196 protein-coding genes, 1 tRNA gene and 3 pseudogenes (2 of these 200 only partly in view) are annotated in these 223,556 nt (G+C 71.5%); 96 read left to right on the top strand and 104 right to left on the bottom strand.

What is annotated here, in order from left to right:
- Window positions 1-403: the end of an SDR family oxidoreductase gene (locus ACFSC0_RS01295; RefSeq protein ID WP_377281153.1), read on the top strand. It extends 410 nt beyond the left edge of the window; only the last 403 of its 813 coding nucleotides appear in the window; its start codon lies off the left edge, out of view; it ends in the stop codon at window positions 401-403.
- Here ACFSC0_RS01295 and trxC read toward each other — a convergent pair.
- Window positions 400-885: a thioredoxin TrxC gene (trxC, locus tag ACFSC0_RS01290; RefSeq protein WP_377355035.1), complete on the bottom strand. Its 486-nt coding sequence runs from the start codon at window positions 883-885 to the stop codon at window positions 400-402. The genes ACFSC0_RS01295 and trxC overlap by 4 nt on opposite strands.
- Before the next feature lie 66 nt (window positions 886-951).
- Here trxC and ACFSC0_RS01285 point away from each other — a divergent pair, with 66 nt between their 5' ends.
- From ACFSC0_RS01285 to ACFSC0_RS01270, 4 genes are all read left to right on the top strand, one after another.
- Complete coding sequence (locus tag ACFSC0_RS01285) at window positions 952-1,188, top strand: hypothetical protein (protein ID WP_377281155.1); 237 nt, start codon at window positions 952-954, stop codon at window positions 1,186-1,188.
- A gap of 65 nt (window positions 1,189-1,253) precedes the next feature.
- On the top strand, window positions 1,254-2,114 hold the full coding sequence (locus ACFSC0_RS01280; protein ID WP_377281156.1) for an SDR family oxidoreductase: 861 nt from the start codon (window positions 1,254-1,256) through the stop codon (window positions 2,112-2,114).
- Between the two features lie 9 nt (window positions 2,115-2,123).
- On the top strand, window positions 2,124-2,975 hold the full coding sequence (locus ACFSC0_RS01275) for a Clp1/GlmU family protein (protein WP_377281157.1): 852 nt from the start codon (window positions 2,124-2,126) through the stop codon (window positions 2,973-2,975).
- Window positions 2,962-4,344 (top strand): cytochrome P450, encoded by a 1,383-nt coding sequence (locus tag ACFSC0_RS01270; protein WP_377355034.1) that lies wholly within the window; start codon window positions 2,962-2,964, stop codon window positions 4,342-4,344. Before ACFSC0_RS01275 ends, ACFSC0_RS01270 begins: the two co-directional genes overlap by 14 nt.
- 8 nt (window positions 4,345-4,352) lie before the next feature.
- Here ACFSC0_RS01270 and ACFSC0_RS01265 read toward each other — a convergent pair whose 3' ends face one another.
- Window positions 4,353-4,769 (bottom strand): hypothetical protein, encoded by a 417-nt coding sequence (locus tag ACFSC0_RS01265; protein ID WP_377281159.1) that lies wholly within the window; start codon window positions 4,767-4,769, stop codon window positions 4,353-4,355.
- Window positions 4,770-4,827: 58 nt separating this feature from the next.
- Complete coding sequence (locus ACFSC0_RS01260) at window positions 4,828-5,328, bottom strand: GtrA family protein (RefSeq protein WP_377281160.1); 501 nt, start codon at window positions 5,326-5,328, stop codon at window positions 4,828-4,830.
- A gap of 146 nt (window positions 5,329-5,474) precedes the next feature.
- Here ACFSC0_RS01260 and ACFSC0_RS01255 point away from each other — a divergent pair, with 146 nt between their 5' ends.
- Together ACFSC0_RS01255 and ACFSC0_RS01250 are read left to right on the top strand one after the other, a co-directional pair.
- Window positions 5,475-6,698: a glycosyltransferase family 87 protein gene (locus ACFSC0_RS01255; RefSeq protein ID WP_377281161.1), complete on the top strand. Its 1,224-nt coding sequence runs from the start codon at window positions 5,475-5,477 to the stop codon at window positions 6,696-6,698.
- A 56-nt stretch (window positions 6,699-6,754) separates the two neighbouring features.
- Window positions 6,755-8,749, top strand: coding sequence for a TonB-dependent receptor (locus tag ACFSC0_RS01250; protein WP_377281162.1), 1,995 nt, complete (start codon window positions 6,755-6,757; stop codon window positions 8,747-8,749).
- A gap of 121 nt (window positions 8,750-8,870) precedes the next feature.
- Here ACFSC0_RS01250 and ACFSC0_RS01245 read toward each other — a convergent pair whose 3' ends face one another.
- Window positions 8,871-9,971: a DNA topoisomerase IB gene (locus tag ACFSC0_RS01245; protein ID WP_377281163.1), complete on the bottom strand. Its 1,101-nt coding sequence runs from the start codon at window positions 9,969-9,971 to the stop codon at window positions 8,871-8,873.
- 72 nt (window positions 9,972-10,043) lie between these two features.
- On the opposite strand from ACFSC0_RS01245, the gene rlmJ reads away from it, so the two are divergent.
- The 3 genes from rlmJ (at window position 10,044) to ACFSC0_RS01230 (ending at window position 13,793) form a co-directional block, all read left to right on the top strand.
- Window positions 10,044-10,871: a 23S rRNA (adenine(2030)-N(6))-methyltransferase RlmJ gene (gene rlmJ, locus ACFSC0_RS01240; RefSeq protein WP_377281164.1), complete on the top strand. Its 828-nt coding sequence runs from the start codon at window positions 10,044-10,046 to the stop codon at window positions 10,869-10,871.
- Window positions 10,872-11,033: 162 nt separating this feature from the next.
- Window positions 11,034-11,606 (top strand): sugar transferase, encoded by a 573-nt coding sequence (locus ACFSC0_RS01235; protein WP_377281430.1) that lies wholly within the window; start codon window positions 11,034-11,036, stop codon window positions 11,604-11,606.
- A 57-nt stretch (window positions 11,607-11,663) separates the two neighbouring features.
- Entirely contained in the window at window positions 11,664-13,793 is a 2,130-nt protein-coding gene (locus ACFSC0_RS01230; RefSeq protein ID WP_377281165.1) for an AsmA family protein, read from the top strand.
- A gap of 135 nt (window positions 13,794-13,928) precedes the next feature.
- Here ACFSC0_RS01230 and ACFSC0_RS01225 read toward each other — a convergent pair whose 3' ends face one another.
- Entirely contained in the window at window positions 13,929-15,008 is a 1,080-nt protein-coding gene (locus tag ACFSC0_RS01225; RefSeq protein WP_377281166.1) for a 3-deoxy-7-phosphoheptulonate synthase, read from the bottom strand.
- Window positions 15,009-15,291: 283 nt separating this feature from the next.
- Here ACFSC0_RS01225 and ACFSC0_RS01220 point away from each other — a divergent pair, with 283 nt between their 5' ends.
- Genes ACFSC0_RS01220 through ACFSC0_RS01205 form a run of 4 tightly spaced genes read left to right on the top strand, consistent with a single transcriptional unit; the run spans window position 15,292 to window position 18,526 of the window.
- Window positions 15,292-15,750 carry a c-type cytochrome gene (locus tag ACFSC0_RS01220; protein WP_377281167.1) on the top strand — a complete coding sequence of 153 codons (459 nt, stop codon included), beginning with the start codon at window positions 15,292-15,294 and terminating at the stop codon, window positions 15,748-15,750.
- Window positions 15,751-15,757: 7 nt separating this feature from the next.
- Window positions 15,758-16,441, top strand: coding sequence for a cytochrome b/b6 domain-containing protein (locus ACFSC0_RS01215; protein ID WP_377281168.1), 684 nt, complete (start codon window positions 15,758-15,760; stop codon window positions 16,439-16,441).
- Window positions 16,442-16,490: 49 nt separating this feature from the next.
- The gene (locus ACFSC0_RS01210) at window positions 16,491-18,206 is read left to right on the top strand and encodes a CocE/NonD family hydrolase (RefSeq protein ID WP_377281169.1); all 1,716 of its coding nucleotides are present in this window, start codon (window positions 16,491-16,493) and stop codon (window positions 18,204-18,206) included.
- Window positions 18,203-18,526: a YnfA family protein gene (locus ACFSC0_RS01205; protein ID WP_377281170.1), complete on the top strand. Its 324-nt coding sequence runs from the start codon at window positions 18,203-18,205 to the stop codon at window positions 18,524-18,526. Before ACFSC0_RS01210 ends, ACFSC0_RS01205 begins: the two co-directional genes overlap by 4 nt.
- A gap of 30 nt (window positions 18,527-18,556) precedes the next feature.
- Here ACFSC0_RS01205 and ACFSC0_RS01200 read toward each other — a convergent pair whose 3' ends face one another.
- The 3 genes from ACFSC0_RS01200 to ACFSC0_RS01190 all read right to left on the bottom strand — a co-directional run bounded on the left by ACFSC0_RS01200 (window position 18,557) and on the right by ACFSC0_RS01190 (window position 20,395).
- Window positions 18,557-19,252, bottom strand: coding sequence for a methyltransferase family protein (locus tag ACFSC0_RS01200; RefSeq protein WP_377281171.1), 696 nt, complete (start codon window positions 19,250-19,252; stop codon window positions 18,557-18,559).
- Between the two features lie 74 nt (window positions 19,253-19,326).
- Window positions 19,327-19,659 (bottom strand): hypothetical protein, encoded by a 333-nt coding sequence (locus tag ACFSC0_RS01195; RefSeq protein ID WP_377281172.1) that lies wholly within the window; start codon window positions 19,657-19,659, stop codon window positions 19,327-19,329.
- 109 nt (window positions 19,660-19,768) lie between these two features.
- Window positions 19,769-20,395, bottom strand: a complete 627-nt coding sequence (locus ACFSC0_RS01190) for a hypothetical protein (RefSeq protein WP_377281173.1) — start codon at window positions 20,393-20,395, stop codon at window positions 19,769-19,771.
- Window positions 20,396-20,542: 147 nt separating this feature from the next.
- Between ACFSC0_RS01190 and ACFSC0_RS01185 the strand changes: the two genes are divergently transcribed.
- From ACFSC0_RS01185 to ACFSC0_RS01175, 3 genes are all read left to right on the top strand, one after another.
- Window positions 20,543-21,694 carry an L-lactate dehydrogenase gene (locus tag ACFSC0_RS01185; RefSeq protein WP_377281174.1) on the top strand — a complete coding sequence of 384 codons (1,152 nt, stop codon included), beginning with the start codon at window positions 20,543-20,545 and terminating at the stop codon, window positions 21,692-21,694.
- Between the two features lie 142 nt (window positions 21,695-21,836).
- A complete protein-coding gene (gltB, locus tag ACFSC0_RS01180; RefSeq protein ID WP_377281175.1) occupies window positions 21,837-26,483 on the top strand; it encodes a glutamate synthase large subunit in 4,647 nt (1,548 codons plus the stop codon).
- Window positions 26,484-26,509: 26 nt separating this feature from the next.
- The gene (locus tag ACFSC0_RS01175; protein WP_377281176.1) at window positions 26,510-27,961 is read left to right on the top strand and encodes a glutamate synthase subunit beta; all 1,452 of its coding nucleotides are present in this window, start codon (window positions 26,510-26,512) and stop codon (window positions 27,959-27,961) included.
- A 143-nt stretch (window positions 27,962-28,104) separates the two neighbouring features.
- Here the strand turns inward: ACFSC0_RS01175 and ACFSC0_RS01170 are convergent, their stop codons facing one another.
- The 11 genes from ACFSC0_RS01170 to ACFSC0_RS01120 all read right to left on the bottom strand — a co-directional run bounded on the left by ACFSC0_RS01170 (window position 28,105) and on the right by ACFSC0_RS01120 (window position 39,390).
- The gene (locus ACFSC0_RS01170) at window positions 28,105-28,272 is read right to left on the bottom strand and encodes a hypothetical protein (protein WP_377281177.1); all 168 of its coding nucleotides are present in this window, start codon (window positions 28,270-28,272) and stop codon (window positions 28,105-28,107) included.
- A gap of 35 nt (window positions 28,273-28,307) precedes the next feature.
- A complete protein-coding gene (locus tag ACFSC0_RS01165; protein ID WP_377281178.1) occupies window positions 28,308-30,065 on the bottom strand; it encodes a hypothetical protein in 1,758 nt (585 codons plus the stop codon).
- A gap of 2 nt (window positions 30,066-30,067) precedes the next feature.
- A complete protein-coding gene (locus tag ACFSC0_RS01160; protein WP_377281179.1) occupies window positions 30,068-30,589 on the bottom strand; it encodes a protein-tyrosine phosphatase family protein in 522 nt (173 codons plus the stop codon).
- Window positions 30,590-30,596: 7 nt separating this feature from the next.
- The gene (locus tag ACFSC0_RS01155; protein ID WP_377281180.1) at window positions 30,597-31,520 is read right to left on the bottom strand and encodes a beta-xylosidase; all 924 of its coding nucleotides are present in this window, start codon (window positions 31,518-31,520) and stop codon (window positions 30,597-30,599) included.
- A complete protein-coding gene (locus ACFSC0_RS01150) occupies window positions 31,517-32,302 on the bottom strand; it encodes a TIGR04290 family methyltransferase (protein WP_377281181.1) in 786 nt (261 codons plus the stop codon). The genes ACFSC0_RS01155 and ACFSC0_RS01150 overlap by 4 nt, the downstream gene beginning before the upstream one ends.
- Window positions 32,299-32,895, bottom strand: coding sequence for a histidine phosphatase family protein (locus ACFSC0_RS01145; protein WP_377281182.1), 597 nt, complete (start codon window positions 32,893-32,895; stop codon window positions 32,299-32,301). The genes ACFSC0_RS01150 and ACFSC0_RS01145 overlap by 4 nt, the downstream gene beginning before the upstream one ends.
- Window positions 32,892-34,013 (bottom strand): inositol-3-phosphate synthase, encoded by a 1,122-nt coding sequence (locus tag ACFSC0_RS01140; protein WP_377281183.1) that lies wholly within the window; start codon window positions 34,011-34,013, stop codon window positions 32,892-32,894. The genes ACFSC0_RS01145 and ACFSC0_RS01140 overlap by 4 nt, the downstream gene beginning before the upstream one ends.
- A gap of 118 nt (window positions 34,014-34,131) precedes the next feature.
- Window positions 34,132-37,056 (bottom strand): PBP1A family penicillin-binding protein, encoded by a 2,925-nt coding sequence (locus ACFSC0_RS01135; RefSeq protein ID WP_377281184.1) that lies wholly within the window; start codon window positions 37,054-37,056, stop codon window positions 34,132-34,134.
- Window positions 37,025-37,426, bottom strand: a complete 402-nt coding sequence (locus ACFSC0_RS01130) for a hypothetical protein (RefSeq protein ID WP_377281185.1) — start codon at window positions 37,424-37,426, stop codon at window positions 37,025-37,027. The genes ACFSC0_RS01135 and ACFSC0_RS01130 overlap by 32 nt, the downstream gene beginning before the upstream one ends.
- A gap of 126 nt (window positions 37,427-37,552) precedes the next feature.
- Entirely contained in the window at window positions 37,553-38,899 is a 1,347-nt protein-coding gene (locus tag ACFSC0_RS01125) for a L,D-transpeptidase scaffold domain-containing protein (RefSeq protein ID WP_377281186.1), read from the bottom strand.
- Window positions 38,900-39,075: 176 nt separating this feature from the next.
- Window positions 39,076-39,390 (bottom strand): hypothetical protein, encoded by a 315-nt coding sequence (locus ACFSC0_RS01120; RefSeq protein ID WP_377281187.1) that lies wholly within the window; start codon window positions 39,388-39,390, stop codon window positions 39,076-39,078.
- Window positions 39,391-39,740: 350 nt separating this feature from the next.
- Between ACFSC0_RS01120 and ACFSC0_RS01115 the strand changes: the two genes are divergently transcribed.
- The 8 genes from ACFSC0_RS01115 (at window position 39,741) to ACFSC0_RS01080 (ending at window position 48,910) form a co-directional block, all read left to right on the top strand.
- Window positions 39,741-40,853: an NAD-dependent epimerase/dehydratase family protein gene (locus ACFSC0_RS01115; protein ID WP_377281188.1), complete on the top strand. Its 1,113-nt coding sequence runs from the start codon at window positions 39,741-39,743 to the stop codon at window positions 40,851-40,853.
- Window positions 40,850-41,905 (top strand): SDR family NAD(P)-dependent oxidoreductase, encoded by a 1,056-nt coding sequence (locus tag ACFSC0_RS01110; protein WP_377281189.1) that lies wholly within the window; start codon window positions 40,850-40,852, stop codon window positions 41,903-41,905. Before ACFSC0_RS01115 ends, ACFSC0_RS01110 begins: the two co-directional genes overlap by 4 nt.
- Before the next feature lie 73 nt (window positions 41,906-41,978).
- A complete protein-coding gene (locus tag ACFSC0_RS01105; protein WP_377355033.1) occupies window positions 41,979-43,094 on the top strand; it encodes a glycosyltransferase family 4 protein in 1,116 nt (371 codons plus the stop codon).
- Window positions 43,091-44,200, top strand: a complete 1,110-nt coding sequence (locus ACFSC0_RS01100) for a CgeB family protein (protein ID WP_377281191.1) — start codon at window positions 43,091-43,093, stop codon at window positions 44,198-44,200. Before ACFSC0_RS01105 ends, ACFSC0_RS01100 begins: the two co-directional genes overlap by 4 nt.
- Window positions 44,201-45,295, top strand: a complete 1,095-nt coding sequence (locus ACFSC0_RS01095; RefSeq protein WP_377281192.1) for a CgeB family protein — start codon at window positions 44,201-44,203, stop codon at window positions 45,293-45,295.
- Window positions 45,292-46,389 (top strand): CgeB family protein, encoded by a 1,098-nt coding sequence (locus ACFSC0_RS01090; protein ID WP_377281193.1) that lies wholly within the window; start codon window positions 45,292-45,294, stop codon window positions 46,387-46,389. Before ACFSC0_RS01095 ends, ACFSC0_RS01090 begins: the two co-directional genes overlap by 4 nt.
- Window positions 46,390-46,471: 82 nt before the next feature.
- Window positions 46,472-47,488 carry a UDP-glucuronic acid decarboxylase family protein gene (locus ACFSC0_RS01085; RefSeq protein WP_377281194.1) on the top strand — a complete coding sequence of 339 codons (1,017 nt, stop codon included), beginning with the start codon at window positions 46,472-46,474 and terminating at the stop codon, window positions 47,486-47,488.
- Window positions 47,489-47,497: 9 nt separating this feature from the next.
- Window positions 47,498-48,910 carry a phosphomannomutase/phosphoglucomutase gene (locus tag ACFSC0_RS01080; RefSeq protein ID WP_377281195.1) on the top strand — a complete coding sequence of 471 codons (1,413 nt, stop codon included), beginning with the start codon at window positions 47,498-47,500 and terminating at the stop codon, window positions 48,908-48,910.
- Between the two features lie 178 nt (window positions 48,911-49,088).
- Here ACFSC0_RS01080 and ACFSC0_RS01075 read toward each other — a convergent pair whose 3' ends face one another.
- On the bottom strand, window positions 49,089-49,835 hold the full coding sequence (locus ACFSC0_RS01075) for a nucleotidyltransferase family protein (protein ID WP_377281196.1): 747 nt from the start codon (window positions 49,833-49,835) through the stop codon (window positions 49,089-49,091).
- Window positions 49,836-49,837: 2 nt separating this feature from the next.
- On the bottom strand, window positions 49,838-50,926 hold the full coding sequence (locus tag ACFSC0_RS01070; protein ID WP_377281197.1) for a CgeB family protein: 1,089 nt from the start codon (window positions 50,924-50,926) through the stop codon (window positions 49,838-49,840).
- Between the two features lie 93 nt (window positions 50,927-51,019).
- On the opposite strand from ACFSC0_RS01070, the gene ACFSC0_RS01065 reads away from it, so the two are divergent.
- Window positions 51,020-51,586 carry a DUF1003 domain-containing protein gene (locus ACFSC0_RS01065; protein WP_377281198.1) on the top strand — a complete coding sequence of 189 codons (567 nt, stop codon included), beginning with the start codon at window positions 51,020-51,022 and terminating at the stop codon, window positions 51,584-51,586.
- Window positions 51,587-51,675: 89 nt separating this feature from the next.
- On the opposite strand, the pseudogene ACFSC0_RS01060 reads toward ACFSC0_RS01065, so the two are convergent.
- A pseudogene (locus tag ACFSC0_RS01060) lies at window positions 51,676-51,762 on the bottom strand (hypothetical protein); the annotation flags it as partial.
- A 200-nt stretch (window positions 51,763-51,962) separates the two neighbouring features.
- A pseudogene (locus tag ACFSC0_RS01055) lies at window positions 51,963-52,553 on the bottom strand (Crp/Fnr family transcriptional regulator); the annotation flags it as partial.
- A 185-nt stretch (window positions 52,554-52,738) separates the two neighbouring features.
- Here ACFSC0_RS01055 and ACFSC0_RS01050 point away from each other — a divergent pair.
- Both ACFSC0_RS01050 and ACFSC0_RS01045 read left to right on the top strand, forming a co-directional pair.
- Window positions 52,739-53,485 (top strand): Crp/Fnr family transcriptional regulator, encoded by a 747-nt coding sequence (locus tag ACFSC0_RS01050; RefSeq protein ID WP_377281199.1) that lies wholly within the window; start codon window positions 52,739-52,741, stop codon window positions 53,483-53,485.
- A complete protein-coding gene (locus ACFSC0_RS01045; protein ID WP_377281200.1) occupies window positions 53,482-53,736 on the top strand; it encodes a hypothetical protein in 255 nt (84 codons plus the stop codon). The genes ACFSC0_RS01050 and ACFSC0_RS01045 overlap by 4 nt, the downstream gene beginning before the upstream one ends.
- Window positions 53,737-53,743: 7 nt before the next feature.
- Here the strand turns inward: ACFSC0_RS01045 and ACFSC0_RS01040 are convergent, their stop codons facing one another.
- The 4 genes from ACFSC0_RS01040 to ACFSC0_RS01025 form a co-directional block, all read right to left on the bottom strand.
- Window positions 53,744-54,490: a Crp/Fnr family transcriptional regulator gene (locus ACFSC0_RS01040; RefSeq protein WP_377281201.1), complete on the bottom strand. Its 747-nt coding sequence runs from the start codon at window positions 54,488-54,490 to the stop codon at window positions 53,744-53,746.
- Between the two features lie 110 nt (window positions 54,491-54,600).
- A complete protein-coding gene (locus tag ACFSC0_RS01035; RefSeq protein WP_377281202.1) occupies window positions 54,601-55,344 on the bottom strand; it encodes a metallophosphoesterase family protein in 744 nt (247 codons plus the stop codon).
- Entirely contained in the window at window positions 55,328-56,104 is a 777-nt protein-coding gene (locus ACFSC0_RS01030; RefSeq protein WP_377281431.1) for a nucleotidyltransferase family protein, read from the bottom strand. The genes ACFSC0_RS01035 and ACFSC0_RS01030 overlap by 17 nt, the downstream gene beginning before the upstream one ends.
- 87 nt (window positions 56,105-56,191) lie before the next feature.
- Window positions 56,192-56,959, bottom strand: a complete 768-nt coding sequence (locus tag ACFSC0_RS01025) for a Crp/Fnr family transcriptional regulator (protein WP_377281203.1) — start codon at window positions 56,957-56,959, stop codon at window positions 56,192-56,194.
- A 285-nt stretch (window positions 56,960-57,244) separates the two neighbouring features.
- On the opposite strand from ACFSC0_RS01025, the gene ACFSC0_RS01020 reads away from it, so the two are divergent.
- Window positions 57,245-63,097, top strand: coding sequence for a HAMP domain-containing protein (locus tag ACFSC0_RS01020; protein WP_377281204.1), 5,853 nt, complete (start codon window positions 57,245-57,247; stop codon window positions 63,095-63,097).
- 73 nt (window positions 63,098-63,170) lie between these two features.
- Window positions 63,171-65,183 carry a response regulator gene (locus ACFSC0_RS01015; protein WP_377281205.1) on the top strand — a complete coding sequence of 671 codons (2,013 nt, stop codon included), beginning with the start codon at window positions 63,171-63,173 and terminating at the stop codon, window positions 65,181-65,183.
- On the opposite strand, the gene ACFSC0_RS01010 is transcribed toward ACFSC0_RS01015, so the two are convergent.
- From ACFSC0_RS01010 to ACFSC0_RS00995, 4 genes are all read right to left on the bottom strand, one after another.
- Window positions 65,180-65,458, bottom strand: coding sequence for a hypothetical protein (locus ACFSC0_RS01010; protein ID WP_377281206.1), 279 nt, complete (start codon window positions 65,456-65,458; stop codon window positions 65,180-65,182). The genes ACFSC0_RS01015 and ACFSC0_RS01010 overlap by 4 nt on opposite strands.
- A 234-nt stretch (window positions 65,459-65,692) precedes the next feature.
- Complete coding sequence (locus tag ACFSC0_RS01005; RefSeq protein ID WP_377281207.1) at window positions 65,693-66,757, bottom strand: aldose 1-epimerase; 1,065 nt, start codon at window positions 66,755-66,757, stop codon at window positions 65,693-65,695.
- A gap of 22 nt (window positions 66,758-66,779) precedes the next feature.
- Window positions 66,780-68,063, bottom strand: coding sequence for a family 1 glycosylhydrolase (locus tag ACFSC0_RS01000; RefSeq protein ID WP_377281208.1), 1,284 nt, complete (start codon window positions 68,061-68,063; stop codon window positions 66,780-66,782).
- 124 nt (window positions 68,064-68,187) lie between these two features.
- The gene (locus tag ACFSC0_RS00995; RefSeq protein WP_377281209.1) at window positions 68,188-68,439 is read right to left on the bottom strand and encodes a hypothetical protein; all 252 of its coding nucleotides are present in this window, start codon (window positions 68,437-68,439) and stop codon (window positions 68,188-68,190) included.
- A 146-nt stretch (window positions 68,440-68,585) separates the two neighbouring features.
- Here ACFSC0_RS00995 and ACFSC0_RS00990 point away from each other — a divergent pair, with 146 nt between their 5' ends.
- The 4 genes from ACFSC0_RS00990 (at window position 68,586) to ACFSC0_RS00975 (ending at window position 72,919) form a co-directional block, all read left to right on the top strand.
- A complete protein-coding gene (locus ACFSC0_RS00990) occupies window positions 68,586-69,455 on the top strand; it encodes an SMP-30/gluconolactonase/LRE family protein (RefSeq protein ID WP_377281210.1) in 870 nt (289 codons plus the stop codon).
- Window positions 69,456-69,663: 208 nt separating this feature from the next.
- The gene (locus tag ACFSC0_RS00985; RefSeq protein ID WP_377281211.1) at window positions 69,664-71,388 is read left to right on the top strand and encodes an IlvD/Edd family dehydratase; all 1,725 of its coding nucleotides are present in this window, start codon (window positions 69,664-69,666) and stop codon (window positions 71,386-71,388) included.
- A complete protein-coding gene (locus tag ACFSC0_RS00980; RefSeq protein ID WP_377281212.1) occupies window positions 71,388-72,296 on the top strand; it encodes a 2-dehydro-3-deoxygalactonokinase in 909 nt (302 codons plus the stop codon). Before ACFSC0_RS00985 ends, ACFSC0_RS00980 begins: the two co-directional genes overlap by 1 nt.
- A complete protein-coding gene (locus ACFSC0_RS00975) occupies window positions 72,293-72,919 on the top strand; it encodes a 2-dehydro-3-deoxy-6-phosphogalactonate aldolase (protein WP_377281213.1) in 627 nt (208 codons plus the stop codon). Before ACFSC0_RS00980 ends, ACFSC0_RS00975 begins: the two co-directional genes overlap by 4 nt.
- Window positions 72,920-72,976: 57 nt before the next feature.
- Here the strand turns inward: ACFSC0_RS00975 and ACFSC0_RS00970 are convergent, their stop codons facing one another.
- Entirely contained in the window at window positions 72,977-73,165 is a 189-nt protein-coding gene (locus tag ACFSC0_RS00970) for a hypothetical protein (RefSeq protein WP_377281214.1), read from the bottom strand.
- 27 nt (window positions 73,166-73,192) lie between these two features.
- Window positions 73,193-75,472, bottom strand: a complete 2,280-nt coding sequence (locus tag ACFSC0_RS00965; protein WP_377281215.1) for a family 1 glycosylhydrolase — start codon at window positions 75,470-75,472, stop codon at window positions 73,193-73,195.
- Window positions 75,473-75,615: 143 nt separating this feature from the next.
- Between ACFSC0_RS00965 and galE the strand changes: the two genes are divergently transcribed.
- Together galE and glf are read left to right on the top strand one after the other, a co-directional pair.
- Window positions 75,616-76,719: a UDP-glucose 4-epimerase GalE gene (gene galE, locus ACFSC0_RS00960; protein ID WP_377281216.1), complete on the top strand. Its 1,104-nt coding sequence runs from the start codon at window positions 75,616-75,618 to the stop codon at window positions 76,717-76,719.
- A gap of 272 nt (window positions 76,720-76,991) precedes the next feature.
- A complete protein-coding gene (gene glf / locus ACFSC0_RS00955; RefSeq protein WP_377281217.1) occupies window positions 76,992-79,256 on the top strand; it encodes a UDP-galactopyranose mutase in 2,265 nt (754 codons plus the stop codon).
- 57 nt (window positions 79,257-79,313) lie between these two features.
- On the opposite strand, the gene ACFSC0_RS00950 is transcribed toward glf, so the two are convergent.
- Window positions 79,314-79,514 carry a hypothetical protein gene (locus tag ACFSC0_RS00950; RefSeq protein ID WP_377281218.1) on the bottom strand — a complete coding sequence of 67 codons (201 nt, stop codon included), beginning with the start codon at window positions 79,512-79,514 and terminating at the stop codon, window positions 79,314-79,316.
- 169 nt (window positions 79,515-79,683) lie between these two features.
- On the opposite strand from ACFSC0_RS00950, the gene ACFSC0_RS00945 reads away from it, so the two are divergent.
- Window positions 79,684-80,436 (top strand): sulfite exporter TauE/SafE family protein, encoded by a 753-nt coding sequence (locus tag ACFSC0_RS00945; RefSeq protein ID WP_377281219.1) that lies wholly within the window; start codon window positions 79,684-79,686, stop codon window positions 80,434-80,436.
- Here ACFSC0_RS00945 and ACFSC0_RS00940 read toward each other — a convergent pair.
- Entirely contained in the window at window positions 80,420-80,986 is a 567-nt protein-coding gene (locus ACFSC0_RS00940) for a hypothetical protein (RefSeq protein WP_377281220.1), read from the bottom strand. The two genes, ACFSC0_RS00945 and ACFSC0_RS00940, sit on opposite strands and share 17 nt — an antisense overlap.
- Window positions 80,987-81,623: 637 nt before the next feature.
- Between ACFSC0_RS00940 and ACFSC0_RS00935 the strand changes: the two genes are divergently transcribed.
- The gene (locus ACFSC0_RS00935) at window positions 81,624-82,439 is read left to right on the top strand and encodes a calcium-binding protein (RefSeq protein WP_377281221.1); all 816 of its coding nucleotides are present in this window, start codon (window positions 81,624-81,626) and stop codon (window positions 82,437-82,439) included.
- 132 nt (window positions 82,440-82,571) lie between these two features.
- Entirely contained in the window at window positions 82,572-83,018 is a 447-nt protein-coding gene (locus ACFSC0_RS00930) for a hypothetical protein (protein WP_377281222.1), read from the top strand.
- Here the strand turns inward: ACFSC0_RS00930 and ACFSC0_RS00925 are convergent.
- Together ACFSC0_RS00925 and ACFSC0_RS00920 are read right to left on the bottom strand one after the other, a co-directional pair.
- A complete protein-coding gene (locus ACFSC0_RS00925) occupies window positions 83,015-83,668 on the bottom strand; it encodes a cupin domain-containing protein (protein ID WP_377355031.1) in 654 nt (217 codons plus the stop codon). The two genes, ACFSC0_RS00930 and ACFSC0_RS00925, sit on opposite strands and share 4 nt — an antisense overlap.
- 105 nt (window positions 83,669-83,773) lie before the next feature.
- On the bottom strand, window positions 83,774-84,103 hold the full coding sequence (locus tag ACFSC0_RS00920; RefSeq protein WP_377355030.1) for a DUF5961 family protein: 330 nt from the start codon (window positions 84,101-84,103) through the stop codon (window positions 83,774-83,776).
- Between the two features lie 73 nt (window positions 84,104-84,176).
- On the opposite strand from ACFSC0_RS00920, the gene ACFSC0_RS00915 reads away from it, so the two are divergent.
- Window positions 84,177-85,985 (top strand): PAS domain-containing protein, encoded by a 1,809-nt coding sequence (locus tag ACFSC0_RS00915; RefSeq protein WP_377355029.1) that lies wholly within the window; start codon window positions 84,177-84,179, stop codon window positions 85,983-85,985.
- Here the strand turns inward: ACFSC0_RS00915 and ACFSC0_RS00910 are convergent.
- Window positions 85,962-86,108 carry a hypothetical protein gene (locus ACFSC0_RS00910; protein ID WP_377281226.1) on the bottom strand — a complete coding sequence of 49 codons (147 nt, stop codon included), beginning with the start codon at window positions 86,106-86,108 and terminating at the stop codon, window positions 85,962-85,964. The two genes, ACFSC0_RS00915 and ACFSC0_RS00910, sit on opposite strands and share 24 nt — an antisense overlap.
- A 135-nt stretch (window positions 86,109-86,243) precedes the next feature.
- On the opposite strand from ACFSC0_RS00910, the gene ACFSC0_RS00905 reads away from it, so the two are divergent.
- Entirely contained in the window at window positions 86,244-87,596 is a 1,353-nt protein-coding gene (locus ACFSC0_RS00905) for an aminotransferase class V-fold PLP-dependent enzyme (RefSeq protein WP_377281227.1), read from the top strand.
- A 270-nt stretch (window positions 87,597-87,866) separates the two neighbouring features.
- Here ACFSC0_RS00905 and ACFSC0_RS00900 read toward each other — a convergent pair whose 3' ends face one another.
- The 3 genes from ACFSC0_RS00900 to ACFSC0_RS00890 all read right to left on the bottom strand — a co-directional run bounded on the left by ACFSC0_RS00900 (window position 87,867) and on the right by ACFSC0_RS00890 (window position 91,452).
- Window positions 87,867-89,075, bottom strand: a complete 1,209-nt coding sequence (locus ACFSC0_RS00900) for an acyl-CoA dehydrogenase family protein (RefSeq protein WP_377281228.1) — start codon at window positions 89,073-89,075, stop codon at window positions 87,867-87,869.
- Window positions 89,076-89,305: 230 nt separating this feature from the next.
- On the bottom strand, window positions 89,306-89,680 hold the full coding sequence (locus ACFSC0_RS00895; protein WP_377281229.1) for an endonuclease domain-containing protein: 375 nt from the start codon (window positions 89,678-89,680) through the stop codon (window positions 89,306-89,308).
- Between the two features lie 86 nt (window positions 89,681-89,766).
- A complete protein-coding gene (locus ACFSC0_RS00890) occupies window positions 89,767-91,452 on the bottom strand; it encodes a carboxylesterase/lipase family protein (RefSeq protein ID WP_377281230.1) in 1,686 nt (561 codons plus the stop codon).
- A 285-nt stretch (window positions 91,453-91,737) separates the two neighbouring features.
- Here ACFSC0_RS00890 and ACFSC0_RS00885 point away from each other — a divergent pair, with 285 nt between their 5' ends.
- Window positions 91,738-92,751 carry a sugar kinase gene (locus tag ACFSC0_RS00885; RefSeq protein WP_377281231.1) on the top strand — a complete coding sequence of 338 codons (1,014 nt, stop codon included), beginning with the start codon at window positions 91,738-91,740 and terminating at the stop codon, window positions 92,749-92,751.
- Window positions 92,752-92,794: 43 nt separating this feature from the next.
- Here the strand turns inward: ACFSC0_RS00885 and ACFSC0_RS00880 are convergent, their stop codons facing one another.
- The gene (locus tag ACFSC0_RS00880) at window positions 92,795-93,808 is read right to left on the bottom strand and encodes an AraC family transcriptional regulator (RefSeq protein ID WP_377281232.1); all 1,014 of its coding nucleotides are present in this window, start codon (window positions 93,806-93,808) and stop codon (window positions 92,795-92,797) included.
- A gap of 93 nt (window positions 93,809-93,901) precedes the next feature.
- On the opposite strand from ACFSC0_RS00880, the gene ACFSC0_RS00875 reads away from it, so the two are divergent.
- Window positions 93,902-95,047, top strand: a complete 1,146-nt coding sequence (locus ACFSC0_RS00875; protein ID WP_377281233.1) for an acyl-CoA dehydrogenase family protein — start codon at window positions 93,902-93,904, stop codon at window positions 95,045-95,047.
- Here ACFSC0_RS00875 and ACFSC0_RS00870 read toward each other — a convergent pair.
- Genes ACFSC0_RS00870 through ACFSC0_RS00855 form a run of 4 tightly spaced genes read right to left on the bottom strand, consistent with a single transcriptional unit; the run spans window position 95,031 to window position 98,109 of the window.
- Window positions 95,031-95,477 carry an SRPBCC family protein gene (locus tag ACFSC0_RS00870; protein ID WP_377281234.1) on the bottom strand — a complete coding sequence of 149 codons (447 nt, stop codon included), beginning with the start codon at window positions 95,475-95,477 and terminating at the stop codon, window positions 95,031-95,033. The genes ACFSC0_RS00875 and ACFSC0_RS00870 overlap by 17 nt on opposite strands.
- A 1-nt stretch (window position 95,478) precedes the next feature.
- Window positions 95,479-96,282, bottom strand: coding sequence for an ABC transporter permease (locus ACFSC0_RS00865; RefSeq protein WP_377281235.1), 804 nt, complete (start codon window positions 96,280-96,282; stop codon window positions 95,479-95,481).
- A gap of 1 nt (window position 96,283) precedes the next feature.
- Complete coding sequence (locus ACFSC0_RS00860) at window positions 96,284-97,120, bottom strand: ABC transporter permease (protein ID WP_377281236.1); 837 nt, start codon at window positions 97,118-97,120, stop codon at window positions 96,284-96,286.
- A complete protein-coding gene (locus ACFSC0_RS00855; RefSeq protein ID WP_377281237.1) occupies window positions 97,117-98,109 on the bottom strand; it encodes an ABC transporter ATP-binding protein in 993 nt (330 codons plus the stop codon). Before ACFSC0_RS00855 ends, ACFSC0_RS00860 begins: the two co-directional genes overlap by 4 nt.
- Before the next feature lie 262 nt (window positions 98,110-98,371).
- On the opposite strand from ACFSC0_RS00855, the gene ACFSC0_RS00850 reads away from it, so the two are divergent.
- Entirely contained in the window at window positions 98,372-99,133 is a 762-nt protein-coding gene (locus ACFSC0_RS00850; RefSeq protein ID WP_377281238.1) for a hypothetical protein, read from the top strand.
- Window positions 99,134-99,189: 56 nt separating this feature from the next.
- On the opposite strand, the gene ACFSC0_RS00845 is transcribed toward ACFSC0_RS00850, so the two are convergent.
- Together ACFSC0_RS00845 and rpiB are read right to left on the bottom strand one after the other, a co-directional pair.
- On the bottom strand, window positions 99,190-99,594 hold the full coding sequence (locus tag ACFSC0_RS00845) for a VOC family protein (protein WP_377281239.1): 405 nt from the start codon (window positions 99,592-99,594) through the stop codon (window positions 99,190-99,192).
- Window positions 99,595-99,703: 109 nt separating this feature from the next.
- A complete protein-coding gene (gene rpiB / locus ACFSC0_RS00840; RefSeq protein ID WP_377281240.1) occupies window positions 99,704-100,153 on the bottom strand; it encodes a ribose 5-phosphate isomerase B in 450 nt (149 codons plus the stop codon).
- Between the two features lie 130 nt (window positions 100,154-100,283).
- Between rpiB and ACFSC0_RS00835 the strand changes: the two genes are divergently transcribed.
- Window positions 100,284-100,808 carry a dihydrofolate reductase family protein gene (locus tag ACFSC0_RS00835; RefSeq protein ID WP_377281241.1) on the top strand — a complete coding sequence of 175 codons (525 nt, stop codon included), beginning with the start codon at window positions 100,284-100,286 and terminating at the stop codon, window positions 100,806-100,808.
- A gap of 132 nt (window positions 100,809-100,940) precedes the next feature.
- Here ACFSC0_RS00835 and ACFSC0_RS00830 read toward each other — a convergent pair whose 3' ends face one another.
- From ACFSC0_RS00830 to ACFSC0_RS00805, 6 genes are all read right to left on the bottom strand, one after another.
- Window positions 100,941-101,285 carry a hypothetical protein gene (locus ACFSC0_RS00830; protein ID WP_377281242.1) on the bottom strand — a complete coding sequence of 115 codons (345 nt, stop codon included), beginning with the start codon at window positions 101,283-101,285 and terminating at the stop codon, window positions 100,941-100,943.
- 649 nt (window positions 101,286-101,934) lie between these two features.
- The gene (locus ACFSC0_RS00825) at window positions 101,935-102,696 is read right to left on the bottom strand and encodes a PP2C family protein-serine/threonine phosphatase (RefSeq protein ID WP_377281243.1); all 762 of its coding nucleotides are present in this window, start codon (window positions 102,694-102,696) and stop codon (window positions 101,935-101,937) included.
- Entirely contained in the window at window positions 102,693-103,760 is a 1,068-nt protein-coding gene (tagH, locus tag ACFSC0_RS00820) for a type VI secretion system-associated FHA domain protein TagH (protein ID WP_377281244.1), read from the bottom strand. The genes ACFSC0_RS00825 and tagH overlap by 4 nt, the downstream gene beginning before the upstream one ends.
- Window positions 103,757-105,448 (bottom strand): protein kinase domain-containing protein, encoded by a 1,692-nt coding sequence (locus ACFSC0_RS00815; RefSeq protein ID WP_377281245.1) that lies wholly within the window; start codon window positions 105,446-105,448, stop codon window positions 103,757-103,759. Before ACFSC0_RS00815 ends, tagH begins: the two co-directional genes overlap by 4 nt.
- 99 nt (window positions 105,449-105,547) lie before the next feature.
- Window positions 105,548-106,258, bottom strand: a complete 711-nt coding sequence (locus ACFSC0_RS00810; RefSeq protein WP_377281246.1) for a tetratricopeptide repeat protein — start codon at window positions 106,256-106,258, stop codon at window positions 105,548-105,550.
- Window positions 106,255-107,922, bottom strand: a complete 1,668-nt coding sequence (locus ACFSC0_RS00805) for a putative bifunctional diguanylate cyclase/phosphodiesterase (protein WP_377355027.1) — start codon at window positions 107,920-107,922, stop codon at window positions 106,255-106,257. The genes ACFSC0_RS00810 and ACFSC0_RS00805 overlap by 4 nt, the downstream gene beginning before the upstream one ends.
- A 184-nt stretch (window positions 107,923-108,106) precedes the next feature.
- Here ACFSC0_RS00805 and ACFSC0_RS00800 point away from each other — a divergent pair, with 184 nt between their 5' ends.
- Window positions 108,107-108,754 (top strand): TetR/AcrR family transcriptional regulator, encoded by a 648-nt coding sequence (locus ACFSC0_RS00800; RefSeq protein WP_377281248.1) that lies wholly within the window; start codon window positions 108,107-108,109, stop codon window positions 108,752-108,754.
- Window positions 108,755-108,833: 79 nt separating this feature from the next.
- Window positions 108,834-111,386 carry a TonB-dependent receptor gene (locus ACFSC0_RS00795; protein ID WP_377281249.1) on the top strand — a complete coding sequence of 851 codons (2,553 nt, stop codon included), beginning with the start codon at window positions 108,834-108,836 and terminating at the stop codon, window positions 111,384-111,386.
- A 140-nt stretch (window positions 111,387-111,526) separates the two neighbouring features.
- On the opposite strand, the gene ACFSC0_RS00790 is transcribed toward ACFSC0_RS00795, so the two are convergent.
- Complete coding sequence (locus ACFSC0_RS00790; RefSeq protein WP_377355026.1) at window positions 111,527-112,150, bottom strand: TetR/AcrR family transcriptional regulator; 624 nt, start codon at window positions 112,148-112,150, stop codon at window positions 111,527-111,529.
- A gap of 283 nt (window positions 112,151-112,433) precedes the next feature.
- On the opposite strand from ACFSC0_RS00790, the gene ACFSC0_RS00785 reads away from it, so the two are divergent.
- Window positions 112,434-113,114 carry a polyamine aminopropyltransferase gene (locus tag ACFSC0_RS00785; protein WP_377281251.1) on the top strand — a complete coding sequence of 227 codons (681 nt, stop codon included), beginning with the start codon at window positions 112,434-112,436 and terminating at the stop codon, window positions 113,112-113,114.
- On the opposite strand, the gene ACFSC0_RS00780 is transcribed toward ACFSC0_RS00785, so the two are convergent.
- Window positions 113,111-113,767 (bottom strand): MBL fold metallo-hydrolase, encoded by a 657-nt coding sequence (locus tag ACFSC0_RS00780; RefSeq protein WP_377281252.1) that lies wholly within the window; start codon window positions 113,765-113,767, stop codon window positions 113,111-113,113. The genes ACFSC0_RS00785 and ACFSC0_RS00780 overlap by 4 nt on opposite strands.
- A gap of 95 nt (window positions 113,768-113,862) precedes the next feature.
- Between ACFSC0_RS00780 and ACFSC0_RS00775 the strand changes: the two genes are divergently transcribed.
- From ACFSC0_RS00775 to ACFSC0_RS00765, 3 genes are all read left to right on the top strand, one after another.
- Window positions 113,863-114,783 carry a LysR family transcriptional regulator gene (locus tag ACFSC0_RS00775; protein WP_377281253.1) on the top strand — a complete coding sequence of 307 codons (921 nt, stop codon included), beginning with the start codon at window positions 113,863-113,865 and terminating at the stop codon, window positions 114,781-114,783.
- Window positions 114,784-114,888: 105 nt separating this feature from the next.
- Complete coding sequence (locus tag ACFSC0_RS00770; RefSeq protein ID WP_377281254.1) at window positions 114,889-115,830, top strand: alpha/beta fold hydrolase; 942 nt, start codon at window positions 114,889-114,891, stop codon at window positions 115,828-115,830.
- Between the two features lie 67 nt (window positions 115,831-115,897).
- Window positions 115,898-116,110, top strand: coding sequence for a hypothetical protein (locus ACFSC0_RS00765; protein ID WP_377281255.1), 213 nt, complete (start codon window positions 115,898-115,900; stop codon window positions 116,108-116,110).
- 3 nt (window positions 116,111-116,113) lie between these two features.
- Here ACFSC0_RS00765 and ACFSC0_RS00760 read toward each other — a convergent pair whose 3' ends face one another.
- Window positions 116,114-116,806, bottom strand: coding sequence for a response regulator transcription factor (locus ACFSC0_RS00760; RefSeq protein WP_377281256.1), 693 nt, complete (start codon window positions 116,804-116,806; stop codon window positions 116,114-116,116).
- On the bottom strand, window positions 116,803-118,278 hold the full coding sequence (locus tag ACFSC0_RS00755) for a sensor histidine kinase (protein ID WP_377281257.1): 1,476 nt from the start codon (window positions 118,276-118,278) through the stop codon (window positions 116,803-116,805). Before ACFSC0_RS00755 ends, ACFSC0_RS00760 begins: the two co-directional genes overlap by 4 nt.
- Window positions 118,279-118,586: 308 nt before the next feature.
- Between ACFSC0_RS00755 and ACFSC0_RS00750 the strand changes: the two genes are divergently transcribed.
- Genes ACFSC0_RS00750 through ACFSC0_RS00740 form a run of 3 tightly spaced genes read left to right on the top strand, consistent with a single transcriptional unit; the run spans window position 118,587 to window position 120,080 of the window.
- Entirely contained in the window at window positions 118,587-118,802 is a 216-nt protein-coding gene (locus ACFSC0_RS00750; RefSeq protein WP_377281258.1) for a helix-turn-helix domain-containing protein, read from the top strand.
- Entirely contained in the window at window positions 118,799-119,890 is a 1,092-nt protein-coding gene (locus tag ACFSC0_RS00745; RefSeq protein WP_377281259.1) for a 2OG-Fe(II) oxygenase, read from the top strand. Before ACFSC0_RS00750 ends, ACFSC0_RS00745 begins: the two co-directional genes overlap by 4 nt.
- Before the next feature lie 10 nt (window positions 119,891-119,900).
- Entirely contained in the window at window positions 119,901-120,080 is a 180-nt protein-coding gene (locus ACFSC0_RS00740) for a hypothetical protein (protein ID WP_377281260.1), read from the top strand.
- 46 nt (window positions 120,081-120,126) lie between these two features.
- On the opposite strand, the gene ACFSC0_RS00735 is transcribed toward ACFSC0_RS00740, so the two are convergent.
- Both ACFSC0_RS00735 and ACFSC0_RS00730 read right to left on the bottom strand, forming a co-directional pair.
- Entirely contained in the window at window positions 120,127-121,110 is a 984-nt protein-coding gene (locus tag ACFSC0_RS00735; protein WP_377281261.1) for an alpha/beta hydrolase family protein, read from the bottom strand.
- Window positions 121,111-121,139: 29 nt separating this feature from the next.
- Window positions 121,140-121,589: a DUF3237 domain-containing protein gene (locus tag ACFSC0_RS00730; RefSeq protein WP_377281262.1), complete on the bottom strand. Its 450-nt coding sequence runs from the start codon at window positions 121,587-121,589 to the stop codon at window positions 121,140-121,142.
- Window positions 121,590-121,756: 167 nt separating this feature from the next.
- Between ACFSC0_RS00730 and ACFSC0_RS00725 the strand changes: the two genes are divergently transcribed.
- The 22 genes from ACFSC0_RS00725 (at window position 121,757) to ACFSC0_RS00620 (ending at window position 151,093) form a co-directional block, all read left to right on the top strand.
- Entirely contained in the window at window positions 121,757-124,096 is a 2,340-nt protein-coding gene (locus ACFSC0_RS00725; protein ID WP_377355024.1) for a TonB-dependent receptor, read from the top strand.
- Between the two features lie 203 nt (window positions 124,097-124,299).
- Entirely contained in the window at window positions 124,300-125,418 is a 1,119-nt protein-coding gene (locus ACFSC0_RS00720) for a 5-methyltetrahydropteroyltriglutamate--homocysteine S-methyltransferase (RefSeq protein ID WP_377281264.1), read from the top strand.
- A 245-nt stretch (window positions 125,419-125,663) separates the two neighbouring features.
- A complete protein-coding gene (locus ACFSC0_RS00715) occupies window positions 125,664-126,872 on the top strand; it encodes an MFS transporter (protein ID WP_377281265.1) in 1,209 nt (402 codons plus the stop codon).
- 5 nt (window positions 126,873-126,877) lie between these two features.
- Window positions 126,878-128,458, top strand: coding sequence for a hypothetical protein (locus tag ACFSC0_RS00710; protein WP_377281266.1), 1,581 nt, complete (start codon window positions 126,878-126,880; stop codon window positions 128,456-128,458).
- Entirely contained in the window at window positions 128,455-129,228 is a 774-nt protein-coding gene (locus ACFSC0_RS00705) for an OmpA family protein (RefSeq protein WP_377281267.1), read from the top strand. The genes ACFSC0_RS00710 and ACFSC0_RS00705 overlap by 4 nt, the downstream gene beginning before the upstream one ends.
- Window positions 129,229-129,523: 295 nt before the next feature.
- Window positions 129,524-130,720: a cytochrome P450 gene (locus ACFSC0_RS00700; protein ID WP_377281268.1), complete on the top strand. Its 1,197-nt coding sequence runs from the start codon at window positions 129,524-129,526 to the stop codon at window positions 130,718-130,720.
- Window positions 130,717-132,015, top strand: a complete 1,299-nt coding sequence (locus tag ACFSC0_RS00695) for an MFS transporter (protein ID WP_377281269.1) — start codon at window positions 130,717-130,719, stop codon at window positions 132,013-132,015. The genes ACFSC0_RS00700 and ACFSC0_RS00695 overlap by 4 nt, the downstream gene beginning before the upstream one ends.
- Window positions 132,016-132,264: 249 nt before the next feature.
- Entirely contained in the window at window positions 132,265-134,967 is a 2,703-nt protein-coding gene (locus tag ACFSC0_RS00690; protein WP_377281270.1) for a TonB-dependent receptor plug domain-containing protein, read from the top strand.
- A gap of 1 nt (window position 134,968) precedes the next feature.
- On the top strand, window positions 134,969-136,633 hold the full coding sequence (locus ACFSC0_RS00685; protein WP_377281271.1) for a CocE/NonD family hydrolase: 1,665 nt from the start codon (window positions 134,969-134,971) through the stop codon (window positions 136,631-136,633).
- Between the two features lie 245 nt (window positions 136,634-136,878).
- Window positions 136,879-137,904, top strand: a complete 1,026-nt coding sequence (locus ACFSC0_RS00680) for an aromatic ring-hydroxylating dioxygenase subunit alpha (protein ID WP_377281272.1) — start codon at window positions 136,879-136,881, stop codon at window positions 137,902-137,904.
- Window positions 137,905-137,913: 9 nt separating this feature from the next.
- Complete coding sequence (locus tag ACFSC0_RS00675; RefSeq protein WP_377281273.1) at window positions 137,914-139,032, top strand: CapA family protein; 1,119 nt, start codon at window positions 137,914-137,916, stop codon at window positions 139,030-139,032.
- Window positions 139,033-139,134: 102 nt separating this feature from the next.
- Window positions 139,135-139,395: a hypothetical protein gene (locus ACFSC0_RS00670; RefSeq protein WP_377281274.1), complete on the top strand. Its 261-nt coding sequence runs from the start codon at window positions 139,135-139,137 to the stop codon at window positions 139,393-139,395.
- Window positions 139,370-139,825: a hypothetical protein gene (locus tag ACFSC0_RS00665; RefSeq protein WP_377281275.1), complete on the top strand. Its 456-nt coding sequence runs from the start codon at window positions 139,370-139,372 to the stop codon at window positions 139,823-139,825. The genes ACFSC0_RS00670 and ACFSC0_RS00665 overlap by 26 nt, the downstream gene beginning before the upstream one ends.
- Window positions 139,826-140,130: 305 nt before the next feature.
- Entirely contained in the window at window positions 140,131-140,619 is a 489-nt protein-coding gene (locus tag ACFSC0_RS00660) for a TRAP transporter small permease (RefSeq protein WP_377281276.1), read from the top strand.
- Window positions 140,609-141,913 (top strand): TRAP transporter large permease, encoded by a 1,305-nt coding sequence (locus ACFSC0_RS00655; RefSeq protein WP_377281277.1) that lies wholly within the window; start codon window positions 140,609-140,611, stop codon window positions 141,911-141,913. The genes ACFSC0_RS00660 and ACFSC0_RS00655 overlap by 11 nt, the downstream gene beginning before the upstream one ends.
- Before the next feature lie 2 nt (window positions 141,914-141,915).
- Window positions 141,916-143,004: a 2-hydroxyacyl-CoA dehydratase gene (locus ACFSC0_RS00650; protein ID WP_377281278.1), complete on the top strand. Its 1,089-nt coding sequence runs from the start codon at window positions 141,916-141,918 to the stop codon at window positions 143,002-143,004.
- Window positions 143,001-145,331 carry a CaiB/BaiF CoA-transferase family protein gene (locus ACFSC0_RS00645; protein WP_377281279.1) on the top strand — a complete coding sequence of 777 codons (2,331 nt, stop codon included), beginning with the start codon at window positions 143,001-143,003 and terminating at the stop codon, window positions 145,329-145,331. The genes ACFSC0_RS00650 and ACFSC0_RS00645 overlap by 4 nt, the downstream gene beginning before the upstream one ends.
- Before the next feature lie 4 nt (window positions 145,332-145,335).
- Window positions 145,336-146,640: a 2-hydroxyacyl-CoA dehydratase subunit D gene (locus tag ACFSC0_RS00640; RefSeq protein ID WP_377281280.1), complete on the top strand. Its 1,305-nt coding sequence runs from the start codon at window positions 145,336-145,338 to the stop codon at window positions 146,638-146,640.
- An 11-nt stretch (window positions 146,641-146,651) separates the two neighbouring features.
- The gene (locus tag ACFSC0_RS00635; RefSeq protein WP_377281281.1) at window positions 146,652-147,134 is read left to right on the top strand and encodes a MarR family winged helix-turn-helix transcriptional regulator; all 483 of its coding nucleotides are present in this window, start codon (window positions 146,652-146,654) and stop codon (window positions 147,132-147,134) included.
- On the top strand, window positions 147,131-148,153 hold the full coding sequence (dctP, locus tag ACFSC0_RS00630; RefSeq protein ID WP_377281282.1) for a TRAP transporter substrate-binding protein DctP: 1,023 nt from the start codon (window positions 147,131-147,133) through the stop codon (window positions 148,151-148,153). The genes ACFSC0_RS00635 and dctP overlap by 4 nt, the downstream gene beginning before the upstream one ends.
- Before the next feature lie 285 nt (window positions 148,154-148,438).
- Window positions 148,439-150,544, top strand: a complete 2,106-nt coding sequence (locus tag ACFSC0_RS00625; protein ID WP_377281283.1) for a 3-hydroxyacyl-CoA dehydrogenase NAD-binding domain-containing protein — start codon at window positions 148,439-148,441, stop codon at window positions 150,542-150,544.
- Between the two features lie 69 nt (window positions 150,545-150,613).
- Entirely contained in the window at window positions 150,614-151,093 is a 480-nt protein-coding gene (locus ACFSC0_RS00620; protein WP_377281284.1) for a MarR family winged helix-turn-helix transcriptional regulator, read from the top strand.
- Between the two features lie 38 nt (window positions 151,094-151,131).
- On the opposite strand, the gene ACFSC0_RS00615 is transcribed toward ACFSC0_RS00620, so the two are convergent.
- The 7 genes from ACFSC0_RS00615 to ACFSC0_RS00585 all read right to left on the bottom strand — a co-directional run bounded on the left by ACFSC0_RS00615 (window position 151,132) and on the right by ACFSC0_RS00585 (window position 161,117).
- Entirely contained in the window at window positions 151,132-151,863 is a 732-nt protein-coding gene (locus ACFSC0_RS00615; RefSeq protein ID WP_377281285.1) for a DUF899 family protein, read from the bottom strand.
- Window positions 151,864-152,013: 150 nt separating this feature from the next.
- Window positions 152,014-153,063 carry a DUF3616 domain-containing protein gene (locus ACFSC0_RS00610; protein ID WP_377281286.1) on the bottom strand — a complete coding sequence of 350 codons (1,050 nt, stop codon included), beginning with the start codon at window positions 153,061-153,063 and terminating at the stop codon, window positions 152,014-152,016.
- A 343-nt stretch (window positions 153,064-153,406) separates the two neighbouring features.
- Complete coding sequence (gene aqpZ, locus ACFSC0_RS00605) at window positions 153,407-154,153, bottom strand: aquaporin Z (protein ID WP_377281287.1); 747 nt, start codon at window positions 154,151-154,153, stop codon at window positions 153,407-153,409.
- A 271-nt stretch (window positions 154,154-154,424) separates the two neighbouring features.
- The gene (locus ACFSC0_RS00600; RefSeq protein WP_377281288.1) at window positions 154,425-156,008 is read right to left on the bottom strand and encodes an AMP-binding protein; all 1,584 of its coding nucleotides are present in this window, start codon (window positions 156,006-156,008) and stop codon (window positions 154,425-154,427) included.
- 38 nt (window positions 156,009-156,046) lie between these two features.
- Window positions 156,047-156,889 carry a hypothetical protein gene (locus ACFSC0_RS00595; RefSeq protein WP_377281289.1) on the bottom strand — a complete coding sequence of 281 codons (843 nt, stop codon included), beginning with the start codon at window positions 156,887-156,889 and terminating at the stop codon, window positions 156,047-156,049.
- Complete coding sequence (locus tag ACFSC0_RS00590) at window positions 156,886-158,022, bottom strand: amidohydrolase family protein (protein ID WP_377281290.1); 1,137 nt, start codon at window positions 158,020-158,022, stop codon at window positions 156,886-156,888. Before ACFSC0_RS00590 ends, ACFSC0_RS00595 begins: the two co-directional genes overlap by 4 nt.
- 119 nt (window positions 158,023-158,141) lie before the next feature.
- Complete coding sequence (locus ACFSC0_RS00585; protein WP_377281291.1) at window positions 158,142-161,117, bottom strand: TonB-dependent receptor domain-containing protein; 2,976 nt, start codon at window positions 161,115-161,117, stop codon at window positions 158,142-158,144.
- A 229-nt stretch (window positions 161,118-161,346) separates the two neighbouring features.
- Between ACFSC0_RS00585 and ACFSC0_RS00580 the strand changes: the two genes are divergently transcribed.
- Together ACFSC0_RS00580 and ACFSC0_RS00575 are read left to right on the top strand one after the other, a co-directional pair.
- Complete coding sequence (locus tag ACFSC0_RS00580; protein WP_377281292.1) at window positions 161,347-162,810, top strand: MFS transporter; 1,464 nt, start codon at window positions 161,347-161,349, stop codon at window positions 162,808-162,810.
- Window positions 162,811-162,883: 73 nt separating this feature from the next.
- The gene (locus tag ACFSC0_RS00575) at window positions 162,884-163,510 is read left to right on the top strand and encodes a TetR/AcrR family transcriptional regulator (RefSeq protein WP_377281293.1); all 627 of its coding nucleotides are present in this window, start codon (window positions 162,884-162,886) and stop codon (window positions 163,508-163,510) included.
- On the opposite strand, the gene ACFSC0_RS00570 is transcribed toward ACFSC0_RS00575, so the two are convergent.
- Entirely contained in the window at window positions 163,460-164,347 is an 888-nt protein-coding gene (locus ACFSC0_RS00570) for a TetR/AcrR family transcriptional regulator (RefSeq protein WP_377281294.1), read from the bottom strand. The genes ACFSC0_RS00575 and ACFSC0_RS00570 overlap by 51 nt on opposite strands.
- A gap of 140 nt (window positions 164,348-164,487) precedes the next feature.
- Here ACFSC0_RS00570 and ACFSC0_RS00565 point away from each other — a divergent pair, with 140 nt between their 5' ends.
- Window positions 164,488-165,699 (top strand): acyl-CoA dehydrogenase family protein, encoded by a 1,212-nt coding sequence (locus ACFSC0_RS00565; RefSeq protein WP_377281295.1) that lies wholly within the window; start codon window positions 164,488-164,490, stop codon window positions 165,697-165,699.
- Window positions 165,700-165,708: 9 nt separating this feature from the next.
- Here the strand turns inward: ACFSC0_RS00565 and ACFSC0_RS00560 are convergent, their stop codons facing one another.
- Complete coding sequence (locus tag ACFSC0_RS00560) at window positions 165,709-166,047, bottom strand: winged helix-turn-helix transcriptional regulator (protein ID WP_377281296.1); 339 nt, start codon at window positions 166,045-166,047, stop codon at window positions 165,709-165,711.
- Window positions 166,048-166,158: 111 nt separating this feature from the next.
- Here ACFSC0_RS00560 and ACFSC0_RS00555 point away from each other — a divergent pair, with 111 nt between their 5' ends.
- Complete coding sequence (locus tag ACFSC0_RS00555; RefSeq protein WP_377281297.1) at window positions 166,159-167,061, top strand: NAD(P)-dependent oxidoreductase; 903 nt, start codon at window positions 166,159-166,161, stop codon at window positions 167,059-167,061.
- A gap of 22 nt (window positions 167,062-167,083) precedes the next feature.
- Here ACFSC0_RS00555 and ACFSC0_RS00550 read toward each other — a convergent pair whose 3' ends face one another.
- Both ACFSC0_RS00550 and ACFSC0_RS00545 read right to left on the bottom strand, forming a co-directional pair.
- Window positions 167,084-168,292 (bottom strand): thiolase family protein, encoded by a 1,209-nt coding sequence (locus ACFSC0_RS00550; RefSeq protein WP_377281298.1) that lies wholly within the window; start codon window positions 168,290-168,292, stop codon window positions 167,084-167,086.
- Window positions 168,289-169,854, bottom strand: coding sequence for an AMP-binding protein (locus ACFSC0_RS00545; protein ID WP_377281299.1), 1,566 nt, complete (start codon window positions 169,852-169,854; stop codon window positions 168,289-168,291). Before ACFSC0_RS00545 ends, ACFSC0_RS00550 begins: the two co-directional genes overlap by 4 nt.
- Before the next feature lie 77 nt (window positions 169,855-169,931).
- Between ACFSC0_RS00545 and ACFSC0_RS00540 the strand changes: the two genes are divergently transcribed.
- Complete coding sequence (locus tag ACFSC0_RS00540) at window positions 169,932-170,771, top strand: alpha/beta fold hydrolase (RefSeq protein ID WP_377281300.1); 840 nt, start codon at window positions 169,932-169,934, stop codon at window positions 170,769-170,771.
- 324 nt (window positions 170,772-171,095) lie between these two features.
- Here the strand turns inward: ACFSC0_RS00540 and ACFSC0_RS00535 are convergent, their stop codons facing one another.
- Together ACFSC0_RS00535 and ACFSC0_RS00530 are read right to left on the bottom strand one after the other, a co-directional pair.
- Window positions 171,096-173,375, bottom strand: coding sequence for a TonB-dependent receptor (locus tag ACFSC0_RS00535; RefSeq protein WP_377281301.1), 2,280 nt, complete (start codon window positions 173,373-173,375; stop codon window positions 171,096-171,098).
- Between the two features lie 171 nt (window positions 173,376-173,546).
- The gene (locus ACFSC0_RS00530) at window positions 173,547-174,455 is read right to left on the bottom strand and encodes a LysR family transcriptional regulator (RefSeq protein WP_377281302.1); all 909 of its coding nucleotides are present in this window, start codon (window positions 174,453-174,455) and stop codon (window positions 173,547-173,549) included.
- 223 nt (window positions 174,456-174,678) lie between these two features.
- Between ACFSC0_RS00530 and ACFSC0_RS00525 the strand changes: the two genes are divergently transcribed.
- The 5 genes from ACFSC0_RS00525 to ACFSC0_RS00505 all read left to right on the top strand — a co-directional run bounded on the left by ACFSC0_RS00525 (window position 174,679) and on the right by ACFSC0_RS00505 (window position 182,497).
- Window positions 174,679-175,857, top strand: coding sequence for a CaiB/BaiF CoA transferase family protein (locus tag ACFSC0_RS00525; protein WP_377281303.1), 1,179 nt, complete (start codon window positions 174,679-174,681; stop codon window positions 175,855-175,857).
- Window positions 175,857-176,999: a 2-hydroxyacyl-CoA dehydratase gene (locus ACFSC0_RS00520; RefSeq protein ID WP_377281304.1), complete on the top strand. Its 1,143-nt coding sequence runs from the start codon at window positions 175,857-175,859 to the stop codon at window positions 176,997-176,999. The genes ACFSC0_RS00525 and ACFSC0_RS00520 overlap by 1 nt, the downstream gene beginning before the upstream one ends.
- The gene (locus tag ACFSC0_RS00515; RefSeq protein WP_377281305.1) at window positions 176,996-178,297 is read left to right on the top strand and encodes a 2-hydroxyacyl-CoA dehydratase; all 1,302 of its coding nucleotides are present in this window, start codon (window positions 176,996-176,998) and stop codon (window positions 178,295-178,297) included. Before ACFSC0_RS00520 ends, ACFSC0_RS00515 begins: the two co-directional genes overlap by 4 nt.
- 53 nt (window positions 178,298-178,350) lie before the next feature.
- Window positions 178,351-180,981 (top strand): TonB-dependent receptor, encoded by a 2,631-nt coding sequence (locus ACFSC0_RS00510; protein ID WP_377281306.1) that lies wholly within the window; start codon window positions 178,351-178,353, stop codon window positions 180,979-180,981.
- Between the two features lie 154 nt (window positions 180,982-181,135).
- On the top strand, window positions 181,136-182,497 hold the full coding sequence (locus ACFSC0_RS00505; protein ID WP_377281307.1) for a spinster family MFS transporter: 1,362 nt from the start codon (window positions 181,136-181,138) through the stop codon (window positions 182,495-182,497).
- Between the two features lie 102 nt (window positions 182,498-182,599).
- On the opposite strand, the gene ACFSC0_RS00500 is transcribed toward ACFSC0_RS00505, so the two are convergent.
- Both ACFSC0_RS00500 and ACFSC0_RS00495 read right to left on the bottom strand, forming a co-directional pair.
- Entirely contained in the window at window positions 182,600-183,055 is a 456-nt protein-coding gene (locus tag ACFSC0_RS00500; RefSeq protein ID WP_377281308.1) for a DUF3237 domain-containing protein, read from the bottom strand.
- Window positions 183,052-184,320, bottom strand: coding sequence for a flavin-dependent oxidoreductase (locus tag ACFSC0_RS00495; protein WP_377281309.1), 1,269 nt, complete (start codon window positions 184,318-184,320; stop codon window positions 183,052-183,054). Before ACFSC0_RS00495 ends, ACFSC0_RS00500 begins: the two co-directional genes overlap by 4 nt.
- Window positions 184,321-184,508: 188 nt before the next feature.
- On the opposite strand from ACFSC0_RS00495, the gene ACFSC0_RS00490 reads away from it, so the two are divergent.
- Both ACFSC0_RS00490 and ACFSC0_RS00485 read left to right on the top strand, forming a co-directional pair.
- Window positions 184,509-185,942 carry an amidase gene (locus ACFSC0_RS00490; protein WP_377281310.1) on the top strand — a complete coding sequence of 478 codons (1,434 nt, stop codon included), beginning with the start codon at window positions 184,509-184,511 and terminating at the stop codon, window positions 185,940-185,942.
- Window positions 185,939-187,159: an MFS transporter gene (locus tag ACFSC0_RS00485; RefSeq protein ID WP_377281311.1), complete on the top strand. Its 1,221-nt coding sequence runs from the start codon at window positions 185,939-185,941 to the stop codon at window positions 187,157-187,159. The genes ACFSC0_RS00490 and ACFSC0_RS00485 overlap by 4 nt, the downstream gene beginning before the upstream one ends.
- A 4-nt stretch (window positions 187,160-187,163) precedes the next feature.
- On the opposite strand, the gene ACFSC0_RS00480 is transcribed toward ACFSC0_RS00485, so the two are convergent.
- The 16 genes from ACFSC0_RS00480 to ACFSC0_RS00405 form a co-directional block, all read right to left on the bottom strand.
- Window positions 187,164-187,568: a GFA family protein gene (locus ACFSC0_RS00480; protein WP_377281312.1), complete on the bottom strand. Its 405-nt coding sequence runs from the start codon at window positions 187,566-187,568 to the stop codon at window positions 187,164-187,166.
- A 95-nt stretch (window positions 187,569-187,663) separates the two neighbouring features.
- Window positions 187,664-188,041 (bottom strand): hypothetical protein, encoded by a 378-nt coding sequence (locus ACFSC0_RS00475; RefSeq protein ID WP_377281313.1) that lies wholly within the window; start codon window positions 188,039-188,041, stop codon window positions 187,664-187,666.
- Entirely contained in the window at window positions 188,038-189,381 is a 1,344-nt protein-coding gene (locus ACFSC0_RS00470; protein WP_377281314.1) for a hypothetical protein, read from the bottom strand. Before ACFSC0_RS00470 ends, ACFSC0_RS00475 begins: the two co-directional genes overlap by 4 nt.
- The gene (locus ACFSC0_RS00465; RefSeq protein ID WP_377281315.1) at window positions 189,374-191,617 is read right to left on the bottom strand and encodes a serine/threonine-protein kinase; all 2,244 of its coding nucleotides are present in this window, start codon (window positions 191,615-191,617) and stop codon (window positions 189,374-189,376) included. Before ACFSC0_RS00465 ends, ACFSC0_RS00470 begins: the two co-directional genes overlap by 8 nt.
- Window positions 191,618-191,619: 2 nt before the next feature.
- Window positions 191,620-193,056 carry a baseplate J/gp47 family protein gene (locus ACFSC0_RS00460; RefSeq protein WP_377281316.1) on the bottom strand — a complete coding sequence of 479 codons (1,437 nt, stop codon included), beginning with the start codon at window positions 193,054-193,056 and terminating at the stop codon, window positions 191,620-191,622.
- A complete protein-coding gene (locus tag ACFSC0_RS00455) occupies window positions 193,049-193,534 on the bottom strand; it encodes a hypothetical protein (protein ID WP_377281317.1) in 486 nt (161 codons plus the stop codon). The genes ACFSC0_RS00460 and ACFSC0_RS00455 overlap by 8 nt, the downstream gene beginning before the upstream one ends.
- A complete protein-coding gene (locus ACFSC0_RS00450) occupies window positions 193,534-195,624 on the bottom strand; it encodes a hypothetical protein (RefSeq protein WP_377281318.1) in 2,091 nt (696 codons plus the stop codon). The genes ACFSC0_RS00455 and ACFSC0_RS00450 overlap by 1 nt, the downstream gene beginning before the upstream one ends.
- The gene (locus ACFSC0_RS00445) at window positions 195,621-196,211 is read right to left on the bottom strand and encodes a hypothetical protein (RefSeq protein ID WP_377355023.1); all 591 of its coding nucleotides are present in this window, start codon (window positions 196,209-196,211) and stop codon (window positions 195,621-195,623) included. Before ACFSC0_RS00445 ends, ACFSC0_RS00450 begins: the two co-directional genes overlap by 4 nt.
- Before the next feature lie 7 nt (window positions 196,212-196,218).
- Complete coding sequence (locus tag ACFSC0_RS00440) at window positions 196,219-196,707, bottom strand: hypothetical protein (protein ID WP_377281320.1); 489 nt, start codon at window positions 196,705-196,707, stop codon at window positions 196,219-196,221.
- Window positions 196,704-197,585 carry an SMI1/KNR4 family protein gene (locus ACFSC0_RS00435; protein ID WP_377281321.1) on the bottom strand — a complete coding sequence of 294 codons (882 nt, stop codon included), beginning with the start codon at window positions 197,583-197,585 and terminating at the stop codon, window positions 196,704-196,706. The genes ACFSC0_RS00440 and ACFSC0_RS00435 overlap by 4 nt, the downstream gene beginning before the upstream one ends.
- The gene (locus ACFSC0_RS00430) at window positions 197,582-198,766 is read right to left on the bottom strand and encodes a hypothetical protein (protein WP_377281322.1); all 1,185 of its coding nucleotides are present in this window, start codon (window positions 198,764-198,766) and stop codon (window positions 197,582-197,584) included. Before ACFSC0_RS00430 ends, ACFSC0_RS00435 begins: the two co-directional genes overlap by 4 nt.
- Window positions 198,763-202,005, bottom strand: a complete 3,243-nt coding sequence (locus ACFSC0_RS00425) for a hypothetical protein (protein ID WP_377281323.1) — start codon at window positions 202,003-202,005, stop codon at window positions 198,763-198,765. The genes ACFSC0_RS00430 and ACFSC0_RS00425 overlap by 4 nt, the downstream gene beginning before the upstream one ends.
- A gap of 2 nt (window positions 202,006-202,007) precedes the next feature.
- Complete coding sequence (locus ACFSC0_RS00420) at window positions 202,008-202,268, bottom strand: hypothetical protein (RefSeq protein ID WP_377281324.1); 261 nt, start codon at window positions 202,266-202,268, stop codon at window positions 202,008-202,010.
- A 28-nt stretch (window positions 202,269-202,296) separates the two neighbouring features.
- Window positions 202,297-202,761 carry a hypothetical protein gene (locus ACFSC0_RS00415; protein WP_377281325.1) on the bottom strand — a complete coding sequence of 155 codons (465 nt, stop codon included), beginning with the start codon at window positions 202,759-202,761 and terminating at the stop codon, window positions 202,297-202,299.
- Window positions 202,762-202,772: 11 nt separating this feature from the next.
- On the bottom strand, window positions 202,773-203,930 hold the full coding sequence (locus ACFSC0_RS00410) for a hypothetical protein (RefSeq protein WP_377281326.1): 1,158 nt from the start codon (window positions 203,928-203,930) through the stop codon (window positions 202,773-202,775).
- Between the two features lie 50 nt (window positions 203,931-203,980).
- Window positions 203,981-204,925 carry a hypothetical protein gene (locus ACFSC0_RS00405; protein ID WP_377281327.1) on the bottom strand — a complete coding sequence of 315 codons (945 nt, stop codon included), beginning with the start codon at window positions 204,923-204,925 and terminating at the stop codon, window positions 203,981-203,983.
- Between the two features lie 251 nt (window positions 204,926-205,176).
- Here ACFSC0_RS00405 and ACFSC0_RS00400 point away from each other — a divergent pair, with 251 nt between their 5' ends.
- A complete protein-coding gene (locus ACFSC0_RS00400) occupies window positions 205,177-205,902 on the top strand; it encodes an NlpC/P60 family protein (protein WP_377281328.1) in 726 nt (241 codons plus the stop codon).
- Between the two features lie 133 nt (window positions 205,903-206,035).
- Complete coding sequence (gene ppc, locus ACFSC0_RS00395; protein ID WP_377281329.1) at window positions 206,036-208,729, top strand: phosphoenolpyruvate carboxylase; 2,694 nt, start codon at window positions 206,036-206,038, stop codon at window positions 208,727-208,729.
- Between the two features lie 26 nt (window positions 208,730-208,755).
- Here the strand turns inward: ppc and ACFSC0_RS00390 are convergent, their stop codons facing one another.
- Both ACFSC0_RS00390 and ACFSC0_RS00385 read right to left on the bottom strand, forming a co-directional pair.
- Window positions 208,756-209,148 (bottom strand): hypothetical protein, encoded by a 393-nt coding sequence (locus tag ACFSC0_RS00390; RefSeq protein ID WP_377281330.1) that lies wholly within the window; start codon window positions 209,146-209,148, stop codon window positions 208,756-208,758.
- Window positions 209,149-209,263: 115 nt separating this feature from the next.
- Window positions 209,264-209,339, bottom strand: a tRNA-Lys gene (locus ACFSC0_RS00385).
- 77 nt (window positions 209,340-209,416) lie between these two features.
- On the opposite strand from ACFSC0_RS00385, the gene ACFSC0_RS00380 reads away from it, so the two are divergent.
- A complete protein-coding gene (locus ACFSC0_RS00380; RefSeq protein WP_377281331.1) occupies window positions 209,417-209,767 on the top strand; it encodes an Hpt domain-containing protein in 351 nt (116 codons plus the stop codon).
- 4 nt (window positions 209,768-209,771) lie between these two features.
- Here ACFSC0_RS00380 and ACFSC0_RS00375 read toward each other — a convergent pair whose 3' ends face one another.
- The 5 genes from ACFSC0_RS00375 to ACFSC0_RS00355 all read right to left on the bottom strand — a co-directional run bounded on the left by ACFSC0_RS00375 (window position 209,772) and on the right by ACFSC0_RS00355 (window position 212,786).
- Complete coding sequence (locus ACFSC0_RS00375) at window positions 209,772-210,194, bottom strand: GNAT family N-acetyltransferase (protein ID WP_377281332.1); 423 nt, start codon at window positions 210,192-210,194, stop codon at window positions 209,772-209,774.
- Window positions 210,191-211,342 carry an MFS transporter gene (locus ACFSC0_RS00370; protein ID WP_377355021.1) on the bottom strand — a complete coding sequence of 384 codons (1,152 nt, stop codon included), beginning with the start codon at window positions 211,340-211,342 and terminating at the stop codon, window positions 210,191-210,193. Before ACFSC0_RS00370 ends, ACFSC0_RS00375 begins: the two co-directional genes overlap by 4 nt.
- Window positions 211,343-211,516: 174 nt before the next feature.
- On the bottom strand, window positions 211,517-211,933 hold the full coding sequence (locus ACFSC0_RS00365; RefSeq protein ID WP_377281334.1) for a GFA family protein: 417 nt from the start codon (window positions 211,931-211,933) through the stop codon (window positions 211,517-211,519).
- Between the two features lie 59 nt (window positions 211,934-211,992).
- Window positions 211,993-212,460, bottom strand: a complete 468-nt coding sequence (locus tag ACFSC0_RS00360) for an SRPBCC family protein (RefSeq protein ID WP_377281335.1) — start codon at window positions 212,458-212,460, stop codon at window positions 211,993-211,995.
- A complete protein-coding gene (locus ACFSC0_RS00355) occupies window positions 212,457-212,786 on the bottom strand; it encodes an ArsR/SmtB family transcription factor (protein WP_377281336.1) in 330 nt (109 codons plus the stop codon). Before ACFSC0_RS00355 ends, ACFSC0_RS00360 begins: the two co-directional genes overlap by 4 nt.
- Window positions 212,787-212,927: 141 nt before the next feature.
- Between ACFSC0_RS00355 and ACFSC0_RS00350 the strand changes: the two genes are divergently transcribed.
- The gene (locus tag ACFSC0_RS00350; RefSeq protein ID WP_377281337.1) at window positions 212,928-214,151 is read left to right on the top strand and encodes a hypothetical protein; all 1,224 of its coding nucleotides are present in this window, start codon (window positions 212,928-212,930) and stop codon (window positions 214,149-214,151) included.
- Window positions 214,152-214,194: 43 nt separating this feature from the next.
- Here the strand turns inward: ACFSC0_RS00350 and ACFSC0_RS00345 are convergent, their stop codons facing one another.
- From ACFSC0_RS00345 to ACFSC0_RS00335, 3 genes and pseudogenes are all read right to left on the bottom strand, one after another.
- Window positions 214,195-214,605 carry a hypothetical protein gene (locus ACFSC0_RS00345; RefSeq protein ID WP_377281338.1) on the bottom strand — a complete coding sequence of 137 codons (411 nt, stop codon included), beginning with the start codon at window positions 214,603-214,605 and terminating at the stop codon, window positions 214,195-214,197.
- A 48-nt stretch (window positions 214,606-214,653) separates the two neighbouring features.
- Window positions 214,654-214,875, bottom strand: a pseudogene (locus tag ACFSC0_RS00340) (GNAT family N-acetyltransferase); the annotation flags it as partial.
- Window positions 214,876-215,198: 323 nt separating this feature from the next.
- Window positions 215,199-215,774, bottom strand: coding sequence for a hypothetical protein (locus ACFSC0_RS00335; protein WP_377281339.1), 576 nt, complete (start codon window positions 215,772-215,774; stop codon window positions 215,199-215,201).
- 126 nt (window positions 215,775-215,900) lie between these two features.
- Here ACFSC0_RS00335 and ACFSC0_RS00330 point away from each other — a divergent pair, with 126 nt between their 5' ends.
- Both ACFSC0_RS00330 and ACFSC0_RS00325 read left to right on the top strand, forming a co-directional pair.
- Window positions 215,901-218,537 (top strand): GAF domain-containing hybrid sensor histidine kinase/response regulator, encoded by a 2,637-nt coding sequence (locus ACFSC0_RS00330; protein ID WP_377281340.1) that lies wholly within the window; start codon window positions 215,901-215,903, stop codon window positions 218,535-218,537.
- Between the two features lie 191 nt (window positions 218,538-218,728).
- Window positions 218,729-220,048 carry an MFS transporter gene (locus ACFSC0_RS00325; protein WP_377281341.1) on the top strand — a complete coding sequence of 440 codons (1,320 nt, stop codon included), beginning with the start codon at window positions 218,729-218,731 and terminating at the stop codon, window positions 220,046-220,048.
- Between the two features lie 33 nt (window positions 220,049-220,081).
- Here ACFSC0_RS00325 and ACFSC0_RS00320 read toward each other — a convergent pair whose 3' ends face one another.
- From ACFSC0_RS00320 to ACFSC0_RS00310, 3 genes are all read right to left on the bottom strand, one after another.
- Entirely contained in the window at window positions 220,082-220,294 is a 213-nt protein-coding gene (locus tag ACFSC0_RS00320) for a hypothetical protein (RefSeq protein ID WP_377281342.1), read from the bottom strand.
- Between the two features lie 91 nt (window positions 220,295-220,385).
- Window positions 220,386-220,586, bottom strand: coding sequence for a hypothetical protein (locus ACFSC0_RS00315; RefSeq protein WP_377281343.1), 201 nt, complete (start codon window positions 220,584-220,586; stop codon window positions 220,386-220,388).
- A gap of 39 nt (window positions 220,587-220,625) precedes the next feature.
- Window positions 220,626-221,588, bottom strand: a complete 963-nt coding sequence (locus tag ACFSC0_RS00310; protein WP_377281344.1) for a GlxA family transcriptional regulator — start codon at window positions 221,586-221,588, stop codon at window positions 220,626-220,628.
- A gap of 87 nt (window positions 221,589-221,675) precedes the next feature.
- On the opposite strand from ACFSC0_RS00310, the gene ACFSC0_RS00305 reads away from it, so the two are divergent.
- Both ACFSC0_RS00305 and ACFSC0_RS00300 read left to right on the top strand, forming a co-directional pair.
- A complete protein-coding gene (locus ACFSC0_RS00305) occupies window positions 221,676-222,824 on the top strand; it encodes a DJ-1/PfpI family protein (protein WP_377281345.1) in 1,149 nt (382 codons plus the stop codon).
- Between the two features lie 117 nt (window positions 222,825-222,941).
- Window positions 222,942-223,556, top strand: the 5' portion of a protein-coding gene (locus tag ACFSC0_RS00300; protein ID WP_377281346.1) for a class I SAM-dependent methyltransferase. The gene runs 252 nt beyond the window's last position; only the first 615 of its 867 coding nucleotides appear in the window; it begins with the start codon at window positions 222,942-222,944; its stop codon lies off the right edge, out of view.

The raw sequence follows: 223,556 nt of genomic DNA, 5'->3' as shown, positions 1-223,556 counted from the left end.
CTCGCTGATCTCCATCAGCGCCGGCCAGGCGGTGCGGGCCAGCCTCAACCAGGCCCACGTCTGCGCCGCCAAGGCCGGGGTCAACATGCTGACCCAGTGCCTGGCGCTGGAGTGGGGGCCGGCCGGGGTGCGGGTCAACGCCATCTCGCCGGGCCCGATCAGCGGCACGGAAGGCATGGCGCGCCTGGCGCCCACGCCCGAGGCCGAGGCGCGGGTGAAGAACCGGGTCGCCCTGCGCCGCTACGGCGAGAAGGAGGAGATCGCCGAGATGGCCGTGTTCCTGTCCACGGAGCAGGCCAGCTACGTCAATGGCGCGATCATCCCCGTGGACGGCGGCTCCGGCGCCGGCGACGCCAGCGGCAACGCCATCCCCGAGCAGTTCGGCCGCGCCGCCGCGAGCTAGCGGTCCGCGGCTCCGGCGCGCGGTCCTTCGCGGCCCGTCGCCCGCGCGGGACCGCCGAGCCGGTCGACCCAGCCCTTCAGCAGGGCCGCATCGGCGAGGCCGGCGTGGCGGGCGGCGACCTGGCCGTCCTTGAAGGCGAACAGGGCCGGGATGCCCTGAACGCCGTAGCGGGCGGCCAGGCCCGGGTTGGCGTCGACGTCGATCTTCACGAACCGGGCCCGGGGCTCCAGCGCCTGGGCGGCGCGGGCGAAGACCGGGGCCATCGCCCGGCAGGGCCCGCACCAGGCGGCCCAGAAGTCGACGATCAGCGGCAGGTCCGAGCGCGCCAGGTGCCGGTCGAAGCGGGCCTCGTCCAGATCGACGGGCGCGCCGGTGAACAGCGCCTGGCGACAGCGGCCGCACCTGGCGGCCGCGGCCGCGCGCTCGGGCGGCAGGCGGTTCACCCCGTCGCAATGGGGGCAGACGACGTGCAGCGGGCTCATGGCCGGCGAACCCGCCAGCGCCCCTGGGGGTTTCATCCGGTGTCCCACTGAACGATGGAGCCGATGATGACCGTGCTGAACCGGGAGGCGGTGACCAAGGTGCTGGGTCCCGTGGACGAGGCCCTGGCGGCCGAGCTGATCGCGACGGGCGCAAGCGCCGAGGAGCTGTTCGAGGCCTACGCCTGGCTGACCAACGACGAGGCCCTGACCAACGCCCACCGCGGCTTCCCGAGCGCCCGGGTCGGCGAGCTCGTCCAGATCCTGCAGACGGCGGACGAGGAGCAGGAAGTGGGCGGCGGCTAGCGGCCGGAACCCCCGCCGCGGCCCTGGGGTTGCTCGACTAGTGCAACACGCCTCGAGGACCCGCCGTGACCGAAACCTATCCCGAACCGCCCTTCAGGCCGCAGTCCCAGCCGATGCCCGGCGTCACGGGCAAGATGGATCCCAAGCCGGACCACGGCGAGACGACCTACGTCGGCGCCGGGCGCCTGCAGGACAGGAAGGCGATCATCACCGGCGGCGATTCCGGCATCGGCCGGGCCGTGGCCATCGCCTACGCCCGCGAGGGCGCCGACGTGCTGATCAGCTATCTCAACGAGCACGAGGACGCCGAGGACACCCGGCGCCTGGTGGAGGAAGCCGGCCGCAAATGCGTGCTGGTCCCCGGCGACATCTCCGATCCGGCTCACTGCCGCTCGATCGTGCAGAAGGCGGTGGAGGCCTTCGGGCGGGTCGACATCCTGGTCAACAACGCCGCCCACCAGGCCACCTTCGAAAGCCTGGACGACATCACCGACGAGGAGTGGGACCTGACCTTCAGGACCAACATCCACGCCATGTTCTACCTGGTGAAGGCCGCCCTGCCGCACATGCCGGAAGGAAGCGCCATCATCAACACCACCTCGGTCAACGCCGACACGCCCAGTCCGGACCTGCTGGCCTACGCCACCACCAAAGGCGCGATCCAGAACTTCACCGGCGGCCTCGCCCAGATGCTGGCGGAGAAGGGCGTCCGGGTGAACTGCGTCGCGCCCGGCCCGATCTGGACGCCGCTGATCCCCTCGACGATGAGCGAGGACCGTTACAAGAGCTTCGGCAAGCAGACGCCGATGCAGCGGCCCGGCCAGCCCAGGGAGCTGGCGCCGGTCTACGTCATGCTGGCCTCGCCGGACGCCTCCTACGTCTCCGGCGCCACCATCGCGGTCACCGGCGGCAAGCCGATCATCTAGCCCGCGGCCATGGACGCCGCGCACGTCCCCGACGATTGGGCGGCGCTGGCCGAGGCGCTGGAGGTCTCCGCCTGGCGCCGGCTGGTGGTGCTGGGCGCCGCCGACCGCGGCAAGTCGACCCTGATCCGGGTGCTGGCCGCACGGCTGGCCGGGCAGGGCGCGGAGCTCTCCCTGCTGGACTGCGACCTCGGGCAGAAGGCGACGGGGCCGCCCGGCTGCGTGACCCTGGCCGACTGGCGCGGCGGCTTCGCCCTGACGGGGCTCTACTTCGTCGGGACCACCAACCCGGTCGGGGCGATCCCCGCCGTGATCGCCGGCGCCGCCCGCCTGGCCGCGCGGGCGCCCGGGCGGCTGCTGATCAACACCAGCGGCCTCGTGGACGGGCCGGGCCTGGCGCTGAAGCGCTGGAAACTCGACGCCCTGGATCCCGACCGCGTCGCTCTGCTGGCCACGCCCGGCGAGCTCGCCGCGCTCGAGGCGCTGATCCCGCCCGAACGGCTGGTGCGGCTTTCGCCGTCGCCGCACGCCCGGCGCAAGGGACAGGGCGGCCGCGAGCGGGCCCGCCGCGCCGCTTTCCAGGACGCGCTCGCCGGCGCGCCCGAGCAGGTCCTGCGCCCCGCGGTCGCGGAACGGGCGGTCCGCGACCAGCCGCCGCCGGAGGCCCTGCGCCTCGTCGGCCTCGCCGACGCCGCGGGCGATGACCTCGGCGTGGGGCTCGCCGCCTGGCCGGCCGAGGGGGAGCCCTGGCGCGTCCGGACCTTCGTCGACCCCGCCCGCGTCTGGCGGCTGCGGGTCGGCATGGCCCTGCCGGCCGGAACCGCAGCTCCGGCCCCCGGTTGGACGGCAGATGGCTCTCGTTGACCCCCGCTCCGCCAGGCCGACCCGCGCCGTTCTGCTCGGCGCGGCGGCCGCCGGCCTCGCCGCCGGCGGCGTCGCCCTGTGGCGTCGTGCGCGGCGCGGGCCGCCCCTTCCCCGCGAGCGCAGCCTCGACTCCACGGCCGCCCTGCTGCGCGAAGGCTACCTGTTCATCGGACGGCGCTGCCGGACCCTGGGGTCCGACGTCTTCCGCACACGGCTGATGGGGCGGCCGGCGATCTGCGCCCAGGGCGAGGCGGCGGCCAGGATGTTCTATGAACCCGGCCTGTTCACCCGCCGCGGCGCGCTTCCGCCCACGGCGCTGCTGTCCCTGCAGGACCTCGGCAGCGTCAACCAGCTCGACGGGGCGGCGCACCGGTGGCGCAAGGCGCTATTCCTCGATCTCGTGGGATCCGATCGCGTCGCCGCGCTGGGCGCGGCGTTCGACGCCGAGTGGCGGGTCGCGGCCGAGGCCTGGGCCAGGGCGCACCGGATCGTCCTGTTCGACGAGGTCCGGGAGGTGATCACCCGCGCCGTCTGCGCCTGGGCCGGCGCCCCTCTGGCCCCTGGCGAGGCCCGTCGCCGGGCCCGCGAGTTCGGCGCGATGATCGACGGCGCAGGGGCCGTGGGGCCCCGCAACTGGCGCGGCCTGCTCCTGCGCGCGCGCACCGAACGATGGGCCCGGCGGCTCATCGCCGACGCCCGCAGCGGCCGGCGTCGCGCGCCGCCCGGCAGCCCGCTGGAGGCGGTCGCCTTCCACCGCGACCTGGACGGCCGCCGCTTGCCGGTGGCCATCGCCGCGGTCGAGCTGCTCAACCTCCTGCGTCCCACCGTGGCCGTGGACCGCTACATCGCCTTCGCCGCCCTGGCGCTTCACCGCCATCCGGGCTGGCGCGAGCGGCTCGCCCGGGACGGGGCGGCGCGGACCGCCTTCGCCCAGGAGGTCCGGCGGCTCTACCCCTTCTTCCCGGCGGTCGGCGGGCGGGCGCTGCAGCCGTTCGCCTGGCGCGGCAGGCGGTTCCGGCGCGGGACCTGGGTCATCCTCGACCTGTTCGGGACCAACCGCGACCCGAAGTCCTGGCGCGAGGCCGAGGCCTTCCGTCCCGAGCGCTTCCTGACCGATGAGCCCAACGCCCACAACTTCATCCCGCAGGGCGGCGGCGATCCGGCGACCGGCCACCGCTGCCCCGGCGAGCCGATCACCCTCGAGCTGATGGACCGGGCGCTGGCCTGGCTGGCCGGCGAGATGCGCTACGAGGTCCCGGCGCAGGATCTCTCCGTCCGGCTCGACCGGATGCCGGCCATTCCGGCGAGCCGGATGGTCCTGTCCGGGGTCCGGCCGGCGGGCGCCCCCGCGCGCGCCGCGCCGGCCTGACGCGCGGGTCAGCCGTCGTCGGTCTCGCCGCTGTCGGGCGCGCGACCCGGCCGGCGGGGCAGGTCGTCGGGAACTGCGCCCGGGCTGCCCCCGACGTCGACGCTCCGGTCGGCCGCATCGCCCGCGCTCATCGACCCTGTGACGTGTCGCCCGCCGCTGGCGCCGTGGCCGAGGCCGGCGTCCGGCCGGTTGCGCGCGGCGGACTCGTGGGCGTCCTTGGCCTGCTCGCGCCAGCCGCCGCCCTGCTCGGCGCGGCGGCCGCTCATCGCGCCGCCGCCCTCGTCGCCGGCCGGCACGCCCGGCTCGCGTTCCCCCGCCGGGTCGAAGCTGCGGTCGGTCCCGCTGTCGCGGGCTGCGCCGGTCCCGCTCGCCGCGCCGCTGGGCTGGGTCCCAGGATCGACGCCGCCGGTGCTCGGATTGCTCATGAGATGCTCCTGTCGGTCTTGCCGGAAAGACCTGCGGGAGCGCGTGGATGTTCCGCGGTCAGCGACCGCCGGCGAAGGAAAGCCGGCGGTGGCCGATCCAGCTGGTCAGGACCGGCGAAAGCACGGCGATCCCGTGCGCGATGGCCTCGGCGTGGAAGGTGAAGCCGACCGCCGGGAAGACGACCCGGGCCAGCCCGACGGCGGTGACGAAGGCCACGCCCATGCCCACCAGGTTGACCAGCACGAAGTTGGTCATCTGAACGGCCGCGGGCAGCGGCGAGCCCGGGAAGACGAAGGCGCGGAAGGTCACGAAGGCCACGGCCATGCCGGTGGCGTGGGCCAGGATCACCGCCAGCTCGAAGGGCGCGATCAGGCTCCAGCCGAACCGGGAGAGCCAGTTCACCCCCGCCGCCAGGCCGCCCAGCAGCAGGAAGCGGGCGAAACGGAAGAGCTCGGGGTGGGCCGCCTGCAGCCGGCCGAGCAGGGCAGAGGCCGTCCCCTCTTCAGGGGCGGTCAGGCCGCCGGCAGCCGGGCCGTAGGGTTTCGCCGCGAGCGTCATCGCATCCTGCGCGCCGTAAATCGTTCACCAAGGCTATCGGCGGGCGGTTGAGAAAACGCCCTACGGTCATGGTTACCGAGACGTGTTCGCCATTCCTCAAGAAGTCGCGGGCAAGGCTCTGCGCGACGGATGGCGGAGAGGGGCGGATGGGCCTGAGCGACCTGGACCGGCTGATCGAGCCTTCGCGGGTGCGCAACTACGCCCTGATGCTGCTGGCCGGCTACCTGCTGCTGATCGTCGTGCTGGCGCTCGCCGCCGAGGGCGGCCTGGATCCGGCCGGCAAGCCGCTGGGCGCCGACTTCATCGCCTTCTATTCGGCCGCCGATCTGGCGCTGCAGGGCCGCGCGGCGGAAGCCTACGACTTCGCCGCCCTGTTCGCGGCGCACGAGCGGGCCGTGCCGGGAACCCAGCACCTGTTCGCCTGGTACTACCCGCCGCCGTTCCAGCTGATCGTCGCGCCGCTGGCGAGGCTGCCCTACCTGGCCGCCCTCGGCCTGTGGGTCGGCGTGGGCCTCGGGCTGTTCCTGGCGCTGGTGCGCCGGCTCACCGACCATCCCTGGGCGCCGCTGCTGGCGCTGGCCTTCCCCGCCACGCTGCTCAACGTCCTGCACGGCCAGAACGGCTTCCTGAACGCGGCCCTGCTGGGGTTTGGCCTGCTGCTGCTCGACCGCCGGCCCTGGGTGGCCGGCGCGCTGCTCGGCCTGCTGGTCTACAAGCCGCATTTAGGCGTGCTGCTGCCGCTGCTGCTGGCCGCCCAGGGGCGGTGGCGGAGCTTCGCGGCCGCAGCGGCCAGCGCGCTCGGACTCTGCGCCGCCTCGTGGGCGATGCTCGGTCCCGAGGTCTGGGCCGCCTTCTTGGACAATTTCGGCAAGCTCGGGGCGGTGATCGACGGCAAGCTGCTGCCGCAGGCCAAGATCCCGACCCTGTTCGTCGCCGCCCGCGAGCTCGGCGCGCCCAGCGGCCTGGCCTACGCGCTGCACGGGGGGCTGGCCCTGGCGCTGGCGGGGCTCACCGTCCTGGCCTGGCGCCGGCCGGGGCCGCAGCGCCTGAAGGTCGCCCTCGCCGTGCCGGCCATCCTCTCGGTCAGTCCCTACGCCTTCGACTACGACCTCGTCCTGCTGGCCATCCCCATCGCCCTGCTGGCCGAGCACGCCCGCCGGGACGAGCTGCCCGCCGGCGCCAAGGCCGCCCTGGTCCTGGCCTATTTCACGCCTGTGGCCTTCTCCGGGCTCGCCCAGCTCACCCACGTCCAGCTGATGCCCCTCGGCGTCCTCGCCCTCTACGCCGCCGCCTGGGCCAGCCTGCGTCGCGCCGCGGCCGCGCAGGCGCCGCTTCGGTCCGGAAATCGGGTTGAGCAGGCCCCCGCCTAGGTTATAGCCGGGCCGCGCCGGCCGTCAGACGCCAGCCGAGGGGAGATGACCAGACCGTGCCCGCAGACCTGCCGCCGCCCACCGTCGAAGCCGTCGTCGTCCAGCCGCCGCGGTTGCCGCCGCTCGCGGGGGAAGCCGCCTTCGCCGTGCAGAGCCTGGACGTGGAGGCGCTAAGGGCCGAGCCGCGGCTCGACGAGGCGCTGCGCCGCTCGCCCGGCGTCTCCCTGTTCCGCCGCACCGGCAGCGACGCGGCCAACCCAACCATCCAGGGGCTGTCGCTGCGCGCCATCGCCCCCTCCGGCGCCGGACGGGCGCTGGTGACCCTGGACGGCGCGCCGCAGAACGATCCCTTCGGCGGCTGGGTGATCTGGTCCTCCCTGCCGCCGGAATCCCTGGCCGGCGTCAGCCTGATCCGCGGGGCCGGGGCGGGCCCCTACGGCGCGGGCGCCCTGACCGGCGTCGTGGCTCTGACCGAACGGCCGACGGGCGGCGGGCTCCAGGCGCTGGAGGCCTTCGTCGGCGAGCGGGAGAGCGGCCGCCTCGCCGTCGCCGGGGGCGACGACCACCTGTTCCTGGCCGCGGCCGGCTCCACCACCGCCGGCTACACCCCCGTCCGGGCGGGCGCCGGTCCCGCCGACGCCCCGACGACGCTCAGCGACTTCTCCGCCTCGGCCCGGGTGCAGGGCGAGCTGCTCGGCGGGACCGGCGCCCTGCGCGTCGGCCTCTATGAGGAGCGGCGCGGGGCGGGCCTGGTCGGCGCCCGCTCCATCGCCAGCGGCGCTTCGGCCGCGCTCACCCTGGCCAGGCCGCCGGGCGAGACCGAGGCCGGCTGGCGGGTGCAGGCCTGGCTGCGGTCGAGCGACCTGAAGAACAGCTCGGCGGCGGTGGCCGACGGGCGCGCCTTCACCACCCCCGCCAACGACCAGTACGCCACGCCCGCCCTCGGCTGGGGCGTCAACGCCGCCTGGCAGGGCCGCTCCGGCCCCTGGTCATGGGAGGCCGGCGCCGACGCCCGCTTCACCGACGGCGAGGTGCGCGAGCGCTTCCGGTTCATGAACGGCGCCTTCACCCGTCACCGCCAGGCGGGCGGCCGGACCCGCGTCGCCGGCCTCTATGGCGAGGCGGCGTACGCGACCCCGGACCTGATCCTCACCGGCGGGGTGCGGGTGGACGGCTGGGCCTCGAGCGACGCCGTCCGCCGCGAGCGCGACGCCGCCACCGGCCAGCTGCTGCTGGACGCATCGCCCGCCGGCCAGGAGGGGACCACGCCGACCGCCCGGCTCGGCGCCCGCTGGCGGCTGGGCGGAGAGGTCTTCCTGCGCGGCGCGGCCTACGCCGGCTTCCGCCCGCCCACGCTGAACGAGCTGCACCGGCCATTCCGCGTCGGCAACGACGTGACCGAGGCCAACGCGGCCCTCGAGCCGGAGCGGCTCTACGGGATCGAGGCCGGGCTGACCGGGGAGGGGCGCGTGCGCTGGAGCGCGACGCTGTTCCACAACCGGCTGGAGGACCCGATCACCAACGTCACCGTCGGCTTCGGCCCGGCGACCTTCCCGGTGGCCGGCTTCATCCCCGCCGGCGGCGTGCTGCGCCAGCGTCAGAACGCCGGCGAGATCGAGGCCACGGGCGTCGAGCTCGACGTCGCCGCCGACATCTCCGAGACCCTCGCCCTGCGCGCGGCCCTGGGCGCCACCCGGGCCCGGGTGGACGGGGGCGCCGCGGCGCCGCAGCTGACCGGCAAGCGGCCCGCCCAGACGCCCGAGCTCACCATCACCGCCGGGGCGGACTGGCGCCCGATGGAGCTCCTGCACCTCTCCGCCGACCTGCGCTATGAGAGCGCCCGCTTCGAGGACGACCTCAACTCCCGCAAGCTCGAGACCGCCGCCTTCGTCGACCTGCGCGCCGCCTGGCGGGTCTCGGAGGACGCCGAGGTCTACCTGGCGGCCGACAACCTGTTCGACGCCGAGGTCGAAGTCGGCGAGACCGGCGGCGGGATCGAAAGCTTCGCCGCGCCGCGGACGGTGAGGGTGGGCTTCAGCCTGAGACGGTAGCGCTCCAATTTCCGTCATCGCCGGGCTTGTCCCGGCGACCCAGCCCGTTGCGGCAGGTTCGGACTCATCAGGATGGGTGGCCGGCCGGCCATGACGGAGCTGGGGATACGCGGGCGGGGCCCTACGCCGCCGTCGCCTCGACCCGCTGGCGGCCGCCCTCCGCCTTCAGCTTCGGCCGCGGCTTGCCGGCCTCGGAAGCCTCGTCGCGGGCGGTCTCCAGGAACCGCAGGACGGCCAGCTCGAACGCCCGCTCCGAGGCCGCCGGCTTCAGCGGCAGCGAGCCCTCGGAATAGGCCTCCAGCACCAGCGGGTGGATGTAGGCGCTGCGGCAAACCGCGGCGGTGTTGCCCAGCAGGCCCGCCACCGCCTTCACGCAGGTGTTGATGTGCCGCTTCGCCTCCGAGGCGCTGGCGCAGGGCGCGTTCATGATCAGCGCCCGGGCCGCGGCCAGGGTGCCGGCCCAGGTGCGGAAGTCCTTGGCCGAGAAGTCCTGGCCCATCGCCTCGCGGATGTAGGCGTTGACGTCGGCCGAGCCGACCGCGTGCTGCTCGCCGTCCTCGCCGATGTACTGGAACAGCCGCTGGCCGGGCAGGTCCTGGCAGGTCTTGACGATGCGGGCGAGGCGCCGGTCGCGGAAGCCCGTCCGGTGCGTCTTGCCGCTCTTGCCGGTGAACTCGAACACCGCCCCGGCGCCCTCGAACTTCACGTGCCGGTCGCGCAGGGTGGTCAGGCCGAAGCTCTTGTTCTGCTTGGCGTACTCGTCGTTGCCGACGCGGATGAGGGTGATCTCCATCAGCCGCACGACCGCCGCCAGCACCTTCTCTCGCGAGAGCCCGCGCCGGGCCAGGTCCTTGTCCACCTGCTTGCGCAGCCTGGGCAGGGCGCGGCCGAAGGCGATGATCCGGTCGTACTTGTTGGCGTCGCGCACGCTGCGCCAGCCGTCGTGGTAGCGGTACTGCTTGCGGCCCCGCTGGTCGCGGCCGGTCGCCTGGATGTGCCCGCGTGGGTCGGGGCAGATCCACACGTCCGTCCAGGCCGGCGGGATGGCCAGCTTGCGGATGCGCTCCAGGGTCGCCTCGTCCTCGACGCGCTTGCCCTCCGGGTCGCGATAGCCGAAACCGCCGCCGGTCTTGACCCGCCGGATGCCGGGGTCGAGATCGGTGACATAGGTCAGGCCCGCCGCCTCGACGGGCTCGGCCATTTCGGCTTGTTGGCTGGACATGACGCCTCCGCTCACGCCCGGGCGGAACGTGACCCGGAGGGGCAGGTTCCTCTCACCTTCGAAGGGAAGTCCTTGAATTACCGCCACGCTTTCCATGCCGGGAACTTCGCCGACCTGGTCAAGCACGCCGCCCTGCTGGCCCTCCTGGAGCGCTTGCGCGCCGCCGCGCCGGCCCTGACGGTGATCGACACCCACGCCGGCTCGGGCCTCTACGAGATGGCCGGCGAGGCGGCCCGCAAGTCCGGCGAGGCGGAGGCCGGGATCGGCCGGCTGATGCGCGAGGCCGGCCCGCCGGCGGCGTTCCGCCCGCTCATCGAGGCGGTCCGGCGCGCCAACCCGAAGGACCAGCTGAAATACTACCCGGGCTCGCCCTGGCTGATCGCCGAGGGCCTGCGCCCCGCCGACCGCTACCTCGCCTTCGAGCTCAATCCCGACGAGCACCGCCGCCTCTGCGACCTGCTGCGCGGCCGGCGCGGCTGCGAGGCGCGCCTGGGCGACGGCTACAAGCTGGCCGCCGCGGCGGCGCGGCCCGGCGCCCTCCTCGTGCTCATCGACCCGCCGTTCGAGAAGGCCGACGACTACGCCCGCGCTGTGGAAGCCGCCGCCGCGATCCGCCGCAGGAACCCGCAAGCCGTGGTCGCCATCTGGCTGCCGCTCAAGGACCTGGAGACTTTCGACGCCTTCCTGCGCGACCTGGAGGACGCCGAAACCGGGCCCGCCCTGATCGCCGAGGCCCGCCTGCGCCCCCTCGACAACCCCCTGAAGATGAACGGCTGCGCCCTGGCCATCGTCGGCGCGCCGCCGGGGCTCGACGCCCCCGTCGACGCCGCCTGCCGCTGGGTCGCCGACACGCTCGGCGAAGGCGGGCAGGGGAAGGTGTGGCGGCTGGGAGCGGGGTGACAGGTAGGGCTCCGCCCAACCGGTCACCGGCTTCGGCCCCCTCATTCACCCGTCATGGCCGGCTTCATGCCGGCCACCCATCCTGATCGGGGAAGGGAAGGGCGCTTGACGGCCACCCGCCCGCAGGCTCGCATCGCGGCCGACTCGAACCTGGACCTTCATTTGCGCGACGCCCTCAAGAGAGCCTTCGACATCGCCGCGTCGGCCGCGGGCCTGGTCGTGCTCTCGCCCGTCCTGCTCGCCATTGCGGTCGCCGTGCGCCTGGACAGCCCCGGCCCGGCGCTGCACTGGTCGAAACGCATCGGCCGGGGCAACGCCCTTTTCCCGATGCCCAAGTTCCGCACCATGCGGACCGGCGCGCCGAACGTCGCCACCCACCTGCTGCAGGACCCCGACGCCTGGGTGACGCCCGTGGGCCGCTTCCTGCGCCGCACCAGCCTCGACGAGCTGCCGCAGCTGTGGAGCGTGCTGAAGGGCGACATGAGCCTGGTCGGCCCCCGGCCTGCCCTGTTCAACCAGGACGACCTGGTGGCCCTGCGCACCCAGGCCGGGGTCCACACCCTGCGCCCTGGCGTCACCGGCTGGGCGCAGGTGAACGGCCGCGACGAGCTGCCGATCCCGAAGAAGGTCGAGCTCGACGCCGAGTACCTCGCCCGCCGCTCGCTGGCGCTGGACCTGAAAATCCTCGTGCTTACGGGGCTTACCGCCTTCTCCGGACGCGGCGTAAGACACTGATCGCGGAACAACAAATGTATCTTCGTGCGTTCAAGGGGCGCACGAGGAGCAGTTGCCGTGACGACCCAGCCGTCCCCCCGCCGGCCAGCTGAGCGCATCAAGCGCGCCGGCCGAGAGGCCGCAGAGCGCCTGCGCCGGGTCCGCCATGTGGGGCGCCCGCGGCAGCGCCCGCCGGGCGAGGTTCGTCGCCCCGCCGCCCGCGTCCGGGTGCGCCGGCCCAGCCGCAAGGCGCTAACCATCACCGGGATCGTGCTGCTGGCGCTGGCCGCAGCCATCGCCCTGTTCCTCTACCTCTGGGACTGGAACTACCTGCGCGTCCCGCTGTCCCGCTACGCCTCGGAGCAGACCGGCCGCCAGGTGGCCATCACCGGCGACCTGGACGTGGACCTCTTCTCCTGGACGCCCAGCGCCACCGTCGGCGGGGTTTCGGTGGGCGATCCGGCCTGGCGCAACGGCGGCCGGGGCAAGATGGCCGAGGTGGGCGGCGTCACCCTCGAGGTCCAGCTGAGGCCGCTGCTCAAGGGCGACGTGCTGATCGAGCGGCTGGAGGTCGACCGGCCGAACGTCAACCTGTTCCGCAACGCCGAGGGCCGCGCCACCTGGGACTTCCGCAAGCCCGGCGAGCCGGAGCGGGAGGACGGCTTCAAGCTGCCGCCGATCCGCAGCTTCGTCATCAACGACGGCGTGCTGCGGGTGCGCGACGAGCGGCGCGACTTCACCTTCGACGGCCGGATCAACGCGCGCGAGGACATGGGCGGGGCGCGCGGCTTCGAGCTGACCGGCACGGGCACGCTCAACCAGGCGCCGTTCCGGGCCCTCATCACCGGCGGCCCGCTGATCAACATCGAGCCGGACAGGACCTATCCGTTCGACGCCGACATCCGCTCGGGCGCGACCCGCGTCATCGCCGACGGCGGCATCCCGCGTCCGTTCGACCTGGGCCACTTCCACATGAACCTGAGGGCCACCGGGCCCGACATGGCCGACATCTACGACCTGACGGGGCTGGCCTTCCCCAACACCCCGCCTTACCGGCTGCGCGGGCGCCTCGTTCGCGACGACGCGGTCTACCGGGTGACCGGCCTCTCCGGCCGGGTCGGCGACTCCGACCTTTCGGGCCGCCTGTCGGTGGACACCGAGCCCGACCGGCCCTTCCTGCGCGCCAACCTGACCTCCCGCCGGCTCGACTTCGACGACCTGGGCGCGGTGTTCGGCGGCGCGCCCAAGACGGGCCCGGGCGAAACCGCCTCGCCGACCCAGAAGGCGGTGGCCAGCAACCTGCGCGCCCAGCAGCGGATCTTCCCGGACTCCACCCTGAAGGTCGACCGCCTGCGGGCGATGGACGCCGACGTCACCTACCGGGCCACGTCCATCGTCGATGCGCCGCTGAAGCTGAACTCGGGGCGGCTGCACCTGACCCTCGAGAACGCCCTCCTCAAGGCCGAGGAGCTGCGGCTGGGCCTGCCTCAGGGCTCGGTCACCGGCGACGTCAGCCTGAACGCCCGGGGCCGCGTGCCCGTCACCAGCCTGGACCTGCGCCTGAACGGCGCCCGGCTGGAGGACATGATGCCCCAGCGGGTCGCCAGCCGCGCCGGCCTGACCGGCGGCTTCGTCGGCCGGGTGAAGCTCACCGGCGAGGGCGATTCCGTCCACAAGGCGATGGCCAACGCCGACGGCGAGGCGATGGTGGTGGTGCCGAGCGGGACGATCCGCGAGGCCTTCGCCGAGCTGATGGGCGTCAACGTCACCAAGGGCCTTGGCCTGCTGCTCACCAAGGACATGAGCCAGACGCCGATCCGCTGCGGCGTCGCCCACTTCCGGGCCAACGACGGGCTGCTGACCGCCAACCAGATCGTCTTCGACACCGGCCCGGTGCTGGTCACCGGCTCGGGCACGGTGAACCTGAACACCGAGCGGATGGCCTTCCGGGTGAAGGGCCACCCGAAGGAGATGCGGCTGGTGCGGCTGATCATGCCGATCACCCTGCAGGGACCGATCCGCTCGCCCAAGCCCGGCGTCGAGGCCGGCGGCGCCATCGCCCAGGGCGGCATCGCCGTCGCCCTCGGCGCCCTGGTCAGCCCCCTGGCCGCCATCCTGCCGTTCATCGACCCCGGCCTGGCCGACGACGCCAACTGCGGCGCCCTCCTCGGCGGCGCCCGCGCCGAAGGCGTGCCGGTGCGTCAATGACCTCTCCCCGCAATGCGGGGAGAGGGTAGGGTGAGGGGGCCCGGAGCGCAGCGAAGGGCCTCAGGCGCTCGGGCGGCGCGGGCGGCCGCGGCCTCCCTCACCCAACCCTCTCCCTCCGCTTGCGGAGGGAGAGGTTTAAGAGAGCGCCATCTCCGCCCCTCCCTTGGCCTTCGCGCGCCTGGCCCGCACCGCCGCGGCCAGGCCCTCCAGCACCTCGACGCTGGTCTCCCAGTCGATGCAGGCGTCGGTGATCGACTGGCCGTATTCCAGCGGCTTGCCGGGGATCAGCGCCTGGCGGCCGGCCTTCAGGTGGCTTTCGACCATCACCGCGCAGATGCTGTCGCTTCCCGCCGCGATCTGGGCGGCGATGTCGGCGCAGACCCTGGGCTGGTTCTCGTGGTTCTTGCGGCTGTTGTCGTGGCTGGCGTCGACCATCAGCCGGGGCGTCAGCTCGGCGGCCTCGAGTTCGGCCACGGCGGCGGCGACGCTTTCCGCATCGTAGTTGGGCTCGCGCCCGCCGCGCAGGACGATGTGGGCGTCCTCGTTGCCCGTGGTGGAGGCGATGGCCGAGCGGCCGTCCTTGCCGACCGCCAGGAAGTGGTGCGGCTGGCGCGCGGCCAGCACGGCGTCCACGGCGATCTTCACGGCCCCGTTGGTGCCGTTCTTGAAGCCGACCGGGCAGGAGAGGCCCGAGGCCATCTCGCGGTGGATCTGGCTCTCGGTGGTCCGCGCCCCGATCGCGCCCCAGGCGACCAGGTCGGCGATGTACTGCGGGGTCGTCACGTCCAGGAACTCGACCGCCGCCGGCAGGCCCAGCGCGCCCACGTCCAGCAGCACCCGCCGCGCCAGCCGCAGGCCCTCGTCGATGCGGAACGAGCCGTCCAGCGCCGGGTCGTTGATCAGGCCCTTCCAGCCGACGGTGGTGCGGGGCTTCTCGAAATAGACCCGCATGATGATCTCCAGCTCGCCCGCGTGCCGCTCGCGCTCGGCGGCCAGGCGCCTGGCGTACTCCAGAGCCGACTTGGGGTCGTGGATCGAGCAGGGGCCGATCACCACCGCCAGCCGGTCGTCGGCGCCGGTCAGGATCTCGTGGAAGGCCCGCCGGCCGGCGGTCACCGTCTCGGTGATCATCGAGGTCGCGGGCGCTTCGCCGATCACCTGCATGGGCGGGCTCAGCGGCTGGATGTCTTTGATGCGGAGGTCGTCGGTGGTCATCTCATGTCTCCGGGTGGGGCGGCCCGGCGGCATGAAAAAAGCCGCCAGGTCTCTGGCGGCTGGTCAGGGGCTCGGCTGTCGTGGGTCTTAGGCCGAGCGATCCCCATCCGGCGCCAGAGGCGTCGGATAGCCGAAGTACCAAAACGAATATTGGCCGGCCGCGAGGATCATCGGAACGCCATCTACAGCAGCGGGAGGGCTTTGTCACCCGCCGCCGGTTGACGGCTTCGCCGCCGCCGTTCCAAGCTCTGCGGCGAGGGCGGACGCAGGCGAAAGGGACTCCATGAAGGCGAAGTGGGTTGGCACGGCGGCGGCGCTGGCCGTGACGCTGGCGGGCGGCGCTGCGCTCGGGCAGGGCGCGGCCGACGTCATCAAGGCGCGGCAGCAGGGCTACAAGGCCCAGGGCGCGGCCTTCAAGACGATCAACGACGAGCTGAAGAAGGACGCCCCCAGCGTCGCCGCGATCCAGAAGGCGACCAAGGTGCTCGCCGATACGGCGACCATGCAGTACCGCTGGTTCCCCAAGGGCTCCGGCCCCGAGGCCGGGGTCAAGACCGCCGCCAAGCCCGAGATCTGGTCCGACGCGGCCGGCTTCACCGCCGCCCAGAAGGCCTTCCAGGCCGAAGCGGGCAAGCTGGGCCAGGCGGCCGCCAAGGGCGACCTGGGCGCCATCCGCCCGCAGGTCGGCGCCACGGGCCGGACCTGCGCCGGCTGCCACAACAAATTCCGCGTGAAGACTTAGGGCGCCGATGGCCGAGGGGGACGCCGACGACAAGATCCGCGTGCGCCTGTGGGACGGGCCGACCCGGCTCATCCACTGGGCGCTCGTGGTGCTCGTGGGCGTCTCCTGGTGGACCCACGAGATCGGCCGGATGGATTGGCACCGCTGGAGCGGCTACACGGTCCTGGCCCTGCTCGTGTTCCGGATTTTCTGGGGCTTCGCGGGCGGCACGACCGCGCGCTTCGCCTCCTTCCTGAAGGGCCCCGGCGCCGTCGCCGCCTACGCCCGGACCCTCTTCAAGCCGGGATCGGCGGCCCTGCCGGGGCACAACCCGCTCGGCGGCTGGAGCGTGCTGGCCATGCTGCTGGCCCTGGTGTGCCAGGTGACGTTCGGCCTGTTCGCCGTCGATGTGGACGGCATCGAGTCCGGGCCCTTCTCGCAGTACGTCAGCTTCGACCTCGGCCGCCGGTTCGCCGAGTGGCACGAGCTGTCGTTCAACATCCTTTTGGCGCTCATCGCGCTGCACATCCTGGCGGTGGTCTTCTACCTGGTGGTCAAGCGCGACAACCTGATCGCGGCCATGGTCACCGGCCGGCGGCTGATGGCCTCGGAGCCGAAGGAGATCCGCTTCGCGCCCTGGTGGATGGCCGTGGTCGGCATCGCCATCGCCGCTGTCGTCGCGTACGTGGTGATGAAGGGCGGACGGCTCTAGAACTTGCAAAAGCGCGCCGCTCGAACGGCGCCGAGAACGGGGGGAATACATGCACAAAGGTCTTGCGGCGCTCGCAATGGGCGCCTGCCTCGTCCACGGCGGCGCTCAGGAAGCGGCGGCCCAGGCGAGCTCCGCCCAGGCCGCCGAGGCCGCGCCCCGCCAGGTGCGCGGCGGCCGGCCGGAGAAGGTCGCCGAGGGCGCCACCGAACTCATGGCCGAGATGCGCGACGGGGTGAAGCTGGCCGGCAACCTCTATCTGCCGCAGGGCCAGGGGCCGTTCCCCTGCATCGTCATGCGCACGCCCTACGGCAAGGACGCGATGTTCGCCTCGCCGGCCGGCGCCAAGCGCTACACGGACGCCGGCTACGCCTATTTCGTGCAGGACGTGCGCGGGAAGGGCCGCTCGGAGGGCTTCTACCAGGCCTTCGTCAACGACGGCTTCGACGGCTACGACACCATCGAGTGGATGGCCAGGCAGCCCTGGTGCAACGGCAAGATCGGCATCACCGGCGGCTCGGCCATGGGCATCACCGCCAACATGGCCGCCACCCACAACCCGCCGCACCTGACGGCCGCCTTCGTCGTGGTCGCCCCCTCGACCCGGCTGACCGGCTCGTTCATCGGCGGCGCCTTCAAGCAGAAGGACTCCGGCGACTGGAGCCGCGGCCAGGGGATCAGCGAGGAGGTGATCGCCCGCTCGGCCCAGAACTATCCCGACAGCGCCTACTGGGCCACGACCGAGATCGCCGAACTGCGCCGCTACATCGACATCCCGATGTACAACTACGGCGGCTGGTACGACATCTTCAACGAAGGCAACGTCCGCAACTTCCAATACCTGCAGGAACACGGCGCCAAGGGCGCGCGCGGGAACCAGAAGCTGGAGATGGGCGCCTTCGGCCACGGGCCGCTGTCCGGCGACATCGAATACGCCGACGGCGGGCGGCTGGGCGCCAACGAGCAGGAGATCCGCTGGTTCGACTACTGGCTGAAGGGGATCGACAACGGCATCATGGACGAGCCGCCTGTGCGGGCCTTCATGATGGCCGCCTCGCGCAAGGGCGCCGCCTCGCCGAAGAACCGCTGGATGAGCTTCGGCTCCTGGCCGCCGGGCTCGCGGGAAGTGAACTACTACCTCCAGCCGGACGGCGGCCTCTCCACCAAGGCCCCGCCGGCCGACGCCAAGCCGATCACCTACAGGTTCGACCCCAAGAACCCCGTGAAGACCTACGGCGGCGCCAACCTGACCTTCGAGCGTGGCCCCATGGACCAGCGGCCGATCGGCGAGCGCCAGGACTACCTGCGCTTCACCACCGCCCCGCTGACCGAGGACGTGGTGATCGCCGGCCCGGTGACCATGGAGCTGTGGGCGGCCACCGACGGCCCGGACACCGATTTCATGGTCAAGCTCGTCGACGTCTACCCGGACGGCTACGAGGCCATCGTGCTCGATAGCGCCATCCGCACCCGCTACCGCGACGGCCGCAAGCCCGACGAGATCAAGATGATGACCCCGAACGCCCCGGAGAAGCTGACGCTCGACCTGTGGGACACGGCCATCACCTTCGAGAAGGGCCACCGCATCGCCGTGCACGTGACCTCGTCGAACAACCCGCGGTTCGATGTGAACCCCAACACCGGCGAGCACCCCGGGCCGAACGCCAAGCTGCGCGTGGCGAAGAACACCATCTTCCTCGACGCCTCGCGGCCCTCGGCGGTCAAGCTGCCGGTGCTCTACCTGCCGGAGGCGGCCGCCGCGCAGTGATCAGCTTCGCCTGGTACGCCGCCGCGGCGGCGCTGGAGATCGCCGGCTGCTTCGCCTTCTGGGCCTGGATGCGCGGCGGTCACAGCCCGCTGTGGGCGCTGCCGGGCGTCGCCGCGCTGATCGGCTTCGCCCTGCTGCTGACCCGCTCGGAAGCGGCCTTCGCCGGCAGGGCCTACGCGGCCTACGGCGGGGTCTACATCGCCGCCTCGGTCGCCTGGCTCTGGCTCGTCGAGCGCCAGCCGCCGGATCGATGGGACCTCGTGGGCCTCGCCGTCTGCCTCGCGGGCGCCGCGATCATCCTTGCGCCAAGGGCAGGCTAGGCCGTCGACTGCGGATCGAAGCGGTGCGCCCTACAGCACGAACGGGATCAGCCGGCTGCGCACGCGGGCGGCGTAGTCCGGATATCCGGGCAGATTCGCCCGCAGGTAGGCCTCCTCGACCCAGATCCGCGCCACCGTGAAGAGGAAGACCACGACCACGCCCGCCAGTGCGGCGAGGCTGCCCAACCACAGGGCCATCCCGCTGTAGGTGAGCAGGTTGCCGGCGTAGAGGGGGTGGCGGATCACGCCGTAGAGCCCGGTGTCGACCACCTGCTGTCGGGCCTGCGCCTGCACCGTGGGCGCGGCGAATTCGTTCTGCGCGATGGCCAGCTGGGTGATCAAGAGGCCCGCCACCGAGCCCGCAAGCCCAATCGCCCTGAGCGGCCAGGCGGGCTCCGGCGCCAGCTTCAGAAGGAAGACGTCGAGCGGGATGAAGGCGAACCAGGCGGTCAGGTAGGCGAAGAAGGCGATCGAGCCGACAGCATCGATCAGCGGCTGCTTCTTCTCCCGGTCGGCCACGATCCCTTGCCGGCGGACCTTGAAGCTGCGCGGCCGGCGCACCGCCAGCCAGCCCGAGCCGGTGAAGTAGATGGCCGCGAAGACGCCGACGACGATCCAGCCCTGAGGCCAGCCGGGCTGACCCAGCACGGCGGCCGGCCCCATCAGCAGGGCCGAGATCAGCAGCGTGAGCGGCGCAGCCGCCAGCGCGCCTTCGATCATCCGCATCCGGTCGCCTCCCCAACGGGCAGGCGCGCAGTGAACGGCGTTATCGGATTTGCGTCAACGGCGGCCGGCGCGCCCTAGTGGGCCGCGGCGGCTTCCCTCAGGCAGGTCAGCCAGGCGTCCTCGCGGGCCTTCTCGGCTTCGCGCAGCTTGGCCTCGGCCTCACGGACGGCGGCGTCGTGCTTGCGCCATTCGGCGACCGCGCCTTCGCGGGCGGCCCGGGCGGCCTCCAGGGTGGGGAAACGGGCCAGCACGGCGCGCACCGAATAGTTCACCGGCGGCCCGACCGTTTCGCGGTCCGGATAGAAGCCGGTCACCGAGTCCGCGCTCTCCTTCTCGATGTGGAAGACGTCGGCCCAACCGGCATGGTGGCGCATCAAGGCCCAGGGCCGCTCGATCGTCTGGCTCACCGCAACTCTCCCAAGAAGATGTCGACGCACGCTCTAGCGCAGGCGAGGGCCGGCCCGCCAGCCCCCGCCGCCGCAGCGCAAGCAGAATGCGCCAGGTGTGGTGCAGGTTCTACGGCGGCGTAGGATCGCCCACCCACCGCACCACCGCCTTCTCCAGATCCCAGGCCTCGCTCGCCCGCGCGGCGGCCCGGACAGCGGCGGCCGTGCCGGCGCGGCAGATCCCCAGCTCCTTGTCGACGGTCAGGCCGGGGAGGGGCCGCGCCGTCAGGTGCTCCTCGCGGCGGAGGCTGTCCTGGCCCGCGCCCGGCGGGGGCTCGCCGCAGAGGACGAGCCAACGTCGGGCCTCGACGATGCGGCCGCGTTCGTCGAGGCGCGTGGGCTTGAGGGCGCCGTAGATGTGGACGCGGAAGGGCTCGCCGGTGGCGGCCTCTTCCTGCGTGAACCGCACCTGTACGATCAGCGGCTCGCCGCCGCCTGCGACGATCACCGCCATGGACGGGTCGTCCGGCGGCACGAGACGCCCGCCGCGCACCTCGCCGTGCTCGACGCAGCTCGGCGGCGGCGCCTTCGGATCGCGCCACTGGGCCTGGCACTCAGCTGTCAGTGACACCCAGGCGCCATCGCGGAACGCCGGGGCGCGCTTCGCGTCGGCCTCGGTGAACAGCGGCTCCTCGCTCATCACCACGTTGCAGGCGCAGAGCGTGAGGCTGGCGAGGACGATGAGGAGCGCACGCATGGCGGGAGGAGGGTGACAGGTAGCGCCTGGCCGGCGCAACCAGTCACCCCGTTCGCCCGGTGTCTGGTTGGGCGGAGCCCCGCCTGTCACCCATCCGTTTGACGCGCCGTCGAACTGCGCCAGATTGGCGGCCAGGAGGGGCCCCGCATGCTGCCAGCGTCGATATCGGACTACCGCGAGCTCGCCCGCAGGCGGCTGCCGCGGATGATCTTCGACTACATCGACGGCGGCTCCTACGCCGAGGTGACGCTGGCCCGGAACGTCGCCGACATGGAGGCCATCGCCCTGCGCCAGCGGGTGATGAAGGACATGAGCAGGCTCTCCACCGCCGTCACCCTGTTCGGCGAGCCGATGGCCATGCCGCTCGCCCTGGCGCCCGTCGGCATGGCGGGCATGTACGGCCGCCGCGGCGAGGTGCAGGCCGCGCGGGCCGCCAAGGCCGCCGGCGTGCCCTTCTGCCTCTCCACGGTCGGCATCTGCCCGCTGGAGGAGGTGGGGCAGGGGGCCGGAACGCCGCCCTGGTTCCAGCTCTACATGCTGAAGGACCGCGGCTACATGCGCGAGCTCCTGGCCCGGGCCAAGGACGTGGGCAGCAGAGTGCTGGTGTTCACCGTCGACCTGCCAGTCCCCGGCACCCGCTACCGGGACGTCCGCTCGGGGCTCTCCTCCCGCGCCGCCGGGCCGGGGGCCAACGTCAACCGCGTGTGGCAGGGCCTGACCCGCCCGGGCTGGCTGTGGGACGTCTATCTGAACGGCCGGCCGCACGTGTTCGGCAACGTCGCCAAGGCGGTGCCGCAGGCGAAGGGCTTCAACGACTTCTGGGGCTGGATCGGCGCCAACTTCGACCGCACCGTCGCCTGGAAGGAGATCGACTGGGTGCGCGAGAGCTGGGACGGCCCGGTCGTGCTGAAGGGGGTGCTGGACGTGGAGGACGCCCGTGAGGCGGTCCGCGCCGGCGCCGACGGGATCGTCGTCTCCAACCATGGCGGGCGCCAGCTCGACGGGGTGAAGTCCTCTATCGCCGCCCTGCCGCGCATCGCCGATGCGGTCGGCGGCGATCTCACCGTGCTGATGGACGGCGGGGTCCGCTCGGGCCTCGACATCCTCAAGGCCCTGGCGCTGGGGGCGAAGGGCGTGATGATCGGTCGCGCCTGGGCCTACGCCCTGGGGGCTGGCGGTCAGCCGATGATCGAACGCATGCTGGGGACGCTTCGCGCGGAGCTCGCGACGGCGATGATCCTGACCGGCTGCACCGACGTCCAGCACGCAGATAAAACGCTGCTGGACGCGGCGGTTTAGAAAAACATTGCCCGCCTACAGCGAGAGTCCCATCGACAGGGGCTGAACTTGCCGCTAAACGCGGCCCTTCCAATCGCGCGTGGGGTGGGCCCCTTTTCGGGGCGCGCTCGCGCGCGCCTGCTATGGAGTGAGGTAGATCAGCATGGGCTTGCCCCAGCAGCAAGGTCTCTACGACCCCCGCAACGAACATGACGCGTGCGGCGTGGGCTTTGTCGCCAATATCAAAGGCAAGAAGTCGCACGAGGTCATCGAGGCCGGCCTGCAGATCCTGGTCAACCTCGACCACCGCGGCGCGGTCGGCGCGGACCCGCTGGTCGGCGACGGCGCCGGGATTCTGATTCAGATTCCGGACGGCCTGTACCGCGCCTGGGCCGAGGAGGCGGGCGTCGACCTGCCGCCGGCCGGCGAATACGGCGTGGCCATGTGCTTCCTGCCGCGCGACGACGACGCGCGCGCCGTGGCCTGCGCCCAGTTCGAGCACTTCCTGAAGGTCGAGCGCCAGCCGCTGCTCGGCTGGCGGGACGTGCCGATCGACACCACGGGCCTGGGCGAGGCGGTGCTGGCCCAGATGCCGGTCATCCGCCAGGCCTTCATCGGCCGTGGGCCGAACGTGAAGGACCAGGACGCGCACGAGCGCAAGCTGCTCGCCGTCCGCAAGCAGACCCAGAACCCGATCGCCGATCTGGCGAAGAAGAAGAACCTGCCGGGTCTGACCCAGCTCTACATGCCCTCGCTGTCCACCCGCACGGTGGTCTACAAGGGCCTGCTGCTCGCCCACCAGGTCGGCACCTTCTACAAGGACCTGGCCGATTCGCGCTCGGAGTCGGCCCTGGCCCTGGTGCACCAGCGGTTCTCGACCAACACCTTCCCGTCGTGGAAGCTGGCCCACCCCTACCGGTTCATCGCCCACAACGGCGAGATCAACACCGTCCGCGGCAACGTGAACTGGATGAACGCCCGCCGGCGTTCGCTGGAGAGCCCGCTGCTGGGCGCCGACCTCGACAAGATGTGGCCGCTGATCCCGCACGGACAGTCGGACACCGCCTGCCTCGACAACGCGCTCGAGCTGCTGGTCGCCGGCGGCTACCCGCTCGCCCATGCAGTGATGATGCTGATCCCGGAGGCCTGGGCCGGCAACCCGCTGATGGACGCCAAGCGGCGCGCCTTCTACGAGTACCATGCCGCCCTGATGGAGCCGTGGGACGGTCCGGCCGCGGTGGCCTTCACCGACGGGCGCCAGATCGGCGCCACCCTCGACCGCAACGGCCTGCGCCCGGCGCGCTTCCTGATCACCGACCAGGACCACGTGGTCATGGCCTCGGAAGCCGGCGTGCTGACGATCCCGGAGGAGCGGATCGTCCGCAAGTGGCGCCTGCAGCCGGGCAAGATGCTGCTCATCGACATGGAGCAGGGCCGGATCATCGAGGACGAGGAGATCAAGGCCTCGCTCGCCGACGAAGAGCCCTACGAGCAGTGGCTGGCCGACACCCAGTTCAAGCTGGAGGAACTGCCCGAGGCGCCCGAAGCCGAGGCGGCGATGGGCGACAACGACCCCTCGGCCCTGCTCGATCGTCAGCAGACCTTCGGCTACACCCAGGAGGACATGCAGTTCTTCCTGGAGCCGATGGCCCGGATCGGCGACGATCCGGTCGGCTCCATGGGCGCCGACACGCCCATCGCGGTGCTCTCCAAGCGCCCGAAGCTGCTCTACGAATACTTCAAGCAGAACTTCGCCCAGGTCACCAACCCGCCGATCGACCCGATCCGCGAGGAGCTGGTGATGAGCCTCGTCTCGATGATCGGGCCGCGGCCGAACCTGCTCGGCCACAACGCCGGCACGCACAAGCGGCTGGAGGTCAGCCAGCCGATCCTCACCAACGAGGACCTGGCCAAGATCCGCTCGATCAACGAGCTGCTGGACGGCGCCTTCCGCACGGCCACGCTCGACGCCACCTGGCCGGCCGAAGAGGGCGCGGCGGGGCTCGAGCCCGCGCTCGACCGCCTGTGCCGCGAGGCCACCGAGGCGGTGCTGGCGGACATGAACATCCTGATCGTCTCCGACCGGGCGGCGGGCGCTGACCGCATCCCGATCCCGGCGGCGTTGGCCACCGCGGCGGTGCACCACCACCTGATCCGTCAGGGCCTGCGGATGCAGACGGGCCTGGTCATCGAGACCGGCGAGGCGCGCGAAGTGCACCACTTCTGCGTCCTGGCCGGTTACGGCGCGGAGGGGATCAACCCCTATCTGGCGTTCGAGACCCTCGAGGAGCTGCGGGTCCGCACGGGCATGACGCAGTCAGCCTACGAGGTCCGCAAGAACTACATCAAGGCCGTCGGCAAGGGGATCCTGAAGGTGATGTCCAAGATGGGCATCTCCACCTACCAGTCCTACTGCGGGGCCCAGATCTTCGACGCCGTCGGCCTGTCGAGCGAGCTGATCGAGAAGTACTTCACGGGCACCGCCACGACCATCGAGGGCGTGGGCCTGACCGAGGTCGCCGAGGAGACGGTCCGCCGTCACCGCGACGCCTGGGGCGACAACCCGATCTACGCCAACATGCTGGACGTCGGCGGCCAGTACGCCTTCCGCCTGCGCGGCGAGACCCACGCCTGGACGCCGGAAAGCGTCGCCAAACTGCAGCACGCGGTTCGCGGCAACCTGCCCGACGACTACCGGGAGTTCGCGGCCAGCATCAACGAACAGAGCGAGCGGCTGCTGACCATCCGCGGCCTCATGCAGCTGAAGCCGGCCGATCGGGCGATCCCGCTGGACGAGGTCGAACCGGCCTCTGAGATCGTCAAGCGGTTCTCCACCGGGGCGATGAGCTTCGGCTCGATCAGCCGCGAGGCGCACACCACCCTGGCGCTGGCGATGAACCGCATCGGCGGCCGCTCGAACACCGGCGAGGGCGGCGAGGAGCGCGACCGCTTCAAGCCGCTGCCGAACGGCGATTCCCTGCGCTCGCGCATCAAGCAGGTCGCCTCGGGCCGCTTCGGCGTCACGACCGAGTACCTGGTCAACGCCGACGACATCCAGATCAAGATGGCCCAGGGCGCCAAGCCCGGGGAGGGCGGCCAGCTGCCCGGCCACAAGGTGGACAAGAACATCGCGCGCGTCCGGCACTCGACGCCGGGGGTGGGCCTGATCAGCCCGCCGCCGCACCACGACATCTATTCGATCGAGGATCTGGCCCAGCTGATCCACGACCTGAAGAACGTCAATCCGGGCGCCCGCATCTCGGTGAAGCTGGTCTCGGAAGTGGGCGTCGGCACCGTGGCCGCGGGCGTCGCCAAGGCGCGCGCCGACCACGTGACCATCTCCGGCTTCGAAGGCGGCACGGGGGCGTCCCCGCTCACCTCGCTGACCCACGCCGGTTCGCCCTGGGAGATCGGCCTGGCCGAGACCCAGCAGACCCTGCTGCTCAACGGCCTGCGCACCCGCATCGCCGTGCAGGTGGACGGGGGCCTGCGCACCGGCCGGGACGTGGCCATCGGCGCGCTGCTCGGGGCCGACGAGTTCGGCTTCGCCACCGCCCCGCTGATCGCGGCCGGCTGCATCATGATGCGCAAGTGCCACCTCAACACCTGCCCGGTGGGGGTGGCGACCCAGGACCCGGTGCTGCGCGCGCGCTTCACCGGCCAGCCCGAGCACGTGATCAACTACTTCTTCTTCGTCGCCGAAGAGCTGCGGGAGATCATGGCCGAGATGGGCTTCCGGACGGTCAACGAGATGATCGGCCGGGTGGACCGCCTCGACATGGCCGACGCCGTCGACCACTGGAAGGCGCACGGCGTCGACCTGTCGCGCATCCTCTACAAGGCCCCGGTCGAGAGCCCCAAGGGGCTGTGGAACATGGACCGCCAGGAGCACGGCCTGGAGAAGGCGCTCGACAACGAGCTGATCGCCTTCGCCAAGGACGCGCTGGAGGACGGCAAGCCGGTCCGCGGCGAGTTCGCGATCAAGAACGTCAACCGCACCGCCGGCGCCATGCTGTCCGGCGAGGTGGCCAAGCGCTACGGCCACACCGGCCTGCCCGAGGACACCATCTCGCTGACCTTCAAGGGCTCGGCCGGCCAGAGCTTCGGCGCCTTCGCGGCCCGCGGCGTCAGCCTCGAGCTGATCGGCGAGGGCAACGACTACGTCGGCAAGGGCCTGTCCGGCGGCCGGATCGTCGTCAAGCAGCCGCCTGAGGCGAACCGCGAGCCGACGCAGAACATCATCGTCGGCAACACGGTGCTCTACGGCGCCATCGCGGGCGAGGCCTACTTCCACGGCGTCGCCGGCGAGCGGTTCGCCGTGCGCAACTCCGGCGCCGTCACGGTGGTCGAGGGCGTGGGCGACCACGGCTGCGAATACATGACCGGCGGCGTGGTGGCCGTGCTCGGCGACACCGGGCGCAACTTCGCGGCCGGCATGAGCGGCGGCATCGCCTACGTCTACGATCCGAACGGCCGCTTCGGCGATCTGTGCAACATGGCCATGGTCGACCTCGAGAAGGTCGAGCCGGCCGGCCGGCCCGATCCGGCGGACGAGCCGTACCGCCCCAGCCAGCGCTCCATCTCGGTGGAGAACAACGGCATGGGCGACGTGCTGCGGTTCGACGCCGAGCGGCTGAAGATCCTGATCGAGCGCCACCTGCTCTACACCGGCAGCGCGCGGGCCCGGGCGATCCTGGACAACTGGGACGCCGAGGTCCGGAACTTCGTGAAGGTCATGCCCAAGGACTACCGCCGCGCCCTCATGGAAATGGCGGCGGAACGGCAGGCGGCCCCGGTCGCGGCCGAATAGCAGATTAGAGTTCGGAGCATCACGAGATGGGAAAGCCGACCGGCTTCCTGGAGGTCGAGCGTCAGGACCGCGGCTACGAGCCGCCCGCCGAGCGCCTGAAGACCTGGAAGGAGTTCGTCCACCCGCTGCCGATCGAGGCGGTGCGCAAGCAGGCCTCGCGCTGCATGGATTGCGGGATTCCGTTCTGCCACAACGGCTGTCCGGTGAATAACCAGATCCCGGACTTCAACGACCTCGTCTACCGGGACCACTGGAAGACGGCGCTGGAGAACCTGCAGTCGACCAACAACTTCCCGGAGTTCACGGGACGGGTGTGCCCGGCGCCCTGCGAGGCGTCCTGCACGCTGAACATCATCGACACCCCGGTGACCATCAAGACGATCGAGTGCCAGATCGTCGACCGCGGCTGGGAAGAGGGCTGGATCACGCCCCAGCCCTCGCCGCGCGGCACCGGCAAGCGGATCGCCATCGTCGGCTCCGGCCCCGCGGGCCTGGCCTGCGCCCAGCAGCTGGCCCGCGCCGGCCATGCGCCGACCGTGTTCGAGAAGTCCGACCGGGTCGGCGGCCTGCTCCGCTACGGCATCCCCGACTTCAAGATGGAGAAGCACCTCATCGACCGGCGCATCCGGCAGATGGAGGCGGAAGGCGTGATCTTCCGGACCAACTTCGAGGTCGGCAAGAACGTCTCCGTCCAGCGGCTGCTCGACGACTACGACGTGCTGGTGATGGCCGGCGGGGCCGAGAACCCCCGCGACCTGGACGTGCCGGGCCGTGAGCTCGACGGCGTCCACTTCGCCATGGAGTTCCTGACCCAGCAGAACAAGCGGGTGGCGGGCGATCCCGAGCACCAGGCCGCCCCGGACGGGACCATCTCGGCCAAGGGCAAGCACGTCGTCGTCATCGGCGGCGGCGACACCGGCTCGGACTGCATCGGCACCTCCAACCGCCACGGCGCGGCCTCGGTCGTGCAGCTGGAGATCATGCCCGAGCCGCCGGCCCGGGAGAACAAGGCCCTGACCTGGCCCGACTGGCCGCTCAAGCTGCGCACCTCCTCGTCGCACGAGGAAGGCTGCGAGCGCGACTTCGCCGTCGGCACCAAGCGGTTCATCGGCGAGAACGGCAAGGTGACCGCCGTCGAGTGCGTCCGCCTCGAGTGGGTGACCGGCGATGACGGCCGCATGCGCATGCAGGAGATCCCGGGCTCGGAGTTCCAGCTCAAGGCCGACCTCGTCCTGTTCGCCATGGGCTTCGTCGGCCCGCGCCACGAAGGCTTCGTCGAGCAGGCGGGCGTCGAGCTCGACCCGCGCGGCAACGTCAAGGCCTCGGTCTCCGACTACCGCACCTCGACGCCCAACATCTTCACCTGCGGCGACATGCGCCGGGGCCAGTCGCTGGTGGTCTGGGCCATCCGCGAAGGCCGCCAGTGCGCCCAGGCCGTCGACGCCTACCTGATGGGCGCCAGCAAGCTGCCGAGGTAGCGCTCAGACCTCTCCCTCCGCTCGCGGAGGGAGAGGGTAGGGTGAGGGAGGCTCCGGGCGCCGAGACGCACGGGCGTTTGAGGCCCTTCGCTCCGCTCGAGCCCCCTCCCAACCCTCTCCCTGCAGGCGGGAAGAGGCCTATTTCACGCATCCCCCACCAGCGCGATGATCTTCCCCGAACCGCCGCAGTCGGGGCAGGGGGCTTCGCCCTGGCGGCCGGTGCCCGAGCAGCGCGGACAGACGTGCTCGCCGCTCTGGTCGGTTGCGGGCTTCACCTCGTCGCCGGGGTTGAGGTCGGACTGGTCGGGCATTGCGGGCTCCTTTGGGAGGGACAACGCGCGAGGCGTCACACGAGGCGCCGCGCCAGCCGGCTGACGTAGCCGTCCAGCAGCCGTTCAATCGCCTTGCGCTCTTCAGGCGCCGCCGCATCCCGCGCCATCGTCCAGGCGCCCGCCTGGAAGGCGAGGTAGGCGATCTCGAAAGCCGCCAGCAGGGTCTCGTCCGCGCCGGCCCGGCGGCAGAGCCGTCCGGCCTCGTCTTGCGTGAGGCCCAGCTCCACCCAGGCTCCGGCGACGTCCCAGCCGACGTCCTGGCAGCCCACCAGGTCGTGGGCGTCGTCGTGGTCCAGGACATCGGCCTTCAGGATCCGCCCGTCCGGCAGCGCCAGCCACTCCCAGGCGTGCATCCGCCCGTCGATCCGCACCGGCCGCAGCCGGGCGGAGAGCAGGGGCGCGAGCCGGCCCCGCACGGCGTCCGCGGCCGCCTCGCCGATCAGCTGGCCGGCGTTGTAGGCGGCCATCCCGACGAGTTCGCCCGGGGCCGCGCCATCCTCCGGCGCGGCCGGGAACCTCCGGGCGCGGAAGGCGAGGTAGCGGCCAAGGACGTCCATCACCGCCTCCCGATCCGTCGGGGGCCGCGCCTGGCCCATCCACCGCTGCAGCAGGAAGCCGTGGCGCAGGGCCAGGGGCTCGGGCGCGAAGCCGGCGGCGTGCAGCGCCTGCGCGCGCCTCAGTTTCTCGGAGCTTGTCGCGCCAAGTCCCGAGAATTTCAGCAGGAATTCGCCCTTAGATGTGCGGAGCAGATACTTCCGGCGCTCCTGCGCGGCGTGCACCGGCGCCTCCACGTTCAGCGCCGTGCGCCAGGCCCCTCCCGACAGGTCCTCCAGCGGGCCGAGCGGCAGGCCGACCAGGTCCTCGAACCAGCCGGGCAGGGCCGGCAGGGCGTAGTCCTCGAACGTCACCAGCCGCTTCTGCGCCCCGGCCCAGCGCCGCCGATGCCGCTCGCACGACTTCGGGCCCGGTCCGCCGAGATGGCTGGGGAAGAACCACCGTCGCTCTGCGGGGACGCCGAGCCGCTCCAACAGGTCGCCCGCCGCGCCGAACGAGCTGCCGGACAAGCCGGGCCCCTCATCCACGACGGCGACCGGGGCGGTCAGAGTCCGGACCAGCTCGTCCGACAGCTTCAGCTCACGCGAGAAAGGATGGCCGCAAGGCCTTGCCGTCACGACGTTTCTGGCGTTCGCAGCCGCGCCGACTATCGCCGCGAGGCTGGTCCCGATGCTGCGCAGGCCGAGCACCGCCGGCGGCGCCTCGAACCTCGTCCCGCGAGCGGCCAGCCCGTACGTCTCCGGATAGACCGCGTAATAGGCGTACCCCTCCGGCGCCTTCACCTCCACCGCTCTTGGCATGGCCCGCCCCCTCACCAATTCCGTCATCCCGGGCGCCCGGAACGGGCGATCCGGGACCCAGGAAGCCCTGGCGCCGCCTCTGGGTCCCGGCTCTCCGCTGCGCTCCGGCCGGGATGACGGGGAGGGAGGTCTGGCCACTTTCCGGGAGGAGAGGCTGGCCATCACCTCCGCAGCGATCGCGCGGGCAAGCGCCATGGCCGCATCCGCCGCGGGCGAGGGCGCGTCGAAGCCCCGCTCGGCGAACGCGGCGTCCGCCAGGCCCTGGGCCAGGCGCCCCGCCTCGATCAGCGCCGCCACCCGCCGCTCGTGGCGCAGGATCCACAGCGGCTCGGCGTCCGCTCCGGCCAGAAGGGCCTCGATCCGCTCCAGCATCGCGCCTGGGGCTTCGCGCCGGACGCGCTCGCCGTAGATCAGCATCGCTAGTCCTGCGTCTGCAGGTGGCGGTAGGCGATGGCCTTGAAGGCGTCGAAGTCCGGGATCGGGGGCGGGGGCCGCAGCCGCTCCAGCCAGGCCCGCCAGGCCTCGTACTGCTCGGGGCTGGGCGAGACGCGCGGGCGCCGGTCCTTGGCGAGCGACAGGGCGGCCAGCGGCGTCATCCCCTGGTCCACGAGCACGCACAGCGCCAGCGTCGCCGACCGGCCGATCCCGTGCTCGCAGTGGATCAGCACGCGCCGCCCGGCGGTCAGTCGCGGCCGGGCGAACGCCACGCCCGCGTCCAGCATCTCGACGCTGACGGCGCACAGGTCCTCGGTCGGCAGGTGCAGGAAGTCGAGGCCGTGCCGCTCCAGCGCTTCGGCGTCGTCGCAGGCCTCCTGGCGCAGGTCGATCACCGCGCAGACGCCATGCTGCGCCGCCAGGGTCTCGACGTGCTCCGGCGGGACCGCCCCGCCGACCGCCAGCGTCCCGGTCAGCCAGCTGAAGTTGGGCGCCCAGCCGGCCACGGCGGTCCTATCCCGTGGCCGCCAGCGGCCGCGCGGCCGGGCGGCTGGGCGCGTAGCGCCGCACCATCTGGGCGCAGAACTCGGCGAACTCCTCCGCCACCTGCGGCGGCGAGGTGTGGTGCGGCTCGATCCCCCGGTGCTCGGGCGTGAAGCAGAAGGTGACGGTGACCTCGAAGTCGGCCAGCGCCTCCATCTGCCGGTCGAACCAGGCCAGAGCGTCGGGCCGGAAGCTGTCGGCCCAGGACAGGCCCGTGCGCAGGTGCTTGACCCCGAGCCGCTTCATCCAGGCCACCGCATCGTCCAGCCGGTGGTCCTCGAAGTGGAACCACTGGCAAAGGCCCATCTCGGCGGCGTAGTCGGCGTAAACCTCCAGGCCCGGCTTGGGCGTCCCGTCCTCGCGCAATAGGCCCATGTGGAAGTGGCGGTAGTAGCTGCTGCCCTCCGCCTCCTTGTGCCGGGTCGTCGCCTCCCAGGTCTTGGGCAGGTCGTAGAGGCTGTACCAGTGGATGCGCGGGACCTTGCCGATCAGGAGGTCGGCGGTCTTCTTCACCCCCCAGGCCTGCACCTCCTCCGAGCCGAAGGACGAGACGCCCACCTCGGTGATCCAGATCGGCTTGTCGGTGACCGCGCGGATTTCCTCAACCTTGTCCGGCCACTCGTCGATCATCCAGAGGTTCCAGTCGAGCGGGAAGCCATGGATGGCGACCACGTCGACGTGGTCCAGCACGCCCTTGGACTCCAGCCGGCGGACGAAGTGCGGGTCGATCGGGCTCATGCCGCCCAGCACGCGGGTGAGGCCCCCGTTCTCGGCCGCGATGGCCTGGCCCGCCAGCCTGGTCATCTGGGCGAACAGGTCCCACTCGGGGTCGAGGTTCGGGTCCCAGTGGGACTTGTTGTTCGGCTCGTTCCAGATCTTGGCCGCTTCGATCATGCGCGCGCCCCGTGGTCCTTTCCGTTCGCCTTCGCCTTGGCCGGATAGACCACGCCCGGCCCCTTGGGCGGGCTCGACTTCCGGCAGATGTAGACCTCGTCCTCCGGATGGGACTCGATGGAAAAGCCGGCGCTGCGCAGCATCGCCTCCACGCAGGCCGCGTTCGGCGCCCACCAGTTGGTCCAGTCGTCGGCGTACTCGTGCTCGATGAAGTGCATCTTCGGGTAGCCGGGCTCGTCGAAGTGCTTCTCTTCCCAGAAGCTGTAGTTGGCCTGGACCGGATAGACTTCCTTCGAGCCCCGCTGCATCGACTGGAAGATCAGCAGGTCCCTGGCCGCGTGCTCGTGGATCAGGTCCAGCGCCAGCAGCGGGTGGCGCAGGTGGTAGAGCACGCCCATGAACAGGACGACGTCGAAGGTCTCGCCGAGCTCGGCCACGTCGTAGACGGACAGCTTGCGGAACTCGATGTCCTGGCCGGTCACCTCGGCGGCGAAGCGGGCCTGCTCCAGGTAGCGGTCGTCGAAGTCGATCCCCAGCACCCGGTCCGCGCCGCGGCGCTTCATCTGGATCGAGTAGAAGCCGGCGTTGCAGCCGATATCCAGCACCGTCTTGCCGGTCAGGTCGGCGGGGATGGCGTGCTCGAACTGGCGCCACTTCACGTTCGGGTAGTCGGACAGGAAGTGGTCGGGCGCGGTCTGCACCCCGTTCAGGTCGATGTTGTGGAACCAGTCGCCGAGGGCGCGGGCCTTCTCGGCGATCTGGCCCGGGTCGAGCGTGCTCATGCCGGAACCTCGTTCATGCTGTGCACCTTCAGCCCCCACTCGCCGGCGACGACGACGCTGAGCGAGCCGGGGCTGACCTCGATGCGGTGATGTTCGTTGAGGGAGAGCGACAGGCCGGCCATCAGCGCCGCCTTAATGACGTCGCCGTGGGTCACGGCCACGACCCGCTGGTCGGGATGGCCCTGGACGGCCTCGTTGATGAACCGGCCCACCCGCATCTGGACCTGGGCCATGCTCTCGCCGCCGGGCGGAAGGGCGCTCGCGCGCTCCTCGTTCCAGGTCCGCCATTCCGCGCGCCCGTCGAGCTCCTCGAACCGGGCGCCGGTCCAGTCCCCGTAGTCGACCTCCAGCAGGTTCTCGCTGAGCTGCAGCGGCAGCCCCAGGGCCTGGGCGATCGGCTCGCCGGTGGCGACCGTCCGCTCGAGGGGGCTGGCGTAGACCGCATCGATCGGCTCGCGCGCCAGACGGCGGGCCAGCGCCTCGCATTCGGCCAGCCCCTGCTCCGACAGGGTGACGCCCGGCATCCGCCCGCAGAGCACCTTGCCCAGGCGGTCGTGACTGCCGTGGCGGACGAAGTACACGACGGTGGTCACGATGCGAGGCGCGGCGCCCGGCGAGGTTCGGCGGCCCGCCCGCCTTCGCCGTCGATGAAGCGAAGGGTGCGCTCGCGCGCCTCGTGGTCGGTGTACTGCTCGGGCGGCGACTTCATGAAGTAGGACGAGGGGCCCAGCAGCGGGCCGCCCAGCTTGCGGTCCAGGCCCAGCTTGGCGCAGCGGACCGCGTCGATGACGATGCCGGCCGAGTTGGGGCTGTCCCAGACCTCCAGCTTCAGCTCGACGTTCAGCGGCACCCCGCCGAAGGTGGTGCCCTCCAGCCGGATGTGGGCCCACTTGCGGTCGGTCAGCCAGGGCACGTAGTCGCTCGGCCCCACGTGGATCGCGCCCTCGTCCAGCGGCACGTCCAGCTGGCTGGTCACCGACTGGGTCTTGGAGAGCTTCTTGGAGGCCAGCCGCTCGCGCTCCAGCATGTTCTTGAAGTCGGAGTTGCCGCCGAAGTTGAGCTGATAGGTGCGGTCCAGCCGCACGCCGCGCTCGCGGAACAGGTTGGCCAGCATCCGGTGGATGATGGTCGCGCCCACCTGGCTCTTGATGTCGTCGCCGATGATCGGCACCCGCCGCTGCTCGAACCGCTTGGCCCACACGGGGTTGGAGGCGATGAACACCGGGATGCAGTTCACGTAGGCGCAGCCGGCCTCCAGCGCCTGCTCGGCGTAGTACTCGGTGGCCTGCTGCGAGCCGACCGGCAGGTAGGAGACCAGCACGTCTGCGCCGGAGCGGCGCAGCGTCTCGGCCACGTCCACCGGCGGCTCGGGGCTCTCCTCGATCTCGCCGGCCATGTAGCGGCCGATGCCGTCGAGGGTCGGCCCGCGCTGGACCTGCACGCCGGTCTTCTTCGGCCGCTCGAAGACATAGGTGTTGTTGGGCGCCGCCAGCACCGCCTCGGCCACGTCGCGGCCCACCTTGCCGGCATGGACGTCGAAGGCGGCGGCGATCTCGATGTCGCCCACATGGTAGCCGCCCAGCTCCACATGCATCAGGCCGGGCGGCGGCTCGTTGGCCGGCGCCTCGGCGTAGTAGCCGAGGCCCTGGACGAAGGACGAGGCGCAGTTTCCCACGCCGACGATCCCCACACGTAGCTTGTTCCGGCTCATCGCACCCCTTGCGGCGTCGCGTGCGGCGCGGCGGAAAACCTGGCGCCAGCTTTGTACCTCTCAGAAAAGGTTTCGGCTCAGCTTGGTTCCCGTGCGGGATCGGGGATTGGCGCTGACGTCAGTAGGGCGCGTCGGCGGGATCGGCCTGAGGCTCGGTGGCGGACGCTGGAGCGAGTTCGGTCGCGGCCTCTGCTGGCGCGAGCAGATCGCCGACCGGGTCGTACTCGGCGGCGGGCGGCTCGATGACGCCACCGGGGATTGCGGGTGCATTGAGCAGCGGCAGGGCCTTGGCCATGAAGGCGCGCCAGATGCGGGCTGGCGCCCCGCCGCCCGTCACCTCGTTCATCGGCGAGCCGTCGTCCTTGCCCAGCCAGACGGCGGTCACGAAGCCGCCGGTGTAGCCGATGAACCAGGCGTCCCTATGGTCGGTGGAGGTTCCGGTCTTGCCGGCCAGGTCGTAGCCCTCGATGGCCGCCGCCTTGCCGGTACCGCGGTTCACGACGGCCCGCATCATCTGGTTCATGTACTGCAGCGCCGGCGTGCCGATCACCGCCTGGTGGGGCGGCCGGTCGATGTTGCGGTCATAGAGGACTTGGCCGCTCGCCGTGCGGATCCTTTCGATGCCGTACGGCTTGGCCGCGTAGCCGCCGTTGGCGAACGGGACATAGGCCTGGGCCATCTCCAGCGGGCTTACCTCAACCGCCCCAAGCGCCATGGCCGCCTCGAGCTGGATCTTAGAATTGATCCCCAGCCGCCGCGCGGTAGCGGCCACGTTGCCGGTTCCGACCTCGTTGGCGAGCCGCGCCGCAACCGTATTGACCGACCCTTCCAGGGCGGCTTCGAGCGTCATCGGCCCACCGAAGCCGCCGGCGTAGTTGCGGGGCTCCCAGGAGCCGATCTTGATCGGCTCGTCGACCACCGGCGTCCACGGGGTGCGACCCTGCTCCATGGCCGTCAGGTAGACGAAGGGCGTGAATGCAGTAGTCGCCTGCCGGCGACCCGCGGCCAGCCGATCGAACTGGCTCTGAAGGTAGTCGGCTCCGCCGACGTAGGCGCGAACCCGGCCTTCTCCGTCGAGGGCGACGAGCGCGCCCTGCGCCTTGGCCTGCTCGAGTCCGCTTCGCAGCGCCGCCTCGGCGGCGCTCTGCAGCGGCAGGTCCAGCGTGGTCTCCACCACCAGATCCTCGGTCTGCCCGCCAACGAGCTCGCGGACCTCCTCGTTCACCCAGTCCACGAAGTACCGGCCCCTCAGGCTGGCGAGTTCCTGATTGACCTGAACCGGGGTGTTGAAAGCCGCGTCCCGTTCCTCCGGCGTGATCGCGCCGACGCGGACCATCTGGTCGAGCACCAGGGTGGCGCGCAGCGCCGATCGGTCCGCCGCCGAGACGGGGCTGTAGCGGGTGGGACCCTTCATGAGGCCCGCGAGTAAGGCGCTCTCTCCAATGGTCAGGGTGTCGGCGGTCTTTCCGAAGTAGCGCTGGGACGCCGCCTCGATGCCGTAGGCGCCGGCGCCGAAGTACGCACGATTGAGATATAGCTCCAGGAGCTCCTTCTTGGAGAACTTCGCCTCCAGGCGAATGGCGAGGATCAGCTCCTGGAGCTTGCGCCAGTAGCCCGGCTCGCTGTTGAGGAAGAGATTGCGCGCGAGCTGCTGAGTGATCGTCGAGCCGCCACGCACCGGTCCCTCGGGGTGGCTCATGTTGTGAATCAGCGCCCGACCCATGCTCCAGGGATTGAACCCCGGATGCGAGTAGAACCAGCGGTCTTCGGTGGCGATGAACGCCCCAGGTACGTGGGCCGGCAGCGTATCGAGATCGCGCGGGACGCCCTGGCTGCCGACAATAGCGATGAGCGCGCCCGATCGATCTAGATAATGCACGGGCGGCTGGCCGGGAGCCTGTACCGGCGGGGCAATGTCCGGAAGGGTCAGGAGGAGACTGATCACAAGGGCGGTGACGCTGACGAGCATCGCAACAGCGACGCTCGCCGCGATCCGCCCTGCGCGCGTGCGCGGCGCTCGTGGACGCCATCCCCGGAGACGCTCCGCCAGCCTGGCGAGCCACCGGCGCAGGGCGTGCCACCATGGCGGCGGTGGCGGCGGCGGCATTGGCCCACGCCGCTGCCATTGCGAGTTAAACTGGCCGGCCCCGATCGTTCCGCCGACCAGCTCGTCCATCAGTCGGACCCGCTGCGCAGCGCGCTGGGACGGGCTCTTCCGCAGTTCGGCCCGGGCCTGGTCCAGCACCTCATCGTCGATGTTCTTCTCGGCGTGATGCCGGCTGAGCGCCCTGCGGACTTCGTCGGCCCAGAACGGGTCGCCCGTGTGGTCGCGCCACGAGATGACCAGCTCGCCGGTGGAGCCCAGGTCCCAGAACTGCGGCTGCTGGCTCGGCGTCCTGATTTGGTTCTTCACCCACGAGGCGAGCGCGGACATGGTGAGCTCGCGCGCGCCCGGCGGGGCGGGGGCGCCGGACCTGATGCCTTCGATCAGGCAGCGGGTGAGATGCCCCCCGCCGACGCTCCTGGACTCCGCCGCCATCTGGAACTTGGTGCTCGCGGTCAGGATGTAGGTGCCGGTCTCGTGCGCAAGCGTCGAGACGGCGTCTTCGACGCTTCCTTTGAAGAGGTCGGGACCAACCGCACCCGAGTAACAGCAGTCGAGGATGAGCGCCTTCTGCGACGCTCGCGATTGGTTGAAGAGGTCCTTGAGTTCCTTGGCGCCGAGGCCGGTGGTCTGCAGCAGGTCCGACTGCGTGTCCTTCAGGACCAGCGACAGCGATCCGTCTCGGCCGAGTCGACCGTGGCCGCTGAAGTAGAAGAGGATGACATCGCCTCGATTCGCCTCGCTGGACAGCCGCTCGATCGCCCGCCTCACCTCCTGGACCGAGGCGTTGATCAGCTGTTCGACCTGTTGGAAGTGGCCGAAGCGCCCGTCCCTCAGGAGGGCGGCGACGTCTCTGGCGTCCTTGGCCGGATACTGGAGCGGAGCGAAGGTGAGCTTATCGGAGAACTCACTCGCCCCAACGACGATCGCTCGCCGCATGGCTTCCGTCTCCGCTTCTGGCTCCGCTCACCATTTCGATCGCCGGCCGGATCTGCTCGGCCGCCGCCCGGGCGTCCGCGGTGTCGATCCTCGCCTTTCCTCCCGGCCCCTCGACTTCGATGATTGTGCGGCCGCGCTGCACGTGCGCCTTGAGGACGTCGACCAGGGCGACCACCGCGCCAGAGGAGAGGACGCCGATCACCAGGGTGTTGAGGTCGAACGCGATACCTTTGGACCCTGCGGGGGCCGCCGCCTGTCCGTAGGCCACAGGCCCGTCGACGGTTCGCTCCAGGTCCTCTTTCAGGTCTTGCAGGCGATCCGGCGCCGGCGCGCCGTCCGGCTCCAGGATCGATAACGTCAGCTCAGCCATCGCTGCCCCCAGCTTCAGATATCAACGCTACGTTGATCGAGGCGGGGCTGCAACGCAATGTGGATTCGCCAATTTATCAATCGGATGAGTCGGCTCCTATGCGCAGCGCCGGAGCCGGGCCCGGGGTCAGCCGCGCGTCCTCCAATCGGAACGGCTCAGCTTGGTTCCCATCAGCGCGCACAGCCGGGCGTGCGGGCTGACGGCGGCCAGGCGGCGGGCCTTGTCGGCTTCCAGGGCCGCCAGCAGCGGGGCGTCGCGGCCGTAGGGGTCGGCCCGCACCTCGACGCCGCCGGGCGTGGGCCAGGCGGTGAAGTAGGTGATGAACACCGGCACGGGCTCGGGCAGGTCGACGCGGTGCTCCGGATCTGGGGGCAGGGCGGCCGGCGCGGCCGGGCCCAGCAGGCGCCGGGCCAGCGGCATCGCCCGCTCCAGCCGCACGCAGCCGGAGCTGAAGGTCCGCTCGCGGGCCTCGAAGGCCCACCGGTGCGGGGTGTCGTGCAGGTAGATGCCGAGCTCGTTGGGCAGCATCAGCTTCACCTGCCCCATCATGTTGTCGCCGCCGGGCTTCTGGCGCACGCGCAGCAGCTCGCGTCCCGCCGCGACGGCGGTCCAATCGACGCTGGCCGGGTCCACCGGCCGGGCCTGGTCCGACCAGTCGGACAGCACCTCCAGCCGCTCGGCCTCCAGCGCGCCGACGCCGTGTCGCAGGACCCGGCGGGCGAAGTCGTCGCGCACCAAGTCGACGGGGATGTTCCAGTAGGGATTGTAGACGGCGTAGCGGATCACCCCGGCCATCATCGGCGTGGCGTAGCGGGGCTTTCCGACCACCACCTCCATGGTCTCGCGCAGATGGCCGTCCTCGTAGAGGAACAGCTGCGCCGAGGCCGCGTCCACGACGATGAAGCGGCGGCCGGGGTCGGCCGGGATCTGCCGCGCCCGGGCCATGTTGGCCAGCAGCAGCGACTCGTAGCGGTCCCGCTCGCCCGCGGGAACGGAAAGGCGGCCGGAGCGCAGGTCGGCCAGCGCGGCGCGCAGCTGGGCGTAGAGCGGGTTCATCCGGCGGACCGCGCTCAGGTGCGCCGCCAGGTCCTGGGCCTGCGCGGCCTCGGCGAGGATGGCCGAGGGCTCCGTCGCCGGCGGCCTCAGCGCCGGGTCGGTGAACACCATCCGCGCCGCCGCCGGGGAGGTGCGCAGGTCCCGCACATAGCCGGCGAAGGCGCTGGACAGGGCGATCTCCGCCCGGGCCAGGGCGACAGGATCGCGGCTGGCCGCGCCGGCCACCGTGCGCGCCAGGCCGCCCGGCTGGTAGTCGTCCGGCTCGAGACCGTCCGCCGCCGCCCCGCCGACCAGCGAGATCAGCGTCCTCGCTTCCGGCCGCACGGCGCGGCCCTTGAGCCAGAGCGGGCGCCAGTCGCGCGCCTCGTAGAAGGCGGCGAGTTCGTCCAGGCCGGCGCGCGCCAGTTCGGCGCGCACGGCGCGCGCCACCGGGCCGGCCGGAGCCGGCGCCCGCACAGAGGCGGACGCCGGACCCGAAGCCGGCTCGGCGTTCGGGGCCGCGAAGGCGGCCGCCAGGAGCGCGACGCCGGCCAGGCGGCCGATCCGTCGCGCCTGCTCGCGGCTGGCCGGCCGCCCCTGGACCGGCCGCGCGATCAGCCGCGTTCCCCGGCGTACTGCATGTCGTCGCCGGCCGCGGCGGCCGTGTCCTCAGCGGACTCGGTCGCGCTCATGGCGCCGGAAGCGCTCGTATCGCCCGCCGCGCCCGTGGTCGCGCCGGTCTGGCCCTGCATGGTCGTCGAGCCGGTCGCGCCGGTCTGAGCGTCCATCGAGCCGGCCGCGTTGGTCGACCCGGCGCCGCCCGCCGCTCCGGTCTGGCCGGTCGCCGGCTGCTGGGTGGTCTGGGCGATGGCGACGCTTCCGAGCACCAGGGCTCCGGCGGCGCCTGCAATAAGGATCTTCTTGTTCATAGGGGTCTCCCGTGAGGTGTGGCTTGCCCACGGGTTTGTGAACAACTGGAGGGAACCACCCGTTCCCCAAACGTCATCAGTTAAGGGCGTATAGGCGCATGCCGCGGGGTCGGATAAGGCGAAGCTCTTGTCATATGTGAATACTCACAGCGGCCGACGCGTTTGCGTTCCACGGCTCCGTTATGCTGAACCGCCTCAGTACAGCTGAGCTCGCGGGAACTTAGATGAAGTCATAGGTGTTAGCTTGGCGGTTGGGATGCGAGGGAGCCGCCATGAACCACACCCACGATAACGGCCTTTCCACCCCTATCCGCGCCCGGCGCGCCGCGGCGGCGTAGGGGGCGGGCGAGATGGGAGAGACGGTCCTCATCACCGGCGGCGCCGGCTTCATCGGGCGCCACCTGGCCTCGGCGCTTCTGCAGCGCGGCGACAAGGTGCGGGTGCTCGACAGCCTGATCGAGCAGGTCCACCCGACCCGCGCGCGCCCGGCCGAGCTCGATCCCGAGGTCGAGCTGCTGGTCGGCGACATCCGCGACGACGCCCTGGTGCTGAAGGCGCTGAAGGGCGTCGACAAGGTCGTACATCTGGCCGCCGAGGTGGGCGTCGGCCAGAGCATGTACGCCGTCGAGCGCTACACCAGCGTCAACGACCTCGGCACCGCCGTGCTGTTCCAGCAGCTGATCGACAACCCGGTGAAGCGGGTCGTCGTCGCCTCGTCGATGAGCATCTACGGCGAGGGCCTCTACCGGACCCAGGACGGCCGCCTGCTGCATGACGTGATCCGCGGCGGCCGCCACGAGGACGGAACCTGGGATCCCAAGGACGAGCAGGGCCGGCCCCTGATCCCCGTCCCGACGCCCGAGACCAAGCACAATGCGCTGAAGAGCGTCTACGCCATCGGCAAGTTCGTGCAGGAGCGGCTGACGCTGACCCTCACCCGGCAGTACGGCATGGAGGGCTGCGCCCTTCGCCTGTGGAACATCTACGGGCCCGGGCAGGCGCTCTCCAATCCCTACACCGGCGTGCTGGCGATCTTCGCCTCGCGCATCGCCAACGGCCAGAGCCCGATGGTCTTCGAGGACGGCCAGCAGATGCGCGACTTCGTCCACGTCGGCGACGTGGCCCGCGCCTTCCTGCTGGCGCTCGATCACGACAAGGCGGACGGGGAGGTGTTCAACATCGCCTCCGGCGCGGTGCGCACCGTCGAGCAGGTCGCCCGCTTGCAGGCCGCCTCCATGGGCCGCCCGGACCTCGAGCCCGAGATCATGAACAAGGCCCGGGCCGGCGACATCCGCCACTGCATCCCGGACCTGACCAAGGCCGAGACCGTGCTCGGCTACAAGGCCCGCCAGGACTTCGGCGAAGGCCTGGCCGAGCTCGCCGAATGGGTCGCCCGCCAGGAAGCGGAGGACCGCGTCATCGAAGCTCGCAAGGAGCTGGAGATGCGCGGGCTGGTCGCGTGAGCGGCCCGGTCCTGGTCACCGGCGGGGCCGGGTTCATCGGCAGCAACCTGGCCGATGCGCTGGCCGCCGAGGGCCGCGAGGTGGTGGTCTTCGACGCCCTGGCCCGGCCGGGCGTGGAGCGCAACCTCGCCTGGCTGAAGCAGCGCCACCCCGGCAAGATCTCCAGCGTCGTCGGCGACATCCGCGACGAGCAGGCGCTGGCGGAGGTCGCGGCCGAGGCCGAGGCTGTGTTCCACATGGCCGCCCAGGTGGCGGTGACCACCAGCCTCGTCGATCCGCTCGACGACTTCTCGGTCAACCTGCGCGGGACACTGAACCTGCTGGAGGCGCTGCGCCGGTCCGGGCGGCGGACGCCGATCGTCTTCGCCAGCACCAACAAGGTCTACGGCGACCTGGCCGACATCGAGCTGGAGGTGGTCGACGAGGCCTATCGCCCGAAGGACGGCGCGATCCGCATGGCCGGCGTGTCGGAGGCCCGGCCGCTGGACTTCCACACCCCTTACGGCTGCTCGAAGGGGGCGGCCGACCAGTACGTTCTCGACTACGCCCGCAGCTTCGGCCTGCCGAGCTGCGTGCTGCGCATGAGCTGCATCTACGGGCCGCGCCAGATGGGCACCGAGGACCAGGGCTGGGTCGCCCACTTCCTGATCCGGGCCCTGGAGGGCGCCCCGATCAGCATCTACGGCGACGGCCGCCAGGTGCGGGACATCCTCGACGTCGGCGACGCCGTGGCCGCCTACCTGGCCGCCTGGCGCAGGATCGAGTCCGTCTCTGGGCGGGCGTTCAACCTGGGCGGCGGGCCGGCGAACGCCGTCAGCCTGCGCCAGCTGATCGCCTACATCGAGGAGCTGATCGGCCGGAACGTCGAGCTGACCTTCTCCGACTGGCGGGCCGGGGACCAGCGCTACTACGTCTCCGACGCCAGAGCCGCCCGCCGGGCGCTGGACCTGCCCGAGCCGACGGCCTGGCGCCCCGGCGTCGCCCGGCTCGCCGAGTGGCTGAAGGCCGAACGCGGCCAGCCCGCCAAGCCCCGCGCCGAGGCGGTCGGATGAGCGCCGTCGAAACTTCTGCCTCCCGCCGCTGCGCGGGGGAGGTGGTCCGCGAGGAGGCCGCGTGTCCATTACAGTGAAGCGTACCCCCGGCATCCGTCTCCTGATGACGGCGGATGCGGTGGGCGGAGTTTGGACCTACGCGCTGGACCTCGCCCGAGGCCTCGCGCCCATGGGCGTGCGCACCAGCCTGGTGGTCCTCGGGCCCGAGCCCAAGCCCGACCAGCGGCTCGAGGCCGAGGCCGTGCCCGGCCTGGAGCTGATCGAGACCGGCCTGCCGCTCGACTGGACCGCGCCGGAGCTGGCCGACATCCGGGAGGCCGGCGCCGTGATCCGGGGGCTCGCCCGCGGCGTCTCGGCCGACCTGATCCACCTGAACAGCCCCTCGCTCGCCTACGACGGCGGCTTCTGCGCCCCGGTGATCGGCGCCTGCCACTCGTGCCTGGCCACCTGGTGGAGCGAGGTTCGCGACGGGCCGATGCCGCAGGACTTCCGCTGGCGCAGCTCGGCGCTCTGGCAGGGGCTGATCAACTGCGATATCACCGTCGCCCCCACCGCCGCCTTCGCAGAGGCGACCGCCCGGGCCTACGAGGTCCCGCGCCCGTTCGTGGTCCACAACGGCCGCCTGGCCCCGGCCTTCGCGCCGGCCCCGCGCGAGCGCATGGTGTTCACCGCCGGCCGCCTCTGGGACGACGGCAAGAACATCGGCCTGCTGGACGCCGCCGCCGCCCGGATCGACGCCCCGGTCTACGCGGCCGGCCCGCTGGAGAGCCCCACCGGCGAGCGGCGCAGCCTGGCGCACGCCCGCCCGCTCGGCCGGCTCGCCACTGAGGAGGTGGGCCGCTGGATGACCCGGGCCGGCGTCTTCGCCTCCGGCGCGCTCTACGAGCCGTTCGGCCTGACGGTGCTGGAGGCGGCCCAGGCCGGTTGCCCGCTGGTGCTGTCCGACATCCCCACCTTCCGCGAGCTGTGGGACGGGGCGGCCCTCTTCGTTCCGGCCGACGATCCGGACGCCATGGCCGCGGCGCTGCAGCGCCTGCTGGACGATCGCGACGAGGCCGCCCGGCTGGCCAGGGCCGCCAGGTCGCGCGCCGGCCGCTACTCCGTCCAGGCGATGGCCGAGGGCGTGCGCGACGTCTACCGACTGGTCGCGCCCCAGCTGCGGGTCTCCCGGCAGGAGGCGGCGGCGTGAGGATCGTCTACTTCACCCACTCCCTGGCCTCCTGCTGGAACCACGGCAACGCCCACTTCCTGCGCGGCGTGCTGCGCGAGCTGATCGGCCGCGGCCATGAGGTGGCGGTCTACGAGCCGGCCGGCGCCTGGAGCCTTTCCAACCTGCTGGCCGACCACGGGGAGGCGGGCCTTGCCGCCTACCGCGCCGCCTACCCGGAGCTGTCCTCCACCGCCTTCGGCCCCGAGTTCGATCCGGCCCAGGCGTGCGACGGCGCCGAGCTGGTCATCGTCCACGAGTGGAACGACCCGGCCCTGGTCGCCGCCCTCGGCGCGCACCGCAAGGCCGGCGGACGCTTCACCCTGCTGTTCCACGACACCCACCACCGGGCGGTCAGCGACCCGGAGGCGATCGGCGCCTTCGACCTTTCCGGCTACGACGGCGTCCTGGCCTTTGGCGAGACGCTGGCCGAGGTCTACCGCCGCTGGGGCTGGGGCCGGCGGGTGTTCGTCTGGCACGAGGCCGCGGACGTGGCCCTGTTCAAGCCGCCGGCGCAGGAGGGGCCCCGCGAGGGCCTGGTCTGGATCGGCAACTGGGGTGACGGCGAGCGCACCGCTGAACTCGAGGGCTTCCTGATGGCCCCGGCGAAGGCCGCCGGTCTGCCGCTCGACATCTACGGCGTGCGCTATCCGCCGGAAGCGCTGGCGATGCTCGAGCGCTACGGGGCCCGCTACCGGGGCTGGCTGCCCAACGCCCGCGCGCCGGAGGTCTTCGCCCGCCACCTGGCGACCGTCCACGTGCCGCGGCGCTTCTACGTCGAGGTGCTGCCCGGCATCCCGACCATCCGGGTCTTCGAGGCCCTGGCCTGCGGCATCCCCCTGGTCAGCGCGCCGTGGGACGACGCCGAGGACCTGTTCCGCCCCGGCCGCGACTTCCTCGTCGCCCGCGACGGCGCCGAGATGGTCCGCCACCTGAATGCGCTGAAGTCGGACCCCGCCCTGCGCGCCGACCTCGTGCGCTCCGGCCTCGCCCGCATCCTCGAGCGCCACACCTGCGGCCACCGGGCCGACGAGCTTCTCGCCATCCACCGCCGCCTGGCCGGCCGGCCGGCTCTGGAGACCGCCTGAATGAAGATCGCCTTCTACGGCTCGAGCCTGCTGTCCTCCTACTGGAACGGGGCGGCCACCTACTACCGCGGCATGCTGAGCCAGCTCGCCGCCCGCGGCTACCAGGTGACCTTCTACGAGCCCGACGCTTTCGAGCGGCAGCAGCACCGCGACATCGACCCGCCGCCCTACGCCAAGGTCGTCGTCTACGAGGCCACCGAGGAGGCCGCCCGCCGGGTGCTCGCCGAGGCCGCCCAGGCCGACATCGTCGTCAAGGCGAGCGGGGTGGGGGTGTTCGACGACCTGCTGCTGGAGGGCGTTATCGCCAACGCCGCGCCCCACGCCATCAAGCTCTTCTGGGACGTGGACGCGGCCGCCACCCTCGACGAAATCCGCCGGGACGAGGCTCATCCCATGCGCCGGGCGCTGCCCCAGCTCGACCTCGTCCTGACCTACGGCGGCGGCCCGCCGGTGATCGGCGCCTACGAGGGCTTCGGCGCGAGGCTCTGCCGTCCGGTCTACAACGCCCTGGACCCCGAGACCCACCATCCGGCGCCGGCCCAGGACCGCTTCGCCGCCGACTTGAGCTTCCTCGCCAACCGGCTGCCGGACCGCGAGGCGCGGGTCGAGCGCTTCTTCCTGGATGCGGCCGCCCGTCTGCCGGAGAAGCGGTTCCTGCTCGGCGGGAACGGCTGGGGCGACAAGCCGATGCCGCCCAACGTCGCCGCCATCGGCCACGTGGGCACTGCCGACCACAACGCCTTCAACTGCTCGGCGCTTGCGGTGCTGAACGTCGCCCGCGACTCCATGGCCGACGTCGGCTTCTCCCCGGCCACGCGCGTCTTCGAGGCGGCGGGGGCGGGGGCCTGCCTGATCACCGACGCCTGGGAAGGCGTGGAGCTGTTCCTGACCCCGGGCGAGGAGGTGCTGGTCGCCCGCGACGGCCAGGAGGTGGCCGAGCACCTGGCCGCGCTCACGCCGGAGCGGGCCCGCGCCATCGGCGAGGCCGCCCGGCAGCGGGTGCTGGCCGAGCACACCTACGCCCGCCGCGGCGCCGAGGTGGACGCCCTGTTCCGCGCCGAGGCGGCGAAGAAGCGCGAAAGGAGCCCGGCGTGAAGCTGGTCGTCCTCGGCCTCTCGCTGTCTTCCTCCTGGGGCAACGGCCACGCCACGACCTACCGGGCGCTGCTGCGCGCCTTCGCCGGGCAGGGGCATGAGGTGCTGTTCCTGGAGCGCGACGTGCCCTGGTACGCCGCCCACCGCGACCTGACGCGGCCGGACTTCTGCCGCCTGGCCCTCTACGCGGACCTGCCCGAGCTGAGGGCCCGCTGGGCCGAGGAGGTGGCCGGCGCGGACGCCGTCATCGTCGGCTCCTATGTGCCCGAAGGCGTGGAGGTCGGCCGCTGGGCCCAGGCGACGGCGCGGGGGCCGGTCTGCTTCTACGACATCGACACCCCGGTCACCCTGGCCAAGCTGGCGGCCGGCGACCACGAATACCTCACGCCGGAGCTGATCGGCGGCTACGACGTCTACTTCTCCTTCACCGGCGGGCCGACCCTGCAGACGCTGGAGCGCCGGTTCGGATCGCCCGCCGCCCGGGCCCTCTACTGCTCGGTGGACGAGACCGCCTACCGGCCGCTGGACGTGGCCCGCCGCTGGGACCTCTCCTACCTCGGCACCTACAGCCCCGACCGCCAGCCGACGCTCGAACGCCTGCTGATCGAGCCGGCCCGCCGGGCTCCGCACCTGACGTTCTGCGTCGCCGGGCCCCAGTATCCGGAGCACATCGCCTGGCCGGCGAACGTCGAGCGGATCGAGCACGTGGGCCCGGCCGACCATCCGGCCTTCTACGCCGCCAGCCGCTTCACCCTGAACGTCACCCGCAAGGACATGATCGCCGCCGGCTGGAGCCCCAGCGTGCGCCTGTTCGAGGCCGGCGCCTGCGGGGTCCCGATCATCTCCGACGTCTGGGACGGGCTCTCCAGCCTGTTGGCGCCGGGCCGGGAGATCATCCTGGCGCAAAGCCCGGACGACGTGCTCGCGGCCTTGGACGATCTCGACGAGGCCGCGCGGTGCGCGATGGCCGCCGCCGCCCGCGAACGGATCCTCGCCGAGCACACGGCCGGCCACCGCGCCGCCGAGCTGGCGCGAGAATTAAGCGCGGCCATTGCACGGAAATCCGAGAAAAAGCAGGATCTTCTACTTTGTTGATGATCCAAGAGAACGAAAGCTGAGCTGACGAATTAAGACACGGGGGCGACGCGGTGAAGGTGACGGTCGCGAGGGACTGAGGATGAAGAACGGACGACACAAGCAGGTGCTCGTCGCCGGCGGAGCGGGTTTCTTGGGCTCGCATCTTTGCGAACGCCTGATCGCCGACGGCGCCCAGGTCGTCTGTTTGGACAATTTCCTGACCGGCAGTCGCGAGAACCTGCGCAAGCTGGAACGGCATCCGAGCTTCGACCTCGTCGAGCACGACATCGTCGAGCCGCTGCCGGCCAAGATCGCCAAGAAGCGCTTCGACCGGGTCTACAACCTGGCCTGCGCCGCCTCGCCGCCGCTCTATCAGGCCGACCCCGAGCACACCCTGCTGACCAGCGTGGTCGGCGCGCGCCACCTGCTGAAGCTGGCCGAGGGCTGCGGCGCGCGCTTCCTGCTCGCCTCCACCAGCGAGGTCTACGGCGACCCGCACGCCCACCCGCAGGTCGAGACCTACTGGGGCAACGTCAACTGCACCGGCCCCAGGGCCTGCTACGACGAGGGCAAGCGGGCGGCCGAGACCCTCTCCTTCGACTACGAGCGGATGGGCCGCGCCCAGGTGCGGGTGGCGCGGATCTTCAACACCTACGGCCCGCGGCTCTGCGCCGACGACGGCCGGGTGGTCTCCAACGTGGTCAGCCAGGCCCTGGCGGGCGAGGACATCACCGTCTACGGCGACGGCTCCCAGACCCGCTCCTTCTGCTACGTCGCCGATCTGATCGAGGGCCTCGTCCGGCTGATGGAGCACGAGGGCGCCCAGCCCGGGCCGGTCAACCTCGGCAACCCCAACGAGCTCACCATCCGCGAGCTGGTCGACCTGGTGCTGGCGATCACCGGCTCGTCCTCGGAGGTCGTGTTCCAGCGGCTCCCGGTGGACGATCCCAAGCGCCGCCGCCCCGACATCAGCCGGGCTAAACAGCTGCTCGGCTGGTCGCCCAAGACCCCGCTGGAGAAGGGCCTGAAGGCCACCATCGCCTGGTTCGAAGAGGAGGGCGGCGCCTCCCGCCGCCGCCCGAGCGCGGACCTCGACGAGGCGCTGCTCAGCGCCTGAGGAGGCGCGATGACGCTGGCCCACGACGCATCCGGACCCGCCCCGCCGCCCCGTCGGGCCGGCGGCCGGATCGATCCGCGCGCCGTGCGGGCCTACGACATCCGCGGCCGGGTGGGCGAGGAGATCGACGCCGACGGAGCCTACGCCCTCGGCCGCAGCTACGCGGCGGCGGCGGAGGACGCGGGCCTGTCGCGCATCGCCGTCGGCCGCGACGGGCGCATCAGCTCGCCGAGCCTGGAGCAGGCGCTGGTCTGGGGCCTCTGCGACGGCGGCATGAAGGTCGAGCGGGTGGGGCTCTGCCCGACGCCGATGCTCAGCTTCGCGGTCCGGCGCCTCGGCCTCGACGGCGCGGTGATGGTCACCGCCTCCCACAATCCGCCCGGCGAGAACGGCTTCAAGATCCTGCTCGGTCCCGACCGGGTGCACGGGGCCCGGCTCAAGGCGCTGGTGGAGACCGCGCCGGCCGCCGGGCGCCTCGGCTTCGCCCGCCGCGCGGAGGTCTGCGAGGCCTATGTCGACAGCCTGGCGGCCGCCGCGGCGGGCATGGCCGACCTCTCGATCGCCTGGGACTGCGGCAACGGCGCGACCGGCGAGATCGTCCGGCGGCTGGCCGCCCGCCTGCCAGGACGCCACCGGCTGCTGAACGCCGAGATCGACGGCCGCTTCCCGGCCCACCATCCGGACCCGGCCGTCGCCGCCAACCTCGACCAGCTGGCCCAGACGGTCGTCGAGCACCGCTGCGACCTCGGCGTCGCCTTCGACGGCGACGGGGACAGGCTGGGCGTCGTCGGACCGGACGGGCGCGTGCTCTGGGCCGACCAGCTGCTCCTGCTGCTGGCCCGCGACCTGCTCGCCGAGCGGCCGGGCGCGGCCATCGTCGGCGACGTGAAATGCAGCCGGATCCTGTTCGACGGCGTCGAACAGGCCGGCGGCCGGGCCGTGCTGGCCCCGTCCGGCTACGTCCTGGTGCGCGAGGCGATGCTGCGCGAGGACGCCGCCCTCGCCGGCGAGCTCTCCGGGCACATCTTCTACGACGCCGGCTGGGGCGTGGTGGACGACGCCCTCTACGCCGCCATCCGCACCTTCCTGGCGGTCAGCCGGCTGCCGGGCGGCCTGCCGGCGTTCCGGGAGTCCCTGCCGCCCACCTTCACCACCCCAGAGCTGCGGATTCCCTGCGAGGAGCACCGCAAGCCGCAGGTGGTCCGCGATGTCGCCGAGCGCATGGCGGGGGAGGGCGGCGTCTTCGACGAAGACCTCGGGCTGCGCGTCTTGGGCCCCGACGGCTGGTGGCTGCTGCGCGCCTCCGGCACGGAGCCGAAGCTCACCTGTCGCTGCGAAGCCAACCACCCCGACGCCCTGGAGCGGCTGAAGGCGCGCCTGGCGGCCGAGCTGAAGGCGAGCGGGGTGGAGCCGGGGTTCTGACCCTTCCTCCCCAGCGAAGCGGGGGAGTGGGGGAGGGGGGCGAGCCGACTGCTCCGTGCTGAGAGAGGTGCAGATTGGAGCGCCACAGCGCCGCGCCTGTGGCTTGCCCTTTCCACCACCGGCTCTTCGCTCCGCTCGGCCGGCGGTCCCCCTTTCCCGTGAATGGGAAAAGAAAGAGCTACTCCGCCGCCGGGGAGGCCGCGCCCGCCACCCCCAGCAGCCCCAACGCTTCGCGGTAGCCGCCGAGGGTGCCGACGTCGACGTAGGCCTCGCCGGCGCGCACGCCCACCGCCTCGCCGCCGGCCGCGATCCAGGCGTTGACCAGGGTGCCGAGGTACTCGTCCTCCCGGTCGCGCTCGAGCCACAGGGCGTGCAGCTCGTGCAGCACCCGGCCGGGCAGCCTGAACGCCCCCCAGATCCAGTGCGTGGCCGGCGCGCGCGCCTTCACCTCGATGCGCAGCACGCGGCCAGCCTCGTCGGTGACCACAGCATCGAAGTTTTCCGGCCGCTCGACCGGGAACAGCAGGAAGGCCAGCTTGTCGTCCGGCAGGCGCGCCAGGCCATCGTCCGGGAACCAGATGGTGTCGGGCAGGCCCACGGCCACGGGCTCGTCCGGGTGGATCAGCGGCAGGGCGCGGAACAGGGCGTCGCACAGGCCCGCCGGCTGCGGCTGGACCACATAGGCGATGTCCACCTCCAGGGCCCGGGCGCCGTAGTAGCGCAGGATGTCGCTTTTGCCGGGCGCGATGACGAAGCAGACCTTGCTCGCGCCGGCCCTGGCCATCCGCTCGACGAGGTATTCGCTCACCGCCCGCGGCCGCTCGACGGCGCCCTCCTTGCGGGTGCCGACCGGCAGCAGCTCCTTGGAGAAGGCCAGCGGCTGGATGCGCGTCCCTTGCCCTGCGGCCGGCACGATGCCCCACATGGTCAGGACGCCGCCTTGAGGGCTGCGGGCGCAGCGCTCAGTAGGCCCAGCAGCTCGCCGGCCCGGTGGTCGCTGGTGTGCTCGGCGAGCGTCCGCTCGCGGGCGGCGCGGGCGATGGCCGAGAGTTCAGCGTCGCTCAGGTCCAGCGCCTGCAGCGCCTCCTCGGTGGTGGCGGCGGTGAGGATCTCGCGGCCCGGCGTGAAGAACAGGTCCAGCCCCTCCCAGTCGTCGCTCAGCACCGGGCAGCCGCAGGCCGCCGCCTCGAACAGCCGCCCCGACGGGCAGTAGCCCAGCGCGGCCATGTCCCCGCGCGTGGCGTTCAGCGTCAGCCGCGAGGAGGCGAAGAAGGCCGGATGCTCGGCCGGCGGCACGTGCTCGATGAGGAAGATGTTGTCGGCCCAGGGGAAGTCCGTCCCGTAGCCCGAGCCGCCCAGCATGAACCGCCGGTCTGGGCGCAGCTTGGCCGGCTGCGCGAACAGCGCGGTCACCGCCGCCTGCCGGTCCGCCGAATAGGTGCCGAGGTAGGAGAGCTCGCCGCGGAACCGGTCCTCCGCCGCCGCGGGCCGGTGCACGGCCGGGTCCACGTGGCCGTAGAGTGGCGCTGTGCGCCGCGCGCCGAGCTCCCGCTCGAGCCGCGTCAGAGCCTGACCGCCGGTGTAGCTCAGCACCAGGTCGAACCCGGAAAGGCCCTCGGCCGGCAGGTAGGCGACCTGCTCGCCGGCGGCCAGCCGCGCCAGCGTGACCGGCGTGTCCATGTCGTAGAAGACGCTGCAGCGCCCCAGCTCGCAGGCCAGCGCGCAGGCGGCCGGCCCGTCGGGGCAGTAGGAGGTGACGATCACCGCATCGGCCGCCTTCACCGCCGCCGCGGCCCGGCCCTTCACCGACTCCCAATCGGGGTAGAGCACCAGCTCGCCCGCCGGCAGCTCGGAGAGGTCCCGGTGGCGGGCGTAGTAGGGGACATCCTTCTCGAAGAAGACCACCCGCACCCCGCGGCGGGCCAGGGCGCCGATCAGGCCGCGCCAGAGGGTGGCGTGGCCGTTGCCCCAGGAGGAGCTGACGGTCAGGCCGAAGATGACGATGGACCCGTCCACGTCATCAGCAACACGCCGCCAAGGTCGAGGTTCCGGGAACGCGAGTTCCTGCTCCGGGTTCGTTGGACGACGCCAACCGCGAGGACGAAGGCCATGGCCGCATACGGCCCAAACGAGCGGGTGACCTGGCCGCACGCCGGCGGCGGCCGCGACATGGCCGGCGTCCTGCGCCGCAACATCGAGGCCATGCGCGAGCAGCGGCGGCGGGACCTGGCGAACGCCGGCCGGCAGACGAAGGTCGCCCAGGCGATCACCGACTTCGCCGGCTCCATGCGCTTCGTCTACCTGCACCTGGCCCTGTTCGGCGGCTGGATCGCCGTCAACCTCGGCTGGATCCCGCTGGTCCCGCGCTTCGACCCCACCTTCGTGGTGCTGGCCATGGTCGCCTCGGTGGAGGCGATCTTCATCTCCACCTTCGTGCTGATCGCCCAGAACCGCGCCGCCGCCACGGCCGAGAAGCGGGCCGACCTCGACCTGCAGATCAACCTGCTGGCCGAGCACGAGATCACCCAGCTCATCGCGCTGGTCTCGGAGATGGCCGAGAAGATGGGCGTCGAGAGGAGCCGCGACCCGGAGCTCGAGGAGCTGGCCCAGGACGTCGCTCCCGAGGCCGTCCTGGAGGAGCTGAAGGACGAGCCGCCGGCGCGGAAGGCGGGCTAGCCGGGCGGGTCCCGCTCGACCTCGAAGCTCAGCTGCGCCCGGAACCGGCGCCGGCCTTCCTCGTCCAGCACCTCGATGCTCAGCACGCGGGACGGGGACTGTCCGTCCAGGACGTCATGGGCCAGCTCCAGGAGCGCCCGCACGGCGCAGGCCCGGGCCTCCTCCAGGTCCGCCATCTGCACGCCCTCCGCATCGGGCTCGAAGCCGCCGCCCGCGGAGGTGGGAAAGTAGAAGTGCGGCATCGGCCTCTGTCGTTCGGTCTCAGAGCGCGGCAGGGCGGACCGCCTGCTCCGCGCCCCCGCGCGGGAGCCGGGATTCGGGAGGACGAACCGTTGAAGTGAAGGTAGTTGGGGTCGAAGTCGGCGAAGCGCTGCAGGCCCTCGACATCCAGGACCCTGAGCGCCCGGCCCCTCCAGGAGATCAGCCCCATGTCCCGGAGCTGCTGGATCACACGGTTCACGTGCACCGGCGAGAGCCCCACGGTGTCGGCGAGCTCGACCTGGGTGAGCGGCAGGTCCACCGTGTCTCCCGGCGCCTGCCCCACGCTCTGCAGGCGCAGCAGCAGCTCACAGAACAGGTGGGCGATCTGCTTGTCGGCCGGCCGCCGGCCCATGTTGACGAGCCACTCGCGCAGGACGGCTTCGTCCACCAGGGTGGCCCACCACAGCGCGCGTGTCAGGGCCGGGCTCGTTCGGCTGAGCTGCTCGACGGCCGGCTGCGGGATGATGCCGATGGTCGAGGCCGAGATGGTGGCGATGCTGTGATCCATCTCGCCCAGGATCGCCACGTGCAGGTCGCAGAAGTCGCCGGGAACCAGCCAGGCCATGATCTGGCGCCCGCCGTCCGGAAGCAGCTTGTAGCGACAGGCGAAGCCCTCGATCACCGCGTGAACGTGATCGGGCCGCTCGCCTTCGACGATGACGTCCTCGCGCGGGCCGAAGTTGCGGATGTCGGCGCAGGCCTTCACCAGCGCCTGCTCGTCCTCGTCCGAGAGGTCGGCGCCCTGTCTCAGCTTCGCGATGATCGGGTTTGGCAGGGCCGGCCTCCGGGCGTCTCGATCTAAACCTATGTGTGCGACGTTGGGTTCAACGCACGCGTAAACCAGGGCATGGATTCGACGGCGGATCCGACCATCCCCACCCTGGAGCCTCCGTGGCCGATCGCAAGGACGTCTCGCCCCCGCATACCCGGCTGATCGCCAAACTGGAGGCCATCGGCAGGGTCACGGAGGCGGAGAAATCCGCGCTCGCCGACCTGCCCTACCGCCTGCGCAGTTTCCCGGAGAACGCCGACCTGGTGCGCCAGGGCGACAAGCCGCCCGAGTGCTGCCTGATCGTCGAGGGCTTCGTCTGCCGCTACAAGCTGCTCGGCGAGGGCCAGCGCCAGATCATGTCCTTCCATCTGCCGGGCGACATCCCCGACCTGCAGAGCCTCCACCTGAGGGTGATGGACCACAGCCTGTCGGCGCTGACGCCGGTGACCGCCGCCTTCATTCCGCACGAGGCGCTGCACGCCCTCACGCGGGCCTTCCCCGGGATCGCCGCCCTCTTCTGGCGCGACACCCTGATCGACGCGGCCATCTTCCGCGAGTGGCTCGCCGGCGTCGGGCGGCGCACGGCCAAGGCGCGGATCGCCCATGTGATCTGCGAGGTCTATCTGAAGCTGCGGGCGGTCCACCTGGCCGACGACGGCGGATTCGATCTGCCGATCACCCAAGTGGAATTGGCCGACGCCCTGGGGCTGTCGCCGGTGCACGTCAACCGGGTGCTCCAGGAACTTCGGGCTGATGGCCTGATCGTCTCCAAGGGGCGGTTCGTCATCATCTCGGATTGGGAGCGGCTGAGGGCGGTGGGCGACTTCGACGCCAGCTACCTGCATTTTCGCAGCGAGGCGGCGTGACCCTCCGCTTCCAGCCGGTTCTCGTGGCGACGGGCGAGGAGGGCGAGGGGCAGCTCGTGTTCTGGGAGGACCATCTGGTGGCGGTGCTGGTGCGGCTCTCCGCGCTGCATGACGAAGCCTCGGGCCGGTGGTTCCTGGAGGCCGCATTCGGGCGGCTGGACGGCCCTGCCCATCCGACGTTCGCGACGCTCGACGAGGCGCGGTCCTGGATCGAGGCCGCCCTCCGGCGGCCGACGCTCCGCACGGGATGAGGGCGCCTCAGGCGACCTGCGCCCGACGTTGGGCGACCGGCGCCTGCCCGGCCATGTGCAGATAGCCGGGATCGAACTCGGCCATCGCGCGGAGCGCTGCGAAGTCGTGGACTGTCAGCCGCTGGTTCCTGAAGCTGATCGCGCCCGTTGCGCGCAGCTGCTGCAGCGTCCGGTTCACGTGCACCACCGACAGGCCCAGGGCGTCGGCCAGCTCCGCCTGCGTCAGCGGCATGTCGTAGCGGCCGCCCGCGCCCAGCCCCACCGCGTCCAGGCGCACGATCAGTTCGCAGAAGACGTGGGCCATCCGCTCCAGCGCCGCGCGCCGCCCCAGGCTGACCAGCCGCTCGGCGAGCACGTTGGCGTCGATGGCCGCGAGCCGGGCGAACGCTGCGGCCAGACGCGGGCGCTGCAGGGCCGCTCCGAGCACGTCGTAGGAGATGCGCACGCCCCGGCAGGTGGTCAGCGCCTCGAGCGCATCGTCCCTGACCGCGAACGCCGCCGTCAGGTCGAACGCATCGCCGGGCACATGGATCGACAGGATCTGCCGCGCCCCGTTCGGCCGGATGCGGCTGCGACAGGCGATCCCCTGCAGCAGCACGGTGGCGCCGTCCAGCGGATCGCCCGTGCGCGCGATGGCGGTTTGCGCTGGCGCCGTGAAGGTCGTCCTGGGAAGTTGCGCCAGGAGCTGTAGGTCTTCCACCCCGACGGGGCATATCGCCATCAGTCGTGCGAAGAATAGGTCCAGTATGGTCACGCTTGTCTCCCGTTCAAGACGGGAGTGTTAACCAACCCATGACGCCGGAGAATATCCCAGGTTAAGGCCCGCCCGGTTTATTCACAGGCCGATCACATCAGAGACTTTTGTCAGATTTCGACAATTGTGTATTCGCGCTCCGTCGTGCGAGCGAGCAGGGGACGCGCCACGTTGTAGACCGGCACGCCGCGCGCCGTGCGGCCCTGGACCGATCCGCGGTGGGCGTGCCCGTGGAACACCGCCTTCACGCCGTCGAACCGGTCGATCGTCTCGCCGAGCCGGGCCGAGCCGAGGAAGGCGAAGATCTCCGGCGGCTCGCCCATCACCGTCTCGATCACCGGCGAATAGTGCAGCACCACGACCGTCCGCTCCGTCCGCAGCATGCGCAGGGAGGATTCCAGCTTCAGGTTCTCGTCCACCGAGGCCTGCACGAAGTCCTTGATCGGCCCCTCGCCGAATGGGCTCAGCATGTGCCGGCCGAAGCCGCCGATGAACCCCTTGGCCCCGGCGAACCCGACGCCGCCGATCTCGTAGGCCTCGCCGTCCAGCACCTGCATGCCGGCCTGATGGAGGATCTTGGCCACCTCGTCCGGCTGGCCGCACTCGTAGTCGTGATTGCCCAGCACGCCCACGACCGGGATCGTGCAGGCCATCAGGTCCTCCGCCAGGTTCTCGGCTTCCTTGGTCTTGCCGAAGTTGGTCAGGTCGCCGCACAGCGCCAGCACGTCGGCCTCCGACGAGATCTGCGCGAACAGGTCCCGGTAGGGGTGGGTGTGGTCCTCGCCCACGTGCAGGTCGCCGATGGCGGCCACGCGCAGCGCGCCATTGGCCGCCGGTTCAGGTGATGGGGTCATGCCGCTCCTCGAGCCCCTTGCCTACGACGTCCGCGAAGCCCCACTCGGTGATGTCGGTGACGTAGTCCCGCGGCGAGAACAGCCGGCCGCGGCAGACCCGCACCCGGGCCGGCGGCAGGGTGACCTGCGCCGCCAGGCGGTCGGTCAGCTCCTTCATGATCGTGGCGGGGATCACGTTTCGCTCGGTGGGATAGATGAAGCGGAAGTTCAGGAGGTGGATCAGCAGCACCTCCCAGTAGGGCTCGGCGTAGCGCAGCAGCCGGTCCCAGTCGATCGCCTCGTGCTTCTTCAGGATCACGTGGGCGATGTCGGCGCCGTCGTAGCGGTAGCGGTCCTGGATGAACATCTTCGACCAGATCAGCTCGGTCGGCGAAGTGATCTTGCACTCCACGTCGTAGACCGTGACCGTGTCGTTGTTCTGGAACCAGTCGTCGGTGATCGGCAGCGTCCCGTTCGACATGTTGAAGATCACGTCGAAGAAGTTGCCGTCCTGGAAGACCTTGGCGATCCAGCGCTCGTCCTCCACTTCGGCCCGGTAGCCGCGCTCCTGGAAGAAGGCGAGGATCTTGGGGTAGTCCCCGGCCTTGCAGAAGATGTCGAGGTCCTTGGTGGGCCGGTGGATGCCTGTGTAGGCCGTCACGGCGTAGGTGCCCGACAGCAGGAAAGGCAGGCCGGACTCGGCCAGAAGCCGCAGGCTGGTGGCGAAGAACTCTTCGGCCTCCGGAGGCGGAGAGAAGTCTTCGGGGTTGGTTTGCAGCATCGACAAATTGAGGTCCCTCGGCCGCCTCGCCGGCCGCCAGACCTGAACGGCGCCCCCGCGGCGCGGTTCCGGCGCAGCTCCTGCGTCTCAGGACAGCGGCGCCGCGGCCCGGGAGGCCGCCTCGACGCCGGCCGCCGGGCTGGCGCGCCGCGGCGCGCGCAGGGACTCGTAGCCGCACAGCTCGGCCAGGGCCTCCGGGTCGTTCAGCACGGCGAGGCCCGACCGCAGCTCGATGAGCCCGTCGCGGCGCAGCTGCTGGACGGTGCGGTTCACGTGCACGATCGACAGGCCCAGGGCGTCGGCCAGGGTCTCCTGGGTCAGCGGCATCGGCAGGCGCTGCTCGTCGGCCAGCCCGACGCGGGCCAGGCGCTCGCGCAGCTCCAGCAGCAGGTGGGCCATGCGCTCGTAGGCGGTCATCCGTCCCAGCCGGACGATATGGTCCAGCAGCAGCCGCTCCTCCTCCTCGCGGATGGCCGCGAAGGCCTCCGCCAGCCCCGGCTGCATCAGCGAGTCCTCGGCGCCCTGGAAGAGGCCGGCGGCGTCGGCCGTCTCAACCGCCGTCAGCGCCGCCACCGTCGCCACGCCGCGCCGGCGGCCTTCGCAGGGATCGCCGGGCAGCAGGAAGCTGAAGATCTGCCGCGCGCCGTCGGTCAGCGTCCGCCGCCGGCAGGCCCAGCCGGAGACCAGGATGCGCTGACCGGGCAGCTCCGCGCCGGCCGGGCTGCTCTCCAGCCGCCGGGCGGCGCCCTGGATCAGCTCCAGGTCCGGGCCTGACAGGCCGCTGAGGCCGCCGAGCCGCCGGGTGATGAGCTCGCCAGCGCGCGCCGCGCGTCCCGCCAGACGTTCGGTGATCATCCGCCCCTCCGTGCTCCCAGCCCACCCCAGCTACGCTGCAACGAGAGACAGAAAGCTTCACCGGGCGAACGGTTCCCGCCCGGCCCGCGGCGGGGCGCCGCAGGCGGCTCGAAGGCTGTGGAAAACCAGCCCATTTCGGGAACCCGTCGCTGAATCCGTGCGTTCGCTGACTTGGGTCGGGGTGCGTCCAACGAAATCTCCAGCCCCCCAAGGCCTTGCGCGCGTGGCCGCCCGCCCGCCCGGGACAGGCCTTGGGTTCGCAACCTCTTTTCGTTCGGGGGATCGATGCCTGCCACCGCCGTCGCCGCGAAGGCCAAGTCGCAACGTCGCGCCAGACCCGCCAAGACCGAAGACAAGCTCGAGACGCGCGAGCTGCTGGCGGCCCTCAAGGCGTTCCGGCGCGGGGATTTCTCCGTCCGCCTGCCGCGCACCCTGGCCGGGGCCGACGGCGAGATCGCCGAGGCGTTCAACGAGGTCGTCGAACTCAACGACCGGATGACCAAGGAGTTCGAGCGGCTGGGCGAAGTGGTCGGCCGGCAGGGCAAGATCACCCACCGGGCGAAGCTGCCGGCGGCGACCGGCTCCTGGGCCGCCAGCGTGGATGCGGTCAACAACCTGATCGCCGACATGGTCCACCCCACCGCCGAAATGGCCCGGGTGATCGGCGCCGTCGCCAAGGGCGACCTTTCCCAGACCATGGACCTGGAGAACGAGGACCGGCCCCTGCGCGGCGAGTTCCTGCGCATCGGCAAGGTCGTGAACACCATGGTGGGCCAGCTGGGCTCCTTCGCCTCGGAAGTGACCCGGGTGGCCCGCGAAGTGGGCACCGAGGGCAAGCTGGGCGGCCAGGCGCAGGTGAAGGGCGTGGCCGGCACCTGGAAGGACCTGACCGACAACGTGAACCTGATGGCCGCCAACCTGACCGGCCAGGTGCGGAACATCGCCGAAGTGACCACCGCCGTGGCCAACGGCGACCTCTCCAAGAAGATCACCGTGGACGTCCGCGGCGAGGTGCTGGAGCTGAAGAACACCATCAACACCATGGTGGACCAGCTGAACTCCTTCGCCTCGGAAGTGACCCGGGTGGCGCGCGAAGTGGGTACGGAAGGCAAGCTGGGCGGCCAGGCCAACGTGCGCGGCGTCGCCGGCACCTGGAAGGACCTCACCGACAACGTGAACCTGATGGCCGGCAACCTGACCGGCCAGGTGCGGAACATCGCCGAGGTGACCACCGCCGTGGCCCGCGGCGACCTCTCCAAGAAGATCACCGTGGACGTGCGCGGCGAGATCCTCGAGCTGAAGAACACCATCAACACCATGGTGGACCAGCTGAACGCCTTCGCCTCGGAAGTGACCCGGGTGGCCCGGGAAGTGGGTACGGAAGGCAAGCTGGGCGGTCAGGCCCGGGTGGAGGGCGTCACCGGCGCCTGGAAGGACCTGACCGACAACGTGAACTTCATGGCCGCCAACCTGACGGGTCAGGTGCGGAACATCGCCGAGGTGACGACCGCCGTGGCCAACGGCGACCTCTCCAAGAAGATCACCGTGGACGTGCGCGGCGAGATCCTGGAGCTGAAGAACACCATCAACACCATGGTGGACCAACTGAACGCCTTCGCCTCGGAAGTGACCCGCGTGGCGCGCGAAGTGGGTACGGAAGGCAAGCTCGGCGGCCAGGCCCAGGTGAAGGGCGTCGGCGGGACGTGGAAGGAGCTCACCGACAACGTGAACCTGATGGCCGGCAACCTGACCGGCCAGGTGCGGAACATCGCCGAGGTGACCACCGCCGTGGCCAACGGCGACCTCTCCAAGAAGATCACCGTGGACGTGCGCGGCGAGATCCTGGAGCTGAAGAACACCATCAACACCATGGTGGACCAGCTGAACTCCTTCGCCTCGGAAGTGACCCGGGTGGCGCGGGAAGTGGGTACGGAAGGCAAGCTCGGCGGTCAGGCCCAGGTGAAGGGCGTCGGCGGCACGTGGAAGGAGCTCACCGACAACGTGAACCTGATGGCCGGCAATTTGACCGGCCAGGTCCGCAACATCGCCGAGGTGACCACCGCCGTGGCCAACGGCGACCTCTCCAAGAAGATCACCGTGGACGTGCGCGGCGAGGTGCTGGAGCTGAAGAACACCATCAACACCATGGTGGACCAGCTGAACGCCTTCGCCAGCGAGGTGACCCGGGTGGCGCGGGAAGTCGGCACCGAAGGCAAGCTGGGCGGCCAGGCCCAGGTGAAGGGCGTCGCCGGCACCTGGAAGGACCTGACCGACAACGTGAACTTCATGGCCGCCAACCTGACCGGTCAGGTGCGGAACATCGCCGAGGTGACCACCGCGGTGGCCATGGGCGACTTGTCCAAGAAGATCACCGTGGACGTGCGCGGCGAGATCCTCGAGCTGAAGAACACCATCAACACCATGGTGGACCAGCTGAACTCCTTCGCCTCGGAAGTGACCCGGGTGGCGCGGGAAGTGGGTACGGAAGGCAAGCTCGGCGGCCAGGCGCAGGTCCGCGGCGTCGCCGGCACCTGGAAGGAGCTGACCGACAACGTGAACCTGATGGCCGGCAACCTGACCGGCCAGGTGCGGAACATCGCCGAAGTGACCACCGCCGTGGCCAACGGCGACCTCTCCAAGAAGATCACCGTGGACGTGCGCGGCGAGATCCTGGAGCTGAAGAACACCATCAACACCATGGTGGACCAGCTGAACTCCTTCGCCTCGGAAGTGACCCGGGTGGCCCGGGAAGTGGGCACCGAGGGCAAGCTCGGCGGTCAGGCGCAGGTGCCCGGCGTGGCCGGCACCTGGAAGGACCTCACCGACAACGTGAACATGATGGCCGCCAACCTGACCGGTCAGGTGCGGAACATCGCCGACGTCGTCACCGCCGTCGCCAACGGCGACCTGAAGCGCAAGGTGACCCTCGACGCCAAGGGCGAGATCGCCGCCCTGGCCGACACCATCAACGGCATGATCGAGACGCTGGCGACCTTCGCCGACCAGGTGACCAACGTGGCCCGCGAGGTGGGCAACGAGGGCAAGCTGGGCGGCCAGGCGCGGGTGCCCGGCGCCGCCGGCGTGTGGCGCGACCTGACCGACAACGTGAACGAGCTGGCCGCCAACCTGACCACCCAGGTGCGCGCCATCGCCGAGGTGTCCACCGCGGTGACGCAGGGCGACCTGACGCGCTCGATCACCGTCGAGGCCTCCGGCGAGGTGGAGGAGCTGAAGAACAACATCAACGAGATGATCCGCAACCTGAAGGATCAGACGCTGAAGAACACCGAGCAGGACTGGCTGAAGACCAACCTGGCCCGGTTCACGCGGATGCTGCAGGGCGAGCGCGACCTCTCGACGGTGTCGAACCTGGTGCTCTCCGAGCTGGCGCCGCTGATCAACGCCCAGCACGCCGTCTTCTACGTCACCGACCGGGACGAGGACGGCGCCACGGTGCTGAACCTGCAGGCCAGCTACGCCTTCAACAACCGCAAGCACTTGGCCAACCAGTTCAAGCTGCGGGAAGGCCTCATCGGCCAGTGCGCCTACGAGAAGAGCCGCATCCTGCTGACCAACGTGCCCAAGGACTACGTCCAGATCAGCTCGGGCCTGGGCGAGGCGCCGCCGGCCAACATCATCGTCCTGCCGGCCCTGTTCGAGGGCGAGGTCAAGGCGGTGATCGAGCTGGCCACCTTCGGCGAGTTCAACGAGACCCAGCAGCAGTTCCTCGACCAGCTGATGGAATCCATCGGCATCGTCCTGAACACCATCGCCGCCAACATGCGGACCGAGGGCCTGCTCAAGCAGTCGCAGCTGCTGACCTCCGAGCTGCAGGCCCAGCAGGAGGAGCTGAAGAAGACCAACGACCGGCTGGAGCAGCAGGCCGCGTCCCTGCGTCAGTCGGAAGAGCTGCTCCGCGCCAAGCAGGAGGAGCTGCAGCAGACCAACGCCGAGCTGCAGGACAAGGCGCATCTGCTGAGCGTCCAGAACCAGCAGGTGGAGGCCAAGAACCACGAGGTCGAGCAGGCCAAGCTGGCCCTCGAGGAGAAGGCCGAGCAGCTGGCGCTGACCTCGAAGTACAAGTCCGAGTTCCTGGCCAACATGAGCCACGAGCTCAGGACGCCGCTGAACTCCTTGCTCATCCTCTCCAAGCTCCTGGCCGACAACGCCCAGGGCAACCTCTCGGACAAGCAGGTGGAGTTCGCCAAGAACATCCACGCCGCCGGCGCGGACCTCCTGGGCCTGATCAACGACATCCTCGACCTGTCGAAGATCGAGTCCGGCATGGTCACCCTCGACATCGGCGAGATGAGCTTCGCCAGCCTCTCGGACCAGGTCGACCGGACCTTCTCCCAGCTCGCCCAGGACAAGAAGCTCGACTTCCACGTCGAGATCGATCCGGCGCTGCCGCGGAGCATGTACACCGACGACAAGCGGCTGCAGCAGATCATCAAGAACCTGCTGTCGAACGCCTTCAAGTTCACCGAGAAGGGCGAGGTCCGGTTCAAGGTGGCCCGCGCCAACGGCGGGTGGAGCCCGGCCAACGACCACCTCAACAAGGCCGGCCAGGTGCTCGCCTTCTCGGTCGTCGACACCGGCATCGGCATTCCGGAGGACAAGCAGCGGATCATCTTCGAGTCCTTCCAGCAGGCCGACGGCTCGATCAGCCGCAAGTACGGCGGCACCGGCCTGGGCCTGTCGATCAGCCGCGAGATCACCCGCCTGCTCGGCGGCGAGCTGAAGGTGGAGAGCAAGCCCGGCAAGGGCTCGACCTTCACCCTCTACCTGCCGCTGAACTTCAGCCCGGCGGTGCAGACCCCGTCCACCACCCGGCTGCTCGCCGCCGCCGCGCCGCGGGCCCTCGTCGCCTCGATGGCCGACGAGCCGACCGAGGCGGTGGCCGACGACCGCGAGATCATCGCCTCGTCGGACTCGGTGGTGCTGATCGTCGAGGACGACCCCCGCTTCGCCTCCATCCTCCTGTCGCTGGTGCGTGACGCCGGCTTCAAGGGGGTGGTGACCGGCGAGGGGGCGGCGGTGCCGTCGCTGGCCCGCCGCTTCGGGCCGGACGCCATCATGCTCGACATCGGGCTTCCCGACATCGACGGCCTGGCGCTGCTCGACCTCCTGAAGCGGACGCCGGACACGCGGCACATCCCGGTGCACGTGATCTCGGCCGACGACCAGCGGGGCCTGGGCCTGTCCATCGGCGCCTTCGGCTTCACCCACAAGCCGGTGGAGCGCGAGGTGGTGGTTTCGACGCTGAAGAGCGTGAAGTCCTTCGTCGGCAAGGAAGAGCGCCGCGTCCTGCTGGTCGGCCCCGACGGGCCGGCGGCCGAGGCGTTGCGCTCGGCCTTCTCGAAGGTGGAGCTGACCGGCGACCTGGCCGCCGCGCTGGCCCTGCCGACCCCGGACCTGCCCGACGCGATGGTCGTCGACGCCGCCGCGCTGGCCCCGCCGCAGCTGGTCGAGCTGCTCAAGCAGTCCGACGGCCGGGCCACCCCGGTGGTGGTCTACGCCGAACAGGAGCTGGAGCCGGAGGACGACAAGCGCCTGCGGCTGGCGGTGTTCGGCGGCCTGGTGCGGCTGGCCCGCACCACCGATCAGCTGATCGACCAGACCAGCCTGTTGCTCCACGAGCCGCTGGAGAACATGCCCGGGCCCGCGCGGGCCAAGGTGGCCCAAAGCCGCCACGATGATCTGCTCTTGACCGGCCGCAAGATCGTGGTGATCGACGACGACATCCGGAATATCTTCTCGCTGGCGAGCGCCCTCGAGGAGTACGGGATCGAGCTCAGCTACGCCGAGAGCGGCCGCGCCGGCCTCGAGCTTCTGGACGCCGACCCGGGCGTCGACGTGGTTCTGGTGGACATCATGATGCCGGACATGGACGGCTACGAAACCATCCGCGAGATCCGCGCACGCCCGGGCCTGGGCGACCTGCCGGTCGTCGCCGTCACCGCCAAGGCGATGAAGGGCGACCGTCAGAAGTGCATCCAGGCGGGCGCCTCGGACTATGTCTCCAAGCCCGTGGACATCGACCACCTGGTCTCGGTGCTGCGGGTGTGCATCCAGCGGGCCGACGCCCAACGGCTGGCCGGCGAGGGGGTCGTCCCGCTGATGCCCCAGGCGAGCTGAGCGCGTGGGCGCAGTCTTGAAAGAACGAGCGCGAAGGGCGGAGCCGGAAGCTCCGCCCGACCTCAATCAGCCGGTGACGGCGAAGATCCTCATCGTCGACGACGACGAGCGCAACGCCTTCGCGGCTGTCCAGGCGCTCGAGGAGCTGGGCCACGAGCTGATCGTGGCCCGTTCCGGTGTGGAGGCCCTGCGCCATCTGCTGCAGCACGAGTTCGCGGTCATCCTGCTCGACCTGCACATGCCGGGCATGGACGGCTTCGAGACGGCCGAGCTGATCCGCTCGCGCAAGCGGACGCGCAACACGCCGATCGTCTTCCTGACCGCCATCTTCCGCGACGAGGCCCACGTCTTCCAGGCCTACTCGGCCGGGGCCGTGGACGTGGTCTTCAAGCCGGTCGACCCGTTCATCCTGAAGTCCAAGGTGAGCGTCCTCGTCGATCTCTACCTGAAGACCGAGTCGATGAAGCGCCAGGCGGCCTACCGCCAGTGGCTGCTCGACGAGCACGCCCGGGTGATGGCCGAGAAGATCGAGGCCGAGCGGGCCCTTAGGCGCAACGAGGCGCGGCAGGAGGCGATCATGAAGTCGCTGCCGATCGTCTTCCACTCGCGCAGCGCCAAGCCGCCGTTCGCCCCCTCCTTCGTCAGCAGCAGCGTCGAGGCCATCACCGGCTTCCCGGCCTCCCGCTTCATGGACGAGCCGGAGTTCGGCGCCAGCCGCATCCACCCCGACGACGTCGACGAGGTGGTCCGCCACATTTCCGGGGCGCTGAAGACCGGCGCCTACGCCTGCGAGTTCCGCTGGCTCTGCGCCGACGGGCGCTACCGCTACCTGATGGACCAGGGCGTGCTGGCCCCCGGCGAGGACGGCGAGGAGCGCGAGATCTTCGGCGTGATGCTCGACTCCACCGATCGCCACCTCCTGGAGGAGCAGCTGATCCAGGCCCGCAAGATGGAGGCGGTCGGCCAGCTGACCGGCGGGGTGGCCCACGATTTCAACAACCTGCTGACCGTGGTGCTCGGCAACGTCGACATCATGGGCCGCAAGAGCGAGGACGAGGCCAAGCGGCAGCGGCGGCTCGACGCCATCCGCCAGGCTGCCGAGCGCGGCCGCGACCTGACCCGCCAGCTCCTCGCCTTCGCCCGCCGCCAGCACCTGGCGCCGGTGACGCTGGACGTGAACGAGCTGGTCTCCGGCTTCACCGGCCTGCTGCGCCAGGCGGTGGGCGAGGCCGTCACCCTGACCCTCGACCTGCACCCCGAGCCCCTGTGCGTGCACGTCGACCCGACGCAGCTGGAGACGGCGCTGCTGAACCTGGCGGTCAACGCCCGCGACGCCATGCCCGAGGGCGGCGCGCTCTCCATCGCCACCCGCCCCGCGTCGCGCGCCGGCGCGGGCCCGCCGTGGATCGAGATCGAGGTCCGCGACAGCGGAGTCGGCATGAGCGAGGAGGTCCGCGCCCGGGTCTTTGAGCCGTTCTTCACCACCAAGGAGGTCGGCAAGGGCTCGGGCCTGGGGCTCTCCCAGGTCTACGGCTTCGTCAACCAGTCGGAGGGCGAGGTGCGCATCGAGAGCGAGCCGGGGAAGGGCGCGAGCTTCATCCTCACCCTGCCGCCGTCGGACCGGCCTGCGCAGGACCGCTCGGCGGAGGGCGCAGCCCAGGAGGTGGTCGGCGGCTCCGAGCAGATCCTCGTGGTCGAGGACGACGCTTCGGTGCTGGCGCTCACGGTGGAGATGCTGAGCGGACTGGGCTACCGCACGCTCACCGCCACCAGCGCCGCCGAGGCCCTGGCGCTGATCGACGGCGGCGCCGAGATCGACCTGCTGTTCTCGGACATCGTGATGCCCGGCGGCGTCAGCGGCGTGGGCCTGGCCAGGGCCGCCCAGCAGCGGCGGCCGGACCTGAAGGTGCTGCTCACGTCCGGCTTCGTCGGCGACCGGCGGGCGCTCGAGGAGGCCGGCTATCCGGTGCTCGACAAGCCCTACCAGATGCAGGTCCTGGCGGCGAAGCTGAGGGCGCTGCTCAGCGGGGAGGGGGCCAAGCGGCCCCGCCGGCGCCGCTCCTCGGCCACCGCCGCCGCCGGCTAGCCCTCAGCCGCCCGGGCCTTCACGCGCATCATCGCCGCCAGCCGCCGCGCGTGCAGCCGCTGGGCCCGGTCCTCGCCGCCGGCCCGGATCAGCGCCCGGGCCATGCGGCGCAGGGCGGCCGGGTCCGCCGCGTGGGTGAAGGCTCCGGCCAACATGGCGACCTCGGCCTCGAGCTCGGCGCGCTCGCCGGGCCCGCAGGTCTGAACCACCCCTTCGTCGAAGTCGATCACGCGACCGAGGGGCTCGGGCCGCGGGTTCTTGCGTGCGCTCGGCATAACACATGTTGGCGTTGTGGCTTTCAGGGGGTGAGAAACCCCGAGCGCCGAACCGGTTCCTAGCGCCAAGGCGGGGAGCTGCTCGGTTCAGATCCCCCCGCAGGGGGAGGGGGATCGCGAGGCTGTGGAGGGGGTCCGCCCGCACCGAGGCGGGGCTGATGCGCCGGCAGGGTCCGCGCCCCTGAACCCCCTCAGTCGCTTCGCGACAGCTCCCCCTGTGGGGGAGCGTCTTGCTCAGACCGCGAACGTCTCCAGGCGCACCTGGTAGGTCGCCGTCTCGCCGGGCTGCAGCAGGGCCATGCCCGTATCCACCCCCTCGGGCCAGACGGCGCTGTAGGGGTCGGCGAGGTTGAACTGGGGCTCCAGGACGACGAAGGCCTTGTCGGGCGGGGCGTAGACCTGCACCGCCTTGACCTGCGGCGTGGGCGTCGAGATCCGCAGGCCGTAGCCCGCCGCCGGATCGAGGATCTCGCAGACCACCCGTCCCGACCCGTCTCGCACCAGTTCCGTGAAACAGTCGTCGAGATAGAGGCCCTCCAGCGGCCGAGCCTCGCGGAAATCGTAGGGTGTCCCCGCCACCTCGGCGATCCGCCCGGTCGGCAGCACCTCGTCGTAGTTGTTGGCCGGCGCCCAGGCTCGGGCCGGCAGCCGCAGCACCGCCTGCTCGCGCCGCCCGCTCGGCAGGTTGAAGTAGGGGTGCCAGCCGACGCCCAGGGGCAGGGCCCCCTCGCCGACGTTGCTTGTCTCGACGGTCAGCTCCAGCGCGCCGCCGTCCAGCCGGTAGCGCACGGCCACGTCCGCCCGGCCCGGCCAGCGCCCGCCGAAGCCGCCGACCGGCAGGCGCGCCGCAACCTCGCCCGCGGTCGGCTGCGTCACCGCCTCGGCAGCCGCCTCCAGGATCAGGCCGTGCATGGCGTACTGGCGCGCGCCGGGGCCTTTGCCGCCCCAGTTGCGCGGCAGGCGGGCGCGCCGGCCGGCGACCTGCGTCTCGATCTCCCGCGCGCCGGGGACGTCGTGTCCCGTGATCCGGTTGGCGTAGGGCAGCAGGATCGCCCCGCCCAGGCTGAAGGCCTTGCTGCCCGCGAAGTCCTCGGCCCCGCCGTCCAGCAGCCGCGCAGCCTCGGCGAGCGGCGGCGCGGTCAGGGCGTCGAACTCGCCCAGCGCGCCGTGGCGGACGCGCGCCTGCAACAGCGTCATGCCGCGGCCCGGCAGCACCGTCGCCTCCACGAAGCCGGAGGCGCTCTCGGGATCCTTCAGGGTGACGGCGGGCGCGCCGCCGATCTCGACCTGCCGACCCATCCCGTCCTCCGGACGCTGAGGCTCAGCGCGCCTCGGTGGCCACTTCCTGGAAACGCAGCTGCCGGGCCTCGGCCTGCAGCCGGCGCACCGTCGGCTCCTGGTGCTCGGACGGCGGCACGACCGGCACGGTCAGGCAGATGCTCTCGGCCGGCAGCACGTCGCGCCAGTCCTTGATCAGCTGCTTGTAGCACCGGCCGACCGGCCGGATGTTCCGGTTCATGTCGTAGAGGCCCACCGGGTGGATGTGGCCGTTCGGCTCGCGCAGGGCCGTGTCCCAGTCCATCTGGTCGGTCAGCGAATACCAGGTGAAGCCGACGGTCGGCACGCCGTCGTTGCGCACCCGAAGCACGTTGGCCCACTGCTTCCACAGCCAGTTCACCGCCTCGTCCCCGTTGGGCCCTTCGACGATGTTGGTCTCGGTGTGCATCACCGGCAGGCGGTAGCGGTGGTGGTACTGCCGGGTGATCTCCGAATAGCCGAAAATCTCCCCCGAGGCCCGGTGCGAGCCGTCCGCGGCGACGCGGTGCTCGTTGGTCCAGTAGTAGTCGTTGCCCAGGATGCAGTGGTGGCGCAGGCGGTTCGACAGGAAGAAGTGGTACTCCTCCCGCGTCATGCCGTTGTCCATCAGGTACTCGTACATCTCCGAGTCGACCCGGTGGCCGTAGTTCAGGTCCAGCGACAGGAAGCGCTTGGAGTTCTCGATCTCCGCCGGCTTGATCGCCGCCGGGTTCTCGGCGTGGAAGTATTCCGAGGACTCGCTCTGGATGAAGATCGCGTCCGCGCGGACCTCGAGGATGGCCTTCATCGCCAGGACGTTGGCCTTCACGATGTGCTTCAGCGCGGTGACGAAGGTCTGGTCGGTCGTCCCCTCCTCGTTCCACCAGCCGAACTTGGCCGAGAACTGGGCGCAGATGAACATCTCGTTGACCGGGGTGTAGAGCTGCACCCACGGGAAGCGCCGCGCGAAGGCGTGCGCGTAGCGGGCGAACTGCTCCGGAAAGTCCGGGTTCTGGAAGTCGCCGATCCAATCGGGGACGCCGAAGTGGCACAGGTCGACGATCGGGACGATGTTGCGCCGGAACAGCTCGCCGAAGGTGATGTCGGCGAACTCCCAATCATAGCGTTCGGGGCCGATCAGGGTGGTGTGGATCGGCGGGCCGTAGCGCAGGTAGCGGATGCCGATGTCGTCGAGCAGGTCGAAGTCGGTGCGCCAGTGACGGTAGTGACCGCACGACTCCATCTGGTCGACACGGATCGTGCCGCCCTTGATCTTGGGGATGGAGTTCTCGATCCCCGTTGCGAACATGAAGGCGGAAATGGCGCGTCCCTCCGATTAACCGCGACCAGCAGGGCCCTCGGCCTAGAACGGCGCCGAGGGCTCGGTGGTTCAAACGCGCGTCGGATGTCTTACGGGAAGGGTGGGGGTCGGACTACTCGGCGGCGACGGCGACGCCCAGAGCGACGTCGGCTTCGCCGATCTTGCGGCAGCGGTCGAGCTGGGCGAGGGAGTCCACGCCGTTCTGGACATTGCGCAGCCAGGCCTTGTCGCCGCTGACGGCGATTACCGTGAAGTGGGGATGAAAGTTCTCCCCGGTGCGCACAAGATCGCCGACGTGGATATCCTCGTCGTGGGGGCGTTCGTGGTTGATCGAAAACACGTCAGAGTAACTGGGCAACGACATCTGGGACCCCTCCCGATTCACTTCGCCAAAATAGTAGACACCCGACTCTGAATGGAACCGAAACACGCCGGTTATGTTGTCGCAGCCAATCGATTAAGAATTCGGCAATTCTGTCAAAATCGCCGAGACGCTGCCTGGAGGGACGTGTGACGAGCTTAAGCTGCGTCGTCGATTCGCGCGACATCCTGGGGGAGGGCCCCCTCTGGGACGCCCGTTCGGGCCGGGTGTTCTGGTTCGATATCAAGGGCAAGCGGCTTCACTGGTACGAGCCCCAGAGCGGCCGCGACGGCGCCTGGGACCTGCCCCTCAGATGTAGTGCCGCCGCCCCCCGGGCGCGTGGCGGACTGATCGTCGCATGCGAGGCGGGCCTGGCCGAATTCGACCCCGGGTCGGGGCGGCTGGAGGTGATCAACCCGATGCCCCTGGGCGAGGGGTTCCGCTCCAACGACGGCCAGATCGACGTCGCCGGCCGGTTCTGGTGGAGCTCGATGGACGACAACGGCGGCGCCCGGCCGGGCGACCTCTACTGCACCGGCGGCGACGGCTTCACCGAGAAGGTGCTGGAAGGGCTGCACATCCCCAACGCCATCTCCTGCAGCCCCGAGGGCGACCGGCTGTACGTGGCCGACACCCGGCTGCAGACCATCTACGTCCACGACATGGACCCGCGGACCGGCGCGCTGTCGAACCGGCGCGTCTTCGCCGAGACGAAGGGAACCGCGGCGGGGCCTGACGGCTCGGCCGTCGACGTCGAGGGCTATCACTGGAACGCCCAGTGGGGCGCCTGGCGCATCGTCCGCTACGCGCCCGACGGGCGCATCGACCGGATCGTCGAGACGCCGGTCGAGCAGCCCTCCAGCTGCGCCTTCGGCGGCCCGGACCTGTCCACCCTCTACGTCACCAGCGCCCGCGAGGACCTCTCGGACGAGGCCCTCGCCGGACAACCCCAGGCCGGCGGCCTCTTCGCCTTCGATCCCGGCGTCCGCGGCCTTGCGCTCCCGAGCTTCGCGGGGTGAGGCGCCGCTTGGGGTGGCAGGTAGCGCCGCGCCGGCGCAACCAGTCACCGAAGGCCGCCGGTGACTGGTTGGGCGGAGCCCTACCTGTCACCCACCACCCGAAGACCGTCGTCTCCCGCCCGGCGGGCTGGCTCGCCGGCAATTTGCTGAACCGCGCGCCGCGTTTCGGGTTAACCATCGGCGCAGCCTTTATCTCGGGGGTCCTTCCGTGAGCCGACGTCCGTTTCGGAGCGGTAAGAGCTACGGCAAGCTCGACCGCGACGGGTTCATCCACAGGAGCTGGATCAAGGGCACCGGCTTGCCCGACCACGTCTTCGACGGGCGCCCCATCATCGGCATCTGCAACACCTGGTCCGAGCTGGTCACCTGCCAGTTCCACCTGCGGGACCTGGCCGAACACGTGAAGCGCGGCGTCTGGGAGGCGGGCGGCGTGCCCATCGAGTTCCCGGCCATGAGCCTGCCCGAGACCCAGATGCGGCCCACGGCCATGCTGTTCCGCAACCTGCTGGCCATGGAGGTGGAGGAGAGCATCCGGGCCAACCCCATCGACGGGGTCGTGCTGCTGGGCGGCTGCGACAAGACCACGCCGGGCCAGCTGATGGGCGCGGCCAGCGTCGACCTGCCGACGATGGTGGTCTCCTCCGGCCCAATGCTGAACGGCAAGTACGAGGGCCGCGACATTGGTTCGGGCACCGACGTGTGGCGCTTCTCCGAGGCCGTGCGGGCCGGCGAGATGACCCTCAAGGAGTTCCTCGGCGCCGAGAGCTCGATGAGCCGCAGCCACGGCACCTGCAACACCATGGGCACGGCCTCGACGATGGCCAGCCTCATCGAGGCGCTGGGCATGAGCCTGCCCCAGAACGCCGCCCTGCCGGGCGTCGATTCCCGCCGCAAGGCGCTGGCCCACCTGACCGGCAGGCGGATGGTCGAACTGGTCGAGCAGGACATCAAGCCGTCGCAGATCCTCACCCGCGAGGCCTTCGAGAACGCCATCCTGGTCCACGCCGCCATCGGCGGCTCCACCAACGCGGTGGTCCACCTGCTGGCCCTGGCCGGCCGGGTCGGGATCGACCTCACCCTGGAGGACTTCGACCGCCTGGGCCGCGAGGTTCCCCTGCTGGTCAACCTGATGCCGTCCGGCAAGTACCTGATGGAGGACTTCTGCTACGCCGGCGGCGTGCCGGCGGTGCTCAAGGAGATGGGCCCCGTCCTGCGCCGCGAGGCGCTGACCGTCTCCGGCCACACCCAGGGCGAGATCGCCGACCAGGCGCAGGTCTGGAACCGCGAGGTCATCGGCACGATGGCCGAGCCCATCGGTCCCTCGTCCGGCGTCTGGGTGCTGCACGGCAACCTCTGCCCGAACGGGGCCATCCTGAAGCCCAGCGCCGCCAGCCCCGAGCTGCTCACCCACCGCGCCCGGGCAGTCGTCTTCGAGGACATCGAGGACTACAAGGCCCGCATCGACGATCCCGACCTGCCGGTCGACGAGACCTCGATCCTGGTGCTCAAGGGCTGCGGGCCCAAGGGCTATCCCGGCATGCCGGAGGTCGGGAACATGGCCCTGCCGCCCAAGCTGCTGGCCAGGGGCGTGCGCGACATGGTCCGCATCTCCGACGCGCGGATGAGCGGCACCGCCTACGGCACCGTGATCCTGCACGTCTCCCCGGAGTCCGAGGCCGGCGGCCCGCTGGCCCTGGTGAAGACCGGCGATACGATCGAATTCGACGGTCCGAACCGGCGCCTCGAGCTGCTGGTCGACGAGGCCGAGCTCGCCCGCCGCCGGGCCGAGTGGGAGGCGAGCCGCGAGCCCTCCAACTTCACCCGCGGCTGGTACCGGCTCTACATCGACACGGTCCTGCAGGCCGACCAGGGCGCGGACCTGTCCTTCCTGGTCGGCAAGTCGAGCGCCGACGTGACCCGGGAGTCCCACTGATGGGCGCGCCGGCCCTGCTCGCCTGCGACTGGGGCACGACGAACCTGCGCGCCTGGACCCTCGACGCCGAGGGCCAGGTCATCGGCGACCGCGACTTTCCGCTGGGCGTCTCGAAGCTCGCGCCGGGCGAGGCGGCCCGCCGCTTCGCCGAGGAGGTCCGGCCTGCGCTCCAGGCCGACGGGCTGCCGGCGGTGCTCTGCGGGATGATCGGCTCCAACCTCGGCTGGACGGTCGTGCCCTACCTCGACTGTCCGGCCGCGGCCGAGGAGCTCCGCCGCGCCATGGTCGAGGTCGAGCCCGGCGTGCGCATCGCCCCCGGCCTGCGCTGCGAAGGGATCGCCGGCGCGCCCGACGTGATGCGCGGCGAGGAGGTGCAGGTGTTCGGCTGGCTCGCGGCCGACCCCGCCCGCCGCCGCGGCCGGCAGGTGGTCTGCCATCCCGGCACCCACGCCAAGTGGATCCTCATCGAGGACGGCCGCATCGTCCGCTTCGTCACCGCCATGACCGGCGAGCTGTTCGCGGTGCTTGGCCGGCACAGCGTGCTGAAGAGCGACGCCTCCCCCGACGATCCGGCCGCCTTCGACGCCGGCTGCGCCGCCGCCGGCGACGGCGGGGGCCTGGCCGCCCGCCTGTTCACCGCCCGCTCGCGCGTGGTCGGGCAGGGGGCGCCGGCTGAGAGCACGCCCGCCTACCTCTCGGGCCTCTTGATCGGCGCCGAGGCGGCCAGCCTGCCGGCCCTGCTCGGGGTCGGCGCGGACGAGCCGGTGGCGCTGCTGGGCGATCCCAAGCTCACCCGCTGGTACGCCCGGGCGCTGAGCGCCCGCGGCTGCCGCGTCAGCGAGCACGACGGCGAGGCGGCGGCCGTCGCCGGCCTCTTCGACCTGGCCCAACTGGAGAGCGTCCGATGAGGCTCGAGCAAGCGCTGGCCGAATGTCCGGTGGTGGCCATCGTCCGCGGCGTCCGTCCCGACGAGGTGGTCGCCCACGCCGAGGCGCTCTACGCGGCCGGCGTCCGCGGCGTCGAGGTGCCGCTGAACTCTCCCGATCCGTTCGAGAGCATCCGCCGCCTCTCCCAGAGCGTGCAGGGCCGCATGGCTTTCGGCGCCGGCACCGTCCTGCGGCCCCAGGACGTCAACGCCGTGCAGGACGCCGGCGGTACGATCATCGTCTCGCCCAACACCCAGGTCTCGGTGATCCGCCGCGCGCTCGAGCTCGGCCTCGACCCGGCTCCCGGCTTCGCCACCGCCACCGAGGCCTTCACCGCCTACGAAGCCGGCGCCCGGCACCTGAAGCTCTTCCCCGCCGCCACCTACGGCCTCGTCCACCTGCGCCAGCTCAAGGCCGTGCTGCCGCCCGACGCCGTCGTCTGGGCCGTCGGCGGCGTCGGCCCCGACTCCATGGCCGACTGGTGGGCCGCCGGCGCCCGCGCCTTCGGCCTCGGCGGCGAGCTCTACAAGGCCGGCCAGAGCGTCGACGAGACCGCCGCCAAGGCCGCGAAGGTCGTCGCGGCGGCGCGGGGGCTGGCCAGCTAAATCTCCGGCGCCCTACCTCCCGCCGCTTCGCGGGGGAGGTAGGATCGCCGTGTGGCGCTACGCCCGGTCCGCCGTCGAGGTCTCGCCGCGCCCCCGGCTGTCGGGAGACGGCCGCTGGCCCTTGGCGGTGGTGGAGCCGGCGGGATCGGCCGAGGCGCGAGACGCCGCGCCCTTGCCGCCGCCCGTGCCGCTGCTCTTGCTGTTGCCGCCCTCGCGGGCCTGGGATGCGGTCTTCTTCTGGGCCATCACGCGCCTCCGTTCACTGGCAGGCGATCAACCCCGGCCCACCCGCGCGCGTTCCCGCCGCGCCTGTAGCCGGCCGACCTCGGTGTGCGGCGGCACGGTGCGGTCGACCCAGGCCTCCGCCTCGCCGGCGAACTCGGCCGAGCTGACCACGGCGGCGTAGCGGCCGATGGCGTTCTCCAGCGACGGCAGCAGTTGGCCGCGTTCGGTGCCCAGCGCCACGTTGGGCGGCCGCTGCGCCGCCCAGCCGAACTCGGCCGCCGGGGCGCCCCGCACCAGGTCCACGTCCATGTCCAGGGTGGCGGCGATCAGCTGGCCGAACTCGGCCCAGGAGACGGCCCCCTCGTTGGCCAGGTGCCAGAGGCCGGCCGCGCCGTCGATGGCCAGGTCCAGGACGGTCTCCACCAGGTCCGGCACATAGGTCGGCGAGACGATCAGGTCGCTGGCCGCCAGGACCTCCTGGCCGCTCTTCAGCGCCCGCAGCACGTGGGCGGCGAAGTTGTAGGGGTCGTAGGGGGAGAAGAAGGCCGCCGTGCGGACCATCAGCGCGCGCTCGCTCGCCGCCAGCACCGCCGCCTCCGCCTCGGCCTTGCTGCGGCCGTAGACGTTGAGCGGGGAGGGCGCGTCGCTCTCCACGTACGGGCGGCCCAGCCGGCCGTCGAACACCAGATCCGAGGAGAAGCCGACGAAGGCGACGCCCGCCGCCTCGCAGGCCTGCGCCAGCCGCACCGCGCCGGCGGTGTTGGCCTCCATGCAGCCGTCGCACTCGGTCTCGGCCTCGTCGACCCGCACCCAGCCGGCGGCGTTGACCACCGCCCAGGGCCGGTAGGTCCTCAGCGCCTCGGCCACCGAGGCCGCATCGCCCAGGTCCAGCTGCGCCCGGCTGGTCAGCACATAGTCGATGCCGCGCCACTCGCAGGCCCGGGCGATCGCCTTGCCCAGCGTGCCCGTCGCGCCGGTGATCAGCAGCGGCCGGGCCGGCGAGGTCGGCGCCCGCCACTCGCTCCGCGGCTCGGGCGTCTCCATGGTCCGGAACACCGGTTGGAACTCCAGGCGGATGTCGCGCCGCCACCAGCCGGGGCCGTCGGCGACCGGGTGCCGCGCGACGGTGGGGTCGGTCAGGCTCTTCAGGAAGGCCGCCGCCGCGGTCGGCCGCGGCTCGCCGCCGCGCAGGTCGAACACGCCCGGCTCGTAGTGGCCGATCCGTCGGGTCAGCAGGCTGTTCCAGTCGTAGGAGCCGAGCAGCGCCCAGGCGGTCACCGCCTCGATCGGCGCGCCGCGGTCGCGCAGCCGCAGCGCCGCGTCCCAGGCCTCGCGCAGCCAGCGCACCTGCTCCTCGCGGGTGCAGCCGTTGTGCGCCTCGGTCACCGCCAGCGGCAGGCCGTAGCGGGTCCAGGCCTCCTCCAGCGCCCCCTCCAGGCCGCCGGGGCCGGGCAGGGCGACGCGCACCGCCTCCACGTCGGCGTAGGCCATCCGGCCGTTCCCGCCGCAGCGCTCCGGCGGATAGTTCTCGCAGTGGTGGTCGAGGAAGCGGTCGCTGGTCAGGTAGTGGTTCACCCCGATCACGTCGGGCGGGCAGGGATCGGCCGCCAGCGCCTCGAGCCTGGCCTGCAGGCCGAAGCCGCACAGCCGCCGCCAGAACGGATGGTCCGGCGTGACCTTCCCGCACAGCAGGTCCCAGGTCATCCAGCGGCGGGTGTTGTCGAACTGGGCCTGGTCGGCGACGGCCCGCGTCGAGTAGGTCCGCCCCAGGTCCTCGGTCTGGATCAGCCGCGCCTTCGGGTTCACCGCGCGGATCTCGCGCATCGCCAGGCGCACCGCGTCCACCTGGTTGACCAGCGCCGACCAGAAGAAGCTCTCGTCCGCCAGGTGCGGGTACCAGTGGCCGTAGAGGCAGGAGAAGCGGGCGGTGGTCAGCGGCTCGTTGACCGGCGTCCAGTCGCCGATCCACGGATAGCGCTCGGCGACCGCCCGGGCGTACTCGGCCAGGCCGGTGGCGAAGCCCTCGTCCACCAGACTGGTCCGCTTGGGCCCGCTGCCGTGGTGCACGAGCCCGGCGATCGGCCGCACGTTCAATTCGCGCAGCCGGTTCAGCCGCTCGTCGGTCCAGGACCAGTCGAAGCGGCCGCGCTCCGGCGAGACCCGCTCCCACAGCACCGGATAGCGCAGCGCCTTGACGCCGAGGCTTGCGAACAGGTCCAGGTCGGAGATCCGGTCGTGGTGGCCGCTGCGGCGGGTCTGGTCGTAATAGGTCCCGCGTACGCGGTTCACCGTGCACTCGTGACCGCCCCAGAGCTCGAGTTCGGACATCGGATCCCGTCGGCCTCCCGCAGCCTCTGCAGAGCACCTTAAGATTGGGGCGTGAAAATTCGTTCCGAAACCGTCATTTGCTAAGCTTCGCTGTCGGCCGCCCGACACTGGAACCGAGGCTTTGGCGTAGGAATTTATCCCGCATGGAACAAGCTTCGAGGGGCGCGGTGCTTGTCACCGGGGGGGGCGGCTACATCGGTGCGCATACGGCCAAGTCTTTGGCCGAGCAGGGCTTTCGTCCCATCGTGTTCGACAATCTGAGCTCGGGCTTCCGTGAGGCGGTCCGCTGGGGCGAGTTCGTCCACGGCGACATCCGCGACGGCCGGGCGCTGCGCGAGGCCATCGAGGCGCACGGGGTGCGCCAGGTCATCCACTTCGCCAGCCTGATCGAGGTCGGCCGCTCGGTCGTGCGCCCGGACCTGTTCTGGGACGTCAACGTCCGCGGCACGGCCAGCCTGCTGGACGCCATCAGGGACTGCGGCGTCGAGCGGCTGGTGTTCTCCTCCAGCGCGGCGGTCTACGGCCAGCCCGAGGGGCTTGCGGCCCGCGACCTGCTCGCCGAGGGCCTGCCGACCGCGCCCACCAGCCCCTACGGCGACACCAAGCTCGCCTGCGAGCGGATGATCGAGGCCTACTGCCGCGCCTTCGGTCTCTCGGCCGTGGCGCTGCGCTACTTCAACGCCGCCGGGGCCGACCCCTCCGGCCTGATCGGCGAGGCGCACGACCCGGAGACCCACCTGATCCCCCTGGCCATCGCCGCCGGCCTCGGCTTCGGCAAGCCGCTGACGGTGTTCGGCCAGGACTTCCCGACGCCCGACGGCGCCTGCCTGCGCGACTACATCCACGTGGTCGACCTGGCCGCCGCCCACGTCGCCGCCCTGGCGGTGGAGCTGCCCGCCGGCGGCTTCGAGGCCGTCAATGTCGGGACCGGCCACGGCTGGTCGGTCCTGGAGGTCATCGACGCCGTGGAACGGACGCTCGGCCGTCCGGTCCCGCGCAGCGTCGGCGCCCGCCGGCCGGGCGACCCGCCCAGCCTGATCGCCGACCCGTCCCGGGCTCGCGACCTGCTCGGCTGGAGCCCGGCCTGCTCGTCCCTCGATCAGATCGTCCGCGACGCCGCCCGCTGGCATTCGAACCAGCGCTATGGGCGGGCGGCGCGCGCCGAAAGTGCTTCAGGCGCCCAAGATCAGCCGCGGATGGCTGAAATAGAAGGAGGTGATCGTCCCGGCGTGCGTAGTGCTGTTTGAGATGAACTCCCTCAAATGAGTTAAGCGCCCGATTTTCCTCCGGAAACGGCAAGAACTTCGGGAACCCGAGTTTGCGCCGAGACGTTGGTGAGGCGCGTCGTCGTCCAACTTAGTCCAAGAGGAATCCGGCCTTGAGCACGCAATGGGGTCCAGGCGCCAATGGCGCTGCGCCGTGGAAAACGCAAACCTCTGCGCGTGGCCGAGGTCGTCAGACTCTGATCTGCTTCTCCCATCTGCGGTGGAATTTCGTCTTCCAGAGGCCGCAGCACCTGATGACCCGCTTCGCGCAGGATGGTCGCCGCGTGATCTTCTGGGAGGAGCCGGTGGCCGGGACCGAACCGGTTCCGAGCCTGGACGTCCACACCTGCCCGCAAAGCGGCGTGGTGGTCGCCACCCCGGTGCTGCCGGACGGCCTGACGGCGCCGGAGCGGGAAGCGGCCCAGCAGCGGCTGCTCGACAACCTGCTGGCCGCCCACCCCGGCGACCTGATCCGCTGGTACTACACGCCGATGATGCTGGGCTTCTCGCGCCACCTGGACGCGGCCTGCACCGTCTACGACTGCATGGACGAACTGGCGAACTTCAAGTTCGCCCCGCCGGAGCTGGCCGGCCGCGAACGCGAGCTGTTCCGCATCGCCGACGTCGTCTTCACCGGCGGCTACAGCCTCTACGAGGCCAAGCGCGACCGGCACCCGAACATCCACCCGTTCCCCTCCAGCGTCGACCGCGCCCACTTCGCCAAGGCGCGCGAGGCCCAGGAGGATCCGCAGGACCAGGCCGGTCTGCCGCGCCCCCGCTTCGGCTTCTATGGCGTGGTCGACGAACGGATGGACCTCGACCTGCTGGCCGCGGTCGCCGACGCCCGCCCCGACTGGAGCCTGGCGATCGTCGGGCCGGTGGTGAAGATCGATCCGGCCGACCTGCCGCGGCGCGACAACCTCCACTACCTCGGCGGCAAGGGCTACGAGGACCTGCCCCGCTACCTCTCCGGCTGGGACGTCGCGCTGATGCCCTTCGCCATTAATGAGTCCACCCGCTTCATCAGCCCGACCAAGACGCCGGAATACCTGGCGGGCGGCCGCCCGGTGGTCTCCACGCCGATCGTCGACGTCTGCCGCCACTACGGGGACCTGGATGGGGTGAAGATCGCGGCCACGGCCGACGACTTCGTCTCCGCCTGCGACCAGGCCCTGGCGCTCGCCCGCTCCGGCGGGGCCTGGCTCGCCGAGGTCGACCGGACGCTCGCCGAGCTCTCCTGGGACGAGACCTTCCAGCGGATGGACCAGCTGATCGGCGAGGCCATGGCCCGCAGCGAGGCCGAGGCCGGCGCCGTCCTGGCCAAGACCATTCCCGCTCCGGTGGTGCGGCCGGCCTCGCGGCGGCGGCCCTTCGACTACCTGATCGTCGGCGCCGGCTACGCCGGCTCGGTGCTCGCCGAGAGGCTGGCCAGCGGCCTGGGCAAGCGCGTCCTGCTGATCGACCGCCGGGGCCACATCGGCGGCAACGCCTACGACGAGAAGGACGCCGCCGGGGTGCTGATGCACCGCTACGGCCCGCACATCTTCCACACCAACTCCGACGACGTGGCGAGCTACCTCTCCCACTTCACCCGCTGGCGGCCGTACGAGCACCGCGTGCTCGCCTCGGTGCGGGACGGCCTGCTGGTGCCGATGCCGATCAACCGCACGACGCTGAACGCCCTCTATGGCCTGGACCTGCAGACCGACGAGGACGCCGAGGCCTTCCTGGAAAGCCGCGCCGAGCCGGTGGAGAAGATCCGCACCAGCGAGGACGTGGTCGTCTCCAAGGTCGGCCGCGAGCTCTACGAGACCTTCTTCCGCGGCTACACCCGCAAGCAGTGGGCGATGGACCCCTCCGAGCTCGACAAGTCGGTGACCGCCCGGGTGCCCACCCGCACCAACACCGACGACCGCTACTTCACCGACAAGTTCCAGGCGATGCCGGCCGACGGCTACACCCGGATGTTCGAGAACATGCTCGACCACCCGCTGATCACCATCGAGACCGGCGTGGACTTCGACGACGTCAGCGCCGAAGCGGCCTACGATCGGCTGATCTACACCGGGCCCGTGGACGAGTACTTCGGCCACCGCTACGGCCCGCTGCCCTACCGCAGCCTGAAGTTCCGCCACGAGACCCTGGACCAGCCGTGGTTCCAGTCCGTCGGGACGGTGAACTACCCGGACGAGTCGGTGCCCTACACCCGGATCAGCGAATACAAGCACATGACCGGCCAGGTCTGCCCGCGGACCACCATCACCTACGAGTACCCGGCGGCCGAAGGCGATCCCTACTACCCGGTGCCCCGCCCCGAGAACCAGGCCCTCTACAAGCGCTATGAGGCCCTGGCGCTCGACACCCCCGAGGTGACCTTCGTCGGTCGCCTGGCGACCTACCGCTACTACAACATGGACCAGGTCGTGGGGCAGGCGCTGGCCACCTACCGGCGCATCGCCGAACGCGAGGGCCGCACCGTCGCCGTCACCGCCCGCGGCGCGACCGCCGCGGCCAGATAGCCGCAGATCGTCGCGTCCGCCTCTCCCGCTGGGCGGGAGGGGCGGGGTCGCGCCGCCTCAGTCCCTCGCCACCCAGGAGGTGACGTGGGCGTGGACCTTGCGGACGATGACCGACGGGCCGGAGAAGCTGAACTCGCTCACGAACAGCCCGCGCTTCTCGGTCCAGCGGACCGGACCGGTGTCTTCGCTCGTCAGGATCTGGCGCAGGCGGCTCCGCTTGGATCGCGGCACGAACGAAACGTAGGTCGCATCAGACACGGCGACACCTCCACTGTTGCCGGCTTGAGCGGTCCGGTGAGTCCCGGGCGAACTCGTGGCGGAGTTGGGACGATGTCGCCTCAATCGTGACGCCGGCCTTCGCCGCCGGCGCAGGCTCGGTGCGCCCATCGCGAATTGCCCGCCCGCGCCGGCAGGGCCCAGATGCGGCATGGCCGACCTGCTGACCCCTGGGTTGATCCTGGCCGCCGCGGCCACCTTCCTCTTCGCCGGCCTGGTGAAGGGGGTCACGGGCATGGGGCTGCCGACCTTCGCGATGGCGGTGCTCGGCTCGCTGGTCTCGCCCGCCGCCGCGGCGGCGTTGCTGATCGTCCCTTCCTTCGTCACCAACCTGTGGCAGCTGCTGGCCGGCCCGGCCTTCGCCGGCCTGGCGCGCCGGCTCTGGCCGATGATGGCGGGGATCGTCGCCGGCACGTTCGCCGGCGCCTCGCTGCTCGCGAGCGGCGACACCGGCGCCTCGACGGCCGCGCTCGGCGCGACCCTCGTGGCCTACGCCGCCTGGTCGCTGCTCGGCCGCCAGCCGCGGGCGCCGGCCAGGCTCGAGCGCTGGGCCTCGCCCATCGTCGGCCTGGCCACCGGGCTGGTCACCGGCGCCACGGGCGTGTTCGTCGTCCCGGCCGTCCCCTACCTGCAGGCCCTCGACCTGGAGAAGGACGATCTGGTGCAGGCGCTCGGCCTGTCGTTCACCGTCTCGACCCTGGCCCTGGCCGGCGCGCTCGCCGTGCGCGGCGCCTATCAGGTCGGGGACCTCGCCGTCTCGACGTTCGCCGTTCTGCCCGCGCTGGCCGGCATGTGGCTGGGCCAGGAGATCCGCCGCCGCGTCAGCCCCGCCGCCTTCCGGCGCTGGTTCCTGGTCGGCCTCCTGCTCCTCGGGGCCGAGATGCTCCTCAGGCCGCTCTTCTGAGGCCGGCCGACCTGCGGAACAGCGCGGCCGAGGCCAGCCACAGCGCCGAGAAGAGGCTCGTGCCCATCACCGTCTCGTAGAGCCCGTCGTCGCCGGGCGAACCCAGGCCCGCGGCCAGCGCGGCGGCCCCGACCAGCACCTGCACGGCCGCCGTCGCGAACATCGCCCGCGCCATCCCGCCCGCCCGGAAGCCGGCCATCGCCGACCCCAGGACCGCGACGGCGATGACGCCGAAGAAGATCAGGTTCGCGGGATTGTCCTCGCTCCCCAGGAAGCCGACCGCGCCATTGACCAGGAAGAGCAGGGCGGCGGCCGCGACCGCCACCGCGGCGCCGGCCCGGTAGGCGAGGTCGCCGGACGCCCGCACCGCCAGCTCCACGACCAGCCCCGCGCCGCCGAGCAGGACGGCCAGGGTGACGTAGTCCGACAGCGTCCAGGGCGCCCGCAAGGCCAGCGGCGCCAGCAACGCGCCGCCCGCGCACCCCCACGCCGCCATCCGCCAGATCCGCCCGCGCCGCGCGCCCGGGCCGTTCGAGGCTCGCTGGTCCATCGCTCCGCTCCTTCGACGAGATGTCCGACACCTATCCCGGCGGCGTCGGGCCCTGATGCGGTCGATGTGGAATTTCCGTGCAGCCGGGTGGCTTTCGAACGCCGGCCGCCGATCAGGAGGTCGCGGCGCGATTCTCAACTCGGAGGAATTGCTCCTGCGTCGGGCTCGCGCAGTGCTAGAATAGCGCACTCGCCTCCCACGCGAATATTCACGAAATGGGTAGAAAAGGTCTGCTCATCCGTCGCGGCGCGCGCGAATACATGCTGACGGCCAAGATCAGATGTTTCCCTCTTGTTGCAACAATTAGCGCATGGATCTTGCGAATAGGGCGAGTGGGCGCATCTGTGCGCTGGAAAGGCGGCCGTCATTCTACCCAGGGAATTTTTTCTAACCTTCCTTGAGGGCCACGAATGCTGACGCCGACGAAGAACCCAATTTGGGTTCGGGCCCGATGAGTCTCTGCGGCGAAGATCTTCTCCACCGCACAACTAGGCGTGGTGGAAGAGGGTAAACCGAACCATAAGCGCCCCATAATGGCGCCCCCGGTGATCGCGGTTCTTTGTGCGCTCAAGCGCCCATCGGCGTGAAAACTTAAGCAAAGCAACGGGCTGGGCCTGTCCCGCCCGGGGGGCATGACGTGATCATCAACGGAACCCACAACAACGGCGTCGAGGTGCTGACCGGCGGCGACGAGAACGACATCATCAACGGGCTGGCCGGCAACGACCTCATCACCGGCGGCGAAGGCGACGACGTGATCGTCGGCGGACCCGACACGCCGGTCGCCAAGCCGCCGGGCAACAGCAACTATCCCGACAACGACGAGATCTACGGCGGCGGCGGCGACGACGACATCGCCGGCGGCTACGGCAACGACGAGATCTACGGCGAGGACGGCGATGACGCCCTTTCCGGCGGCGCGGGCAACGACCTGCTGGTCGGCGGCGCGGGCGACGACGGCCTGTCGGGCGGCGCCGGCAACGACACCTTCCGGTTCACCTTCGGCCTGAAGGCCAACACCCAGACGCTGAAGTTCTTCGAGTACGCCGAGAATCCGGCCCAGCAGGCGAACCTCAACGCCTGGAACAACGCCTACGCCGAGTGGACCGCCTGGGTGAACAGCCTCGGCGGCGACTGGGGCGACGACCAGGGCGGGGCGCTGGCGGTGAACTGGAACGGCAAGGCCCGGGACTTCACCCAGCAGTTCGTCGCCGGCGACGTCGAAGCCACCATCACCACCTACGAATTCGAAGGCGAGGGTGTGGACGTCATCAGCGACTGGAACACCGGCGACAAGCTGGAGTTCGCCGGCCTGACCGCCGACAACTGGGACGACTTCCTGGACGTCGCCGTGGTCGGTTCCGACACGGTCGTCAGCTGGGCGGGCGGCAGCATCACCGTGGTCGGCGTCGATCTGACCAGCAACTTCGCCAGCTACGTCAACTTCGTCTGATCCCGCGCGGGCGAGGAGGAAGGGGCGCCCGCCGCGGCGCCCCTTCCGCCGTCCGCTGTCAGGGCCGTTGCGTCCGGGCGGCGCGACGAAATGGTTATCTCCGCCGGCCCGAGCGTCCTGTAGGCAGGGCCGATGCGGAAGCTTTCACTGATCCTCCTGGCGGCCATGGCCGCGGTCGGCGCTCCGGCCTGGGGTGCGCCCTTTGCGGTTCTCTACGCGGAGGACGACAACATCGCGGCCGTCGACTTGGCCACCGTGGAGACCACCGGCTCGCTCGCGCGCTACGAGGTGGTGACGGTCCAGCGCGCGCCCGCCGAGCTGGCGGGGTTGGAGCTGCCCGACGAGATGCGCCACTGGAAGGAAACCGACTGCGCCGGCGACCGGTCGCGTCTCGTCCGGATGGCGATCCGCACCGCCGGCGGCGCGCTGGAGACGCCGGCCTGGGCCCAAGGCGAGGGCGAGTGGACGGGGATCGACCCGCGCGAACAGCGCCTCGTCTGCGAGAAGGCGCGGGCCAGGACGCGGTACGCCAACCTGGACGAGCTTCGGGCGGCGCTCGGTCTGCCGTCGGCGGACTAGTCGAACGTCGCCGGGCTGGAGAACGGCCGGTCGGCGTCCACGACGAACATCACCAGCTGCTCCAGGTCCTCGCGGCCGGTGCTGACGAGCTGCATCGTCATCCCGGGCTCATGGCCGTTCATCGCCGCGCCGGCCTCCAGCCGCGCGATCCCGTGCGGCGTCTTCTGCGTCAGCTGGCCCTTCAGCACGTAGAAGGCCTCGGAGCCCGGGTGGGTGTGGACCGGCGTGGCCGCGCCGGGCGGGCCGCCTGCGCGGTTGACCCGGAGCAGGTAGCGCGAGGCCGGCGGAACGGGGACCGGCCCCACCTCGGCCAGCTTGCGCCCGCCGGGGCTCGAGCCGCCCGCCGGCCCCAGCGTGAACAGCCAGGCTTGCCCCCAGGCCTCCGCCGCCAGCGACAGCTCGCCCGCCGCCGCCCGCGCCTGCTCCAGCGACGGATAGCTCTCCACCCGCCAGTAGAGCGGCGCCTGGGGCAGGGCGGCGACCGTCCTCTCCGCGATCGGCTCGACCAGGAAGGCCGCGCCTGGTCTGGCCGCCTGCAGCCCGTCCAGTCCCGGTCCCAGCGGCTGCGCCGCCGCAGCCGCGGACCACGCCATCGCCACCGCCGCCGCTACGGGCCCCAGCCTGCGCATGCTCATCGCCTCCGAGCTCATCCAGAGGATGTCACTCGCTGAACCAGGCGCCTAGCCGGGCCACGTCGCCGGCATCCGGGGCCGCCGATCGGACGCCAGGGTCGGCGCCTGCCGCCCGGGACAGGCTCAGCCGGCGGCGGCGGTCGCCCGCGGGCGATGCGATCCCGAGTCACAGGGCTCCAGCGCGCCGGCGCCCAGGTCCACCACGAAGCACTGCTGCTCGCCGCTGGCCTGGTCGCGAACGATCACCGTCACCTCGTCGCCGTCGTCCGGCGCCGGATGCCAGACCTGGACGAAGCTCAGCGCCGCCGCGGCGAACCCCTCCGCCTCGACCTCATGTCCGTGCGCCCCATCGTGGGCGGGGTAGGCGCAGTAGCGGGACAGCTCGCTCGTCGGCATCGAGGACGACTCCTGGTGGTCGGTGACCTGAACGCGGCCGAGGCGAAATGGATTCACGCGTAGATTGCACCTTGCACGGACGTGTGTGCTGGCGCCCCCGGCCAGCCTTCGCTATCAAACTTGCGGGGGCATGAGGGGACACCATGACGCCGCAGGCCCGATGAACGCGATCGCGCCTCTGAACCTCGACGATCAGCTCTGCCGCACGTTGCTGGAGAGCATGAGCGAGGGTGTGAGCCTCGCGACGCCCGACGGCGTCATCGTCTACACCAACCCGGCCGAGGACCGGATGTACGGCTACGCGCCGGGCGAGCTGGTCGGCCAGCACGTCTCCGTGCAGCACGCCTATCCGCCCGAGGAGAACGCCCGCCTCGTGGGCGAGGTGATCGCCACCCTGGCCTCCAGCGGCGAGTGGCGCGGCGAGCGGCGCAACCGCCGCAAGACCGGCGGCGAGTTCTACACCCGGGCCCGCATCTCGGTGGTGAAGGTGAACGGCGCCGTCCACTGGCTGTGCGTCCAGGAGGACATCACCGGCCGCCGCTCCGAGGACGCCGCGCTGAAGGAATCCGAGGGCCGCCTGGCGCTGGCCGCCGCCGCCGCCCGTATCGGCGTCTGGGACTGGGACATCGCCACCGGCGAGATCGTCTACTCCGACCGCGCCAAGGCGATCTGCGGCCTGCCGCTGGGCCAGCCGGTGACCCACGAGATCATCGCCGCCGTCACCCATCGGCAGGACTACCCGCGCACCGTCGAACAGGTGCGGCGCGCCCTCGATCCGGCCATCCGCGACGACAGCTCGTACGAGTACCGCATCGTGCGGCCCGACGGCGAGGTCCGCTGGGTCAAGGCGCACGGCGTGGCGATCTTCGCCGAAGGACCCGACGGCCCCAAGGCGGTCCGCTACGTCGGGACCTTCGAGGATGTCACCGAGCAGAAGCGCGTCGAGGACGAGCTGCGCCGCTCGCGCGCGCGCCTGACGCTGGCCATCGACGCCGGCCGGATGGCCGTCTGGAGCATCGACGCCGAAAGCGAGGACTTCGTCCGCACGCCCGAGCTCAACCGCGTCCTGGGCTTCCCCGACGATGCGCGGCCCACGCTCGACGACATCCGCGCCCGCTATGCGCCCGGCGAACTCGACCGCATCCGGGCCGAGGTCCAGAACGCCCTGGCGCGAGGCGACCGGTTCTTCGAGATCGAGTTCCGCTTCATCTGGCCGAACGGCGAGCTGCGCTGGCTGCTGCTGCGGGCCGAGATCTCGTTCAATGCGGCCGGCGCCCCGCTGGGCGCCATCGGCGTGATCATCGACATCACCGAGCGCAAGGAGGCCGAGGAGCGGCTGAAGCTGCTGGCCCGGGAGGTCGACCACCGGGCCAACAATCTGCTGACCGTGGTCCAGGCGACGGTCGCGCTGACCCGCGCCCCCAGCGCCAAGGCGCTGAAGGAGATCCTCACCGGCCGCATCTCCGCCCTGGCCCACGCCCACCAGCTGCTGGCCCAGGCGCGCTGGGAAGGCGCGGACCTGCGCAAGCTGGTCGAGGAGGAACTGCGGCCGTTCGAGCTGGGGCAGGGCCGGCGCATCAAGCTGAGCGGCCCGACCATCGCCCTGCGTCCCCAGGCCGCCCAGTCGGTGGCCATGGCCATGCACGAGCTGGCCACCAACGCGGCCAAGTACGGCGCCCTGTCGGCGCCGCAGGGGCAGGTGGAGGTCGCCTGGCGCGGCGGCGGGGAGCGCGAGCCGCTGAAGCTGGTCTGGATCGAGCGCGGCGGCCCTCCGGTCGCTCAGCCGGCCGGCCGGGGCCTCGGCATGACCGTCGTGGAGCGCGCCGTCGGCGGCGGGCTGCAGGGCTCGGCCCGCTTCGACTGGCGGCCCGACGGGCTGGTGTGCGAGCTGACGCTCAACCTGGCGTCGGGCGCCCTAGCCCCCGCCGGCGAGCGCTAACAGCGCGCCCAGCACCGCCAGCGCGACGATCGCCACCACCGCCAGCATCCACTTCTCGGGCCCGGTCCTCTGACTGGAGGGCTGGGCGGTCTCGTCGGTTCTCGTCCCTTCGACCTTGGCCATGATTTCGGGTCTCCTCTTCAGGGATCAACAGGCCGCGGGTCAGGCCGTTCCCTGGGGGCGGGAACCTTGGCCGCGCGGTCCTGTTGAGTCGGCAAGCGGGGCCGCGTGGGCGCCGCGGCGTTCGGGTGGGTCGTCATGGAGATCGCGAGGCGGAGTTTCCTGGCCGGATCGGGCCTGGCCCTGGCTGCGGCCGGATCTGCGGCGGCCCAGGCGCCCCCGACCGCCGCGCCGCCGCCGCCCGCCCAGCCCGCCGCCCCGCCCGCACCTGCGCCGGCCACCGCGCCCCAGCCGGTCGACTGGCGGCGCATCCGGGCCCAGTTCGCCCTGACGCCCGACTGGATCGACATGTCGGCGATGCTGATCGCCTCGCACCCCACCGCCGTGCGCGACGCCATCGACCGCCACCGCCGCCAGCTGGACGCCAACCCGGTGATCTACCTGGAGGCCAACAATCGCAGCCTGCAGAACCGCGCCCGGGCCGCCGCCGGCCAGTACCTCGGCGCGCCCGCCGAGGCCGTCGCCCTGACCGACTCCACCACCATGGGCGTGGGCCTGGTCTACAACGGCCTGCGGCTGCGCTACGGTCAGGAGATCCTGACCACCGACCAGGACTACTACGTCACCCACGAGTCCCTCAGGCTGGCGGCCCTGCGAACCGGCGCAAAGGTGCGGAAGATCCCCCTGTACGAGGACATCCGCAGCGTCTCCGAAGGTGCGCTCGTCGCCCGCCTGACCAGCCAGATCACGCCCCAGACCCGGGTCCTGGCGCTGACCTGGGTGCATTCCTCCACCGGCCTGAAGCTGCCGATCCCGGCCATCGCCGCCGCGCTCGTCCCGATCAACGCCTCACGGTCCGAGCACGACCGGGTGCTGCTCTGCGTCGACGGCGTGCACGGCTTCGGCAACCAGGATGTCAGCTTCGCCGGCCTAGGCTGCGACTTCCTGATCGCCGGCTGCCACAAGTGGATCTTCGGCCCCCGCGGCACCGGGGTGATCTACGGCTCCGAAGCCGGCTGGCGCGCCGCCCTGCCGACCATCCCCACCTTCCTGGACAGCGACGCCTACAGCCACTGGATCTCCGGCTCCGACCCCGGCCTCGCCAACGCCGTGCGCATGACCCCCGGCGGGTTCAAAGCCTTCGAGCACCTGTGGGCGCTGTCGGAGGCCTTCTGGCTGCACCAGAACATCGGCCGGGGCGAGGTCGCCCGTCGCACCGCCGAGCTCGCGACCCAACTGAAGGCGGGCCTGGCCGCCATGCCGCACGTGACGCTCGTCACGCCCATGTCGCCCCAGCTCTCGGCCGGCATCGTCTCCTTCGACGTGGCGGGGATGAGCGCCCACCAGGTCGTCTCGCGCCTGCGCGACTGGAAGATCATCGCCTCCGTCGCCCCCTACGCCCGCCAGCACGTCCGCCTGACGCCCTCCATCCGCAACTTCCCCCACGAGATCGACTTCGTGCTGCAGGCGGTGCGGGCGATGGCGGCGTAGCCGCCGATCTTTCCTCGAACGCACGGAAGTCCCACGCCCGGCAAGGCGAACACGAAGTTCACGAAGACCACAAAGAGCACGAAGGGGCCGAGGGCGCGCGACCGCCGAGGGACAGCTCCAGACTCTTCGTGGTCTTGGTGCCCTTTGTGGTCTTCGTGTCCAGATCTTGCCGCCGGCGCGCGGCTTCGCGCGAGAAAGCGGACGCCGCCTCAAAGCCATAGAGACCTCTCCCCGCCAAGCGGGGAGAGGGTAGGGTGAGGGGCCGGCGCCCTACGCCTTATGCGTCGTCTCGGGCAGGCCCAGGATGCGCTTGGCGATGATGTTGTTCTGGATCTCGAACGAGCCGCCGGCGATGGTGTTGGACTTGATCCGCAGGAAGGCCCGCGTGGCCGCCAGCTCCTCGGGCGTGAAGTCCTCGCCCTCCCAGCCGAGGCCCCGGTAGCCCATCGCCTCGACCATCATCTCGTTGTTGTTCACGTTGATGCGCGAGGAGGCGTTCTTCATGATCGAGGTCACCGCCGACGGGCCGTTGCGGTTCTTCCCCTCGTCGGCCATGCGCGTCACGGTGAGCTGGTAGGCGCGCGCGTCCATCTCCTGCTCGATCAAGCGCCGGCGGAAGTCGGTGTCGGCGAGGCGCCCGGTCTCATCCAGCCCGATGTACTTCTTGGCCGTCTCGCGCAGCAGCGCCGGGTTGGTGCGCGGCCGCCCGCCGTCGGCGCCGGCGATGCCGTTGCGCTCGTGCTGCAGCAGCCGCTTGCCCACCGTCCAGCCGCCGTTGAGCGGCCCGACCAGGTTCTCCTTGGGCACCTTCACGTCGGTGAAGAAGGTCTCGCAGAAGGGCGAGGCGCCGCTGATCAGCTTGATCGGCCGCACCTCGACGCCCGGCGTCTTCATGTCGATCAGCAGGAAGCTGATCCCCTCGTGCTTCTTGGTCGGGTCCGTCCGCGTCAGGCAGAAGCACCAGTCGGCGTACTGCGCGCCCGAGGTCCAGATCTTCTGGCCGTTGACCAGGAAGTGGTCGCCCTTGTCCTCGGCCTTGGTCTGGAGGCTCGCCAGGTCGGACCCCGAGCCCGGCTCGGAGTAGCCCTGGCACCAGCGCAGCTCGCCGCGGACGATCGGCGGGATGTGCCGCTGCTTCTGCTCCTCGGTGCCGTATTCCAGCAGGGTGGGGCCGAACATCATCACGCCCATGCCGCCGATCGGGTTGAAGGCGCCGATGGCCGCCATCTCCTGGCGCAGCGCCCGCGCCTCGGCCTGGGACAGGCCGCCGCCGCCGTAGGCCCGGGGCCAGGTCGGCACGCCCCAGCCCTTCTCGCCCATGCGCTGCTTCCACAGCTTGAAGTCGGGATCGTTCGGGTCCGGCCCTTCGCCCATCAGCGCCTCGCCCTTGCCCTTGAGCGATGCGGGGAAGTTCTCCTCCAGCCAGGTGCGCGCTTCCGCACGGAAGGCTTCCAGATCGGCGCCGCCGAAATCCGCCATGGGGATCCTCCAAATGTCATGAGCGGCGCCTCGCACGGGCGCCTTATCCCGCCAGCATGAGATCGCCGCCCCGCCGCGTCAACGCGCAGGTGACGCTGGGGCGCCGCTCCTCCCCCGCAGCGCAGACTGCGGGGGAGGGGGACCGCCGAAGGCGGTGGAGGGGGCGCTTGCCGCTTTGCGCCCCCTCCGTCTCGTCGCTTCGCGCCGATCCACCTCCCCCGTACGCTGCGCTACGGGGGAGGAGCTTGGGCGGCGAGTTCGTCCGCAGTTTCAAGTATCGAAGCGGAGATGCCGTCGGGATCGGCGAGCACCGTCGCTGCAGCGTAACGCATGACGCGGATGCCGAGCCTGTGCAGGTGGGCGTCGCGGCGGGCGTCCCGCTCGGGCCGGTCCTCCGTCAGGTGCGTATAGCCGTCCACCTCGATGCAGAGCCGCGCGGCCGAGCAGTAGAAGTCCAGGACGTACGGGCCGACCGGATGCTGCCGACGGAAGCTGGGAAGTCCGGGCTCACGCCGCCGCAACCGCACCCACAACAGCACCTCCGGCAGGGTCAGTTTGCGCCGGAGCTGCTTGGCTCGCCCATGAGTGCGGCTGGGAGCTCGCATAGCTGAAGCTTAGCAGATCCTCCCCCGCAGCGCAGACTGCGGGGGAGGGGGACCGCCGAAGGCGGTGGAGGGGGCGCTTGTCCCTCTCACCCCGGCTCATCCCCGCCGCGCTGGCCGGCGGCGGGCAGGTCGCTCTGGCGGTCCTGCTGGGAGCCGAAGGCGAGCATGGTGCGGCGCTGTTCGCTGCGGGGGTCGTTTTCCACCCGCAGCTTCGAGCCCTCGTCGAAGATCATCGTGGGCCGGGTCTGGGCGTTGTACGCCGGCCAGGCCGGGCCGCCGGGCACTTCGGCCTTGCCGGTCTTGGCGAAGCCCGCCCAGGCCGCGCTCATCTTGTCGGCCAGGGCCTGGGCCTCCGGCGTCACCGGCCCCACCATCCGCTGCGCGTTGCCCAGGGTGTCGAACACGAACGGGATCTCCTCGGCGTGCGGGACGAAGTAGCGGCCGTCCTGCACCGGGGTCTCGCGGTAGAAGGCGTAGTAGTAGGCCGGGGCGCCGCCCTGGGCCGCCTTGCGTTCGGCCTGGATCGTCGAGTCCAGGAAATAGCCGCGGTCGGTGGAGACCATGTAGGCGATCTCCGCATTGCCGCTCTTCGGGTAGAGCCGCTTGTAGAGGGCGTAGACCGCCTCGACCTCGCCGGCCGGGACCAGCTTGCCGATCTCGGCTTTCAGGCCCGCCTCGTCCAGCGCATCCATCGCCGGGTCGGCGCCCATGAACACCGAGGCCTCGGTGCGGTTGGTCCCGATGATCATCGGGATGTGCTTGGAGATCTCCGGCGCGTCGGGCTCGAACGGGTGGCGGGGCAGCAGCTTGCCGTCCACCACCGGCCGGAACTGCCCCAGGCCCGCGCTCGCCTTGCGGCCCGCCGCCTGCAGGTCGGCCATGGGGACATCTTGCAGCTTGCCGACGTCCGCCGGGGCGATGTTCAGCGCCTCGAGCACCCGCCGGGCCTTCTCCCGGGCCAGCGCCAGGCCGTCCATCCGCAACGCCGAGCCGGACTGCACCGCCGCCCGGTGGAACAGCCCCTCGGCCGGCGTGAACGCCATCATCATCGAGGTCTTGCGCCCGCCGCCGCTCTCTCCGTGAATCATCACCCGCGAGGGATCGCCGCCGAACCGCTCGATGTTGTCGCGCACCCATTCCAGCGCGGCCACGCAGTCCAGCATGCCGACGTTGCCGCTGGCGGCGTATTGCTCGCCGTAGGCCGACAGGTCGCAGTAGCCGAAGACGTTCAGGCGGTGGTTGACCGTCACGATCACCACGTCCTGCTTCCTCGCGATGTTCACCCCCTCGTACCAGGGCGAGGAGCCCGAGCCGGTGGAGAAGCCGCCGCCGTGCATCCAGAACATCACCGCCCGCTTGCCGGTGGTGGCCGGGGTCCAGACGTTCAGCACCAGGCAGTCTTCGTTGACCGGCGGAGGGTTGGGGTCGGGCCGGTCCGAGCCGATCGGGCTCGGATGGCGCGCGGCCCCCGGCGCGGGCGGCGGGCGGGTCGGAGCAGCGCCGGCCTGCGGAGCCGTCGGGCCGTAGGTCAGCGCATCGCGCACCCCGGTCCAGGGCGCCTTCTTCTTCGGCGGCATGAAGCGGTTCGCTCCGGCCGTGCTCTCGCCGTAGGGCACCCCTTTGAACACCAGCACGCCGTCCTTGGTCGTCCCGCGAACCTTGCCCGAGGTGGTCTCCACCACCGGCGCATCCTGCGCCAAGCTCGGCCCCGCCGCCGCCACCCACAGCCCCCCGGCCAGCACCCAGCGGCGGTTCAAGCTCAGATCCGTCATCTCCGGAGGTCCCCTCATCGCCGGCCGCCGTCCCGCGGCCCTTGCGGCCAAGGTTTAGACGCGGTGGTCAGGCGTGACTAGGGCTTCGATGGCTTGGAGAACATGACCAAGTTCTCTTAATGTTCCATTCCTTTCCCGCGCAGCGGGAGAGGGGGACCACCCGCTCTTCGCTACGCTCGGCGTGCGGTTCCCCTCTCCCGCTTCGCAGGAAAGAAGCGTGCGGGGTTACTCGGGTTGGCGCGTTCCGATTAGATGGACCGGGCCGCAGCGCGGCGGGGAGGACGCATGGCCGGCAAGGTGGTCTGTTTCGGCGAGGTGATGCTGCGGCTGTCGGCGCCGGGGGCCGAGGTGCTGCTGCAGTCGCAGCGGCTGGAGGCGCGGATCGGCGGGGCCGAGGCCAATGTCGGCGTCTCGCTGGCCAGGTTCGGGCATCCGGTGCGGATGGTCAGCTTCGTCCCCGACAACGCCCTCGGCCGCGCCGCGCTCGCCGAGCTTCGCCGCCACGGGCTGGACGTGGCGGGCGTGCGGACCGCGCCCGGCCGGCTCGGCCTCTATTTCCTGACCCCGGCCGCAGGCCTGCGCCCGGCCCAGGTGCTCTACGATCGCGCCGAGTCCAGCTTCGCCCTCGCCGATCCGGACGCCATCGACTGGCCCGCCGAGCTGGAGGGCGCCGACTGGCTGCACATCTCCGGCGTCACGCCGGCCGTGGGCCCCAACGCCGCCGAGGCGGCGCTGAAGGCGGTTCGCGCCGCCCGCGTGAAGGGCCTGACCGTTTCCTTCGACGGCAACTACCGCAAGAGCCTCTGGGACCAGTGGCCCACCGACGGGGCGGCGATCCTGGCCGACATCGTCGCCGCCGCCGACCTGTTCATCGGCGATGATCGCGACGTGGCCCTGATCCTCGGCCACGATTTCCCCCAGACCGATCCGATGGAGCGCCGCCAGGCCGCCGCCGAGGCCGCCTTCACCGGCTTTCCCCAGCTCTCCCGCGTCGCCTCGACGGTGCGGACGGTGGAGAGCGCAGAGCGCCACCGCCTGGCCGCCTTCCTGGCCGACCGGGACGGCCATTGGACCGCAGCGCCCCGCGACGTCTCCGGCATCGTCGACCGCATCGGCGGCGGCGACGCCTTCGCCGCCGGCCTGATCCACGGCCTGCGCACCGACATGGACCCCCAGGCGGCCCTCGAGTTCGCCCTGGCCGCCGCGGCCCTCAAGCATTCCATTCCCGGCGACTTCAACCTCGTGGACATCGCCGACGTCGAGGCCCTGCTGGCCGGCGGGGGGGACGTGAGGCGGTAAACTCCCCGCCCATCCCGGCCGGCCGGGATGACCGGACCTGGGTTCAGGCCACCGCCCGCGCCTCGCCGGCGACACCGTCGCGCCAGGCGCCGGGGCTCATGCCCATGATCCGGCGGAAGGCGCGGCTGAAGCTGGCCTCGCTCTCGTAGCCGACCTCCTCGGCGATGCGGGCCAGCGGGGCGCGCGAGGACCGCAGCCGGTCGCTGGCGATCTGCATCCGCCAGCTGGTCAGGTACTCGATCGGCGCCATGCCCATCACCTGCCGGAACCGCTCGTTCAGCACCGTGCGGGAGCTGGCGACCTGGGCCGCCAGGTCCTCCACCGTCCAGCGCCGCGCCGCCTCGCGGTGGATCAGGGTCAGCGCCCGGCTGACCAGCGGGTCCCGGCTGGCGGCCAGCACCCCGCTGGCGCTGGGCGGCAGACGGGCGGCGTGCCGGCGCAGCACCTCGAGGAACAACAGCTCCATCATCCGCCCGAGCATCAGCTCCAGCCCCGGGCGGGGCTCGCCGTCCACTTCGCGGATGATCGCCGCGCTGATGGTCGCGATGGCCGAGCCCGGATCCTCGCCGGTCCGCTCGATCAGAACCTCGGGCAGGGCCCGGAAGAAGGGGGCCGGCAACAGTTCGGCCGACTCCAGGTAGCCGCAGACGAACCGCGTCTCCTCGCCCCCGCCGCCGTGGCTGACCAGGCCGACGCCCGGCACCGGCCCCGGCCTCACCAGCTGGTTCGCCGGGGCGAAGCCCTCCGGATCGCCGCACCAGAAGCGGTGCTCGGCGGTGAACGGCAGCAGCACCACGTCGCCGGCCCGCAGCTCGAACCGCTCGCCCGCGGCGTTCTCGAACACGCACTCGCCGCGCGCGATCAGGTGGAAGACGGAGGCGTGCTTGAGGTGGGCCAGGGTGTCCGTGCCGTCCCACTGGGCCGGGCTGATCACCCCGAAGGGGGCGGTGAAGCGCCCGTTGAGGAACACCGAGCCGGTCAGCCGCACGGCCTTCAGCACGTCCGACAGCAGGTCGGCGTCCGGCGCTTCGGCAACAACTGACGGCGTCACGGTCATGGCTCGTCCCACCCCGGCGGCGCAATGCTCCGCCCCAACGCATCCCCTCCAGCGAGGGGAGCTTAGGCCAAATCGAAAGACGCGAGAACAACGATGAACGCCGTTATCAGATCGCCACGTCCCGACGCCTGCGCGCAGGGCCGCTGGCGCGGGATTCTGGAAGAGATCGGGCCGGAGCTGGAGGCCGAGGGCCGCCGCTGCGACGCCGAGAACCGCTTCGTCTCGGCCAACTTGGACCGCCTCGAGGCGCTGGGCTTCTTCGCCCTCGGGGCGCCGGCCGAGTTCGGCGGGGGCGGTGCGCCCTACGCCGAGGTCTGCGCCATGCTGCGCGCCCTCGGCCGCTGGGACGGGGCGACCGCGCTCACCCTCTCCATGCACACCCACCAGGTGTTCGTGGCCGACTGGCGCCGGCGCAACGGCGGGGCGCCTACCGAGGGCCTGCTGAAGCGCGTCGCCCAGGAAGGCGCGCGGCTGCTCTCCTCCGGCGGCTCGGACTGGCTGCCGGGCTCGGGCCGGGCGGAGAAGGTCGAAGGCGGCTACCGCATCACCGCCCGCAAGGTGTTCTCCAGCGGGGCTCCGGCCGGCGACGTGATGATGACCTGCGCCATCGCCGAAGGTCCGGACGGGCCGGAGGTGCTGCACTTCCCGATCTCCATGCACGAGGACGGAGTCACGGTGCTGGAGGGCTGGGACACGCTCGGCATGCGCGGCACCGCCTCGCAGGACGTGACGATAGAGGGCGTTTTCCTCCCCGAGGCCGCCGTCGGCGCCCGCCGCCCGCCGGGCGTCTGGCATCCGATCTTCCACATGATCAGCATGGTGGCCTTCCCGCTGATCTACTCGGTCTACGCCGGGATCGCCGACGGCGCCCGCGCCACAGCCCTCGAGCTCGCCGGCAAGCGGGCCGCGGATCCCGCGGTGCAGATCGCCGTGGGCGAGATGGAGACCGCGCACACGGCCATGGACGTCGCCTGCCAGGCGATGGTCGAGGCGGGGCAGGGGACGCCGTCGCCGCAGACCACCGGCAGGATCATGACCCTGCGCCAGCTGGTCGGCCGGGGGGCCATCGAGGTGGGCTCGAAGGCGCTCGACTGCGCCGGCGGGGCGGGCTTCTACCGCGCTGCGGGCCTGGAGCAGCGGTTCCGCGACCTGCAGGCCGCCCGCTTCCATCCGCTGCAGGAGAAGCCGCAGCAGCTCTACGCCGCGCGCCTGGCCCTGGGCCTCAGCCTCGACGGCTGAGTTCGGCCACGCGCTGCGCCAGCGCCGCGTTCAGCGCCTCGTAGGCGGGCTTGAAGTCCCGCGCGATCCGCTCCGGGGTGAAGCCCCGGCTCACTAGGCCGCCGAAGTCCTCGCCATGCAGCAGGCGGGTCCCTTCGGCGGCCCTTTCGAGGGTGAAGTGGTGGCGGCCCTTGAACAGCAGCGGGACCCGGCCCGACCAGGCCAGGGCGCGAGCCGGCTCGCAGGTCGTCACCGTCACCGTCTGGTCCATGGTCGTCCCGGGCCTGGCCAGGTTCAGGAAGGTCATCGGCACCCTGGCGCCCAGCTCGGCCTTCCCGCGCGCCCGGATGTTCAGCGGATTCCATTCCTCGTAGCGGTCGAAGTCGGCCAGCACCGCCCAGACGTCTTCCGGGGGGGCGGGGATCACGGCCTCGGTGCGCACGATCGGCATGTCAGGATCCTGTCGAAGTGTATTTGCCGACGCCGAAGCGCCAGACCCACAGCGATACGGCCAGGAAGGCGAAGCCCGCCAGCGGCGCGATCGGCGCGAACCAGGCCGGCGAGCCCAGCGGGTCCGACCGGTCCAGGATCGCCACCACCGGGAAATAGGCCACGCAGGCGATCGGCACCACGAAGGTCAGGAAGCGCCGGAACCAGGCCGCATAGATGCTCAGGGGATAGTGCGCCGCCTGCACCCCGCCGTATGTCAGCACGTTGGCCACCTCCAGGCTCTCCACCGTCCAGAAGGCGAGGGTGGCCTGCAGGATCAGCAGGCCCGCGAACAGCGCCATCCCGCCGGCGATCGCGAACGCCGCCAGGGCCGTGTCCGCCAGCCCCCAGTCGATGCCGCTGAAGTGCACGCCGGCCAGCAGCACGCCCAGCCCCTGGGCCGTGCGCCCGAAGCGGCTCAGTCGGAACTCGTGGCCGACGAGCTGCAGCACGGTGGACCTCGGCCGCAGCAGCAGCCGGTCGAAGTTCCCGGTCTTCACGAACTCCGGCCCGAAGATGTCGAAGCCGCGCGTCACCAGGTCGGCCAGCGAGAAGGCGACGTTGACCAGGCCGTAGAAGACGCAGACCTCGCCGAGCGTCCAGCCGCGGACCTGGCCGAACCGGTCGAACAGGGCCCAGACGCCGACGATCTCCAGCACCGTCGCCAGGAACTGGCCGAGCGTCAGCATGGCGGTGGCGGTCGGGTACTGCATCTGCGCCCGCATGGAGGCGCCGAACAGCTTCACGAGCAGGGCCGCGGCGTTCACCTCAGCCCCCCTGCACCTGCAGCCGGGCCATGACCCGGCTCAGCGCCGCCCGCCCGAGCAGCACGAAGGCCGCCGTCCAGAAGGCCTGCAGCCCCAGGCCCAGCCAGATCCCGCTCCCCTCCAGGCCCCCGAAATAGATCCGGCAGGGGATGTCCAGCACGCCGGCGAACGGCTGGGCCAGCAGCCAGGGCTGGAAGCTCTCCGGAAACAGCGCCAGCGGGATGATGTTGCCGGAGAACAGGATGGTCACCGGCATGGCCAGGGTGTTCACCCCCCGCTCGTTCAGCGTCGCGGCCACCAGCACGTTCAGCAGCATCACCGTGGCCGCGGAGAGCATCGCAGCCAGCGCCAGGGAGACCGCGAACGCCAGGCCCGCCACGACGCCGGCGGGCGGCCGCCACGACCAATCTTGCAGGCCCAGCAGGGGCACGACCACCGCCGCCGTCGCCGCCATCAGCACGGCCCGCGGGGCGACCCGAGCGAGCGTCCAGGCCAGCCCGCGGGCGTACCAGAAGGCATAGGTGTCCACCGGCCGCAGCCGGTCGTAGCCGACTCCCCCGGTGCGCACCGCCTGCGAGACCTCCGGGTCGGCGGTCCAGGGCTGCAGCACCAGGAAGGCCTGGGCGATCCAGGTGTAGGTGATGGTGTCGGCCAGGCTGATCGGCGCTCGCGCGGCGGCCGCCGGGGCCGAGGCGAAGAAGGCGGCGTAGACCATCACCTTCAGCCCGCCCCACCAGAGCTGGGTCGCAAAGCCGGCCAGCGCCGCGGCCCGGTATTGCAGGGTCAACTGGAAGCGCGCGGCCAGCGCCGCCGTGTAGGGGCGGGCCAGCGCGCTCACAGCTCGCCGGCCCCGTGCTGTTCGTAGAAGCGGGCGATCACCTCCTCGATGGCCGGCTCCTCGATGTGGATGTCCTGCACCGGATGCTCGGCGGCGATGCGGGCGATCAGCGCCGGGGCGGGGACCGTCGCCGGATCGAAGGCCAGCTCCACCGACCGCCCGGCCCGGGCCCGCACCGCCACGCCGGGGATCACCAGCTCCGGCGCCTCGCCCTCGAAGTCGACGAACAGCCGCCGCTCGGCCAGCACGTTGGCGCGAAGCTCCTCGAACGGGCTGTCGGCCAGCACCCGCCCGTGACCGATGACGATCACCCGCTCGGCCAGGGCCTCGATGTCGTGCATGTCGTGGGTGGTGAGGAGGACGGTGACCCCGTGCTCCCGGTTCAGCCGTTTCACGAACCCGCGCACGGCCAGCTTGGCAGGGGCGTCCAGCCCGATCGTCGGCTCGTCGAGGAACAGGATCGACGGGGCGTGCAGCAGGGCCGAGGCGATCTCCGCCCGCATCCGCTGGCCCAGCGACAGCTGCCGCACCGGCTGGTGCAGCAGGTGCTCGAGCCTGAGCAGCGCCACCAGCTCGTCCCGCCGTTCGCGGTAGGCCGCCGGCTCGACCCGGTAGATGGCCGCCAGCAGGTCGAAGCCGTCGATCACCGGCAGGTCCCACCACAGCTGGGTGCGCTGACCGAACACCACCCCGATCCGGCCCACGTGCCTCTGCCGGTCCTTCCAGGGGACGAGGCCGTCCACCTCCACCCGTCCTCCGTCGGGCGTCAGGATTCCCGACAGGATCTTGATGGTGGTCGACTTGCCGGCCCCGTTCGGCCCGATGAAGCCCAGCAGCTCGCCCTGTTCCAGGCCGAACGAGACCCCCTTCAGCGCTTCGACGGTCCGCTGCCTTCGGCGCAGCAGCCCGCGCACGGCGCCCAGGGCGCCGCGCTCGCGTTCGGCGACGCGAAAGGTCTTGGCCAGGTCCTGAACCAGGATCTGGGGCACAGCGGTACGCCTTGATTGTCAAAGAGGGACGGCGACGCTAGCCGAACCCCGTTCCCCTGGCAAACGGTGGAGCTGGCAAAGGCTTCCGGTGACTGGTTGCGCCCGCCCGGGCGCCACCTGTCACCCCGCGCCGGACAGGGTGACAGGTAGGGCTGCGCCCAACCAGTCACCGCCCGGCGCTCCGGCTGGCCCGCCAGAGTCTCTGCGTCGCTTGGTGGTCTTGGTGGTCTTGGTGGTCCATCATCTGCCGAGGGAGGGGCGCATGGATCAGGTCAGAACCGCGCGGGCGCGCCGCCTGCGGCCGTATTTCGAGGTCCAGCTGCGTTTCGCGCAGGCGCTGGCCGAGCGCCTCGGCGAGCCGCTGACCCAGGTGGCCCTGACCCACACCAACCTGCACCGCCGCTTCGGCCTCGGCGCCCCGGAGGGGCCGGCGCGTCCCGAGTGGGCCGCCTACGCCGAAGGGCTCGGCGCCGCGGCCTCGCTGGAGGCGCAGCTCGACTGGACCGAGACCGTGTTCGTCCGCTCGCCGGAGGAGTCCTCCGGCCGCCCCGCCTTCGGCTGCTTCAGCTACGATGCGCCGAACGCCGAGGGCGAGGTCCGCATCCACTTCACCAACCGCGACGCCGACGACGTCAGCCCGCTGGCGGCGGAGAAGGTCCCGCGCCGGCTCGCCGACCTTCGCGCCATGTTCGCCGATGTGCGCGAGCGCCACCCGCAGGCCGGCTTCGTCCGCGGCGGCTCCTGGCTCTACAACATCGAAGCCTACCGGCGGCTGTTCCCGCCGGCCTACGGCGCCTCCCGCCGCGCCCCAGAGCGCGTGCACCTCAACGGCACTTCCAGCTGGGGCCAGTTCCTCGACCACCGCGAGGCGATCAAGCCCGCCGCCCGCGACGCCTTCCTGGCGGACCTTCCCCGCCTCGATCCGGCCGCGCCTTGGACCGCCTTCCCCCTGCGGGCCCTGCACGTCCGCGCCCCGATCGGCCTCTTCTACGCCTTCTACGGCCTGGCGCCCGCGCCGGCCTGAGCCGGCCGAAACGCAAATGACCTCTCCCCCCGCTCCGCGGAGGGAGAGGTCGTTCGTCACCCCATCGCGTCCGGGTTCATCCACACCGGCTCGAACACGTGGCCGTCCGGGTCCTCGAAGGTGCGCTGGTACATGAACCCCATGTCCTGCGCCGGGCGCGGGTCGGCCCGGCCGCCCGTGCGGCCCGCGGCCTCGACGATGGCGTCCACCTCCTCGCGGCTGTCGCGGGAGAGGGCGATCAGCACCCCCGTCGCCGCCGTGGCGTCCGCCCGCGGCCGGGTCAGGAAGGTGTCGAAGAAGTCGTGCTGCAGCAGCATGAACACGATCTCGTCCGACCACATCATCGACGAGGCCTTCTCGTCGCTGAACTGCTCGTTCTTCACGCAGCCGATCGCCTCGTAGAAGCGGGTCGCCGCGGCCAGGTCCTTCACCGGCAGGTTCACGAAGATCATCTTGGGCATCGCGCTCTCCTCTGTTCTGAGCCCTGTCGGACCGGCCGTGTCGCCCTTGTCCGTCCCCAGGACGATCCACCCCGCCGCGGTCCGACATCGCGGGCGACATTTTTGTGGGCTAGGCCTCCAGCGCCCCGATCATCTCCACCCGCGGCGCATGCCGGCCGCCCTCGAACTGGGCGGTCAGGAAGGCGTCCACGATGTCGAGCGCCAGCCCTTCGCCCACCACGCGCGCGCCGATCGACAGCATGTTGGCGTCGTTGTGCTGGCGGATCATGCGGGCCGAAAAGGTGTCGGCGCAGACGCCGCAACGGACGCCCTTCACCTTGTTCGCCGCCATCATGATCCCCTGGCCGGTGCCGCACAGGATGACGCCGAACCGGCAGTCGCCGGAGGCGACGCGACGGGCGGCCGCTTCGCCGTGCCGGGGGTAGGGCGTGCTCTCCGGGGTCGTCGGCCCGATGTCGACCACCGTCCAGCCCTGCGCCGCGATGTGGGCGGCGATGGCCTGCCGGAGCGGGATGGCGGTGTGGTCGCTGGAGAGGACGATCCGGTTGCTGGCGGTCATGGCGATGTCGTCCCCTTCGGCAAGGTGCGCTCCCTGTTTTGTCGGTTTCTCCGGCTTCGCCAAGCCGTCCCGTTCACGAGATCCTCAAAACTGATTGCAAAGTGGGAGTGGTCGAGGCAACATCCGGCCGATGGCCAAGCTCGTCTACGCCCTGAACCAGTCCCTCGACGGCTATGTCGACCACGATAAGTTCGCGCCTGATCCGGTGCTCTTCCGCCACTTCGTCGACGACATCGGCAGCCTCGCCGCCGTCGTCTATGGCCGGCGCATGTACGAGATCATGCGCTACTGGGACGAGGACCAGGCCGAGTGGGACGCCGCCGAACGCGAGTACGCGCAAGGCTGGAGAAGCCGGCGCAAGTGGGTCGCCTCCCGCACCCTGACCTCGGTCGGCCCCAACGCCACCCTGGTCTCGGACGACATCGAGGCCGTGGTGCGCCGCCTCAAATCCGAGCTGGATGGGTACATCGAGGTCGCCGGCACGCAGCTCGCCGCCAGCCTCGCCGGCCTCGTCGACGAGTACCGCATCTACCTCCACCCCGTCGTCCTGGGCTCGGGCACGCCCTACTTCGCCGCCCCCCGCTCCAGGCTGCGCCTCCAGTCGGCCGACCGCATCGGCGACGAGGTCATCCGGCTGACCTACGTGCCGGCGTGACGCCTACCTCCCGCCGTTCCGTGGGCAAGATAGCGGGGGCGCATCGGACGGTGCCTGGTCTGCGCGGACCCATCCGACGCCAGCCGGGCGAAAAGCAGACGTCGATCGCGCCGGTCGAAGTGGATGCTGGCGCTACCTCTGGAGTGTTCGCTGGATAAGCCGGAGGTGGAGCGCGTGTGCGCCCACAAAGACAAGCGCAACGAAGACATGCATGGGCAAGGCAAGGTGTTCCTGACCGGCTCGCGGCTCCAGGAATGTCGCCAAAGCGGTTAGGGACGCCAGGCAGGCCGCAGCCAGTACAGGCGTGAACGCCAGCGCGATCGGACGTGGCACAGTCCAATTGATAGAGCCGTTCAGCGACCAATGCATCGGCAGTCGCCGTTCCGCTTTGAAGCGGCGGTCGGCGCGCAGCGACATCGCCGTGAGAAGCGCTACGGCGATCAGGCTTACCGCCGTCGCCGCCACTGCTTGCGTCATGAGACCGCCTCCGTTCAACCGGAGGCTAAGTCCTCCAGCGAGGCGCCTGCAATGGGTGAAACCCGGCCCGCCCCGCCCGCCGACTCGGGGACCGTCCCCGGAACGCCCGAGCCATAGGAACGGACCCCGGCTCCCCCGCGAAGCGGCGGAGGCAGGCTGCCCGGATGCGACGCATCGAACGTCGGCTGAGGGTGGAAAGCGGGCCTAGTCGCCCTTGTGTCGGAGGCGGGAAGAGAATGCCCTTGCAACTGCGACCAGGCATATTCCCGAGATCACCGCGGCCCAACATCCACTTATCCACGCCCAAGCGAGCCAGAGTATTCCACGCTCCCAGCCTAAATGATCTGAGACGGCGAGAGGAATCACGGGCGCCATCGCTAGCAGGACATATTTGGCCTCGACACGATTCGCGCGGCGCAGACCGCGAAATCGACGTCCCGCTGACGTTCCATAGGAAAGTTGATGGAGTGACGAACGGATCTGTCGGCTCCACCGAGTCAGCAGTCGTCGCAGCCCAGTTGGCGCGTTCATCTGAACATCATGCCGAACCCAGGCTGTGCCGGAAAGCGGACCTTCCCGATGTCGCCGAAGGGTCGTACGCCGACCTAGGTTCATCGCGTGGTTCTGGACCGGCCTCCGGAGAGACGCGCTACCCCGCCTCCGCCCGCACCAGCACCACCGTCACATTGTCCGGCGCCCCGCGCTCCAGCGCCGCCGCGACCAGTCCCTCGGCCGCCGCATCCAGCCCCGGCGCCGTCGCCAGCAGGTCGGCGATCTCGCCGTCCTCCAGCACCCCCGTCAGCCCGTCCGAGCACAGCAGGAACACATCGCCCAGCGCCATCGGCCCCTGGGCCATCGCCAGCTCCAGCACCGGATCAACGCCCACCGCCCGGGTGATCACGTTGCCGCGGCGGCTGGTGCGGGCCTCGGCGGGGGTGAGGGCGCCGCTGTCGACGAGCTCCTGGACGAGGCTGTGGTCGCGGGTGAGCGGGCAGAGCGCGCCCTCTCGCCACAGGTAGCCGCGGCTGTCGCCGGCCCACAGGCAGGCGTAGTGGCCGTCGACGGCCAGCAGGGCGACGACGGTGGAGCCGACCACGTCGGTGTGGCGGCCGGCGGCGTAGGCGATCAGCTCGGCGTTGGCGGCCTGCAGCGCCTCGGAGACGTCGCGCACGAAGCCGAAGCCGGAGGCGGGGGCGGGGAGGGCGGCCAGGGCGTCCACGACCCTGCCGCTGGCCACCTCGCCGGCCTCGTGGCCGCCCATGCCGTCGGCGACGGCCCAGAGCCCCAGATGGGGCGCCTCGATGAAGGCGTCCTCGTTAAGGCGCCGCACACAGCCTTCGTGGGTGCGCCCGGCGGAGGACAGGAGCAGGGCGCGGGCGGCCTCGGCGCGGCTGGCCAGCCGGCGGATCAACTCGCTCCGCCGCCGTTGTCGAGCGCCTTGAGCTGCCGCTCGTAGGCGGCGCGGAACTCGCGGTTCATCGGGCTGTCCGGGTCGTCGTGAGCCTGGGCCAGGAAGAGAGCGTAGGTGCGCCCGTACTCGTTCCAGGCCAGGGCCGCCTTGTTCTTCAGAAGCCCCGTCTCGCCCTTGATCCGCTCCTCGACCTCGGCGGGGCTGAGGCCCTCCAGGGCCGCGATCAGCGCCCCGCGCATGCCGGCCAAGAGGCACAGCAGGTGCTTCTTCACGTCCTCGAACGAGGACTTCACGGCCGCCGAGCCGGTGAGGAAGCCGTCGCTGCGGTCCTTCAAGAGGTCCACGGCCAGCCGCTGGGGCCTGGCCCACTTGAACGGGTTGTTGCCCTCGGCCCGCACGGTGGTGCGGTCCATCCGGTACTCGGCCTTGATGCTGGTCCGCTCGTCCATCAGGTCGGACAGGCCCAGCACCATCTGCTGGTAGAGCCCGCCCAGCCGGCGCATCACCTCGTGCGGGTCCTCGCCGGAGAAGGCCGAGGAATCCAGCCGGGCGCCGGCGCAGAAGGCGTCGAGCAAAGAGCCGGTGGTGTGGGCCGGCGCGGCCTTGGGCGGCGCCTCGGCGGATTTGGGCCAGTCGGTGGGCACGCTGAGCGAGGTGTCGTCCACCTCCACCGAGCGCAGAAGCGGATGGGCGAAGGGGGCGTCGAACGCCGCGTTCCCGCGCGCGCCGGGCGCCTCGGCCGGCCCTTCGGCGTCGACGACGACCAGGTAGGGCCCGAGCCGCAAGGTCTCGCCGACCTCCACCTTGGTCGGCGCATCGGCCGGGGCCCGCACCCGCGCCCGGCCCAGGAAGGTGCCGTTGGCGCTGACGTCGCGCAGCATCAGCCCCTCGTCGGTGAGGGTCAGCACGCAATGGCGGCGCGAGATCGACCGCTCCGGGTCGGCCAGCACCCAGCTGGCGCTCTCGTCCCGGCCCAGGGTCAGCTCGCCCTCGGCCAGGGTGCGCGCCTCCAGCTGCCGGAACGGGTCCGTCTCGTGGAACAGGCGAAGGGTGACCGGGCTCATGCCTTGACCATCATGACGGTGCGGTCCTCGCGCACGGCCGCGTCCAGTTCGGAGGGCCTGGCCGCCGCCGCCGGCTCCAGCCGGGCCTCGACGGTGGCGGTCAGCCGGTTGAAGGCGTCGAACAGGTCGCCGAACTCGTCGGCCCGGCGGTGGGAGACGCGGAAATCGAAGTCGCCGTCGGCGGCGGCGTCCAGCGCGCCCTTCAGACGCTGGATCGGCTTGGCGATGGCCCGCACGACGGCGTAGCTCGCCGCGATCACCGTCGTCACGATGATCAGGCCCAGCGCCAGCATGAGCATCCGGGAGAGCCGGGCCGCCGCGTCCAGGTCGGCCTTCGAAAGGCTCACGTCCACCAGGCCGAACGAGCGGCCGGCGTAGGTGATCGGCCGCACGAACCGCAGGTCCTGCGCCCCCTTGGCGCCGGCCAGCGTGACGGTGACCTCGCCCTGCCGCTGCAGCACCGGATCGGCGCCGATCCCCTGGTGAGGCCGGCCGACCAGGGCCGGGTCGCTGGAGGCGCGCACCACGCCCTCGGCGTCGACCACCGACAGGCGGCGGATGTTGGGATCGCCGACGGCCGACTTCACGAACGCCTCCACCGGCAGCCAGTCGCGCTCGGCGGCCGGCAGGCTGGCGTTGTCCGCCGCCTGCAGGGCGACGTTGCTGGCCACGAAGGCCGCGACCGCGGTCCCCGAGGTCAGCGCCATCCGCTCCATGGCGTCGTACTGGCGCTCCACGACCAGGGTGGTGCCGGCCAGCAGCACGGCGGTGGTGATCGAGGCCATCACGACGCTCAGCCGCACCTGCAGGGGCAGGCGGCGGCGCGGCGTCTTGGCCTCGGCCTTGGCCGCGGTCAGCGCGGCCTGTTCGCGGCGGAAGGCTTCGGCCGCCTGGGCCCCGTCGGCGAACCGGCGGTCCGGCCGCTTGGCCATCAGCTTGCCGATGATGAACTGCAGGCCGCGCGGGGCGTCGGGCGCGAAGTCGCCGATCGGGGCGGGGTCCTGCTGGGTGATCTGCAGGGCGAGCGTCGCCGCGCTCGCGCCGTCGAAGGCCCGCCGGCCGGTGAGCAGCTCGTAGAGCACCACGCCGGTGGAGAAGAGGTCGGAGCGGCCGTCGATCTCCTGGCCCAGGGCCTGCTCGGGGCTCATATAGCGGGGCGTGCCCAGCACCTGGCCCGCCTGGGTGCGCAGCGTCTCGGCCTCGTCCACGTGCGCCTCGGCCACCCGGGCGATGCCGAAGTCGAGGATCTTCGCCCCGCGCCCGTCCGGCGCCAGCAGGATGTTGGAGGGCTTGATGTCCCGGTGCACCACGCCCAGCCCGTGGGCGTAGGCCAGCGCCTCGGTCAGCTGCAGGCCGATGGCCAGCACGTCGTCGGGCGCCAGCTTGCCGTAGCGCTCCAGCACCACGTCCAGCGGCTCGCCCTCGAGCAGCTCCATGGCGATGTAGGGATAGCCGCCCTCTTCGCCGACGTCGTAGATGGTCACGATGTTGGGGTGCGACAGCGCTCCCGCGGCCTTGGCCTCGCGCAGGAAGCGGCCGGCGTACTGGGCGTTCTCGCGGAACTCGCCCTTCAGCAGCTTGATCGCCAGGTCCCGGCCGATGCCCGGGTCGTAGGCGCGGTACACCTCGGCCATGGCGCCCTGGCCGATGCGTTCGCGGATCTCGTAGCGTCCGACGCGCTCGGGCAAGGTCGGCTCTCTCCACTGCGCCGCCGATCGGGCGGCCTCGCGCGCCAAGCTAGGCCACGAGGGTTAAGGGAAGGCTTTGATCAATTGATGTAATTCGCCTCAGCGGGCGACGGTGGCGTTGATCCGCTGGGCCCGGGCCAGGTCCTTCTGGATCGCCGGGTTGCCGGGATCGGCCGCCAGCGCCTGCTGCAGGAGGTTCACCGCCTTGCCGGGCGCGCCGCTGTTCAGCTGCTGCAGGCCGGAGGCGCGAAGCTGCGCCGCCTTCGCTGCATCGCGCTTGGGCGCGGCGGGCGCCTCGGGCGCGGCGGTCTTGGCGGTGCGGGGACCGGACCCCGCCTTCGGCCTGGCGCTCGCCACCGCGGGGCGGACGTTGCGCGGGACCTGGATCACGTGACCGGGCTGCACGTGCGCGGGCGCGGCGAAGCCGTTGTACTTGGCCAGGGCGTAGAACAGCAGCGGATCGCCCAGGAAGCGGCCGGCCAGCATCGACAGCGTCTCGCCGGGGCCGACCGTGTAGGGCTGCGCCATTCCGGTGATCAGCAGCTTGGGGTCGGCGTCGAGCTGGACGATCAGCCGGCGGGCGACCGCATTGTCTGGATCGTCGGCCAGCATCGCATCGAGCACCGGCCGGGCCTCCTCGACGCGGCCCTGGTTCAAAAGGTCGATCGCCGCGCGCTCCCGCTCGGCGGGCGTGGCCGGGATGGCCTGGGCCGCGGGCGCGGCGGCGACCGGCGATTCCTTCGGCGTCTGGGCGCAGGCGGCGAGGGAGCCGGCGGCGACGGCGCCGAGGAGCAGCGTGCGAAGCTTCATCGGGCGTTCCTTTGCGGGGCGCGCCGCTTGGGCGCAGGCGCCAGGCCTTCCAGCCAGGCCGGGTCCTTGACCGTGCGCACGAAGTCGGCGCCGGGCAGGGGGCGGGCGAAGTAGAAGCCCTGGAACAGGTTGCAGCCGAGGGCGTGCAGGGTCTGCACCTCGGCCAGGGTCTCGGAGCCTTCCGCCAGCACCTCGATCTCGAGGCCGAGGGCCAGCTCGATCAGCGCCGTGCAGATCGCCCGGCCTTCGCGGCGCTCGTCCACCCGGCTGACGAACTCGCGGTCGATCTTCAGCTTGGAGAAGGGCAGGTTCTGCAGCGAGCTCAGACTCGAATAGCCGGCGCCGAAGTCGTCGATGGCGACGCTGACGCCCAGCTCGCGCAGCTCGCCGAACATCCGCCGGGTCCGCTCCACGTCGGCCATGGCCGCGGTCTCGGTCAGCTCCAGCTCCAGCGCGACGGGCGAGAGGCCGTGCCGCTCCAGGGTGCGCAGGATGACCGTGTTGAGCCCCGGGTTCTGGAACTGCACCGCCGAGATGTTCACCGCCACCTTCAGGCCGGGCAGCCCGGCCGCCTCCCAGGCCCTGGCCTCGCGGCAGGCGGCGTTCAGGACCCACAGGCCGACCTCGTCCATCATGCCGGACTGCTCCAGCACCGGCACGAACTCGCCGGGGGAGACCAGGCCCCGTTCGGGATGTCGCCAGCGCAGCAGGGCCTCGGCGCCGATGCAGCGGCGCTCGGCGAGGTCCACGACGGGCTGGAAGTGCAGCAGCAGCTGGTCGTCGCTGACCGCCGCCCGCAGGTCCTGCTCCATCGCGTAGCGCTCGCGCGCCTCGCTGGACGAGCGGGGCGAGAAGAAGCTCAACGCTCCCGCCGGCTGGCCGGGCTTGGGCAGGGCGGCGTACGCCCTTGTCAGCAGGGTCGCCGCATCGGCCGCGTCGTCCGGGAAGATGGCCGCCCCGACGCCGACGTCGGGCGAGATCTTCAGGTCCTCGGGGCGGATTTCCTGGGACAGCACATAGGCGATGGCCTGCAGCTCCGAGGCCGCCATCTCCGGGCCCAGCTCCTTGAACCAGATGGCGAAGCAGTCGCGGTCCACCTGGGCCAGCGGCCGCTGCTTGCCCACCGCCTCCTGCAGCCGGACGGCGAACGCCTTCAGCGCCTTGTCGGCGGCGGTCTGGTCGAACGCCGCCAGCCGGTCGTAGTCGCCGAACCGGATGGCCCCCAGGACGACCGGCGAGGCGGCCTGGTCCAGATGGTCCTGCAGCCCGGCCAGGAACGGCTCGCGGGTCGGCAGCTCGGTCAGCGGGTGGCGGTTGGAGAGGCGGTGGCGCAGGGCGTCCAGGGTGGACGCGATCTGGCGCACGTCCGCCAGCATCTCGTTGGCGCTGCCGAAGCGGGGGCCGCCGGCGGCCTCGCCCTGGCCGGCCCGGGTCAGCTCCCGCAGCAGCCGGGCCGCGGCGTCCACCGGCCGCAGCCGCAGCGCCAGTGCGACCAGCGCCAGGCCCGCGCCCAGCGCCGCCACCGCCAGCGCGCCGCCGTCGCCGGCCGGCGCCAGCAGCGCCAGCGGCAGGCAGGCCGCCAGGGCCGCCAGGGCGATGATCTGCCCGCGGTAGCCCAACGGCCGGCTCAGCCGAACCCCGCGCTCCAGACCTGGCGTCGACATCCCTCGGCGGCCCCGCAAGCTCTCCTCGAGGGCTCAGGATGGCGAACGAGTTCTGAGGGTTGGTGAAGTTTCGTGCCTAATTTCCGATGAACCGGCGCCCCGCCCCGCCGGGGGTGCGCGCAACATGCCCTATTGCCAAGTTATCAGTGTTCACTGAAGCTGCAGGGGAGCGAGGCCCCTGCAGATGAGCGCAAGACCGCAAGCCAGGCCCTATCCGCAACGGTGCTACCACCTGGGCAATGTGCGCACCCAGCTGCTGCGCGCGGCGCGCCAGATCCTGGAGGAGGAGGGCAAGGAGGCGCTGAACCTTCGGGCCATCTCCCTACGGGCCGGCGTGGCGCTCGGGACCATCTACCACCACTACGGCTCCAAGCACGCCCTGCTGGCCGGGCTGGCCGTGGAGGGCTTCGAGGAGCTGGCCCGCCGGATGCGCGAGGCGCTCGCCGCCCGGGGCGAGGCCAGCGGCCTGCGCGCCACCGGCTACGCCTACATCGCCTTCCTGTGCGACCGTCCGGCCCTCTACCGGCTGATGTTCGAGGCCGTCGACCAGGGCCGCACGCCCGAGGTGCTGGAGGCCGAGGACCGGGCCTTCCAGGTGATCGCCGAGTCCATTCCGATCGGCGCGGTCCGGCCGACCTCGCCCAAGGTGGCCGAACACGTCTCCATGGCGATCTGGGCCTGGGGCCGGGGAATCGCGGCGGTCGGCTTCTCCCGCGGCGCGCCCGGCGAGCCCCCGCGGCGCAGCGCCGTGGACAGCGCCCTGGCCGGCCTGGAGGCGATTTTCGCCTCCGGCGCGAATGCAACGCTTCCCGCCGCCGCTGTTGCGAAATAGCCCTATCCGAACGCTGTTCGGGTCTTCCACTCTCCCGCCCAACGAAAAAGGCCGACAGGCCGACTCATGGGAGGGAACTATGTCCACACGCACGCCGCTGCGCGGTTTTCTACTGCTGGGAGCGTCCTTTACCGCCCTGACCGCCGCCCCGGCGCTGGCGCAGGACCAGGCCGGCGGCACCACGCTCGAAGAGATCGTCGTCACCGCCGAGAAGCGTGAGCAGAGCCTGCAGGACGTGCCGGTGGCCGTCACCGCCTACACCAGCGAGCGCCGCGAAGTGCTCGGGGTGAACACGGTCGAGGACCTGGCGCGGATGACGCCCAGCCTCAGCTACACCAACAACGACCGCCTCTCGATCCGCGGCTTTGGGCGCCTGACCAACGCGATCGGCACCGACCCGTCGGTGGCGCTCTATTCCGACGGCATCTTCTCCAACTCGATGGCCGACGCCTCGACCCCGCCGCTGTTCATCGAGCGGACGGAAGTGCTGCGCGGCCCGCAGGGCACCCTCTACGGCCGCAACTCCATCGGCGGCACGATGAACGTCATCTCCAAGCGCCCGACCGAGGAGTTCGAGGGCGAGGTCCGCGGCCTGGTGGGCAACTACGAAAGCTGGCGCCTCGACGGCCTGGTCCGCGGCCCGATCGCCGAGAACCTGCGCTTCCTGCTCGGCGGCTCCATCGAGCGCCGCAACCAAGGCTTCATCGAGAACATCGGCCCGGCCCGGGACACCGGCGAGGTCGCCCGCTACATGATCGAGGCCCAGCTCGAGGCCGATCTCGGCGAGAACACCGTCGCCCGCCTGCGCTATTCGAAGTTCGACTGGGACGACAGCTACGGCGTCGGCAACACGCTCAACGCGATCATCACGCCGTACGACACGACCTCGTTCACCGGCACCGGCACGTCGGCGCTCTACTACAACACCACGCTCGGCTTCACGGGAACCAACCCGGCCGTCAACGACCCCTACACGATCAATGTCAACTGGGGCGCCTACGGCTCGCTGGACAACCACCACCGCCTGCACCTCGACATCACCCACGACCTCGGCTGGGCGACGCTGAAGTATCTCGGCGGCTATCAGCAGTACGACTACAACACCTCGTCGGACTCCGACTATTCGAACCGGATCGGGCCCCAGAACCTGCCCATCCCGGACCTGGACGGTCCGGGTCCGCTGACCGCGTTCACGGCGACCAACGTCTCCACCGACGCGCGCACCTTCTACGAAGAGCGGCAGAGCTGGTATTCCAATGAGCTCAACCTGTCGTCCAACAGCGACGGGCCGCTGAACTGGATCGTCGGCGTCTACCAATACTACCAGGAGTACGATCAGCCGCAGGGCATCCGCGTGGTCGGCGACCCGGGGATGTTCAACCCGATCAGCCTGGCCGGCGGGACCGTGCCGGCGAACCCGCGCGGCGCCTTCCTCTACGTGGACGGCCACCTGGAGACCAAGTCCTACGCCGCCTTCGGCCAGATCGACTACGAGTTCGCCCCGACCTGGACCCTGACGGCCGGCCTTCGCTACACCTACGACGAGAAGGACGGCCACGACATCGCCCGCTACGTGGCGCGGGTCCCGCTCGCCTCGGCGCTGCAGGGCCTGATGGCCGCCGGGCTGACGCTCCAGCAGGCGCAGGCGCTCTCGTTCGACCTCACCACCCAGCAGGTCTGCGGCGGCCTCACCATCGCCTCGTGCGCGGCCAATCCGCTGACCGCCGACCTGTTCCCCAACCCCGGCGGCGGCCTGCGCCGCAACCTGTCGGGCGACTGGGACGCCTGGACCGGCACGCTCGGCGTCCAGTGGCAGCCGGACGGCGACACCAACGTCTACGCCCGCTACAGCCGCGGCTATAAGTCGGGCGGCTGGCTCGGCTCCAACGGCCTGACGCCCGATCCGATCGTCGATCCGGAGTACGTCGACAGCTTCGAGGTCGGCGCCAAGAAGACCTTCGGCGGCGTGTTCCAGCTGAACGCGGCGGCCTTCTACTCCGACTACCGCGGGTTCCAGGCGCCGCTGACCGTGCCGCTTGGCTCGATCACCGGCACCCGCTTCCTCAACCTCGACGCCGAGGTGCGGGGGATCGAGCTGGAAGGCCAGTGGTCGCCGATCGACAACCTGCAGCTCTACGGCAACTACGCCTGGCTCGACGCCGAGGTGGCCGAAGGCTGCTGCTTCGTCGACACCGCCGATCCCCTGGCGCTCGCGCCGGGCGCCCGGCCCACGGGCGCGACGCTGCCGAACGGCAACCGGCCGCAGTCGCTGGTCGGCAACCGCCTGCCGCTGTCGCCGGAGCACAAGTTCACCATCGGCGGCAACTACACCTGGGAGTTCAACGCCGGGTCGCTCACCGCCAACGGCAGCTACACCTGGACCGGCGACCAGCAGTCCACGATCTTCGCCAACCCGATCTATGAATCGCCGTCCAACGAGATCGCCGACTTCCGCCTGCTGTGGCGCGACGTCGACGACCGCTACACCCTGATCGCCTTCGTGAAGAACGCCTTCGACGAGGTCGCCTACCAGAGCTCGACGGCCACCTCGCCGTCGGCGGTCGGCCCGCGCCGGACGGTGATCCTCAACTTCCCGCGGACCTTCGGGGCCGAGGTGCACTTCCGCTTCTGAGTGTGAACCGGGCGGCCGCCCTTACCGGCCGCCCGCCCTTCCGAACACCTGCCGGGCCCGCAAGGGCCCGGCCTTTTCGTTCTGAGCGCTTCTACCTCCCGCCGCTTCGCCGGGGAGGTAGGGAGTGGCGCTGGACGCGCCTACTCCTCCACCACCTTCATCTCGGCCCGCCGGGCGGCGGCGACCTCGCGCTTGATGATGTCGACCAGCGCCTGCTTCAGCAGCTCCACCGCCGCCTGCACGTGCGCCCGGCTCTCCGGGAACAGGGCGTCGATGGCCAGGCCCCGGATGGAGGCGGCGTAGAGCTGGACCATCGCATCGATCGGCGCGCGGTTCCTCACCCCCAGCGCCTTGGCCAGGGCCCAGATCAGCCGCCGGTGGTTCTCGCTGTGCTCGTCGACGATGGGCGCGTACTTGGCCGCCAGCTCCGGCTCGCTGCGCGAGGCCAGCATGATCTCGATCCGGGCGATGCCGGAGGGCGAATTCACCTCGCCCCAAAGGATGTCGACCAGCTTCTCCATCCGCTCGATGGAGACCGGCACGCCCTTCAGCCCCTCGATGTGCGCCTGGCCGCGCTGGCGGGCGATGTGGCGGGCGGTGGCGACCATCAGGTCGGCCTTGGTGGGGAACTGGTGTAGCAGGCTGCCGCGGCTCACCTGCGCCCGTTCGGTGACGATCACCGTGCTGGTGCGGTGGTAGCCCAGCTCGTGCAGGCATTCGATGGTGGCGTTCAGCAGCTTGTCGCGGGTCGTCTGACGGCGCACCGCGTTCGGGCCGCGCGGCCGAGGCTTCCGCTCCGGCCCGCTGGCCTCCTGAGACTGCTCGGCCGCCATCTTCGCACCATGCCCATGCGGGAGCGACTGCGGCTCCCTCCTGGAGGATCATATCTGACGCCGGCGTCAACGAAGCAAGCGGCGTGGCCATCGTCGACGAAGAGCACGGCCTGGGGTTCGGCGCCCGGCGAAACCGACAGGCCGTGATGGCGCCCCTGGACCTTTCGCTTCGCCTCCTGGAGAAGGCCTCCATGCCTGCGCCCGGCCTTCCCCGATGATCCCCTGGGTCGAGTTGGACCGCGCCGTCGTGCCGGACGGCGGCGGCGAGCTGCGGCTGATGCAGCGCGGGACCGAGTTCTCGATCATGGCCGACCGCGGGATCGAGCTGATGAACAGCCGCCTCTCCGGCTCCGAGGAGGCGCTGGCCACCCTGGCGTGGGACAGGATCAGGGGGCGGGCGCAGCCGAGGGTGCTGATCGGCGGCCTCGGGATGGGTTTCACCCTGCGCGCCGCGCTGGCGGTCCTGCCCGCCGACGCGCGGGTGGTGGTGGCCGAGCTGGTCCCGGCCGTCGTCGCCTGGGCGAGGGGGCCGCTGGCGCCGATCTTCGCCGGCAGCCTCGATGACCCCCGCACCCAGGTGCACGAGGGCGACGTCGCCGGGGTGATCGCCGCGGCGGAGGGCGGCTTCGACGCCATCCTGCTCGACGTCGACAATGGCCCGGAGGGCCTGACGCGCGCCGCCAACGACGCGCTCTACGACGCCGCAGGCCTGGCCCGCGCCGCGGCCGCGCTCGCCCCGGGCGGGGTGCTGGCCGTCTGGTCCTCGGCCCCGCACGCCAGGTTCTCGGCCGCGCTGGCGGCCAGCGAGCTTTCCGCCGAAGAGGTGCGGACGCCGCCGCGCCGCGGCCGCCGCGGCGCCCGCCACGTGATCTGGCTCGGGACCAAGCCCCGCTAGCCGGCCTGCGCCATCAGCGGCGCCAGCGCCTCCTCGACCGCCGCGCGCCAGCTCTGCGGCGTCACCTCCGCAGCGGGGTGCTCGCCGCCGAAGGCGCTGGAGAGAACGACGTCGGGCGCCAGCTCGGCCATCCGCTCCAGCGTGGCGACCAGCTGGGCCTTCTCGCTGAACGGCAGCAGGCCGGCGGTCCAGACGCCGCGGTCGTCCCGCCCGATGGTGTCGCCGGTGAACAGGTACCGCCGCCCGTGGGGCGAGCGGTAGAGATAGGCCGTACTGCCGACCGTGTGCCCCGGCAGCGGCAGGACCTCCAGGGCGTCGAAATGGGTCTCGGCGGCCTCGAAGGTGCGGTCGGGCGCGACGCCGGCCCGGTTCCGCACCGCCTCCGCCTCCGCCGCATGGCCCCAGAGTTCGGAGCCGAACCGCTGGCGGATCTGCGCCAGCGCCGGCCCCGCCTCGTCCACATGCGACAGATACTGGCGCCGCACGCCGCCGAGCCCGGCCATGGCGGCGTGCTCGTCCTCGTGTCCGGTGCTGTAGATCAACAGGTTTCCGTCCGGCCGGGTGATCAGATAGGCCCGGGTCTTCAGGTCGGGCACGTTGGGCAGCGGCTGCTCCACGCGGGTCTGCCACAGGTCGGGATAGAGCTGTTTCACGCGAGATCTCCTTGCTGACGCCCGACTGAGGTCGTGCGCCGGGGTGATCGTCGCAACTGCGGAAAATTCGCGAGTTTTGATCTATGAATTAGATCATGCTCGATGCCCTGACCCTCGATCAGCTGCGCGTCTTCGTGGCCGTGGCCGAGACGGGAAGCTTCCGCGCCGCCGCCGCCCGCCTGAGGCGCGTCCAGTCGGCGGTCAGCTACGCCATCGCCGGCCTCGAGGCCGAGCTCGGTGTGCCGGTCTTCGACCGCTCCGGCCGGCGCCCGGAGCTGACGGCCGAAGGGCGCGCGCTGCTGCCCGACGCCCGCGCGATGCTGCTGAGCGCCGACGCCCTGCGCGCCCACGCCCGGGCGCTGGGGGAGGGGCTGGAGCCCCGGCTCGACCTGGCGCTCGATCCGCAGTTCCCGCTGGCGCGCTCGGCCGCCGCGCTGCGGGCGCTGTACGAGACCTATCCCAGCGTCCAGGTGCAGACCTGGACCGCTCCGCTCGGCGCGGCCATCGCCGCGCTGCGGGAGCGGCGCTGCGCCCTGGCGGTCACGGCCGCCGACCTTCCCGATCCGGCCATCGACCTGGACTACCTCTGCGACCTGCCCAGAGCCGCCGTCGCCGCCGCCGATCATCCGCTGGCCGACTTCGTCCGCCGGGGCGCGCCCTTGGAGCGGCGTGAACTGGCCGCCCATCTGCAGGTCGTTGTGCCGGATCCCTCGCCGCTCACCGCCGGCCAGGACTTCGGCGTGCTCTCGCCGGGCACGTGGCGGGTGAGCGACAACGAGACCAAGCGCGCCCTGATCCTGGGCGGGATCGGCTGGGGCAGCCTGCCGCTCTGGCTGGTGAAGGACGACCTGGCCGCCGGCCGGCTCGTGCGGCTGCCGGTCGCCGAGTTCGGCCCGGGGGGCGAGACCTTCGTGCGGGTCTACATCGCCCGCCGCGCCGACGCCCCCTTCGGCCCCGCCGCCCGCTTCCTGACCGAGCGCCTGCGCGAGGCGAGCCGTCCGGACGGGACGCCCTGAACCGCCGGCGCGCGGAAGAAATCTGCGCCCGTGGGGCCGGCCCGTGTCGGCGACGGCGAAGCTCGCTCGTCCTAGGAGCGACACAGCAACGATGGAGCCGCTTCCATGCTCAAGCCGATCAGCCTCTATCTCGCCCTGGCGTTGGGCGCCGCCGCGATCGCCGCGCCGCCCGCGGCCCAGGCGGCCGAGCCGCAGGCCGCCGCCGCACCCGCCGCGCCCAAGCGGAGCGCGGTCGCCCAGGCCGACGGGCTCAAGGTCCACTACGACGTCCATGGCGACCTGAAGTCCGGCAGGACGCCGCTGCTCGTCCTCCACGGGGCCTACATGTCGGCCGACGCCATGGCGCCGATGGTCGAGCGCTTCGCCCGCAGCCGGCCGGTGATCGTCATCGACCAGCGCGGCCACGGACGCACCGGCGACGGGCCCGGCCCGATCACCTACGAGCGCCTGGCCGACGACGCCGCCGCCGTGCTGGATGCGGCCGGCGTGCGGCAGGCCGACGTGTTCGGCTACTCCATGGGCGGCGCCGCAGCGGTCCAGCTGGCCGTCCGCCACCCCGCGAAGGTGGGCAAGCTGGTCTCCGTGTCCGCGAGCACCCGGCTGGACGCCATGTACCCGGAGGTGCTGGCCGGCATCGCCCAGATCACGCCGGAGGTGTTCGCCGACACGCCGATGCGTCGCGAGTACGACCGCCTCGCGCCCCGCCCGCAGGACTTCCCCAAGCTGGTGGAGAAGCTGAAGGTGCTCGACGCGACGCCCTTCGACTGGGCCGCCCAGATGCGTGCGCTGAAGCACAAGACCATGATCGTCATGGGCGACTACGACGTCGTCGCGCCCGAGCACGCGGTGGAGATGTTCCGCATGCGCGGCGGCGGCGCGCCGGCCCTGGCCGCCCAGGGGTTCCTCACCGCCCCGCCGCCGGCCCGGCTGCTGATCCTGCCGGCCGCCTCGCACATCGGGATCATGGCCGAGCCCGACATCCTCGCCGCCCTTGTCACGCCCTTCCTCGACGACGCCACGCCGAAGATGCCGGAGGGCTTCTTCTAGGCCCCGCCGGAAGGGCTATAGGGCTCTTATGCTCACAGGCCGGCGGCGGCCGGCGCATGATGGGCGAATGAAGAGCCTCATCAACGCCTTGCGCGAGGCCGAACGCGCCGAAACCATGGCCCTCAGGCTGCGCCGCGAGCACGGCGACCTGGCCGAGGCGGTCTGCGAGACCGAACGCGACCGGCATCTGCGGACCGAACCCGGCTGGCGGTTCTGGGCCGACGTGCGGCGCAGCCTGAAGTGGGTGAAGGCGCGCCAGGCCGAGCCGCAGGACGGCTGAGCCTCAGTCGTCGTCCGTGGCCAGCCGGTAGCCGACCCCGGGCTCGGTGAGGATGATCCTCGGCGCCGAGGGCTCCTCCTCCAGCTTCTGCCGCACCTGCGCCACCAGCACCCGCACGAACTGGGCGTCGACCGTCGCGGTCGAGCCCCAGACCGAGGCGATGATCTGCTTGTGGGTGATCACCCGGCCCGGGTTGCGCGCCAGCGTGCGGACGAGGTCGTATTCGCGCGGCGTCAGCCGCACCTCCTCGCCCTGGATGTAGGCGCGCCGGCTGGCGAAGTTGACCTCCAGGTCGCCGGCCTTGAACGAAGCGCTGCCGACCAGCCGGCGCTCGCGCCCGCGCAGCGCCGCGCGGATGCGGGCGAGCAGCTCGCCGACGCTGAACGGCTTGTTGACGAAGTCGTCGGCCCCGAGGTCCAGGGCGGCGATCTTCTCCTCCTCGAGGTCCCGCGCCGAGAGCACCACGATCGGCGTTTCGGACCATTCCCGGATCCTGGCGATCACCGCCTTGCCGTCCATGTCCGGCAGGCCGAGGTCCAGGAGGACGATGTCGCTGGGCTCGCGGGCCAGCTGGGTCAGCGCCTCGGCGCCGGTGCCCGCCGTCGCCACCTCGTAGCCGGCCGCCGCCAGGGCCGGGGTGAGGGCGCGCACGAGCTGGGCCTCGTCGTCGACCAGCAGCAGATGGGCCGCGCTCACGCCTCGCTCCCGGCAGGCAGGGACAGGCTGACCGTCAGGCCGCCTTCGTCCGCGCGCCTGCGCGCCGTCACGCCGCCGCCCATGGATTCCATCAGCCCCTTAACGATCGAAAGGCCCAGGCCGGTCCCCTGCAGGTTGGCCGCCGAGGCCGGCGAGCGGTAGAACTTCTCGAAGATCCGGCAAAGGTCCTGGTCCGGAACGCCCGGGCCCTCGTCGCTGACTTCCAGGATCACCTCGTCGCCGGCCTGCGCGGTGCTCAGCAGGATGGTCGAGCCGTCCGGGCTGAAGCGGATGGCGTTCTCGACCAGGTTTCCGAGCGCCTGTTCGAGCAGGATCGGGTCGGCGTAGGCTTCCAGGCCGTCGCACTCGGGGTGCAGCACGAGCTTGCGGCGCCCCGCCCGCCGCCTCATCCGCATTGCGACGCGCTCGGCCACTTCCCGCAGATTGGTGCGCGAGGCCGTCACGCCCAGCGCCCGGCCCTCGAGCCGGGTCATGTGGAGCAGGTTGGCGACGAACTGGTTCAGGCGCTCGGCCTCCTCCTGGATGGTGGCCAGCAGGTCTTCGCGGACCGCCGGGTCGAACCTGTCGCCGAACTCCTGCAGGCTGCTCGCCGAGGCCAGGATCGAGGCCAGCGGCGTGCGCAGGTCGTGCGAGATCGAGGAGAGCAGGGCGTTGCGCAACCGTTCCGTCTCGGAATAGGCGCGCACCTCCGCCTCCGCCGCCCCCAGCCGGGCGCGGATGATCGCCGCCGCCCCGACGTCCACCAGCACGTCGATCAGCCGGTCCTCTTCGGGGATTCTGGCCCCGACGCCGCTCTCGCGCCAGGCGATGCGGCCGAGATCCGGCTGCTCGCGCAGGAGCGAGCGCACCTGCCAGCCCGCCGCCGAGCCCGACGGCGAGGCGGCGGCGAGCGCATCCAGCAGCTCGGCCGGGAGCGCCGCATCCTCCGCCGTCGCCCTGATCTCGCCGTCGCGCCACAGCACGGCCGGCCCGCCGGCCGCCAGGCTGACGTGGTTGAGCAGCTCGGTGCGGATGCGCTCCTCTTCGTTCAGCCCCGAGAAGACCCGGCTGGCCTCGAACAGCGTCCCGGCGGTGCGGGCCCTGGCCTGGGCCGTGGCCGCCTGGTCCCGCACCCGCCCGGCGAGGCGGCCGGTCAGCATGGCCACCGCCAGGAACATGGTCAGCAGGAGCACGTCCTCGGCCGAGAAGGTGCTGAGCGTGAAGCGCGGCTCGACGAGGTAGAAGTTGTAGATCCCGAACGCGAGCAGGGCGGCGAAGTAGGCCGGGCCCGAACCGAAGGTCACCGCGGTGATCAGAACCCCGGCCAGGAACACCGTCGACAGCCGGTCGGTGTGCAGCAGCCGGTAGAGCAGCTCGGCGACTCCCGTGCTCGCCAGGACGACGCCGAACGCCGCCAGGTAATCGAGCCAATGACGCCTGGCGCCTGGTCTGGCCTTCCCCTCGGGCGACATCGGTTGGTGGAGCATCCTTAGCGACATTGACGGGTCCCGGCGGCGAGGCGCCGACCTCGGGAGGGGGCGCCTTTACAGACGGGCCTCGCCGCCGGGCGCGCAAGCTGCGTCAAGGGGGGGATCAGCCGGATGCGCCGATCGAACATAGGCGCATCGCGACATCGCTCAACTATGGCCTTGTTATAACAGCCCTGTTCTTTCAGGCCTGGGTGCGCGGTGCGACAACCCGCGGCATGACTGGGCTGGGTTCACGCCGCGCGGGCCGCGGCGCCGAGAAGGAGCCTCGCGGCGCGGAGGCGTTCGCCGATTTGGCGAAGAACGACGAGCTCACGCCCGAGCTCTGCCGGCTGGGCAGGCTTAGGCTGGGCTGGACGGTCGACAAGCTGGCCATCGCCGCCGGCCTCGCGCCGCAGACCGTCGCCAAATTCGAGCTGGCCGGCTGCCGGCCCCGCTCGGGCACGGTGATCGCCCTGCGCAAGACGTTGCGGACCGCCGGCGCCTTCGCCCCGGGCGCGCGGCCATGAACGAGGTCGGCATGCGCGTGACCCCCGGCGGGCCGGCGCCGTGGTTCGAGGCGGCGAGCCTCGAGAACCCGCGCTACAACTTCAGCAGCCTCGGCGGACGCTTCGTCCTGCTGGCCTTCCTGCCGCAGGACGAGGCGCCGCGCGCCGAGGCGGTGCGCCTGCTCGCCGCGCTGGGCGCCTTCTACCGGCCTGAGCGCCTGGTCGCCTTCGCCGTCTCGCGTGAGGCGCCGAACCCCGCCCGCCGCCTCGAGGGCGGCGAGCTCCGCTGGTTCTTCGATCCGCCCGGCGACATCGCCCGGCGCTACGGCCTGCTCGACGAGGCCGGAGCCCATCGCCCGTGCTGGGTGCTCATCGATCCCAGCATGCGGGTGTTCGCCATCGGCGACCTCTCGGCCCGCGAGGCCCTCGGCCAGCTGATCCAGCGCCTGCCGGCGCCCGACGACCATGCCGGCGTCGAGCTCCACGCCCCGGTGCTGATCGTGCCGAGGATCCTGGAGCGGCCGCTCTGCGAGCGCCTGATCGCCCACTACGAGAGCAGCGGCGGCGAGCCCTCGGGGATCATGCAGGACATCGGCGGCCGGACCGTCGGCGTGCTCAACGACTTCAAGCGGCGGCGCGACGCCATCATCGACGACGAGGCGTTCCGGGCCGAGATCCGCAGCCGGCTGGCCCTGCGCCTGCTGCCGGAGATCAAGAAGGCGTTCCAGTTCGCCGCCACCCGCATCGAGCGCTACATCGTCGCCTGCTACGACGCGCAGGAGGGCGGCTACTTCAAGGCCCATCGGGACAACACCACCTTCGGGACCGCCCACCGCAAGTTCGCCTGCACCATCAACCTCAACGCCGAGGACTACGATGGCGGGGACCTGCGCTTTCCCGAGTTCGGGCAGCGCAGCTACCGCGCGCCGACTGGCGGCGCCGTGGTGTTCTCCTGCTCGCTGCTGCACGAGGCGACGCCGGTCACCCGCGGTCGCCGCTACGCCTTCCTGCCGTTCCTTTACGACGAGGCGGGCGCCCGCGTGCGCGAGGCGAACCTGAGCCGTCTTGGCGAGCCGGCCGAACCGCCCAACGAACCGGCCGAGGCCTGAGGCCGCCGGCATGGGCGGTTGGAGCATCAGCCTCGCGATCTGCGCCCTCATCTGCCTCGGCATGGGCGTCGGCGGGCGGCTGGACGCCCGGACCACGGGCTGGCTGTTCCTCGGCTCGCTCCTGTTCCTCTCGATCGCCGTCACCGTCCACGTCTCGGCGATGATCCTGAAGGAGCGCCGCCGCCGTTGACGGCTCTGTGCGAGCCGGCCTGACCAAGTCCTCGCCGATATCGGCGTCACAGGCCCTTGCGCTTCACTTCCCAGATCGGCTCGCGGCACAGGACGCAGTCCTCGCCGACGAACCAGCGCGCGGCGGCCGCGTCGCCCTTGAGCCGCCAGTCCAGCCATTTCACGCCGACCTCGCCGAACCAGCCGGCGCCCGGGTGGTTGAACGTGCCGCCGTGGCCGGAATTGATCGAGCCGAAGAAGGCCGGGACGGTCACCCGCTCGAAGTCGTCCTTGCCGTTGGCGTAGGCCACGTCGCCCGGCCCGCCGAGGAAGTAGGCCACCGGCGCGTGGAAGGCCTTTAGGCTCTCCTTGGTCGCTCCGCTCAGCGAGCGGGCCGGCTGGCCGTTGGGGGACATGCGGGTCGGGTCGTTGAATACGCCCGAGTTCCAGATCACCACCGTCTTGATGCGCGGGTCGGCCGCCACCGCGGTGGCCTGCAGCCCGCCGCACGACTGGCCCATCACCGCCACCTTGGTCGGGTCCAGCCGGCCGAAATAGGGGCTGCCCTGGCGGGCGTTCTCGGCGATCGCCCAGTCGATGGCCTTGATGAGGTCCTCGTCGTTGGTGCGCCCGGCGGGAATCGTGCCCGCCGACTGCGCCGCCTGGCCGGCGCGCTGGCTGGCGAAGGCCGGCAGCACCGCATCCTTGGGCCCGGAGGCGATCACCAGATAGCCGTGCGAGGCCACCTGGGTCAGGAAGTTGGCGAACAGCAGCCCGGCGTTGGAGCAGGCGCCGTTGCCCCAGGCGACGATCGGCAGTCTGTCGTCGCCGGTGAAGGCCGAGAGGTCCGCCGGCCGGTAGACGGTGTGGGTCATCAGCCCCGGATCGGCCTCGATCGCCACCTTGTGCGGCCCGGGCGGGGTGGATTTCGGCGGCGGCGCGTCCGCCGGAACGGCCAGCGAGGCGCTGGGGGCGGACGGCGGCTGCTGGGCCATCGCGGCGCCGGCGCCGAGCAGCAGGGCGCAGGCCAGGCCGGCCTTCAGGAACTTCATGGGCGATACCTCCTCGGGAGCACGTTCGGTCAGACGATCTGGAAGGCCCGGATCACCACCGGGGCGGCCTCGTCGCCGGGCGCGTTCAGCGTGCCGACGAACACCGCCTTGTTGAGCCAGTCATGGGGGCCTTCCGGCGCCTCCAGCGTCAGCACGCTGCGGATCAGCCGGGCCCCGGCCTCGGTGCGCACCACCAGGCAGCGGTTGTTCACCTGCACGATGGTCCCGTCGTCGCACTTCAGGCCGTAGTGGGCGCGAAGCTCGGTCACCCCGTCGGGGCGGGTGAGCTGCCAGTCGGCGCCGCCGGGGATCACCTCGCCCCGCAGCCTCGGCCCCTCGAAGGTGCCGCCGGTGATCGGTATGACCCGCGCGGCGCCGCCCGGCACCGGGCCGATCTGTTCGAGCGCGCCGACCTGCACATGGATGGTGAAGGCCAGCTCGGCGCGGGGAACCTCGTACGCGCCGCCCTCGATCGCCATGCCTCTCCCCCACAGACCTGTGTCTTTTCAGTCAAGCCTGACCAGAAGCGTTCGGCAAGCCAGTTTGTTTGTGTAGCTTACCATTGACAGCCTCAAAGGTTGGTCGCCAGTCTTTGAGTCGAATGGCCGACGCAGCTCAAGCGTCCGGCCGACTGGGGAGGAAAGCCATGTTCCACGCAGGTCTGCGGGGCCGCTCGGCCGCTCGCGCGCGTACGCTGTTGCTGGCCGGGGCCGCGGCCTCGGCCCTGTGGCTGCCGCAGGTCGCCTCGGCGCAGGCGACCGTCGAAGAGCTCGTCGTCACCGCCCAACGGCGCGAGGAGAACCTGCAGGACACCCCCGTGGCGGTCACCGCCTTCACGGCCGAGACCATGGAGGCGAGGGGGGTGACCAACCTGGAGGGGGTGGGCAACTACACCCCCAACCTGGAGCTCCACCAGACCAACCGGCCGGCCGGCGGCGGCTCGGCCTTCGCCGGCTACATCCGCGGCGTCGGCACCGGCGACTTCCAGTTCCCGACCGACCCCGGCATCGGCATCTACCTCGACGACGTCTACCTCGCCCGCTCGGTGGGCGGGCTGATGAGCCTGGAGGACATCCAGCGGGTCGAGGTGCTCAAGGGCCCGCAGGGCACTCTGTTCGGGCGCAACACCATCGGCGGGGCGATCAACATCGTCACCACCCGCCCGAAGGTCTCCGGCGACCTCGACGGCGTCATGAAGGTCCGCGTCGGCTCCTACGGGCGGGCCGACTTCGTGGCCGGCGTGAACGGGCCGATCGTCCAGGACTTCGTCGGCGGCAAGCTGACCGCCGCCTTCCTGAACTCCGACGGCTGGAGCGAGCGCGTCCTGACCGGCGAGAAGGGCAACGACGAGCACCGCTTCATCGTCCGCGGCGCCCTGCTGTTCGACTTCGCCCCGGGCTTCGAGGTCACCGTCAACGCCGACTACTCCGAGCAGAACAACAACGGCGTGCTGGGCCAGCTGCTGAACGTGCTGACCTCGCCGACGCCGCCCTATCCGCCGCCCAAGACCCCGCGCTTCAACACCTTCGCGGCGGGGGCGGAGAACCTGCGCCTGGGCCTGCCGGCCGGCTCGATCATCGACGGCCGCTGGGTCAGCAGCGACCCCTACAAGAACTACGGGACCCAGCCGATCGACGACGACTACGAGATCGGCGGCGTCTCGGTGGTCGCCGCCTGGGACGTGAACGAGGCCCTGACGCTGAAGTCGATCACCGCCGTGCGCGGCATCGAGGCCCACGTGGGCGTCGACGGCGACCAGACGCCGTACTCCCTGCAGACCTCCCAGACCGACCTCTACCAGCGCCAGTACAGCCAGGAGCTGCAGGCTTTCGGCACGGCCTTCGACGAGCGGCTGAGTTGGCTGGTCGGCCTCTACGCCTTCGAGGAGAACGGCTCGTCCAAGCTCTACACCGAGAGCTACCACGGCCTGTGGCAGAACGTGCCGGCCGCCCAGCGCATGGCCTCGGACGCCGCCGACACCCGCACCTACTTCTACTCCAAGACCCGCAGCTGGGCCCTGTTCACCCAGGAGACCCTGCGCCTGACCGACGCCCTCGAGCTGACGCTCGGCGGCCGCTACACCTGGGAGGAGAAGGACTACGGCTACATGCTGCACGCGACGGAGGTGAACTCCGTCCGGGTGCCGTTCTCGACCGACAACCAGCAGTGGGAGGCCTTCACCCCGAAGGTCGGCGTCAACTACCGCCCGGCCGAGAACATCCTGCTCTACGGAAGCTATTCCCAGGGCTTCAAGAGCGGCGGCTGGGGCGGCTCGACCACCGCCCTCGTGCCCACCCCCCGCTACGAGCCCGAGGAGGTCTCCACCTGGGAGCTGGGCGCCAAGACCGACTGGTTCGACCGCCGGCTGGTGGCCAACCTGGCGGTGTTCTGGAGCGACTACGAGGACATCCAGCTCACCGTCCAGACCCGCGACCCGGTCACCGGCGCCAACCTGCGCACCACGCAGAACTCGGGCGATGCGGACATCGCCGGGTTCGAGTTCGAGGCCACCGCCATCCCGGTGGAGGACCTGACCCTGAACCTCGGGGTCGGCTACGTGGACGCCGAGTTCTCCAGCCTCAGCGCCGACGCCCGGGCGCTCACCGACCCCTTCAACCGCCCCAACGCGGTCAAGGTCGGCGATCCGATCCCGCAGATCCCGGAATGGTCGATCAACGCCGGCGCCCAGTACGTCGCCCGCACCGGCGTCGGCGACCTGACCTTCCGCGTCGACGCCGCCCACAAGGGCGACCAGTTCCTGACGCTGGGCGATCCCACCAGCTTCCAGGGCGCCTACACCCTCTGGAACGCCCAGATCGCCTTCCGCCCCTCGGCCATCGAGGGCCTGGAGCTGTCGATCAACGGGACCAACCTCACCGACGAGGTCTACTACGCCTACCACGCCACCCTGCCGCCCACCGGCCAGGAAGTGGCGCTGCCCGTGGCCCCGCGCCTGATCTACGCCACGGCCAAGTTCGAGTTCTGATCTTCAGACCTCTCCCCCCGCCAAGCGGGGGGAGAGGGTTGGGTGAGGGGGGGCCTCTCCGCCACGCCGCGTCGGCCCGAACTCGCCGGCTTCGCCGGCTCGCCCCTCACCCTACCCTCTCCCCGCTGAGCGGGGAGAGGTCTATGGCTTGACCTTCCCGCCTCCTCCGATCGTAACTGACACAAACAATCAGGGAGATCGCCATGGGCTCTGAGAAGCGGCCGTTCCGGGCCGACCATGTGGGCAGTCTGCTGCGCCCCGACCGGCTGCTCACCGCCCGCGCGGCGCGCGATGCGGGCGATATCACGGCCGAGACCCTGCGCCAGGTCGAGGACGAGGCGATCCGCGAGGTCGTCGCCTTCCAGGAGTCCTGCGGCCTGCAGGGCATCACCGACGGCGAGGCGCGGCGCACCTACTTCCACATCGACTTCCTCGAGCAGATCGAGGGGATGGAGGCGGTGATGACCGGCATGGCCGCCCACTTCCACCGCGAGGACGGGGACCTCGACTTCGCCCCGCCCAAGCTGCAGGTCACCGGCAAGCTGAAGCGCACCAAGCCGATCCAGGGCGCCGACTTCGACTACCTGAAATCGGTCACCACCCGCACGCCGAAGGTGAGCATCCCGTCCCCGTCGATGGCCCACTTCCGCGGCGGCCGCGAGGCGGTGGACAAGACCGCCTATCCCGACATGGCCGAGTTCTTCGAGGACCTGGCCCGCGTCTACCGCGAGGAGGTGGCGGACCTGGCCGCCCGGGGCCTGCGCTACCTGCAGCTCGACGACACCAACCTCGCCTACCTGTGCGACGAGGCCCTGCGCGAGGACGCGCGCCGGCGCGGCGAGGACCCGGAGAAGCTGCCGGCCCTCTACGCCGACCTGATCAACCGCTCGATCGCCGGCCGGCCGGACGACATGATCACCTGCGTCCACCTGTGCCGCGGCAACTTCCGGTCCGCCTGGGTCGCCGAGGGCGGCTACGACCCGGTCGCCGAGGTGCTGTTCGGCCAGATCGACGTGGACGGCTTCTTCCTGGAGTACGACACCGACCGGGCCGGCGACTTCTCGCCCCTGCGGTTCGTGCCCAAGCACAAGTACGTCGTCCTCGGCCTCGTCAGCTCCAAGAAGCCGCAGCTGGAGGATGCCGACGACCTGAAGCGCCGCATCGACTCGGCCGCCAAGCTGGTGCCGCTCGAGCAGCTGTGCATCAGCCCGCAGTGCGGCTTCTCCTCCACCGTCCACGGCAACGACGTCAGCGTGGACGACCAGCGGCGCAAGCTGGAGCTCTGCGTGAAGGTCGCCGAGGAGGTCTGGGGCGGGCTGTAGCGCCCCCTCCGTCTCGTCGCTTCGCGCCGATCCACCTCCCCCGTCGTCTTCGCGTCGGGGGAGGAGCTTGGGCGTTCGGCTCCTCCCCCGCGCAGCGGGGGAGGGGGACCGCCGAAGGCGGTGGAGGGGGCGCGCGAACGGCGCCAAGCTGGACGCGCCGCGGCCTTGCTGTAGGCGACACATACTGTAGAACATTCAAACAATCATCCGCCGGCCACGCGCCGGCGAGAGGCGGGGAGGCCAGGGTGACGGCGCAAGCGGCGCAGGCGGTGCGGGGGCGCGCAGGCGCCGGCCTGATCGTCCTCATCTGTTTCCTGATCGCGGCGGTCGAGGGCTTCGACATCCAGGCCTTCGGGGTGGCCGCGCCCAAGCTGGTCCCCGACCTCGGCCTCAATCCCGGCCAGCAGGGCTGGGCGGCCAGCGCGGCGATGATCGGCCTGGTCATCGGCGCAGTGCTCGGCGGCTGGTTCGCCGACCGGGTGGGCCGCAAGCCGGTGCTGCTGGTCTCGGTGGCGATGTTCGGGGTCTTCTCGATCGTCACCGCCGTCAGCCAGGGCTACGACGCCCTCCTGTGGGCCCGGTTCCTGACCGGCCTCGGCTTCGGCGGGGCGATGCCCAACCTGATCGCCATCGCCACCGAGATCAGCGCCCCCAATCGCCGCGCGGCCACCGTCACCATGATGTTCTGCGGCATGCCCGCGGGCGGCGCATCGGTGTCGCTCCTCGCGCGGCTGATGGGGGATGATCTGGCCTGGCGGAGCATCTTCATGATCGGCGGCATCGTGCCGCTGATCCTGGTGCCGCTGATCTTCTTCCTGCTGCCGGAGACCCGGCCCGAGCAGAAGGAAGGCGCCGACCGCAGCACCTGGCGCGGCCTGTTCGGCCAGGGGCGCGCCGTGCCCACCCTGCTCTTGTGGGTCGTCTTCGTGATGACCCTGGTGGTGCTCTACCTGATGCTCAACTGGCTGCCGACGCTGGTGGTGGCCAAGGGCCTCACCCCCGCCGCCGGCTCCTCCGCGGCGCTGGCCTTCAACCTGACCAGCATCGCCGGCGCCCTGCTGCTGGGCTTCGTGGTCGACCGGGCCGGCTACCGCTGGCCGGTGACGCTGACCTTCCTGCTGCTGGCGCTGGCCATGGGCGCGCTCGCCGCCGCCGGGCAGCTCACCGCCGTGCTGGTGCTGTCGGGTGTGGCGGGCTTCCTGCTGCTGGGCGCGCAGTATTCGCTCTACGCGGTGATCCCGTCGCTCTATCCGCCGCAGGTGCGGGCGGCCGGCTCCGGCGCGGCCGTGGCGGTCGGCCGGCTGGGGTCCATCGCCGGTCCGCTGGTGGCGGGCGAACTGCGCAACGCCGGCTACAGCGCCGGCCAGGTGTTCGGGGTGATGATCCCGGTGGTGCTCGCCGCGGCCGCGGCGGTCTTCGCCCTCAGCTGGCTGGCCAAGCCTCACGAGGACTGATCTCAGTGGGCCTGTCCGGCCGTTCCCTGCTGCTCGTGCCCGCCGCCGTCTTCGGCGCCTTCGCCCTGGCGGCGACGGCCCAGACGGAGCCGGAGCCGGGCGCGACCGGCGTCGTGGCCGGCCACACGCCGGCGCAGGGGACCCAGGCCCAGACGGCGCTGCGCCGCGACCCCGACCGGGCCCAGCTCTGGCTCTCGCCGGGCGCCGACGCGGTGCTTCCCGCGGCGGTGGACTACACAGCGGGGGAGGGGCGTTTCGCCCTGATCGACGCCGCCGGCCCCGTGCCGCTGGCCGGCCATCCCTTCTTCACCCCCATCGGCGAGAACGGCCGGGCCTGCGTGACCTGCCACCAGCCCAGCGACGGGATGAGCATCTCCGCCGCGACGGCCCAGGCGCGCTGGACGGCCACCGGCGGCAAGGACCCGCTGTTCGCCGCCATCGACGGCTCCAACTGCCCGAGCCTGCCGCAGGACAGGCGCGCGTCCCATTCGCTGCTCTTGGAGCGGGGCCTGTTCCGCATCTTCCTGCCCTGGCCGCCGAGGGCCGCGGACGGCACGCCCATCGCGCCCGAGTTCACCATCGAGGTCGTCCGCGACCCCACCGGCTGCAACACCGACCCGGTCTACGGGCTGAACAGCCCCAACCCGATGGTCTCCATCTTCCGGCGGCCGCGCCCGGTGATGAACATGAAGTTCGTCACCACCGCCGACGGCTTCTTCAACATCAAGACCGGCGAGGTCTTCCCCAGGGATCCCGAGACCGGCGCCTTCGTCAGCCAGCAGCTGATGGCCGACTCCCGGCAGCTGACCCTGAAGACCCAGGCCGTCGAGGCCGCCGTCACCCACCTGCAGATCAAGGGCCGGCCCACCGACGCCCAGCTCGCCGCCATCGCCGCCTTCGAGATGCAGCTGTTCGGGGCGCAGGGCTTCGACCGCCGGGCCGGCGCCCTGGACGCCGAGGGCCTCGGCCCCGCCGCCCTGCGCGACAAGCCTGCGGGCCTCCTCGGCGACAACACCCACCAGCCGGTGTTCGGCAAGTTCGACGCCTGGAAGGCCGCGCCGGGCCAGGGCCGCCGCACCCGCGCCTTCCGCGAGTCCGTCGCCCGCGGCGAACAGGTCTTCCTGCTGCGGACCTTCTGGATCCGCGACGCCACCCACCTCAACACCATCGGCCTGGGCAACCCGGTCAAGCGGACCTGCGCCACCTGCCACAACGCCTACATGACCGGCATGGACCTGGCGCCCGGGTGGATGGACATCGGCGTCAACAACCGCCCCTGGGCCGACCCGAACCCGGATCTGCCGCTGTTCCGCCTGACCTGCCGGCCGGACGTCGAGCCGCACCCCTTCCTCGGGCGTGTGGTGCTGACGCACGACCCCGGCCGGGCGCTGATCAGCGGCAAGTGCGTCGACATCGGCTCCATCACCATGCAGCAGATGCGGGGGCTGGCGGCCCGCGCGCCCTACTTCGCCAACGGCTCGGCCAAGGACCTGGCGGCCCTTGTCGACTTCTACGATCGCCGCTTCGACATCCGCTACACTCCGCGCGAGCGGCGCGACCTCATCAACTTCCTGAGCGTGCTGTGAGGGCCCGGCTCGCCATCGCGGCCTTCGCCGCTTTGAGCCTCGGCGCCGCGCCGGCCCCGCCGGCGCCCGGCCAGTCGGTGGCCTTCGTCGGCTGTCCGGTGATCCGCGACACCGAGCCGGTCCCCTGCTGGCTCGCCGAGCACGAGGGGAGGCTCTACTACCTCGGCATCCAGGCCGACGCCTCGGCCGCCTTCTACCCGCCCCAGCTCGGCCACCAGACGCTGGTGGAGGGCGTCGTCACCGACAGGCGGCTCTGCGGCGGCATCGTCCTGGAGCCCGTCCGCGCCTCGGTGCTGAAGCCCCTGGCGCCCCACTGCGACCGGGTGCTGAAGGCCCAGGGCCACCGGATCGAGCACGCCGAGCGCGGCCCCGGCCCCTCCACCGTGCCGCCGCGTCCTCGCCCGCCCGCCGTCCTGCCGCCTCCGCCTCCGCCCTACGGGCCGAAGACGACCACCGTCTGGTTCGACTTCGACCGCGACCACATCTTCCTGCGCAGCGCCTTCCCGCTGCGGGAGATCGCCACCTACGCCAAGGCGGCGAACGCCCGGCGCGTCACCGTCACCGGCTACCGCGGCGCCGTCGGCCTCACCGACGGCGGGGTGATGACCGAGGAAGCCGCCATCGCCCGCGTCCGCGCCGAGAAGGTCGCCGAATTCATCCGCGAACTCGGCGCCCCCGCCGTGGAGGTCCTCTGGGACGATCGCCCCCGCGGCGGCGACGGCCTCCGCGACTGGGAAGAGCGCCGCGTGACCGTGGAGGTCGCGCCGTGAGCGGAACGCATGCCCTTCCCACCTCCCCCGCGAAGCGGCGGGAGGGGGACCACCCGCCGAGCGCAGCGAAGAGCAGGTGGTGGAGGGGGCAGGCCACGCACTCGGCCTCGGCGCAGCCCAGGTCACCTCTCCATCCACCCGCGTCGGCCGTTTCGCTGTGGCGAGGCCCTGCCTGCGGCCCGCCCCCTCCACCAGTCGCTCTTCGGCGACTGGTCCCCCTCCCGCCGCTTCGCGGGGGAGGTAGGAGTGAGGGGGAGGCGATGGTGCGGGAAACGAACGAGTTGGAGCCCAAGCCATGACCACCGCCCTCCGCGACGAAGACTACGACGCGCTCGCGCCGGAGACGTTCGATTCCCCGTACGCCCTCTACGCCGACCTGCGCGGCCGCTGTCCGGTCGCCTACAGCCGGGCCTGGAACGGCTTCTGGTCGGTGCTGCGGTACGCCGACGTCGCCGCCATCCTGGCCGATCCCAACTACGTCACCTCGGTGCAGAACGTGGTGCCCAAGCTCGCCTTCACGGGCCGCCGGCCGCCGCTGCACCTGGACCCGCCCGAGCACACGCCCTACCGCAACGCGCTCAATCCGCTGATGCGGCCCGAGCGGGTGGCGGCCCTGGAGGGGCCGACGCGGGCGTTCGCCGCCGAACTGCTGGCGCCGATGGTCGCCAAGGGCGGCGGGGACATCTGCGCCGAGTTCTCCAGCCACCTGCCGGTGCGGGTGTTCGGGGCCTGGATGAACCTGCCGCAGGCCCAGCTCGACGTGCTGCACGACGCCGGCCGGGCCTTCAACATCGCCGTCCAGGCCTTCGACGACGAGGCGGTCAAGGCCACGAGCCTGGCGCTCTACGACATGGCCCGCGCCCTGATCGCCGAGCGCAAGGCCCGCCCGCTGGACCCGAAGACCGATCCGACCTCGGCCCTGCTGGCCGCCCGCTACCGGGGCGAGGCGCTGCCCGACGAGATGATCGTCGGCACGGTGCGTCAGGTGCTGGTGGTGGGGATCATCGCCCCCACGGTGCTGATCGGCAGCATCTGCGTGCACCTGTCCCGCCACCCGGACCTGCAGGCCAGGCTGCGGGCCGAGCCCGAGCTGATGGGCGACGCCGTCGAGGAGTTCCTGCGCCTCTACACCCCCTACCGGGGCTTCGCCCGCACCGCCAAGACCGATGTGGAGATCGCCGGGCGGAAGATCGCCAAGGACGAACCCATCGCCCTCGTCTACGCCTCGGCCAACCGCGACGAGGCCGTCTTCGAGCGCGCCGACGAGTTCATCCTGAACCGGCCCAACATCAGGGACCACCTGGCCTTTGGGCGCGGGCCCCACCAGTGCCTGGGCATGCCGCTCGCCCGTCTGGAGCTGAAGGTCGCGCTGGAGGAGCTCCTGGCCCGCACGCCCGGCGGCTTCGAGCTGGCCGGCGAGATCCGGCCGACCCGCTGCCCGGAGATCGGCGCCCTGTCCGTGCCGTTGCGCTTCCTGGATCCCGCCGCGTGAGCGCCCCGGCGATCTCGCCCGAGGAAGGGCGGCTGAAGAGCAAGATCTTCTGGCGGCTGATCGCGCCGCTGACCTTCCTCATCTTCTTAAGCTCCCTCGACCGCTCCAACATCGCCATCGCGGCGCTGGAGATGAACGCCGAGATCGGGCTCTCGCCCGAGATGTACGGCCGCGGGGCGGGCCTGTTCTTCTTCGCCGGCTACATCCTGCTGCAGTACCCGCACACGGCGATCCTTCGGCGCATCCACGCCCGCCGCTGGGTGGTGGCGACGGTGGTGTTCTGGGGGTCGGTGGCGACCGCCATGGCCTTCATCCAGACGCCGGACCAGTTCTACGTCCTGCGCTTCCTGCTGGGCGTGGCGGAAGGCGGCTTTGCGCCGGGCGCCACCTACCTGGCGACCCTGTGGATGCCCAAGCGGTTCCGCGCCTCGGCGGTCGGCGGGACCATGCTGGCGGTGCCGATCTCCCAGGTCATCGGCGCGCCGCTCTCCGGCTGGCTGATGACCCTGCCGCTCGAGATCGCCGGCCTCGGCGGCTGGCGGCTGATGATGTTCGTGGAAGGCGCCGCGACCGTGCTCTGCGGCCTTGCCGCCTGGTTCGTCTTCGTCGACCGCATCCAGGACGCCCGCTGGCTGTCGCCGGACGAGAAGGCCTTCGCCGCCGCCGAGATCGAGAAGGATGCGAAGGAGCGGCCGCCCGAGGGCGGCAGCCTCGCCTTCCTCGCCGACCTGCGCTTCTGGGCCGCCACCGCGATGTGGTTCTGCCTGCTGGCCGGGGCGCTGGGGATGATGTTCTGGATGGCCCAGGTGGTGAAGCAGATCGTCGGCGGCGATCCCTTCCAGGTGGGCCTGATCACCGCGCTGCCGTGGATCGGCGTCGGCGCCGGCATGCTGCTCAACGCCTGGCACTCCGACCTGACCGGCGAGCGCTACTGGCACCTGGCCGGCGCGGCGTTGCTCGGCGGCGCGGCCATGCTGGCGGCCTTCCTGATCCCCCCCGGCTGGCATACCGTGGTCCTGCTGCTGCTCGCCGGCCTCGGCCTCGGCGGCGCCCAGTCCGCCTTCTGGCCGATCCCGATCTCGCTGCTGACGCGCGAGACCACCGGCGCCGGCATCACCGTCGTCAACATGGTCGGCAACACCGCCGGCCTGATCATGACCCCCCTGATCGGCGTCATCCGCCAACAGACCGGCGACTTCGGCGCCCCCGTCTACCTGCTGACCGGCGTCACTGTCCTCGCAGCCCTCCTCGCCCTCGCGCTCCGCGCCGCCCCGGCGCCGAAGGCCGCCGTTTAACCACCAGGACCACCAAGACCACCAAGGGGCGGAGCAGCCCACCGTTCGCTCCGGCCCCGGAGGTCACGCTGACCGCCTTGGTGGTCTTGGTGGTCCCAACCCGGATCCTCGCAGACCAGAGGGGAGGGGATTTCGGCAAACCGCCGCTATGCCGCTTGCGTCGAATTAGTTTGTGTCCAATACTATTTCGTCAGCAAACCGCAGGGCCGCCGAACCAAACTACGGCGGGCGCGGACAAGGGAGGTCGACTTGGGGGCCATCAGCCAACGCGCGCGCCTTGCGTGCGCATCCGCCATCGCCATCGCCGCGTCTCTGGCCGCCTCGGGCGCCTTCGCCCAGGCCACCGAAGTCGGCGAGGTCGTCGTCACCGGCACCAGCATCCGCGGCGTCGCGGCCCTGGGCTCGCCCACCACCGGCGTCTCCGTCGAGGAGATGAAGGAGAGCGGCGTCGCCACCGCCTCCGAGGCCGTCCGCCTGCTGCCGCAGGTGTTCAACCTCGGCGCCGACCCGAGCCGTTCCAGCTTCACCGGCGGGGCCCAGGACGCGGCCGCCAACTCCACCGCCATCCGCAGCCTGAACCTGCGCGGCATCGGCCCCGAGGCCACCCTGGTGCTGTTCAACGGCCGGCGCCTGGCTCCCGGCGGGGTCATCAAGGCGATCACCGACCCCGACCAGATCCCCACCGCCGCCATCGCCCGCATCGAGGTGGTCCAGGACGGCGCCTCGGCGATCTACGGCTCGGACGCGGTGGCCGGCGTGGTCAACTTCATCTCCCGCACCGGCTTCGACGGGGCGGAGACGACCCTGCGCTACGGCATGGCCGACGACTACGAGACCCGGATGTACAGCCAGACCTTCGGCAAGGTCTGGGACAAGGGCAGCGTCTTCTTCGCCTACGAGCACTCGGACAACTCGCACCTGTCCGGCTCCAAGCGCGATTTCTTCAGCCAGGACCGGCGGGACCGCGGCGGCTCGGACCAGCGCCAGTTCACCGCCGTCCCCGGCAACATCGTGATCGGCGGCGTCCGCTACCCGCTGCCCAACACCAGCGGCGTCGGCCTCAACCCGGCGAGCCTCGCACCGGGGACGGCGAACCGCTACGACGAGTCCGACTACGCCGACATCCTGCCCTGGCAGAAGCGCGACACGGTCCTGTTCAACATCCACTACGACGTCGATGACCGGCTGGAGGTCTGGTACGAGGGCCTCTACAGCCGCCGCAAGTTCGACCTGGCGGCCCCGCCCGCCGCCTTCCCGACCGGCGGCATCCGCGTCCCCAACACCAACCCCTGGTACGTGGTCCCGGCCGGCGTCACGCCGACGCCCACCTCGGTCAACGTCGAGTACCGGCTGGTCGAGGACCTCAATCCCAACTCCTACGGCTTCGAGAACGTCCAGCACCAGGCGGCCGGCTTCTCCTTCGACCTGGGCTGGGACTGGCAGATCGACGGCTACCTCGCCCACAACATGAGCCGCGGCTTCCAGGCCCGCGAGAACGTGCTGAACAACGCCGCGCTCACCGCGGCCCTGGCCAGCAGCAACCCGGCGACCGCCTTCAATCCGTTCGGCAACGGGACCTTCAACCGGGCCAACAACGCCGCCCTGCTGGAGATCATCGACGCCGAGCGCGACCAGTACGGCACCACCATCACCCAGGACTTCGCCATCAAGGCGGACGGGCCGCTGTTCGACATGCCGGGCGGGCCGGTGCGCGCCGCCGTCGGCGCCGAGTACCACGACAACAGCTTCCGCCAGTCGCTGTTCGCCACCAACGTGCTGGCCTCTGGCGCGGAGACGACCAAGGCGGTCCACAACACCCGCGACATCCACGCGGTGTTCGGCGAGGTCTATGTGCCGCTGGTCGGCGAAGGCAACGCGATGCCGGGCGTCCAGAGGCTGGACCTCAACTTCGCCGTCCGTTGGGAGACCTATTCGGACTTCGGCGAGACGACGAACCCGAAGGTCAGCGCCCTCTACTCGCCCTTCGACGGCCTCGCGCTCCGGGCCACCTGGGGCACCTCGTTCCGCGCCCCGTCGCTGGTCGACTCCGCCGATCAGATCCTCAACTACTTCATCCAGAACCTGACCGACCCGACCTCGCCGACCGGCACCCGGCGCGGCATCGCCTTCAACGGCGGCAACAGCGGCCTGGGGCCGGAGGAGGCGGAGACCTGGACCGTCGGCTTCGACTTCAGGCCGAACTTCCTCGAGGGCTTCGAGGCCTCGGTCACCTACTACAACATCGAGTACACCGACCGGATCGACGCGGTGCCGTTCACGGCCATGGCCCAGGGGAGCGTCTACGCCCCCTTCATCCTCCGCCGCCCGCCAGCTTCGGATGCGGCCGCCACCGCCGCCTTCGACGCCCTGGTGGCGCAGATCATGGCCAGCCCCGACCTGCAGAACCCGGTCGAGCCCGTCGGCAACATCCTGGTCATCGTCGACGGCCGGCGGCACAACCTCGGCAGCCTCAAGCAGGACGGGTTGGACGTCAGCCTCGGCTACCGGTTCGAGACGCCGATCGGCGACTGGCGGGCCGGGCTGGACCTGGCCAAGATCTTCCACGTGAAGCGGATGACCGCGCCGGGCGTGGCGGAGGTCGACGTGGTCGACACCTTCGGCAACCCGGTGGACCTGCGGGCCCGCGGCTCGCTCACCTGGCGGATGGGCGGCTGGTCGGCGGCGGCCTTCGTCAACTACGTCGACGAATACCGCAACACCGCCGTCACCCCGAACGTCGACGTCGACAGCTACACCCTCGTCGACGCCTCGCTGGCCTACGAGTTCGAGGACGGGCCGCGCTGGCTGGAGGGGCTGCGGATCTCGGCGGCGGTGACCAACCTGTTCGACGAGGACCCGCCGGTGGTGCTGAACGGCAACTTCTCGTGGGACAACCAGGTGGCCAACCCGATCGGGCGGATGATCTCCTTCGAGGTCTCAAAGCGCTGGTAAGATGCCGAGACTCCTCGCGTTCCTGTTCGCCTTCGCCCTGTTCCTCCCCGGAACCGCCCTGGCCCAGCCGGCGGACTTCGGCGCCTACAAGCCGGCGCCGCAGTTCGAGGAGGCCGAGACCACCTCCCTCTACGTCCCCATGCGGGACGGGGTGCGGATCGCGGTCTCGGTCCACCGGCCGGCCCGGGGCGGCAAGGCGGTGGAGGGGCGATTCCCGGTGATCTGGCACAACACCCTGGCCATCGATCCGGCCGGGGTGGGCGAGCCCCGGCCTGGGCTCGCCGAGCTCACCCGCCACGGCTACGTCGTGGCGGTGGTCGCCCGGCGGGGGAACGGCGCCTCGTTCGGCGTGCGGCGCGGCTACGAGGACTTCACCGAGCACTACGACGCCTACGAGATGACCGAGTGGCTGGCCCGCCAGCCGTGGTCCAACGGCCGCGCCGGGATGTACGGCTGCTCCAACACCGGCGAGGCGGTGATGCATGCCCTGACCATGCGCCCGCCGTCGCTGAAGGCGGCATGGGCCGGCTGCTTCTCCCTCGACCGCTACGACGGCCACCTGCGCGGCAGCGTCATCGCCCAGTTCGGCACGGGGCCGGCCCGCACCGTCGAGCAGGATATGCAGACCACGCCCGTGCAGGGCGACGAGGCCAAGGTGCTGCTGCGCCAGGCGGCCGAGGAGCATCAGGCCTCGACCAACCTCTTCGAGCTGATGCGCACCAGCCCCTATCGGGACAGCTTCTCGCCCCTGGTGATGAGCCGGTTCTGGTACGAGGTTTCGGTCGGCGTGAAGCTGGACATGGTCCGCCAGTCGGGGGTTCCGCTCTACATCCAGGGCGGCTGGCTCGACGACTTCCGCACCCAGGGCTTCGTCACCCTCGCCAACCTGCCGGGCCAGGCGCGGATGCTGATCGGGCCCTGGCGCCACTGCCGCTTCGACGGTTTCGACATCCTCTCAGAGCAGCTGCGGTTCTTCGACCACCACCTCAAAGGGATCGACACCGGCATCGCGGACGATCCGCCCGTTCACTACTGGCGCTACGACGGCCGGGGCGGCGGGAGCTGGCAGACGGCTTCGCAATGGCCGCTGCCGCAGGCCAGGCCGCAGGCGATCCGCCTGGCCGCCAAGACCTTCAAGGTCGAGCCCGAGCCCACCTGTCCGCCGGACCCGCAGGCGACCGGCCCCGCCGCCGGCGCCTTCGCGGTCCCTTGCCACCCGAGCCACGGCGCCGCCTACACCCAACCGCCGCTGAAAGCCGACCTGACCCTCGTCGGCCACCCGGTCGCCGACCTGTGGATCTCCGCCGACCAGCCCGAGGCCAACCTCTTCGTCTACCTCGAGGAGGTGGCCCCCGACGGGACCGTCACCGTCCTCGCCGAAGGCCGCCAGCGGGCCTCGCTGCGCAAGCTGCACGATCCGCCCTGGAACAACCTCGGCCTGCCCTGGCGCCGCAGCTGGCGCGAGGACGAACAGCCCCTGACGCCGGGCGAGCCCGTCCAGGTCACCTTCGACCTCCTCGCCGTCGCCCACACCGTCCCCAAGGGCCACCGGATCCAGGTCGCGGTGACCGGCTCGGATCCGCGCGAACGGGCGCGGCCCGGGGCGGCGGCCAAGGCGACGATCCGCATCGACCCGCGCTCCACCGTGACGCTGCCAGTCCTTTGACCCGTTCCTCCCCTGCAAAGCGGGGGAGGGGGCGAGACGCACACTCCGCGCTCTGGGCGAGTGCAGATCGGAGCGCGCCAGTGCGCCGCGCCTATGGCTTGCCCTTTCCACCACCCGCTCTTCACGTGCGCTCGGCGGGCGGTCCCCCTTTCCCATGAATGGGAAAGGAAAGAGGGCCGCTTGACCCGCCGCCTCCGCAGGCAAATAGTACGCGACACAAACAATCTCTCCTGAGGAGCGCGCCCGTGTTCATCCGCAATCGCTGGTACGTGGCGGCCTGGGACAAGGAGGTCAGCCGCAAGCCGCTGGCCCGCACCATCTGCGGCGAGCCGGTGGTGCTGTTCCGCAAGGGCGACGGCACGGCGGTGGCGCTCGGCGACTACTGCCCGCACCGGCTGCTGCCGCTCTCGATGGGGCAGGTGGAGGGCGACGCCATCCGCTGCGGCTACCACGGCATGCTGGTGGACGGCGCCGGCCGCTGCGTCGAGATGCCGGGCCAGGAGGAGCCGCCGCGCAAGCTGCAGGTGAAGGCCTATCCCATCGTCGAGCGCTACCGGTTCGTCTGGGTGTGGATCGGCGACGAGGCGGCCGCCGACCCGGCCCTCTTGCCCGACTTCTGGTTCTGCGAGGACAAGGCCTGGACCTTCGACGGGGACGCCTACCGGGTGGCTTGCGACTACCGGCTGCTGGTCGACAACCTGATGGACCTGACCCACGAGACCTACGTCCACCCCTCGTCCATCGGCCAGAAGGAGATCGTCGAGGCGCCGATCGAGACCCGCGTCGAGGGCGAGGCGGTGATCGTCGAGCGCTGGATGCGGGACATCGACGCCCCGCCGTTCTGGCGCACCTTCCTGAGGAAGCCCGGCCTGGTGGACCGCTGGCAGATCTGCCGGTTCGCCCTGCCGGCCGCGGTGACCATCGAGGTGGGGGTGGCGCTGGCCGGCACCGGCGCGCCGGAGGGCGACCGCTCGCAGGGCGTCGAAGGCGTGGTGGTCAACTTCATGACCCCGGAGACCGAGACCAGCTGCTGGTACTACTGGGGCATGGCCCGCGGCTTCGACGTGGGCGATGCGGGCCTCACCGAGCGGATGCGCCAGAGCCAGGCGGCGGTCTTCGCCGAGGACGTCGAGGTGCTGGAGGCCCAGCAGAAGTCGATCGCGGCCCACCCCGACAAGCGGCTCGTCGTGCTCGGCATCGACGCGGGCGGGGCGCACGCCCGGCGGCTGATCGAGCGGGCCGCGGTGGAGTCCGGCCGGGCGGCGGCCTAAGACCATCCCATGACCTTCCGACTGCTGGCCGTCGGCGATCTGGTGCTCGACGAGCCCGACGCCGACTTCTTCTTCGACGGGGCGCGGGAGACGCTGCGGTCCGCGGACCTGGCCATCGGCCACGTGGAGGTTCCGCACACCACCCGCGGCGTGGAGTCGGTCGGCGACGTGCCGGCGCCCGCCAGCGATCCGGAGAACCTGAAGGCGGTGGCGAGGGCCGGCTTCGGCGTCGCCACCCTGGCCGGCAACCACATCCACGACCGCGGCGCCGAGGGCATCGCCGACACGGTGGAGGGGCTGCGCGCCGTGGGCGTCGCCACCACCGGGGCGGGGTTGAACCTGGCGCAGGCCCGCGCGCCCGCCATCGTCGAGCGCGCCGGCCGGCGGGTGGGCGTGCTGAGCTACAACTGCGTGGGGCCGAAGGAAGGCTGGGCCGGGCCGGGGAACGCCGGATGCGCCTATGTGAAGGTCATCACCCACTACGAGACCGAGGGCGCCAACCCGGGCGGGCCGCCCAAGGTCTACACCTTCGCCGATCCGGACACGATCGAGGCCATGCAGGCCGACATCGCAGAGCTCCGGCCGCAGGTGGACGTCCTGGTGGTCGCCTTCCACAAGGGCCTGGTCCACACGCCGGCCAAGCTCGCCATGTACGAGAAGGCGGTTTCGCGCGCCGCCATCGACGCCGGCGCCGACATCGTCACCGGCTCCCACGGCCACATCCTGCAGGGCGTCGAGATCTACCGCGGCAGACCGATCTTCCACGGCCTCGGCAACTTCGTCGTGGTGACCCGGGCGCTGTCGGTGGAGGGCAACGACAGCCCCGCCCGGCGCGAGTGGGCGATCAAACGCAAGGCCCTGTTTGGCTTCGAACCCGACCCAGACTACCCGCTCTATCCCTTCCACCCGGAAGCCAAGAACGTGATCATCGCCGACTGCCGCATCGGCGCGGACGGCGGGGTCAGCCCCGGCTTCATCCCCTGCTGGATGGCCCCCACCGGCCAGCCCCAGGTGCTCGGCCGCAGCGAGCAGGGCCAGGCGGTGGCGGAGTACGTGGCAAAAATCAGCGCCGCGGTGGGTTTGAAGGCCGAGTTCGCCTGGGATGGCGATCGGGTGGTGTTCGGCTAGAACATCGAGCCGCGCCGGATTGTTGGTTAAGATCGCTTAACGCGCGTCGGCGCGACTCGATTCAAGCTTCGCGACAGCTCCCTGGACGCGAGGAGGGATCCGATGGCCAGCCTGATGGAAGACATCGCCGCCTTCGACCGCATGCGGCCGGACCTCGAGGCCAAGCACCGGCGCGAGTGGGTTCTGTTTCATGACGGCGCGCTCGTGGGCGTATTCCCAGATTTCGAATCCGCGGCGGCCCTGGCGGTCGACCGTTTCGGCGACGGGCCGCATCTGATCCGTCAGGTCGGGGCGGGTCCGGTGCAGCTGACCGGCGGCATGGTCTTCCGGCCGGCGCATGCGCTCGACACAGGCGGGCTTTAAGTCCGGCGTCGCGGGGGAGAGCCCCGCTGACCTTCTGGTCCGCCTCGGGCCGACCATTCAGGTAGATATCGGCCTCAGGTCGCGCTCGCCTGCGGGCGAACCGCCGGACCTGCCGGTCAAGAAGATCAAGGCCCTCATCGACACCGGTGCGGGCGCCGACTGCATCGACGATGCCCTGGCGAGAAGTCTCGGGCTTCCGGTCCACGACATCGGAGAGATCAGCGGGGTGGGCGGCCGACACCGCGCCTACATCTACACGGCCCGGACCTACGTACCCGGCCTCGACAGGCTGCTCTTCCAACCCTTCACCGGTGTGCGCCTTCAGGAAGGCGAGCAGTGGCACCGGGTCATCCTGGGCCGCGCCTTCCTCCGCCACTACCGCGTCACCTACGATGGACTGACCGGCCAGGTGGAGATCGCCGAGCCTTAGCGCCCCTTCCTTTCCCGCGAAGCGGGAGAGGGGGCCCGCCCGCCGAGCGGAGCGAAGAGCGGGTGGGGGAGAGGGAAAGCCGCCTGCGCGGCGGATCGAACCCGTGCAAGGTGGAGCGGCGGGCAGCCGCGCCTGTGGCTTGCCCTTTCCACCCCGCGCTCTTCAGCCGGCGGTCGCCGGCTTCGGCGCGCGGTCCCCCTTTCCCATGGATGGGAAAGGAAAGAAGCGATGCTGTTGACCGCCGGCGCTGAGACGGTTTAGCGTCCAAATCGTATATAAGACAAACAAACTAAGGGAGCGGGACGTTGGCCTTGGAGCCGGGCAAGGGCCTGACGGCGGCGGCGTTGACGGTGGGCGGGCTGGCGCTGCTCGGCGCGGGCGCGGTGGACCTGGCGAGCGTCGCCGGGCGGCACCTGGGCCGGCCGCTGATCGGGGCCATCGAGATCGTCCAGGTGCTGGTGGTGATCGCCGCCTCGATCTCGCTGCTGGCGGCGACGCTGGCCAGGACGCACGCCGCGGTCCACGTCCTCACCGAGCGGGCGCCCATGCCGGTGCAGCGGGCGCTGGCCAGGTTCGGCGCCTGGCTGGGCGCGGCCTTCTTCCTGCTGCTGTTCGCCGGCTCGGCCTGGCTCGTGGCCGACGTCTGGGGCGCGGACGAGCGCAGCGAGCTGCTCGGCCTCCCCCTGGTCCCGCTGCGCATCCTCTGGTGCCTGACGGCCCTGGCCACCGCGGTCTTCTTCGTCCGCCAGGCGCTCGCCCGCGAGCCCGTGCCCCCGCCGGCCCATGACGCCTGAAGCCCTCGGCCTCCTTGGCGTCGTCCTGCTGCTGGTGCTGCTGGCGGCAGGGGTGCGGATCGCCGTCGCGCTCGGCGTCGTCGGCATCGGCGGGCTCGCCGTGCTGATCAGCCCGGAGGCGGCGCTGATCAAGTCCGGCGTCGTCGCCTTCGAGGTGGTCTCCAAGTACGAGCTGGGCGTCCTGCCGCTGTTCCTGCTGATGGCGCATCTGGCCTTCTCGGCGGGGGCGAGCCGCGACTTCTTCGATGCGGCGGCCAAGTTCGTCGGCCACCGGCCCGGCGGCCTGGCGCTGGCCTCGATCGCCGGCTGCGCGGGCTTCGGGGCGATCAGCGGCTCGAGCCTGGCGACCGTCGCCACGATCGGCCTCGTGGCGCTGCCGGAGATGCGGCGGGCGGGCTACTCGCCGGCGCTGGCGACCGGCGCCCTGGCGGCCGGCGGCACTCTGGGGGTGCTGATCCCGCCGAGCGCGGCGCTGATCGTGTTCGGGATCCTGGCCGAGCAGTCGATCGGCCGGCTGTTCACCGCGGCCATCATCCCGGGCCTGACCCAGGCCCTGTTCTACATGGCCGTCATCTACCTGCTCTGCAAATGGCGCCCCGCCCTTGGCCCGGTGAGCCCGAGGGCCGGCTGGCGCGAGCGGTTCGCGGCGATCCGCAGGCTCGCGGACGTGGGCCTCCTGGTCATTCTGGTGATCGGCGGCATCGCGGTGGGCTGGTTCTCGCCGACCGAGGCGGCGGCGGTGGGCACGGTCGGCGCCCTGGGGATCGGCCTGTGGCGCCGGCGGCTCGACTGGGCGACGCTGAAGAAGGCCATGCGCGAGACGCTCGAGACGAGCGGCATGATCTACGCCATCGTCATCGCGGCCATCGTCTTCTCCACCTTCATCGCCGCCACCGGGTTCGGCGAGCGGGTCGCGGGCCTGATCGAGAGCCTCGACGCGGGCCCGCTCGGCGTCATCCTCGTGCTGGTGGTCCTGCTGCTGGTCCTGGGCATGTTCCTCGACGGCCTAGCGATGATGACCCTGACCATCCCGATCTTCCTGCCGCTGGTGCAGGAGATGGGCATCGACCCGATCTGGTTCGGCATCCTGATGGTGCGCACCATGGAGATCGGCTTCGTCCACCCGCCGGTGGGGATGAACGTCTACGTGGTCCACAGCCTGGCCAGGGACATCCCCTTGATGAGCGTCTTCAAGGGCATTGTGCCGTTCCTCGTCGCCGACCTCGCGCACGTCGCCCTGCTGATCGCCGTGCCGGGACTGGCCCTGTTCCTCCCCGAGCTGCTGGGGGCTTAGCGATGACCTTCCAACCCTTCCACGACGCCGCCCGCGACCCGGACGCCGCCGCCCGCGCCTTCAAGGGGGCCGGCGGCAAGGTGGTGGGCTACATGGGCGCGACCGTGCCCACCGAGCTGATCGCCGCGGCTGGCGCCTTCCCGCTGCGGCTCGTCGAGCTACGGGACGCCACCCCGCTCGCCGACCGCTACATGGAGCCTCAGTTCGACCCGCTGGTCCGCGGCGTGTTCGAGAAGCTGCTGGAGGGCGGCTACGCCTTTCTCGACGCGATCGTGCTGCCGAGGACGTCGGACTCGGTGCAGCGCTTCTACTACTACCTGTGCGAGGTGCGCCGGACCGGCGAGGCGGACCTGCCCGAGCCCATCCTCTACGACCTGCTGCACACCCCCTGGTATTCGAGCGCGGAGTACAACTTCGCCCGCACCGGCGAGCTGAAGGCCGCGCTCGAACGGATCACCGGCGCCTCGTCCGACCTGAAGGCCCGCATCGCCGACGCCAACCGCCGGCGCGGGCGGATCGCCGCGCTGGCCGAGCTGCGCCGGGCCGCGCCGGCTAAGGTCGCCGGCCTCGACGCGCGGGCGGCGATGCTCGCCCAGGGGCTGATGGCGGCGGCGTCGTTCGATGCGGCGCTGGACGCGGCGATCGCCCAGGCGGGCGCGGCGCTGCGCGGGCCGCGGGTGGTGATCGCCGGCAGCGGGCTGGCCAGCGACGGGCTGCACCGGCGGATCGAGGCGGCGGGCGCCGTGGTCGTCGGCGACTTCCACGAGTTCGGCGAGCCGGCGTTCGATGGCCGAGTGGACGAGGCCGCCGAGCCGGTCCGCGCCATCGCCCAGCACTATCACCGCCAGGTGCTCAGCAGCCGCACCTTCCCGGTCGATCCGAACCGCCTGGCCGATTTCGCGGAGGCCGCCCGCGCCGACGGCGTCGTCTTCTGGTTCGACGCGGTCGAGGAGGCCTTGACCTGGGAGCAGCCGGCCCAGCAGCGGGCGCTTCAGGCGCGGGGCGTCCCCTGCCTGCGCCTGCAGGGCGAAGCGCCGCCCGACAGCGTCGAGCGCTTTGTCGCCCGCCTGCCGGCGAGGGCCCTGGCATGAGCGGGCTGCTCTCCGGCTATCGCGTCCTGGAGGTGGGTAGCCTCGGCGCCGCTTGCGGGCGGTTCCTGGCGACGCTGGGGGCCGACGTGGTCAAGGTGGAGCCGCCCGGCGGCGACGCGGCGCGGCGCGCCAGGTTCGACTGGATGGCCCGCAACCTCGGCAAGCGGTCGGTGACCGTGGGCGACTCGCAGCTTCGCGAACTCGCCGCCCGCGCGGACTTCGTCATCGACGACCTGCCGGCGAGGCGCCGGGCGGCGCTGGGCCTCGACCACGCGACTCTCTCGGCCGCCAACCCGGGCGTCATCGCCGTCTCCATCACGCCCTTCGGCTCGGACGGGCCCTACGCCGACTGGACCGGCAACGAGCTGGTCTGCTCGGCGCTCGGCGGCACGCTGCGGGTGACCGGCTACGAGGACCGGGCGCCGGTGAAGGAGGCCGGGGACGCCTGCGTCTTCCACGCCAACGGCGCGGCGGCGGCGGGGGCGATGTTCGCGCTGGTGGAGCGGGCGCGCTCGGGGCTCGGCCAGCACGTCGACGTCTCGGTGCAGGAGACGGCGGCGAGCCGCTGCACGAACGGCGTCCTCGCCTGGCAGTTCGACAAGCGCGCGATGACCCGCACGGGCATCCACATCAGCTACGGGGCGGCGCGGGTGCGCTGCATCTGGGAGCTGAAGGACGGCTACTGCTTCCACGCGCTGATGTCGGGCCGGATCGGCGCGCCGGCCAACAAGGCGCTGTCGGCCTGGATGGACGAGCTGGGTTTCGACAATCCCATGCGGGAGGTCGATTGGCTGGCCTACGACCGTTCCACCCTGCCGGCCGACGTGCGGGCGGTGTGGGAGACGGCGATGGACGCCTTCTTCCGCTCGCGCACCAAGGCCGAGATCGCGGGGGAGGGGCGCCGGCGCGGGATCAACGCGGTGCCGGCCAACGCCCCGGCCGACATCCTTTCCGACCCGCACCTGGCCGCCCGCGGCTTCTTCCAGGAGGTCGAGGCGGAGGGGCGGGCTATCGTCGCTCCGGCGGCCTTCGTGCGGGCCGGCGAGATCGCGCCGGCGGCCCGGGCGCCGGAGGCGGGCGAACACACAGAGGCTGTGCTGGCGGAGTGGCTGGCCGCGCCGGCCGCCCGCCCTGAGCCCCGGCCCCGCTCGGCCGGGCCCGCGCTGGCCGGCGTCAAGGTGCTCGACTTCTCCTGGGCGCTGGTGGGCTCGTTCACGACCAAGAACCTCGCCGACTACGGGGCTGAGGTGATCAAGGTGGAGTCGGCGACCCGGCCCTGCCTGTCGCGCATCGACGTGCAGGTGGGCGTCAGCCGGGCCGGCCAGTTCGACGACAAGCCCTGGTTCATCCACATGAACACGGGAAAGCAGGGCCTGCGGATCAACATGAAGCACCCGCGCTGGCGCGAGGTGATCGAGCCGCTGATCGACTGGGCCGACATCGTGGTGGAGAACTTCTCCCCCGGCACGATGGCCTCGCTGGGCCTGGACTACGCGAGCCTCAAGGCCCGCAAGCCGGACATCATCATGCTGAGCGGCTCGGTCTACGGTCAGACGGGGCCGCTGGCCCGCGAGTGGGGCGTCGACGGGACCGGGGCGGCGCTGTCGGGTCGCCTGCACCTGACCGGCTGGCCCGACCGCCCGCCGGTGACGCCCAGCGCCGTGCCCTACGGGGATGTGGTCCTGCCGCCCTACATGGCCGCGGCCGCCGCGGCCGCGCTCGACCACCGCCGCCGGACCGGGGAGGGAATCCACATCGACGCCTCCATGTACGAGGTGTGCGTGCAGCAGATGGCCGGCGCCATGCTGCAGGCCCAGCTCGACGCCGCGCCCGAGCGGCTGGGCAACCGGGCGCCCGAGGCGCTGTTCCAGGGCGTTTTCCCCACCGCCGGCGACGACCGCTGGATCGCCATCGCCGCCGAGGACGAGGCCGCTCTCGCCCGGCTGGCCGAGCAGGTGGGGCAGGGCCTGCCGCAGGACCTCGCCGACTTCGAGGCCAGGGTCGCCGCCTGGACCGCGCCGCAGGACGGCGCAGACCTGATGGCCCGGCTGCAGGCCGCCGGGATCGCCGCTGGCGTCGTGCAGGACGCCGCCGAGCTCGTGGACCGCGATCCGCAGCTCGCGGCCCGCGGCTTCCTCGTCGGCGCGGACAACCCGGTGCTCGGCGCCTTCGCCCACCAGGGCCAGCCCTACAAGCTCTCCCGTACGCCGGCGCGGATCACCACCGCCCCGGGACTGGGCCAGCACACCGAAACCATCTGCCGCGAGATCGTCGGCCTCTCCCCCGAGGCCTACGCCGAGCTCGCCGCGGCCAAGCTCTTCGAGTAACGCCATGACCGACACCCACGTGCGCCAGACCGGCGAGCGCAGCCTCAAGCGCCTGGAGTGCACGGGCCTGGCGACGCGCCATCAGCGCGAGTTCGTGAAGGAGCTTCAGCGGCGGGTCGTGGAAGCGGGCGAGCCCTTCGCCATCGTGCAGGCCGATACCCCGCACGAGATCTTCCACGTGATGGACATCCCCATCGTCACCAACCAGTGGTGGGCCAGCTACATCGCCGCCAAGCAGCTCTCGCCCTACTATTTCGAGGTGATGGAGAAGGAGGGGTTCCCGGACTCATCCTGCCGCTACTGCTCCCTGGGCCTGGCCTGCACCCTCGACAACGATCCCGCACGCGCGCCCTGGGGCGGGCTGCCCAAGCCGACCGTGCTGGTCGCGCGCCTGACCTGCGACTGCATCCAGCGGGTCTTCTCCCTGTGGGCCGACGCGCTCGGCTCGCGCTTCTTCCCGCTGGAGGCCCCCGGCTGGGAGCACAAGGACGCCCGCTGGTTCGAACGCGGCGCCGAGCACTGGGACGAGGTCTACACCGCCCGCCGCATCGACCTGCTGGTCGAGGAGATGAAGGCCCTGATCCGCTTCCTGGAGGCCGAGACGGGGCGGACCTTCGACGACGGCAAGCTGCTCGACCTGATGCACAGCATCAACGAGCAGGAGGAGCTGCTCGCCGAGGCCGCGCGGCTGGCGACCCGCACCCGGCCGTGCCCCGTCGGCATCGCCGAGCAGATGCCCAACGCGATGATCCCCCAGTGGCACCGGGGCGAGCCCTGGGCCATCGAGCACGCCCGGCTGTTCCGCGACGAGGTGCAGGCCCGCGTCGACGCCGGGGTCTCCATCGCGAAGAACGAGAAGCTGCGCCTGATGTGGATCGGCGCCGGCCTCTGGCACGACCCCGGCTTCTACGATGCGCTGGAGGCGCGCCTGGGCGCGGTGTTCGTGTGGTCCATGTACCTGCCGTTCACCGGGGCCAAGTACATCCGCTACAACCTCGACGATCCCTTGCGCGCCCTGGCCAGCCGGATCTGCGGCATGAACGAGGTGCTGCACCTGCCGCCCTGGATGAACGAATGGATGGTGGCCGAGGCCAAGGCCTGCGGCATCGACGCGGCCGTCATCCTGCAGCCGGAGACCAACCGCCTGTCGGTCAGCGGCACGCGGCTGACCAAGCTCGCCCTCGAGCGCGCGGGCGTGCCGGTCTACGAGCTCTCCGCCGACATGGTGGACGCCACGGACTGGAGCCACGAGGCTATGGTGGAGGACGTGGAGCGGTTCCTTCGGGAGCGCTGCCCGGCCGCGCGATGACAGGAGCTTCGATGGACAAGGTCGCGACGCCTGCGGAGGCCGCGCCCGAGGTGGACCTGGGCGTCCTCAACGACGTCATCGGCTTCCGCATCCGGCGGATCCAGAACCACCTGTCGCGGCAGTTCCTGGAGCGGATCACCGACACGCAGCTGCGGCCCGGCGGCTTCTCGGCCCTGGCGCTGATCGCCGCCAACCCAGGCCTGGACCAGACGACGCTGGCGCGCGCCATCGGCTTCGACAAGGCCACGGTCGTGGCGCTGCTGGACGGCCTGGAGTCCCTCGGCTGGGCCGAGCGCCGGCGCCAGACGGAGGACCGCCGCCGCCACGCCCTGTTCATCACCGCCGAGGGGGAGACGGCGCTGGCCAGGCTCAGCCGCATCGCCCAGGAGAACGAGGCGGCCGCCCACGCCACGCTCACCGAGGCCGAACAGGCCGAGCTCTACCGCCTGCTCGACAAGATCTACGCCGCCTGCTTCTCGGAGCCGGAGCTGTGAGGGGCCTGGCCCGCGCCTGCCTGGCGATCGCCGCCCTGCTGGCGGCCGCCGCCTGTGCGCCGCAGCCCGAGCCCGGCGTCGAGGTGCTGCGCTACGCCTCGCCCTATTCGCCGACCCATCCGTTCAGCCGGGCCGACCAGGCCTGGATGGCGCATGTGGAAGAGGCCTCCGGCGGGCGGCTGAAGGTGCAGCCCTTCTGGGGCGGGGCGCTGATCAGTTCGGACCAGAGCGTCATCGAGCTGCGCCACGGGGTGGCGGACGTGGCCTTGATCACGCCGATCTACATGCGCGCCGGAATGAAGCTGATGAAGACCCAGGCCGGCTTCTACGCCGGGGTGCGCAGCATCGAGGACCAGGTGGCGGTCTACCGCTGCCTGGAGGGCGCCTTCCCGACCTTCGCCGAGGAGATGGCCGGCGTGCGGGTGTTGGCCGTGCAGGGCGGGAACCTGCCGCACGTGCTGACGCGGGACCGGCCGGTCCGCAGCCTGGACGACCTGCGCGGCCTTCGCCTGCGCGCCCCCTCCGAACTCGTGCCGGTGCTGAGGACGCTCGGCGTCGACGTCGTGACCATGCCGATGGGCGAGGTCTATTCGGCCATCTCCAAGGGGATCATCGACGGGGTCGTGGCGCCGGCCGACACCATCAAGTCGCTGCACTTTGACGAGGTGACCAGGCACATGAGCCTCTTGTCGGTCAGCCGCGGCGCCTATCCCGCGAGAGCCATCTCCGAGCAGCGCTGGCGCGAGCTGCCGCCGGATTTGCAGCAGGTGCTGGCGGATTCCGTCGCCGTCTGGGAGGCGGCCCTCGCCCGCGAGATCGCCAAAGCCGACGCCGGCGGCTTCGCCTACGCCCGCGAGAAGGGCGTCCAGCTCATCCCCATCCCGCCCGCCGACCAGCAACGCTTCGACGCCCTCTACGACGCCATGGCCCTCGAGCACGCCCGCCAGCTCGACGGCGTCGACGGCGAGGCGGTGTACCGCCGCGCGCGCGAGGTGGTGGCCAACGGCGGCTGCGCCTAACTTCCTCCCCCGTTTACGGGGGAGGGGGACCACTCGCCGAGCGGAGCGAAGAGCGAGTGGGGGAGGGGGCGGGCCGCGCACGCTGCCCATCGAGAAGTGCAGATTGGAGCGTGGGGCGCCGCCGCGCCTGGGGCTTGCCCTCTCCACCACCCGCTCTTCGCGTACGCTCGGCGGGCGGTCCCCCCCTCCCATGAATGGGAGGGGAAAGTGGCGCTTCACAGCCCCGCCCGCCGATGATAGTCAGAACGCCAAATCGTTCGCGATACTTACAATCGGAGGGGCGGAATGGCGGAGGCGGTGCGCTACGAGGGGCGGGGCGAGGTCGGCGTCATCCTGATCGACCGGCCGCCGGTGAACGCCATCGACGTCGCCGTCCGGCGGGGCATCCAGACCGCGCTCGATCAGGCCCTGGCCGACCCCGCGGTGAAGGTCGTGCTCCTCGCCTGCGAGGGCCGCACCTTCCTCTCCGGCGCCGACCTCAACGAACTGGGCGGGGCCATCGAGGCGCCCGGCTACTACGAGACCTTCGATGCGCTGGAAGCCTCGACCAAGCCGGTCGTCGCGGTGCTGCACGGCACGGCCCTGGGCGGGGGGCTGGAGTGCGCGCTGGCCTGCCACTATCGCGCCGCTGTCGCCGACGCGCGGATGGGGATGCCGGAGATCACCCTTGGGATCGTGCCCGGCGCCGGCGGCACCCAGCGGCTGCCGCGGCTGATCGGCGCCCGCCCGGCCCTGGAGATGATGATCGCCGGCGCGCCGGTGGATGCGGCCAAGGCCAAGGCGATGGGCCTGATCGACGAGATCGTCGAGGGCGCGCCCCTGCAAGGGGGCCTCGACTACGCCCGGCGGCTGGCGGCGCAGGGCGCCCCGGTGCGCCGCACGGGCGAACGCACCGTCGATGCGGCCGGCTTCTCCGAGGCCGAGGTCGCGGACTACCTGAAGAGCCAGGCCCGCGCCCTGAAGGGCCGCACGACCCAGGAGAAGACGATCGCGGCCATCCGCGCCGCCATCGAGCTGCCGCTGGCCGACGGCCTGAAGCGCGAGGACGAGCTCTCCCAGGCTTCGCTGAAGGACCGCGAGTCCGAGGCCCTGCGCCACGTCTTCTTCGCCGAGCGGGAGGTGGGCAAGATCCCGGGCCTGCCCGCCATGGAGCCGGCGCCGATCCGCAAGGCCGCCGTCGTGGGCGCCGGGACCATGGGCGGGGGCATCGCCATGGCCCTGGCCAACGCCGGCGTGCCCACCGCCCTGATCGAGGTGAGCCAGGAGGCCCTCGACCGGGGCCTCAAGCAGGTGCGCGAGAATTATGAGGTCACCGTCAGCCGCGGCCGCATGACGCCGCAGGAGCTCGAGCAGCGGATGGGCCTGATTAGGGGCGCCACCTCCCAGGACGCGGCCGCCGACGCCGACGTGGTGATCGAGGCCGTGTTCGAGGACATGGACCTGAAGAAGAAGGTGCTGGCCGGCATCGACGCGGTGGCCCCGCCGCACGCCATCCTGGGCTCCAACACCTCCACCCTCTCGATCACCGAGCTGGCGAAGGCCACCCGGCGGCCGGAGCAGGTGGTGGGCCTGCACTTCTTCTCGCCCGCCCACGTCATGCGCCTTCTGGAGATCGTGCGCGGGGAGCAGACCTCCTCCCAGACCCTGGTCACCAGCCTGGAGGTGGCCCGCAAGCTGAAGAAGACCGGCGTCGTCTCCGGCGACGCCTTCGGCTTCATCGGCAACAAGATGATGCAGGACGGCTATTTCCGGGAAGCCGAGCAGCTCCTGCTCGAGGGCGCGAGCCCCGAGCAGATCGATGCGGTGATGGAGCGGTTCGGCTTCGCCATGGGCCCCAACAAGGTCAACGACATGGCCGGGATCGACGTGGGCACCAAGGTGCGCGAGGAGCTCTACAAGCGCGAGAGCCGGCCCGATCCCTACTTCGTGGTCTCCGACGCCCTGACCGCCCAGGGCAAGCTCGGCCAGAAGACCGGCGAGGGGGTCTATCTCTACAAGGCCGGCGACCGCACCGCCTACCCGAACCCGGCCACCACGGCGCTGATCCGCGAGCTCGCGCAGGCGCGGCAGATCCCGCAGCGGACCATCGACGACGCCGAGATCGAGGAGCGCTGCATCCTGCCGCTGATCAATGTCGGGGCCCAGCTGCTGGACGATGGGATCGCCTACCGGGCCAAGGACATCGACGTGGTCTGGACCAGCGGCTACGGCTTCCCGCGCCATCTGGGCGGGCCGATGTTCTACGCCGACACCCTGGGCCTGAAGCACGTGCTGGAGCGCGTCGCCCATTATCACGAAACGCTCGGCCACTACTGGACGCCCGCGCCGCTGCTCGTCCGGCTGGCAGGGGAGGGCGGGACCTTCACGCAATTCGACCAGCACCGGGGCTGACAGCCCCCGCGCGCATCCGCCGCCCAAACAACTGTTTGTACCCTAACGGGTGGCCGCTATAGGTGGGTCATGGCATCCACCTCATCGCCGGCCTCGCAGGCGGCTCTCGCCGCCGACGCCGGGCTCGACCTCGACGGGCTCACCAGCCTCCTGGGCTTCCACCTGCGTCTGGCGCACGTGGCGGTCTACCGCGACTTCATGAGCTCGCTGGCCGAGCTGGACCTCACCCAGAAGCAGTGCGCCGTCCTGCAGCTGATCGGCGCCAACCCGGCCGTCAGCCAGGTGGACCTGGCCGCCACCCTGGGCACCGACCGCGCCACCATGATGGCCGTCGTCGACCGCCTCGAACAGCGCGGCTTCGTCACCCGCGTCCGCTCCAAGGAAGACCGCCGCCGCCAGGAGCTCTACCTGACCGACGACGGCGAGGCGATGCTGGCGCGCGCCAAGGCGGCGATCGCCGAGCACGAGGCGAAGTTCACGAGGCGGTTCTCGGCGCAGGAGCTGAGGGCGCTGGTGGGGGCGTTGGGGCGGATACACCAGCAGGTGTAGGGGAGGCGAGGGGCGGGGCGCTCATCTCCGGCGATCTCCTACGGCGCGGGGGCCCCAAGGTCGTCCGAAAATCCCGCTTTCAGGCGAGGCCACTGGGGCGTGGGGCGCCCATCGGTGGTCATGCCTTCCGGGTCCTGCGGCCAGCCGGGGGGCGAGTCCTCCCAGTCCTGCTGGCGCCCGTAGAGCGTCAGGTCGAGGAGGCGGTAGTTGTTGTCCATGGCCTCGACGCCGCGGCGGGTGGTCCAGTAGGTCTCGAAGACCTCGGCCCCCTGCCGCAGGTAGCAGATGAGGTACATCCGGCCGGCGGGGCGTCCGTCCAGGAGGGTGGCGAGCGAGGCGTCCGGGACCGCGTACCAGGGCAGGTCCCAGCCCATGAAGTCACGGTAGCGCGCGCTCTCTGCATAGGGGCCCTGGCAGAAGGTCGCGTAGGTGACGTCCTTGGCGTGCAGTGTGGACAGCTCGCGGACCTGCGAAGTGAAGAAGGTGCAGCCCTCGCACTGCCGCGCCGCAGGGCGGCCGGGATACCACATGAAATAGTAGGCGATGAGCTGGCGGCGGCCTTCGAACGCATCCAGCAGCGTCACCGTCCCACGGTCGCTGACGAGGGGCGTGGCCGCGTCGACCTTCACCATCGGAAGCCGCCGGCGGGCGGCGGCGATCGCGTCGCCCTCCCTTGTGTGGGCCTTTTCCCGAATGCGCAGGCCGTCAACTGCGTTCTGGAAGATGGATCGATCGACGATGTCGGGGATCGCGGAGCTCTCGTTGCGCATCGCTGGACTCCATGGCCCCCGCCGCGGGGAAGAATGGGGCGCGGCGGCGTCGGCCGCCATGTCGAGAATCTTGCGATTTCTGCCATCTCGCCCAGTTCAGCTGGAGGTCGCCGGTTAGCGCGGCCGTGAGGAGGTTCGCGACAAAGGCCCTCACTCCACCCCAAACACATCCGCCACCACCGCCCCGCCCGCCAGCCGCTCCGGCGAGGGCGTGTCGCACACCACCAGCAGCGCATCGCGTCCCTCATGCCCCGCCGGCGCCAGGGCCTCCGGGTGGTCGCAGCCCTCGCCGTGGGGGAGTTCGAGGATGGCCACCGGGCGGTGGGGGAGATCGGCGGGGGTGGTCCAGCCGGTCCAGCGGTAGACGCGGGCGGGGCCGGAGAGCTTCATCGTGGGGCCGGCGAGGATGAGGATGTCGCGTTCGCGGCGCTTGAGGTCGCGGACGCCGAGGCCGCCTAAGTCGAGGACGTGGAGGTTGAGGTCGCCGGCGAGGGCGAGGTCGGCTTCGCCCGGGGCGTCCGAGGCGGGGGCGATGCGGGCCTCGATGATCAGGGCCCAGCCATTGATGACGGGGCCGCGAAGGCCGAGGCCCACGCGGTCGCCGTCCACGACGATGCCCTCGACGTCCAGGCCGTTCTCCTTGGCGGGCAGGGCGCAGAAGGGGCCGAGGAGGGGGTGTTTCTTCAGGGCCTTGTAGAGGTCGCTCCCGTGCTTGCCGATGGGCAGCATCTGGGGGCGGCGCCCGTCGGCGGCGGGGCCGGTGAGGACGTCCCAGCGGCCGGGGGCGGTCTCGGCGAGCGGCAGGCGGCCGAGGAACATGCGGTTGGGGCGCTGCCTGAGCTGGGCGAGGCGGGCGAGGGTGTCCAGGGGCTTGGACTTCTTCGGCTTCTTGCGGGTGAGGCTGTGGGAGCCTGTGACCCACAGCCAGCCGCCCTCCACGGCCAGGCCCTCGATGTCCATCTCCTCGTCGGCGCCCCCGGGCAGGTCGAAGGCTTCGCCCAGGCGGACGCGGCGGTGGGCCGCGAAGTCCTCGCCGACCAGGTCGAGGATCTCGATGTCGGCGGCCTCATCGGCGGCGAGGAACAGGGTGTCGCCGAGGCGGGCGGCGGCGGAGATGTCGTGGGCGGGGTGGGGCTCGCCTTCGCCGGGCGGGGCGTCGAGCGCCAGCCGGATCTGGGCGACGGGGGGGGCGGGTGTCATGCGCTGGGTCTAGAGGTCCGGATCGGCGGCGTCGACGGCGCGGGTGACGAGGCTGCTGGGAAGCAGCAAGTTCGACCGCCAAGACCGCCAAGACCGCCAAGACCGCCAAGACCGCCAAGACCGCCAAGGAGATGAGGGCTCTCCGTCGCCGCGGAGCGGCGGCGCCCTATTCGACACGAAGACCACGAAGGGCGCGAAGGACACGAAGAGGACGAGGGCGCTCGAGCGTCGGCGCGAGCTGGCGGGCGTGCGGGGCAGGGCGGGCCTTCGGCCCCTTTGTGGTCTTCGTGATCTTTGTGGTCTTCGTGTTCGAAAGACCTGCCGTCGGCGACGGCGCCGGGCGCTAGGCGGACTTGGCTGCGCCGGGCTCGCCGACGATGTCCGGGCGGGCCCGGGTCTCGGCGAAGAGCAGGCGGTAGGCGGCGCCGCCGAGGGCGCCGCCGATCAGCGGGGCGGCCCAGAAGAGCCAGAGCTGCTGGAGGGCGAGGCCGCCGACCATCAGCGCCGGGCCGGTGCTGCGGGCCGGGTTCACCGAGGTGTTGGTGACCGGGATGCTGATCAGGTGGATCAGGGTCAGCGCCAGGCCGATGGCGATGGGGGCGAAGCCGGCCGGGGCGCGGCTGTCGGTGGCGCCCAGGATGACGATCAGGAAGCCGGCGGTGAGCACCGCCTCGATCAGGAAGGCGGGCGCCAGGCCATAGCCGCCGGGCGAGGCGTCGCCGTAGCCGTTCTGGGCCAAGCCGTTGGCCGCGAGGTCGAAGGCTGGCCCGCCGCCGGCGATCAGCAGCAGGAAGGCCGCCGCCACCACCGCGCCGACGAGCTGGGCGGCGACGTAAGGGGCGATGTCCTTGGCCGGGAAGCGGCCGCCGGCCCACAGGCCCAGCGTCACCGCAGGGTTGAGGTGGCAGCCGGAGATGTGGCCGATGGAGTAGGCCATGGTCAGCACGGTGAGCCCGAAGGCCAGCGAGACGCCGGCCAGGCCGATCCCAACCTCCGGGAAGCCGGCGGCCAGCACGGCGGCGCCGCAGCCGCCGAACACCAGCCAGAAGGTGCCGAGGGCTTCGGCGGCGATGCGTCTGACGATGGTCATGGGCGTGTCCTCTTGGCAGGCGTCGCGGCGCCGGCCGCGCGGGCGGCTGTGGGCGGTCGATGCGGCTTGGGGGGTGGCGGGGCGGGCGGCGCAAGGCGCCCCGAGGCCGGGGTACGGCGCTTCACGACCAGGCGTGCCGCTCTCCGCATCTCGCGCCCTCCGACGCGTCAGCCCGCACGCTGCGGGCCGGCTTCACTGTACGCGAACGCCGGGCGAGGGCAACCTGCAGGTGCGGGATGCGCGGGGGCCGGGAGCGCCGGCCCCCGGCGTCTCAGATCGCCCGGGCGCGGCCTTCCCAGTAGGGGGCGCGGACCTTGTTGCGCTGGATCTTGCCGGCCTCGCTGCGGGGCAGGGAGTCGACGAAGTCGATGCCGCGGGGGACCTTGTAGCGGGCGACGACGCGGGCGGCGTAGTCGAGGATCTCGCGCTTGAGCTCTTCGGAGGGCGTGTAGCCGGGGCGCAGCTGGATGACGGCGCGCACTTCTTCGCCCCACTCCTCGTGGGGGATGCCGACGGTGCAGCTGTCCTCGACGGCCGGGTGCTTGATCAGCTCGTTGTCGATCTCCTGCGGGTAGATGTTGACCCCGCCGGCGATGATGGTCTCGGCGCTGCGGCCGGTGAGGAACAGCCAGTCGTCCTCGTCCAGGTAGCCGATGTCGCCCATGGTGAAGTAGTCGCCGCGCCGGGCGGCGTAGGTCTTGGTGTCGTCCTTGTAGTAGCTGAAGCCGCCCTGGTCCTTGAGGCTCAGGTAGATGTGGCCAGGCACGCCCGGCGGGCATTCGTTGCCCTCGTCGTCGAGGATCTTGGCCGCGTCCTTATGGGGGCGGCGACCGACGGTGCCGGGGCGGGCCAGCCACTGCTCGGAGGTGACGGTGAACCCGACGCCGCCCTCGGAGCCGGCGTAGTATTCGTAGAGGATCGGGCCCAGCCAATCGATCATCGCCCGCTTCACCTCCGGCGGGCAGGGCGCCGCGCCGTGGGTGATGCGCTTCAATGAGCTGAGGTCGTACTTCGCCCGCACCTCCTCGGGCAGGGCCAGCATGCGCTGGAACATGATCGGCACGAAGTGGCCGCGGGTGATCTTCTGGTCCTGGATGGTCTTGAGCACGAACTCGGTGTCCCACTTGTCCATCAGGACGGTAGGGACGCCGTTGTTGAGCGCGCGGCGGATGTCTCCGGCCAGCGGCGAGGCGTGGTAGGCCGGGCCCGTGCAGATGTGCTTGTCGACGGCCCGGTCGTAAATTGGGTCGAAGCCGCCGACGGCCTGGGCGTTGGGCTTGTAGACGCCCTTGGGCCGGCCGGTGGTGCCGGAGCTGTAGAGCATGGTGGTGCCGCGCACCGGGTCTTCGATGTCGCTCGCCGGATAGTCGTCGATGGTCTCGAAGGGGATGAAGCCGGGCAGGTCGCCGCCGATGGAGACCTTCAGCACCAGCTGCGGGCAGGCGTCCATGGCCTCGGCCACGCCGTCGACCCGGGTGTCGGCGAAAACGGCGCGAGCCTCGCAGTTGTCGACGACGTAGGCGATCTCCACGGGCTTCAAATGCCAGTTCACCGGGGTCATGCGGAAGCCGCCGCGCAGGCAGGCGAACAGCACGTCGGGGAACTCCACCCGGTTGGAGCAGACGATGGCCACCGCATCGCCGGCCGTGAGGCCATGGTCGCGCATCAGCCGGACGAGGCGGTTGGCGTTGGCGTTCAGCTCGCCGAAGGTGCGCGTGCGGCCGGTGGCGGCCTCGAGCACCGCCATCTTCTGGGGCCAGACCTGGGCCCAGACGGCGGTGCACATGCCGGAATCCACGGCGGCGTCGACCCGCGCCTTGAGGTCGGTGTGGTCCAACGTGGCCGCATCGGTCATTCGGCTTCCTCCCGGTGGTTTCTTGTTTTGGCCGCCGCTCAGCTCCAGAGCGGCGACGAAGGCTTCATGGCGCGGATCATGAAGGTGACGCTGGCCACGTCCTTGCCGGTGGCGGCGTCGGCGATGTCGATGTCGTACCAGGCGTTCTCGGTCTTCGGGCTCTCGGTCAGCTTGCGCATGGTGGTGCGGCCGACGTAGTCGCGGTCGGCGAAGAGTGGACCGGCCAGGTGCCGGACCTCCAGCGCGCCGAACAGGCCGACGTAGGGCTGCTTGGACTTGGCCAGCACGAACGGGCGGCTCATGTGGGCCAGGCGCACCACGTGGGCCGGCGAGAGGACGCCCTTCTCGTCGTAGATCGGCAGCCGCTCGGTGATCCGCCCGAGCGAGGCCTCGTAGCTCTCGCGGGCGACCTTCATCGGGATGTCGGAGGTCACGTCCCCCGGCTTGATGTCGGCGTAGATCCGCAGGCGGCCGGGCTCGGCCTCGGCCTGGTCGGCCAGCCGCTTGGCCACTTCCGAAGCCTCGTCGCGGGCCTTGGGCGAGGCCGTGCCGATGCAGATCTGCTGGCCGGCCTTGTTGAACATCTGCAGGCGGGCGCGCGGCTCGCCGGGATCGACGATGGCCTGCACCTCCTCCTTGTCGACGGTCGCCTGGGTGAAGTGCAGGGAGATGTCGCCGGTCTCGAACCAGGCCGGACCGTAGAGCTGGACCAGCATGGGCACGAACTGGTCCATGTGCACCGAGCCCGGGACGGTGCCGCCCTTGAAGCCGAGCTTGGAGGCGACCTCGTCGTTGTGGATCGAGCCGGGGGCCTGCTGGAAGCCGTTGTGCGGGGCGCGGAACGGGCCGGTCAGGCGTTGCGGGGCGAGGGTGTCGGTCATCGGGCGTCCTCCAGGGCGCGGACGGTCAGGGCGGCGCCCATCATCTCCTCGAAATTGGCGCGATAGAAGCGGTCCTTGTCGTCCTCGGTGAGGCCCTCGAAGGTGCGCTCGAAGCGGGCGATCGGATCGTTCGTGCCCTCCGGGTGCGGGTAGTCGCTGGAGAACATGTAGAGGTCCGCGCCGCTGTCGCGGATCAGATAGCCCGCGTCCTCGCCGGGGAAGGGGGTGAACTTCACCTGCCGGCGGATGATCTCCGACGGCTTGGCCGACAGCTTCTGCAGGTAGGGATCGGTGCGGCCGAAGGAGCGGGCGCCCATGTCCATCTGGCGCAGGAAGCCGGGCACCCAGTAGGCGCCGTATTCTATGACCCCGCCGCGCAGCTCCGGCTGGCGGTCGAACAGGCCGTCGTAGACCAGGGCGCCCAGGAACATCTCGGCCGAGTGGGGCAGGACGACGTAGTCCTTGAAGCGCAGGTTCTCGCCGCCGCCGTGCAGGTCGGGCGACTTGGGCTTGCCGTTGTTGACGTACTCCTGCGGCAGGGTGCGCGAGCCCGCCCCGATGTGCAGGACGAAGGGGATCTTCTTGGCCGCCAGCAGGGCCCAGAAGGGATCGAGGTCCGGGTGGCCGGGCGACTTGTCGCCGGCCGGGGTCGAAGGCACCCAGATCGCCTTGCAGCCCAGGCGGATGGCCTCCTGGGCCTCCTCCAGCGCGCGGGCGGGATTGTCGAGCGGCACGTAGGCGACGCCCAGCAGGCGCGGATCGCCGCAGAAGGCGGCCATGGCGCGGTTGGCGGCCCGGGCGCCGGCGTAGAGCACCTCCTCGTCCTTGCTGGTGCGGAACGGCCGCAGCGCCGAGGTCGGGAACACCAGCTGACTGGCGAAGCCCAGCTCGTTGAGGGCGTGGACGCGCTCGGCCGGGTCGTAGGCGCCGTAGGCCAGGCGGCCCTTGGGCCCGGCGATCAGGCCTTCGATGACCTTCTCCTTGGGCGCCTCGACGGGCGGGCGGGTGGAGGGCGGATCCTTGCGCAGCAGCCGGTCCTTCCAGGGCTCGTCGGCGAACGGCACGAGCCAGTCGGCCGGCTCCATCACGTGGCTGTCGGCGTCATGGAACACGCGACCTGCAGCGTAGGGCATCTCGGCTCCTCCCTTATTTTATTGACGATGAGACTATTACACCGGGCGCACGGTGACTCAACGGAAAGTGCGCGCACAAAGGCGAGGGCGGAGGCGTTGCGCCCCCGCCCCCGGCCGGCTCAGAACCGCTTGCGCAGGGTCAGCCGGTAGACGCGGCCGAGGGGGTCGGCCGTGTAGGTGTTGTAGGCGAAGTCCAGCCGCGCGGCCGGCGGATCGCGGTCGAACAGGTTGAGGACGCCGAAGGTGGCGGTCGTCTCCCAGGGCAGCTCGACGCGATAGATCAGGTCGACGGGCACGTAGGCGTCGATCTTCTCGCCGAACCGGTTGGTCGCGGTCGGCGGGAAGACGTTCGCGCGGTTGTCGATCATCCCGTCCAGGTAGCGCACCGAGAGCCGCAGGTTGTGCGGCCCGCGGGCGTACTGGATGTAGGCGTTCGCCTTCCAGCGCGGGATGGCCGGCCCCGCGTTCATGGTTCCGGCGATGTCCTCCGCCGGTTGCAGCTCGATGCCTTCGGAGAAGAAGGCCGAGGCCTCGTACTTGATGATGTAGTTGAGGTCGCCGCCCACCTGCACCTGGCCGCCCAGGATCTCCGGCAGGCCGAGGCTCCAGGTCGCGTCCACCCCGCGGATCTTGTAGTCGCGGGCGTTGGTGTAGAGGTTCTTGGTCCTCAGCAGGTTGGCCAGGCCGCAGGTCGCCGGATCGCCCACGCCGCCGGTGAAGGTGAACCGCTGCTGCAGGTTCCACCACGGGTCCTGGGGATTGGACGTGCAGTGGTTCGGGCTGTTGAGCGAGGGCCCGAAGAAGGCGTTGATCATCGAGGCGGCCGTGTCCCGCTCGATCGCCCCCTCGAAGTCGATGGCGTAGTAGTCGACCGTCGCGCGGAACGAGCCGACGTCGACGATCGCGCCCACGTTGTAGGTCGTCGCCGTCTCCGGCTCGAGGTTCGGGTTGTTGTAGATGTCGATGGGCCGGAAGGCGCCCAGTTGCGAGACCACCCCGCCGCTGGTCAGGAAGTCGTCGCCCAGGTTGGTCAGGTCCGGCGACTTGAAGGTGGTGCCGATCGAGCCGCGCAGGGTCAGGAAGTCGGTCGCGTCCCAGCGGATGGCCAGCTTGGGGTTGGTGGTCGAGCCGATGTCGCCCAGGTCCTCGTGGCGGACTGCGACCTGCGCCTCCAGCCGGTCGGTGACGGGGATCTTCAGCTCGCCGAAGAAGGCCCAGACCTCGCCTTCGAGGTCCCAGGGCTTCTGGGCGCCGAAGAAGGTGAGCACGCCGGTCGGGGTCGTGCAGCTGGTCACCCCAAGCATCGGGCAGGGGTTCTTCAGGATGTTGGTGGCGTCGGGCAGGTCCTTCTTGTCCTGCTGCCAGCGGTACTGCGCGCCGGCGGCCCAGGAGATCGGCTCGTCCGACCACAGCCGCCAGGGCAGCTCGCCGTTCAGGACGACGTTGGCCTCGAAGATCCGCGACCATTCATAGAAGGCGTAGGGGTTGGCCTCCAGGTAGCGGATGACCTCCTCGCTGTTGGCGACCCGCGGGTCGAGGGCCAGCGCCTGCTGGTACTGCGGATTGGCCACATGGGTGTGGGCGTTGCCCGGCATGCCCGTGGAGAAGGGGTTGAACCACAGGCAGGGACCCTGGCCCGGGGTGCTGGTGGCCGGGTTCGTCCCGCCCGGCGTGCAGCCGAAGCCGCCCAGGCCCAGGAGGGCGTACTGCAGGTTGGGGACGGTGATCTCGGAGGTGATCCGCTCGTTGGTCTGCTCGGCCCAGGTGGCGTTGACCTCGTAGTCGATCCCGAACGCCAGGGGCCCCGAGAGGCCGCCGGAGACGCGCTTCAGGTGCATCTCGCGCCGGGAGTGGAATCCCTCGCCCGTCAGCGGGTTGCCGCTGTAGCCGTACGGGCGCCAGCCGGCGTTGGAGGTGAGCACGCCGTTGGCCCGGATGTTGGCGAGCTGGGCCGCGGAGAAGGCGTTCGGGTTCAGCGCCAGCAGCGCCTGCAGGCCGGGGTGGTCGGGCGGGATGTAGTAGCCGCGCGCGCCTTCCGTCCCGGCCGGGGCCGGGAAGGGGTTGTTGCCGCCGGCGGTGACGGCCAGCGGGTAGTTGCTGGGCGCGTAGCTCGGGTTCTGGACTTCCCTGGGCACCACGTGGCCAGCGGCGAGGGCCTCCAGGTGCAGGCGGTGTTCGTCCGCCACGAAGAAGTTCACCTCGCCGTAGACCTGGTAGCCGTCGATCTCGTCGACCAGGTTGTTGAACGGGCCCTGGTAGAACTGGCAGCGGGCCGAGTTGCCCGTGCCGGTCAGCACCCCGCCGAGCGCCAGGCAGCCGGGGTCGACGAAGCCCTGGTTGAAGCCGGCGACGGTGCGGGTCGGGCCGGTCAGGTAGGCCCCGGGGCTGCCGTTCGCCGACCAGCCCGACTGCGGGTTGACGGTGAGGGGATAGAGGCCCCAGTCGCGCTCGTCCTGCTGCAGCACCGAGCGGTGCTTGTAGCCGGCGGTGAGCAGCACGTTGCCCCACTCGCCGACCTTGCCCCAGGCGATGTTGGCGCTCCAGTCGCCCGCCGACTTGCGGATGGCGTTGTAGGTGGCGTCGATCTCCAGGCCCTCGAAGTTGGACTTGGTGATGTAGTTCACCACCCCGGCGATGGCGTCGGAGCCGTAGGTCGCCGCCGCGCCGTCGGTGAGCACCTCCACCCGCCCGATGGCGGCGGTGGGGATCATCGCCACGTCGACGCCGCTGCCGGCGGACTGGACGATGGGCAGCCGGTGGCCGTTCAACAGCACCAGGGTGCGCGAGGCGCCGAGGCCCCGCAGGTTCACCGTCACCGCGCCCGAGTTCTGGCCGTTGATCCGGTTGGCCTCGCCGACCGTGTTGGACACCGCCGGCAGGTTCTTGACGAACTCCAGCGGCGTCGGGTCGCCCCGCTTCTGCAGCTCGGCGCTGGAGAAGACCTGCACCGGAATCGCCCCGGTGGGCGCGCCGCCGATCAACGTACCGGTGACGACCACCTCCTCGACCTCGGCCTGAGCGTGGGCCGGGGCCGCGGCCAGCATTGCGGTCAGCGCCAGCGCGGAGGCGCCGGCGGCCAGGTGTGAGCTTCGCATCAGTTTCACCCTCCCGAGCGCCTCTCGGCGCAGCTTCTCCCAACCCGGCGGTCTTGAGCGGACCGCCGGTTCGCCGCGCCTCAGGACGACGCAGGCGTTGTAATTGATAAAACGACTAGTACGCTGTTTATGCCGAAACGCAAAGCCGAAGCGTCGTAGAACGCAGGAGTTGCTGACAAGCGCTCTAGTTGTGAGATCCGGCCATTGCGCCGCGACGGGAGGGAAGAGGATGGCGGAAGCGACAGGGGAGGGCGGCCGCGCGGGCGTGGCGGGCGGCCTGCGGCTGAGGACCTCGGACAAGCTGCTCTACGGGGTCGGCGCCACCGCCAGCGGGGTGAAGGCGCGGGGCCTGAGCGCCTTCCTGATGCTGTTCTACAACCAGGTCGTGGGCCTGCCGGCCGCCTGGGTGGGGGCGGCGATCATGATCGCCCTGGTGTTCGACGCGATCGTCGACCCGCTGGTCGGCCAGGTCTCGGACAACCTCCGCACGCCCTGGGGGCGGCGCCATCCATTCATGTACCTCTCGGCCATCCCGCTGGCGCTGACCCTGTTCCTGCTCTGGAGCCCGCCGGGGATGTGGTCGAAGGAGGCGGTGTTCGCCTACATGCTGGCCGTCACCCTGACGGTGCGCTTCCTCGACACCTTCTTCGAGCTGCCGCACACGGCCCTGCTGGCCGAGCTCACCCGGGACTACGACCAGCGCACGACGCTGGTGGCCTTCCGCGCCTTCTTCCGGATCGCCGGCGGGCACCTGATGACGCTGATCACCTACAAGTTCTTCCTGCAGCCGACGGCCGAGTACCCGGTGGGCATCCTGAACCGCGACGGCTACGCCCAATACGGCCTGTTCGCCGCTCTGCTGGTGCTGTTCACCATCCTGGTGTCGACCGCCGGGACCCACCGCTTCATCCCGCACCTGCACCGGCCGGCGAAGCGCACCGCCAAGCTCGGCGAAATGGCGCGGGAAGTGGCGCACACGCTGAGCAACCGTTCGTTCGCCATCCTGCTGGCGTCGGGGACGCTGCTGGCCATCGCCACCGGCCTGAAAGGGGCGCTCGAGCTCTATTTCGAGGCCTATTTCTGGGAGTTCACGCCCGACCAGCTGGCGCTGATCACCGGCGGGGGGATCGTGGCCTCGGCGCTGGGGGTCACCCTTGCGCCGATCGTCTCGCGGACGCTGGGCAAGAAGCGCGGCGCGCTGATCGTCTGGACCATCTCGCTGACGCTGGCCTCGGCGCCGATCGCCCTGCGGCTGGCCGGGCTGATGCCGCCGAACGGCTCGGACGCGCTGCTCTACATCATGATCGGCGAGAGCGTGTTCCAGGGCACGGCGGCGCTCACCACCGGCATCCTGCTCTCCTCGATGCTGGCCGACGTCGTCGAGGACAGCGAGGTGCGCACCGGGCGGCGATCGGAGGGACTGCTGTTCTCGGCCGACAGCCTGCTGAAGAAGACCGTGTCCGGTCTCGGCGTCTTCACCTCCGGCCTGCTGCTGACCTTCGTCGGCTTCCCGCAGGACGCCAAGCCCGGCCAGGTGGACCCGGAGGTGATCCGCAACATGGCCGCGGTCTACCTGCCGATCGTCATCACCCTCTACCTGGCGGCCATCGCGACGCTGTTCGCCTTCCGGCTCGACAAGAGCGCCCACGAGGAGAACCTGCGCAAGCTCGCCTCAAGTCCGGGGGCGGTCTAAAGGTTTCGGTTCGAACCATGATCGACGAGCCGAGGCTGATGAGCACCACCTTCGCCCCGAGGCTGGCGCGCGCGTGACCGCCGTCCGCAAGCGGCTGCGGCGGGGGCGCCGGCTGGCGCCGGAAGCCCGGCGGGAGACCCTGCTGGAAGTGGCCGGCGACCTCGTCCTGGAGCAGGGCTTCCTGCCGATCGGCGTGCAGGACCTGGCGGACGCGGCCAAGGTCAGCAAGGCGCTGGTCTACCGCTACTTCCCGGAGCCGCACGATCTCTACAACGCGCTGGTCGAGCGCGGATTCGACGAGCTGCTGGCGGCGGGGCTCGAGTCGGCGGCGGGGCGGACGGACCTGGCGGACGCGGCCACGGTGGCGGCCGACCTCTACTTCCGGCGCGTCGTCCAGACGGGGCCGGTGATCCACATCATCCTGCGCGACCGGTTCATGGCCGGGCGGCTTTCGGCGCGGGCGGCGGCGGTGCAGGGCCGTATCGCCCGGCGATTCGCGCGGGGCCTGCGGCGCGAGTTCCAGCTTCCGCTGCGCGAGTGCGTCGCCTGCGTCAGCCTCGGCATCACCCTGCCGGAGGAGTGCGGCCGGCTGGTCTACCAGGGCGAACTGGACGAGGAGCGCGGCGCCGAGGTCTGCCGCGAACTGGTCCTAGGCGTCATCGACGCCGCCCGGCGCCGCGGGGCGGAAGCGCGCCGCTAGCCGCCGGTTGCCGGTCTCGACGATGTCGGCGGCGAGGGCCTCCGCGTCCGGCAGGTCGAGCCGCCCGCGCGCCAGAAGCCGCCCGGCCCGCAGCACCAGGCTGGTCAGCACCGTGGTCGCCGCGCGGGCGACGTCGTCGGGCACCCGGTGGCTGCGGCTGAAGCGGTCGGCGACGATGGCGGTGTTGGCCGCGCGCAGGGCCCGCTGCTCGCGGCGCAGGCCGCGCCGGACGGCGGGGGCGCCCTGCAGGGTCTGCAGCAGCACGCCGCGTTCGGCCACCTGGCGCAGGTAGGTGACGGTCGACAGCCGCAGCCGGTCGGCGGGGCGGGTGGCGGTCTCGACCTCGGCGACCTGGGCCGCGCGGACGGCCTGCAGCTCGCGGCGGGCCAGCTCCACCAGCAGGTCGTCCACCGTGGGGAAGAAATGGTAGGCGCGCGGCGCCGTCACCCCGGCCTCCCGGGCCAGACGCTTGATGCTGAGCGCGTGCAGGCCCTCGCGCAAGATGATCTGGGCGGCCACGTCCAGCAGGTGGGCGCGGCGGTCCTCGAAGGCGAGGCGGGCGCGCGGCCGGCGGGTGACCGATCGCCCCGGGACGATCGGGACCGTCTCGCCCACCCCTTCCGGCGCCGGCGGCAGGGCCGGGGGGAGCGGGGCGCGTCCGGCCCTCGCCTTGGCCCAGTGGCCGCGCGTCGGGTAGGGGATGGCGGTCCGGTCGCAGATCTTCGCCAGGCCGCTCGCGCTGACGCCGAACTCGCCCGCGACCTTGGACAAGGGCTCGCGCCAGACCCGCTCGAAGAGCTCGGCGCGGGTGAGTTCCGTCGGCGGCGAGGCGCGCATGCGGCCCTCCTTTCCCGGCCAGCATAGCGGTGTCGCCGCAAGGCTCAACGCAGGCCCAGGATGCCCGTCGCGCCGCTGACTTGATGACATTCGCACCAATTACTATAGGGTAGGCTGCCGTTGCGGAACAGGATGGACAGATGCAGGCGCCCGTATCGACTCGCGACGCGCTCGAGGCCTTCCGGCTCGAGGCGCAGGCCTGGCTGCAGGACAACTTCCCCAGCGCGCTGGCGGGCCGTGCGCCGCAGTCGGGACAGGCCGAGCCGGACGAGGCGGAGTTCGGCCTGTGGCGCGCTCGCCTGTGCGCCAAGGGCTGGGGCACGCCCACCTGGCCGGCGGCCTACGGCGGCGGCGGGCTCACGCCCCAGGAGGCCCGGGTCCTGCGCGAGGAGATGCGCAAGGTCGGGGCCTGGAACCCGATCGGCTGGAGCATGGGCGTGCGCATGCTGGGCCCGACCCTGCTGGAATACGGGACCGAGGCGCAGAAGCAGCGGCACATCCCGCCGATCACCCGCGGGGAGACCCGCTGGTGCCAGGGCTACTCCGAGCCGAACGCCGGGTCGGACCTGGCGTCCCTGCAGACCCGGGCCGAGGACAAGGGCGACCACTTCCTGGTCAACGGCCAGAAGATCTGGACCTCCGGCGCCCAGTACGCCGACTGGTGCTTCTGCCTGGTGCGGACCGATCCGACCCGCAAGCACGACGGCATCTCCTTCCTGCTGATCGACATGCGCTCGCCGGGGGTGGAGGTGCGGCCGATCCTGCTGATCGCCGGCCGCTCGCCCTTCTGCGAGACCTTCTTCACCGACGTGAAGGTGCCCAAGGAGAACCTCGTCGGCGAGCTGAACGGCGGCTGGACCGTGGGCAAGCGGCTGCTGCAGTACGAGCGCCAGCGCAACGAGGACGCGCCCCGCCGGGCCACCGAGCAGCGCCCGATCGAGGAGGTGGTGGCCGAGTACGTCGGGCGCGACGCGGCCGGCCGGCTGGCCGACGCCGACCTGCGCATGCGGCTCGTGCGGCACGCCATGGAGCGCCAGGCCTTCAACCTCACCATGCAGCGGACCATCGCCGAGGCGTCCGGCGGCGGCCCCACGGCGGCGACGTCGATCCTGAAGAACGTCTCCTCCCTGCTGGTGCAGGAGCGGGCCGAACTGCTGGTCGAGGCGATGGGGGCCCAGGGCCTCGGCTGGGACGGCGAGGGCTTCACGCCCGAGGAGCTGGCGTGCGTGCGCGAATGGCTGTCCGGCAAGGCGAACACCATCTTCGCCGGCTCCTACGAGATCCAGAACAACATCATCGCCAAGCGGATCCTCGGCCTGCCTGAGCCCGGACGGGCGGCGGCGGCCGGCTGAGCGGGGCCGTCAGCCGGGGTAGCGGCCGTGCGCCTTGGCGTAGAGCTCGCCCCAGTCGGCCATGGGGCCGAGGGCTTCGTTGAGCCGGCGTCCCCAGTCGGTGAGTTCGTACTCCACCCGCGGCGGCACCTGGGGAAAGACCTCGCGCAGGACGAGGCCGTCCCGCTCGAGCTCCCGCAGCTGCTGGATCAGCATCTTCTCGCTGACGCCTTCGATCGCCCGCCGCAGCTGGGCGAAGCGCCGCCGCCCGTCCCGCAGTTCCCAGAGGATCACGGCCTTCCACTTGCCGCCGATGACCTCGAAGGCCGGGCCGATCCCGCAGGCGTAGCTGGTCGCCGGTTTCGCCATCACCGCCTCCTGGGTGCTTACCAGGTGGTAAGTACCTGACATTTCAGTCTGTTCTTGTGGTTACGACAGCTGCTCCCGATCTGCCAAGCACCTTGATGAAGGAGCTGAGCAATGACGGATGTGACGGTGATCGGGCTGGGTCAGATGGGGGCGGCGATCGCCCGGCTGCTGTTGCGGGCCGGCAGGTCGGTGACGGTCTGGAACCGGTCGGCGGAGCGGGCCGCGCCGCTGGAAGCCGAGGGCGCGGCGCGCGCCGGCGACCCCGCCGCGGCGATCGCCGCCAGCCCGCTGGTGTTGATCTGCCTGGCGGACCAGGCCGCGGTCCGCGGCGTGCTTTCCGCGGAGGGGCCGGCTGCGGCGCTCAAGGGTCGCACGGTGGTCGACCTCGGCACCACCGGTCCGGAGGAGGCGCGGGCGGCGGCGAGGTTCCTGGAGGACCGCGGCGCGCGCTACCTCGATGCGGCGATCCAGGCGGCGCCCGCGCAGATGGGCGCGCCCGACACGCCGATCCTGGTGGCCGGGCCGAAGGCCACGTTCGAGGCGGCTGAAGCGGAGCTTCGCATCCTGGGCGGGGCGCTGATCTGGCTGGGCGAGGCGGCGGACGGGGCGGCCTACATGGACCTGGCGACGCTCTCCTACGTCTACGGCGCCTTCGCCGGCTTCCTGCAGGGGGCCAGGATCGCCGAGACCATGGGCCTGCCGGTGGACGCCTTTGGCCGGATCGTCCAGACCATCTCCCCGAGCTTCGGCGGCTTCTTCGCCCACGAGGGGGCGGTGATCGCCTCCGGCGACTTCGCGGTGAGCGAGAGCCCGATGCGGATCTCCCTGCCGGCGGTGCGGCGGATCGCCGACGTCTCGGAGGACCTCGGCCTGGACGCCGAGCTCCCGCGCCTGATCGGCGGCTGGCTGGCCGAGGCGGAGAGGGCCGGCCTCGCCGACGAGGAGCTGGCGGCGCTGATCAAGGTCCTGCGCGCCCGGAGCGCCGGGCCGCAGCTGCGGGCGGCAGGGACCTAAATCCGCCGGCGCGCGGCGGGCGTCAGCGCTGGGAGACCTCGACGACCGCGGCCATCGAGGAGTCGCCCGCCGCGCAGCCCTGGAAAAGGCCGATCCCGCCGCCGCGGATGGCCAGCTCCTCGATGAGCTCGACGATGGCCCTGAGGCCCGTCGGGCCCTGGGGGTGGCCCCAGATCAGCGAGCTGCCGTAGTTGTTCATCGCCATCACGTCGGCGCCGGTGGCCCGGGCGAAGGCGATGTCGTTTACGGCGAAGGGGTTGTGGGACTTGATGGCGACGACGTCGGCGAGGCTCACGCCGGCGTGGTCGAGGGCCTTCTGGGTGGCGGCGATGGGCGCCTCGGGCATGAACTTCAGCTCGGCGCGGGCCTGGCCGAAGCCGCGCAGGGTGACGCGGATGGCGGGGTCCGTGGAGAGTTCGCGGGCCCGCTCGGGCGTGGTGAGGATCAGGCCCACGTTGCCGTCGGCCGGGTGGGTCTGGCCGCCGAAGGTGACGGTGCCGTCCGGTTGGACCGGCTTCAGGCGGGCCAGCGCCTCCTTCGAGGTGGCGAAGACGCCCTCGTCGCCGGCCAGCACCGCGTCCTCGCCCTTGAAGTTGTGCTTGGGCACGCTGAACGGCAGCGTCATGTAGCGCTTCTGGAAGGCGTGGTCGTCGGCCAGCGCGTCCTGGTACTGCTCGTAGCGGCGCAGGACGACCTCGTGCTGCTCCTCGGTGGTGATCTGGTACTTGCGGGCCACGTTCTCGGCGGTCTCGAGCATCGAGTGGCCGGCGATGGCGTCGTTCATCATGTTGTAGGTGACCTGGTCCTCGGACTGGCCGTAGCCGCCGGGGCCCTTGGGCGCGGGGTAGTAGATGTGCGGGCCGTTGGAGCAGCGGTCGGCGGCGATGATCAGCGCCTGCTCGGCCATCCCCAGCTGGATCTCCGAGGCCCCGGCGAACACCACGCGGGCGCCGGTGGCGCAGACCTGGGTGATCATGTGGCCTGGCGTGCGCGTGGCGCCGATCTCGTAGAGCGGCCAGGGGGCGCCGTAGAACGACTGGTACTGGGTGTTGGTCATCCCGAAGACGCCGGTGTCGAAGCTTTCGGGGTCGATGTTCCGGCGGGCCAGCTCGCCCTTGGCGACCCAGGCGGCGAACTTCATGGCGTGCAGGTGCTGCAGGGCGCCCTGCCACTTGGCGAAGGGGGTGGACCAGTAGGCGCCGTAGGGGATCTCGACCCGGTCGAAACTCAAGAGGAATACTCCGTCTGGGGGGCGGCGAGGGTGCGCCGCAGGATGTCTTTCTGGATCTTGCCCGAGGCGGTGCGCGGCAGCGCCTCGACAAAGCGGATGCGGGCGGGCCGCTTGTAGCGGGCGAGCCGCGCGTCGCACCAGGCGAGCAGGTCGGCCTCGGTCAGGGCGGCGCCGGGGGCGAGGACCACGAAGGCGCAGCCGCATTCGCCCCAGCGCTCGTCCGGACAGCCGACGACGGCGGCCTCGGCGACCGCCTCGTGGGCGATCAGCACGGCCTCGACCTCGGCCGGGTACACGTTCTCGCCGCCGGAGATGTACATGTCCTTCCAGCGGTCGACGATGAAGTAGAAGCCGTCGGCGTCGCGGCGGGCCGCATCGCCGGTGCGGAACCAGCGGCCGGAGAAGGTCTTGGCCGTGGCCTCGGGCTGGTTCCAGTAGCCGGGGGTGACCGAGGGGCCGGAGAGCCAGATCTCGCCCACCTCGCCGTCGGGCGCGTCGCGGCCGTCGGGCCCCACGATGCGGATCTCAACGGCGGGCGAGGGCACGCCCACCGAGCCCAGCTTGGTCCGGGCGAGGGCGGGGTCCAGCGGCATGCCCAGGATGGTGCCGTTCTCGCTCATCCCGTAGCCGTTGGAGGGGCGGATGCCGGCTTCGGCCAGGGCGAGGGTCAGGTGGTCCGGCATCGGCGCGCCGCCGGTGAAGAACTTCAGGCCCCGGCAGGCGGCGGGGTCGAAGGCGGGGGCGTCCAGCAGCGACTGCACCATCTGGGGCACGCAGAAGTAGTGGGTGATCGCGAGGTCCGGGTCGGCCAGGCGCCGCGCGGTCAGGTCCGGCTGGAAGGCGGCGGTGAGGTTGACGGTCGCGCCGGCCAGCAGCGAGCCGTGCATGACCGCCAGCAGGCCGACGACGTGGAACAGGGGCACGTCGCAGAGCTGGGCGTGCCCGGCCGTCAGCTCGCCGACGAAGGTGTAGTTCATCGCCGAGTAGAAGGCCGTCTTCGGCGTGACGATCACCCCCTTGGGCCGGCCGGTGGTGCCGGAGGTGTAGAGCAGCATGGCCGGGGCCAGCGGATCGATCGGCGAGGGGGCCGCCGGCCGGGCCGCCGCCAGGGCGTCCGCGAAGGCGTCGGTCTCGCCGATGCGGAACAGGCGCGGCTGGGCGCGGCCTTCCAGCGCCTGCATCAGCTGGGGCTCGAACTCGGCGGCGTAGACGATCACCTCGGGCGCCGAGTCCTCGACGAGGACGGCCAGCTCCGGGCCGGAGAGGCGCCAGTTGAGCGGCACGAACACCGCGCCCGCGCGGGGGCAGGCGTAGAACAGGGAGACGTGGTGGACGCTGTTGCGGGCGAGGACCGCGACACGGGCGCCGGGGCTGACGAGGCTGCGCAGCAGCGCCTCGCCGCGGCGGACCTCGGTCTCGAGATCGGCGTAGGCGAGCGCCCGGCCGGTGGTCAGGTCGCGCAGGGCGGTGGTGGTCGGCCGCAGGGCGGCCTGGCGGCTGATCGGGTCGCGCGCGAGCCAGCCCAGGTCGGCGCCGGCGTCTTGCGGGACTTGCGCGGTCATCGGAGGCTCCAGGGCGCGTTCGCTTGCCCAGATTGTTTGTAAGACATACTAATCCGACAGGCAACAAGGAGCGGCGGATGGTGGGCGATATGGCGGGCGCGCGGCGGGTGCGCTTCGAGCTGCCCGGCCGCGGCGGGGCGGTCGCGGGGCTGGAGTTCGGGCCGGCGGAGGAGCCGGTGCGGCTGGTGTTCAGCCACGCCAACGGGTTCAACGCGCGGACGTACGCCGGGGTGCTGGCGGGGCTCGGGGTGCGCTGCCTGGCGGTGGATGCGCGGGGGCATGGGCGGACGCAGCTGCCGACGGTCGCGGAGGGGCGGCGGACCTGGGACGACATGAAGGACGACCTGGTCGCGCTGGTTGAGTCGCTGGATCTGCGGGACGTGGTGCTGGCGGGCCACTCGATGGGCGCGACGGTGAGCGTGCTGGCCGCCGCCGAGGCGGGGGCGCGGGTGCGCTCGCTGCTGCTGCTGGAGCCGGTGATCATGGCGCGGGATGCGACCGGGGAGCCGGCGGAGTCGCCGCTGGTGCAGGGGACGCTGCGCCGGCGGGCCAGGTTCGAGAGCCGGGAGGCGGCGTTGGCAGGGTTCGTCGGCCGCGGGCCTTTCAGGGCCTGGAGCGAGGCGATGCTCGCGGACTACCTGGGCGATGGGCTGCGGGAGGCGGACGACGCCGTGGAGCTGGCCTGCGCCCCGGCGTGGGAGGTGTCCAACTACCTCGCCCAGGCGCACGACGTGCGAGCGGCGCTGGGTCGCGTTACGGCGCCGGTGCGGATCCTCAAGGCGGAGACCGGCTCGACGTGCCGGCTGGAGGCGGCGCCTGGGCATGTGGAGATCACCATCGTCCCGGGCACGACCCATTTCCTGCCGATGGAGCGCCCCGACGTCGCCGTGGAGGCGCTGAAGGCGGCGCTCGCCTGACCCTCCCTTCCTCCCCTGCGAAGCGGGGGAGGGGGACCACCCGCCGAAGAGCGGGTGGTGGAGGGGGCGAGCCGCCTGCGCGGCGGAACTGCGGATTGGAGCGATCCAGTGCGCCGCGCCTGCGGCTTGCCCTTTCCACCCCTCGCTCTTCGCTCCGCTCGGCGAGCGGTCCCCCTTTCCCATGAATGGGAAAGGAATGAGGCGGGAAGGGGCGGCGAGGCGCCCTTCCGCAACCTGCACTCCAGCCCGTTGCGGTGGTGCGGACCCAGCGGGATGGGTGGCCGGCTTGAAGCCGGCCATGACGAGGTGGGGGAAGGCGCTCCCCTAGAACTTCCGCGCGAGCGTGGCGCCCCAGGTCCGCGGCGGGCCGTAGGCGGCTTCCTTGAGCCCGAAGGCGGCCGAGGAGGCGTTGCCGGAGACCTTGACCTGCTCGTCGCCGAGGTTCTCGCCGAAGATGGAGACGCGCCAGAGCTCGTCCGGGGAGTCCCAGGCGACCCGGGCGCTGAGCAGGGTGTAGGGCTTCTGCGAGAGCTCGGGATCGTTGGCGATGTCGTTGTAGATGCGGGAGAAATAGGCCGCATCGGCGCGGAAGGTGAAGGCGCCCGTATCCCCGAGGTCGAGGCGGTACTGGATCCCGGCGTTGGCGGTCCACTCGGGCGCCTTGACCAGTTTGTGGGACAGGGTGATCGGCAGGATCTGGGTGGGGCCCAGGCCCTGGCCGATGGCGGTGTACTCGTGGTCGAGGTGGCCGACGGCCATGTTGATGTCCAGGCCGGGGACGGGCCTGGCGAACAGCTCCACCTCGAACCCCTTCAGCTCGGCCTCGGCGGCGTTGGCGACGAAGTTGCGCGGCGTCTGGTTCACCGTCAGCTGGATGTCCTCGTAAGTCGACCAGAAGGCGGCGGCGTTGACGATCAGCCGGCGGTCGAACCAGCTGGTCTTGGCGCCGGCCTCGTAGGTCCAGATGGTCTCCGGCTCATACGCGGTGACCTCGGTCTCGTCGGCGAGCGGGCGGGCGTTGAAGCCGCCGCTCTTGAAGCCCTTGCCGGCCGACACGTAGAGCATCACGTCCTCGGTCGCCTTGAACTCGGCCCCGACCTTGGGCGTGAAGGAGTCCCACTCGCCCGAGCGGGAGGTGTTGGCGACCACGAACCCGTCCCAGATGCGGCGGTGGTCGAGGTAGTAGGTCTTCTCGTCCCGGTTCCAGCGGGCCCCGAGCGTCAGGCTCAGCTGGTCGGTCACCGCGAAGCTGCCCTGGGCGAAGGCGGCGAGGGTGGTGTTCTCCACCTCGGTCAGGATGTTGACCGACGGCGAGAAGGGCGGGGCAGTGGCGAGCGGCGGCTGCAGGCCGAGCGCCAGGTGGGCGTAGCCTTCGTCGCGGCCGTCCTCGGTGAAGTAGTAGAGGCCGGCGACCCAGGTCAGCCGTTCGTCGAAGGACAGGCCCGAGAGCTGGAACTCCTGCGAGAACTGGCTCTGCTTGTCGTAGTTGAAGGTGTGCCGGAAAACGTAAGGGGTGTTGTCGCCGTCGCGGGCGAAGGCGGCCTTCAGGTGGCGGTAGGCGGTGATCGACTTGAAGTCGACCGCGCCCAGGCTCCAGTCGACCGTGCCGGAGACGCCCCAGGTGTCCAGGTCATTGACGTTCGGCCCCGTGCCATAGGTGGCGTACGGGTCGCCGGTAATCCAGGACGGGTTGATGCCGATCTGTCCGTCCGGCGCGCGGATCGGCAGGGTCGGGGCGACGAAGCGGTTGTAGTTGAGGAGGAACGGCGCGCCGTTGAAGCCGGGGCGGTTGCCGGCCACCAGCAGGGTGTTGGGCGCCGAGTGCTCGCGGGCCCGGGTGTAGTCGCCGGCGAGGTTGACCTCCAGCGCCTCGGACGGGGTCCAGCGGACCTGCAGGCGGGCGGCGTCGGTGTTGCGGTCGCCCAGGTCGTCGCCAGTCAGCAGCCGCTTGGCGTAGCCGTCGCGGTTGAGGCTGGCGACCGACAGGCGGGCGGCGAGCTGATCGCCCAGCGGCACGTTGATGTAGGCCTTGAAGTCCTGTCGGTCGAAGCGGCCGATGGTGACCTCGCCGCGGCCGCTCAGTTCGTTCGTCGGCTGGGCGGAGGTGACCAGGACGGCGCCGCCGATGGTGTTCTTGCCGAACAGGGTGCCCTGCGGCCCGCGCAGCACCTCGATCCGCTCCACGTCGAAGGCGTCGAGCATGGCCCCGATGGAGCGGGCGAAGTAGACGCCGTCGACGTAGACGCCGACGCCCGGGTCGCTGAACAGGGCGAAGTCGTTCTGGCCGACGCCGCGGATGAAGACGGTGGCGTTGTAGTTGCCGCCGGAGAGCTGGGCGGCGTTGTCGAAGCGGATATTCGGGGCGAACTTGGCGACCTCGGCGATGTTCTCGACGCCGCGGGCCTCCAGGGCCTGGGCGCTGAGGGCGGTGACCGCCACGGGGGTGTCCTGCAGGCTCTCCTCGCGCCGGCGGGCGGTGACCACCACCTCCTCGATGACCGCCGGCTCTCCGGCCTGGGCGAATGCCGCGCCGCCGTACGTCGCGCCGCTGAGGGCCGCCGCGCCGGCCAGCAGCCGCAGCGCAAGCTTCGAACGCTCTCTCATACCTTCCTCCCCGCATGAGCCCGGTCGAAGCTGGGCTTTGGAGAATGGTATGCGATACATACTGTTCGGGAGACAGCGGGAGATTCGAACCAGCCGTCAAAAATCGCCGGTCTGCGACTTTGAGGTCACATAGGAAATGAGCCCTCTCCCCGCGATGCGGGGGGAGGTCTTTCAGGCCACGGCCCAGCGCATGCGGGGGGCGAGCTCGGCGACGAGGCGGCGCAGTTCGGCTTCCACGGCGTGAGCGGCGAGCGTCGGCGGGCGGTCGAGGGCGTGGACGAGGACCATGTCGCGGGCCGGCGTCGGCGCGGGCAGGCTGCGGAAGGCCAGGACGCCGCGGGCCGCGTCGGCCTCGATGGAGGAGTAGGGGAGGATGCAGAAGCCCATGCCGGCGGCGACCATCTGCAGCATGGCGGGCAGGCAGTCGACCTCGGCCACCAGCTGGCCGGCCGGATCGCCGACGATCGCCTCGAGGGTCTTGCGCGAGCGGTTCGAGCCGGTGGGGGCGATCAGCGGCAGCGAGGCCAGCAGCTGCGCGTCGAGGGGCGGCAGGGCGTCGATGGCGGCGGCCGAGCCGATGAGGCCGAGCGGCTCTTCGAGAAGGGGCGCGGCGGCGAGGGGGCCGAGGGAGCGGTCGTTGTGCAGGATGGCCAGGTCGATCTCGCCGGCCAGGGTGCGCTGGTGAAGCCCGCCGCTGAGGGCGTCGATCAGCCGGAGGCGCACCTTCGGGTGCTTCTGGCGGATGCGGGGCAGCAGGCGCGGGTAGAGGGCCGTGGCCAGGGAGCTGGGCGCGCCGAGGGTGACGGCGCCCACCGGCTCGTTCTCCAGCGCCTCGATGGCCTCCTGGGCCTGCTGGACGTCGCGCAGGATGCGGCGGGCGCTCTCCAGCAGCGACTGGCCGGCCGGGGTGAGGGTGACGCCCCAGGCGTGGCGGACCAGCAGCGGAGCGCCGAGCTCGGCCTCCAGGGTCTTCACCTGGCGCGAGAGGGCCGGCTGGGCGATCCGGATGATCGAGGCGGCCTTGGACAGGCTCTGGGCCTCGGCGATGCGCACGAAGTTGGAGAGATGCGCGAGGTTCATTTCTCACCGTCATCGCCGGAGGCCCGCGCCAGCGGGCTGGAGAGCCGGGCCCCAGAGAGGGCGAGCGCTGCATCTGGGTCCCGGATCGGCCCCGCGGGCCGTCCGGGATGACGGGGCTGGTTCATGTTCGCGCTCCCATGCCGATCGGGCATGGCAGAGTGCCGCGTTATGTCTTGGACGCAAGAACGTCGTCCGATGAAACTTCGCCTTCAGGGGAGAGACGATGAGAGCACTCGACGGGATCAAGGTCCTGGACCTGACCCACGCCCTGGCCGGGCCGTTCTGCACCTACCAGCTCCAACTGCTGGGGGCGGAGGTGATCAAGGTGGAGAAGCCGGGCGTCGGCGACGACTTCCGCGACTTCGCCCGCATCCCCGGCTGGGACGCGAGCCCGTCCTTCATCTCCGTCAACGGCGGCAAGAAGTCGGTGACGGTGAACCTGAAGAGCGAGGCCGGCCGCGAGGTGGTGCGCAAGCTGGCCGAGACCGCCGACGTGGTGGTGGAGAACCTGCGGCCCGGCGCGGCGCGGGAGATGGGCCTGGGCTTTGAGGACCTGAAGGGCGTCAACCGCAAGCTCGTCTACTGCTCGATCTCCGGCTTCGGCCAAAGCGGCGAGATGAGCCGCTGGCCGGCCTACGACCACACCATCAAGGCGATGAGCGGGATGATGTGGGACGGGGGCGACGACGTCCCCACCCAGGCGCGCGGGTTCAGCGTCGACTGCTTCTCCGGCTACGTGGCCTTCGCGGCGATCCTCTCGGCCCTGCTGCGGCGCGAGCGGACGGGCGAGGGCCAGCTGCTGGACGTGGCCATGCTGGACGCCAGCTTCGTGCTGATGGGCGTCGGCATGGTGCGCCAGCTGATCACCGGCGACGACGTCTCGCCGATCCAGCCGATCGCCCACGACCGGCCGACGGTGGCGCCCTACCGGACCCGCGACGGCTGGATCTGGCTCTCGGGCAACTTCCAGAACCACTGGGAGGCGCTGTGCAAGGTGATCGGCGCGCCGGAGCTGCTCTCCGACCCGCGCTTCGCCGACGTGAAGAGCCGCAACGCCCACACCGCCGAGCTGAAGGCGGCGCTCGCCGACAAGCTGAAGGACTTCTCGGCGGCGCAGCTCGAGAAGGACCTGATGGCCGCCGGCTGTCCGGCGGCCCAGGTGCGCACCAGCCGCGACGCCCTGAAGATCCCGACGCTGGCCGAGCGCGGGATGCTGGCGCCCAGCCAGGCGCCGGGCGGGCGGGACATCACCCTGATCAACGCCGGCTTCGTCACGGATGCGGACGGGCCGGGCCTCTCCGGTCCGGTGCCCGCCTTGGGGGCGGACACCGAGGCGGTGCTGAAGGGGCTCGGCTACGGCGCGGCGGACACCGCGCGGCTGAAGGCGGAGGGGGCGGTCTGATGGGGTTCGAACGGCTCGCCAGGGCCTACGCCGAGCGGCTGGGGCCGGCCCGCGCGGCGGCCGCCAGGGGCGACAAGGTGGTCGGGCTGGTCGGCGCCGCGATCCCGCGCGAGCTGGTGCTGGCCTCGGGGCGGACGCCGGTGCTGGTGACCGCCGAGCTGGAGCGGCCGATCCCGACCGCAGAGCACTACATCGACCCGGTGGTCGCCCCGGAGATCCAGGCGCTGTTCGAAGCCGCCGTCGAGGGCGAGTTCGAGTTCCTGGACCTCCTGGTGATCTCCCGGCCGTACGCGCAGCTCTACTATTACCTGAAGGAGATCTACCGCCTCGGCCGGGCGCCCAAGCTGCCGCCGCTGGCGATCTACGACCTGATCCAGAGCCGGCGTGAGGCGGTCAGGGCCTACAACCTCGGGCGCACGCGGGCGCTGGCCGAGCGGCTGGCGCGGGAGGCGCCGAGGGCCATCGACGAGGCGTCGCTGGGCGCGGCCATCGCCGAGGGGAACGCCGTGCGCGCGCTGCAGCGGAGACTGCAGGCGCTGCGCTGGCAGGGGCGGGTGAGCGGAACCGAGGCGCTGCAGGCCCTGGGCGCGGGCTGGTTCGTCTCGCCGAAGGAGTATGCGGCGGCGCTGGAGGCCTGGCTCGGCCAGCTCGACGGCGCGCCGGCGCGGAGCGGGACGCGGGTCGTGGTCTCAACCGCCGAGCCCTTCACCCACACGGGCCTGCACGAGGCGCTGGAGGGCGCCGGAATGCTGGTGGTGGCCGAGGACGACGCCTTCGGCTCGCGCGCGGCTGGGGAGGATGTCGGCACGGGCGGGGACCTGATCGAGGCGATCGCCGAGAAGGTCTGGCTGGACGTGGCGACGCCGGCGGTGAACCCCTACGAGGACCGCGAGGCCTGGTTCCGGGCGCAGGCGGCGCGGCCGGACGTGGAGGCGGTGGTGTTCTACGTCCCGCCCTCGGACCGGCAGTTCGGCTGGGACCTGCCGCGGCTGGCCCACTTCGTCGCGGGCCTGCCCAAGCCCGCGCTGCTGGTGCGCGAGGACGCCGCCGATCCGGCCGGCCGCGCCGCCATCTCGGCCAAAGCCGCCGAGTTCCTGAGGGCCCCGAGCCTCAAACCCGCCCTGCCGGAGCTGGTCCGATGAGCGCCGACGACCGCGAAGCCTCGCGCGCCCGCCACGAGGCGCTGACCCAGCTGCAGGTGAGCCGCAGCTTGCGCGCCTACCAGCGCGACTGGTTCGCGGGGCTGCGCCAGCAGGTATTCGAGGAAGGCCGGCCCTACGCGATCGCCTCGGCGCTGGTCCCGCACGAGATCTGGGAAGCGCTCGACATCCCGTTCATCACCGACGTCTGGTATTCGGGACTGGTGGCGGCGCGGCGGCAGTCCGGCCACTACTCGGACTTTCTGGGCAGGCAGGGCTACCACGAGGGCCTCTCCCGCTACGGCGCGCTGACGCTGGGCGTGCTGCTGGACGAGGACAATCCGGACAAGCCGTGGGGCGGCCTTCCCAAGCCGTCGCTGGTCTGCACGGGGGCCGGGGACCGATCCGGGCGGCTGATCGCCGACTACGCCGGCTGCCCCTACGTGCCGCTGGAGATGCCGAGCCTCAACACCCTCCATCCGGAGTGGTGGAAGATGAGCCGCTGGCAGTGGGAGGACCTGGACGAGACCTTCCGCATCGACCTGATGGCGGCCCAGTTCGAGGAGCTGATCGCGGTCTCCGAGAAGGTCGCCGGCAAGAAGCTCGACCGCGACCGGCTGGCCGAGATCGTCGCCCGGGTGAACCGCCAGGAGGAGTACTTCGACGAGGTGCGCGAGATCATCATCGCCGCGCCCAAGCTGCCGGCGCGCCTGGGCGAGGTGATGAGCCAGGTGATGGGCATCCAGTGGCACCGGGGCACCGAGTGGGCGCTGGAGCAGGCCAGGGCCTTCCGCGACGAGGTCAAGCAGCGCGCCGAGACCGAGCAGTGGGTCTGCCCCAACGAGCAGTTCCGGCTGATGTATGTGGGCCAGGGGCTCTGGCAGAACCTCGACTTCTTCACCGAGTTCGAGGAGCGCTACGGGGCGGTGTTCGTGCGCTCGAACTACCTGTCCATCGCCTCGGACGGCTACCTGCGCTACGGCGGCCGCGATCCCGTCCGGGCGCTGGCCTCGCGCTACTGCACCATGAGCGAGCAGATGCACATCCCGGGCCTCGGCAGCGCCTGGGCCATCGAGGAGGCGCGCCGCCACCGGGTGGACGGGGGCCTGGCCATCGAGGGCTGGTGGGGCGGGCGGATGATCAACGTCGCCCTCGAGGAGGCCGGCGTGCCGGTCCTGAATTTCCCGGTCGACGCGGTCGACGCCAACACCTGGGACCAATCGAAGATGTGGAGCCTGGTGGGCGAGTTCATCGAAACCCGCGTCGCGCCGGCCAAGGCGAGGAGAACGAGTACCGCGTAACGGGCTGAACAACACAACAACGGGGGCCGCCAAGAGCCCCCGGGGGAGGAAACATGAAGGCCATTCATCTGCTGGCCGGGGCCGCGGTGGCGGCGCTGGCCCAGGCTGCGCCTGCCTGGGCGCAGGACAGCGCCGTCGAGGAAGTGGTGGTGACCGGCAGCCGCATCCGCGGCGTCGAGACGGTGGGCTCCAACGTCGTGTCGCTGGGCGCCGAGGAGATCGCCCGCCAGCCCTCGGCCACGGTCCACGACCTCCTCAAGCAGGTCCCGCAGATCCAGGGCTTCGGCTACGACCCGTCCTCCGCCGTGGTCAGCGGCACCAGCGGCACCAACACCACCCGCGGCAGCGCGCTGAACCTGCGGGGCCTGGGGCCGCAGGCCACCCTGGTGCTGCTGGACGGGCGCAGGCTGCCGGCCAGCGGCGTGAACGGCACCTACATCGACCCGACCTCCATCCCCGCCATCGCCCTCGACCGGATCGAGGTGGTGGCCGACGGGGCCTCGGCGGTCTACGGCTCGGACGCCGTGGCGGGCGTGGTCAACTTCATCGTCCGCAAGAACTTCACGGGCGCCCGGACGCAGGTGCGCCTGGGCTGGGCGGACGGCTACGAGACCCGACAGTTCGGCCAGCTGTTCGGCCACGACTGGGGCTCGGGGCACGCGATGATCGCCCTGGAGCACTCGCAGAACACCAACCTGAACGGGGCCGAGCGGGACTATGTGCGTTCGGACCTGCGCCCGTTCGGCGGGCGCGATTTCCGCGGCACCCAGTGCAGCCCGGGCAACATCCTGGTGGGGTCGACGCCCTATGCGATCCCGGCCGGCGGCGTCACCCCGGCGACGGCGGGCCAGCTGGTCGCCGGCACGCGGAACCGTTGCGAGACCTTCCGGCTGGGCGACATCCTGCCCGAGCAGGAGCGCAACAGCGTGGTGCTCTACGCCGAGCAGAACCTGACGGAGAGCGTCAGCGTCTTCCTGGAGGGGCTCTACACAAAGCGCGACTACGTCGCGAACGCCATCCAGCAGGGCTCCAGTTCGGTGGTGGCGACGCTCAGCGTGCCGAGGACCAACCCCTTCTTCGTGGCGCCGCCCGGGACCAATCCGACGAGCGTCAACGTGGAGCACTTCTTCGGGCCCGAGCTCGGGGTGCTGCGCCAGCACGGCTATTTCCGCACGACGCACCTGGCGGGCGGTTTCCGCTTCGAGCTGCCGGGCGAGTGGAGCGGCGATCTGACCGGCTTCTACGGCCGCACGGACGAGGCCCAGGACACCCAGCGCATCCTGCCGGCGGCGCTGACCGCGGCGCTGAACAGCACCGACCCGGCGACGGCCTTCAATCCGTTCGGCGGCCCGAACCGGCCCGAGGTGCTGGCGGCGATCAACTCCGGCGTCTTCAACCCCTACGCCCGCAACACCCTGGCCGGCGCCGAGGTGCAGGCCAACGGGCCGGTCTGGGAGCTGCCGGGCGGACTGATGCGGCTGGCGGTGGGCGCGGAGTACGTCAACTACGGGCTGGGCGCGGGCTCGCGGCAGGGGGATGCGGCCAACCCGAGCCGCCTGTTCCTCTACACCTCACGTTACCAGAAGGCCGCCTTCGCCGAGCTGTTCGTGCCGATCTTCGGCGACGCCAACGCCGCGCCGGGCCTGCGCCGGCTCGACCTGTCGCTGGCCTACCGCTGGGACGACTATTCCGACGTGGGCTCGACCTCGAACCCGAAGGTCGGGGTCACCTGGTCGCCGATCGAAGGGCTGCTGCTGAAGGGGACTTACGGGACCTCGTTCCGCGCGCCGCTGCTGCAGGACCTGCAGCTGCTGCGGGGCGGGGCGGCGCTGATCGTCTCCACCGTGCCCGATCCGCTCTCGCCCACGGGCACCAGCACGGGCCTGGCGGTGAACGCCGGCAACCCGAACCTGACGCCGGAGGAGGCGACCAACTGGGCCTTCACCTTCGACTACCAGCCGCCGGCCGTCCCGGGCCTGCGCCTGTCGGCCACCTGGTTCTCCATCGACTACGACAACCAGGTCTCCAACCCGCCGCGGGGCTCGCAGACCCTGCTCGATCCCAACTACCAGTTCCTGGTGACCCGCAACCCGACGGAGGCGCAGATCCAGGCCTGGCTGGCCCAGGGACTGCGGATCAACGGCATCCGCCCGCCGGTGGTGGCCTGGCTGCAGAACGCCCAGACCCAGAACCTGGGCGGGACCAAGGTGCGCGGGGTGGACTTCGACGCCAGCTACCGGTGGGACACGGAGCTGGGCGAGTTCAACGTCGGCGTGAACGGCAGCTACACCCACACCTTCAAGGTCAAGATCACGCCCGTCGCGCCGGAGCTGGAGCAGGTGGGCGCCATCAACTTCCCGCTGCGGCTGAGGAGCCGGGTGTTCGCCGGCTGGAACCGGGGGCCGATGACCGCCCAGGTCACCTGGAACCACGCCGACGACTACAAGAACCCCCTGACCAGCCCGACCCAGAAGATCGACGACTTCGACACCGTGGACGTCCACCTGGGCTACGAGTTCGAGGACACGGGACGGCGTTGGCTGGACGGGCTCTCCATAAGTCTCGACGCCCAGAACCTGTTCGACGCCGACCCGCCCTTCGTCGACCTGGAAGGCGGCTGGGACCCCGGCCAGGCGAGCGCCGTGGGCCGGTTCGTGGCGGTGACCCTGGCCAAGACGTGGTGAGGGTAGCGGCCAGATCCTCCCCCGTGGCGCAGACTGCGGGGGAGGGGGACCGCCGAAGGCGGTGGAGGGGGCGCTTCGCCCCTTGCGCCCCCTCCGTCTCGCCGCTTCGCGTCGATCCACCTCCCCCGCACGCTGCGCTACGGGGGAGGAGCGGATGACCGCGACGGCTGAAGCTGGAGGGCGAGCCCGCTGGACGCGCTACCAGGTGTTCGTGCTGGCCGCGCTCGTGCTGGTGAACGGCTTCAACTACCTGGACCGGGCGATCCTCAACATCCTGCAGGAGCCGATCAAGGCGGACCTGGCGCTGACCGACACCCAGCTGGGGATGATCAGCGGACCGGCGTTCGCCATCCTCTACACGCTGGCCAGCGTGCCGATCGCCCGCTGGGCGCAGCGGGGGGATCGGACCACCATCCTGTCGCTGGCGCTGGCGATCTGGTCGGGAGCGACGGCGGCCTGCGGGGCGGCGATGAGCTACGTCCACCTGTTCGTTTCGCGGCTGTTCGTCGGGCTGGGGGAGGGGGCCTGCAGCCCGACCAGCTACTCGCTGGTGGCCGACTACTTCCCGGCCCGGCAGCGGGGGATGGCGATGGCGGCGATCAGCGCCAGCATCCCCATCGCCGGCTTCGTGGCCCCGCTGGCCGGCGGCTTCATCGCCCACGAGTGGGGCTGGCGCTGGGCGTTCGTGATCGTCGGGCTGCCGGGGGTGGCGCTGGCCGTGGCGCTGAAGGCGACGCTGAGGGACCCCCGCAAGGCCGGCCGCGCGGCGGCGGGCGAGGCGGCCAGGCCCTCCAACTTCCTGGCCGACATCCGGCTGCTGGCGGCCAACCGGGCCTTCGTCTTCTTCTTTTTCGCCAACGCCTTCATGGGCATGGCGATCAGCGGCACCAACGTCTTCACCGCCTCCTACTTCATCCGCCAGTACGGGATGAGCCTGCGCGAGGCCGGGGTGATCGTGGCGCTGGGGCTGGGCCTGGCGGGCCTGGCCGGCACCTTCCTCGGCGGCTTCCTGTCGGACCGGTTCGCCGGCGAGCGGGGGCGCAGCTACTTGATCCTGCCTTCGGTGGGGGCGGGGCTGGCGGGCTGCCTGTTCCTGGTGACCTTCACGCGGGAGATCTGGCCGGTGGCCCTGGCCTTCCTGATCCTGGCCAACGTCGCCACCGACCTGAAGAACGCGACCGTCCTGGCGGCCGCGCAGAACATGTCGCCCGACCACATGCGACCGACGACGGCGGCGGTGACGATGATCGCGGTGACCCTGCTCGGCACGGCGATCGGGCCGTTGATCGTGGGAACGCTCAGCGACCTGACGGCGGCGCGGGAGTTCGCCGGCGGACTGGGCGACTTCGCAGCCGCCTGCCCCGGCGGGCGCGGGGCAGGGGCCGCCGCTGCGGCCTGCGCCGAGGCCTCGGCGGCCGGGATGCGGGCCGGCCTGCTGGCCATCAGCGGCGTCTACTTCGCGGCGATGACGATGTTCGGGCTTTCGGCGTGGGCGCTGAAGGAGAGGCTGAATTAGCTCCCGTCATGCCGGACCGCAGGACCGATCCGGGACCCAGCCGCGGCGCGTGGGATCTGGGTCCCGGCTCTCCGCTACGCTGCGGCCGGGATGACGGAGAGGTCAGAGGACCTCGAACACTTCCAGCCGCACGCCGCCGGGCCGCCTCGCCCCCTTGGCGATCCCGAGCTTCCAGTTGAGGTGGGCGAGGCGCGGCGCGCCGGTCCGGAAGCGGATCGAGGTGCGGAAGTAGTAGAGGGACGGGTCCACCGCCTCGCCGGCGCCGAGGCGGGCGAGGACGTCGGGGGGACCTGAGCGGACGCCGCTGGAGATGACTTCGACGATGTCGCCGTCGGCCGTGCGGAAGGCGTAGTGGGCCTCGATCTGGAGGTTGCCGTCGTCGTGGATGGTCTGCCAGTCCGCGCCGCCGGGGATGATCTCGCCTGCGACCTGGCCGCTCACCCGGCCGCCGACGATGGGGATGCAGCGGCGGGCGCCGGCGCCGATGTGGCCGGGCTCGAAGGGGGCGGAGACGTCGGCCTCGATGACCAGGAAGGGGGCGTCGGCTGCGATGCTCATGCGGTGGCCTTCACCGGCGGGGTCAGGGACGGGCGGGCGTTCAGCGCCTCCTTGTCGAAGCCGGCGAGGCGCTTGTAGTTCGCCGCCACCTCCTCCAGCTCGGCCGGCGAGAGCACGTCGTGGACATGGGCGAAGCCGTCGGGGGCGCGCTCGTGGGCCAGCTGCATCACCTGCTCGGGACCGTTGCCGCGGTTGGCCAGGACCAGCTTGCTGGTGGCCGGGCGGCGGGCCTCCTCGTAGGCCGACAGGGCGGCGGCCGCCTCGCCGCGGGTCGCCAGCTCGTAGGCCAGGGTGCGCGCGTCGAGGATGGCCTGCGAGGCGCCGTTGGAGCCGATCGGGTACATCGGGTGGGCCGCATCGCCCATCAGCGTGAGGCGCCCGAAGGTCCAGCGGTCCACCGGGTGGCGGTCGACCATCGGGTACTCGTAGACCGCTTCGGCGCCGCGGATCAGCTCGGGCACGTCCAGCCAGGCGAAGCGCCAGTCCTCGAACCTGGGCAGGAAGTCTTGAAGCCGGCCAGGACGGTTCCAGTCCTCGCGCCGCCACTCGGTCTCGTCCGGGAAGCGCAGCTCGGCGATCCAGTTGATCAGCGCCTGGCCCTGCGTCTCGACGGCGGGGTCGATGGGATAGCAGACGAACTTCTGGTCCTGGTGTCCGGCCATCACCATGGTGCGGCCGTTGAGGTAGGGCTTCGACAGGGTGACGCCCCGCCAGAGCACGCGCCGGTTCCAGATCGGCGGGCCTTCGTCCGGATAGAACTGGGCGCGCAGGGTCGAGTGGATGCCGTCGGCGGCGACCACCACATCGCCGGCCGCGGAGGGCAGGGCGGCGCCGCTCTCGCGCGAGCGGAAGCGGACGGTCCCCGTCTCCGGATCGGCGCCGACGGCCTCGTGGTCCAGGTGGACGCGGGCCCCGCCGAGCCGCTCGATCACCGCCTCCAGCAGCAGCATCTGCAGGGCGCCGCGGTGGATCGAGTACTGGGGCCAGTTGTAGCCGGCGCCGAGGCCCCGGGGCTCGCGCCAGATCTCCTGGCCGAAGCGGTTGGCGTACATCAGGGCGCCGGTGGGGATGCCGCGGGCGGCCATGGCGGGGGCCAGGCCCAGCTCGGTCAGCTCGCGCATGGCGTGGGGCAGGACGTTGACGCCGACGCCCAGCGGCCGCAGCTCCGGCGCGGCCTCGTAGACCTCCGCCTCGATCCCCGCCGCATGCAGGCTGAGCGCGAGCGTCAGTCCGCCGATCCCCGCCCCGACTATGATGACCCGCATACCGTTCGCCCGACTTACCTTTGACAGGGGCTTTGGCCGATCGGGCCGGGCCTGTCCAGCGCGCGCGGCGGCGCAGGGACCACGGCGGGGCGCGGCTCCCGCCCCTGGGGGAGCGGCTGTCGGGGTCCGATTTCCGCCAGACCCGGAGGCGAGGGCCCGGGATGCTTGCGGCGAAAGCGGAGGCGAACGTGACCGGATCCGACGACGAGCTGGCGTACCTGAGCATCGATGAGGCGGGCGCGCGTCTGCGCCGGGGCGAGATCACCTCCCTCGCCCTGACCGAGGCGCACCTTGCGCGGATCGGGCGGCTCGACGCGGCGCTCGGCGGCTATGCGCGGGTCACGGCCGAGGCGGCCCTGCGGCAGGCGCGGGCGGCGGACGCGGAGCTGGCGGCCGGGCGCGACCGGGGGCCGCTGCAGGGCGTCCCGCTGGCGGTGAAGGACCTGTTCTGGACGGCTGGGGTGGTCACGGCGGCCGGGACCCGCGTCCACGGCGACTTCCGTCCGGCTGTGGACGCCACCGTGGTGCAGCGATTGAAGGCGGCGGGCGCGGTGCTGCTCGGCAAGCTGCAGATGACCGAGGGGGCCTATTCGGACCACCACCCCTCGATCCGCCCGCCGCGGAACCCCTGGGACCCGCAGGCCTGGCCGGGGATATCCTCGAGCGGGCCGGGCGTGGCGCTGGCGGCGGGGCTCTGCTGCGGGGCGCTCGCCTCGGACACCGGCGGCTCGATCCGCTGGCCCTGCGCGGCCAACAACCTGACCGGCCTGAAGCCGACCTGGGGCCGGGTCAGCCGCCACGGCGCATTCGAGCTGGCGGCCAGCCTGGATCACGTGGGCCCGATGGCGCGGGACGTCGGGAGCGTGGCGGCCGTGCTGCAGGCCATCGCCGGCCGCGACGACCTGGACCCGAGTTCGCTGGCCGAGCCGGCGGGCGACTACCTGGCCGCCCTCGGCGAGGGCGCCGGCGGGCTGCGGATCGGCGTCGACCGCCGGTGGAACACCGTAGACGTGGACCTGGAGGTCGCCGCGGCGCTGGCGCAAGCGGAGGCGGTGTTTCGCACGCTGGGCGCGGAGGTCGTCGAGGTGGCGGCGCCCGACGTCGCCGAGGCGGTCGCGGACTGGCCGGCCAACTGCGCCGTGGAGGCGGCGGTGGCGCACGAGGCGACCTATCCCGCCCGGGCCGAGGCGTACGGCCCGGTGCTGGCCTCGGTAATCGAGGCGGGGCGGACGCTGAGCGGCGTGGACTACCAGAAGATCCTGCTGCGCCGGATGGCGCTGCGCGGCCGGTTCGACGCCCTCTTCGCCGACGTCGACCTGCTGCTCACCCCGGCCCACCCCTTCGCGCCGCTGACGCTGGAGCGCATCCGCACCCTCGGCGAGCTGCCGGCGCTGATCGCCCGCCTGCAGACCTACACCTGTCCCTTCGACATGACCGGGCATCCGACCCTGAGCCTGCCGGCCGGCGCCGGCGCCGCGGGCCTGCCGATCGGGCTGCAGCTCGTCGCGGGCCGCCTGCAGGAGGCGCGCCTGCTGGCGGCCGGGGCGGCGTTCCAGGGGGCGAGCGACTGGCACCGGCGCCGGCCGGACCTCGCCTGGGCCGCCGGGAACCTCGCCGCATGACCGCGACCACGACAGGGGCACGGCCGCGGATCTTCTACGGCTGGGCGGTGGTGGCCGGCGCGTTCGCGGTCACCTTCTTCGGCTTCGGCAGCGCCTACACCTTCTCGACCTTCTTCGAGCCGCTGCAGCGGGAGTTCGCCGCCTCGCGGGCGGGCGTGTCCCTGGTCTTCTCGATCGCGGGTTTCCTCTACTTCGCGCTCGGGGTGGTGAGCGGGCCGCTGGCCGACCGCTTCGGGCCGCGGGCGCTGGCCGTCGGCGGCATGGCGCTGGTGGGCGCAGGCCTGGCGCTGGCCGGCGCGGCGCGCAGCCTGACCGAGGTCTACCTGGCCTACGGCCTGGGCGTGGGGCTCGGCGTCGGCTTCGCCTACGTGCCGGCGGTGGCGGCGGTGCAGAAGTGGTTCGTTCGGCGGCGCGGGCTGGCCTCGGGCCTGGCGGTGAGCGGCATAGGGCTCGGCACCCTGGCCATGCCGCCGCTGGCGGCCTGGCTGATCGAGGCCTGGGGCTGGCGCGCGGCCTACGTCTCGCTGGGCGTCCTGGCGCTCGTCGCGGGCGGCGGCCTGGCGCTCCTGCTGTCGGCGGACCCGGCGCGGCATGGCCTGGCGCCGGACGGCGAGGCCGCCGTGGCCGCCGAGCGAGCGGCTCCGACGGGCGCGCCGTTTCGAAGCGCCATCCGCTCGCGAACCTTCGCCGGGCTCTACCTCTCCAGCCTCATCTGCGCGTTCGGGGTCTTCCTGCCCTTCGCCCACCTGGTCCCCTACGCCCTGGACCGCGGCGTGCCGGCGGGCCAGGCGGTGCTGCTGCTCGGCGCGGTCGGGGTCGGAAGCACGGCGGGGCGGTTCCTGCTGGGCGGACTCTCCGACCGGCTGGGACAGCGGCCTTCGCTGCTGCTGATCATCTTCGGCGTCGCCGCGACGATGGCGCTCTGGCCGGCGCTGTCGGGCGTGTGGCCGCTGGCCGCCTTCGCCGTCGCCTACGGCGTCTTCTACGGCGGCTGGGTGGCGATCCTGCCGGCGCTGCTGATGAGCGAGTTCGGCGGCCGCCATGTCAGCAGCCTGATCGGCGTGCTCTACACGAGCGTCGCCTTCGGGACCCTGGTCGGGCCGACCCTGTCGGGCTGGGCGTTCGACGTCACCGGCGGCTACCAGGCCGCGATCCTGGCCGCCGCGGCATGCAACGCCGTCGGCGGGATCATCGCCTGGCGCGCCACCCGGCGGTGAGCGCTCACCAGCTGTTGCGGCCGTCCACCTGTTCGACAGCGACGCCGGACCAGTCGAGGTCGTCAATCAGCTTCAGGTTCACCCCGTGGATCCGCTCGGCGGGCAAGGCGCCGGCGTCGAACCCCGGCTTGGGCGTTCCGTCGGCGTTGTAGACCGAGGCCCAATCCGGCGAGTCGCCCCAGGTGTGCATGCCGCAGCGGCCGCAGAAGTGGTGGCGGTTGAGGCCGTCGCTGGCCGAGTAGGTCCGCGCCTCGGCGTCGGAGAGCAGCTTGAATTCGCCGGGGCGGAAGTAGGCCCACACCGCGCCGGTCCGGGCGCAGAAGCTGCAGTTGCACGCCTTGGCGCTCGCCGGCTGTCGCGGCAGCTCGATCTTGGTGGCGCCGCAGTGGCACGAGGCGATCAGGGGCATGGGTGGGGTCCTCCAGGTCAGGAAAGCACCCTAGAGGGGGCCTCCTGACAGCTGTCTGGCAGCAGGGTGGCGCAACGCCGATCTGCGCCGGGACGCTAGCTGGTCTTCAGCTTCCGGGCGCTCGAGACCTCGATCCGGTTGGCCGGGATGATCAGCGCCGCGGCGGCGTCGTCGGCCACGTCGCCGTCGACCAGGACGAACTTGCCGCCGACCCGAAGCTTGGTCGGGCCGGCGGCGAGCGTGACCGCGCTCGGATAGGTCACCGGCGCGGAAGACGCGTTCTGGCCGGAGAAGGTGAAGATCTGCGAGGCCCTGGTTGCGACCGGCTGGCCGCCGATCTTCAGGCGCGGGTCGGTGACGACGGCCAGCGGCGCAGGCCCGGCGGTGACGGCGCCGGTGTTGCCCGCCACGTCCGTCTTGCTGGTCGAGGGGACGGCCTTCACGTCGGCGGCCGTGGCCACCGGCTTGCTCATCTGCCGAAGCCGCCGAGCCGGGTGACGGTCAGGCCCATGCCGCGCAGGCTGGCCGCCTGGCCCATGCTGGTGGCGATGCCGGCGTTCTCCAGCGTCGTGCGGATCTCCGCGACATCCTTGTTCGCCAGGTCGCCGAGCGTGCGCACGCCGGCGGCGCGCAACGCCTCGGTGGTCTGTTCGTCGGCGAACTTGATCGAGCCGATCGGCACCTCGGCGATCTCGGCCTGAGGGTTGAGGCCCACGGCCCCCACCACCGCCGCCTGGCCGAGCCCGGAGGTGACCAGGGCGTTGGCCTTGGCTTCGGCGACCGCATCGTGGAGCTTGGAGACCGACTCGAAGGTCATGTCGTCGGGCAGGCCCTTGACCACGTCGGAGACCGGCGTCGCGCCCGCCAGGGTGGTCGCGCCGAACTTGTCGAGGAACTGGCGGGTGGTGAAGCCCTGCGGGAAGGCGGTCTTCACCGCCTCCTCGTTGTCGAACAGGAAGCGGCTGAACTCGCGGCTCTCCTCGAGCGCCTGAGGGACATAGCTCGGCTTGACCTTGTCGGCCACGCCGGCGGCCGACTCCGTCAGGATCAGGCCCATGGAGGTGTTCCAGACCTCCATCGGCTTGCCGTTGAAGTTCGTCACGTCGATGCGCTCGGCCGGCAGGCCTTCGATCATGCCCTTGTCCGGGTTCGCGGCGTCGCGCCACACCGTGGGCTTGGCGAACTTGATGCGCGGGTCGGTCGGCGTGACCACGCGCGGATCGACGCCGATCGGGCCCAGGGGGCCGAACGGATCCCACGGCCGCGGGAAGGGGCGGGGCTCGAACACCTGGGGCGGCAGCTGAAACGGTGGGATGTCCAGCGGCCCCCAACCGATGCCGCCGCCGCCCGTGGAGGGCTTGTTGCAGCAGTCGTGGACCTGGCGGTTGATGGCGTTGAGCTCGGCGCTGAACTCGCCGAACGCGCCCGAGATCGCCTGACGGAGCTGGGCGATCACCTGGAAGGCCTTGTCGAGGTCCTTCTCGACGGTCTCCAGGTCCTGGCGCAGGGCGTTGAAGCGGACGTTGAAGCCGTTGATCCCTTCGGCCTCGACCAGATCCTCGCCGTCGCGCCACTCGCGGTGCTCGAAGCTGGGCGTGAACTCGGACCTGGCCGCGGGGTCGTGGGCGCTGACCTGCGATCCGGCGGAGAGGGCGAAGCTGCGGAGGCTCTTGCCCGCCTTGTCGAGGATCCACTGGCCGACGACGAACTTGGTGGCGGCCTCGTCGAGGTTGGCCTCCCCCAGCTTGGTCAGCAGGCCCTCGGTGTTCTTGCCGAGGTATTCGGCGACGGAGATCTTGCTGAAGTCAGGCATCGGACTCTCCCGGGACGGGTGACTGCGGGACGGCGAAGCGCGGCTGGCGGAAGCGGCGGAAGCTCCGGGCGGCGGCCAGGTTCAGGGCGGCGGGCGGCGCGTCGGGATCGAGCTTCACGTGACGCTGGCGGATGGGCCAGGTGTTGATCTCGACGCCGGCCGGGCAGGCGTGGGCCAGGATGTTCATCATCCGCTCGTAGGCGGGGTAGTCGAGGGTCTCGCCCGGCGGGAGCCATGGGCGCACCTCGAGCGGGTCGGTGAGGCCCATGCGGCGGTAGCCTGTCAGCACGATCGCGTAGACGCCGGGCTCCTCGAAGCGGACCGGGAAGCGCGTCCCGCCGCCGTGGGCCGGATCCGAGGCCGCTCGGGTCGGCCGGCCGGTGTCGAGGTCGGCGGCCGCCCAGTTGAGCCGCAGCGCCTTGCGCTGGGTCAGGTTGGGCCCGAGCCCCGGAAGCGGAATGCTGGAGGCCGCCAGCACGACGTCGCCGTTCTGCCGGACCAGCACCGCCAGGGCCGGCACGCCCTGGTCGGCCAGCGAGAAGGTGAGGGCGGAGACCTTGTCCCAGTCGTCCTCCTCGCCGTTCCGAAGCCCGGCCGCCGTAGCGCCTTTCACCGTCAGGCCCGCGAGGGCCTCCGGCGGCACGCCCTGCCACAGCGCCTGCAGCGCCGTCTGGTCGGCCAGGCTGTAGCGCGGCGGCAGGATGCGGTCGCGGTAGGCGGCCTCGTGCGCAGGCAGGTCGGCGAGCATCGCCAGGATCTGCGCGCCGGCGACGGCGGTGGCGGTGAGCCCCGCCTGCTCCCTGGCCGCCTTCAGGGCCTCGGCGAGGCCCTCGGCCGACCGCGGCGCAAGATCGGCGGCCTCGAACACCGCTTCCGTTCGGGCTCCCGGCGGCCGCTCGACCGCGCCGGGGCCGGCGATGTCCAGGTTCCCGATCGGCAGGTGCGAGAGATAGTAGTTCACCCCGTCGAGCCGGCGGGCGGTGGCGAAACCGAGCGGCCGCAGCAGGTCGATGGCCTGCGGCTCGCCTGGCTGGCCCGCCACCGGCTTCAGCGCCGCGACGGCGGCGGCGAAGTCGCCGGTGGCGGCGGGATCGGTGGCCTGGATGCGGTCGGCGAGCTGGCGCAGGAAGGTCTGGCCGGTGCGGATCTGGGCGCCCAGGCCGAGCTCGTGCAGCGCGCCGCCCGCATCGTCCTGCGCCTTCACCAGGGCGATGTCGCCGGCGAAGCCGACGGCCCCTGCGAAGCCCAGCAGCCGGTCCAGCGCCCGGGCCAGCGGCGGGGCCATCGCCGCGACGGCGGGCATCGCCGAGAACCCGTCGCGGAGCCGCCGGCGCAGCGCCTTCTCCTCGGCCTTCTGGGCCTTGGGAACGGCGCGATCGGCGTCGGGCGCGGCCGGATCGATGAGCTGGCTGCGGCGCAGGCGCTCGAAGGCGGCGGCCAGTTGGTCCTGGGCGGCCTGCGCGGTCGGTGCGACCGAGGCGATGCGCACCGCCACCTCGAAGGGGTTGTCGCGCTCCTCCAGGTCGAACCCGGGGTTCACCTCCCGCAGGCGGCGGACGACCTCTTCGCGGGTGGGGAAGAGCGCCCCGCGGAACAGGCGCAGGCGCGGCCGGTAGCGGGCGTCGGGCTCCCGCTCGGGGGCGATCTCGCTCAGCACGCCGGCGTCGAAGACCATCCGGCTGTCGAAGCGCGGAACGCCGAGCTCGGCGCCCAGGCGGTCGAGCAGGCCGCCCTTGGCGCCGTCGATGGTCCGCGCCGCCGCCAGCGCGCGCAGGTGCCGCCGGATCCGCTGCTGCTCGAGGGACAGCACCATAAGCAGGTGCGCGAGGTTGCCGCTCAGCGCATCGACGGCGATCAGCCCCGGAAGGCCCGCCGCGGGGACCGCCGCGCCGCCGCGGGTGGCGCTCAAGGTGAACTCCACCGCCGCCGCCTGCTGCGGATCGCGCCGGCGCAGCAGCAGCGCCGCGCCGGCCGGGGTGTAGGCCTCGAACACCAGCCGCTCGCTCGCCGCGCCGCGCTTGACGGTGAGGACGACCTCCTCGTCGTCCAGGTCGACCTGCAGGCGGGCGAGGGCGGTCACGTCGCGCTTTTCCAGCGGGATGGCCAGCCTGCCCTGGTCGGTGAGCGGCAGGCTGGCCAGCTCGAAGCCGGCCGCCAGGGGGCCGGCCAGCGCGTCATTGAGCGCGCGGCGGCTGTCGGCGCGGTAGCGGTCGATGTCCGGCGCCAGGTCGACCATGGTCAGGGCGCCGGGACGAGGGTGATGTACTCGTCGGTGTCGACGAGCACGGGGACCGAGCGGGGGATGGGGTCGAGGTTCCGGCCGACGCCGAGCCCCTGCGGCCCCTCCTGCAGCAGCGAGGCGCCGGAGCCGTGCAGGAGCTCCAGGTCGAGCACGTCGACCACGTTCGGGTCGGACATGATCTGATACTCGACCTTGGAGGCGCGCACCGGGCTGTCGAAGCCCAGGGCCCCGACGTAGCTGTCGATCCGCTCCAGCAGGCGGGCCTTGAAGGCCCTGGCCGGGGGCGACTGGTTCATCGCCGTGCGGTTGCCGGAGGGCAGGGGAAGGCCGCGCACATGGACCGTCGCCCTGACGAAGACATGCACGGTCGCCGCGCGCTCGACGCGGGGGAAGAGGCCGATGGGCCGCAGGTCCTCGACGGCCTCCAGCACCGCCTCCAGCAGGCCGCCGGGCCCGCCCCAGATGGCGCCGTCCTCCTGCGCCACCAGGATGCTGAAGGCGTAGGGGGAAATGAGGTCGCGCTCGGCGGCGAACAGGCGCTCGAGGAAGTTGAAGTCGCCGAAGATGGCGCGGTTGAGGTCGAGCCCGCCGTACTGGTCCTGCACCGCCACGCGGCGCACGCCGGGGACCATCGAGACGGCGGCCTGGATGGCCTCGGGCGTCCAGACCGAGCGCGGCATGCGCAGCAGCAGCTCGCGGTAGGACTCGTCGGGCCAGCGCGCCTCGCCGCCGGTGAACCGGGTCTCGTGCTGGATGGAGACGACCTCCTCCAGCCTGACGTTCGCGGCCAGGGCCCGGGCCCGCAGATCGGCCAGCCTGTCGAGGTCGTCGGACGGCGTATAGCTGTCGTTCCAGAGCGTGATCTTCTGGGCCGCATCGCCCGGGTCGAGGTTGCCGTCGAGCCCGGGATAGAAGGCCTGGGCGCGGACGGTGGCGGTCTTGGCGGCGGTGGAGAGCTCGACCTCGTTGAGCGTGAAGACGTGCCGGTCGCCGCCCAGGGAGGTCAGCCGCGCGCCCCGGGGAATGCGGACGGCGTCGGCGTGGTCCTCGAGCGTGAGCTGCAGCTCGCCGGAGGCGCGCATGAAGGGACGCGGCACGCCCAGCTCTTCGCCCAGGCGCGACAGCGCCGGGCCGCTGGCCGTGGGGATGTAGAGGTCGTCGACCACCGCCGCCATGGTGGCGTAGGTGCGCGTCGTCTCGATCGCGCCCAGCTCGAGGATCTTGCGGACCGCCGAGCCGGGGGCCAGGTCGATGTCCGGCCCCAGCACCGCCCGCGCCGCCGCCAGCGACTCGCGCAGCAGCTGGGTGTAGGGCTTGGGCGCGAACCCGGCTTCGGTCAGGCCGTACTTGCCGCCGTCGCCGGAGCGGCGGACCAGCTCCTCCAGGGCCTTCAGCTCGGAGGCCCCGAACACCAGGTCGGTCTCGTCAGCCATTCTCGTCCAGGCTCCCCAAGTCGACGCTGACCCGTTCGCCGGTCAGGGTGTCGAAGGTCACAGTGATCCAGCGCTCGCGCACGAGGTCGCCGGCCGTCGCGTCCGGCCGGGCGGCCAGGGCCGGATCGGCGCCCACCTGCACGTCGACCACCCGGCTGACCCGCGGATCGGCGTCGACGACGATGGCCGCGGCGGCCCGGAGCCGCTCGCGCAGCAGCGCGCGGTCTTCCTCCTCGGCGATCAGCCGGGCCCCGTCGAAGCCGAAGGCCAGGTTCAGCGGGTCGGTCCCGCGGCCGGTGCAGAAGGCCAGGCGCAGGTCCTGGATCAGCGCCGCGCGGCCGGCCACCAGCGGCGTCTCGCCGGCCGCCAGGGCGATGTCGACGCGGGTGTAGTCCGCCCCGCCCAGGGGCTCGACCCTGAGGCCCCAGCCCAGGGTGCGGCGCTCGATCAGTTCGCGGGCGGTCAGGAGCTCGGCCATCAGGTCACGTCCACCGCGCCGTTCTTGATGTCGACGGTGACGCCGGCGCTCTTCAGCTGGATGCCCTCGTCGGCCTGCAGGGTCAGGGACTTGGGCGTCAGGATCCGGATGGCCCCGTCCTCGTCGATCTCGAGGAAGGCGGCGCCGTCCTTCCCCTCGATCCGCAGGCCGCCGGGGGCCGCCGAGCCCCCCGGGCGCTCGCCGGGCGCCTTCAGCGTCCACTCGCCGACCCGCAGGGTCAGCTCGCGCACCTGGACGGTGCGGCGGCCCTTGGCGTCGATCAGGTCGTGGGCGGCGGCCAGGGCCTCGGGCGCGATCGGGCCGGTGTCCTCGTCGCCGCCGCTCGTCACGTTCGGATCGACAGGCAGGATGAGCCAGTAGTCCCCGTCCTGCGCCTCGGCCGGACCGGCCCCGGCGTTGTCCTCCTTGCCGGACCACCAGAGGGCGCCGACGTCGAGCGCCTCCTCCGGTTTGCCCTCGGGGCGCAGCAGCGCCAGCCGCATGCCGGGATAGCGCGGCAGGACCAGGCCGAAGGGCCCCCAGGCGAAGGGGGTGACGTAGGGCGCCGCGGAGGCGCGCTGGGGATCCTTGCGCTGGATGTCGACCGTCCGGAACGACTGCACGCGGCCCTTGTCGGCGTCGAGCCCGACCAGCAGGTCGCCGGTCTGCCCAGCGGCGCCCCCCTTGGCTTGCGAGCGGAACACCCTCAGTTCGCCGACGTCGACCGTGCGGGGCCGGCGGCTCTCGATGGCCGAGTGGATCGCGCCGGCCGCGCCTTCCGCCGACTTGCCGCCGCCCTGCGGGCCGGAGCGGTCGGCCTTCTTCGGGATCTCGGGGCTGTCCTTGCCGCACACCACCCCGTCGATTTCGGTGACGAAGCCGACCTTGGAGCCCTGGCGGTGGCGGACGGCGCGCACGTAGAGGCAGACCGGATCGCCGTCGGCCTTGAGGCCGAGCGGGTCCGTGGCCATGCCGATGGCGGCGTCGGCGAAACCCAGGCCGGTGCTGGGCGACTTGGCCTTCGGGGACTTGTAGAGGAACTTGATCGCCTGGCCGGGCTTGACCGTCGCGTCGCCGCGGATCTGCAGGCTGAACGCCTGCTCGGCCCCGGACGTGTCGCCCAGGTCGCGCTCGCTCGCCCGGATGGAGAGCACCTCGAGGCCGCCGCTGAGGTCGTTGGGCGCGGCCTTGAAGGCCTCGACCACGTCCTTGCCGAACAGCAGCCGGCCGTTGTCGATCAGGTAGCCGCCGAGGCCCTCGGCCTTGGCCGCGTCGACGAGCGCGGGCTCGAAGGCGCGCAGCCGGTCGATCACCCGCTCGCGGGCGGTGACGATCGCCGCCCCGCCCGGCGGTTTGCCGCCGCCCCCGCCGCCCGCCGCGGCGGCGCCGAGACCCCCGATGGACGGCGGCGAGATCGAGGGCAGGCCGAACGGGAGCCCGCCGCCGGCCGCCGGCGGGCCGGCGTCGACGCCGATCTTGCCGCAGAGCGCCTTGACGTCGTCCGGCGCGGCCAGCGGCGCGGACTTCTCCACCCGCTCGGTGGAGAGGGCGTACCAGGCCTTGTCGACGCCCTCGATGACCAGCTTGTAGCTGGCCTTCTCGGACTCCACGGACAGGCCGGTGACCACGAACCGGGCGGCCACGTCCTTGTCGTCGTCGCCGTCGCCCGCGGCCGACTGGATCAGGTCCGCCGCTTCGTCGAGGCCGGGATAGGGCAGGCCGACCCGCCAGTAGAGCTTGAGCACGCCGATCAGCGCGCCCTTGGCCTTGGACGGGGTCTGGGCCTCCTGGGCCTTGTCGTAGGCCGCCAGGATGTCCTGCATCATCCGGAAGGGGATCCGCTCGATCACCAGCTTCACCCGGCCGCCGTCGAGGCCCAGCCCCTTGGAGACGGTGATGTCGGCGCGGAACAGGGTGTGGTTGAGCTTCACCTCGCTGGGCGTCGCGCCCGGGATCGCGCCGGCGCTCGCGGCGGCGTTCATCACCGCAGCCCCCGCCGCGGCCAGCGCGCCGCCGGTCCCCGCGCCCGCCGGCGGGGCGGGCGACAGGGTCAGCTTCCAGGCTGCGGCGTTGTGGAAGGGCGTGGTCACGGGGGCGGTTCTCCCAGCGCGCGGAAGCGGGCGTCCTCGAGCGACAGCCGGCGGGCGACGGCCGGGCGGGGCCGGGCGGGCGGCGGCGGCGCGCTGCGCGGCGGATCGCCGGCGGCTGTCCCGGGGCGGCGCCAGGCCAGGCGCAGGCGGCTTCCCGACAGCGGCAGCCCGCGGACGGCCCCGGCGGTGATCACCGCATCCAGCAGAACCAGCTCGAGCAACGGCGTCCCGGCTTCCGGCAGCAGGGTGCGCCGGCCGAGCCGCAGCGGCGCGGCGCCGACCAGGGCCGGGCCGCTGATGAGATAGAGCCGGAAGGGGACGGGTTCGGGACGGGCCGCGGGCGCGTCCGGCGGGGTCGAGACGGCCTCGCGTCCGGCGTCGTAGACGATGGTCGACGGCGGCAGGTCCAGCCAGACCTTCATGGCGCCGGTGGGGGCGCTGAGCACGAGCGCGAGATCGCCGCCGAGCGGCAAGCGGCCGGGCAGGCCGTTGAGGAACTCGTGGACCAGCAGGTTCATGCCGACCGGCGCGGGCCGGGCGCCGGGCCGTTCGGGCAGGGGGAGGACGAGGTGGTCGGTCAGGGCCATGGCCGCCTCAGGTTCCGTCGTCCAGGGCGGCCACGGAGGTGGCCACGTCCATCAGCTTGCCCAGCAGGCCGAGCTTGGGCGCCTGGATCAGCGAGATGGCCACGTCGAAGGCGGCGATCTTGGCGCTGGAGGCGGTCACGGTCAGGGACTGCACGAACATGTTCATGCGGATGCCGAGCGGCGTGACGAGGATCAGGCCGTCCAGCACCCCGCCGCTCATCAGGCTCGCCGGGCTGCCGCGCATGCCGCTCTCGGCGAGGGTCTCCAGCAGCAGGCGCTGGGCCATGCGCTTGGGGCCGACGAGCAGGCCGCTGAGGGAGAGGGTGTCGTCGTGGGTGTCGATCATCGCCCGCCCGAGCCCCGAGCCGAAGGGGGGCAGGTGATAGGTCTGGCTCAAGGTCACCACGGTCACCGCGTGCAGGGTGGCGGTCAGCACGCCGTCGGTGAGGATGGCGGAGGGACGCCCGAGCTCGTTGACGAAGCTGACCCGGCTCATCGGGACTCTCCGGCGGTCTCCAGCCAGACGCGCAGGACGTCGGTGAAGCGGCCGAGCGTGGCGGCGTCTCCGACTTCCTCGGGCCGGGCGGTCATGATGAGGCGGTTCTCGGGCAGCCCGCGCCAGCCGCCGCAGGTGACCGCGTAGCGACGGCCGGCGCGGTCGGCGGCGAACCAGAGCGCGCCGGGTCCGGCGTCGGTCTGCGACTCCTCCACCGGCCGCAGATCGGCCAGGCCGTAGACCTCCAGCTCCAGCGGCTTGAGGTAGAGGCCGTCGCAGCGGGCGTAGAAGTCGATCAGCCCGAACGGGATCGGCAGGTCGCGCTCACGGGCGGCCAGCAGGGCCTCCGGATCGCCGTAGCCGGGATGGACCACCGCCTGGTCCGGATGGGCGGCCAGCGCCTCGAACAGCCGCTCGAGCGACAGCTGGCCGACCTCCAGCCCGTCGTTGAGCGCGGCGCCGGCCAGGGCCTGGGAGAGGAAGCCCGCCAGGTCCGGCGCGGCGAGGCGGCACTCGTCGGGGGTCAGGGCGCCGCGCTCGGACCAGTAGACGCTGTCAGGCCCGCCCCCAAGGATCTGGTCGGGATCCAGCAGGAACCAGCCGTCGGCCCCGTCGGAGCCGAAGAACACGACGCCGGGCAGCAGGGCGAACAGCTCGTCTTCGCCGTTGACGTCCTCGTAGTCGGCCAGGTCGAACACCTCGACCCGCTCGAAGATCAGCCCGTTGGCGCGGGCGTAGAGGCGGGCGAGGGGCGGGGGCATGGGGCGCGCTTCCCGGGCCGCCGCCAGGTCCTGCGGATCGGGCGGCGAGCCGGGCCCGAAGGCGGCGGCCGCCTCGGCCCGGTCCAGGACGGCGTCGAGATCCTGGGACGCGGTCATGGGATCGGGATCCCGACGCCGGGCTTCCACCCGCCGAGCAGCGAGTCCACCTGGGCCTGGGTCATCTTCCCGCTGGCGACGCGGCTGTTGAGCTCCTTCAGGACGGTGGCCTCGAAGTGGCGATTGAACTCGCGCATGTACTGGGCGATGACCTCGTCCGGGCAGTGGATGGAGCGCATCTGGGCGATCCCCTGCCGCTGGATCTCGGCCAGGTTCAGCTGGCTGGGCGCGGCGGCGGCCTTGTCTCCGCGGGCCATCTTCCGGGCGGCGGCCTCGGCGCCGTCGATGTGCGTCCCGCTCCTGGTCTTGAAGCCCCGCTGCTGAGCGGTGACCTGGCCGTGGGGCGAGCCGGTCTTGCTGTCGCGCAGCCAGACGGTCGGCACGGTGTCGCCGTCGTACCCGAAGCGGCCGAACAGCTTCTCCATCAGGCTGTTCTGGAACACGTGGTTGCGCTGCAGGATCGACGTGGTCTTCAGGTCGGTGGAGTAGCGGTCCCGCGACAGCTGGAACTCGCTGATCACCGTCGGCTTGCCGCCCTTGATGCCCGGCGGCGGGTAGATCTCGGCGGTGTAGCGGTTGTTCTTGATGCTCAGCACCGTCTCGGCGCCGTCGGCGAACCTGACCTTGTAGCCGCCCTTGAAGGGCTCGAACCCCTTGCGCCTCAGGCGGGAGCGGCCGCGGCCCTCGCACGCCAGGTCCTTGGCGAGCGGCCGGTCGGCGTGGGGCAGGGCTTCCGGCTCGACCTTCTTGACCACCGCCAGCGCCGCATCGTCCGCCTCCGCCGCCAGCTTCATGTGCTCGAGCGGGAGGGTGGCCTCGGCCAGCGCCTTGTCCAGCTCGGCGTACTTGGCCTGGATCTTCCCGATCCGGGAGTCGATCGCCTGCTTCAGGCCCGCCTGGGTGCCGGCGTGCTCGCCGATGAAGATGTCGTGGTAGAGGCCGTCGAGCTCGGCGCGCAGGTTGACCACGGTGTCGATGTGCTTGGCCTTGATGCGCTCGAAATGCCGGGCCATGCGGGTGAGGCCGGACACCAGCAGGTCGTCGATCACCCGCTCGGCCTCGGCGCCGTGGACGCCCTTCTTCTCGAGCGCCTTGCGCAGGTCCTGCACGGCGCGCGTGCCCTCGACCTCGAGGGTGACCTCGGCGACGCCGCTGACGCCTTTGAGGGTGAACTTCTTCACTCCGCATCCCCCAGGCGCTGGCGGGGCTCGAGCTCGACGTCCACTTCGCCGTACTCGGCCTCGAACTGGGCCAGGGCGGCGATCTCGGCGCCCATGGCCCCGCCTTCCCCGAGGCTGAGCTCGTCCGAGAGGACCTTGAAGGCCGGCGCCAGGGCCGCCTGGAGGATCGGCTCCAGGCCCTTCATCGCCGCGAGCTGGAAGACGAAGGTCTTGATCAGCTCGCGCTTCATGAGGTCGGCGAGCTCCTTCATCATGTGCTCGACGGCCTGCTTGGCGAGCTGTTTCGATCCCTCCTTCACGCCCTTGCGCAGCATCACGCTGCCGCTGCGGAACGCGGTCTTGGCGATCGTCCCGGCCTCGGGGATGACCAGCAGCGCGATCTCGAAATGCGACATGAACATCTCGAGCTCGGCTTCGGAGCGGCTCATGATGATGTCGGAGTCGATCAGCCCCTCGACCAGCGCCAGATGGCTGGCGGCGGTGAAGTAGCGGTCCGCGGCGAACCCGGCGGAGAGGGCGAAGCCCAGCGGGGCGAACAGAACGAAGGCGCCGATGGTGACGATCAGCTCCAGGAAGGGCAGCACGTCCTGGCGCGCCTGTTCGGACTCGAACAGGAAGCTGAGGCCCTCCTCGTAGAACCAGCTGTTCCCGAAGGAGTCGCCGATGGCCTGGTGGGCCATGGCGTGGATGGTCCCGAACTTGTAGCCGACCCCCGGAACGGTGGACTCGTTCCAGTCCTCCACGAGCTTGCCCGTGCGGAACGAGAACATCCGATCCGCCTCGACCTTCCAGATCGACTGGGTGTTGGCCCACTCCATCCGGTGGACGAGCTTCTGGACGTAGGTCTTGGCGGTCTCCGGGGTCCGGAAGGCGGCGATCGAGCCTTCCAGGTTGGTCATGTGCTTGACCAGCGGGTCGATGCTGGAGGCGACCCCCGAGGCGTAGTTGATCGCCTGCTCGAGCTCGGCCTGGGTCCACAGCCGGCTGCCCGTCGCGGTGATTTCGCGCACGCCGTAGGTTCCGTCGGGCTGGCGCTCGACCACGCCTTCGACGCCGGCCCGGGCGACGAGCTCCGCGCGGGCGCGGGTGGCGAGGGTGACCAGGCTGCCGTCCGTCCAGCCTTCGCGGATGTCGCGCCAGCCCTGGAAGCCCACGCGGGCGGAGGCCTCGGCGCCGGCCTTGAACGCTTCCCACGGGCTCCGCCGCTGGACGCCCTCAACGGGGGCCGGCAGGCCGGCGTCGGCCAGGAAATTGCCGATCACCAGGTTGAGGCCGAACCCGCGCGCCTCCGCCTGCAGGATCTGCTCGCGCATGCGGCGCAGCACCGCGATGCGCTTGACCGGCCCGAGCACCAGCGGCTCGATGGTCCGGTAGTACTGGTCGAAGTTGTCCTTCATCCAGGCGATGCCCTGGCCCGAGGCCAGCAGCACCTGGAGCATGCAGACGCGGCACGCCTCGGCGAAGATCCAGTAGACCGCCCACCGCACGGTCGGCATGAACTCCTTGCGGTAGTGCAGCAGCCACGACGAGCCGAACTGCTCGCGGCCGCAGTCCGACAGGTAGAGGGACCCGGAGCCCAGCGCGGCCCAGATGCACTCGTCGAGCTCCTGCAGCAGCGGGGCGACGCTGCCCAGTTCGCGGAGCATCTCGACGGCCGGGCTGCGCGAGGCGCCGACCTCGGCGTCGCCCAGGTTGCCGCGCCCGTAGGGGCGGGGTTCTGCCTTCTCCAACTCTCCGATCGCCCGGCGCTGCGCCAGCACGGCGCGGCCGCGCATGACCCGGGCGGCGCTGATCGCAAAGGCGCCCGCATAGGGCCACTCCCGGCCGGTCATCCTCAGCTTGACCGCGATATCGCCGATCAGCTCCTTCATGCGCCCGCCCAGGGGGCCGAACTCGGTGAGCGGCGGCTCGCACTCGAAGGGCCCGGTGATCAGCTCCTCCGGATCGGCGCCGTCCTCGGCGTAGCGGTCGGTCTCGTCGTAGCCGAAGCACCGGGCCGGACACTCGTCGACCGGCTTGCCTCCGGGCTTCTGGCCATGGCCGCGTCCGCCCCCGGGCGCGCCGGCGCCGGTGGATTTCAGGCTCGGGTCCACCTCCTCGGTGAGAGGGATGACCTGCAAGCGCTGGATCGGAACGTGCAGCCGCTGGTCGAAGATGTGCAGCGTCGTCGTGCCGGCCCAGCGGAACAGCCGGAACGGCGGGTGGGCCGACTTCTGGAACTTGCCGACCAGCTCGGAGGCGTAGGCGCCGTACCAGCCCTTCTTGCCGCCGATCGCCTTCAGCAGCTTGACCACCTTGCGCTCGTGATCGGTCGCGGGCGGCGTGTTGAGGCGGCGGTCGATCTCGGCGTCGAAGACCTTCTCGGCCTCCAGGAACCTGCTCACCTCGGCGGCAAGGCGGGCGCTGTCGGGGATGGCGCCCTCGACGAGCGGCTCGAGCGCGAAGACGCGTCCGGCGTGCACGGCCGGGACGGCCTTCACGTCGGTGTGCCCGACGCCGAACGCCAGGCCGTAGCCGGCGAGGTGCTGGTGGTAGACGACCGCGTCCAGGGCCACGAGGCCCTCGGCGGTCATCTGCACATGCAGGATGGACAGCCAGTCGGCGCCGTTGCGCATGTTGCGGTAGAGCACCGCCAGGTAGCCGGGACTCTGGAAGTCGTTGGGCAGCAGTTCGCGGACGGTGCGCTCCAGGTACCGGTCGCCCGCCGCCAGCAGATCGACGGCGTAGGGCTCGCAATAGCGCAGCCGAAGCCTGGGCGGCGGGGGCGGGTCGGCCGCGGGCTTGCCGCCGGTCTTGGCGACCGCGGCGACGCCGGCCTCGCCCTTGGGCCCGCCGTAGCTGTCGACGGCGTAGGCCTGGCCGTCGACCGACTCCCGCAGCGGCCTGAAGGGCGCGCTCTCGCCGGGCTTGAGCGCCTCGGCCGCCTCGGCCAGCGCCTGCGGGTCGCGGTCCAGTCCGACGCCGGCGGCGGCGCGGGCGATCGCCGCCTCGATGCCGGCCCGGATGTCGTCCCGGGCGGCCGCGTCGAGCCGGCCGGCCCCGGCCCCGTAGAGGGTGACCTCGGGCCGCTGCAAGGCGGGCCGGGCGAACCCGCCGCGGGGCTCGAACACCGCGCGCCGGGCGTTCTCCAGCCCGCGCGCCGCCGCCGCTTCGACCGCGCAGGCCAGGGCGTGCGGATCGGCCTCGTGGGCCTCCAGGTCCAGGCGCACGCGGATCGGCACGACGACGCTGACCGGCATGGCTACACCCTGGCCGCCAGCGCCTGGGCCATGTCGTGCAGGACGTCCTCGGCGAGCTTGCGCATCGCGCCCTCGTCGGAGCCGACCAGGCGCACCTCCACCTCGACGGGGAAGTAGACGACGATGGCCGACTGGCGGTCGTCGAGGGCGAGCTCGGCCTGCGCCTCCGAGCCCGCGGCGGGATAGACGATCTCGTTCTCGTGGACGACGGCGAGGCCGGTCTCCACCACCCGCTTGGGCCCGTTCGGCGCCCCCTCATCCATGACGCGGCCCCTCAACCACCCGGCGGCCTCACACCTTGGCCACTTCCGGGATGACGGTCCGGTCGGAGCCGGCCGCGACCGAGCCCGACAGCGAGAAGCCGGAGAAGGTCGCCGCCGGCGCGCCGGAGATGGTCGCCGCGGTCGGCGTGGCGCTGGTGATGATGCAGTCGCCGAGCAGCACCTCCTTGAACGACCACTGCGGGCCGCTGCTGTCGTCGGCCTCGATCATCACCACGTCGAACGGGGCGCCGGTCAGGGCCAGCTTGGTGAGCTGCGCCGCCACCGGTCCGATGGCCTTCACGGTCAGCGAGAAGGTGATCTGCTGGGGCGAGTAGACCACGCCGATGTGGGTGCGCTCGACGCTGTGCAGCGCCTCGGCGCCCAGCGAGAAGGACGGCTGGAAGCTGTCGATCGGGGAGATCAGCTCCTCCTTGCCGCCGCCCTTGGGCTTGTACTTGACCGCCAGTCGCGACTGCCAGTTGACCAGGTCCATGGACTTCCTCCCTAGGCGGCCGCGAAGGTGGGCTGCAGGTTGATGACGATGCGGTGGATCGCGGGCCCGATGACGATGATCACCGTGGCGTTGACCACCCGCTCGGCGCGCGCATCGCGCACCAGCTTCTGCTCGGCGGCCGTCCAGCTGGCCTCCGGCTTGTCGAGGATCGGCAGGATGTCGATCAGGATCCGGTAGCTGGTGATCGCCTGCCGGATGACGTAGCCGTCCAGCACCCCTTCCAGCGTGCGCCGGACGGCGTTGAGGCCGGCGCGGGTGATGCGCGCATCGCCCACCATCCCCACCAGGTTGGCCTTCAGGGCGAAGTCGACGTCGTCGAGCAGCCGGACGATGTCGATGTACTTGAAGGCCGCCTTGCTCCCCAGCGTCGTGCCCTCGGCGAAGTGCAGGGACTCGCCGGGGATCAGCATGGGGTCGATGATCGGGATCACCTCGGCGCCGGCCAGCGCCTTGATCTCGCCGGGGGAGAACTTCTGGTCGGGCGCGATCCGGAACCCGGCGACGCTCTTCAGCACCATGGAGGTTTCGGGGGCGCGCGCCCCGATGGCCGCGGCGCAGGCGGCCGCCACGTCGGCGTCGCCGCCCTCGGCGTAGCGGGCGCCCCGCGCGGCCACGACGACCATGCGGCCGAACTCGTGCTTGTAGGGGTCGAGCAGGCCCGTGACCGCGGCCGCGTAGTTCTCGCGGGGGAGGGCCGGGTCGATCGCCACGACGCCCATCCGCGGCTGGCCGCCGGCGCTGTTCTCGTCGCAGTGGGTGCGCACCATGGCCGGGATGTTCAGGGCGTTCCCGGCGAAGTCCCGGATCGGCCGCTCGGCCGCCGCGACGATGGTGACGTCGGCCACGCCGGAGAGCACGTCGAAGGCGGCGCTCCAGCCGGCGCGGGTGTCGTCGGCGACCTTCAGGCCATAGACCTTCGACGGCGACGGCTGCTGCTTGAGCGCGACGCCGAGCGAGCGGGCCAGCGGGCCGGCGCCGAAGGCCTCGGTCACGGCCCGGATGTCGTCGACCGGGGTCGGCACGTTGGCGGCGACGGCGCCGCCGTTGCTGGCCCCGACGATGGCCACCACGCCCGGCGCGCGGGTGGCGACCGGCATCAGGCCCTTGTCGTCAAGCTGCACTTCAACAAAGGGATACGCGATCGCCATGGCTCATTTCTCCGCGCTGGCCGTTTCCTCGCCCCGCAACCCCAGGGACATCATTCCACTCCCGCCAGGGCGACGCCCTGGTCCGCCAGCCACGCCGCCGCGCGCGCCTGCCTGGCGCTCGCCCGCTGGGCGTTGGAGCCGCCGGCCGGCCCCGGCCAGTCGGCGTCCTCGAAGCTCTGGGCGGGGACGAACCAGATCACCGGCGCCGGCCGCAGCGGCTGCAGCCCGCCGAGGGGGCCGGTGCTCCGTCCGGTGGCCATGATCGCCCGCTGCAGGTCGCGCGAGATCCGCAGGATCTCCAGCAGCGACGGCTCCGGGCCGGCGAGATCGGAGATCACCACGCCGGCGACGAAGCGGGCGGCCTGCTGCGCCGGCGCCTGCGGCTCGGTGAACTCGTATTTCAGCGACAGGCGCTCGACGCCTGCGGGCCCGGCCGCCGCCTCGAGCAGCTCGGCGACGCTGCCGGCGCCGGCCGCCGACAGCCACTGATCGGCGACGAGGCGGGCGTCCGCGTCGTCCAGGCCCGCCCCGGCGACGGCCTTGGCCAGCTGAAGGCGGCGGCGGCTCTCCAGGCGCGCCGGGTCGGCGCGCTCGGCGGCGGTCGCGCCGGCGTCCAGCGCCTCGAGGCGCGGCAGCTCCGCGGTCCGGCCCGAGACCTCGGCGATCCGCCCGGTCACCGGGCTCATGGTCGCCGCGACCAGGCCGTCGACGATGGCCGGCAGCACGCCGGAGGCGGCGGCGAGCCCCAGCACGACCGCCTCGGCGTCGCCTCCGGGCCGGCCGTCGGGAAAGCGCCAGTGGCCGCGCAGGCTCGGCCCCGCGCCGGCCGAGACGCCGAGCGCCACGTGGGTCACCGAGGCCGAGAAGGGCTGGGTCAGCAGCGGGTTGGGCCCGAAGGCCGCGGACAGCAGCCGCTCCGCCACCACGGGGGAGAACAGGGCCTCGCGGCTGGCCGGATCGGCCATGCGCACGAGCGTCCTGTCCTCGAAGTGCATCGGTCGCGCGCCCCCGACGCCGCACCAGGGTGGCTCCCGGGCGGCAGATCGCATGCTGTGACTAGAGGTTGTAACGGTACGGAAGCACGCAAAGGTCGCGCGTGCAAGGGGGATGGCAAACCGCGTTACCCGAACCGGGTTTTCCGCCCGGCGGCCCGCCGCTCCCGCGATGGATGTGCACGTCTCCGGCGCAACGAGGGATTGACTCCCGCGCGCCTCCGCTGTTCGCATAACAGCGTTAGGAGGCGGGCATGAAGATCCGGGACATCCAGCTGCAGCTTGCCGCCCGCGGCTACACGCCGGGGCCGATCGACGGGATCTGGGGGCGCAAGACCCAGGCGGCCGTCCGCCGCTTTCAGGAGCGCCATGGGCTGGAGCCGGACGGGGTCGTGGGGCCGCTCACGCTGGCGGCCCTGTTCAGCAGCGCGCCGCCCTCGGCGGGGCCGGTGCCGACGTCGCTGCCCAGCTTCGACGACCCCGGCCTGGTCTGGTTCCAGGAGGCGCGGCGCCTCATCGGCACCAAGGAGAAGCCGGGGGCGGGGAGCAATCCGGTGATCCTCGACTGGGCCTCGGACCTGGGGCTCAAGAACGCCTACGGCGACGACGAGACGCCCTGGTGCGGCCTCTTCGTGGGCCACTGCATCAGCGCCACCCTCGACCGTGAACCCACCCCCTCGGACCTGCTCTCGGCGCGGGCCTGGGAGCGGTTCGGCATCAGCACCTCGCCCACCCCTGGGGCGGTGATGGTGTTCTGGCGGGAGGCCCGGCGCAGCTGGAAGGGCCACGTCGGCTTCTACGCCGGCGAGGACGACAGCGCCTATCGCATCCTCGGCGGCAACCAGTCCGACAGCGTCTCGCTGGCCTGGATCGCCAAGTCGAGGTTCGTCACGGCCCGCTGGCCGGCCACCGTGCCCCCGACGCTGCCACAGCGGGTGGACGTCGACCGCGACGCGACCCTCTCCTGGAACGAGGCCTAGGCCCGAGGCGACGGACCTCCGCAGCGCCCCAACCCGTTGACGACGGGTAGCGGCCGCCCGACGCCCCGCAGCGCGGCGATCCGGCGTATAGCTGGTCGCGCCAGTCCGGCAGCCAGGAGGCAGACCCAGGGTTATGACCGTCCAGTTCTCCGACGAACTCCGCAAGACCGTGCGCTTCCTCGGCCGGGTGCTGGGGGACGTGATCCGCACGCAGGACGGGGACGCGGTCTTCGAGCAGATCGAGGACATCCGCCAGGCCTCGGTGGGCTTCCATCGCGAGGGCACGTCCGCCGCAGCCGAGGCCCTGGCGCGCCGGCTGGGCGCGCTGACGCTGAGCGACACGGTCCGCTTCGCCCATTCGTTCGCCTGCTTCCTGCAGATGACCAACATCGCCGAGGACCAGCTGCAGCGGCGCCGCAGCCGCCTCGGCGAGGCGCGCCCGGACACGCTGGCCGGGGCCCTGGAGGCGCTTTCGGAGGCGGGGATCGGGCGCACCGAGGTGGCCGCGCTGCTGTCGAGCGCGCTCATCTCGCCGGTCCTGACGGCCCACCCCAGCGAGGTCCGGCGCAAGAGCGTCATCGACCGCCAGAGCGCGATCGCCCAGGTGCTGGACCGGCTCGAGGCCGCCCGCGGGCGCGCGGACCACGAGGCGCTCGAGCGCGAGCTCGTCCGCCAGATGTCGATCTTCTGGCGCACCCGGCTGCTGCGGCCGGCCCGCATCGGGGTCGCCGACGAGATCGAGACCACCGTCTCGTTCATGGAGCGGAGCCTGCTGCCGGCGACGCCGAAACTGTACGCCGACTGGCAGCGGACGCTCGGGCGCGAGGCGGCCCTCGGGAGCTTCCTCAAGCTCGGCTCGTGGGTCGGCGGCGACCGCGACGGCAACCCCTTCGTCACGGCCGAGGTGATGCGCCAGGCGCTCCGCCGCCAGTCCCGCGTGGCGCTCCGGTCCTACCTGGAGAGCGTGAACCAGCTCGGGGCCGAGCTGTCGATCTCCACGCGGCTCGCCGAGGTGACCCCCGAGCTGCGCGCCCTGGCCGAGGCGGCGCACGATGCGTCCCCGCACCGGGCGGACGAGCCGTACCGGCGGGCCCTCACCGGCATCTACGCGCGGCTGGCGGCCACCTATCTGCTGCTGACCGGCGAGCCGCCGCCGCGCCGGCCGCAGCACGAGGCGCCGGCCTACGGCGCGCCGGCCGAGTTCCGGGCCGAGCTCCAGACGGTGCTCGACAGCCTGGTGGCGATCCACGGCGAGGCCTTCGCCGAGGGGACGCTGCCGGACCTCATCCGCTCCGTGGACGTGTTCGGCTTCCACCTGGCCTCCCTCGACATGCGCCAGAACTCGGCCGTGCACGAGCGGGTCACGGCCGAGCTGTTGCGCAAGGCGGGCGCGGCCGATCGCTACGAGGAGCTGGACGAGGAGGCCCGGTGCGAGGTGCTGCTGGCCGAGCTTGGCCACCCGCGCCTGCTGGCCTCGCCGTTCACGGACTTCAGCGAGGAGACGCGGAAGGAGCTGGAGATCCTGCACACCGCCGCCGAGCTGCGGCGGCGGTATGGGCCCGAAGCCATCCGCGCCTACATCGTCTCCAACACCACCTCTGTCTCCGACCTGCTGGAGGTCTATGTGCTGTTGAAGGAGGTGGGCCTGTTCCGCCCCGGGCCGCCGCCGCGCGCCGAGGTGTTCGCCGAGCCGCTGTTCGAGACCATCCCCGACCTGCGGGCGGCGCCGCAGACCATGGCCGGCTACCTCGCCCAGCCGCTGATCCGCGAGATGCTGGCGCCCGTGGGTCTGCAGGAGGTGATGATCGGCTATTCGGACTCCAACAAGGACGGCAGCTACCTCACCTCGACCTGGGAGCTCCACAAGACCTCGCGGGCCCTGGTCGGGGTGGCGGCCGAGGCCGGCCTACGCCTGCAGCTGTTCCACGGCCGCGGCGGGGCCGTCGGCCGCGGCGGCGGCTCGAGCTTCGAGGCCCTGCTGGCCCAGCCGGCGGGCACGGTCGGCGGCCGCATCCGGGTCACCGAGCAGGGGGAGGTGGTCGCCAACAAGTACGCCGACCCCGAGCTGGCGCGGCAGAGCCTGGAGACGCTGGCCACCGGCGTCGTGCTGAGCTCCCTGCGCCGCGCCTCCGAAGGCGCCTCGCCGACCGTCGCCGCGGCGATGGACAAGCTCGGCCAGGCGGCCATGCAGGCCTACCGCCAGCTGGTCTACGACACGCCCGGTTTCGCCGACTACTTCTTCCAGGCGACGCCGGTCAGCGAGATCGCCGACCTCAACATCGGCAGCCGGCCGACCTCGCGCCAGGCCACGCGCACCATCCAGGGGCTCAGGGCGATCCCGTGGGTCTTCTCCTGGTCGCAGTCGCGGACGATGCTTCCCGGCTGGTACGGCTTCGGCTCGGCGATCGCCCGCTCAGGCGTCAGCCTCGGCCAGCTCGAGGAACTGCAGCAGAGCTGGCCGTTCTTCGCCACGACGCTGGCGAACATGGAGATGGTGCTGGCCAAGGGCGACCTGGGCATCGCCGCCCGCTACGCCGACCTGGTCGAGGACAAGGCTCTGTCCGCCTCGGTGTTCGGCCAGATCCGCGCCGAGTGGGACCGGACGCTGGAGGCTCTGCTGACGATCACCGGCCAGTCGGCCCTGCTGGAGCGCAGCCCGGACCTGGCCGCGGCCATCCGCACCCGCGTGCCCTACGTCGACCCGCTCAACCACCTGCAGATCGAGCTGATCCGCCGCCGGCGCGCGGGCGACGACCAGGAGGCGGTGAGGGAGGGGATCCACGTCACCATCAACGGCATCTCGGCAGGCCTGCGGAACACGGGGTAGGGCCGGCCCGGCCTGGCCCCCCGCCGTCAGTTGCAGAAGGTGTGGCCGGACAGGTTGGTGTGGCAGTGGAAGGTCCGGCCGCCGGCTACGCCCGAGGTATGGCCGTTCGGGCTGGTGCGGGCCGTGACGCTGTCGGCGCCGATACGCCCGCTGGTATGGCCGTGCGGATTGGTGCGGCCGTGGAACGTGGTCCCTCCGACCCGGCCGGAGGTGTTGCCGTGAGCGTCTGTGCGGCTGGTGATCGTCTGGTCGCCGACCCGCCCGGAGGTGTTGCCGTGCCGGTCGGTCCGGCTGTGGTAAGGCTGGCCGTCCACCGTGCCGTAGCAGTAGCCGTTGGCGTTGCAGTGGATGTTCGTCTGGGCGGCGGCGCCCGTCGCCCCGAACAGGAGCGCTGCCGCGACCATAGCTGCCCGAACCATCTGAATCTCCCAGCCCGGCTCCGGGCTTAGGCGTGGCGGCGGCGGCTGGGAAGCCCGCTCCCGCGGCGGGCGAGCGCCGACGGCGCGTGTCAGGTCGCGGCGCGGCGAGGAATTGTGGTGGGTGTACAAGGATTCGAACCTTGGACCCGCTGATTAAGAGTCAGCTGCTCTACCAACTGAGCTATACACCCGTCGCGGCGGGGCCGTGGGCCCCGGCGAGGGCGCGGAACATACGCGAAAAAGTCCGGTTGGCAAGCGGAGGCGAAAGGTGGCGCGGCGCGACCTCACGGGGGCGGTGAATTTCCGGTATCTGGAGGACTACACCGCCGGCGACGGGGCGGTGATCGACGAGGTCCTGGCCATCTTCCGCGAGCAGGCGCAGCTGTGGTCGGCGCTGCTGACGGCGGACAACGAGGGCTGGCGCGACGCGGTCCACACCATCAAGGGCGCGGCCCGGGGCGTCGGCGCCTTCGAGCTCGGCGACGCCTGCGAGGCGGCCGAGCGCGGCGGGCCGGAGGGGCTCTCCGCCGTGCAGGACGCCCTCGACCGGGCCCTGGCGGACGTGGCGGCCTATGCGCACGAACGGGCGCTGCAGTCGCTGAAGACGCCGAGGGGGTGAGAGGCTAGGCCTCCAGCGCGAACGTCACCATCACGCCCGCGTCGGATTCCGATCCGCCGACGGATCTATAGAGAGCGCGGGCTGCGCCGTTGTCGCGGTCCGTCAGCACCCAGGCTTCGCGGCAGCCCTCCGCCCCGGCGTGGGCCAGCAGGTGCGACATGACGGCCTTGCCCACGCCGCGGCGCTGGAAACGGGGCGAGACGCCGACCTCGTTGATCCACAGCGCCGAGGGCTTGTCGGGATGGACGTAGCGGACCGCCGAGGCGAAGCCGACCACCAGCCCGTCCTCAATGGCGACGCAGATGTAGTGCCTGGGGTCGGCCAGGAACTCGGCCGCCAGGGAAGGGACGACCGGGCCGTCGAACACGTCGTCGGCGACGCGGTCGAGTACCGAGGCGTCGCGGCTCGTCAGGATGCGAACGTTCATAGTCCATGGTCCCTTCTGATGAAGCTGGTTGGCGCCGACGCCGCGGCGAGGGCCAGCAGCGCCAGCGGGATGGCGGCGTAGAGGGCCAGGCCCGCCGCCAGGCCGAAGCGGTCGGAAGCGGCGCCGACGAGGGCCGGGTAGAGGAGGCCGGCGGCGCCGGTCAGCGAGATGACGGCGCTGACCGAGCCGGCCTGGCCGGGGCGGAGCATGAGGATCTTCGCCTGCAGGGCGGCGTAGAAGACCGCGCCCGTGAACCCGAACGCGAGGCCCCCCGCCGCTTGCAGCGGGACCCACGGGGCGTAGACCATCGCGGGCAGGGCCAGGCAGAGGCCGCCGGCGGCGGTGGTGAGCGTGCGGGGCGTCGGTTCAGCGCGGGCGGCGCGTCCGGCCCAGAGGTAGCCGGCGAGGCCGCCGACGACCGCCGACATGGCCAGCGCCACGGCGGCTTCGGGGCTGAGCCCGCGCACCCGCTCCAGGTAGGCGATGGCGAAGCCCAGCAGCGGCTCGTCCAGCAGGCCGAAGAGGCCGTCCAGCAGGGCGAGCAGCAGGACGCGCGGGTCGCGCAGCACGGCGATCACGCCGGCGAACGGGTTGGCGATGTGCTCCGGAGGGCTGGGCGGCGGCAGGCGGAGCCTCGCCAGCCAGGCGGCGTAGGCCAGCATGACGGCGGCGCTGGCCAGCAGCAGGCCGCGCCAGCCGAGGCCCAGGGCCGCCGCGGCGATCAGGCTCGCAGGCCCCAGGAGGTCGCCGACGGCGGCCCAGGCGTTGGCGCGGGCGAGGACCCGGGGCAGGGCGTCGCCGGCGAGGTCCACCAGGGCCACCTCGCAGCCGGCCTCGAATGCGTCGCAGGCCGCGCCCCAGGCGAAGGCCGCCGCCGCCAGCATCCAGAAGGAGTCCGCGACGGCGAAGGCGGTCATCGCCAGCGCGACGCCGAGGGCGCCCAGGGCCGCCAGGGCCCGCCGGCTGACGTAGTCGGCGGCGATGGAGAACAGATTTCCGGCCAGGCCGCCGGCGTACATCATGGCCAGCACCGCGCCGGCCTCGGCGTAGGTCAGGGCCGCGTCGGCGCGGATCTGCTCCAGCGCGCCGAACGGCAGGAAGCCCAGCCACTCGTCGGCAAACGGGGCGAGCAGCATGGCCGCCGCCATGGCGTAGGAGGCGCGCGGGACCGCGGGGATCGCCCAGAGGGCGATCCGCCTGAGGAGCCTGGCCGGCCAGGATCAATTGGGCGGGTGGGTCATCCGATCGCGCATGCGGGCAGGGTGATCCCGTCGGGACCCGGCGTCAATGCGGGGGAGGTAGGAGGAACCGTGAGGCGCGCTCTAGCCCGGCGGCATCTCTGCGAACATCGGCAGGGCGGGGTCGAGGCGGTCCCAGGCGTGGGCGCGGGCGGCGTAGGTCACCGCCTGGGGAGCGAAGCGGGCGGGGTCGTCCAGGCTGGCGGCGTGGATCGTGAAGAGGTCGGGGCGGGCGGGGTAGGTCTGGTAGACCGGCGCGCCGCAGGCGCCGCAGAAGCCGCGGGTCTTGGCCTCTCCGCTGTCGGCAATCATCTCCCATTCCCGCGCCTGGCCCTCGAGCCTGACCTTCGCCCGGCTGGGGAAGGTCAGGTAGGAGCCGTGGCCCGCGCCGCTGATCGACTGGCAGTCGAGGCACTGGCAGTGGTTGGAGAAGACCGGCGCGTCCGAGATTTCGTAGCGCACAGCGCCGCAGGCGCAGCCGCCCGCATAGGCGTCGCTCATCGCATCGTTCCTTGAAAGAGGTGTGGAGGGCGCGGCGGCCGATGTGGGCCGCCGCCGTCTCAGTGCTGGGTGGCGGCCAGGTCGCCGATGGTCTGCACGACGCCGCGCCAGCCGCCGCTCATCGCCTTGTAGGCGGAGTCGTTCTTCGGGGTGACGAAGCCGGAATGGACCAGCGTCAGCCGCGTGCCGCCGTCCGTGGGGGTTAGGGTCCAAGTGACCACGGTGTCCAGCTTGGAGCCGTAGCCGGTGTTGCCCTCGTCGCCCCCGCGCCAGGCGTAGGAGAGGCGCACGTTCGGCTCGACGTCCAGCACCTGGCAGTGGATCACCCCGTCCCAGGCGCCGGCCGGCGTGGTCTGGAAGGTGAAGCGGGTTCCGGGGGTCGGGGCGAAGCCCGCCATCGGCATCTTCAGCCAGCGGGCGACCAGCTCGCCGGTGGTCAGCACCCGCCAGATGGTCTCGGCCGAATGGGGGAAGACCTCCTCGACGACGATGTCGCGGGTCTGGGGTTTGAGGGCGGCGTCGCTCATGGGTCGATGTCCTTCAAAAGGTCGCGGAGGTCGGCGAACCGCTCGCGCCAGAATTCGCCGTAGTGGCTCATCCAGTCGACCAGCGGCGCAAGGCCCTCGGGCTGGGCGCGGTAGTAGACGCGCCGCCCCTCCGGACGCTCGGCCACCAGGCCGGCCAGCTTCAGGGTCTTCAGGTGCTGCGAGATGGCGCCCTGCGTCACCCCGCTGCCCCGGGTCAGCTCGACGACGGTGATCTCGCCGGCGTTGGCGACCCGCTCGAACACCGCCCGGCGGGTGGGGTCGGCGAGGGTGCGCATGACGGTGGTGAGAGCGGCGGCGTCGGTCATGCAGTAGGATTAGCGTGCGCTAATATATTAGTCAACGCTAATTTATCAACGCCCAGCTCCGCGGAGGATGACGTTCGCCGGACGCCGCCTTAGAGTTGCGTCGGCAGCCTGGGCTAAACCGGGCGCTCAGGGAGGCCGGCGATGTCGGTAGCGGAGCTGGAGGCGCGGGCGCGGGAGGGCGGCTGGCCCGAAGGGCTGCTGGCGCGGGCGGCGGCGGTGCACACGCCGACCTGGCTGATGGACATGTGGCTGGCCTCGCCGGCGCCCAAGGAGCTGCTGTTCGCCGATGTCGAGCGGCAGGTGGCGGTGTTCGAGAAGCTGGCCAACTCGACCCTGCGGGCCCGCGAGATCACCCCCCGCGACGAGGAGGCGTTCAGCCGGCTGTGGGCCACGGCGCCGGAGAAGATCGGCGACTGGGAGATCATCGTCGAGCGGGCGCCCAACGCGCTGGCCCAGTTCCAGCTGCACGAGGACCCCAGGGTCACCATCATCGAGGACCGCGGCGAGGTGGTGGCCTGCACGGCCTGGTCCTCGGCCAACCTGACGGTGGGCGGGGCGAAGATCTCCATCCACTACGCCATGGCCATGCGCGTCTCGGCGGCGCGAAGGCGCGAGGGGCTGGGGGACATCGTCCGCCGCTTCCCCAGCCGTTCGCTGGGCCGGCCGACCGTCGGCCAGGTGATGTTCATGCGGGTGGGCAACGACAACGTGGAGGGGTTCCTGAAGACGGTGGGCTTCCGCGCCGGCGCGACGCGCCCGCAGAAGGTGGTCTCCGTCACCCACTATGCGCCCGCGCCGCTGGCCTGGCCGCAGGGCGCGCGGGCCGCCCGCCCGGAGGACGCCGGCGCCTGCGCCGAGCTGATCAACCGCACGCACGCAGGGTTCGACCTGTTCCGCCCGCTGGGGGAGGAGAGCCTCGCCCTGCGCCTCGACGGCTGGACCTGGGGACCTCGGCCGGACTGGGCGCCGCGGGCCTACGGCTGGGGCGACTATTTCGTGCTCGAGCGCGAGGGGCGGATCGTGGCCTGCGCCGGGCTCTGGGACCGCGGGCGGGACCTGCGCGAGCTGTGGCGCAACACCGTCACCGGCGAGCAGCGGACGGTGAGCTGCACGGCTCTCTTGGACTTCGGCTGCGCCGCCGGCTGTGAAGCCGACCTCGCCGAGCTCATCCGCGGCCTGATCGGCCGCACCGCCGAGCTTGGCCGCACCAGCCTGACGGCCCACCTCGAGCCGCACGCCGCCCTGGCCGAGAGGCTGAGCGACCTGGAGCACCGCCCCGAGCCGCGGATCCTGGAGTGGTCGCCGTATATCCCGGAGCTGCCGGGCGAGCTCGGGGAGGTGTCCCTGGATCTGCGGTATTGGTGAGGGGCGCCCCTCGCCTGCAGCGGGGCGCGGCGACCTCAGCACTCTAGGGGCAAGTGCTCGTCTGGTGTCGTGAAATGACACTAAAGAGCGGTGGGAAATCCGTGAGAACGTCCAGGCAAAGGTCACCTGTGACGAACTCGTAGTGGCGGATGTCGGGGTGCGTCATCCTGAACGCTTCCGACTGCATGCGCCAGAAGTACCCGCCGACCAGTTCATAGGCCAGGTGGTCAGGGACGTGCCCCTCCCAGTCGATCTCCTCGCCCTCTGTGCTCAGCGGCATCTCATCGAGCACCCTGAAGGTTTCGAACCGAGGGAACTCGACCCTCAAAAGCAGGCGCTGGTCGTCGGGAACGAAGAAGTCGGCCGTAAACGACCGCGACGTGAGGTTCAACGCGGTCAAGCCGCTCTGACTGGAGCGGATGCCGACTGGCAGGTCGAGGGGTATGTAGCGCATGGCCTCACGTATGGAGAGATCACACCAGAAGCCCCGCAAGCGCTGCACTCATAGCCTGAGCCGCGCCATCGCCAGGCAATCGACGTACTGGCCGTCGCGCCAGGCCCTGGCGCGCAGGAGGCCTTCGCGTTCGAAGCCGAATCGCTCGTAGAGGGCGATCGCCCGCAGATTGTCGACGTACACCTCGAGCTCGAGACGGATCAGGTTCCACCACCTGTCGGCGACATCGACCATGGCGGCCATGAGCGCCGTGCCCACGCCGCGGCCGGCGTAATCGTCGTGCGGCGATGGAGATGGTCGCCGTGTGGTTCAACCTGGGCAGCCCGTTGCGGTCCAGGCCGAGGACGCCGACGACCTTCTCATCGACGGTGGCGGCCAGGCGAAGGGCGTTGTCAGGGGGATCGGCGAGGTTCTTCTGACGTTTCGCGAGCGAGACGAAGGGGCTCGCCATGGTGCCCCAGATGGCCCTGGGCTGGCTCATGATCTCGTGGACGTCGGGCGCGTCCGTCGGCTCGACCGCGCGAACCTCGACGTTCAGAGGCGAAGTCATGATCAGGCCCTCGCAGAATGCGGCAGCTGCTCGCCGCCACATGCTAAACCTGCGAGGCGCACACGCGGAAGGCGGCGGCGTTCAGGCGCGTCAGGGCCGAGCCGAGCAGGCGCTGCGAGTAGAGCCTGTGAAAGGGCGTGAGCGGGCGGACCAGGGGGCTCAGCCGAGGCGGGCCCTGCCGCGTCGGGACCGGCAGGACGGCCGAGCCGAAGTAGAGCCGGGTCGTGGGGCCGGCCGGCTCGACCATCAGCCAGGATCGCGTCGCGCCGCCGATGACCTCGCGCATCAGGATCTGGCTTGCGGTGCGCTCTTCCACCCGCCACGCGGAGAAGGTGTCGGCCTCGCCGCCGGCCAGGCGCTCGGCGCAGGCCTTCGAGCCGGCCTTGCCGAACAGCAGGCGCAGGGCGAGCAGCTCCGGCCCCAGCGCGCGGCTCGTGTAGAACGCCTGGATGAACGTCGGGAGGGAGACGGCGCCCGGCGCCTCGGCGACGAAGGCGTCGGTGTAGGCGCCCCCGTCCGGCTCGGCGTAACGGCCGAGGAGGGCGCCTGGCGGCAGCGGGCAGGGACGGACCGTCCGGCGGTGTCCCGGAAGTTCTTCCTGGTGGCTCCTCGCCGTCACGACACCCCTCCCGATGGGCGCATCCGCGCCCGCGGCGCGCGAACCAAACCTGCCCGCAAACGTTTGCCACGCCTGTGGTCTGAAGTCGCCGGAGACGGCCTGCGGGCCGCCGGAGCAGGGGGCGGGATGACGGAGACGGCGGAGCATCCGTCCGAGAGCGGACGCACGCGGATCGCCACGCCGCTGGCCGAACGGCTGGCCGGGGCGGACTGGAGCGGCACGAGCTGCGGGCCGCCGCAGGCCTGGCCCGAGGCGCTGCGGCATGCCGTCGGCCTGATGCAGCGGTCGGGCTTTCCGATGTTCGTCATCTGGGGGCCGGAGCGCACCTTCCTCTACAACGACGCCTACGCGCCGATCCTGGGGCAGCGCCACCCGCTGGCCTTCGCGCGGCCGTTCTTTTCGGTCTGGCCGGAGGTCGAGGCGGTGATCGCCCCGGTGGTCGAGGCGGCCCTTTCGGGCCAGGAGAGCTTCTTCGAGGACCTCGAGGTCACGCTGACCCGGTCCGGAAAGCCGGAGCCGGCCTGGTTCACCTTCTCCTACAGCCCGATCATCGACGAGCGCGGCGCCGTGCCCGGCGTGCTCTGCGTGTGCATGGAGACCACCGCCAACGTGCAGGCGCGCGAGACCGCCGTGCGCGAGCAGCAGCGGGCGGCCCAGCAGGCCCATGTGCTGGAGGTGCTGAACAGCACCGGTGCGGCGCTGGCCGCCGAACTCGACCTGGACCGCGTCGTGCAGATGGTCACCGACGCGGGCGTGGACATCACCGGCGCCCAGTTCGGCGCGTTCTTCTACAACGTGCATGACGAGGCGGGGGGCAGTTTCCTGCTCTACAGCCTGTCCGGCGCGCCCAAGGAGGCCTTCTCCAGGTTCCCGCACCCGCGGGCGACCGAGGTCTTCGCCCCGACCTTCAACGGCGAAGGGGTGATCCGCTCCGACGACATCACCGAAGACCCGCGCTATGGCCGCAACGCGCCGTACCTGGGCATGCCGGAAGGCCACCTGCCGGTGCGCAGCTATCTGGCCGTGCCCGTCGTCTCGCGCTCCGGCGAGGTGATCGGCGGTCTGTTCTTCGGCCACGCCGAGCGGGGCGTGTTCAGCGAGACGGTGGAGACCCTGGTGCAGGGCCTGGCCGGCCAGGCGGCCGTGGCCATCGACAACGCCCGGCTCTACCAGGCGGCGCAGTCGGAGATCGCGCGGCGGCGGTCCACCGAGGAGGCGCTGCGCGAGCTCAACGAGACGCTGGAGCTGAAGGTGGAGGAGCGGACGCGCGAGCGGGACCGCATCTTCCAGCTGTCCAGCGACCTCTTCGCCATCGCCGGCTTCGACGGGAAGCTGAAGGTGGTCAACCCGGCCTGGGAGCGGCTGCTCGGCTACAGCCGGCAGGAGCTGCTCTCGCGCCCGTTCATCGAGCTGATCCACCCCGACGACCATGGGAGCGCGGCCGAGATGGTCGCCGCCCTCCTGCGGGGCGAGCCCACGATCTCGTTCGAGGACCGGCTGGTGCGCGCCGACGGCACCACGGTCACCGTCTCCTGGACGGCGGTGCCGGAGGGCGAGGTCTTCTACGCCGTGGGCCGCGACGTCACCTTGGAGCGGGAGCGCGAGGAGCAGCTGCGCCAATCGCAGAAGATGGAGGCGGTGGGCCAGCTGACCGGCGGCATCGCCCACGACTTCAACAACCTGCTCACCGGCATCCTGGGCTCGCTGGAGCTGATGCAGTCGCGGATCCGGCAGGGCCGGACCGCCGACGTAGAGCGGTTCGCCACCGCGGCGACGACGGCGGCGAACCGGGCGGCGGCGCTGACCCACCGGCTGCTGGCCTTCTCGCGCCGCCAGCCGATCGATCCCAAGCCGGTCAACGCCAACCGGCTGGTCACCTCCATGGAGGACCTGCTGCGGCGGACCATCGGCGAGGCGATCTCGCTGGAGATCGTCACCGCCGCGGGCCTGTGGATGACGCGCTGCGACGCCAACCAGCTGGAGGGGGCGATCCTCAACCTGGCCATCAACGCGCGCGACGCCATGCCCGACGGCGGCCGGCTGACCATCGAGACCTGCAACGCCCACCTGGACAGCGCCTATGCGGCGCGCCAGCGCGAGGTGCGGCCCGGGCAGTACGTCTGCATCTGCGTGACCGACACCGGGACCGGCATGACCGCCGACGTGGTCAGCCGGGCCTTCGATCCCTTCTTCACCACCAAGCCGATCGGCCAGGGCACGGGGCTGGGGCTGTCGATGGTCTACGGCTTCGCCCGCCAGTCCGACGGCTACGCCAAGATCTACAGCGAGCCGGGTCAGGGAACGACGATCAAGCTCTACCTGCCGCGCTACCGCGGCGTCGCCGGCGAGGAGGAGACCCACGACCTGGACGTGGTGGAGGACCTGCGCACCCACGACGGCGAGGTGGTGCTGGTGGTGGAGGACGAGCAGTCGGTCCGCGATCTCGTCGTCGAGGTGCTGAGGGAGCTCGGATACAACGCCGTCCAGGCCGCCGACGGGCCCGAGGGGCTGAAGCTGGTGGAGGCCCTGCCCAGGCTCGACCTGCTGGTCACCGACGTGGGGCTGCCCGGGCTGAACGGGCGCCAGCTGGCGGACGCAGCCCGGCTGGCGCGCCCGGACCTCAAGGTGCTGTTCATGACCGGCTACGCCGAGAACGCCGCCGTCAGCCGCGGCTTCCTCGAGGAGGGGATGGCGCTGATCACCAAGCCCTTCCCCGTCCAGACCCTGGCCGCGCGCATCCGCGGGATGATCGAGCAGGGATAGGGGCGGGCTCATCTGGATGGATGGCCGGCATGACGCCGGCCATGACGGAGCGGCGGAGGAGCGGGACCAGGAGCTGGGGGTAAGTCGCCGGCCGGCCCTTGCGGAAAACGGCCCGGGCCCTAGGTCTACGGCGGCGGTGAGACCCCCCGTCGGCGGCGCGGCCCGAGGCTGCGCGTTGAGGCGCGCAGAGAATGAGTCCGTTCCACCATCTGCTGGCCAACAACCTCGTCGCCAACATCACCAACTACACGGTGTGGTTCGCGCTGACCTTCTGGGTCTATCTGGAGACCCGGTCGGTGTTCGCCACCGGGATGATCGCCGGCGTCTACCTGGTGCTGACCGCCGGCTTCGCCATCTGGTTCGGGTCCCTGGTGGACCATCACCGCAAGAAGCGGGTGATGCTGGGCTCCAGCCTCGTCTCCTTTGCGCTCTACGCGGCGTCGCTGGCGATCCTGATGGCGGCGCCGGAGGGGGCGATGGCGGACGTCTCGGGCGTCTTCCTGTGGCTGTTCATCGGGGTGGCCATGCTGGCGGTGATCGCCGGCAACATCCGCAGCATCGCCCTGCCGACGCTGGTGACCATCCTGGTGCCGGAGGAGCGGCGCGACCGGGCCAACGGGCTGGTGGGGATGGTGACCGGGATCGGCTTCCTGACCACCTCGGTGATCAGCGGCTTCCTGGTGGCCTGGGGCGGGATGACCGCGACGCTGGCCTTCGCCCTGGCCTTCACGGCGGTGGCCTTCGCGCACCTGGCGCCGGTGCGGGTGGACGAGCCGCGGGCCGAGAGCCATGGCGATGGCCCGCACCTGCCCCGGCGGATCGACATCGCCGGGACCATCGCCGTGGTGGCGGCGGTGCCGGGCCTCTTCGCGCTGATCCTGTTCGCCGCCTTCAACAACTTCCTGGGCGGCATCTTCATGGCGCTGATGGACGCCTACGGCCTGTCGCTGGTGGCGGTGCAGACCTGGGGGCTGCTCTGGGGCTTCATCTCCATCGCCTTCATCCTGAGCGGGATCATCATCGCCAGGACAGGCCTGGGGAAGAACCCGCTGCGCACCCTGATGATCGTCAACCTGATCGCCTGGGGCGTCTGCTGCGTGTTCACGATCCAGTCGTCCATCGTGCTGCTGACCGCCGGCTGCTTCATCTGGATGCTGCTGGGGCCCTATGCGGAGGCGGCCGAGCACACGACCCTGCAGAAGGTCGTGCCGCTGGAGCGCCAGGGCCGCGTGTTCGGCTTCGCCCAGGCGGTGGAGCAGGCGGCCTCGCCGCTGACCGCCTTCCTGATCGGGCCGATCGCCCAGTTCGTCTTCATCCCGTTCATGACCGACGGCGCAGGCGCCGAGGCTATCGGCGACTGGTTCGGCCGCGGGCCGGAGCGGGGCATCGCCCTGGTGTTCACGCTGGCCGGCGTGGTCGGGGTGATCGCCACGACCCTGGCGTTCAACTCGAAATACTACCGGCAACTGTCGCGGGCCTATGCCGGCGGCGCCGAGCCCGTCCCTGCCTAAGGGCCGGCGCCCCCGGCCGCCGGCCGCCCGGGCCTAGGACTGCGGGACGATCTGGACGGGCGGCAGCAACTCCCCGGATGAGTCCTGGACGTGCAGTTGCACCGGCAGGCCGGCGGACTTGCCGGCCAGGCGCTTGGCGGCGCGCACGGCGCTGCGGCGGCTGGTGTAGCGGCCGACGCGCAGGTTCTTGCCGACGATGGTCCAGGCTGCGCCCTGCTTCACCACGCCGTAGTGGACTTGGGTCATGCGCATCTCCTCTGGCTGCGGCCCCTGAAGACCCCGCCCACGTGGCGGGAAGGAGGCTGCCAGGGGTTAACTTGGAGGCCGTCCGGAGGCCTCACGGCAGGCCGGCGATGGTGGCGAGGGAGATGACGACGACGAGGATGCAGGCGAGCGCGTAGAGGAGCTGCAAGGCCTTCACGAGCCGCGGGGAGGGGCGTCGGGTCCTGAGGGCGCGGGCGAAGCGGCGCTGCAGGGCGGCGGTCTTGCGCGGCCGCTCTCGGAGGGTCGGGAAGGGGACGAGCCGGCCTTGCCGCATCGGAACCTCACATCAGGGGCAAGGCTCGCGGATGCGCGGTTAAGGCGTTCCTGGCAGGCGTGGTGAATGGGCCCGGGCGGCGCGCCGCAGGGCCTGGGGCGGCTGGCCGAAGGCGCGCAGGAAGGCCCGTCGCATCCGGCCGGGATCGCCGAAGCCGGCGCTCTCGGCGATCCGCTCCAGCGGGGCGTGGCTGGCCTCGACGGCGGCGCGGGCGACCTCCAGGCGCAGGCGCTCGACCGCCTTGGCCGGCGTGGTCCCGGTCTCGGCGACGAAGGCCCGGGCGAAGTTGCGCGGGCTCATGGCGGCGCGGTCGGCCAGTCGCTCGACGGTCAGCGGCTCGGACAGGCGCTCGCGCATCCAGGCGATCAGCGGCTCGAAGCGGCCGGTGCGGCCGCCCAGCTCCACCAGGGCCGAGAACTGCGACTGGCCGCCTGGGCGGCGGTGGTGGACGACCAGCTGCTGGGCGGTTCGGCGGGCCGCCTCGGCGCCCAGGTCGTCCTCGATCAGCGCCAGCGCCAGGTCGACGCCGGCGGAGATGCCGGCCGAGGTCCAGACATCGCCGTCGCGGATGAAGATCCGCTCGGCGTCCAGCTTCACCTTCGGATAGCGGCGGGAGAAGTCGTCGCCGCTGGCCCAGTGGGTGGTGGCGCGCCGGCCGTCCAGCAGCCCGGCCTCGGCGAGCAGGAAGGCGCCGGAGCAGACGCTGGCGACACGCCGGGCGGGCGTGCGCTGCAGCCAGCCGACGATCTCTCCCGCCGCCGGCAGCGACCGGTCGGCCTCGCCGCCGGAGACCACGATGGTGTCGAAGGGGCCGTCCGCGAGCGGCCGGGCGAGCAGGGTCAGGCCCGAGGAGCTGGCCACCTGGCCGCCGCCGGGCGCCAGCAGGGCCAGCTCGTAGCTCCCCGGCGCGAACCGCTCGGCGATCTCGAAGGCGGCCACCGGGCCGGCGGCGTCCATCAGCTGGAAGCCCGGGAAGATGACGACCGCGACCGCGCGAGGCATGGCAGGAAACGCCCGATATACGTCGTTTCGGACAGACTGGCCCTGAGTTACCCCGTTCTTCCGAAACTTGCAAAGCGGAGCGGCGAGATGCGGAAGCGGCTCGGAGTGTGGCTGGGACTTGGGGTGCTGGCGCTGTCGGCCGGCGGCGGCCTGGCCTGGTGCGCCTCGCTGCCGCCGGCGCCGGCGAGCGCTCAGCCGGCGGCGATCCCCGCCGAGGAGACGGCGGCGGCGCTGGCGGCCCTGAAGCCGCCGAAACGGGCCCGGCCGCTGGTCGCCATCGTCGGAGTCAACGACCACACCGAGGTCACCGACTACCTGATGCCGTACGGCATCCTGCGGCGGGCCGACGTGGCCGACGTGATGGCGCTGTCGACGGAAGCGGGGCCGGTGAACCTCTATCCCGCGCTGCGGGTCGAGGCGGACGCGACCATCGCCGAGTTCGAGGCCCGGCATCCGGACGGCGCCGACTATGTGATCGTCCCGGCGATGATGCCGGACGACGATCCCAAGGTGCTGGACTTCATCCGCAGCCAGGCGGCCAGGGGCGCGACCATCGTCGGGGTCTGCGTCGGCGCGACGGTGGTGGCCGAGACCGGGCTGCTGGACGGGCGGCGGGCGACGACCCACTGGTGGTCGCTGCGGCCGATGCTGAAGGCGCGGCCGGAGATCCGCTACGTCGCCGACCGGCGCTACGTCGTCGACCGCGGCGTGGCGACGACCACCGGCATCACCGCCTCCATGCCGATGACCCTGACGCTGATCGAGGCCATCGCCGGGCGGGCGAAGGCCGAGGAGGTCGCCCGCGAGCTCGGCGTGCCGGCGTGGGATGCACGGCACGACAGCGGCGCCTTCCGCTTCAACCGCCCCTTCGCCCTGACGGTGATCGGCAACCGGGCGGCGTTCTGGCGCCAGGAGACGCTGGGCATGGAGATCGCCCCTGGAGTGGACGAGGTGGCCCTGGCGCTGGCGGCCGACTCCTGGTCGCGCACCTTCCGCTCGCGCGCCGTGACCCTGGCCGAAGGGACGGGGCCGGTCGTCAGCCGCAGCGGCCTTCGCATCCTGCCGGACCGCGCCAGCGCCGGCTGGACCGGCGAGCGCCTGCCGCCGGCGATGTGGGGCCGCCGCCCGGCCGAGGCCCTGGACGCCACCCTGGAGGCCATCGCCGACCGCTACGGACCGCGCACGGCCGACGTGGTGGCGATGCAGCTGGAGTATCCCAAGCGCTGGACGGAGTAGCGGCGTAGCCTCGAAAGGTGACAGGTAGCCCTCCGGGCGACCCGTCACCGGCGGGCGTTGGTGACTGGTTGGCCGAAGGCCTACCTGTCACCCTGCGGTCGATCATTGGGGGCGTTCATGGCGGCCGAGCACTTCGATGCGCTGATCGCGGAGGCGGAGCGGCGGCCGCTCACCGGATGGAGCCTCGACTACGACGGACGCATCACGTCCGAACGCCCGTGGGACTTCAGCGAGCAGGCGGCCCGCGCCGCCGCGCGGTCCCCCGACCTGCTCGATATCGGCACCGGCGGCGGGGAGTGGCTGGCCGGCCTGGCGCACCGGCCCGCGCGCACCGTCGCGGTGGAGGGGTGGCCCCCGAACGTGGAGGTGGCGCGCCGCCAGCTGGAGCCGCTGGGCGTTCAGGTCTTCGCCGTCGAGCCGGCGGCGCCCAATGTGGAGCAGGCGGAGGGCGGCGCGGGCGGCGCGCTGCCGTTCGAGGCGGCGAGCTTCCACCTGATCACCGCCCGCCACGAGGCCTACCTCCCGCGCGAGGTGCGCCGGGTGCTGGCGCCGGGCGGCCGGTTCCTGTCGCAGCAGGTGGCCTCCGGCGCGTCGGACGATCTCTACCGGCTGTTCGGGCAAGAGCCGCCCGAGGACCCGGTCGCCTGGACCCTCGAATTCGCCGTCCGGCAGCTGGAGGACGCCGGCATGGCGGTGGACGAGGCCGAGGCGGGCGCCGAGGTCATGACCTTC

Origin of the sequence: Phenylobacterium terrae (genome assembly GCF_042681205.1) — a bacterium.
Taxonomy (GTDB): domain Bacteria; phylum Pseudomonadota; class Alphaproteobacteria; order Caulobacterales; family Caulobacteraceae; genus Phenylobacterium; species Phenylobacterium terrae.
Note: the sequence above shows the minus strand (reverse complement) of the source record. Positions and strands in the feature narration are given on the sequence as shown.

What these genes read in the sequence shown, in the direction of transcription:
- trxC (WP_377355035.1), bottom strand. Translation starts at nt 885, where the DNA reads ATGAGCCCGCTGCACGTCGTCTGCCCCCATTGCGACGGGGTGAACCGC.
- ACFSC0_RS01285 (WP_377281155.1), top strand. Translation starts at nt 952, where the DNA reads ATGACCGTGCTGAACCGGGAGGCGGTGACCAAGGTGCTGGGTCCCGTG.
- ACFSC0_RS01275 (WP_377281157.1), top strand. Translation starts at nt 2,124, where the DNA reads ATGGACGCCGCGCACGTCCCCGACGATTGGGCGGCGCTGGCCGAGGCG.
- ACFSC0_RS01270 (WP_377355034.1), top strand. Translation starts at nt 2,962, where the DNA reads ATGGCTCTCGTTGACCCCCGCTCCGCCAGGCCGACCCGCGCCGTTCTG.
- ACFSC0_RS01265 (WP_377281159.1), bottom strand. Translation starts at nt 4,769, where the DNA reads ATGAGCAATCCGAGCACCGGCGGCGTCGATCCTGGGACCCAGCCCAGC.
- ACFSC0_RS01260 (WP_377281160.1), bottom strand. Translation starts at nt 5,328, where the DNA reads ATGACGCTCGCGGCGAAACCCTACGGCCCGGCTGCCGGCGGCCTGACC.
- ACFSC0_RS01255 (WP_377281161.1), top strand. Translation starts at nt 5,475, where the DNA reads ATGGGCCTGAGCGACCTGGACCGGCTGATCGAGCCTTCGCGGGTGCGC.
- ACFSC0_RS01245 (WP_377281163.1), bottom strand. Translation starts at nt 9,971, where the DNA reads ATGTCCAGCCAACAAGCCGAAATGGCCGAGCCCGTCGAGGCGGCGGGC.
- ACFSC0_RS01225 (WP_377281166.1), bottom strand. Translation starts at nt 15,008, where the DNA reads ATGACCACCGACGACCTCCGCATCAAAGACATCCAGCCGCTGAGCCCG.
- ACFSC0_RS01220 (WP_377281167.1), top strand. Translation starts at nt 15,292, where the DNA reads ATGAAGGCGAAGTGGGTTGGCACGGCGGCGGCGCTGGCCGTGACGCTG.
- ACFSC0_RS01215 (WP_377281168.1), top strand. Translation starts at nt 15,758, where the DNA reads ATGGCCGAGGGGGACGCCGACGACAAGATCCGCGTGCGCCTGTGGGAC.
- ACFSC0_RS01210 (WP_377281169.1), top strand. Translation starts at nt 16,491, where the DNA reads ATGCACAAAGGTCTTGCGGCGCTCGCAATGGGCGCCTGCCTCGTCCAC.
- ACFSC0_RS01200 (WP_377281171.1), bottom strand. Translation starts at nt 19,252, where the DNA reads ATGCGGATGATCGAAGGCGCGCTGGCGGCTGCGCCGCTCACGCTGCTG.
- ACFSC0_RS01190 (WP_377281173.1), bottom strand. Translation starts at nt 20,395, where the DNA reads ATGCGTGCGCTCCTCATCGTCCTCGCCAGCCTCACGCTCTGCGCCTGC.
- ACFSC0_RS01185 (WP_377281174.1), top strand. Translation starts at nt 20,543, where the DNA reads ATGCTGCCAGCGTCGATATCGGACTACCGCGAGCTCGCCCGCAGGCGG.
- gltB (WP_377281175.1), top strand. Translation starts at nt 21,837, where the DNA reads ATGGGCTTGCCCCAGCAGCAAGGTCTCTACGACCCCCGCAACGAACAT.
- ACFSC0_RS01175 (WP_377281176.1), top strand. Translation starts at nt 26,510, where the DNA reads ATGGGAAAGCCGACCGGCTTCCTGGAGGTCGAGCGTCAGGACCGCGGC.
- ACFSC0_RS01170 (WP_377281177.1), bottom strand. Translation starts at nt 28,272, where the DNA reads ATGCCCGACCAGTCCGACCTCAACCCCGGCGACGAGGTGAAGCCCGCA.
- ACFSC0_RS01165 (WP_377281178.1), bottom strand. Translation starts at nt 30,065, where the DNA reads ATGCTGATCTACGGCGAGCGCGTCCGGCGCGAAGCCCCAGGCGCGATG.
- ACFSC0_RS01155 (WP_377281180.1), bottom strand. Translation starts at nt 31,520, where the DNA reads ATGATCGAAGCGGCCAAGATCTGGAACGAGCCGAACAACAAGTCCCAC.
- ACFSC0_RS01150 (WP_377281181.1), bottom strand. Translation starts at nt 32,302, where the DNA reads ATGAGCACGCTCGACCCGGGCCAGATCGCCGAGAAGGCCCGCGCCCTC.
- ACFSC0_RS01140 (WP_377281183.1), bottom strand. Translation starts at nt 34,013, where the DNA reads ATGAGCCGGAACAAGCTACGTGTGGGGATCGTCGGCGTGGGAAACTGC.
- ACFSC0_RS01135 (WP_377281184.1), bottom strand. Translation starts at nt 37,056, where the DNA reads ATGCGGCGAGCGATCGTCGTTGGGGCGAGTGAGTTCTCCGATAAGCTC.
- ACFSC0_RS01130 (WP_377281185.1), bottom strand. Translation starts at nt 37,426, where the DNA reads ATGGCTGAGCTGACGTTATCGATCCTGGAGCCGGACGGCGCGCCGGCG.
- ACFSC0_RS01120 (WP_377281187.1), bottom strand. Translation starts at nt 39,390, where the DNA reads ATGAACAAGAAGATCCTTATTGCAGGCGCCGCCGGAGCCCTGGTGCTC.
- ACFSC0_RS01115 (WP_377281188.1), top strand. Translation starts at nt 39,741, where the DNA reads ATGGGAGAGACGGTCCTCATCACCGGCGGCGCCGGCTTCATCGGGCGC.
- ACFSC0_RS01095 (WP_377281192.1), top strand. Translation starts at nt 44,201, where the DNA reads ATGAAGATCGCCTTCTACGGCTCGAGCCTGCTGTCCTCCTACTGGAAC.
- ACFSC0_RS01085 (WP_377281194.1), top strand. Translation starts at nt 46,472, where the DNA reads ATGAAGAACGGACGACACAAGCAGGTGCTCGTCGCCGGCGGAGCGGGT.
- ACFSC0_RS01080 (WP_377281195.1), top strand. Translation starts at nt 47,498, where the DNA reads ATGACGCTGGCCCACGACGCATCCGGACCCGCCCCGCCGCCCCGTCGG.
- ACFSC0_RS01075 (WP_377281196.1), bottom strand. Translation starts at nt 49,835, where the DNA reads ATGTGGGGCATCGTGCCGGCCGCAGGGCAAGGGACGCGCATCCAGCCG.
- ACFSC0_RS01065 (WP_377281198.1), top strand. Translation starts at nt 51,020, where the DNA reads ATGGCCGCATACGGCCCAAACGAGCGGGTGACCTGGCCGCACGCCGGC.
- ACFSC0_RS01035 (WP_377281202.1), bottom strand. Translation starts at nt 55,344, where the DNA reads ATGACCCCATCACCTGAACCGGCGGCCAATGGCGCGCTGCGCGTGGCC.
- ACFSC0_RS01030 (WP_377281431.1), bottom strand. Translation starts at nt 56,104, where the DNA reads ATGCTGCAAACCAACCCCGAAGACTTCTCTCCGCCTCCGGAGGCCGAA.
- ACFSC0_RS01025 (WP_377281203.1), bottom strand. Translation starts at nt 56,959, where the DNA reads ATGATCACCGAACGTCTGGCGGGACGCGCGGCGCGCGCTGGCGAGCTC.
- ACFSC0_RS01020 (WP_377281204.1), top strand. Translation starts at nt 57,245, where the DNA reads ATGCCTGCCACCGCCGTCGCCGCGAAGGCCAAGTCGCAACGTCGCGCC.
- ACFSC0_RS01010 (WP_377281206.1), bottom strand. Translation starts at nt 65,458, where the DNA reads ATGCCGAGCGCACGCAAGAACCCGCGGCCCGAGCCCCTCGGTCGCGTG.
- ACFSC0_RS01005 (WP_377281207.1), bottom strand. Translation starts at nt 66,757, where the DNA reads ATGGGTCGGCAGGTCGAGATCGGCGGCGCGCCCGCCGTCACCCTGAAG.
- ACFSC0_RS01000 (WP_377281208.1), bottom strand. Translation starts at nt 68,063, where the DNA reads ATGTTCGCAACGGGGATCGAGAACTCCATCCCCAAGATCAAGGGCGGC.
- ACFSC0_RS00995 (WP_377281209.1), bottom strand. Translation starts at nt 68,439, where the DNA reads ATGTCGTTGCCCAGTTACTCTGACGTGTTTTCGATCAACCACGAACGC.
- ACFSC0_RS00980 (WP_377281212.1), top strand. Translation starts at nt 71,388, where the DNA reads ATGGGCGCGCCGGCCCTGCTCGCCTGCGACTGGGGCACGACGAACCTG.
- ACFSC0_RS00975 (WP_377281213.1), top strand. Translation starts at nt 72,293, where the DNA reads ATGAGGCTCGAGCAAGCGCTGGCCGAATGTCCGGTGGTGGCCATCGTC.
- ACFSC0_RS00970 (WP_377281214.1), bottom strand. Translation starts at nt 73,165, where the DNA reads ATGGCCCAGAAGAAGACCGCATCCCAGGCCCGCGAGGGCGGCAACAGC.
- ACFSC0_RS00965 (WP_377281215.1), bottom strand. Translation starts at nt 75,472, where the DNA reads ATGTCCGAACTCGAGCTCTGGGGCGGTCACGAGTGCACGGTGAACCGC.
- galE (WP_377281216.1), top strand. Translation starts at nt 75,616, where the DNA reads ATGGAACAAGCTTCGAGGGGCGCGGTGCTTGTCACCGGGGGGGGCGGC.
- glf (WP_377281217.1), top strand. Translation starts at nt 76,992, where the DNA reads ATGACCCGCTTCGCGCAGGATGGTCGCCGCGTGATCTTCTGGGAGGAG.
- ACFSC0_RS00945 (WP_377281219.1), top strand. Translation starts at nt 79,684, where the DNA reads ATGGCCGACCTGCTGACCCCTGGGTTGATCCTGGCCGCCGCGGCCACC.
- ACFSC0_RS00940 (WP_377281220.1), bottom strand. Translation starts at nt 80,986, where the DNA reads ATGGACCAGCGAGCCTCGAACGGCCCGGGCGCGCGGCGCGGGCGGATC.
- ACFSC0_RS00930 (WP_377281222.1), top strand. Translation starts at nt 82,572, where the DNA reads ATGCGGAAGCTTTCACTGATCCTCCTGGCGGCCATGGCCGCGGTCGGC.
- ACFSC0_RS00925 (WP_377355031.1), bottom strand. Translation starts at nt 83,668, where the DNA reads ATGAGCTCGGAGGCGATGAGCATGCGCAGGCTGGGGCCCGTAGCGGCG.
- ACFSC0_RS00915 (WP_377355029.1), top strand. Translation starts at nt 84,177, where the DNA reads ATGAGGGGACACCATGACGCCGCAGGCCCGATGAACGCGATCGCGCCT.
- ACFSC0_RS00910 (WP_377281226.1), bottom strand. Translation starts at nt 86,108, where the DNA reads ATGGCCAAGGTCGAAGGGACGAGAACCGACGAGACCGCCCAGCCCTCC.
- ACFSC0_RS00905 (WP_377281227.1), top strand. Translation starts at nt 86,244, where the DNA reads ATGGAGATCGCGAGGCGGAGTTTCCTGGCCGGATCGGGCCTGGCCCTG.
- ACFSC0_RS00900 (WP_377281228.1), bottom strand. Translation starts at nt 89,075, where the DNA reads ATGGCGGATTTCGGCGGCGCCGATCTGGAAGCCTTCCGTGCGGAAGCG.
- ACFSC0_RS00895 (WP_377281229.1), bottom strand. Translation starts at nt 89,680, where the DNA reads ATGCGAGCTCCCAGCCGCACTCATGGGCGAGCCAAGCAGCTCCGGCGC.
- ACFSC0_RS00890 (WP_377281230.1), bottom strand. Translation starts at nt 91,452, where the DNA reads ATGACGGATCTGAGCTTGAACCGCCGCTGGGTGCTGGCCGGGGGGCTG.
- ACFSC0_RS00885 (WP_377281231.1), top strand. Translation starts at nt 91,738, where the DNA reads ATGGCCGGCAAGGTGGTCTGTTTCGGCGAGGTGATGCTGCGGCTGTCG.
- ACFSC0_RS00880 (WP_377281232.1), bottom strand. Translation starts at nt 93,808, where the DNA reads ATGACCGTGACGCCGTCAGTTGTTGCCGAAGCGCCGGACGCCGACCTG.
- ACFSC0_RS00875 (WP_377281233.1), top strand. Translation starts at nt 93,902, where the DNA reads ATGAACGCCGTTATCAGATCGCCACGTCCCGACGCCTGCGCGCAGGGC.
- ACFSC0_RS00870 (WP_377281234.1), bottom strand. Translation starts at nt 95,477, where the DNA reads ATGCCGATCGTGCGCACCGAGGCCGTGATCCCCGCCCCCCCGGAAGAC.
- ACFSC0_RS00850 (WP_377281238.1), top strand. Translation starts at nt 98,372, where the DNA reads ATGGATCAGGTCAGAACCGCGCGGGCGCGCCGCCTGCGGCCGTATTTC.
- ACFSC0_RS00845 (WP_377281239.1), bottom strand. Translation starts at nt 99,594, where the DNA reads ATGCCCAAGATGATCTTCGTGAACCTGCCGGTGAAGGACCTGGCCGCG.
- rpiB (WP_377281240.1), bottom strand. Translation starts at nt 100,153, where the DNA reads ATGACCGCCAGCAACCGGATCGTCCTCTCCAGCGACCACACCGCCATC.
- ACFSC0_RS00835 (WP_377281241.1), top strand. Translation starts at nt 100,284, where the DNA reads ATGGCCAAGCTCGTCTACGCCCTGAACCAGTCCCTCGACGGCTATGTC.
- ACFSC0_RS00830 (WP_377281242.1), bottom strand. Translation starts at nt 101,285, where the DNA reads ATGACGCAAGCAGTGGCGGCGACGGCGGTAAGCCTGATCGCCGTAGCG.
- tagH (WP_377281244.1), bottom strand. Translation starts at nt 103,760, where the DNA reads ATGAGCCCGGTCACCCTTCGCCTGTTCCACGAGACGGACCCGTTCCGG.
- ACFSC0_RS00810 (WP_377281246.1), bottom strand. Translation starts at nt 106,258, where the DNA reads ATGAAGCTTCGCACGCTGCTCCTCGGCGCCGTCGCCGCCGGCTCCCTC.
- ACFSC0_RS00805 (WP_377355027.1), bottom strand. Translation starts at nt 107,922, where the DNA reads ATGTCGACGCCAGGTCTGGAGCGCGGGGTTCGGCTGAGCCGGCCGTTG.
- ACFSC0_RS00800 (WP_377281248.1), top strand. Translation starts at nt 108,107, where the DNA reads ATGAGCGCAAGACCGCAAGCCAGGCCCTATCCGCAACGGTGCTACCAC.
- ACFSC0_RS00795 (WP_377281249.1), top strand. Translation starts at nt 108,834, where the DNA reads ATGTCCACACGCACGCCGCTGCGCGGTTTTCTACTGCTGGGAGCGTCC.
- ACFSC0_RS00785 (WP_377281251.1), top strand. Translation starts at nt 112,434, where the DNA reads ATGATCCCCTGGGTCGAGTTGGACCGCGCCGTCGTGCCGGACGGCGGC.
- ACFSC0_RS00775 (WP_377281253.1), top strand. Translation starts at nt 113,863, where the DNA reads ATGCTCGATGCCCTGACCCTCGATCAGCTGCGCGTCTTCGTGGCCGTG.
- ACFSC0_RS00770 (WP_377281254.1), top strand. Translation starts at nt 114,889, where the DNA reads ATGCTCAAGCCGATCAGCCTCTATCTCGCCCTGGCGTTGGGCGCCGCC.
- ACFSC0_RS00765 (WP_377281255.1), top strand. Translation starts at nt 115,898, where the DNA reads ATGAAGAGCCTCATCAACGCCTTGCGCGAGGCCGAACGCGCCGAAACC.
- ACFSC0_RS00755 (WP_377281257.1), bottom strand. Translation starts at nt 118,278, where the DNA reads ATGTCGCCCGAGGGGAAGGCCAGACCAGGCGCCAGGCGTCATTGGCTC.
- ACFSC0_RS00745 (WP_377281259.1), top strand. Translation starts at nt 118,799, where the DNA reads ATGAACGAGGTCGGCATGCGCGTGACCCCCGGCGGGCCGGCGCCGTGG.
- ACFSC0_RS00740 (WP_377281260.1), top strand. Translation starts at nt 119,901, where the DNA reads ATGGGCGGTTGGAGCATCAGCCTCGCGATCTGCGCCCTCATCTGCCTC.
- ACFSC0_RS00735 (WP_377281261.1), bottom strand. Translation starts at nt 121,110, where the DNA reads ATGAAGTTCCTGAAGGCCGGCCTGGCCTGCGCCCTGCTGCTCGGCGCC.
- ACFSC0_RS00730 (WP_377281262.1), bottom strand. Translation starts at nt 121,589, where the DNA reads ATGGCGATCGAGGGCGGCGCGTACGAGGTTCCCCGCGCCGAGCTGGCC.
- ACFSC0_RS00725 (WP_377355024.1), top strand. Translation starts at nt 121,757, where the DNA reads ATGTTCCACGCAGGTCTGCGGGGCCGCTCGGCCGCTCGCGCGCGTACG.
- ACFSC0_RS00720 (WP_377281264.1), top strand. Translation starts at nt 124,300, where the DNA reads ATGGGCTCTGAGAAGCGGCCGTTCCGGGCCGACCATGTGGGCAGTCTG.
- ACFSC0_RS00700 (WP_377281268.1), top strand. Translation starts at nt 129,524, where the DNA reads ATGACCACCGCCCTCCGCGACGAAGACTACGACGCGCTCGCGCCGGAG.
- ACFSC0_RS00685 (WP_377281271.1), top strand. Translation starts at nt 134,969, where the DNA reads ATGCCGAGACTCCTCGCGTTCCTGTTCGCCTTCGCCCTGTTCCTCCCC.
- ACFSC0_RS00675 (WP_377281273.1), top strand. Translation starts at nt 137,914, where the DNA reads ATGACCTTCCGACTGCTGGCCGTCGGCGATCTGGTGCTCGACGAGCCC.
- ACFSC0_RS00670 (WP_377281274.1), top strand. Translation starts at nt 139,135, where the DNA reads ATGGCCAGCCTGATGGAAGACATCGCCGCCTTCGACCGCATGCGGCCG.
- ACFSC0_RS00665 (WP_377281275.1), top strand. Translation starts at nt 139,370, where the DNA reads ATGCGCTCGACACAGGCGGGCTTTAAGTCCGGCGTCGCGGGGGAGAGC.
- ACFSC0_RS00655 (WP_377281277.1), top strand. Translation starts at nt 140,609, where the DNA reads ATGACGCCTGAAGCCCTCGGCCTCCTTGGCGTCGTCCTGCTGCTGGTG.
- ACFSC0_RS00650 (WP_377281278.1), top strand. Translation starts at nt 141,916, where the DNA reads ATGACCTTCCAACCCTTCCACGACGCCGCCCGCGACCCGGACGCCGCC.
- ACFSC0_RS00645 (WP_377281279.1), top strand. Translation starts at nt 143,001, where the DNA reads ATGAGCGGGCTGCTCTCCGGCTATCGCGTCCTGGAGGTGGGTAGCCTC.
- ACFSC0_RS00640 (WP_377281280.1), top strand. Translation starts at nt 145,336, where the DNA reads ATGACCGACACCCACGTGCGCCAGACCGGCGAGCGCAGCCTCAAGCGC.
- ACFSC0_RS00635 (WP_377281281.1), top strand. Translation starts at nt 146,652, where the DNA reads ATGGACAAGGTCGCGACGCCTGCGGAGGCCGCGCCCGAGGTGGACCTG.
- ACFSC0_RS00625 (WP_377281283.1), top strand. Translation starts at nt 148,439, where the DNA reads ATGGCGGAGGCGGTGCGCTACGAGGGGCGGGGCGAGGTCGGCGTCATC.
- ACFSC0_RS00620 (WP_377281284.1), top strand. Translation starts at nt 150,614, where the DNA reads ATGGCATCCACCTCATCGCCGGCCTCGCAGGCGGCTCTCGCCGCCGAC.
- ACFSC0_RS00615 (WP_377281285.1), bottom strand. Translation starts at nt 151,863, where the DNA reads ATGCGCAACGAGAGCTCCGCGATCCCCGACATCGTCGATCGATCCATC.
- ACFSC0_RS00610 (WP_377281286.1), bottom strand. Translation starts at nt 153,063, where the DNA reads ATGACACCCGCCCCCCCCGTCGCCCAGATCCGGCTGGCGCTCGACGCC.
- aqpZ (WP_377281287.1), bottom strand. Translation starts at nt 154,153, where the DNA reads ATGACCATCGTCAGACGCATCGCCGCCGAAGCCCTCGGCACCTTCTGG.
- ACFSC0_RS00600 (WP_377281288.1), bottom strand. Translation starts at nt 156,008, where the DNA reads ATGACCGATGCGGCCACGTTGGACCACACCGACCTCAAGGCGCGGGTC.
- ACFSC0_RS00595 (WP_377281289.1), bottom strand. Translation starts at nt 156,889, where the DNA reads ATGACCGACACCCTCGCCCCGCAACGCCTGACCGGCCCGTTCCGCGCC.
- ACFSC0_RS00590 (WP_377281290.1), bottom strand. Translation starts at nt 158,022, where the DNA reads ATGCCCTACGCTGCAGGTCGCGTGTTCCATGACGCCGACAGCCACGTG.
- ACFSC0_RS00585 (WP_377281291.1), bottom strand. Translation starts at nt 161,117, where the DNA reads ATGCGAAGCTCACACCTGGCCGCCGGCGCCTCCGCGCTGGCGCTGACC.
- ACFSC0_RS00580 (WP_377281292.1), top strand. Translation starts at nt 161,347, where the DNA reads ATGGCGGAAGCGACAGGGGAGGGCGGCCGCGCGGGCGTGGCGGGCGGC.
- ACFSC0_RS00570 (WP_377281294.1), bottom strand. Translation starts at nt 164,347, where the DNA reads ATGCGCGCCTCGCCGCCGACGGAACTCACCCGCGCCGAGCTCTTCGAG.
- ACFSC0_RS00565 (WP_377281295.1), top strand. Translation starts at nt 164,488, where the DNA reads ATGCAGGCGCCCGTATCGACTCGCGACGCGCTCGAGGCCTTCCGGCTC.
- ACFSC0_RS00560 (WP_377281296.1), bottom strand. Translation starts at nt 166,047, where the DNA reads ATGGCGAAACCGGCGACCAGCTACGCCTGCGGGATCGGCCCGGCCTTC.
- ACFSC0_RS00555 (WP_377281297.1), top strand. Translation starts at nt 166,159, where the DNA reads ATGACGGATGTGACGGTGATCGGGCTGGGTCAGATGGGGGCGGCGATC.
- ACFSC0_RS00545 (WP_377281299.1), bottom strand. Translation starts at nt 169,854, where the DNA reads ATGACCGCGCAAGTCCCGCAAGACGCCGGCGCCGACCTGGGCTGGCTC.
- ACFSC0_RS00540 (WP_377281300.1), top strand. Translation starts at nt 169,932, where the DNA reads ATGGTGGGCGATATGGCGGGCGCGCGGCGGGTGCGCTTCGAGCTGCCC.
- ACFSC0_RS00535 (WP_377281301.1), bottom strand. Translation starts at nt 173,375, where the DNA reads ATGAGAGAGCGTTCGAAGCTTGCGCTGCGGCTGCTGGCCGGCGCGGCG.
- ACFSC0_RS00530 (WP_377281302.1), bottom strand. Translation starts at nt 174,455, where the DNA reads ATGAACCTCGCGCATCTCTCCAACTTCGTGCGCATCGCCGAGGCCCAG.
- ACFSC0_RS00525 (WP_377281303.1), top strand. Translation starts at nt 174,679, where the DNA reads ATGAGAGCACTCGACGGGATCAAGGTCCTGGACCTGACCCACGCCCTG.
- ACFSC0_RS00520 (WP_377281304.1), top strand. Translation starts at nt 175,857, where the DNA reads ATGGGGTTCGAACGGCTCGCCAGGGCCTACGCCGAGCGGCTGGGGCCG.
- ACFSC0_RS00515 (WP_377281305.1), top strand. Translation starts at nt 176,996, where the DNA reads ATGAGCGCCGACGACCGCGAAGCCTCGCGCGCCCGCCACGAGGCGCTG.
- ACFSC0_RS00510 (WP_377281306.1), top strand. Translation starts at nt 178,351, where the DNA reads ATGAAGGCCATTCATCTGCTGGCCGGGGCCGCGGTGGCGGCGCTGGCC.
- ACFSC0_RS00505 (WP_377281307.1), top strand. Translation starts at nt 181,136, where the DNA reads ATGACCGCGACGGCTGAAGCTGGAGGGCGAGCCCGCTGGACGCGCTAC.
- ACFSC0_RS00500 (WP_377281308.1), bottom strand. Translation starts at nt 183,055, where the DNA reads ATGAGCATCGCAGCCGACGCCCCCTTCCTGGTCATCGAGGCCGACGTC.
- ACFSC0_RS00495 (WP_377281309.1), bottom strand. Translation starts at nt 184,320, where the DNA reads ATGCGGGTCATCATAGTCGGGGCGGGGATCGGCGGACTGACGCTCGCG.
- ACFSC0_RS00485 (WP_377281311.1), top strand. Translation starts at nt 185,939, where the DNA reads ATGACCGCGACCACGACAGGGGCACGGCCGCGGATCTTCTACGGCTGG.
- ACFSC0_RS00480 (WP_377281312.1), bottom strand. Translation starts at nt 187,568, where the DNA reads ATGCCCCTGATCGCCTCGTGCCACTGCGGCGCCACCAAGATCGAGCTG.
- ACFSC0_RS00475 (WP_377281313.1), bottom strand. Translation starts at nt 188,041, where the DNA reads ATGAGCAAGCCGGTGGCCACGGCCGCCGACGTGAAGGCCGTCCCCTCG.
- ACFSC0_RS00470 (WP_377281314.1), bottom strand. Translation starts at nt 189,381, where the DNA reads ATGCCTGACTTCAGCAAGATCTCCGTCGCCGAATACCTCGGCAAGAAC.
- ACFSC0_RS00465 (WP_377281315.1), bottom strand. Translation starts at nt 191,617, where the DNA reads ATGGTCGACCTGGCGCCGGACATCGACCGCTACCGCGCCGACAGCCGC.
- ACFSC0_RS00460 (WP_377281316.1), bottom strand. Translation starts at nt 193,056, where the DNA reads ATGGCTGACGAGACCGACCTGGTGTTCGGGGCCTCCGAGCTGAAGGCC.
- ACFSC0_RS00455 (WP_377281317.1), bottom strand. Translation starts at nt 193,534, where the DNA reads ATGGCCGAGCTCCTGACCGCCCGCGAACTGATCGAGCGCCGCACCCTG.
- ACFSC0_RS00445 (WP_377355023.1), bottom strand. Translation starts at nt 196,211, where the DNA reads ATGGCCCTGACCGACCACCTCGTCCTCCCCCTGCCCGAACGGCCCGGC.
- ACFSC0_RS00440 (WP_377281320.1), bottom strand. Translation starts at nt 196,707, where the DNA reads ATGAGCCGGGTCAGCTTCGTCAACGAGCTCGGGCGTCCCTCCGCCATC.
- ACFSC0_RS00435 (WP_377281321.1), bottom strand. Translation starts at nt 197,585, where the DNA reads ATGACCGCGTCCCAGGATCTCGACGCCGTCCTGGACCGGGCCGAGGCG.
- ACFSC0_RS00425 (WP_377281323.1), bottom strand. Translation starts at nt 202,005, where the DNA reads ATGCCGGTCAGCGTCGTCGTGCCGATCCGCGTGCGCCTGGACCTGGAG.
- ACFSC0_RS00420 (WP_377281324.1), bottom strand. Translation starts at nt 202,268, where the DNA reads ATGGATGAGGGGGCGCCGAACGGGCCCAAGCGGGTGGTGGAGACCGGC.
- ACFSC0_RS00415 (WP_377281325.1), bottom strand. Translation starts at nt 202,761, where the DNA reads ATGGACCTGGTCAACTGGCAGTCGCGACTGGCGGTCAAGTACAAGCCC.
- ACFSC0_RS00410 (WP_377281326.1), bottom strand. Translation starts at nt 203,930, where the DNA reads ATGGCGATCGCGTATCCCTTTGTTGAAGTGCAGCTTGACGACAAGGGC.
- ACFSC0_RS00405 (WP_377281327.1), bottom strand. Translation starts at nt 204,925, where the DNA reads ATGCACTTCGAGGACAGGACGCTCGTGCGCATGGCCGATCCGGCCAGC.
- ACFSC0_RS00400 (WP_377281328.1), top strand. Translation starts at nt 205,177, where the DNA reads ATGAAGATCCGGGACATCCAGCTGCAGCTTGCCGCCCGCGGCTACACG.
- ppc (WP_377281329.1), top strand. Translation starts at nt 206,036, where the DNA reads ATGACCGTCCAGTTCTCCGACGAACTCCGCAAGACCGTGCGCTTCCTC.
- ACFSC0_RS00390 (WP_377281330.1), bottom strand. Translation starts at nt 209,148, where the DNA reads ATGGTTCGGGCAGCTATGGTCGCGGCAGCGCTCCTGTTCGGGGCGACG.
- ACFSC0_RS00375 (WP_377281332.1), bottom strand. Translation starts at nt 210,194, where the DNA reads ATGAACGTTCGCATCCTGACGAGCCGCGACGCCTCGGTACTCGACCGC.
- ACFSC0_RS00370 (WP_377355021.1), bottom strand. Translation starts at nt 211,342, where the DNA reads ATGGCGGCGGCCATGCTGCTCGCCCCGTTTGCCGACGAGTGGCTGGGC.
- ACFSC0_RS00365 (WP_377281334.1), bottom strand. Translation starts at nt 211,933, where the DNA reads ATGAGCGACGCCTATGCGGGCGGCTGCGCCTGCGGCGCTGTGCGCTAC.
- ACFSC0_RS00360 (WP_377281335.1), bottom strand. Translation starts at nt 212,460, where the DNA reads ATGAGCGACGCCGCCCTCAAACCCCAGACCCGCGACATCGTCGTCGAG.
- ACFSC0_RS00355 (WP_377281336.1), bottom strand. Translation starts at nt 212,786, where the DNA reads ATGACCGACGCCGCCGCTCTCACCACCGTCATGCGCACCCTCGCCGAC.
- ACFSC0_RS00350 (WP_377281337.1), top strand. Translation starts at nt 212,928, where the DNA reads ATGTCGGTAGCGGAGCTGGAGGCGCGGGCGCGGGAGGGCGGCTGGCCC.
- ACFSC0_RS00345 (WP_377281338.1), bottom strand. Translation starts at nt 214,605, where the DNA reads ATGCGCTACATACCCCTCGACCTGCCAGTCGGCATCCGCTCCAGTCAG.
- ACFSC0_RS00330 (WP_377281340.1), top strand. Translation starts at nt 215,901, where the DNA reads ATGACGGAGACGGCGGAGCATCCGTCCGAGAGCGGACGCACGCGGATC.
- ACFSC0_RS00325 (WP_377281341.1), top strand. Translation starts at nt 218,729, where the DNA reads ATGAGTCCGTTCCACCATCTGCTGGCCAACAACCTCGTCGCCAACATC.
- ACFSC0_RS00320 (WP_377281342.1), bottom strand. Translation starts at nt 220,294, where the DNA reads ATGACCCAAGTCCACTACGGCGTGGTGAAGCAGGGCGCAGCCTGGACC.
- ACFSC0_RS00315 (WP_377281343.1), bottom strand. Translation starts at nt 220,586, where the DNA reads ATGCGGCAAGGCCGGCTCGTCCCCTTCCCGACCCTCCGAGAGCGGCCG.
- ACFSC0_RS00310 (WP_377281344.1), bottom strand. Translation starts at nt 221,588, where the DNA reads ATGCCTCGCGCGGTCGCGGTCGTCATCTTCCCGGGCTTCCAGCTGATG.
- ACFSC0_RS00305 (WP_377281345.1), top strand. Translation starts at nt 221,676, where the DNA reads ATGCGGAAGCGGCTCGGAGTGTGGCTGGGACTTGGGGTGCTGGCGCTG.